A 230,686-nucleotide genomic window follows, 5' to 3' on the forward strand; every position below is an offset into this window, starting at 1 on the left:
ACCGACCTGGTGTTCGCGTTCCCGCAGATCATCCTGGCCATGGCGGTGACGGCGGCGTTCGGCCCGAACACCCGCAACGCCGTGCTGGCCCTGGTGATCGTCTCGTGGCCGGTCTACGCCCGGGTGATCCGCAGCGCCGTGCTGAGTATGCGCGGCGACGACTACCTCAACGCCGCCCGCCTGCTCGGCGTCGGGCCGGTCCGGGCGTTGCGCCGCGACGTGCTGCCCAACAGCATCGGCCCGGCGATCGTGCTGGCCACCCTGGAGCTGGGCAACGCGGTGCTGCTGCTCGCCGCCCTGTCGTTCCTCGGCCTGGGCCCGCGTCCACCGGCCGCCGAGTGGGGCTCGATGGTGGCCCTCGGCGCGCAGGACCTGTCGATGTGGTGGGTCAGCGTGTTTCCCGGCCTCGCCATCCTCACCGTGGTGATGGCCTTCAACGTGCTCGGCGACGCGCTGCGCGACCGGCTCGACCCCCGTTACACGAAGGGACGCTGAGGTGGCACCGCTGCTCGACGTCGACTCCCTGGCCGTCACCCTGCCCTCACCGCGTGGCCCACTGCCGATCCTGCACGACGTGTCGTTGACAGTCGACGAAGGGGAGTTGGTCGGCATCGCGGGGGAGAGCGGCTGCGGCAAGAGCCTCACCGCACAGACCCTGCTCGGTCTGCTGCCCCCGGGGGCGGTGGTCAGCGGCTCGGCCCGGTACGCCGACACCGAACTGCTGGGCCTGGACGCCCGGGGCTGGCAGCGGGTGCGTGGCGCCGGCATCGCCATGGTCTTCCAGGACCCGAGCGCGGCCCTGCACCCCATGCTCACCGTCGGCCGGCAGCTCACCGAGCACATGCGGGTGCACCTGCGGATGGACCGTCGAGCTGCCGGCCGCCGCGCGGTGGAGCTGCTCGACCAGGTCCGCATCCCGGACCCGGAGCGGGCGCTGCGCGCGTACCCGCACCAGTTCTCCGGAGGCATGCGGCAGCGGGTGGCCATCGCCATCGCGCTGGCCGCCCGGCCCCGACTGCTGATCGCCGACGAACCGACGACCGCCCTCGACGTGACAGTGCAGGCCGGCATCCTCGCCCTGCTGGAACGGCTGCGCGCCGAGACCGGGCTGGCCGTCGCGTTCATCACCCACGACCTCGGGGTGCTCAGCGCCCTCACCACCCGTGGCTACATCTTCTACGCCGGGCGGGTCGTCGAGACCGGCCCGACGGGCAGCCTGCTCACCGCCCCCACTCACCCGTACACGGCCGCGTTGCTCGGCGCCCGACCGCACGGCACCCAGACCGGCGGGACGTTGCGGCCCATCCCGGGCGCCCCGCCGGCACCCGGCGAGGCGCCGCCCGGCTGCCCGTTCCAACCCCGATGCGGGTACGCCGAACCGTCCTGCGGCGAGGCCCCGCCCCCGCTCACCCCCGCCGGAGCCGACCGGTCGGTGGCCTGCGTGGTCCGTCCGCACCTGGAGGTGGCCGCGTGAACACCACAGCGCCCGCGCGACTGTCCTTCACCGACGTCGAGGTCGAGTACCGCTCCCGAGGACGGGGTCGGGTGCGGGCCGTCGCCGGGGTCAGCCTGGAGGTGTCGCCCGGCCAGATCGTCGGGCTGGTCGGCGAGTCCGGGTGCGGAAAATCCACACTGGCCCGCGTCGCGGTCGGGCTCAGCGCACCGAGCGCCGGCACCGTCGAGTACGCCGGCCGACCGGTCACCCCGCTGGGCTGGCGACCCCGCTCCGGCGCCGAGGTCGGCCTCCAGATGGTCTTCCAGAACCCGTACGCCTCGCTGAACCCCCGGCGCACCATCGGTTCCCAACTCCTCGACGGCGTGCCAGCGGCGGTCGCCGGGTCGGCCCGCCGAGCCCGGGTGCACGAGCTGCTCGAACGGGTGGCCATGCCCACCAGCGCCGCCCAGCGGTATCCGCACCAGTTCTCCGGCGGTCAGCGGCAGCGCCTGGCGATCGCCCGCGCGCTCGCCCCGGAACCTCGGATGATCATCGCGGACGAGCCGGTGACCGCGCTGGACGCCTCGTCCCAGGCCCAGGTGGTCAACCTGCTCGTCGGGCTGGTCCGCGACCTCGACATGGGCATGCTCTTCATCTCCCACGACCTGGCGCTGGTGCACGAGATCGCCGACGTGACCGCTGTGATGTACCTGGGCCGGATCGTCGAGTCCGCACCCACCCGCGAGCTGTGGCGCGAGCCCCGCCACCCGTACACCCGGGCGTTGATCGACGCGGTGCCGCAGATCGGGCCCACCCCGCGCCTGCCCGCCATCCTCGCCGGTGAGGTGCCCGACCCGGCCAATGCGCCCACCGGGTGCCGTTTCCGGCCACGTTGCCCGCACGCGTTCGCGCCCTGCGGGGAGCAGCCGCCCACCGTCGACCTGGGCGGCCGCAGCGTCGCCTGCTGGCTCACCGACTCCGCCACGGCCCCGACCGTCGCGCGCTCACTCTGAGGACGCCCATGCGCAAGCCCACCGAACAGGTCCTGGTCAACCTCGCCCTCTACGACGGTGTCCAGGACGCCCTCCAACCGGATCGCGGCATCTGGATCGACGCCGACGGGATGGTCCGTGCCGTCGGTCAGGTCGACGACGTCCTCGCCGAGGCCGGCGCGACCCGGGTGGTCGACCTGGGCGGCGAGCACGTCATGCCGGGTCTGACCAACATGCACGTCCACCTCTCGCTGGGGCTGCCGGGCCACCTCGCCGACACGGTGCACGGCGCCAACCTGGCCGAGCTGGTGCTGCTGATGGCCGACTCGGCCCGGCGCACCCTGCACTCCGGTGTCACCACCGCCCGCCTCGTCGGGGAGAGCCGGTACGCGGACTTCGCCCTGCGCAGGGGCATCGAGGCCGGCGCTGTCGACGGCCCGCGCATCTTCACAGCGGGGCACGCGCTCTGCTGCACAGGCGGGCACGGCTGGGACGCCGACGCCCTGGAGGCCGACGGCGCGGACGGTTTCCGTCGGGCCACCCGCGAACAGCTCCGCGCCGGCGCCGACCTGATCAAGGTCTGCATCTCCGGCGGGATCGCCGGCCAGCACGAGGCGATCGACACCCCGCAGCTGCTCGACGACGAGATGGCAGCGGTCATCCGCGTCGCGCACGACTGGGGGCGCAAGGTCACCGCCCACGCCGGCCCGGCCGACTCGGTCCGCCGTGCTGTCGAGCTGGGCCTCGACTGCGTCGAGCACGGGTACGAGCTGACCGACGACGTCACCCGACTGATGGCCGAGCGGGGTGTCTGGTACGTGCCGACGATCGTGGTGAGCCGGTGCGAGCAGTTCTTCCGCGACTCCGGGGTGCCCGGCTGGCTGATGGACCGGGCCCTCGCGGCCGGCCCCCGGCACTGGGAGAGCCTTCAGCACGCCATCCGCAACGGCGTGCCGATCGCCCTGGGCAGCGACATGCCCCCGCACGCCGGCTACGACGAGACCACAGCGACCATCCGCGAACTGGAGTTCATGGTGGACGCGGGGATGCCCGTCGCGGACGCGCTCAAGGCCGCCACGACCCGCCCCGCGCAGTGGCTGGGTCGTGCCGACACCCTCGGCACCGTTGAGGCCGGCAAGCACGCCGACCTGCTGGTGCTGCGCGACGACCCGACCCGCTCGGTCTCCGCGTTGCGCACCCTGCACGCGGTGATGAAGGGCGGGGTGGCGTACCGCGACGACCACGGCCGGCTCGGCGTACCGCGATGAGCAGCATCACCCGGATCGCCGACGGGTACCTCGACGCGCTCGCCGAGCTGGACCCGCAGGCGGCCGAGGCGGTGGGGCGTACACCCCTGTCGCACGTTCCGGACCTCTCGCCGGAGGGGTTCGACGCCCGCGCGGAGCTGGCCCGACGCACCGCGACGGCCGCCGCCGCGGCGACCACGCACGACCCCGGCGAGCGGTCCCTGGCCGACGCCCTGGTCGACCGGCTGGCCAGTGAGGTCGACCTGTACGACGCGGGCTTCACCACCCGACTGCTCGCCCCACTGGCCACGCCGGTGCACCTGCTCCGGCAGCTCTTCGACAATCTGCCCCGGCAGACCGAAGATGACTGGGCGGTGGTCGCCGACCACCTGCACCAGGTGCCCGACGCCCTCGACCGGTACGCCGTGACGCTGCGCCGGTCGGCGCAGCGGGGGCAACTGGTCGCCCGCCGCCAGGTGCTGGTGGTCGCCGACCAGTGCACCTCCTGGGCCACCGCCGACTTCTACGGGCGGTTGGTGGACGGCTGTCCCGACGGCCCGCTCGCCGCTCGGCTGCACCGGGGCGCGCGGCTGGCGACCGCCGCCACCGCCGGGTTCGCCGCGTTCCTCCGCGCCGAGCTGGCGCCCGCCGCGTCCGAGGTGGACGGTGTGGGCGGCGACCTGTACCGGGTCACCGCCCGCAGTTTCCTCGGCGCGACAGTCGACCTCGACGAGGTGTACGAGTACGGCTGGGCGGAGTTGGCCCGCACCGCCGCCGAGCTGCGGTCCGTCGCGGGCGAGCTGGGCCACTCGCGGGTGGCCGCCGCGCGGGCGGCCCTGGACGCCGACCCGGCCGGTCGGGTGGCGGCCGGGCCCGCCCTGGAGGAGTGGTTGCGCCAGCGCACCGAGCAGCTGACGCAGGCCCTTGACGGCACCCATTTCGACATTCCGTCCGCCACCCGCCGGGTGGTGTGCCGGATCAGCCCCGCCACGTCCGGGGTCATGTACTACACGCCTCCCGACCCGGCGTTGACGCGTCCCGGCGCGATCTGGTGGTCGGTGCCCACTGGCGAGTCGACAGTGCCGGTGTGGCGGCACGTCGGCACGCTCTGCCACGAAGGGCTGCCCGGCCACCACCTCCAGCACGCCGTCACCCTCACCACCGCCGCCCTGCACCCGTGGCAGCGCACCCTCTGCCAGGTGCACGGGTACGCCGAGGGGTGGGCGCACTACGCCGAGCGCCTCGCCGACGAGATCGGCCTGTACGCCGACCCGGCCGAGCGGCTCGGCATGCTCGACGGCCAGCTGTGGCGGGCCGCCCGGGTGGTCATCGACCTGGGTCTGCACCTCGGGCTGCCGATCCCGGCCGGCAACGGGTTCACCGAGGAACGCCGCTGGACGCCCGCGCTCGCGGTGGACGTCCTCACCCGCGTCGCCGGTCTGGACGCCGAGACCGCGCGCTTCGAGGTCGACAGGTACCTCGGCTGGCCGGCGCAGGCCCTGGCCTTCAAGGTCGGCGCGCGGCTGTGGCAGCAGGCCCGCCGGGACGCCGAGCGCCGCGAGGGTGCGGCCTTCGATCGGAAACGCTTCCACCACACCGCGTTGGCGCTCGGACCCATGGGACTGGATCCGCTCCGCGCCCGCCTGGCCGACCTGCAGTGAACACCCCGCACTGCCACACCCCCGATCGGAAGTGACCGCCGATGACCACCGATGACCTCACCACCACCATCACCGACCTGTACCGGTCCCTCGGCGACCGGCCCGCCTTCGACGCGTACCTGCACCCCGACCTGACGTTCTGGGAGTCCGACGCCGATGGCCTGCTGTCCGGCCTGCCGGCGCTCGACGACCTGCGGGACCGGCGGGCGACCCGGGCGACGGGGTCGGCGCCGATCTCGGTGGCGCCGGAACACCTGCGCGCCGACGCCTGGGGCGACACCGGCCTGGTCCGCTACGTGCTGCGGGCCCGCTTCGCCGACACCCGGCCGGACGAGTGTTTCCGGGTGACCGACGTCCTGCGCCGCGAGGATGGCACCTGGCGCATCGTGCACCACCACGCGGAGGCCGTGCGATGAGCGTCGAGCAACCGACCACCGACCTGTACGACCTGCGGGTCGTGGTGGAGCGAATCGAGGGACGCTCGGTGTGTGGCCTCAAGGCGGGCGACCACTTCGACGTGACCGGCTCCAACCGGCTCACCATCCCCGCAGGCAAACACTTCTGCCTCTACGCCCTGGCGGCGTGCCTGCCGCTGCTGCCGGCGAAGCAGCGGGCGCTCGCCGAGGGCGACTGGATGGCCCGCGACAGCCACGTTGCCTGCCCGGACCCGGACGAGCGGCTCATCATGCGCATCGAACGGACCGGCCTCCAGCGCATCCCCACCGAGGAGCTGACGTGAGCGCTGGGCTGGTCGGCATCGGCCTACAGTCCGACAAGTCCGCCGACGAGTACGCCGAGCTGGCCGAACTGACCGAGCGACACGGCTTCGACGTGCTGTCCGTCTTCGGTGACCTGATGTACCAACCGCCGATCTTCCCGCTGCTGGTGGCGGCCCGACACACCCGGCGGATCCGCCTGGGCGCGGCGTGCCTCAACCCGTTCACCCTGCACCCGGTGGAGGTCGCCGGTCAGGTGGCCGCACTGGACCTGGCCTCGCGGGGCCGGGCCTACCTCGGCCTGGCCCGGGGCACCTGGCTCAACGAGGTCGGTGTGCCGCAGGTCCGGCCGATCCGGCGCATCGTCGAGACGGTCGCCGTCGTACGGCTGCTGCTCGCCGGCGACGACAGCGGTTTCCAGGGCGCGGAGTTCACAGTCGCACCGGGCACGTCGCTGCGGTACACGCCGGCCCGTGCCGACGTGCCGGTCCTCGTCGGCACCTGGGGGCGGCAGACCGCGCGGTCAGCGGCCGGCTTCGCCGGCGAGGTCAAGGTCGGCGGGTCGGCCAACCCGGCGATGGCCCGGATCATGCGCGCCTGGCTGGACGACGCGGCGGTCGAGGACCGGGACGGCACGGGTGTCGTGCTCGGCGCGGTCACCGTCGTCGACGAGGACGGTGCGCTGGCGCGCCGGGTGGCCCGCCGCGAGGTGGCCATGTATCTGGCGGTGGTCGCCGCCCTCGACCCGACGATCGAGGTGGACCCGGAGCTGCTGGCCCGGATCCAGCAGCACGTCGGCCGCAGGGAGGACGACCTCGCCGGCGCGCTGATCGGCGACGACCTGCTCGATCTGTTCGCCTTCTCCGGCACGCCCGAGCACGTCGCGGGGCAGGCCGCGGCGGTGTTCGACGCCGGGGCGAGCCGGGTGGAGTTCGGCACCCCGCACGGGTTGACGCCGCACGGCGGCATCGACCTGCTCGGCCGGCGGGTGCTCCCACTGTTACGGGCGTGAAAACCTCCTCGTCGAAGGCTCCCCGTAGATCATTCACCTGCATATGATCTTGCCGGAGTCGCCCAAAGAGGCGGGTTCGTCCACATTAGACGAGGAGCGACATGCTCAGAAAAACGCGGTGGCTGTTGGCCGTCGCCGTCACGGCCACGACGCTGACCGCCCTACCGGGCGGCGCGGCCACAGCCGGCCCCAGCGACATCGGCCAGACCGGCGCACCCGCAGCCTCGGCCGACGGGAAGACCCACACCGTCACCCTGCTGACCGGGGACGTGGTGACCGTACGGGACACCGGATCGGGCTGCCCGCAGGCAACGGTGCGGCCAGCGGACGAGAACGCGGTGATCCACCAGAGCTGCGGCCCCGACGGTCACCTGCACGTCGTCCCCGCCCGCGTCGCGTCCCAGCTCGGCTCGGTGCTCGACCCCGACCTGTTCGACGTCACCACGCTGATCGCCGACGGCTACGACGACGACAACTCCATCGAGTTGCCGCTCATCGTGCAGCCCGCCACCGCGTCCGCCCGGGTGGCCGCGCTCGGTGACGTACTGCCGCTCCCCAGCATCGGTGCGGTCGCCGGCCGCGTACCCAAGAAGAGCCTGGCCACCGCGAAGCTCGCGACCAACTCGCTGCTCGCCGGGGCGAAGAAGGTCTGGCTCGACCGCAAGGTGCGGGCCACCGCCCTGACCGACGCTGGGCGACCCGCCGGCCTGGACCGCAACCTGGGCCAGATCGCCGCGCCAGATGCCTGGAAGGCCGGCTACACCGGCAAGGGCGTCCGGGTCGCGGTGCTCGACACCGGCGCGGACTTCACCCACCCGGACCTGGTCGGCCGGGTCGCCGAACGGGCCGACTTCACCGCCGAGGGCGGCGACGCCGTCGACCACAACGGCCACGGTACGCACGTCGCGTCCACCATCGCCGGCACCGGCGCGGCCGCCCACGGCCAGCGTCGCGGCGTGGCCCCGGACGCCAAACTGGTGATCGGCAAGGTCCTCGACGACCACGGCTACGGCGACGACTCCGGCATCATCGCCGCCATGGAGTGGGCCGCCCCCCGGGCCGACGTCATCAACATGAGCCTCGGCGGCAGCGACCCGGACGACGGCAACGACCCGCTGTCGCTCGCCGTCGACGGTCTGAGTAAGTCCACTGGCACGCTCTTCGTCATCGCCGCCGGCAACAGCGGCGCCGCCATCTCCTCGCCCGGCTCGGCCGCCAGCGCGCTGACCGTCGGCGCGGTCGACCGCAACGACAAGCTCGCCGACTTCTCCAGCCGCGGGCCGCTGGTCACCAGCAACGTGGCCAAGCCGGAACTGGTCGCCCCCGGTGTCGACATCGTCGCCGCCCGGGCCGCCGGCACCAACCTCCAGGACCCGATCGACAGGTACTACGAGGCGATCAGCGGCACCTCGATGGCGAGCCCGCACGTGGCGGGCGCCGCCGCGCTGCTCGCCCAGCGCCACCCGGACTGGACCGGTGAGCGGCTCAAGGCCGCCCTCGTCGGTGCCGCCGACCCGCTCACCGGCATCGACCCGTACGCCGTCGGGGCCGGCCGGCTCAACGCGGCCCGGGCCCTCGGCGGCCCGACCAGCAACCAGCCGGTGGTCAACCTCGGCACCTTCGCCTACCCCCAGTCGGGGACGAGTGAGACGACGCTGAGCTGGACCGGTGAGTCGACGGCTGTTCTCGACCTCGACGTGTCGATCGTCAACCACGACGGCCAGCCGGTGCCGCGCGGCGCGGCGTCGCTCTCGACGAGCCGGCTGACGCTCAAGCGCGGCGCCACCGCGGCGGCGACCCTCCGGGTCAACCGTGCCGCGCTGGCCGCCCGGCCGGGCTTCTACCTGGCCACCGTCACCGCCCGTTCCGGCCGCAAGCTGGTCGCGACGACCCCGGTGAGCTTCCACGTCGAGCAGCCCAGCTACGACCTGACGATCCAGACGAAGCCGCTGCCGGGCCTGAAGGACGGCGCGGAGAGCTGGATCAACCTGATGGTCACCAACCTCACCGACCCGCTGATCTACCACGACGGCGCGGGCGGTACGCCCGGAGACACCTTCACGCTGCGGGTGCCGGCCGGCCGGTACGCGATCCTCGGCTCCTCCGTCGCCTACTACGTCGACAGTGACGTGCTGGAGACGACCCTCGCCGCCGAGGCCGACCTGGACGTGCGCGGTCCCCGAAGCGTGACGCTCGACCCGGCGCGGGCCAAGCCGGTGACGGCGACTGTCGACGGGGTGCCCACCACGCCCACCCGGACCGACTTCACGAACGTCCAGACCGCGCCGAACGGCCTGTCCTGGTGGCACCAGATCAGCGGGTACGGGGCCACGACGACGGTCCGCACCACAGCGCTGCCCAAGCCCATCGTCGGCTCCCGGCGCACCTGGGGGGCCGTCAACCTGGACTCGCCGGCCGGCACCGCCAACCCGTACCGCTACAACCTTGTGCACGAGTACCCGGGCGGCGTACCGGCCGACCCCGCCTTCCGGGTGAGCAAGGCGGAGCAGGCCAAGCTGGCCCGGATCGACGAGCGGTTCCACCAGACGGATTCGCCGGAGATGTTCACCCAGCTGGTTCGTACCGGCATGACCCGCGACGGGGTGGGGGTGACCCAGACCCACGAGGGGAACCTGCCGCCGTACCGGACCGACTACCTCTCGCCCGACATCCTCTGGGCCGACCAGGGCGTCTACGGCGGGCTGGCCGCCGACGAGGCACCCCGCAGCTACCAGCCGGGCAGCCGGCAGACCAAGATCTGGGCGCGGCAGCCCCTGCACTCCGGCTGGTACGACGACCCGGCCGGTGCCGACTGGAGCTGCGCCACCGCGCCGTCGCGGACCCGGGGCAACCTGCATCTCGACCTGGTGTCGCTGACCGACCAGCACCAGCGGGCCGACTGCCTCCAGGGCGAGACGATCGGCGTGAAGCGCAAGCTGTCGGTCTACCGCGACGGCAAGCTGGTCGACGAGCGGTCAGGCCCGTACGGCGACTTCACCGTCCCGCAGTCGATGGCCGACTACCGGGTGACCCTCGACGTCGACACGAGCCTGATCCTGCCGATCTCGACGAAGGTCAACACCTCGTGGACGTTCCGGTCCGCCGGCCCCGACGGGACCGGGAGCGTGCCGTTGCCGCTGCTCGCTGTCGACTACGCCCTGCCGATGGACCACAACAACCACCCGGTCGACGGAACGGCCGAGTTGGCGGTCCGGCAGGCGCACGGTGTGAAGACGCAGAAGGTGACCTCGTTCCAGGTCTGGACCTCGACGAACGACGGTGCCACCTGGACGTCGGCCCGGGTCACCGGCAGCGGCGACAACTACCGGGTCGCCCTGCCGACCGCCGCCGCCGGGCAGCCCGTGTCGTTGCGGGTGAAGGCCACCGCCAACGGCGGTAGCGGAATCGACCAGACGATCATCCGGGCGTACCACGCCGGCTGACCGTCAACGCGGTGGTGCGGCCCGGCTCCGGTCGGGCCGCACCACCGTTTTTGGCGCGGTGTCGATCCAGCCCCACCTCGTTCGTCGTGACGGTGAACCGTGACGCCGCCAACGAGAGGCACGCCCATGACGACCGTCACCGAGACACCGCTGCGCCGAACCCGTTTGCTGCTGGGCTGTGGCACTGTCGCCGGCCTGCTCTTCCCCGTCCTGTCGTTCGGGCAGGCGTTCACCCGATCCGGCTTCGACCTGCGCCGGCACGCGGTCAGCTCACTCACCCTCGGCGACCTCGGCTGGTTGCAGGTCGTCGCGTTCGCGAGCACCGGCGTGCTGGCCGTCGCCTTCGCGCTGGGCCTGTGGCAGGCGCTGCGACCGGGCCGGGCCGGCACTGTGGTGCCGGTGCTTGTCGGCGTGTACGGGGTGGCGATGGTCGGCGGCGGGATCTTCGTGCCCGATCCCGCGCTCGGCTGGCCACCCGGCGCCCCGGCGGGACTGCCCGAGCAGGCCAGCACCGGCAGCATCCTGCACACGGTGTGCGGCGCGGCGGCGTTCCTGTCGCTGATCGCGGCCGGCCTGCTGCTCGCTCGACGGTTCGCCGCCCAGGGCGACCGGACCTGGGCGCTCTACAGCGCCACCAGCGCTGCCGTCGCGTTCGTGCTCACCGCCCTGCCGTGGAGCGAGGGGAGTGCGAGCATCCGCTTCGCCGTCGGAGCGGTGCTCATCTCGGGGTGGCTCGTGGCGCTCTCCTGGCGAGCACGCGACGAAGTGGCCTGACCGCTGAGGTGATTCTGGTCGTACGCACGTGACAGCATCACGTCATGGCCACAGCGAAGCAGCCAGTAGCCGTTCCGACCGCGATCAGCGTCGACGACTTCCTGGCCAGCAACCCCGACGAACGTAGGCGGGCCGACGCGGGGCGGCTCCGCGCGATCATGGGCGAGTTGACCGGGGAGCCGGCGGTGATGTGGGGCCCGAGCATCGTCGGCTTCGGCAGCTACCACTACACCTACGAGAGCGGGCGTAGTGGCGACGCGCCCCTGGTGGGCTTCTCGCCACGCAAACAGCACCTCGTCGTCTACCTCACCGGCGGCGGTCTCGAGGAGCGGTACGGCGCGCTCCTCGGCCGGCTCGGCCCGCATCGCGCCGGAAAGGGATGCCTCTACCTGAAGCGGCTCGACGACGTCGACGAGAGTGTGCTGCGGCAGCTGATTGAGCGCACCGTCCGGGTGCACAGGGGCGTCGACCGGGCCAGCCGCCGATGAGCCCTCGACGTCACTGGCCTTCCCAGACCGCCTTCGCCCCGGAGTCGCCGGTGCGGACCACGTAATACACGGTGACGGCGGCGGCCACCAGCGACAACACCTGCAACGCCAGGGTCAGCGGCCGACCGGGCCGCCCATCCGTGCTGGCGTCGGCGGCCCTCGGCGGGACGAGCCGGACCAGCGCCAGGGCCACCACCCCCAACCCGATGCTGGCGTAGAGCGTGATGTCGCCGAACTCCTGGTGCGCCTCCAGCTTCGGCAGGAACTCGGGCGTGACCCGGTTGGCGGCGCGCATCCGCTCGAGGAAGGCGTCACCGGAGAGCTTCGTCAGCAGGGCCGCGACGGGCGCGCCCACGGCGAGCAGCCCCAGCACCCACCGGGTGTGCGGCCGGATCAGCGGGACGAACGCGTAACCGACAGTCAGCAGGGCCAGCAGCGGCACGAACGCGACAGCGGCGTGCAGCAGCAGAGGGTGGGCCGGGATGCCCATGAACTCCTCGAACATCGGCGTCTCCTCCGGTGACATCGGCCTGGACGTTGATCGTCCACAGGGGGGACGCTATCGGTACCACGCGGGCGTGTCATCCCCGCCGACCGCTGACCTGTCGCAACGCAACGCGGCCAGGTCGACGGCGTCCGCCATCGCCTGCATGCCCTTGTCGTTCGGATGGATGTGATCCCCGCTGTCGAAGAACGGCAGCAGCGCCTGCCTGTCGTACGGGCTGCGGGTGATCCGGTCGAAGTCGACCACGGCGTCGAACACGCCGCTGTGCCGGATCCAGTCGTTGACGCCCTGGCGCACTGCCTCACCGGCGGCGTCGTACTCCGGCCAGCCCTTGTACGCCATGACGGTGGCGCCCACGACGCACCTGCCCGTCGCGTGCGCCCGGTCGGCCAACTGCCGATAACCAGTGGTCAGGTCGTCCACTGTCACGCCGGTGTGGGCCTTGATGTCGTTGATGCCCTCGTACACGAACACCGTGTCGACACCGGGCTGGGAGAGCACGTCACGATCGAAGCGGCGCAGCGCGGCCTCACCGGCGCCGTCGGCGAGCACCTTGTTGCCGGAGATGCCGGCGTTGGCCACGCCCCTGACCGGGCTGTCCGGCGCGGCCTGGAGCCGCCGGGAGAGGTAGTCGGGCCAGCGCCGGTTCGCATCCGTGCTGGAGGCCCACCCGTCGGTGATGGAGTCGCCGAGGGCCACCACCGAGCCGGTCGCTGTGGACGTCCGCACGCTGACGGCGTCCAACCAGTACCAGGAGGTCATCGAGTCGGTCCAGTTGGTCGCCGCCTCCTCGGCGGCGTGGTCACCGGCGGTCGCGTACGACGTCTGCAGGGCCATGCCGTGCCCGCTCGTCGGGCCCTGCGCTCCGGTGACGTGGAGGCTCACCACGAGATTGCTCTGGGCGGCCAGCCTGCCGGGCAGTGGGTCGCTGAGGATCGTCTCCCCGGCAGCGACGGTGACCGACGGCTGCCCGCCGAACGTCAGCCGCCGGTTGCTGCCTGCGACCAGCTCGGCGCCCTGCCGCTGCAACCCGGCGTACGCGCTGGCGAAGGTCACCGGGTGGTCGCCGAAGGCGTTGGTGAGGCGGATCCGCAACGCGTCCCCGCCGACGCTGGTGCGCACCACCAGCCGGTAGCTACGTTCGGCGGGCCCGGCGCCCTGCCGGTCGGCACTGGCGGCCCAGGTGACAGCGAAGTGTCGGCCGGCACCGGCCGTCGGGTCGTGCCGCGTCCGCGCCTGCGCCGCCGACCCGACCAGTGGTACGCAGAGCAGCGCGGCCACGGCGGCGGCCGCCCCGCGTCGGGCGAGCCCGGCCCGCATCAGAGGTTCCTCAGGGTGACCGACTCACCGGGGCGCAGAGTGACCTGGCGGGACCGGCCGTTGGCCAGCACTGTCGTGCTGCGGCCACCCACGCTGGTCAGGCGCGCCTGGGTGACCCGCCCGTCGCGCCAGCTGAGGTCGGCGGTGAAACCTCCGCGTACGCCGACACCGGCCACCGAACCGGCGGACGCCCAGGCGGCGGGCAGCGCCGGCAGCAATTCGACGTGACCGGGCCGGGAGTAGAGCAGCATCTCGACGATCGCGGCGGGGGTGCCGAGGTTCGCGTCGATCTGGAAGATGCCCCGGCCGGGGTTCGTCTCGTAGATGTCGAAGAGGTTCATGGCGCTGCCGTTGCTGCCGTTGGTCGACGGCCGCAGGTTGTTGACGATGAGCTGGTACGCCTTCTCCGCGTCCTTCAGCCGCGCCCAGCACAGGCTGCGCCACGCGTTGGCCCAGCCGAAGCTGTTCATGCCGCGCGCGGTGAGCAGGGCGGTGGCACCGGCGACGATCTCGGCGGGCGTGGAGCCGTCCGGGCGGATCCGGTCACCGGGGAAGAGACCGATCAGGGGGGAGAGGTGCCGGTGGGTGGTCTCACCGAGGTTGTCCGGTGACATCCACTCCTGCAACCAGCCGGAGGTGGGGCTGACCTCGGGCAGGTAGAGGCGCTTGCGGAGCGCGTCGATGCTCCGGGCGTGGTCGGCGTCGCGGCCGAGCACCCGGGCGGCGGTGTGGTAGTTCTGGAAGAGGTTCCACACCAGCTCCTGGGAGTAGGTGTTGCCCCGGGTGTCCTGCGGCCCGTGCTCGGCCGACCAGTCCCGGTCGGCGAGCAGCACCTCGCGCGTGGCGCCGGACGCGTCGGTGACGGTCGCGGTGACCAGTCGGGTCTCCCAGAACTCCACGGCACCCTTGACGACCGGGTAGATCTTCGCCAGGTAACCGCGGTCCTGGGTGTACTCGTAGTGCTCGAACAGGTTCTGGCAGAGCCACGCGTTGCCGCTCGGGTGCCACCACCACCCGCTCCCGCCGTACGGGTTGGTGGAGAAGGCGACGGCCCACCCGGCGACCCGGCCGCTGGTGTTGCGGAACCGGTTGGTCGGGGTGTTGAAGAGCCGCTGGGTGACCTCGGTCCAGACCGGCAACTGCGACACGCAGTAGTCCGCGAACGCGTCGAAGGTGTCGGTCAGGCCGGCCCGGTCGGCCGGCCAGTAGGTCATCTGGATGTTGACGTCGCTGTGGTAGTCGCCCATCCAGTCCGGGTCGTTGCCGTCCAGCCACGGGCCCTGCAGCCCGATCGGCAGGCTGCCGCGCGACCCGGAGATCAGCAGGTACCGGCCGAACTGGAGGTACGCGGCCTCCAACTCCGGGTCGGGGACGTTGTCGCGCCAGCGCGCCTGTACCCGCCCCCAGGTGTCCAGTTCGCGCTGGCCGGCGGACGACGCGCCGAGGTCGATGGCGAACCGCTCGAACGTCGGGCGGACGTCGGCGACATGGGTGTGCAGGAGCTCGCGGACCGACGCGCGCGCCGCGGCCAGGACCTTGTCCCGGGCCAGTCGTTCCGGCTGTGCCGATTCGTCGCGGAACCCGGTAGCGGCGGTCGGCGCATAGTTGGTGCCGCCGCTGACGGTGACGGTGAGGTCCCGGCAGTCGGTGAAGGAGATGGACGTGCCGGTCACCGTCACCGTTCCGGTGCCGCTGTACGCGGTGACGGCGGCACCGTAGCGCAGCCCGTTGGCGAAGGAGGCGCCGAACGAGGCGTATCGACCGGCGGGGTCGGCGGTGGTGGATTCGCCGTGGGTGCCGGCCAGGGAGACGGTGCCGGTGTACGTTCCGCCGCCCTGCGAGGTGAAGTGCAGGACGATGACGTCGTCCGGTCGGCTGGCGAAGATCTCCCGGCGGTAGCCCACCCCGCCGATGTCGTACGCGGTGCTGAGCAGGCCCTGCGCGAGGTCGAGGGTGCGACGGTAGGCGTCGACCGCCCCGAGGTCGTGCCCGGGGATGTCGACGGTGAGCGTGGCCAGCATGGTGAGCGAGCCGAAGTCCTCGCGCCCGTACGGGAACTGGCCGTCGCTGTCGAGGGTGTCGTTGCGGCCACCGGTCCAGAGCGTCGCGTCGGTGATCGTCAGGAACTCCCGGGAGGGGTCGTTGCTGGCGAGCGCGCCGAGTCGGCCGTTGCCCACCGGCAGGCCCTGCTCGATCATCGAGGTGGCGGAGCCGGGTGCCCGCCACCAGAGCTGGTTCTTCGCGGCAACCTCTGGGGCGAGCATCGGCGACGTGGTGGGACGTCGGGGTGCGGGGGTCGCGGCGAAGGCGGGCAGGCCACCGAGGGTGGTGGCCGCGCCGGCGGCGGCGGCCAGCGTGAGGAAGCCGCGGCGGCTGGGGTGGTTGTCGCGCGTGCTGCGGATCTCCATGTCGGGTTCTCCAACCTGGGTGTTCGGCGGATGCGCGCGCCGGCGCGGCCCGGCTGTCGCGCCGGACCGCGCCGGCACGTCAGAGGGTCTGCGGTACGGCGATCCGGTCGATGTCGGGGGAGTACCAGGTGCCGCTGTCGAAGGTGATGGTGTTGGTGCCCGCCTTCAGTGCCAGTTGGACGGTGACCGTCTCGACGGTGCCCCAGTCACCAGTGGAGGGGAACTTCAGGTAGCTGCCGTTGCCGCTGTTGGAGGAGACCTGGACGGACCGTGCGTCACCGCTGACGTAGGAGACGGCGACGGTGTAGATGCCGTCCTTGCGCACTGTGACGTCGTTGAACCGCACAGTGCCGCCGACGTAGAGGTTGCCGACCTTCTGACCGCCGGAGCAGGCGTCGCAGCCGCCGACGGAGGCGGTGCCGGTCAGGGTGTTGCCGGGAGCCTCGGCCTCGTAGCTGGTCGAGGTCAGAGCGGTGCCCGGCCGTACGGTGAACAGCCGCGAGCCGTGCGCGGGCAGCGCCGCGGTGATGGCGTTCTTCTGCGGTCCGAGGTCGCGGCGGTTCCACACATCCCGGACCGAGGCGTTGCCGGTGAACCCGAACGACGCCCAGTGCGCGGTGACCGACGCGGGCGCGTCGGCGAGGTTGAACAGCGCCACGGTGTAGCTGCCGTCCGGGTTCTTCGCGCCCCAGACCTGCTGGTCACCGGCGGGGGTGACCGGCCGGGCCGGCGCTCCGCCGTTCTGGTCGATCGCGATGACCTCGCGGTTGGTCAGCAACGACAACCCGTAGTCGTCCAGGCGGGTGATGTCGTCGCCGGTGTACAGCGGCGACTTCGAGATCGCCCACAGCGTCGCGTACGACTGACGCTCGGCTTTGGTGAGGCCGTCCATCTCGCCGTTGCCCACATTGAGCGAGTCGAGGTCGTTCCACCCGCCGGGGCCGGCCTTGCGGCTCCAGGCCGGCGCGTCGTCGAACCGGTCGTCGACCGAGTTCTCCCAGCTGACCAGCGTGTTGCAGTAGCACTCGACGTCGGTGTCGATGCGCCACCCGTTGGAGTACCGCTTCCAGTCGGCGGCGTGGTTGATGTCGAGCGACCAGGACAGTTCGAGGTGGATCGGCCGGCCGGCGGTGGCGATGGCCCGCTGCCAGGCGGCCACGTCGGCCACGTTGTCGTAGTTGTCACCGGACTTGAACGAGCCCGGCCCGACCCCGTCGAGCTTCAGGAAGTCGTAACCCCAGTCGGCGAAGAGTTGCGCCTGCGAGTCGATGTACTTCTGCGCGCAGGGGTTGTCGAAGTTCAGCTTGTACGCGCTGTCCCAGCCGTTGGTGGTGCGCAGGTCCGGGTAGACGATGTTCGCGGTGGTGCAGTCGGGGGCGTTCCAGATCGGCGCGGCGCCGTCTGCGTACGCCTCCTTCTCCAGCCCGACGGGCAGGTAGATGCCGGCCTTCAGTCCCTTGCCGTGGATGTGCTCGGCGACGGCCTGCATCCCGCGGGGGAACCGCACCGGGTCGGGGGTCTGCCGGGCGTACTGGTCGAAGCGCGGCACCCAGTCGTTGTTGCGCCACCAGCCGGCGTCGATGTTGACGTACTGGTAGCCGTACGGCTTCAGCTTGGTGGCGAGGGCGTCGGTCTGCTTGAGGACGTTGGCCTCGGTGAGGTAGCTGTAGTCGCCGTCGGGGTTCAGGCCCGGGTACTTGGAGGACTGCATGGTCCAACTGGTCCACCCCATGAAGGGGCGCTGCGCGATCTCCGCGGCGGCCTGCGCCGGCGCGGCCTGCGGGGCCGCCGGGGCGGCGTGGGCGGGGGCGGCGCCTGCGGCGAGGAGTACGCCCAGCGCCGCCGCGACGAGCGGCACCCGGGTGCGGTGCTGTCTGCGCGGGGTTGTCGGTGACGGCATGGTCAACCTCCTGGTGGCAGGGTGGGTCGAGCGCTATGGACGGCCGGTGGCCGGGGTGACGCCGGGTCAGGGGACGACGAGCGACTGGATGCTCACGGCCGCCGCGCCGCGGGCCCACTCCTCGAACGGCAACGGGCGGATGGAGAGGGGGCACCGAGCGGCGGCGCCGAAGGCCTGCCGTTCGAAGCTGGTGCGGATGTGGCTGTCGAACAGGTCGTACGCGGCCAGCCCTTCGCCGGACACGACGATGCGGGTGGGACCGACCAGGTTCGCGACGGCCGCGATGGCGCAACCGATCGCGCCGCCGGCCCTGGTGAAGACGGCCCGCACCTGCTCGTGGCCCCCGCGCGCCAGGGCCACCGCCTCGTCGATGGTGAGGTCGGGACGGCCGGTGCGGTCGCGGGCCTGGGCCACGATGGCGTCGGTGCCGGCGATCGACTCGACGCAGCCGCGGCCACCGCAGTGGCAGTCCGGGCCGGTGGCGTCGACGGTGAGGTGGCCGATCTCGCCGGCCACGCCGTACGAGCCGGAGACGAGGCGGCCGTTGACGACGAGCCCGCAGCCGATGCCGGTGCCCACGGTGACCAGGGCGAACGACTCCGCCCCCACCCCCTCGCCGAACCAGTGCTCGGCGGCGGTGAGCGCCTTGACGTCGTTCTCCACTGTGACGGTGAGACCGGTGTGCTGGGCGGCCAGTCGACCCAGTGGCACGTCCCGCCAGTGCAGGAACGGCGAGTAGCGCACCAGGCCGATGCCGCGGTCGATGTCGCCGGAGAGGGCCAGGCCGAGCCGGTGGACCCGGGTGCGGTCGCCGGGGAACGTGTCGAACAGGTCGTCGGCGAGCCGGCCCACCTCGGCGAGGACGGCGTCGACGTCGGGGTCGTCAAACGACCGGCGGGCGCTGGCATGGACCTGTGCGCGCAGGTCGCAGACCACGCCGATCACCTCGTCGGCGGTGATCTTCACCCCGAGGAAGAACTCGCGTTCGGCGCGCACCGCGAGAGGGCTGGCGGGGCGTCCGGCGCCCGGTCCGGAGCGCTCGGTGGCGGCCAGTTCGTGCAGGTAACCCAGGTCGATGAGCGGCCGGGCGGCCTTGGTGACGGCGGCGGAGGAGAGCCCGAGCCGGCGGGCGAGCGCGACCCGACTCACCGGCCCCTCGGTCAGCACCGTCGTGAAGACCGCCGTCGCTGCCGGTGGCCCGGCGAACGTACCGGTGTCGATCCCAGGAAACATGGACGAAACCTACGGCGAATATTTAACTTCTTCAAGTATTGATTTGCCTCAGTGCACCGTCCTAGAGTCGGCGCCACGCCGGCCACGGCAAACTCAGGTCGCCGCCGCACGGACGCCGAGGCCGACCAGGAGCACGCCGGTCAACCGATCGAGCATTCGTCGCACCGATGCGGTGCGCAGCAACCGGGCGGCGGCGCCGGAGACGACGGTCCAGCCGGCGAGCCAACCGGTGGCGAGCGCGGCGTGTGCCGTGGCGAGAAGCATCATGGGCATCAGCACCGGTCGGCCCGGTTCGAGGAACTGCGGTGCCAATGTGAGGTAGATGGCGGCGGCCTTGGGATTCAGCACGTTGCCGAGCAACCCCTGCAGGTACGGGTGGTCCACGCGCCAGGGCAGCCTCCGGGCGGGAACCGTCGGTCGCCGTCCCGCCTCCGTGCGACGGCGCGACGCCGACCAGAGCATCCAGAGCCCGAGCCCGACCAGATAACCGGCCCCGACCAGCTTGACCACCCAGAACGCCTGCGACGAGCGGAGCACCAGCGCGGCCAGCCCGACAGCGGCCAGCGTGGCGTGCACGTAGAGCCCGGTCACCGTACCCAGGATCACCCACCAGCCCTGCCGCCGCCCGCCGCTGGCGACCCGCGAGACGACCAGGGTCAGGCTCGCGCCCGGCGTGGCCGTGATCGGCGCGACGGCGAGCAGGAAGCCGAGCACCGCGACCCCGCGCATGCTCAGACCACCACCCGGTAGTGGGTGGTGAGCAGTCCGGCGTCGTCGTACACGTGGAACGCGACGCCGGGCGGTTGGGTCTGGGTGGTCAACGGGCCCTCGCCCTCCCAGGGCATCCGCAGAGTGGAGACCACACCTGGGGCGATCCGCAGGGGACGGCCCGCGAAGGTGCTCGCGGCGGCGGTGTGGAAATGCCCGGTCAGCACGGCGACGACCTGCGGGTGGGCGGCGACGAGTTCGGCCAGGGGGTCGGCCGGCAGCAGCCGCATCGGGTCGATGACCGGGTGGTGCAGCACCACCGGCGGGTGATGCAGGGCGATGAACGTCGGCGTCTCGGCCGCCACCGAACCCAGCTCGTCGGCGAGCCACGCCATCGTCTCCTCGTCCAGGTGACCGTCGTCCGCGCCGGGCACTGAAGAGTCGGCGAGGAGGAAGACCGCCCCGGCCACGTCGTGGCGGGCGTTGATCGGGCCGGTGCCGCCGCCGTCGTCACCGAGCAGACCCTTGCGGTACGCGGGGCGCACGTCGTGGTTGCCCGGGCAGACCATCACCGGAAGCGGGGAGTCGAACAGCCTCGCGGCGGTTTCGTACTCGGCCACCTCGCCGTGGTCGGCGATGTCCCCGGTGATCAGGATCGCGTCGACAGGTCGTGGCAGGCCGTGCAGGTAGTCCATGACCCGGGCGGTCCGCTCGGCCGACCGGGGGTGGCTGTCGAGGTGGGTGTCACTGAGGTGCGCGATGACCAGCACGAGGTCTCTCCTAACGGCTATCAACGTCAAAGCCGTTAGGGACGCTACTCCCGACCAGGTAGGCCGCCGCAGCGCGACAGCCCTCGCGGTCAGCTCCGGGAGCGGGGCAGGCAGTCCTTCTTGTACTTGAGGCCCGAACCGCACCAGCAGGCGTCGTTACGCTCCGGCGGCCAGGCGATCCGTGCGCTGGGCCGCGCCGACACCTCGGCCGCGTAGCCGGCCCGCACCGCCGCGTCAGCCGGATCGCCGCCACGTCGACCGGCGAACGCGGTCAACCCGGCCACCGTCGCCCCGAACACGCCCAACCCGGCCTGACCGGCATCCCGCAGCCGAACCAACTCCGTCTCCAACCGCCCCCGGTGCGCGTCCCAGTCCGGCCCGTACACCTCCGCGAGGGCAGGGTGCTCGGCGAGCAGGCGATCGAACTCGGACCGCGGCCAGAAGAGCAGATCCGACTCGGTGTCCCGACGCTCACCCGCCCGACGCACGAGCTGGGTCTCCAACCGGTCCGCCAGGTCGTCCTGCCGGTCGTGCGGCAGGTTCAGATTCCGGCGTACCCGATGCCGCTGTTGCAACAGGAAGAAGGCCACACCTGGCGCGTCCGGCGGACCGAGATCGACCACCGGGTCGATCGCGGTGCTGGCCGGCCCGGACGCGGCGGTCGCGCGTTCGTTGAGCACTGTGTCGACCGCCTCGCTCAGCCACGTCTCGGCGGTCGCCGAACGCCCAGCGGCGTCCAGCGCGGCACTGACGTAGGCGGGGGCGTCGGGCTGCACGAGCAGCAACGGGCGCAACGCGGTCAACTCCGCCATCGCCTCGTCGTCGCGGCTGCCGGCCTGGAACAGCGCGCGGGCCCGCAGCGCGCGGGCGAACCCGGCCCGGGGGTCATCGCCGGACGGGTACGCCGCCACTGCCTGCTCCGCGTACCGCAGCGCGGCCTCCGGCCTGGCCCGGATCTCCGCGATCTCGGCGGCCAGCGTGAACGCGTCGCCGGCGTCGTCCGGGTCCTCCAGCCGGCCCTGTTCGGCGGCCTCCGCGACGTCGGCGGCGACACCGAGCGGGTTGGCCGTCCCGAGCGCCGAACGGCGAAGTTCGGCGAGGTCAGCCTTGGTGAGTATCTCTCTCGTCGGCACGATCTCACGGTACGTCGGGGTACTCGCGCTGTGCGGGCAGATCACCTGTTACGCCGCTCTCACACCGCCTCTCCTGCCGCCCGGCGGGCGGACTGCGACCAGGCGCCGGCCGCCGCGGCCCGGGCGGCGTAGCTGTCGAAGTCGAGCGGGTCCCGTCCCAGAACCCGACGTACCCCGTCGGTCGGCTCGGCGAGGTGGCCCGCCCGCATCCCGGCGAACAGGGCGTTCAGCGCCGTGGCTGCCTCCGCCGGATAACCCTCGGCGAGCAGTTCGGCGTGGTACTGCTCCGGGGTGAGCTCCACGTAGCGGATCGAACGGTCGGTCACCCGGGCGATCGTCGCCACCGCCGCGTCGAAGGTGAGCGCACGAGGACCGGACAGGTCGTACACCCGTTCGTGGTGACCGGGCGACGTCAACAGCGTCGCGGCCACGTCGGCGACGTCCTGGGCATCGACGAACGGCTCCGGGGTGGCGCCCATCGGCAGGGCCAGGCGACCGTCGAGCAGCGGTTGGCGAAACAGGTCCTCGCTGAAGTTCTGACTGAAGTTGTTCGGCCGGATGATCGTCCACTCGATGCCGGACTTCCGCACCGCCTCCTCGGCCGCGACCATGCCGGGAGAGAAGTCACCGACCCGGTCGATCCCGCGCCCGGACAGCGCCACGATCCGGCCGACACCCGAGTCGACCGCCTGCGTCACGAAGTCGGTGGCCAGTGCGGGGTCCTCCGGGGCGAGCAGATAGACCGCCGAGGCGCCCGCCAGGGCAGGCCGCCACGTGTCCCGCCGCGACCAGTCGAACCGCACCTCACCGGAGCGAGAGGCGGCCCGGGCGTGCCGACCCGCCGCCCGCAGTGTCTGGACCAGCCGGCGACCGGTCTTGCCGGTGCCGGCCATCACAAGTGTCGAGGGTGCGTCAGTCGTCATGACCACGAGTCAACTCGCCCGGTCGCGGGCGGGACATGTCCTGTCGTACGCCGGGCATGTCCGATCGTCCGCGGTCCATCCTCCGCGATCTATCGTCGGTGACATGGACCCGTTCGACAATCTGCTGCGCGGCCTGCACGCCGACGGTGCGGCCTTCGGCCGGTCGGTGCTGACGCCGCCGTGGGCGCTGCGGTTCACCGACGGCGCCCCGCTGACGCTCTGCGTCCCGATGCGAGGCGAGGGCTGGATCTCCCACCCGGATAGCGACAAGCCTCGCCTGGTCCGGGTCGGCGAGGCGGCCACCGTGCGTGGGCCGGCGCCGTTCGTCTTCTCCGCCGAGCCCCGGTCGAGCTTCGAGCCCGGAGAACTGCGGGACGTCCGGCGCGGCCAGACCGGGGTGGTCGACCCGGTCGGCGCCGACCACACCGAGCGCCTCGTGCTGCTGGTCGGGGTGTACCACGTGCGGGGTCGGGTGCCGCAGCGGCTGCTGGGTGCGCTGCCGCCGGTGCTCGTCGTGCCGGAAGACCAGGACTGCGCCGCGCTGCGCGACTACCTGGACGCCCAACTCGACGCGGGGCGGCCCGGACGGCAGGTCGTGCTGGACCGCCTGCTCGACTGGTTGTTGGTGTGCACGGTGCGGGACTGGTTCGACCAGCCGGAGGCCGAGACCCCCGGTTGGTACCGCGCGCTGAGCGACGACACGGTCGGGCCGGTGCTGCGCGCCATGCACGACGCGCCCGGCCGGCCGTGGACCCTGGCCAGCCTGGCCGCGCAGGCCGGGGTCTCCCGGTCCACACTGGCCAAACGGTTCACCGCGCTGGTGGGCGAGCCGCCGCTCACCTACCTGACCGACTGGCGCATGACAGTGGCCGCCGACCTGCTGGCCGAATCGACCGCGACGGTGGCCGCCGTGGCGCGTCACCTCGGGTACGCCGACGCGTTCGGCTTCAGCGCGGCCTTCAAACGCGTGCACGGCATGAGCCCCAGCGGGCATCGACGGCTCGCTCGCCTCGACGCCACGGCGGCCTGAGCGGCTGCTCTTCAAGGCCCAGAGCCGGTCGACGAGTGGTCGCAAAACCAACGAACTACTGTCATCTGCCGTCAACCCGTCGTCGGTAGCGTCCGGTCGCCAGTTTCCCGACCAGGTCGCACAAAGGCGGAGTTATGGGCACCGTGGATCGCCGTACGTTCCTCAAGGCGATGGGAGTTCCCGCGATCGGCGCGGCGCTCCCGTTGGACCTCAGCAAGGCGCTCGCCATCCCGGCGAACAACCGGACCGGCTCGATCAAGGACGTCGAGCACGTCATCATCCTCATGCAGGAGAACCGCTCCTTCGACCACTACTTCGGCACCATGCGCGGCGTACGCGGCTTCGGTGACCCCCATCCGGCGACACTGCCGTCGGGCAAGGACGTGTGGCACCAGCCCAACGGGGCCGACGAGCTGCTGCCCTTCCGCCCCGAGGTGAAGGATCTCGGCCAGACCTTCCTGCCGGACCCGCCGCACGGCTGGAACGACGGGCACGCCGCCTGGAACGACGGCCGGTTCGACAAGTGGGTGCCGAACAAGGGCGTCACGGCGATGACCTACCACACCCGCCAGGACCTGCCGTACCACTACGCGCTCGCCGACGCCTTCACCGTCTGCGACAGCTACCACTGCTCGCTGATGGGCCCGACCGACCCGAACCGCTACCACATGTTCAGCGGCTGGGTCGGCAACGACGGCAAGGGCGGCGGCCCGGTCATCACCAACGCCGAGGCCGGCTACGACTGGTCCACCTACCCGGAGCGGCTGGAGCGCAACGGCATCTCCTGGAAGATCTACCAGGACGTCGGGACCGGCCTCAACGCCGCCGGCTCGTGGGGTTGGACCAACGACCCGTACATCGGCAACTACGGCGACAACTCGCTGCTCTACTTCCACCAGTACCAGAACGCGCAGCCCGGAACGCCGCTGGCCGACAAGGCCAAGACCGGCACGGAGGTCAGGACCCAGGGCCGCGACCCGGAGGCGCTGCTGGCCGACTTCCGCGCCGACGTCGAGGCGGGACGTCTGCCGGAGGTCTCCTGGATCACCGCGCCCGAGGCGTACACCGAGCACCCGAACTGGGAGCCGGCGTACGGCTCCTGGTACATCTCCCAGGTCATCGACATCCTCGCGTCGAACCCCGAGGTGTGGAGCAAGATGGCGCTCTTCATCACCTACGACGAGGAGGGCGGCTTCTTCGACCACGTGGTCCCGCCGACGCCCCCGCAGACCCGCGAGCACGGGCAGTCGACAGTGCCGACCACCAACGAGATCTTCCCCGGCGACGCCGACCACCCGGCCGGGCCGTACGGCCTCGGCATCCGGGTGCCGATGGTCATCGTCTCGCCGTGGACGCGCGGTGGGTACGTGAACTCGCAGGTCTTCGACCACACCTCACTGATCAAGTTCCTGGAGGCGCGGTTCGGGCACGGCCGGCCCGACCTGATCGAGCAGAACATCACCCCGTGGCGACGGGCCGTCGTCGGCGACCTGACCACTGCCTTCGACTTCCGGCACCCGAACCGCTCGCGCGAGGTCAGGCTGCCCGACACCGACGACTTCAAGCCCGAGGAGTTGGTCCGGCACCCCGACGAGGTGCCGGTCCCGCCGACGGACCAGCGGCTGCCGAAGCAGGAGCACGGGGTACGCCCGGCGCGGCCGATCCCGTACACCCTGCACGCCGACGGGCACCGCGGCGACGACTCGTTCCGGATCGACTTCCGCAACTCCGGCGGGGTCGCCGCGGTCTTCCAGGTCCGCCAGGCCGGCAGTGCGGACGCCCCGCGCAGCTACACCGTCGAGCCGGGCAAGCACCTGACCGACACCTGGCCGGTCACCTCCGGGTACGACCTGTCGGTGCACGGGCCGAACGGGTTCTTCCGCAGGTTCACCGACGGCCGGTCCCACCTCGACGTCACCGCAACCTACGACGAGCGCGACTACAAGCTCGCCCTCACGCTCAAGAACCGCGGATCGAAGCGGGTCGAGGTGACCGTCCGCGACGGGTACAACGCCCGTCCGGTCACGCTGTCGCTGCGCCCCGGCGAGACCGAGCGCGCCACGTGGGCGCTCGCCCGCACCCACGGCTGGTACGACCTCACGGTCTCCGTCGCGGGTGACGCCGACTTCGCGTACCGCTGCGCGGGTCATGTCGAGAACGGCAAGGACAGCATCAGCGACCCGGCCCTCGGCGGACTCGTCTAGGTGATGGTCGCGTCACCCGGGCCGTGCCGGCCCGGGTGACGCGCCCCGCTTACGGACACCTCGGGTGTCACGCTGTGTGGCCGCCGCGCGCAGCGGACGCGGCCGGGACACTGCCCCAGACCGCCTTGGCCCCGGAGTCACCCACCCGGTAGACCTGGACCAGGTTCGCGGCCGCCACGACCACGGCAAGCACCGCGATCACCACCGCGACCGAAGCAGGGGTACGGCGGGATCCGGTCGTCTCCCCGGCCGGGTGGGCCGCCCGGCGGTGCAGCCAGAACAGCGCGACGGCGGCGACCAACAGCGGCAGCGCGAACCAGATCAGCGTGTCCCCGAGCTGGGCGTGCACGCCGGGGTCCCCGACCCGATGCTCCAGGCCCTCACCGGTGGAAGAGGCGATCGGCACCGCGACCGTGGCCAGCGCGGTGATCAGTACGACGAGCCCGCCGTAGCGACCCCGCCAGGATGGCCGGATGGCCAGCGCGGCGACGCCGATCGCGGCCAGCGGCAGCAGAACCACCACGGCGTGCACCACGAGTGGGTGCAGAGGAAGTCCGTTGACGGTGTCGGGCATGAGATCTCCTCGGCGCTCGGGATATCACTACCAGTCACCATATTTCGCGATTCTTGTGAAATTCTTGCGCGACCAGGTTCAGCACGCGGGTAGCAGCAGCGTGAATGTGGCACCGTGACCCGGAGCCCCACCGACCTCGAGCGATCCCCCGTGGGCCCGCGCGACCTGCTGCACCAGCGCCAGGCCCAACCCGAAACGTCGGCCCGTCCCGTCCGTGCCGTGTGCGAAACGGCCGAGGAGGCGGTGCGCCTCGGCCGGATCGAGGCCCACCCCGTCGTCGGTGACGTCGGCGGCAACCCGGCCGTCGCGGTGTCGCACGATCACGGTGACGTGCCCACCAACGGCCACGTGCCCGACGGCGTTGTCCACCAGGGCCGTCAAGGCCCGGCGCAGCGCGGCGCGAGCACCCCGGACCAAGGCCGCCCCGGTAGCCTCAACGCGCAGCTCGATGTCGCGCTCCCGCGCGTACACCGACATGCTCGCCACCACCTCACGGGCCACCTCCGCCAGGTCAACCACCGTGTCCGGTGGCGGCTGGTGCTCGGCGGCGGCGGCTACCAGCAGATCCTCGACGACCTCGCCGAGCGCCCGCGTGTCGGCCACCAACTGTTCGAGCTGATCGGTGAGCTGTTCCGCCGGCCGGGTCCGGGCTCGGCGCACGAGCAGCTGCGCGCGGGTGTGCAGCACGGTGAGCGGTGTGCGCAGCTCGTGCGACGCGTCGGCGACGAAGCGACGTTGCAGGGCCAGTGCGGTGGCCAGGGGCGCGACGGCCCGCCGGGCGAGCAGCGCCGCGGCTGCCAGCGCCCCGGCCAGGCCGGCCAGTTCGGCCACCAACAGCGCGATGCCGAGTTGTTCCTGACGCTGGCGCAGCGGCGCGAGGTCGGCGGCGACCGCCCAGCGGCTGCCGTCCGCCCGGTGCTCGACCTGCACCCGGACCGGATGATCGTCCCCCGCGTCGGTGTCGTACCGCGTCGGCTGCCGCCGTAGCGCGTCCTCCAGGACGCCGACCAACGTCGGTGATGCGCTCCCGGTCACCTCGACCGCGTCGGTTCCGGTTGCTCTGCGGGCCAGGACCTGACCGGGCGGCGGGTCGTCCACGTCCTCGGCCATGGTGAGCACCTGACCCAGCTCCGCATCCAGCGCACGGGACTCCTGACGGCTGGAGAGCACGAACATCAACGCGCCGACCAGCAACAGGATGACGCCGATCGCTGCGGCGGTCTGCGCCACACTGCGCCGTCGGGCGTGGTTCAGCTGGGCCTCGTCCACCCCGTCAGCCCGTACCGATCCGGTAGCCGAGACCGTGCACCGTACGAATGGCGCCCCGTCCCAGCTTCCGGCGCAGGTGATGGACGCAGGCGTCGACGCTGCCCGGGGCGTCGGCGTGGTCGAAAGTGGTGCTCAGCAACTCCGCCCGGGTGAAGACCTTCGTCGGCCGACCGGCGAGGGCGCGCAGGACAGCGAACTCGCGGGCGGACAACGGAATCTCCTCGCCGTCGTCGAGCACCCGCCGGTTACCCACGTCCAACCAGCGTCGTGGCCCCAGCGGCAGTCGGCTCGCCGCGTCCTGGTGTCGGCGACGCAGCGCCCGGAGCCTCGCCAGGAGCTCGGGGACCTCGAAGGGTTTGACGAGGTAGTCCTCCGCGCCCGCGTCGAGCCCTTCCACCCGGTCGTCGAGGGAGCCCCGAGCGGTGAGGAGCAGTACGGGACAGGTCACCCCGCGCTGCCGCAATCGGGTGACCAGTTGCAGGCCATCCAGCACCGGCAGCCCTCGGTCGATGACCATGAGCTGGTAGTCGCGGGCCAGTGCGTGGTGCAGGCCGCTCTGCCCGTCGCGGGCCAGGTCGACGTCGTACCCCTCCTCGGCGAGCAGGTCGGCGAGCAGCGCGGTCAGCGCGCGGTCGTCCTCGACCAGCAGCAGGCGGGGCCGGGTGCTTTCCACCGGCCCAGTATCGCCTCCCGGAATCGGGGGATCACCCCATCCGCTGACCTTGCTATTAAGCATGGACAGCCAACATAGAGTAAATGGCTCTACCGCGATTCTGTGATCTGCTCTGCGGTGGATTTGATGAGCGATTCGCGACATCACTATTCCATCGAGAACCGTTGCAGCGAGTGATGGACAGTGTTGCTCGTGCCGGGGTCGCGCTCGGGAGGGACGCGGCATCGATGCATTGAACTGCTGTTACATCGATCGCTTCCCACCGGCGTCGACGGTGGCGAGGCTCGCGGTGACTCTGCGTAATGGTGCACCTGTTCGGCCGCAATCGTTGACGGGGGTGGGTGTTCGGCTGCCCGAATGGCCGAATGAACCGTCGTTTAGGACATGAGCCTGTTACACAACCGACCCACAACGAAATCATTTGCTTGGCTAACGTTCTGGCTCGGGAGCCGCCATCCGGACAGTCGTCCGGGTGGCGGTGTCATGTGTCAGCACGATGAGGAGGTCGTCCCGCGTGGAGCCGATGGTCACGGAGCCCCAGGTGCTCCGCGCCGGAGAGCCGGGCGACGGACGGGTGCAGAGCGCGTCGTCGCCCGCCGCCCCGGTCCGGACGGTCAGCAAGTCGCCGACCCGGATCGCCCTGGCCCGGCTACGCCGCGACCGGATCGCGATGATCTGCGCCGCGATCTGCGTGGCCTACGTCCTGATCGCGATCTTGGCGCCGCTGCTCGCCGGGTTGGAGGGGCAGAACGCCACCGACCTGCACCAGGACCTGATCGACGAGTTCGGCTTCCCAATGATCGGCCCGACCGGCGAGCACTGGTTCGGGGTGGAGCCCCGCCTGGGCCGCGACCTCTTCGCCCGCTGGGTGTACGGCGCACGCCCGTCGCTCATCGTCGCTGTCGCGGTCACCACGATCACCACGATCATCGGTGTGGTCGTGGGTCTGGTCGCCGGCTTCTCCGGCGGCTGGGTCGACCGGGTGCTCTCCTGGCTGATCGACCTGGTGCTCAGCCTGCCGTACCTGCTCTTCGCGATCGCGAGCTCCGCCGTCCTGGTCGCGATCTTCGGCGGCGCCGACGGAGCCGGGGCCGAGGACGTCGCCCAGATCCGCTTCATCTCGCTGATCTGCGTGCTGTCGTTCTTCGGCTGGGCCAGCCTCGCCCGCCTGGTCCGAGGGCAGGTGCTCTCGCTGCGGGAGCGTGAGTTCGTCGCGGCGGCCAAAGTGCTCGGCATCCCGACCAGGCAGGTGCTCTTCAAGGAGCTGCTGCCCAACCTGGTGGCGCCGATCGTCGTCTCCGTGTCGCTGGCCCTGCCCGGCTACGTCGTGGCGGAGGCCGGACTGACCGTGCTTGGGGCGGGGCTGATCGAGCCCACACCGTCCTGGGGTCTGACGATCTCCGCCGCCACCACGTACTACCGGGCCGACCCGCTCTACCTGTGGCTGCCCGTACTCGGCATCACGATCCTGGTGCTCGCCCTGAGCCTGCTCGGCGACGCCGTACGCGATGCCTTCGATCCCCGGACCCGTCGATGAGGACGCCCGGGGCTGAAGTAGAACCGGAAGACAAGACAGGAGTACGTCTGTGAGGCAACTGAAGGTTGGTCTCGCCGCCGCGCTGGCCACCACCATGGCGGTGGCCGGCTGCGGCAGCCCTTCGTCGAACAACGGCAGCAGCGGCGGGGGTGACTCCAAGGGCATCGAGACCCAACAGAGCGCGCTCGACCCGACCGCCAAGGGGCCGGCGGCCGAGGTGCCCGGTGCCAAGAAGGGCGGCGTCATCACGGTCTACTCCCAGCTGACCCCGAACACCTTCGACCCGACCGACACCTACTACGCCGACGCGTTGGCGATCGAGAAGCTGCTCTTCCGCAGCCCGACCCAGTTCGCGATCCGCAACGGCAAGCCGGTGCTCGTGCCGGACCTGACCGACCTCGGCACCGTCTCGTCGGACAAGCTGACCTGGACGTTCAAGATGCAGTCGGGCATCAAGTACGCCGACGGCAGCGAGGTCAAGGTCGAGGACCTGGCGTACGCGATCAAGCGTTCGTTCGCCCACGACGTGTTCGCCAACGGTCCGACGTACCAGCTGACCACCTTCAAGGACGGCGACACGTACAAGGGCCCCTACGTCAGCGGCGACGCCTATGCCGGTGTGGAGACCCCGGACCCGACCACGCTGGTCATCCACCTGGCCCGGCCGTTCGCGGACCTGCCCCTCTACCTGACCTTCCCGGTGTTCACGCCGATCCCGAAGGCCAAGGACACCAAGGAGAACTACAAGAACAACCCCCTCGCGACCGGGCCGTACCAGTTCGACACCTTCACCCCCGGCACCGAGCTGAAGCTGAAGAAGAACCCGAACTGGGACCCGAACACCGACGCGGTGCGGCACCAGTACCCGGACGGCTTCGACTTCAAGTGGGGCGGCGAGGACCCGAAGACCCAGCAGCAGGTGCTCAACAGCGCCGGCGAGGACGCCAACGCACTCAACTACGGCGCCGTCGACGCCTCGCTGATCCCGCAGCTGACCGGGGACAAGAAGGCCCAGCTGATCCAGGGTGAGCAGCCCTGCACCTACTCGGTGCAGCTGGACACCCGCAAGATCCCGCTGGAGGTGCGCAAGGCGATCGCCAAGGCGTACCCGTACGACCAGGTCAACAAGGCCGCCGGTTTGAACAGCTTCAACTCCGCGCCGGCCAGCACCGTCCTGCCGCCCAGCGTGCCGGGTTACACCAAGTACGACCCGCTGCCCGGCCTGAGCGGTGTCGGCCAGGGCGACCCGGCCGCGGCCAAGGCCGACCTGGAGGCGGCCGGTAAGACCGGCTTCGAGCTCAGTTGGTACTACGACAACACCAAGCCGATCCCGCAGCAGAGCAACCAGATCCGGGTCGACGCGTTCAAGGCAGCCGGCTTCACCGTGAAGCCGATCGGTGTCACCACCGCGGAGCTGCGCTCCAAGATCGCTGACTACGACGCCCCGGTCAACATGGGCCAGCAGCCGCAGGGTTGGTGCTCGGACTGGCCGAGCGGCGGCAGCTGGTTCCCGGTGCTGTTCCAGACGCACAGCATCTCCGACGGCACCAGCTGGGGCGAGCTCAGCGACAAGGCGCTGGACGCCAAGATCGACGAGATCGGCAACCTCCCGGCCGACCAGGCCGTCGCCAAGTGGGGTGAGCTGGACAAGGAGATCCTGGGCAGGTACGTGGCCCTGCCGCGCTACTACGGCAAGCTCGCCTTCGCCATCGGCACGAACATCGGTGGCGCCGAGGGCGACGCCTCCGCGGGTGAGCCGTTCTACGTGAACATGTTCCTGAAGAACTGACCTTCCGCACCCCCCAACGTGGACGCCGGCCGGCCTCCGGCACTGTGCCGGCCGGCGTCCACCCCTCTCCCCGTTCCGGCTTGGGCTCCCAGCCCCGGCCCGCTGCCACCAGGAGCCTCGGCGGTGCTCATCTACATCCTGCGACGGATCGCCAGCGCGATCTCCGTCGTCATCGTGACGCTGGTCGCCAGCTTCGGGCTGTTCTTCATAGCGCCCACCGACCCGGCCGGAACGATCTGCGGCCAGCGCTGCACCCCGGAGCGCTACGCCGACATCAGCGCCAGCCTCAACCTCGACGAGCCCGTCGCGCAGCAGGTCGGCGGGTATCTCAAAGGGCTGGCGGTCGGACGGACGTACCACTCCGGCGGGCTCACCATCGACTGCGGTGCACCCTGCCTCGGTTACTCGTACACCCTCGGCCAGCCGGTGACCAAGCTGATCGGGCAGGCGTTGCCGGTCACCGTCTCGATCGTCCTCGGCGGCGCGGTGGTCTACCTGATCGCCGGCATCCTCGCCGGCATCGTCGCCGCCCGAAGACGAGGCACCTACCTGGATCGGCTCATGGTCGGCACCTCGCTCGGCATCAACGCCGTGCCGTACTTCGTGGTGGCGCTGCTCGTCTCCCTGTACGCGACGTTCCTGCCGCACGCCGGCTACCACCCGCTGCTGGAAAACCCGTTCACCTGGGCGACCGGGCTGCTGGCCGCCTGGCTGACGCTCGGCCTGGCCAACGCCGCCTCGTACACCCGCTACGCCCGAGCGTCCATGATCGAGACGCTGGGCGAGGACTACATCCGCACCGCCCGCGCGAAGGGCATCAGCGAACGCCGGGTGGTCTACCGCCACGGCTTGCGCGCCGCGATCACCCCGATCGCCACCATCTTCGGCGTCGACCTGGCAATCCAGTTGACCGGGGCGATCTTCACCGAGGCGATGTTCGGGTTGCCCGGCCTCGGCGTGCTGACCCTGCGCGCGTTCAACCAGTACGACCTGCCGGTGCTGATGGCCGGCGTGCTGGTCGGCTCGGTGGTGCTGGTCGTGATGAACCTGCTCGTCGACATCCTCTACACGATCCTCGACCCGCGAGTGAGGCTGGGATGACCGAACCGCAGCTGCTGTCGACCCCGGGCCGACGGCCCGAGACGGTCTCGCGCGCCCGCCGCACCGCCGGCGACCGCGCCGCTGGGCAGTCCTACCTGGAGGTCACGGACCTCACCGTCACCTTCCCGACCGCCGACGGCCTCGTGCAGGCGGTGCAAGGGCTCAGCTACTCCCTGCCACTGGGTCGCACCCTCGCGGTGGTCGGCGAATCCGGCTCCGGCAAGAGCGTGTCCAGCATGGCCATCATGGGCCTGCACGACCCGCGCAGCACCCGGATGACCGGCTCGATCACCGTCGGCGGCGAGGAGATCGTCGGTATGCCACCCGCCGAACTCCGCAAGCGACGAGGCGCCAACGCCGCGATGATCTTCCAGGACCCACAGTCGTCGCTGCACCCGTACTTCACCGTCGGCGACCAGATCACCGAGGCATACCGGGCGCACCACCGCGTGTCCAAGCGGGTGGCCCGGGACCGGGCGGCCGAGATGCTCGGCCGGGTCGGCATCCCCAACCCGCGCCGCCGCCTGGACGACTACCCGCACCAGTTCTCCGGCGGCATGCGGCAACGCGCCATGATCGCGATGGCCCTGGTCAACGACCCCAAGCTGCTGATCGCCGACGAGCCCACCACCGCGCTGGACGTCACCGTGCAGGCGCAGATCCTCGACCTGATCATGGAGTTGCAGCAGGACTTCGGCTCGGCGGTCCTCTTCATCACCCACGACCTCGGCGTCGTCGCCGAGATCGCCGACGACGTGCTGGTCATGTACGGCGGACGCGGCGTCGAGTACGGCCGGGCCGACGCGATCCTCGGCCGGCCACTGCACCCGTACACCTGGGGTCTGCTGGAGAGCATCCCGGCGGTCTCCGGCGAACCGACCCGGCTGCACCCCATTCCCGGCACACCGCCCAGCCTGCTCGCGTTGCCCACCGGGTGCTCGTTCCACCCGCGGTGCGAGTTCGCCGGTCGGGTGCAGGGTTGCGCCGTGGACCTGCCCGAGCTGGTCTCCCGCACGGCGGACACCACCCGGACCTCCCGCTGCCACCTGCCCGACCCGGCCGGGATCTTCGAGACCGACATCCTGCCCCGGCTGCCCTGAAGGAACACGTGATGACCACTGCCACCACCGACACCGCGACCCTCGCCGCGCCTGCCGACGCGACCGGGGCACCGTTGCTGGAGTTGCGGGACCTGCAGATGCACTTCACCGCTCGGGGCGACGGGTGGTTCGGCCGCAACGACCACCGGATCCGCGCCGTCGACGGGGTGTCGCTGCAACTGCGCGCCGGCGAGACGCTCGGCCTGGTCGGTGAATCCGGCTGTGGCAAGACCACCACCGGCCGCCTGATCACCCGGCTGCTCGAACCGACCGGCGGGCAGGTCCTCTACCAGGGCACCGACATCACCCACCTGAAGGAGAAGGACCTGCGGCCGTACCGGCGGGAGCTGCAGCTGATCTTCCAGGACCCGTACTCGTCGCTCAACCCGCGGCACACGGTGGGCGCCATCATCGGCGCGCCCCTGCGCGTGCACAACCTCGTGCCCAAGGGCAGGGAGTTGGACCGGGTACGTGAGTTGCTGGAGGTGGTCGGCCTCAACCCCGAGCACTACAACCGCTACCCGCACGAGTTCTCCGGCGGCCAACGGCAGCGCATCGGCATCGCCCGCGCCCTGGCCGTACAGCCCAAGGTGATCGTCGCCGACGAGCCGGTCAGTGCCCTCGACGTGTCGATCCAGGCGCAGGTGATGAACCTCCTCGAAGACCTCCGCAAGGAGTTGGACATCGCGTTCGTCTTCATCGCCCACGACCTGGGCGTGGTGCGGCACTTCTGCGACCGGGTGGCGGTCATGTACCTCGGTCGGGTCGCCGAGATCGCCGACCGCGACGCGCTCTACGGCACGCCGCAGCACCCGTACACCCAGGCGTTGCTCTCCGCCGTACCCGATTTGGGGGTCGTGCGCGGCGGGGCGCCGAAGACGCGGATCCGGCTGGCCGGCGACGTGCCGGGTCCGATGGACCCGCCGACCGGCTGCCGGTTCCGCAGCCGCTGCTGGAAGGCCGAGGACGTCTGCGCCACCACGACCCCGCCGCTGCGTCAGGTGGGCGACGGGCAGGCAGCGGCGTGCCACTTCGCCGGCCCGCTGCAGGAATCGGCCACCGCGGTGGCGGCCTGACCGTCGAGCCCGGCCGGCCTCGTGGATGCCACCGCCGGCCTGGCCGCCGGCCGGCTACGGGACGCGTTCGAGGTACGTCAGCATCGCCTCGCGGCTTCTGGGCAGGCCGTACTCACCGACGAGCATGGCCACGTTGCCGAACTCCTGCCCGTCGATCAGCCACGGCTCGGTCGACCGGCCCAGCACCTCGGCGAGCCGTCGCTGCCGGGGCGGCAACACCCCGACCGGCGTCCCTGCCGCTGCCGGACCATCCGGGAAAGCGAGGCGCAGCGCCACACCCAGCACCGTCAACGACCGCTCGCCGCTGACGGCGGGCAGCCGGTCGAGCAGCGCGTCGAAGGCACGGTCCTCGTGCTGTGGGCCGAGCTGCCGCAGCGCCAGGCCCGCGTAACCACCACGATCACCGTCGAGGAACGGCACCCACTCGTCCTCGACCGGCCCGTCGTCGGGCGGCGCCGAGGCCCAGCTCAACAGCTCCTCGACGGTCGCCGGGTCGGCCGCCGCGCCGAGGACCCGGACCCGACCGATCGCGGCGGCCCAGCGGAGCACCGGGCGCGGATCGGCCAACCACCGAACGTCCGGCGCCGCACCCAGCAACCCCGACGCCACCAGCATGGTGGCCATCTCACCGGGAGTCGACTCGACACCTGGCTCCTGAGCGGCGTCGATCGCGCCGGCCAGCGCCGACACACTGCCGTCGGCCTCCTCCGGAAACCAGGCGAGGGCGTACGCCGCGACCGTCCGCACGCTCGCATCGGGGTGCGTCAGCACTGTGCGAAACACCGGAACCCCGGCGCGCACCGCGTCATAGGTAGCCACCTCGACGTACGCCCACAGTCGACCCTGATCCGCCGCGGACAGCGACTCGACGTACGTGTACTCGACGTACTCCTTCTCCGACTCGTCCGCGCCGGTCCACGGTGGCGGCTTGGCATCGAGCAGCTCACGCCCGCCCTCGGCGGCCCGGCGGTACTCGGCCACCGGGAAGCCCTCCGGCAGGAAACCCTCGTCGTACCCGATCGCCAGGGCGCTCAGCAGCCCGAGCACCGCCGCCGGGTCCGGGGTGGCCGGATCGGCGAGCAGTTCCACCAGGAACGGCACCGCGTACGCGCTCGCCTCGAACCGGCTGCCCTGGTGGAAGACGTTGGTGTAGAGCTCACCCAGGGCGTCGTCCCGGGTGCCCGGGTCGGGGGAGAGCAGCGCCCGCAGTTGGTCGGGCACGTCGTCGGCCGCCCCGTAGGCGTGGCCCAGCCGCGCCCAGTCGATGTCGTCAAGTCCGTCGAGCACGCCCCATGCTCTCCCACCCCACCGACAGTCAGCCGGTCGGGTTCGTCAGAACTCCTCGTACACCGCCGGGTCCTGGTCGGAGAGCCGCCCGTCCGGGCGGCCCAGCGCGGTGATGGCCTCGACCTGCGCGTCGGTGAGCTTGATGCCGAAGACGTTCAGGTTCTCGGCCTGCCGCTGCGGGGAGGCGGCCTTGGGCAGCGGGATCACCTGACGGGCCACATGCCAGGCGAGGATCGCCTGGGCCGGGCTGACGCCGTGCGCGGCCGCGATCTCCACGACCACGGGATGCTGCTGCAGGTCGTTGCCATGGCCGAGCGGGCTCCAACCCTGCACCAGGATCCCGTGCTCCCGGTGGTAGTCGAGCGCCTCCTGCTGCGGAAAGTACGGGTGCACCTCGATCTGGTTGACCACCGGGGCGACCCCGGTCTCGGCCACCAGCCGTTCGATGTGCTCCGGCAGGAAGTTGGAGAGCCCGATGTGCCGCACCAGGCCACGCTCCCGCGCCTCGATCAGCGCCCGCCACGCCTGCACGTACAGGTCGACCTTCGGGTTCGGCCAGTGGATCAGGTACAGGTCGACCCGGTCGAGGCCGGTGCGGAACACACTCTCCTCGATGGTGGTCAGCGCCTCGTCGTAGCGGTGGTGCCGTCCCGGCAGCTTCGAGGTGACGACCAACTCGTCCCGCACGTCACCGGCCGACCGGGCGGCCCGACCGACCGCGCCCTCGTTCTCGTAGTTCACCGCCGAGTCGATCAACCGATAGCCCGCCCGGATCGCCTGACCGATCGCGTCGACACCCGCCGAGCCGTTCAGCCGGTACGTGCCGAGCCCGATCGCCGGCAGAGTGGTGCCATCGGCTGCCGTCAGCTGGGGAATCGCCATGGTTGATCTGCCTCTCGTCGACCGTGACTGGACCCTACCGGCACGGATTGGGCTGCCGAGAACAACCGGTCGATCAGCTCAGGTCGGCGTCCGTTGCCGCCTCGTAGACCGTCTCGACCGGCCGGATCACCTTGACCATCGAGGCGAGGTACTCCCGTGTCTCGGGGTCCGTGGAGTAGACGATCGTGCCCTTCATCCCGCGGGTCAGCAGGACCTTGTAGGTGTTGCGGATCAGTAGATCCGCTTCGGCGTCGCTGACCGCCTTGCGACTGCGGAACGCTGGATCCTTCGACATGTCGCGCCGCGTCACCAGCCGGCCGTCCCGGGCGACCAGGTCCGGCCCGACGATGACACCCGACCAGTCGTACTCGAAGCCCTGCGCCGTGTAGACGCAGCCCACCTGGCCGAAACCGTTCGGATCGGTGGCCCAGAACGCGCTGCCTGGTGCCTCGCCGACGCTGCGGTCGCTCTTGACGTTCCAGGGTCGCGACCATCCGCCTACCTGCACGTCCGGCACCAGACTGTCGTCCGGCCGCGGGTCGCTCCACGGCCAGCAGTACCCGGCGGACATTCTGGCGGTCACACCGGGCACCTGCTTGCTGGCGAGGAAGGCTTCCATCTCTTCTGGCGACTCAGCGAGACGTAGGTCGACCTTCCCGTCGCCGGTCCAGACCGACGGCTCGCCGTCATCGAGGCCGAGCAGGTCAACGACCCACCCTTCGTACGTATCGCTGCCGCCGCAGCGGAACTGGCCGTGCAATGACACGACCTCGACGTCAAGCTTGAGCTGCTTTGCGTACGACGAGATGACCTCGACATTGCCCAACTCGCCCGGCTTCACCACCTGGTGCTCGTCGAGCAGGAAGACAGGCACCCGGGCCGCAGCGATGAGTTCGTCAATCTGCGAACGAGCCTCTTCCCGCCGAGCTTTCGGCGTGAAGCGGTTGACGGAGGTTTCCCGGATGCGGTGTGCCTCGTCGCAGATCAGGACGTCCAGACCGTTGCGTTCGGCAGACATGAAGCTGTTGAAGTAGCCGAACAGGTTTTTCAGGCGGGTCGAACCCTTACCGGCATACCGCCGCAAGGTCTGGGTGAACGACCGCGAGCCTGTGGCGTGCATGACGGAACGGTTCTGTCGTGCCAACTCCCCAAGCACCGACAGGGCGATCACGCTCTTGCCGCTGCCCGGTCCGCCCGAGACGACCACGACCGACTTACGGTCCGCCGACCGCGCCTTCTCCACGGCGTGCAACACCAACTCGTACGCCACGCGCTGCTCATCCAGCAGCGTGAAGCGCGACCGATCCTTCAGCTCCTGGGCGGCATACCGCAGCAGGTGACGGCTGGGCCGAACCGAGCTGGTGAGGAAACGGTCAGCCGCGCCAGCGCCAGAGGCCGGGGCAAGGTGGGTACGTAGGTAATCGAGGAACTGCCCCCGCCGCTGCTTGGTGAAGATCCGGCTCTGCTCGGTCGCCTGGCGATCGAACAGATCACGGATGTCGCGGTCGGTCGCGTTGTGCAGGTACGCCGCTCCACGGACCGGGTTCCGTTGCTCGGCGAGGACGCCGAGGAAGTCCGTCAGGTACTCGCAGTAAAGCTCAACCTGGACGCCAGGGTGGAGCCGTGGGCCACGGGCGTGCTCCACCGCCACGAGGGTGTCCGAACCCTCATGGGACTCGGCGTAGGACCACTGCTTCAACTCGACGACGATGTAGGAATCGTCGGACGTCCGGGGGTCCACACCGGCAAGCACCACGTCCACCCGCTTGCTGGTCAGCGGCAACTGGTACTCGACCAGCATCTCCACCTGGCCCAGACCCGCGTCGGCGAGATCCTGCCCCAGCACCGCCAGGCTGTGCGACCAGGAACGACGTTCTGCCGGACTCACATTGCGACCGATCTGCTCCACGATCCGGTCTGCGAGCAGGCCCGTGCCACTCAGGCGCAGCAGACCATCGGCAGACATGCGAAATGCTGACAACACTTGCCCCCGGGCAGCACGAAGTGATCGTGCGCATGGGGGCGTGTCCGGCAGTCGCCGAAAGCCCGTCGTGACGCGCTTCTACGTGATGGACTGTAGCGAAGAGATCAACTGAGCGCCATGTTGACGCTGCCTGCGGCTACCGCTTCGCCGCTGAGCCGCGAGCCTGCTCAACTGGGTAGCGGCGAGCCGAATCCTCGAGCTTGGTCAGAGCCGCATCTGTCAGGTCGATGCCGAGTACGTCGGCGAGCCGAGCCAGATAGATCATGACGTCGCCGATCTCGGCCCTCACCCGACCACCTGCGTCCGGGTCGGACATGACCTCCGCAGACTGCTCCGGCGTGAGCCACTGGAACTCGGCGATCAGCTCGCCGACTTCTCCGGCGAGTGCCATGGCCAGGTTCTTGGGCGTGTGGAACTGCTGCCAGTCCCGCTCTTCCGCGAACGCCCGTACGCGGCCAGTCAGGTCATCCATACCGTGAGCATCGCAGTTGGACTCAGTCCGCCAGCACTTGCCGGGCCCGGGGGACAAGCCCGCTGGTCACGGCTCTGGCCACACAAGCCATTCGGCAGCAGTTGTGAGCGCGCGATACCCACGCGCTCCAGAGGGCTTGTAGCTCAGAGCGATTTCTGTCGATCAGCCACGTGAAGGTCCCGGTGCTGACGCACTGCACGAGACAGGCACCCAGAGTGATTGAAGAATCCCAGAGTGTCAATGTCGTGCGAATGCGCCAGCTCGCTAACTGGGCAACCCGAAATGCGGAGAGAAGTCGGCGTACGGGATGAATTGCTAGGCGCGGCGGCGGGTCACAACGAGACGACGACCGGCTGGACCTGGACGTTCTTGGCCAGCTGCTGCGGCGAGGGGATAGGCGTGCTGATGTTGACAGACGTGTTGTAGCCGTAGATGACGACGCCGTCGAGGTGGTTCGCGCCGGGCCAGTTCGACTCCAGGCGGACCGCCATCTGAGTAGGGAAGTTGGTCACCTCTTCGGCGCACGACCGGATCAGGACGACACTCGGTTTGGCGGTCAGGTGGGTGGCCAGCATTTTCGCCAGCTTCTTGTAGGTCCAGCCCCAGTCCTTGGCGCCGGCCTCGGCGTCGCCGATTTCCTCGTCGTTGCCGTGCGCGCGGATGCAGAGCGGCTCGCCCGCCTGCACCCCGGCCAGGTAAGTCGCCAGCTGCCGATCTGCCTCGGCCTGCGTGAGCCCGGCGTCGATGGGCAGGAGGGCGCCCCAGGCAGCCGCACCCGATTCGGGTCCTTCGGATTGGCCGCGGGTATTTGGATCCTGCGTCGCCACGATGAACATGACATTCTCCTTCGGAGTAGCCGCATATTTCAGAAGAACCGCCGAAGGCAGATTAGCGTGGTGGTCGAAGAATTGCCCTGTCAGCTATCCGGCTCAAATGGTCGGTGTCGTTGGTCGGACAATTATCGACGGCGCCAACGGAGTGAGTTTTGATCGGTGTGAGTCGTCGACGTGCAATTCCCGGATGCGCAACTGGCGTACGGTCGGGGCCGACGTCGGGGCGACCGCCAGGAGCACGCTGGATGTCTGCCGCCACACAGGAGCTACCCGGGGGTCAGTGTTGCGCTATCAGATCCACTTTGAGCAGGAACTTCCTGCCGAGGCGCTATGCCGGCTCCTGCACGGGGACTTCGGCATCTCACCGGACACGGTCTACGTGGGCCGCATCGAGGCCCGAGCGGTCGATGACCCTCGGCCGGTCGCCATGCTCAACCCGCCCGGCGATAACGAGGAATTCGGCTGGATCCTGACCGGTGACAGGGAGCTTGCCGACGCCACTGGCCAGGGTGAACGAGAGCTGGCCGTGACCCTGGCCCGAACCTTTGGGGTGCGGGCGCTCGTCGACGACGGTGGCATCTACCCCGATCGGTGGGTGCTGGTCAGCACCGACGGCAGCAGTGGTCGGGTCCTCACCGACGAGAATGCTGCAACCGATGGGGACCTGCGGGTCGTCCACGCTCTCGAACCGATCAGTGGAGAGCCGCAGCTCGCTGTCGTACCGCCTCCGGACTGGGCCCGTGGCTGGTGACCGATTGAAGAAGGCGGTACCCGTGTCGTGCCTGCACGCCATCGGTGGGGCCGAATTTAGCTGGCGCGTCCCTCACGCTTGGCAGCCGCGACGAAGCCGGTCCACGCCCGGACGGTGAAAGTGAGTAGCGGTCCCGCGGAATCCTTCGAGTCGCGGACCCCGACGATGTCGGGGAGGTTGTCGGCGACCTCGACGCAGTCGCCACCGTTGTCGCCGCTGCGAGTGCTTTTGCGCCAGACGGCGCCGGTCAGGTCAGTCATGCCGCATCTCCCCAGCGATCCGCTTGATCATGTCAGTCGATTCTGCCTCGCCGAGGGCAAGCGCATCCAGCCCTCGCCAGACGCGCTCGTAGGCGGCCAACTCGTCGGGCTTATCGAGGTAGAGGGCTCCGGTCAGCGATTCGCTGTAGACCACCGATGGTTCCGGCGCGGCGCGACCGCCTTTGGTCGGCGGAAAGTCGAGGATCACAAACGACCCCGCAACCGCGCCGGGCTGCGGTCCCGCCGACAGTGGCAACACCCTGACGCCGACATTCGGCAGTTCGGACAGCTTGGTTAGGTGATCGAGCTGCGCGGTCATGACCACCGGCCCGCCGACGCCACGGCGGAGAACGGCCTCGGACAGCACGGCCTCCAGCCTGGGAGCAGTCGGCAGTCGCCGGAAGAGCAACGCCTGTCGTTGGAGTCGGACCTCAACCGCCCGCTCGCGATCCTCCTCGCTCAGCATCCCGCCGAGGCGGTAGAGCGCGTGGGCGTACTCCTTGGTCTGAAGAATCCCCGGGATGAGTGACTCGTCGTAACGACGGAGGCGGGAAGCGGCGGACTCTAGACCCACGTACAGCTCGAACCAGTTCGGCACCGCATCGCCGTACGCGTGCCACCAGCCCTTCGACTTCGTCTCCGCAGCCAGCCCGCGCATCGCCTCGCTCATTTCGGGCGAAACCCCGTACAGCTCGCACATCGCCTTGACGTCGAGCACCCGGACCGAACCTTGGCCACATTCGAGGCGCCAGATCTTCTGCCGGCTGTATTCGAGGGCTTCGGCGGCGGCGTCGAGCGTCACGCCGGCCTCGTTGCGGAACTGCCGCAGCAGCCGGCCGAGTTGCCGACGCGGCACGGTCGATCCGATGTCTTCGGGCATCCACACACTCCCTGGTTCCAACACGCAACACTGCGTGACTCGCTCCTGCAACTCCTACGGGTTTCAGCAAAGAAAGTCAATGCATAACAGCGAAATTGCGGCATGGAACGTTGCGCTTTCACTGCGGACTGTCGCAGGCTGGTCACAGCGCGGCGGCCGTCCGGTCCCCCCGAACGGCCGCCGTGCTTCCCCGAACACCCCTCGCCCCTACGACCCGGAAGGCAGGCAGACATGAACGCCAGAAACCAGCGGCCGGGACCGCCGCGCGGCGGCGCGACCTACCACTCCGCCGCGTACACAAGTCTGCTGCCGTGGCAGGTGCGTGAGCGTCGCTTCACGCCGACCGGGCTCGGACGTCGCGGTCTAAACCCCGACGACGTGTACGCCTTCCTCGACCGGGTCGCCGTTGACATGGCCGCCGTCTACGCCGCTCTCGCCGAGAGTCGCCGCGAGACGGCCCGGATCAAGGCCGCGTTACGTCGCTGGCAGACCGATCAGGCCCGCGCCCGCAACGAGCGGGACCAGAGTCGATGAGTCAGCGGTACGTCATCCACCTGCCCGTCGTTGCCCCCGACCTGCCCGCCGCGCAGCGCCTCGCCCGGGTCATCGGCCGTTGGATGCTGGTGCTGCCGATGGCCGACCCGGGCGAGACCACCGTTTCCGAGGAGGACCATCAGTTGCTCCGGCACCGGGTCTTCTGCGATCTGCGGATGGCAGGCGGCCGGCGCTGCCTGCTCCGCGACGGCCACGACGGTGCCTGCTCCCGCCGCCTACGCCGCTGACCGGGTTCTTACGTCACGAGGCGGTAGTCGGGGATGCCACGGTTGCGTTCCTCGGTCGGCTGGTCCGCCGATCGAGCGGTGACTCCGAGCGGAACGGGTGCCCGAGACACGTAGATCCCCTCCAGGCAGGTGTCGCACCAGAACGAGACGTAGCCATGCTCGGCTGCGGGCCGCGCCGTGAAGACGATCCGTAGGGTCCGGTGCCCGCAGTTCGGGCAGGCAAGATCTGACGTCGCCGGCAGCGCACGGTAGACGAGGTCGTACGCCGTCAACCACTCATCGAACGTGGCCATCAGCGCGCTCCTTCCGGTCTGACCGAATGGTTCGTCCACCACTGTTCCTCATGCGCATAAGCCCGATCCTCGAACGCGTCGATCTCATGACGGGTAGTCGGGTACGGGTACCCCTGGCGGAGTTCGGCGACATGGAATCGCTCATGCTCCAGGGTACGGGCCAGGTCCTCCTCGCTGCGGAAGGCTTCTCGACAGAGCATGACCGACTCGTCGGGCTTCGTCAGTCCGCACACTCCAGACACCCGGTTATTGACGGTGAGTCGAACGTCGGAGATATCAATTCCGTACTTCGCGGCAATGGTCGTCACCGCCTCCACGTTCATCGGCATTCGAGGACCAGTGCCTCGACCGCGAACCCGACTGAGGTCGCCGGGGTCTGCTGGCGAGCCCCTGAGTCGGCCCAGGGCTTGCTTAAGTTTGTCGATCAGGTCACCGAGCCGGCGCATTTCCGGAATGAGCCGCCGCAGGCTGGCCAGCAGCCCGCGCAACAACCGCGCGATCCGCGCCCCCCACGACGCCACAAGCGTCGTCACCTGCTCCACGACCAGCGGCGCGGCCAGTCCACCGGTGATGAGGAGTTCGCCCGCGTACACGATGATGCGGGATACGCAGGTGGCGATGGCGTCGCGGACCAGGAGCCGGACGGCGGCCACCAGGCCGGCGGCGCCTTCGGTGATCGCGGCCATGGTGTCGGCGCCCTGGGCGAGGCCGGTGATGGCCTGTTGCTGTTCGTTGGCCCAGCCGCGGTAGGCGGGGCCGGCGCTGCCGCCCCAGCCTGCGACGTCGGTGCGGACGGCGCGAGCCAGTTCGGCGGCTTCGTCGCGGAGCGACCCCGCGACGTTGCGCCAGGTCTGGGCGTGTGCGGTGATCTGCGCCGGGTCGCCGGCGAGCCAGTCCAGCGCTTCGCTGAGTGGCTTGACGTGTTCGATGAGCCAGGCGATCCCGTACTGGAGCAGGGCGCCGACCGGGTCGGAGACGAAGGCGAGGGCGTCCAGGCCGGCGCTCACGACGCCGAGGCTGCCGTCGATCCAACTGCCGGTCCGGATGCCCTGGGCGATGAGTTCGATGTCCTCGCAGATCCACACGCCCGCCCAGGCGCTGGGCGGGGTGTCCGCAGCGGCGGCGACGAGCGGGTTCGACGTCACGAGCGCTGCCGCACCCCGTCGAGCTGGTGCCGCCGTACCCCGTCGAGTAGCTGTTTGGCGTGGGCGTCGGAGCTTCGGTAGTGGTCGGCTCCGACCCGCAGCTTGCCGGCGGTGTCCCGTAGCGATGCGGCGGCGGCGCCGATGCCGTCGACCATTGTTCGCTGGAGGCCGTCGAGCAGCACCGGCATCATTGCGCAGAGCTGCCCGTAGGCGTCGGCTCCCAATCGGACGTGCTGGCCTGCCTGCTGCGCGGTGTCGAGGCCGCTGGCGCAGCGATCGAGGCGTGCGGCGTGGGCGGTCAGGTCGTCCGGGTCGACCTGGATACCGTCACCGGCGGGCATCGTCTGGTCCCTGGTCGGGGAGAAGCCGGCTGCGGTACGAGTCGATGATGGCCTGGGCGCTCGGGTCGTCGCTCAATGACTCGGTGGCTGCGTCGCTGACCTGTCGGAGCAGGTCGGTGCGCGCCGCAGTGGTGGTCTCCAGGATCTGCCGGGCGGTGTGCGCGGCGGGTTGTTGCCGGATGCGCTCGTCGAGCCGTAGGTCGATCAGCAGGCCGGCCGAGTCGACTGTGACGTCGACAGTCCGGTCGGCGTTGCGGGCGGTGCCGGTCAGTTCCCGCATCGTCGTCGACAGAGTCTTGGCTCGTTCCGCCCGCTCGGCGAGCGATGATTCCCACTCGTCGAGCCGGCGCTCCGCCGCGTCGAGCGCAGCGTCGTCCGCCCACATGTCGACCCTCCCCAGGGACCACTGCCGGCGGCAACCGGCACGACATCACCGGCACGCTACCAACCGGTCGCGCTGCGTGTGTGCCCCCAGGATGAACGCCAAGGACGTTGCGCCAGGCGGAGCGGGCGGTTCGCGAACCCGCACCGCCTCGCCGATCATGGAGTTGTGGTGGGCAACAAAGCCCTCATCATCACGCCAAAGCGGGCACCACAACTCCATGATCGACTGAGGCAGGCCGCGATCTTGCGCTTTCTGTCGCGACAAATGACGCAGAGTCCCGCAAGCCGACGACCGAAACTGCAAGATCGGCGCAGCAGAGGGCACCGCGCGCATTCATCCGTATCATTTCGGCATGGTGCTGTTCAGTCGGCGGGCGGTGTTGCTAGCCGGCAGCGGGCTGCTCGTCGGTTGCTCGCGGCAGCCGGAGGCGGACCCGGTCCACCTGCGACTGGCTACCGGGCCGGCGGGGGCGGTCTACCGGCGGATCGGTGGGGCGCTGGCCGAGCACATCTCGGAGCAGGTGCCGGGCGCCACGGTGACCACCGTGCCGACCGGGGCGTCCACCGACAACATCCGAATGCTGCGGGCCGGCGAGGTGCACCTGGGGCTGACCAGCCTGGACGCCCTGATCACCAGCGACGGCAGCGCGCCAGCGGGGCTGTCGGCGATCTGCCGGCTCTACGACAGTCATCTGCATCTCGTGGTCATGGCCGGTTCGGCGATCGGCGAGTTTCGGGACCTTGAGGGCAAGCGGGTGTCCCTCGGTGCGCACGATTCGGGCACCGAGTTCACGTCGCGGCGGGTCCTGCAGCTCGACCCGCTCAAAGCCGATGCCTGGAACCTCAGCCAGGCCGGGTCGGCGGGGGCGTTGCGCGACGGCACGATCGACGCGATGTTCTCGCTCACCGGCGTCCCCACGCCCGCGATCACCGAGTTGGCGCAGCGGCATCCGATCCGGTTGATTCCATTGGACGCGCAGGCGGATGGGCTCTTCACGGCGTACCCGGGTCCCTACGCCCCGGCCACGATCCATGCGGCCGCCTACGCTGGTGTCCCGGCGACCCGCACCGTCGCCGTACCGAATGTGCTGCTGGCGCGTGACGACCTGCCCGACGACCTGGTCTACGCCATCACCGACACGGTCTTCCGGCACACCGGGGCGATCACCTCCGCCGGCCGTGACGGCGCCGAGGCCCTTCCGGAGGCGTGGCAGATCAACGTGCGTACCGGAATCTCCACCGCGTCGGTCCCGCTCCACCCGGGCGCGGCGGCCTGGTTCCGCGACCGCAAACGCTGACCCCGGCGGTCGTCAGACCGGAGCCGACGCGGGAGCGACCGGCAACACCACCACCGCGGCGAGCCCGTGCCCGGACCCGTCCGGACGCGGCAGGCCCTCCTCCAGCCGCAGCTCACCGCCGGCCGCCCCGACGAGGTCGGCGCAGATCGCCAGCCCCAGGCCGGTCCCGGGAACGTTCTGGTGCCGCGGTGACCGCCAGAAGCGTTGCAACGCCTGGGCCCGCTCGGACACGTCGATGCCCTGACCGTCGTCACGGACGGCGACCGTGACGGTGCCCGCACCAGCGGAGACGACCCGCGCGGTCACCTCCACGACCTGCGCGTCGGACAGCCGTAACGCGTTGCTGATCAGCTCGTCCAGGATGCTGCCCAGGCCGCCCGGCGGCTCCAACAACCGCAACCCCGGGGGTACGGCGACAGTCAGGGTCTGCCCGGCCGTGGCCGTCAGGGCCCGCCACCGGTCGACCCGTGTCGCCAGCACCTCGTCGAGGTCCACCGGTGACGCCGTCCGCAGGCTCTCCATCCGCGCGCTGGCCTGGAGCGAGTTCAACATCCGCTGCATCGCCTTCAACTCGTCGACGGCGACGTCGTACACCTGCTGCCCGTCGCCGTCGGACCGCAGGTGCGGTGCGAGGCTCTCCACGGCGAGCCGGAGGCTGGTCAATGGGTTGCGCAGCTGGTGCGACGCGTCGGAGACGAAGGCGCGCTGTCGCTGCGCGGCGTTCTCGACGGCGTCCATCATGCTGTTGAACGACTGCGCCAGCCGCCGCAGCTCGATCGGGCCGGCCTCGGCGTCGGCGCGGATGGTCAGGTCACCCTCGGAGATCCGCGAGGTCGCCGCGTCCAGTTTCCGCACCGGGCGCAGCACCCACGCCGACACCGGCCAGGCGACGGCCGTCAGCGCGAGCAGCGGCAGCAGCCCGAGCCCGGCCAGCCGGGCCCAGCGTAGGAGGATGAGCTCGCGCGTCCGGGACAGGTCGGAGATCGTCACGACGGCGCCGACGACCTCACTGTCCCGGCCGACCGGTTCCGCCACCACGAGTGCGGAGTCGTCCCACGGCGCCCACTCCCAGGACGGTTCGGACCGGGCGCCGGCGAGCGCCGCGGTGACGATCCGGGGCAACGCCGCCTCGGCGTGCGCCGCCTTCTGGTACGCGTCGGTGGGTCCGAGCAGCACCGCGCCCGACGTGTCGATCAGCGCGACCGGGATGCCGTAGAGCTCGTGGTACCGCGTCAGCTCCTGCTGTAACGCCTCGGTGCGGCCGGTCGACAGCGCGGTCTCGGCCAGCGAGGCGAACCGGCCGACGTCGTTGAGCCGGTTGACGTACGTCTCCTGCATCTCGCGTTCGGCAACGGTGATGCTGAGCGGCACCCCGAGCGCCGCGACGAGCAGCACCGCGAGGGGCACCAGGACGACGAGCAGCCGGCGGTGCACGGCCCGTCAGCCGATCAGCTCCGGCTGGTCGGCCAGCAGCCGATAGCCGACGCCGTGGACAGTGCGGATGACCACGTCCGGGCCCAGCTTGTGCCGCAGCGCCGCGATGTGGGTGTCCAGGGTGCGGCTGGACGACTCCCAGGTCGCGCCCCAGATCTGGTCGAGGATGACGTCACGGCTGACCACGTTGGGTGCCCGCCGGGCCAGGAGTAGGAGCAGTTCGAACTCCTTGCGGGTCAACGGCACGAGTGTGCCGTCGACGGTGACCTCGCGGGTGCCGACGCCGATCCGCATCGGGCCGAGGACGAGCGGCTCGTCGGTCTGGCCGAGGGCACGAGCGGCCCGGGTGCGCCGCAGGACGGCGTCGATCCGGGCGAGCAACTCGGGGATGCCGAACGGTTTGACGATGTAGTCGTCGGCGCCGGCGCGCAGGCCACGAACCCGCTCGTGCTCCTCGGACCGCGCCGTCACCGCGATGACGGCGGTCTGCGGGTGGTCACGCAGCTTGCGGATCAGGTCGAGCCCGTCGCCGTCGGGGAGACCCAGGTCGACGAGGACCACGTCGGACGGGGCGGCGCGCTCGGCCTCCGCGGCGGTGGCGACGCGGTGGACCTCGAAGCCCGCCTGGGTCAGGACGGTCACCAGACCCCGCGCCACGCGGTCGTCATCCTCGATGACGGTTATCCGCATACCAGCGGATTCTACGGCCCGGACCGACGCTCGCGCCGACCCTGCTTCTTGGGATTTTTCTGACACCATCCGGCCCCCGACCAGCCGAGACTGGGTCCACCCACGCACCGAGGAATGTCCATGCGCTGATGGGGAGGCCGTCGTATGCGAACGACCAGCAGGTACCGGGCCACCGCGCGGATGATCGCCGCGATCGGTGTCGTCTCGCTCGCCGCCGCCTGTTCCGGCAACGGAGGCGCCACCGGTGGCGGCGACGCCGCGAGTTACCCGGACGACAACATCACGATCGTCGTGCCGTTCAGCGCGGGCGGCCCGACGGACACGGTCACCCGCATGATCGCCGAGCCGATGGCCGCGAAGCTCGGTGGCAAGATCGTCGTCCAGAACGTCGAGGGCGCCGGCGGCACTGTCGGTGCCGGCGACGTCGCGCGGGCCAAGCCGGACGGCTACACGGTGCTCATGCACCACATCGGCATGTCGACGGCGCCCGCCCTCTACAAGAGCCTGGGCTACAAGCCCCTGGAGGACTTCGAGACGGTCGGGCTCGTCACCGAGGTGCCGATGACGATCGTCGCGCGGAAGGACTTCGCGCCCGCGACGCTCCAGGACCTGGTCACCCACGTGAAGGCGAACGCCAGCAAGGTCACGCTGGCCAACGCCGGCATCGGCGCCGCGTCGCACCTGTGCGGCCTGCTGTTCCAGACCACCACCGGTGTGAAGCTCCAGGAGGTGCCGTACCAGGGCACCGGCCCCGCGCTGACCGACCTCGTCGGCGGGCAGGTCGACTTCATGTGCGACCAGACGACGAACACCAGCGGCCAGATCGCCGCGGGGAAGGTGAAGGCGTACGCGGTCACCACGCCCGAGCGGGTGAAGAGCCTTCCCGACCTGCCCACCACCGCCGAGGCCGGGCTGCCCCAGCTGAAGGTCAGCGTCTGGCACGGTCTCTACGTTCCGGCCGACACGCCGCCGGAGATCGTCCAGAAGCTGTCCGAGGCGTTGAAGGTGGCACTGGCGGACCAGGGGGTCATCGACCAGATGGCCAAGCTCGGCACCGCGCCGGTCCCGGCGCAGGACGCGACGCCGGAGGCGCACCGGGCGAAGCTCGACGAGCAACTCGGCACCTGGGCCAAGATCATCGCCGATTCCGGGGTCAAGGTCTCCTGAGGTGGAGCGCCGTCGGTCGCTCCCGGACGTCCTCGCCGGGGGAATCTTCGTCCTGATCGGTGGCGCATTCGTGGTGGGGGCGCTCGGCTACGAGCTGGGCACCCCGACACGGATGGGCCCGGGCGCCTTCCCGCTGCTGGTCGGCGCGGCCGTCGTCGCGCTGGGCCTGGCGATCGCCGGCAAGGGCCTCATCGCCGGTGAGGTGATCTCGTTCGGGCCGATCCCGTGGCGAGCGGTCGCCGCCATCGTGCTCGCGGTCCTGTTCTTCGGGTTCACCGTCCGACGACTCGGCTTCGTACCGACAACGGCGGTGACCGCACTGCTCACCACACTGGCCAGCACCCGCGTACGGCTGCTCACGGCGGTCGCCGTGGCCGCCGGCCTGACAGTGGCCAGCACGCTCATCTTCGTCGTCGGACTCCAGCTGCGGATCCCGCTCTGGGGCCCCTGGCTGGGCTTCTGACGCGGCAACCGGATTGAGGCATGGAACTCCTCGACAACCTCGCGCTGGGCTTCTCGACGGCCCTGCTGGTCCAGAACGTCCTCTACTGCTTCGTGGGAGTGCTGCTCGGGACCGCTGTCGGCGTACTGCCCGGCATCGGGCCCACGGCCACTGTGGCGATGCTGCTGCCGATCACGTTCAGCTTCGAGCCCGTCACCGCGCTGATCATGCTGGCCGGCATCTACTACGGGGCACAGTACGGCGGCTCGACGACCGCCATCCTGATCAACCTGCCCGGTGAGTCGTCCGCGGCGGTCACCGCGCTGGACGGGCACGAGATGGCCCGCCAGGGCCGGGCTGGCCCCGCCCTGGCCGCAGCGGCGATCGGCTCCTTCGTCGCGGGCACTGTCGCCACCGTGGCGCTGGCCGCCGCGGCCCCGCCCCTGGCCAGTGTCGCGTTGAAGTTCGGCCCGGCCGACTACTTCTCACTCGTGCTGTTCGGCCTGATCGTGTCGATCGCGCTGGCGCGGGGCACCGCGCTCAAGGCACTGGCGATGATTGCACTCGGCGTGCTGCTCGGCACTGTCGGCCAGGACATCTACACCGGAACGCCCCGCTTCGTGTTCGAGCAGCGCGAGCTGTACGGCGGCATCGACTTCGTCTCGGTCGCCGTGGGCCTGTTCGGGGTGGCCGAGATCCTGCGCAACCTGGAGAACGAGCAGACCCGCACGGCGATCGTCAGCAAGGTGACCAACCTCTGGCCCACCCGCGAGGACCGGCGTCGGATCGTCGCCCCGATCCTGAGGGGCACCGGTCTCGGCGCCGCGCTCGGTGTCCTGCCCGGCGGCGGGCACGTGCTCGCCTCGTTCACCTCGTACGCGGTCGAGAAGCGCATCTCGAAGCGGCCGCAGGAGTTCGGGCGGGGCGCGATCGAGGGTGTCGCCGGCCCCGAGTCGGCGAACAACGCCGCCGCGCAGACGTCGTTCATTCCGCTGCTCACCCTGGGCCTACCCGCCCACCCGGTGATGGCACTGATGATCGGCGCGTTCATCGTCCACGGCATCACCCCGGGCCCGAACGTCATCAACGACGAGCCGGCGCTGTTCTGGGGCCTGATCGCCTCGATGTGGATCGGCAACGTGCTGCTGTTGCTGCTGAACCTGCCACTGATCGGCCTCTGGGTGCGGATGCTGCGCATCCCCTACCAGGTGCTCTTCCCGATGATCATCCTGTTCGCCGCGACCGGCACCTACTCACTCAACTTCAACGCGTACGACGTCTACGCCATCGCGTTCTTCGGGATCCTGGGCTACGTCCTGATCAAGTGCGGGTGCGAGCCGGCGCCCCTGCTGCTCGGCTTCGTCCTCGGCCCACTGCTGGAGGAGAACCTGCGCCGGGCGCTGATCATCTCCCGCGGCGACCCGTCGGTCTTCCTGACCCGACCGATTTCCGCGGCGCTGCTGGTCCTGGCCGTCGTCGCGCTCGTCGTCGCCGTCCTCCCGACGATCCGCCAGCGCCGGGCGGTCGTCTTCGCGGAGGAGGAGTAGCAATCCGAACCACGTGACGGTCCGGTCGACGAAGATTGTCCCCGTGACGAGCGACAACACGCAGCGGGGGTGGTCCGCCCGAACCATCTGGGACAGGCGGTTCGACGCCCCGCTGCGCTCGTTCCTGCGTACCGAGACCGGCGGCGCGCGGGTGGTGCTGATCGCCGCGGTGCTGGCTCTCGTCTGGGCGAACCTCAGCGAATCGTCGTACGAGTCGGTCTGGGAGACCCCCTTCTCGATCCAGCTCGGCGACTGGCGCGTGTCACACGATGTGCGTTTCTGGGTCAACAGCGGCCTGATGACGTTCTTCTTCCTGGTCGCGGGGCTGGAGTTGCGCCGCGAGTTCGACATCGGCGAGTTGCGGGAGCGGCGTCGACTGGCGTTGCCGATGCTCGCCGGGGTCGGCGGCATGCTCGTGCCGATCGCGATCTATCTCGCCATCAACGCCGGGCAAACCACCGCGGCGGGTTGGGGCGCGGTGATGGCCACCGACACGGCGCTCGCGCTCGGCGCGCTGGCCGTCTTCGGGCCGCGCTTCTCGGAACGGCTGCGAGGCTTCCTGTTGACCGTCGCCGTCGTCGACGATGTGGTGGCGATCGCGGTGCTGGCCGTCGCGTACCCGCACCATCCCTCGCTGACGGCGTTGATCGTCGCGGCGGCGATCTTCGGCGTCGTGCTGCTCGTCCGGGGCTTCGGGGTGCGGTTCGGGCCGGTCTACGCGCTGCTCGGGGTGGCGGCCTGGCTCGCCGTCTCGATGTCCGGTGTCGATCCGGTCGCTGTGGGCCTGGTGATGGGGTTGCTGACCTACGCCTACGCTCCCGGCCGCGGCGACCTGCAGCGGGCCAGCGACCAGTTCCGCCTCTTCCGGGAACAGCCCACCCCGCAACTGGCCCGGATGGCCCGCGCAGGCCTCACCTCGGCGCTGTCGCCGAACGAGCGGTTGCAGACGCTCTACCACCCGTTGGCGAGCTACGTGGTGGTGCCACTCTTCGCGCTGGCCAATGTCGGCATCGTCATCGACGGCGACCTGCTGGCCAGGGCCGTGACCTCCCCGGTCACGGTCGGTGTCGTGGTCGCGTACGTCGTCGGTAAGCCGGCCGGGATCGTGGCCACCGCGTGGTTGGTGACCCGGCTGAGCGGTAACCGGTTCCGGCCGCCCGTCGGCTGGGTCGCCGTCGTGGGGGTCGGCACGGTCTCCGGCATCGGGTTCACCGTCGCGCTCCTGATCGCCACCCACGCGCTGAGCGGCCCGGCCCTGGACGAGGCGAAGTTCGGCATCCTCGTGGCGACGCTCGGCGCGTCAGTCGTCACCTGGCTGGTGTTCCGCTCCGTCGGACGACTCTCGCCGGCGCGGCGGACCCGCGCGCTGCTGGGCGTCGCCGAGGGGATCGTCGACCTGATGCTGCCGGTCGATCCGGAGCGCGACCACATGCGCGGGTCGCTCGATGCGCCGGTGACGGTGGTGGAGTACGGCGACTTCGAGTGCCCCTACTGCGGGCAGGCCGAGCCGGTGGTCCGGGAGCTGCTGGCGGACTTCGCCAACATCCGGTACGTCTGGCGACACCTGCCGCTCACCGACGTCCACCCGCATGCCCAACTCGCCGCGGAGGCCGCCGAGGCGGCGGGGGAGCAGGGCGCGTTCTGGGAGATGCACGACCTGCTGCTCGTCCACCAGGACGCGCTCAACCCCGACGACGTGCTCGGTTACGCCGAACAGCTCGGCCTGGACCTGGACGGGTTCCGGGAGCACATGGTGAAGCGGATGGGCGTGGACCGGATCGCCGAGGACGTCGACTCCGCCGACCTCAGCGGGGTCACCGGCACCCCGACCTTCTTCGTCAACGGCCGGCGACACCACGGCGCGTACGACATCGCCGCGCTCTCGGCGGCGGTGAAGGCGGCGTTCGCGAGCGCGAAGCTCCGCCCCGAGTACCACCCTCGGGATCCCGAGCGCCGCGAGAGCGGGCCGGCGAGCTGACCGACGAGCACCGGGCCATTGCCGTGCGGCATGGGTCGGGGGTCGGGGACGAGACAACGAGATCTTGGCGCAGGGTTCACCTGGGGTGCCGGCCGACGTTTCACCGAGGGCCTGACATCGGTTCTACGTTCGGGCGCGGATGATCCGTAACACCCGATGGAGCGTGACCTTCGTGTCTAAAGTGTTCGCCGGCGTCGCCGCCGGCCTCGCCATGGTGCTCGCCGTGGGTTCCCCGACCCTCGCCTCGGGGCCCAGCGGCTCCGCGGTAGAGCTGGTCAAGGACCCCGCGAGCTACGTTGACCCGTTCATCGGCACCGCCCGGGACGGCAACACCTGGCCCGGGGCGGTCCGGCCGTTCGGCATGATCTCCTGGAGCCCGACGAGCACCCGTGGCGACCAGACCAGCACCGGCGCTGCCAACGGGTACCAGTACGACACGACCAGGGTGCGTGGCTTCAGCCTCACCCATGTCAACGGCGCGGGCTGTAATCCCGGCGCAGCCGGCGACGTGCCGATCATGCCGTACGTCGGTGCGGTGGACTCCTCCCCGACGGCCGACACCACGGACGCCAAGTACGCCAGCAACTTCTCGCACACCTTCGAGTCGGCGAAGCCGGGCCGGTACACGGTGACGCTGGACTCGGGTGTGAAGAGCGACCTGGCGGTCAGCACCCGGGCCGGCGTCGGCGAGTTCACCTTCCCCGCCGGGCAGCCGGCCAACCTGCTCTTCCGCACCTCGAACTCGCTCAACGGCAGCGAGGACGCGGAGATCACCATCGACGCCGCGCACCGGAAGGTGACCGGCTCGGTCCTGACCGGCGCGTTCTGTGGCCGCCGGGCCAACGGTGGCGTGAACAACCGGAAGACCTACTATCGGCTCTACTTCAGCGCCACCTTCGACCGGGCCTTCTCCGGCACGGGCGTGTGGACCGACGGCACGCTCACCCCGGGTGGCACGCACGCCACCGGCGGGGAGGGCTACGCCACCGGCGCCGACCGGGCCGGCCGGGGCTCCGGCGGGTACGTCAGCTTCGACCCCAGCGCCGACGCCGACGTGCGGATGCGGGTCGGCATCTCATACGTCAGCCTGGCTGGCGCTGAGCGCAACCGCGACGAGGAGCTTCGCCCGCGGGCCACAGTGCCGGACGTGGCCGAGCAGGCCTACCGGGAGTGGAACCAGGAGCTGCGCAACGTCCGTGTCGGCGGTGGCGCGGAGGCTCAGCGCACCACGTTCTACACGGCGCTCTACCACGCCATGCTCCAGCCGAACATCTTCAACGACGTGGACGGGCAGTACCTCGGCACGGACATGAAGATCCACCGGCTGGCGAAGGGGCAGCGGGCGCAGTACGGCACCTTCTCCGGCTGGGATCAGTACCGCGCGCACATCCAGCTCCTCGCGCTGCTCAAGCCGCAGGTCGCCGGTGACTTCGCGCAGTCGCTCTACCAGTTCGCCCAGCAGAACGACGGCATCTGGGACAGGTGGATCCACAACAACGGCGCCACCCACGTGATGACCGGCGACCCGGCGGCACCCACCCTGGCCACGTTCGCCGCCATGGGGGTACGCAACTTCGACACCGCCGGGGCGTACGCGTCGCTGCTGCGTCAGGCCACCGTGCAGAATCCGGCGGCGGAGGACGACGGCGGCTGCCCCGGGCAGTGCACCGGCCAGCGGCCGGCGCTCGACACGTACCTGGCGACCCGGTACGCGCCGCAGGACAAGTGCCACTGCTGGGGTGGTGCCGCCGAGACCCTGGAGAACTCACTCGCCGACTTCTCCTTGGCGATGTGGGCCGAGCGGCTCGGCAAGAAGAGCGACCAGGCGGCGCTCGCCGACCGGGCCAACTGGTGGCGCAACACCTACAACTCGGCGGCCACCGCGACCGGTGGCTACCAGCAGGCCCGCTTCGCCGACGGCAGCTGGGCGGGTGGCTTCAATCCGGGCACCGACGTCGGCTTCGCGCAGGGGTCCAGCGCCACCTACACCTGGATGGTGCCGCAGAACGTCACCGGCCTCGCCGACGCGATGGGGGGTCAGGCGAACGCGGTACGCCGGCTGGACGGGTTCTTCCACGACGAGGCCGGCAACTGGGCCGTGCGGGGCGGCAGCGCCCTGCGCTACGACCCCACCAACGAGCCGGGTCTGCACACGCCGTGGCTCTACAACGGGCTGGGCCAGCCGTGGAAGACCCAGGCGACGGTACGCGAGATCGTCGACACCGCGTACGGCACCGGGCCCAGCGGCCTGCCCGGCAACGACGACCTCGGCACCATGTCCGCCTGGTACGTGTTCGCCGCGATGGGTGTCTTTCCGCAGACGCCGGGTCGGGCGGAGCTGCTGCTGGGCAGCCCGCTGTTCCCGAAGGTGCAGCTGAAGCGGGAGAACGGCGTCGAGCTGACGATCGAGGCCCCCGCCACCTCCGATGCCAACCAGTACGTGCAGGGGGTGCGCCTCGACGGCAAGACATACGGCCGGTCCTGGCTGCCCGAGTCGTACCTGCGCGACGGCGGTCGGGTGACCGTGACCCTCGGCGACATGCCGAACCAGCAGTGGGGGACCGGCACGGACGCTCTTCCCCGCGATCAGGTGCCGGTTCCGGGCGCCTGTCGCCCGGGCGAGCTCGCCCCGGCGACGCCCGGCACGCCGGGGCTCGCGGGTGTCGGCCACTGGTCGCTGGACGAGAACGACGGAACGGTCGCCCGGGACTCCGTGGCCGGCCACGACGGCACGCTGGTCAACGGCCCGACGTGGACCGCTGGGCACAGCGGCACGGCGTTGCAGTTCAACGGCGGCAACCAGTACGTCGATACCGGCGCGACGATCCTGGACACCACGGGCAACTACAGCACCGCCGCCTGGGTGCGGCTGGACGCGGCCAGCGGTTTCCAGACCGCGGTGAGCCAGGACGGCGCGAGCACGAGCGCGTTCTTCCTGCAGTACTCGGGGGAGAACCGCAGCTTCGCGATGAGCTTCGCCGGGCTGCGCGCCGTCGCCCCGATGACCCCGGTGCCGGGTCAGTGGTATCACCTGGTCGGCGTCCGTGACGCGTCTGCCGGACAGCTGCGGCTCTACGTCGACGGGCAGCTCGCCCGGCAGGTCGACGCCTGCTCCGGCACCGCGTCCAGCGGGCCGCTGGTGATCGGCCGTGGCCGCTTCGGCGGCAACCCGGTGGACTACTGGCGGGGTGCCCTCGACGAGGTGCAGGTCTATGACCGCGCGCTGGGGGCGACCGAGGTCGACGCGCTGTACACCTCGGGTCGGTAGCGGCCGGGTCCGGCGGACGGGGCTGTCGCGGTGCACCCGCACCACGACAGCCCCGTCCCACCCGGCCTGGTGGATCGCCGCCACTCACGCGCCTTACGATCCGGGCATGCGGACCGATCCTTTCGTCGTGGCCTCCGACCTCGACGTGGAATCGCTCCCACTCGCGCCGGACATCGCGGACGCCTATCGCGATCTGCTGCGGGTGGCACCCGTACCGCAGCGGGAGTTCCTGTCCACCGCGTCACCGCAGGCCGCTCGGGCGCTCGCGGGGCTGCTGAGCAGCGGCGCGGTGCACCGCGACACCGCCGGCGTGCTGCACGTCCGACCGCCGCGCACCGCCCTCGAGAACTGGGCCGCGCAGCGGGAGATGGAGGCCGCCCGCGCGCGTGCCGCGGCGGAGACGCTGTCCGGGCTCTACAGCGCGGTGCACGGCACCGGGGCCGCGTTCGTCGAGGTCATCGAGGGCAAGCGCGCCGTCCGCGAGCTGTTTCGCCAGCTGCAGGCCGGTGCCCGCACCGAGGTGCGGGGTCTGGAACGCGGGCCGTACCTGCGCGACACCGCCCGGGTCCCGGAGGAGGTGCAGTACGACGCGCTGCGACGCGGCCTGCGCTACCGCTGCGTCTACGAGGGCGAACTGTTGCACGACGAGGCGATGCTCGCGGCGGTGCGCGCCGCGGTCGCCGCCGGAGAGCTGGCGCGGGTCTTCCCAGAGCTTCCTCTGAAAATGATGCTCGTCGACGCCGACCGTGGCCTCGTCATCCTGCCGCGCGCCAGTGGTGATGACGCCGACGCGATGCTGGTGCACCGCTCCCGACTGCTGGACGGGCTCTCCGAGCTGTTCGAGGTGTTCTGGAGACTGGGCGCGCCAATCCACGCCACCACCGACGCCGCTCAGCCGGACGCCGAGCCGACGGCCGCCACGCAGCGGCTGCTCGCCCTGCTCACCGCCGGTCTCACCGACGAGGCCATCGCCCGCGACCTCGGCGTCAGCAACCGGACCGTGCACCGGCGGGTCAGTCGCCTGCAGGAACTGCTTGGCGCGCGCAGCCGGTTCCAGCTCGGTGTGCAGGCCAGCCGCCGCGGCTGGCTGTGACTGGCCGGATCCTGCCATGGCTGGTCTTCGTCAACGGGGGACCATCGTCGCGAAACACTCCTGGTCCAGGGTGGAGCCACTCGATCAACCGCTCCACGAGAGGACGGGACGATGCCCCACCCCACGACCAGCTCGCGCCACCCACGTCGGGTGCGCCGGCCGGCCGCCATCCTCGCCGCGACCCTGGTCGCGGCCGTCCTGAGCAGCGGTACGGGCGTGACCCCGGCCGCTGCGGCGAAGGCGGCCGAGCCGGACACCGCGGCCCTGGCAGCGACACTCGCCACCCAACGGCTCACCTGGGAGCCCTGCGGGTTGCCCGACGTCGGCGCCGAGGACGAGGCGCAGTTGCGGCTGGCCTGCGCGACGGTCACGGTGCCGCGCGACTGGCACAACCCCCGTGACGGCAGGACGATCCAGGTCCGGATCAGCCGCACCGTCGCCTCCGGCAGTGACCGCAAGGGCATCCTGCTGGTCAACCCGGGTGGCCCCGGCGGCAGCGGCCTGTCGTTGGCGCCGTACGTGGCGCGGTCCGCGCCCGCCCTCGCCGAGCACTACGACGTGATCGGGTTCGACCCGCGTGGTGTCGGGCAGAGCACCCCGCTGCTCTGCACGGTCACCTACCGGGACACCGACAACACCAACGACCTGATCACCCGGGCCAACGTGGCCGGCTGCCGCAGCACCGAGCTGACGAAGTACATCACCACCGAGCAGACCACCTACGACATGGACTTCATCCGGGTGCTGCTGGGCGAGCGCAAGCTCAACTACCTCGGCTACTCGTACGGCACCTGGCTGGGCACCTGGTATGCGGCGACGTTCGGAAGCCGCACCGGTCGGATGGTGCTCGACTCGGTGGCCGCGGTCGGCTCGCCCACCCTGCAGAAGACCTGGGACCTGCAGCCGTTCACCCGCGACCGGGCGTTCCAGGAGCAGTTGCTGCCGTACATGGCACGTCACGACGAGCTGTACGGCCGGGGCGCCGACCCGATGAAGATCCGGGAGATGTTCGAGCGGGCCGGCGGCACCCGCGTCGGCATGGGCCCGTTCATGTTCGGCTGGTTCATCCTCGGCGCTCTCTACGACACTCAGAACTACCCGGTCGCCGCGGCGGCCGTGAACACCGTGATCCAGTACTACGAGGAGTGGAACGGCTGGACGCCCGAGCAGATCCTCACCGCCGCCAGCGCGAAGCTGCGCGCGGCACCGGGGATCACCGCCGACGGCCGGGCGTACGTCGAACAGGCGCGGGTCTCCGCCGAGGCGGCGCTGAAGACGCAGCGTGACCGGGCCCAGCTGGTTCAGGCCGCGGACGAGTACACGTACGACATCGACTACGTCTTCGAGGTGATCCGCTGCCAGGACGGGCAGTGGAACGACAGCGTCGCGTACTGGAACGCGTTCAGCCGGCGACTGACCCGGGACGCCCCGCTGGTCGCGCCGTACCTGCAGAACCCGCCAGCCTGCGCGTACTGGCCGACGAGCAACCGGATGCCGACGTTCGACCGGAAGACGTTCCCGAAGGTGCTGATGCTCCAGGACGAGCTCGATGTCGCCACGGCGTACGAGGGTGCGTTGGCGGCGTCGAAGAAGCTGCCGGGAGCATCGATGATCAGCGTCGACAATGAGGGCAGCCATGGTGTCTTCCCGTACTACACGCCCTGCGTGGACGACCCGGTGTACGCCTTCCTGCTCGACGGCCGCCTGCCGACCGAGACGTACACGGGTTGCCAGGCGGTGCCGCTGCCGGGCGAGACGGAGGTGTTCGAGGTGGGTGGCAAGCTGACCGGCAAGGGAACCGTGCGGACCCGCCTGATCACCGACGACATGCGGGCGGCGAACCGCATGCTCAAGCGGATGCTGCGGACCGAGCCGGGGCCCTCGTACCCGGAGTGATCGGCCGGGGGTGCGGGCGGTGGACGGCCGCCCGCACCCCGCTGCCTCCGCGACGCCGAGTGCTCACTGTCGATGTCCGCAGTGGAACAGCTGCGGAACGTGTTCGGGGAATCACGATGGACTCGGGCCCTTGACTCTCGGGAAACATCAGGCCACCATCTGACAACGTTGTCACAGATCCTCGCCGTCTGACAACGTTGTCATGTCTGGAGGCAAGATGTCCGAGCCATCGCCGATTTCCCGGCGTACCTTCCTCTCCGCCGGCGCGACGCTGCTGGCGTCGGTCGGGGTGACCGCGGCCCTCCCGGACGCCCTCGCGTCCGCCGCCGTGCCGGCGCCGACCACCACCCCGCCCGCCACCGACCTCGCCCGGTACCGTCCGGTGACGGTCTCCTCGACCGACTACGCGCCGACGCCCGCCACCTTCGCCGTGGACGGCCTGCCGCAGGTCGGCGTCCGGGGGAGTGGGTGGCGCGCCGCCAACGGAGATCCACAGTGGATCTCGGTGGACCTCCAGGCGCTGTGCCGGATCGAGGCAGTCTCCCTGGTCTTCGAGGCCACGCTCACCGACGGGCCGTTCGACGGCAACTACACCGACACCGACGGCGATGAGATCCTCTCCAGCGCCGCGACGGCGTACCGGATCGAGGTCTCCACCGACGGCAGTGCCTGGCGGTCGGTGTACGAGACCAGCGAGGGCCAGGGTGGCGTGCAGGCCATCAAGCTGCCCGAGCCGGTCACCGCCCGCTGGATCCGGATGACCGTCACGAAGCGGTCGAACAGCAACCCGGTGGGCCTCAACGGTTTCCAGGTCTACGGCGTACCGCTGGCCGGCCGGCCGAAGGCCGAGGGCTGGACCAGTTGGGAAGGCGGCAACACCGGTCCGGTGCCCGAGCTGAGGGTGGCCGCGGACGGTACGGTGCCGCTGGAGTCGGGCTGGTCGTTGACGATGGACGACTTCGCCGGCACCGCCGACGGCGCCGAACTCTCCCGTGCCGGCGTCGACGTCCGGTCCTGGCTGCCGGCGACGGTGCCCGGCACCGTGCTGGGCACCCTGGTCGAGCAGGGCCACCTGCCTGATCCGGTGGCCGGCTTCAACAACATGCGCATCCCGGAGGCGCTGTCCCGGCACACCTGGTGGTACCGGCGCGCGCTACGGCTGCCCCGCGACCTGGACACCTCGGCCGGCCGACGGATCTGGCTGGAGTTCGACGGGATCAACCACGAGGCGACCGCGTGGGTCAACGGCGTGCAGGTCGGCAGCGTCAAGCACCCGTTCGCGCGGGCGGCCTTCGACATCACCGACGCGTTGGCCGGTCACCGTGGCGAGCACGTCCTCGCCGTCCGGGTCACCCCGATGCCGCACCCGGGCACCCCGGGCGACAAGGGCCCAGACGGTCGTACCTTCCTCCAGTCGGCGCACCACTACCTTGACGCGCCGACCTACCTCGCGGTGTCCGGGTGGGACTGGATGCCCGCCGTCCGTGACCGGGTCACCGGCCTCTGGGACCACGTCCGGCTGCGCAGCACCGGCGCCGTGGTCATCGGCGACCCGCACGTGCAGACCACGCTGCCCGATCTGCCCGGCACCGACACCGCCGAGGTCACCATCCGGGTGCCGGTCCGAAACGCGGCGGCCACCGCCACCACTGTCACCGTCCGCGCCGAGTTCGACAAGGTACGCGTCGAGTCCACGGTGACCGTCCCCGCTGGCGGGAGCACCACGGTCACCTTCACGCCGGAGCGCTTCCGCGCGCTGCGGCTGCGCAACCCCCGGCTCTGGTGGCCCAACGGCTACGGCGACCCGCACCTGTACGACCTCACGCTCACCGCCACCGTGAAGCGCTCGGTCAGCGACCGGCGTGCGCTCCGCTTCGGTGTGCGCGAGTTCGCCTACGACTGGCACCAGCCGATCGTCATCTCGCCGCCCGGCAAGCCGGCGCTGGAGTTCGTCGACGGCGCGGCGACCCAGACGGTCACGTTCGACCGGCAGCACGCCCGGCACGTGCGCATCCAGGCCGGCCAGCGTGCCACCGGTTGGGGCATCTCGATGTTCTCGCTGTCGGTGGCCGATGGCACCGGACCGGATCTCGCCCTGCGTCGCGACGCCACCGCGTCGTCCTCGGAGAACGACGGCAACGGTCCCGGCAGGGCCGTCGACGGCGACGCGGCGACCCGCTGGGCCTCGCAGGCCGAGGACAACCAGTGGATCCAGGTCGACCTGGGCTCGGCTGTCGACTTCGACCGGGCCACCATCGTGTGGGAGCAGGCGTACGCGCTGGACTACCGCGTCCAGGTCTCCACCGACGGGGACTCCTGGAGCAACGTGACGTCGGTCAGCAACGACACCCCGCTGGGCAGCCGCGCCACCCAGGTCGAGACGTTCGCCAGCCAGACCGCCCAGCACCTGCGCATCCAGACCGGCGCGCGGGTGACCTCCTGGGGCGTGTCCATGTGGGCGCTGTCGGTGCAGCGGCAGGCCGAGCCGGACGTCGACCTGGCCCTGCGCCGGACGGCCACCGCGTCGTCGTCCGACAGCGACTCGAACGGCCCGGACCGGGCCGTCGACGGCAACCCCCGGACCCGGTGGTCGTCGAAGTTCGAGGACAACCAGTGGATCCAGGTCGACCTCGGCGCTCCGGTCAGCTTCGACCAGGTCACCATCGTCTGGGAGCAGGCGTACGCCCGCGACTTCGTCATCCAGGTCTCGGACGACGGCCAGCGGTGGACCGACGTGAAGTCGGTCAGCAACGCCGTTACCCAGCTCAAGATCAGCGTGAACGGCGTGCCGGTCTTCGCCCGGGGCGGCAACTGGGGCTGGGACGAGCTGCTGCGCCGGGTGCTGCCCGACCGGCTGGCCGACACGGTCGAGATGCACCGCGACATGAACTTCACGATGATCCGCAACTGGCTCGGCAGCAGCAACCGCGAGGAGCTGTACCAGGCCTGCGACGAGCAGGGAATCCTGGTGTGGAACGACTTCTGGCAGGCGGGCGCGTTCCTGCCCAACCCGCCCGGCTACGTCGACATCGCCGCCGACACGATCCGGCGGTTCCGCCACCACCCGAGCATCGTGGTGTGGTGTGGCGCGAACGAGGGTGACCCGCCGCCGATCGTGGACGCCGGGCTGAAGCAGGCCGCGGCCACCGAGCACCCGGAGATCCTCTACATCCCCAACTCGGCCGGCGGCATCGTCAGCGGCCACGGCCCGTACCACTGGGTGGAGCCGGCGACGTACAACAACAAGAACACCTATGACACTGGCGCGTTCGGTTTCCACACCGAGATCGGCATGCCGGTGGTGTCGGTGGTCGAGAGCATGCGCAACCTCGTCGGTGACGCGCCGGAGTGGCCGATCGGTGAGGTGTGGAACTACCACGACTGGTCGACCATCGGTAACCAGCGCGTCGGCACGTACCAGGCGGCGATCGACGCGCGGCTCGGTGAGTCCGACTCGCTCGACGAGTTCGCCAGCCGGGCGCAGTTCGTCAACTACGAGAGCCACCGCGCCATGTTCGAGGCGTGGAACGCCAACCTGTGGCAGGACGCCACCGGTCTGCTGCTGTGGATGTCGCACCCGGCGTGGCACAGCACGGTCTGGCAGACCTACGACTACGACCTCGACGTGAACGGCGCCTACTACGGCGCCCGCAAGGGGTGCGAGCCGGTGCACGTCCAGGCCGACCCGGGCACCTGGCAGGTCCGGGTGGTCAACCACACCGCCGCCCCGCTGAACGGGGTCACCGTGAGCGCCCGACGGTACGACCTGAGCGGCCGGTCGCTGGGCTCGCCCCAGCGTCAGCGGGTGGACGTGGCCCGCTCGGCCACCACTGCGGTCTTCCCGCTCGCCGTGCCGGACGGCGGCGGGCTTCACCTGGTGCGACTGGAGCTGCGGGACAGCCGTGACCGGCTGCTCGCGGAGAACACCTACTGGCGCTACGACAAGGCCGAGCAGGTGCGGGCGCTCAACGACGTGCCGAGCACCCGACTGTCGACGTCGTCGAGCACCGTACGCGTCGTGGACGGGCGCAACACCGTCACCACGACGGTCCGCAACCAGGGCCGTACCGTCGCCGCGTTGGTGCGCCTCGCCGTGCGCGACCAGCGCGGTGAGCGGGTCCTGCCGGCCCGCTACGACGACAACTACTTCTGGCTCCTGCCGGGGGAGAGCCGCGAGGTGCGGATCTCCTGGCCGGCGCGGTCGGGCCTCGCCCGCCAGGTCACGGTGACCGCGCAGGCGTACAACTCCTAGGAGTTACGCGGTGGGAAGCGGCCTTCCGAGCCGCTTCCCACCGCGACCGGACTGATCGGACCCCCGTCGGATCAGGATGATGCTGTACGACACGATCCACGCCAGCCAGAGCAGCCAGCCGACGAGGCCGAGCAGGGCCAGCGGGTTGACGCCGTCGATGCCGTACGGACTCGTGGTCGCGGTGATGAACAACAGCGTGGCGGCGAGGAAACCGATGCCGGCATGCCATCGGGCCATGGCACCGGTACGGATGCCGAACATCGACAGCCCGACGAGCGCGGTCGCCAGGAACACCTGGTTGAAGCCGAACAGGGCGTTGTACAAGCCCCAGAGGCCGGTGACGCTGCCGCCGCCGTGCTGGGCGGCGGACATCAGCGCGAGCCGGGTTGCCTCGACGGCGGTGAACACCACCGACTGCATGAGCACGCCAGCGAGCCCGACGAGGGACCACGGGTCCGTCCGGGACCGTTGGTCGCGTTGGAGGCAGACGCACACCCCGACGGCGAAGATCGTGGCCAGCAACCAGGCTGCCGGCAAGAGTGCCGAGGCCAGGCGTAGTGCCCCGGATTCGGCAGCGAAGACCGCAGTGATCTCGTCGACGGATGTGGCTTCGGAGGGGGTCGGGAAGCCCGCTGCGGTCAGCAGCAGGTTGGCCGCGATCAGGATGATGACGAAGCCGATGCCGGCGATGCCGGCAAGGCCGTGGAAGCGCATGGAGGTTCCCTTCGGTCGAGGCTCACGTCGACGCGTGGATCGAACGGTGAAAGGCAGGCAGGGCGTGCATTCCGTGGTCGTCGAGCGTGGCTCGCACGAAGCGGTGGAAGCTCGGCCGCGTGAGTTGCCCGAACAGGAATCGGATCGCCCCGGCGGGTATTCGCGCGTAGTTGATGAGCGAGAACGACGATGGTCCGGTGGGGCGCAGAGCGGTGGAGTTGTCGACGCCGGTCTTGGTGGTGTACCAGCCGGTGAGGGAGCGCCAAACGGCTTCGGCGTCGGTGCCCGGCGCGGCGGTGAAGTGGTTGAACAGAAAAGTGCCGTCGGTTCGAGCGTCGGTTTCGCCGATCCGGGCCACGTTGACACCGGTGAGGATCTGCTCGCCGTCGAGGGCTGAGACCTCGTCGCAGGTACGTACGGTCTCCAGGTGCTCCACACTCACAGTCCTGACGAGCATCGCCAGGTCGTACCGGGGTGCGCCCGGCAGTGGCGGGATGAACACCGCCCGGAAGACCTTGACGGACACGACGTCGGGGCGGTGTACGAGTGCGGGAACTGCCTGCACGAGCCGCGCCGCCGCGCTGCGCCGGCGTGGGGTGCGGGTGTAGACGGGCAGTCGTTGCGCGGGCGCAGCCTGGAAACCCAGATAGAGAAATCCGTACGGTTCCGGTTCGGCGAAGCGGGGCAGCGGATGGGACATCACGCATCCTCCGGTGTCGGCGGACGCAGCGATAGGGCGTCGCGGTGACTGTTACCGTAACGGACAATGCCGTGGACGTACAATACCGAGGTGTCTGACGACTCTGCACCACCCGCGGACCGGCCGCTCGCCGACCGGGCCAACTTCCTGCTGTCACAGCTCGGGTTCCACGTTGCGCAGACGTTCGCCGCGCGGCTTGCACCGCTGGGCATCGCACCGAACCACTTCGGACTGCTCATGCACGTGGAGCGTGGCGAGGGGCGTTCCCAGCAGCAGCTCGCCGACGCGCTGGGCATCCACCGCAAGGTCATGGTCGGCCTGCTTGACGACCTCGAACAGCGCGGCCTGGTGGAACGCCGACGGCATCCAGGCGACCGCCGAGCCCACGCCATCCACCTGACCGGCGCCGCGCGACAGCTACTCCCTCGCGCACGCGAGGTCGCCGACCAGCACGAGGACGAGGTCCTCGCCGCGCTTGACGCCGATGAGCGCGCCGCGCTCATCGCCGCCCTGCAACGAATCGCCGGCGATACCGGGAACCCGCCGGGAGTCCATCCCGGCCTGGAAACGGCCGTCCGGCCCGGAAGCGCTGCCGCCTCGGGCGAGGGCCTTTAGGGCGGTTACCGCACATCACCCCGATGCCCCAGCCCATGCTTGTACGCGGGCCAGGTGCCGCGATGAGAAGGGTGCGGTGGCGACGGCCCGTAACAGGGCCCGATCCCCGGGGGGACTGCTCATGTCCGATGCCAGCCGCGCCGGGGGCGCGACGAGCCGGTCCACGTCCGGCGCGGTGCGGGTCGCGTTCGCGTTCTGGATCACGCTTGTGGGCACCACAGTGCCGACCCCGCTGTACCCGCTCTACGAGCTGGAGTTCGGGTTCTCGTCGTTGACGGTGACAGTGGTCTACGCGCTGTACGCGCTGGGAGTCGTGGTCGGGCTGCTGGTCTTCGGTCGGCTCTCCGACCAGATCGGCCGGCGCCCGGTCATCCTCATCGCGCTGTTGCTCTCCGTCGCCGCCGACGCCGTCTTCCTGGCCGCCGTCGACCTGGCGATGATCATCGTGGGTCGGATCCTCGCCGGGCTGTCCGCCGCACTGATCATCGGCACGGCGACAGCGGCGTTGGCGGAGCTGATCGACCCCCGGCACCCGAAGCGTGCCGCCACCGTGTCGATCTTCGCGAACCTGGGCGGCCTGGCCACCGGCACCCTGCTGTCCGGGATCGTGTCGGACGTGGCACCCGAACCGCTCCGGCTGCCCTGGGTGATCGTGTTGATCCTGGCGGTGATCGCGATCATCGCGCTGCGCGGGGTGCCGGAGACGGTCCGGGAACGTTCGCCGGTGACTCTGCGGGTGCAGCGGTTGCACGTGCCGGCGACCATCCGTGGCGCCTTCGTCCGTTCGGCGCTCACCGCCGGCGCGGGTTTCGCCGCCCTCGGGGTGCTGACGTCGGTGAGCGGGCTGTTCCTCGGCATGGTCCTGCACGAGACCTCACACACCCTGGCCGCGCTGGTGGTCTTCGTGGCTTTCACCGGCGCGGCGTTCGGTCAGCTGCTGACCCGCGTGTTGTCCTCGCGTGCCGCGCTGGCCAGCGCCTGCGCCGGCCTGGTCGTGGGGGCGGGCCTGCTCGCGTTCAGCATGTGGATGGCGTTGCTGGCGACGCTCATCATCAGCGCGGCGATCATCGGTGTCGCGTCCGGGGTGGCGGTCGGCGACGGCATCGCGACGATCACCATGAAGACCGAGCCGCAGCACCGGGCCGAGGCGGTCTCGACCTTCTTCGCCATCCTGTTCGCCATGCTCGGTGTGCCAGCGGTCGGGGTTGGTCTGCTGATCCAGACGATCGGTCTGAGCCCCGCCGGCGAGATCTTCAGCGCGGTGGTGGCGGTGCTCGCGCTGGTCGTCCTGCTCAGCCTCCTGCGGCGTGATCCGGCACCGCCCGCGCCCACGGCGAAACCCGCGGCCTGAGCTGACGGCGGTGCCGGCTGGCCGAGCGGGTCGGTAGGGGTTGGTGGTGGTCTTTGCTCTGCTTCAACGGACGCACCACCGGGTGTCCGGATATCGGACACGTGCCGTTGCGCGGGGTGAAGCAGAGCAAAGGACGCGCGGTGCAGCCGTCGGCCCCCGTGGACGCACCCCACGCGGCCCGCGGACGGGCGCCGAGAGCCATTCATGGAGGTCTTGCGGCGGTCATCGTATACAACATACGCTCCCCGAATCGCCCACTTGAGGAGCTCTCCATGACGAACCTCTCCGTCCGCGACACGAACCTGCCCCGCCGCCGGGTGCTCCGGGCCGCCGTTGCGGCGGCCGCCGTCGTCTGCACTGTCGTTGCCTGCTCACCGGTGTCGAACAACGACGGCGGCAACCCGTCCGGCGGCGACCAGTCGGCAGGCCAGGATTCCTTCGGTACGCCCGCCGACCCCGCCGCCGTGAAGCAGGGCGGCAAGCTGGTCATCGCCCTCTCCGCCGAGCCCGACGCGCTGGACCCGACGCTGTCGAGAAGCCTCTACTCCCGCTACGTCTTCCAGGCCATGTGCCAGAAGCTCTACGACGTCAACGAGCAGGCGCAAGTCGTACCGCAGCTCGCGACGGCCCTGCCCACCACGAGCGGCGACGGCCGGACGGTGACCATTCCGCTGCGGCCCGGCGTGCGCTTCGCGGACGGTACGGCGTTCGACTCGGCCGCGGTGAAGGCCACCCTGCAACGCCACCTCACCAACGCCCGGTCGGCCCGCAAGAGCGAACTCGGCCCCATCGACGGCGTCGACACCCCGGACGCGCAGACCGTCGTCCTGCGGCTGAAGCAGCCGTTCGCGCCGCTGCTCGGCGCCCTCGCCGACCGGGCCGGCATGATCATGAGTGCGCAGGCGCTGCGGTCCAAGGGCGACGACTTCGCCTCCGCGCCGGTCTGCGTCGGCCCCTTCAAGTTCGCGAAGCGGGTGCCGCAGAACTCCATCGAGGTCGTACGGGACCCGAACTACTACGACGCCAGCAAGGTGCACCTGGACGCCATCTCGTGGCGGATCCTCACCGACGCCAGCATCCGCGCCGCCAACCTGCGCTCGGGCGACGCCCAGGTCGCCGACTCCATCTCCACCCAGGACGTCGCCTCGCTGCGCCAGGACGCGGCGGTCTCCGTCCTCCAGTCGCAGTCCCTCGGCTACCAGGGCCTGACCATCAACGTCGGCAACGTCGACGGCGTCGGCACCGCCCCCAAGCCCATCAACCGCCCCCTCGCCCAGAACGCCAAGGTGCGGCAGGCCTTCGAGCACGCCATCGACCGCAAGTCCCTGGTCGACGCGGTCTTCAACGGTCTGCACGCCGCCGCCTGCTCCCCGATCTCGCCAGCGAGCACGTTCTCGTCGCCGGAGGCGCAGACCTGCCCGGCGCACGACCCCGCCAAGGCCAAGCAGTTGCTGGCCGAGGCCGGCGTGCAGACGCCGTACACGGTCACGATGCTCGCCTCGAACACGCCCGACACGCTGCGCCTCGCGCAGGCGTTGCAGTCCATGGTCAAGGACGGCGGATTCGACCTGAAGATCAACCCGGTGGAGTACTCGTCGCTCCTCGACGAGCAGGACCGCGGCAACTTCGAGCTGCTGCAACTGGGGTGGAGCGGCCGGATCGACCCGGACGCCAACATCACGAACTTCGTCGGCACCGGCGCCAGCCAGAACGTCGCCGGCTACAGCAACCCGCAGCTCGACACCCTGTTGACCCAGGCCCGGCAGGCCGGCGACGTCGAGGAGCGCCGGAAGCTGTACGGGCAGGCTGTCACTCTGCTCCAGCAGGACGACGCCCTGATCTACCTCTACCGGCAGCGCAACCTGACCGCCGTCAGCAAGCAGATCCAGGGCCTTCAGGTCTACCCGGACGGCGTGATCCGGGCGGCCTTCGCCGGCTTCGGCAAGTAGGCCGCCGTGGCCCGGTATCTGCTCACCCGCGCCTGGCAGTCGGCGTTGACCCTGCTGATGTCGACGATCGTGGTCTTCGTCGGCGTACGGGCGCTGCCCGGCGACCCGGCCCTGGCCCTGGCCGGTGAGGACCGGTCGCCGGAGGCCCTGGAGGCCATCCGGCGGCACTACGGGCTGGACCAGCCGCTGCCGGTGCAGTTCGCCCAGTACGTGGAGCGCATGGCGCAGGGCGACTTCGGGGTGTCGATCCGCACCGGTACCCCGGTGTCGTCGATGCTCACGACCGCCCTGCCGGTGACCGTCGAGCTGTCCGTCCTGGCGATCCTCATCGCGGCGGCGCTCGGCGTCGGCGCCGGGGTGCTCGCGGCGGTCCGTCGTGGACGTCCGGCGGAGTGGCTCGCCAACGGCCTGGCCCTGATCGGCCTGTCGGTGCCGCACTTCTGGCTCGGGCTGCTGGCGATCCTCTACCTGTCCGTGGCGACCGGGCTCTTTCCCGCCTCCGGCTTCGTGCCGATCCTGGAGGACCCCGTGGACAACCTGCACCACATCGTCCTGCCGGCAGTGATCCTCGGCACCGGCCTCGCCGCGATCATCATGCGGCAGACCCGGTCGGCGATGTTGGACTCGCTCTCCTCCGACTACGTGCGGACGGCGAAGGCGAAGGGCCTGCGACCGCGCGCCGTCATCACCCGGCACGCCCTGCGGAACAGCCTCATCGTGGTGGTGACCGTGGTGGGTCTCCAACTCGGTGGGCTGATCTCGGGCGCTGTCGTCACCGAACAGATCTTCGGGCTGCCGGGCTTCGGCAAGATGACCATCGACGCGGTGTTCCAACGGGACTACCCGGTGATCCAGGCCGTCGTCCTGCTCACCGCGGCGGCCTACATCGTGATCAACTTTTTCGTGGACCTGCTCTACTCGGTCATCGATCCCCGCATCCGGGTGACGGGAGATCCGGCATGACCGTCCTCACCGTACCGATGGCGGAGACAGGTGCCGCCAGCGTCACCCGGCGTACCCGGGTGCTGCGGCGGCTGCGCCGCAACCCGCTCGCCGTGGTGAGCTTCGTCGTCCTCGCGCTGGCGGGCGTCATCGCGCTGCTCTCGCCCTGGCTCGCGCCCTACTCGGTCGACCAGACCGATTTCGCCCGTACGTTCGCACCTCCCGGCACCGCCGGGCACCTGCTGGGCACCGACGATCTCGGCCGGGACGTCCTCTCCCGCATCATGCTCGGTGCGCGGGCGTCGTTGCAGGTCGGGCTCCTGGCGGTGGCCACGTCGTTGGTCATCGGGGTGCCGCTCGGGCTCGCTGCCGGCTACTTCCGGGCCTGGGACGCGGTGATCTCGCGTTTCACCGACCTGCTGCTGGCGTTTCCGTTTCTGATCATGGCGGTGGGGTTGGCGGCCATCCGGGGCGCCAGCCTCGGCAACGCCGCGGTGGCCATCGGCATCGCCCAGATCCCCGGGGTGATCCGGGTCGTCCGCTCGGACACCCTGCGCCTCAAGTCGCTGGACTTCGTGGCGGCGGCCGTCGTGGACGGCGCGAGCGACCTGTGGGTGCTGGCCCGGCACATCCTGCCCAACGCGACCTCGGTGATCCTGGTGCAGGCCACTGTCGCCATCCCGGCCGCGATCCTCGGCGAGGCGGTGCTGTCCTTCCTCGGCCTCGGCATCCAGCCGCCCGCGCCCAGTCTCGGCACCATGCTGGCCACCGCCCAGCAGTTCGCCGCCCGCGCACCCTGGGCCGCCGTCTTCCCCGGCGTCGTGATCATGGGTCTGGCGCTGGCGTTCAACGTCTTCGGTGACGCCCTGCGCGACGCCCTCGACCCGAAGGGAGACCGGCGATGACCACGGCCTCCGCGCCCGTGCTGGAGATCCGCGACCTGTCGGTGTCGTTTCCGACCGAGACCGGCACCGTCTCGGCGGTCGACGGGGTCAGCCTGGACCTCGCGGCCGGGGAGATCGTCGGGATGGTGGGCGAGTCGGGGTGCGGGAAGAGCGTCACCGCGATGAGCATCGCCGGACTGCTCCCGGGCAGCGCCCGGGTCACCGGGTCGGTGCGCCTGGACGGCACGCAGCTGGTCGGGGCCCGCGAGTCGGCCCTGCGTCGGGTCCGTGGCCGGGAGATCGCGTACATCTTCCAGGAGCCGATGACGTCGTTGAACCCGGTGCTCACCGTCGGGCGGCAGATCGGGGAGGTGCTCCAGGTCCACGAGCGGATGTCCCGACGGGCGGCGCGGGCGCGTGCCGTCGAGCTGTTGACGCTCGTCGGGATCCCGTCCGCCGCCCAGCGGGTCGACAGCTATCCGCACCAACTCTCCGGCGGCATGCGCCAGCGCGTGATGATCGCGATGGCGGTGGCCTGCGGCCCGAAGGTGCTGGTGGCCGACGAGCCGACCACCGCACTGGACGTCACCGTCCAGGCCGGCATCCTCCAGGTGCTGCGGGACCTGCGCGACCGGCTCGGCACGAGCGTCCTCATCATCACCCACGACCTCGGCGTGATCGCCGACATCGCGGACCGCGTCGTCGTCATGTACGCGGGCCGGGTGGTGGAACGGGCGCCCGTCGACGACCTGTTCGCCCACCCCCGGCACCGGTACACGGCCGGACTGCTGTCGGCGTCACCGCAGCCGGGCCGGCACGCCGGCACCGACCGGTTGACCGAGATCCCCGGACTGGTGCCCGTCCTGGCGAGTCAACCCGACGCCTGCACCTTCGCGGATCGCTGCCCAGGCGCCGACGAGCAGTGCCGAGCGGCCGCCCCACCGCTGGAGGGCGTCGGTGGCACCGACCATGTCGCGGCCTGTTGGCACCCCTGCACAACGGCACCGACGGCACCGACGGCAGCTCAGGAGGTGAACCGATGACGCCGCAGCCGAACGCTCTGGAGATCGCGGACCTGGTGATGCACTTCGGCCCGGTGCGTGCCGTGGACGGGGTGTCCCTGACGATCCCGCGAGGGCGGGTCACGGCCCTGGTGGGGGAGAGCGGTTCCGGGAAGTCGACGGTGGGCCGATGCGTGGTGCGGCTCGTCGAGCCGACCGCGGGAACGGTCCGGATCGCGGGCACCGACGTCACCCACCTGTCCCGACGGCGGCTGCGCCCCCATCGCGGCGCGGTGTCGATCGTCTTCCAGGACCCGGCCGCGTCACTGGACCCACGCATGCTGGTGGGTGAGATCGTGGCCGAGCCGCTGCGGCTGGCCGGCAAGCGGATCTCCCGGCGCGACCGGGACGCCCGCGTCGCCCCCCAACTCGAACGGGTCGGCCTACGCGCCGAGGTGGCCCGTCGCTATCCCCACGAGCTGTCCGGCGGGCAACGTCAACGGGTCAGCATCGCGCGGGCCCTGATCTCCGAGCCCATGCTGCTCATCGCTGACGAACCCACCAGCGCGCTCGACGTGTCGGTGCAGGCGTCGGTGCTCAACCTCCTCGCCGACCTGCAACGCGACATCGGGTTCGCCTGCCTGTTCATCACCCACGACCTCTCCGCTGTCGAGTACCTGGCCGACGACATCGCGGTCATGTACCTGGGTCAACTCGTCGAGACCGGCAGCCGCGAGCGGATCTTCGCCCGGCCCGCCCACCCGTACACGCAGGCGCTGCTCTCCGCCGCGCCGGTGGCCGACCCGGTGCGTCAGCGCCACCGTCAACCGGTGCTGCTCGGCGACGACCTGCCGTCCGCACTCGACCCGCCGTCGGGCTGCCGGTTCCGGACCCGGTGCCCGCTCGCCTTCGACAGGTGCGCGACGGAGGTCCCGGCGCAGACCGCGATCGGCGACGGCATGGCCGCCTGCCACCTGGTCCGACCGGACGGCACCGGTCCCGACGTTCGCACCACAGATCCCAGTGAGGTGTTGTCATGACGTTCACCACCCGACCCACGTTGCAGGGCACCTTCGGCATGGTGTCCTCCACCCACTGGCTCGCCAGCCAGGCCGCGATGGGCATCCTGGAACGCGGGGGAAACGCCTTCGACGCCGCGGTCACCGCCGGGTTCGTCCTGCACGTCGTCGAGCCGCACCTGAACGGGCCGGGCGGCGAGGTGCCGGCCATCGTGGCCACCGCAGCGGACCCGACGCCGAAGGTGCTGTGCGGGCAGGGGCCCGCGCCGGCCGGCGCCACCATCGCGCACTTCCGGTCGCTCGGCATGGACCTCATCCCGGGTGCCGGCCCGCTCGCGGCGGCCGTACCCGGCGCGGTGGACGCCTGGCTCCTGCTGCTGCGCGAGCACGGCACGCTCACCCTCGCCGAGGTGCTGGAGCCGGCGATCGGCTACGCCGGCGCCGGACACCCGCTGGTGGGCCGGGTCGGTGACACGGTGACGGCGGTCCGGTCGTTGTTCGAGGAACACTGGCCCACCTCCGCCGCGCTCTGGCTGCGCGGCGGCCGACCACCCGCCGCGGGGGAGATGGTCACCAACCCGGCGTACGCGGACACCCTGCGCCGCCTCGTCGAGGCGGGACAGGCGGCCGGCGCCGACCGGGAGGCCCAGATCGAGGCCGCCCGCCGGGCCTGGAGCACGGGCTTCGTCGCCGAGGCGATCGACGCGTTCAGCCGGCTACCGTTCCAGGACTCCAGCGGCCGCCCGCACGCCGGGCTGGTCACCGGCGACGACCTCGTCGCGTACTCGGCGAGCTGGGAGACGCCCGCCACCCTCGACTGGCACGGCTACTCGGTGGCGAAGACCGGCTTCTGGGGTCAGGGCCCGGTGCTGCTGGAGTCCCTGGCCACACTGGACGCGCTCGACGACCCGGGCGCGTACGACCCGGACACCGCGGCGGGCATCCACGCCCAGGTCGAGGCGCTCAAGCTCGCCTTCGCTGACCGGGAGGCCTGGTACGGCGACGATGTCGACGTGCCCGCCAAGGCGCTGCTCTCCCCGCAGTACGCGCGGGAGCGGGCCGCCCTGATCGGCGATCGCGCGTCGGCGGAGTTGCGGCCGGGGCGTCCGGACGGGGCGCAGCCGCGCCTACCCGCCCACGTCGGACCGGGTGCCGGGCGGCGTACCGGGCCGACGGACGCCACGACCGGAGAGCCGACAGTGCAGTCGGACGGGGTGACCCGGGGCGACACCTGTCACGTGGACGTGGTGGACCGCTGGGGCAACATGATCTCCGCTACGCCCAGCGGCGGATGGTTGCAGAGTTCCCCGACGATTCCGGAGCTCGGTTTTCCGCTGGGCAGCAGGTTGCAGATGTTCTGGCTGGAGGAGGGGCTCGCCTCATCGCTGGCGCCGGGCCGCCGCCCGCGTACGACGTTGAGCCCGACGATGGTGCACCGCGACGGTGAGCCGGTGCTGGCCTGCGGCACCCCCGGTGGCGACCAGCAGGACCAGTGGCAGTTGCCGTTCCTGCTGCGGCACCTCGTCGGTGGCCAGAGCCTCCAGGAGGCCATCGACGCGCCGGCGTGGCACACGGTCAGCCTGCCGGGGTCGTTCTACCCCCGCGACATGGAGCCCGGTGTCCTGGTGGTGGAGGACCGGCTCGACGAGGGCGTGCTGGCGGCCCTGCGGGCGTACGGGCACGAGGTGCGGGTCACCGACGGGTGGAGTCTCGGTCGGCTCTGCGCGGTGACCCGTGACCCGACGACGGGCGTGCTGGCCGCCGGCGCGAACCCCCGAGGGATGCAGGGCTACGCGTGCGGCCGTTAGCGGGCGCCGTAGCCGCCTTCGGCGTTCTCGTACGCCGCGGCGGATGCCGCGTCGAGGTGGTCGAGCGCGGCCCGCTCGGCGCGGTCACCGTCGCCTGACTCGATGGCGTCGACGAGCTGGATGTGCTCGGCCCACGAGTGTGGCGCGCGTTCGGCCGCCCCGAGCCGGAAGACCCACTGGACATGGAGGTAGAGCGACTTGGCGATCGACGACAGCCAGGGGTTTCCGCTGATCTGGAGGATGCGCAGGTGCAGCGTGCTGTTCAGCTCGGCGACCCGGGCCAGGTCCTGCCGCTGGGTCGCCTCACGGCCCTGGTCGAGCAGGGCACGCAGGGACGCCACGTCGGCCGCTGTCGCCCGCTCGGCGGCCAGTCGGGCGGCCAGCGCCTCCAGACGCTCGCGCACGGCGAACATGTCGGTGATGGTCCCGCTGCTCGGTGAGGCGACGACCGCTCCCCTGCGGGGGAGGATCACGACGAACCCCTCCGCCTCGGCGACGCGCAGCGCCTCCCGGACGGGGTTGCGGGAGACGCCGAAGTCCTCGGCGAGCCGGTCCTCGGTCAGCCGTTCCCCGGGCAGGTAGTCGCCGTCGATGATGGCGGTCCGCAGCGCGGCGAGGACCTGATCGCGTAGCGGCAGGTGTTGCGCGCCGAGCTTGTCCCGTAGGTCTTCAGCCACCTGGTCGCCTCTCCGTGAACGTGTCCGGACAAAGTGTATACGAAGAACAATTACTGGAAGGTGGCCGACAGTGTCGAGCACAGCGCCCCGCGTCACCCACCCCCACGTCGCCCCGCGCCGAGACGAGCGCCTGCTGCGGCGACGGCAGGCGCTCGTCGTCGTCCTCACCTTCCTGACCGGGAGCGCCGACGCTCTCGGTTTCCTCGCCCTCGGCGGCGCGTTCGCGAGCGTGATGACCGGCAACATGGTGCTGCTCGGGCTCTCGGCCGGCCGAGGCGAGGCCGACCTGGCCCTGACGTCGGGCTGCGCCATCGTCAGTTTCATCGTCGGCGTTCTCGCGGGCGCCCGCGTCGTCGGCTCGGCACAGCCCGACGATCCGGTCTGGCCCCGGCGGGTCACCTGGGCGTTGGTCCTGGAGCTGGCGGTGTTCGTGGTGTTCGCCGTCGTCTGGGAGGTCACCCTGCACACCCCCGACGCGGGTGTCCACCTGGCGCTGCTCATGCTGTCCGCTGTCGCGTTGGGCGTGCAGAGCAGTGCCATCCAACGCTTCGGAGTGTCCGGCCTGTCCTCCACGTACCTGACCGGCACGCTCACCAGCCTGATCGCCGGGGTCGCCGCGCGCAGCCCGTGGGCCAGCCTGCGCCCCAAGGCTCAGGTGCTGCTGGCCCTCATGGTCGGCGCGGCGGTCGGCGCCCTGGTCGCCCTGCACCTGCCGGTCGTCGCCCCGGCCCTGCTGATCCTGCCGCTGGTGCTCGTCATCGCGGTGTCCGCGCGGATGCGGGCCTGACCGTTGTGGTGGCGTGCCGGTGTCGGTGTGGCCAACGCGGGATGGCGGAGACCCGCCATGTCCGTGCTCCGCCAGTGATCATGTGGTTCAGCCGGATGCCCGTCGCCTGAGAATCGGCGACGGCGGTGTCGGCCCTCCCGGGCGACCGCCTGAGGGAGGGGACGTACTTCATGCTCAGACCCAGACAGCGGACACGTCGAGCCATGGGTGCCGTCGGTGCGGCGCTGGCCATCGTGCTCGCACTGCCGACCGGCGCCGCCGTGGCCGCGCCCGCGCCGAGCAACGGCGCTGTCGACCCACTGCGCAAGGTGGACCCGCGCGTGCTCGGTGCGGCCCGTACCGGCACCAACGCCAGCTTCTTCGTCGAGCTGACCGACGAGGCCACGCTGAACCAGAGCGACCTGGACCGGGTCGAGCGGGCCGCCGGTGGCCGGGCCGGGCGGGTCGCCCGCACCACCCGGGTCTACGAGACCAAGCTGGCCCACGCCGAGAAGACCCAGCGCGGGCTCCGCTCCCTGCTGCGCAACCGGCACGCCGACTTCACCCCGTACTGGATCGCGAACATCATCGAGGTCACCGGCGACCTGAAGCTGATGACCGAACTGGCCGGCCGGGCTGACGTCGCGCGGATCACCGCGATCGGTGGGACCAAGCTCGCGGAGCCGGTCCGCACCGCCGGCGCCTCCGCCGACAACCCGCAGCTGCCGTGGAACCTCACCTCACTCGCCGCCGACAAGGTCTGGCGCGAGTACGGCACCCGCGGCGAGGGCATCGTCGTCGGCAGCGTCGACTCCGGTGTGCAGTACGACCACCCGGCCCTGGTCCGCCAGTATCGGGGCAACGACGGTGACGGCACCTTCACGCACGACTACAACTGGTACGACCCGACCGGGATCTGCCTGCCGTCGACGCCCTGCGACAACTACGGGCACGGCACCCACACGGTCGGCACGATGGTCGGCGACGACGGCGACGGGCGGATCACCGGTGTGGCCCCGCGTGCCAGCTGGATCGCGGCCAAGGGGTGCGAGGCCAACTACTGCAGCAACAGCGCGTTGCTCGCGGCCGGCCAGTGGATGCTCGCGCCCACCGACCGCAACGGCGAGAACCCCCGCCCGGACCTCGCGCCGGACATCATCAACAATTCCTGGGGCGGCCACGACGGTGACCCCACCTTCTACGACACCATCATCGACTCCTGGGTCGCCGCCGGCATCTTCCCGGTCTTCGCGGTCGGCAACGAGGCCAAGGAATTGCCCGAGCCGTGCGGCTCGGCGGGCCACCCGGCCACCAACCCGCTGGCGTACGCCGTCGGCGCGACCAGCGCCGCCGGTTTGATCGCCGACTTCTCCAGCCGAGGGCCGGGCCGCGAGGACACGGTACGGCCGGACATCACCGCCCCCGGGGTAGGCATCCTCTCCTCAGTGCCGGGCAGCGACTGGGGCATGAGCGACGGCACATCCATGGCCGCTCCACACGTCGCCGGCGCGGTCGCCCTGGCCTGGTCGGCCGTGCCGAACCTGCGCCGTGACCTGGCAACCACCCGCGAGCTGCTGGACCGCACCGCGCACGACGTCAACGACCTGCAGTGTGGCGGCACCCCGGCCGACAACAACGTCTACGGCGAGGGTCGGCTCGACGCGTACGACCTGGTGACCCAGGCCTCGACGGCGCAGCTCGGCGGCGTCGTGGTGCACGCGAACCTGAACGGCACCGTGCTCTCCGGGGCGAAGATCACCCTGACCTCCGCCCTGGTCACCCGCACCGCCCGCACCGACGCGCGCGGCACGGTCCAGCTGGGTCGGGTCCCGGCCGGGGAGTACACGCTGACCGCGTCGTTCTTCGCGCGGCGCACCGCACGGCAGACCATCACCGTCTCGACAAGCGGCACCACCAATCTGACGCTGGACCTGTCCGAGCCCGCCCCGTGGCAGGCGATCCAGGGCCGGGTCACCGACCCGGCGGGCAAGCCGGTCGTGGGTGCCCGGTTGGCGCTCGCCGGGGAGACGTTCCCAGCGTTCGTCACCGACGCCGAGGGTCACTACACCGGGATGCTGCCCGAGGCCGACTACGACCTGCTGGTCGAGTACGGCCGGTGGCTGGCACCGAAGACGGTCGCGCTGACCGTCGACGGGCCGGAGACGGTGGACGTGGCGCTCGCCGCGAAGACCGACCGGCACGGCTACCGGGCGGGGACGGCCACCGCGGAGTGGGCCGACGGCGGCAGCGTGCTGGCCCTCACCGGCGACACCGCGAGCCGGGCCGTCGACCTGCCGTTTCCGGTGACGTTCTACGGCAGCACCTACCGTCAGCTGACCGTGCACACCGACGGTTACCTGACCTTCGGCGTCGACGTGAGCACCTCGGTCGGCGACAACGGTCCGCTGCCCGCCCCGGCGGTCTCGGCACCGGCCGTCTACGCGTTCTGGGACGACCTGGTCCTGGACCACGCCTCGACGGTGCGTACCAGGGTGTCCGGCACCGGCACGGCCCGACAGGTCGTGGTCACCTGGAACCGGGCCGCGCTGAAGAGCGCGCCGAAGACCCGGGTCGACGTCCAGGTGCGCCTCGGCGAGAACGGCACCGTCACCATCGCGTACCGCAAGCTCGCCGCCACGGCGGCGGGGACCGGCGGCTCGGCGACCGTCGGCATCGAGGACGCCACCGGCCGCGACGCGCTGACGTACTCGCGCGACGAGCAGGTGCTCGACGCGGCCGACGCGATCACCTTCCGGGTGGCCGGTCGTGGCCTGCTGCGGGGCACGGTGCGGGATGCGAACGACCGTCAGCCGCTGGCCGGCGCGACGGTGCGGGTCGAATCGCCGGACGCACCGCAGCCGATCACCACGACCACCGACGCCGACGGCTTCTACCAGGTGGAGGCACCGGCCGGGCCGGTAACGGTGACCGCTCTGCAACCGGGCTACGACCTGCCGGCGAGCACCGTCGGCGTTGTCGAGTCGACGGTCGTCCCGCACGACCTGGCGCTGCGTACACCGCTGCTGCTGGCCAACAAGAACGCGGTCTCGGTGTCCGCCCGGGCCGGGGTGACCCGGACTGCGACGGTGACCCTGACCAACCGGGGTGACCTGCCGGCCACCTGGCTGGCCCGGGAGATCAACTCGCCCACCCCGCCGACCGGCATCCCGGGCCGGCAGCTCAGCTCGTTCCCGCTCAAGGAGCTCTACAACGCCTACGGCGTCGGCTACCGCAACGGCGAGCTGATCGTCTCCAACTCGTACCTGTTCGGGCAGATGCAGCGCTTCAGCACGGACGGCCGGTCGCTGGGCAAGGGTGTGCTGCCGATCGACGGCTGGCCCTCGGACATGGCGTACGTGCCGAGCCGGGACCTGATGTGCGCGCCGAAGATGTCGTTCATCGGGGACCTGCCGATCGTGTGCTTCGACCCGGACACCCTGGAGGTGAAGGAGACCATCACCGGGCCGTGGGCCGGCAAGCTCTACTACGGGCTCGCCTACCGCGCCTCGGACGACACCTTCTACCTCAGCGGCGACAACCGCATCCGGCACCTCGCCGGACTGTCTCACCCGCAGCCCGGTTCGGTGCTGGGGGAGTGCACCCCGCCCATCCCGTGGATGACCGGCCTTGCCCTCAACGAGGAACACAACGTGCTGTGGGGCATCAACCAGGACTCCAAAGAGTCGATCTGGGCGCTCGACCCGGCCACCTGCCAGCCGCTCGCCTCGGTGCCCGACCCCGACCCGAACCCGCTCAGCGGCGCCGGGCTGGACCTGGACGAGCAGGGCAACCTGTGGGTGCTCGGTAACGCGACCGGCCGGCCGTACGGCAGCAAGGTCTATCACGTCGACGGCTCGCTGCCGGCGTACAGCGACGTGGCGTGGCTGTCCGCCGCAACCTCCGGCGAGGTGCCGGCGGGGGCGAAGGGCGCGTTGACCATCACCGTGGACACCACCGGCCTGGCGCCGGGCCCGTACGTCGCCACGCTGCTGGTCACCAACAACGGTGCGAAGGGCGCGTCCACCCCGATCACCGTGTCGCTGACGGTCACGAAGTGAACCCCGGGGCCTGCCGACACCTCCAGTGTCGGCAGGCCCCCGCTTTCGGGTTCAGAGCCAGTCGTTGCGGGCGATGAACCAACCGAGCTGCATCCGGGTGGCGCTCCCGGTCGTGTCCATCAGCTGCCGCAACCGCCGCTGCACCGTACGCAGCGAGATGCCCAACTGGGAGGCGACCGCCTTGTCCGGCAACCCGGTCATCAGCAGCGACAGGATCTGCCGGTCGACGGGGGTGGGCGTGCTCTGCCGCTCGACGTCGTCGACCCCCTCGCTGGCCGCGGCGAGCCGCAGCGGCGTGGCCCTGTCCCACACCTCGGTGAACAGCGCCACGAGTACCTCCACCCAGGTGGTGCCACGGACCACGAGCGCCCAGGGGTCGATGCTCTCGGCGCGCGCGGGGAAGGAGATCAGCGCGACCCGGCGGTCGGCGACGGCGAGCTTACCGGGCACGTTCGCGGCGACCCGTGCCTGTTCACCTGCCGCGACGAACCGGCCGATGTGGGCCGCCGCACCCGGCCGTTCCAGCCCTCGCCGGTCGTACACGACGCGAAAGGCGACGCCCCGGCCGAGCATCTCGACCTCGGTCGGGTTGTCCTGCAACACGGCCGCGTACGGCGGGCGGTCGAAGCCGAGCACCTCCTCCTGCGCCCCGCGCAGGAACTGGTCGAACGCCTGCATGATCGCGGGAACACCGACGACAAGCTGGACATCCTGGTCCATCGGGTCCGCCGGGCGTTGCTGCCGCAGCCAGTCCCACAGGCCGACCCGCGCCTCCTGAAGCTCGCGCATCCGCTGGTTGAGCAGCGACTCGATGGCCAGGTCGGGCGGTGTGGCACCGGCGCGGCCGGCAACCATGCGTACCAGCCCGGCTCGGGCGAGAGCGTCGAGCGCGTGGTCCAGCTCGGCCACCGTGGCCGCGACCCGTGGTGCCAGCTCGGTCGCGGTCCCGGCACGGCCACGGACCAGCTCCAGGTAGACCTTCTCCTCCAGCTCGCTCAGACCGAATGCGCTCAGCAACAGACCACCACACCCGCCTCGGGCGGCCCGCCGTTCGTGCGGCTCCGCTCCAGCTGATCTTGGAGCGCTCCCAGCGGGACGTCAAGAGGCGCGACCGCACGCCTTCTGATCTTCAGACGCCGCGAGCGAACAGGGCCAGACGGACCCGGTTGGGGCTGTCGGTCTTGGTCATCAGGCTGGTGATGTGGGTCTTGACAGTGGTGACACCGATGTGGAGCTGGTCGGCGATCTCGGTGTTGGACAGGCCCTCGGCGACCAGGTTCAGCACGTCCCGTTCCCGGGCGGTCAGGCCCGACAGGGCCGGTGGTGACCCGGGGCGGGCGTGCACCGCGCGCTGCACGAGGCGGCGCAGCACCTCCGGGCTGAACGGGCTGTCACCGACGGCGGCCCGGCGGATGCCGTCCAGCAGCTCGGTCGGGGGCGCGTCCTTGAGCAGGAACCCGCACGCTCCGGCGGTCAGCGCGGGGTAGAGGTGGTCGTCGTCGCCGAACGTGGTCAGCACCAGGACGCGGGTGGCGGGACGTTCGGCGAGGATGCGGCTGGTCGCGGTGATCCCGTCGACGCCGGGCATCCGCAGGTCCATGACGACGACGTCGGGGAGGAGCCTCCCGGCCAGCGGGATCGCCTCCCGGCCGTTGTCGGCCTCCCCGACGACCTCGATGTCGGGTTGGGCGTCGCAGAGCATGCGCAGCCCGGCCCGGATGAGGTGCTGGTCGTCGACCAGCAGCACCCGGATCACGCCGGCTCCGGCGCGGGTGACCCGGCCGGGGCCTCCCGCTCGCGGGGCACCGACCCGACCGGCGCCCCGGCCGACGCGGACGCCACGGCCGGAAGGACGGTATGCACCCGCCACCCGGTGTCGGTCGGGCCCGCCTCCAGCCGACCGCCGAGGACCTCGACACGCTCCCGCATCCCGGTGATGCCGTGCCCGCCACCGGCCGGCACGCCCGCCGGCACCCCACCGTGCCCGTTGTCGGTGACCTCCCAGTGCACCGACCCGTCCCGGACGGCCACCACGAGATGCGCGAGCGCGGACGTCCCCGCGTGCTTGGCCACGTTTGTCAGCGCCTCCTGGGTCAGTCGCAGCACCGCCATGCCGCGCACCGCGTCGAGTGAACCGATCGCCGGGTCGAGATCGGCCTCCACGGTGACACCCGCCTGCCGGGCCCGGTCGATGGACGCGCCGATCGCCGCCGGCAGCGCGGCCGGTTCGATCGCGGTCAGCGCCGCGTCACCGCGTACCCCGTCGGGGTTGCGCAGCACCGCGACCAGCCGGCGCAGCTCCGCGAGGGCCGCGGTGCCGGTGCCGTGCACGTCGTCGAAGACCTCGCCCACCCGGGGGTCCAGGTCGGTGAGCACGTGCCGGGCGACGCCGACCCGCAGCACCATCGACGCCACATGGTGCGCGACGACGTCGTGCAGCTCGCGGGCGATGGCGCTGCGCTCGTCGGCGCGCGCCGCACGACTCTCCGATGCGTGCTGGCGTTGCTCGGCCACAGCCCGCTCCACGGCCTGCCGACTCAGCTCCCGGTTGGTGCGGATGACCAGGCCGAGCAGCACCGGCACGCCGACCTCCAGGGCCAGTCCGACGACGCCGGAGACTACCCTGCCGGCCGGGTCGCCCACCGAATCGGTCAGGTCGACCACGACCAGCAGCGCGGTGGACAGCCAGATGGTCCGGGGGCGACGCGCCCGCATGGTGATCTCGAGCAGGGCCCAACTCGCGCCGACCTGGTTGATGGTGAAGTCGTCGACCAGGCTGATCGCGACCGTCAGCAGGGCGGCCTGCGCCACCAGGTTGACCACCGGCCGACGGTGCGCCGCCAGCGCCACTGTGATCGCGAGGACCGCGAGGATCCACTGTGTCGTCGTGGGCGTGCTGGTGGAGTGCGGAACGAAGAGCAGGTAGCACAGCCCGCTGAGATCGAGCAGCACCATCCGCACGAGCGTGTCCCGCATGTCGAACAGTCGCCCCGGCCAGCTCACGGTGGTCAGCCTAGGTGCTGCGGGCCGGTGGCGACGGCCGCCGGCCGCCGCCACCGGGCCCGGACCGCGAGGTACGCGGCCAGGCCGAGCGGTCCGAGCAGGATGGTCAGCAGCAGCACCGGAGCCATCACCAGCGCCGGCACCCCCCGTTCCCGGCTGTCCAACCACGCCCACCGCCCGACGAAGAGATCGAACGCGATCATGTGCGCCCAACCCGCCGCCGCCCCGTCGGAGGTGCCGAGCAGGTCGCGCACCCCGGCCAGGGTCGGCGACGTCACGGCCGGCAGCACGTCGCCGAACGCCGGCAGCACCAGCAGCGCGTAGATCACCACGACCGGCAGCACGATCAGCGGCGAGGCGATGATCCGGGCGGTCCACGACCAGCGGGGCAGCAGGATCATCAGTGCCCAGAACGGCGCGGCCACCGCGAACGTCAGGGAGAACAGCGTCGCGGTCACGCGGCCAGCGCCAGGTCCGGGCGGCGTCCGCGGGCCAGCACCAGGCCGGTCGCGGTCGCCGTCGCGACCACCAGGGCCGCGACCGCGACGAGCGTGACGGCGTCCGGCCGCAGCAGCGGCTGTTCGCGCAGGGCCTGCCAGGTCAACAGCACGGTGAGTACGCCGTACGCGCCGCCCGCGACGACCAGCAGCCGGGCGCGGGTGCGCTCGTCCCACCGCGTCGCGAACCGGGTCAGCAGGATCGCCAGGATCGGCAGCGCCTGGAGGGCGTGCAGCCCCACGAAGTGTCCGATCCGCAGGTCACCGCCGGTGGTGCTCCAGCCGACCAGTGGCAACCCCGGCCCACCGTCGGGCACGCCGACGCTGTGCGCCCCACCGATCCCCTCGATCCCCGGGTCCTGCATCGGCAGCGCCATCGGCACCGCCGCCAGCATGCCCAGCAGGGACAGGCCGAGCCCCCACCCGACGGCGGTCGCGGCGACCCGATCGGGGATCCGCTGGATCAGGACCACGATCCCGATGACGAGGTGCGCGAAGAACAGCACCATGATCGCCGCGCCCATCGCCGCGAACAGCGCGGTGTTCAGGGGGGTGCTGTCGTTGAAGTGGCTGGTCTGCCCGCGGACCACCTGACCGACGATCACCGCGTTCTCGACGACCGCCACCGCGACGATGACGACGACCGCCCTCTCGACGGCCCGGCTGCGTCGCGGCAGCAGGGAGAGCATCCAGGCGAGCGTCGCGCCGTACAGCACGAACGACACCGCGAACTTGAACGGCTTGAGCCAGATCGGCGCCCCGGTGAGGACGCGCGGATCGACGAGGATGCCGACCACGGCGACGACGGCCAGCACCGCCATCATGGATACCAGGACCATCAGCGGGCGGTTCCAACGCGCCGCCCGGCGCACAACGGTAGTCATGCCTGTAGATGTTCGTGGTCGTGACCGCCGATCGCGTCCGACCCCGAGCCCCGGTTGCGGCCGCTGGTCGGAGCCCGCCTCCTCCCTGGGTAGGAGACGAAATCCGTCGAAGCCGCTCGGCGGTGCTGGCACAATGGCCGCTCGGCCGACCGGACGGGGATCGATCATGACGACCAACGAGGACCGTGTCCAACCGAACGAGACCACAGTGCCGCTGCTGCACTGCGCGGCCCCGGAGGAGACCCTGGCGTTCTGGCGGGCGCTCGGCTTCGAGGTGGCTTATGAACAGCTCAGGCCATATGTGTACCTGGCCTTCACCTGGAGCGGGTTCCAGCTGCACTACGGCCCGGCGCCCAAGGACCTGGACCCGGCGAAGGAGCACTCCGGTGGGTGCCTGGTGATGGTGGACGCGGTCGCGTCGTACCACGCGGTGTTCACCGAGGCGATGCGCCGCAGCTACGGCAAGGTGCTGGTCAAGGGCCTTCCCCGGATGACCCGCTACCGGGCCGGGGCGTCGCGGTTCAGCATCATCGACCCGTCGGGCAACACCATCGTCTTCATCCAGCGGGACGAGCCGAAGGACGTGGAGTACGGCGGGTCGAAGGAGCTCGACGGGCTGGCCCGGGTGCTCGACAACGCGCGGATCCTGCGCGAGTTCAAGATGGACGACCGGGCGGCCTACCGGGCGCTCGACTCGGGGATGCGCCGTCGCGCCGAGGACGCGCCGGTGGTCGAGCAGGCGATGGCGCTGGCCGGTCTGATCGAGCTGGCGACCGTGTTGGACAAGGCCGACCGGGTGCCCGAGTGGGGCGCCCGCCTCCAGGCGCTGCCGCTGACAGTGGAGCAGCGGACGCAGGTGGCGCAGTACGTCGCCGACCCGGCCATCCTCGAACCGTGGTGGCCCGGCCAGCGTTGACCCCGGACCTTCCCGCGCCTGGCTCGCCAAGATCCGCACAACTTCCGGGATGTAGGTGCCTCCGCGGCTGGTGAGGCAGCACTTTCCCTGTTTCTGTGCGGATCTTGGCCGAGCGGCTTTAGGCCGTACGGCTCACCGGGCATGGGCCGCGGCGCTGCGGCGGAACAGCGCCGCCACGCCGGCGAGCATGACCAGTAGCAACCCGGTGAACCAGTTCATCGCCGTGCCGGCGCTGACGGCCTGGGTGGCGACGCCGATGCCGACGGACGGCAGGATCATTCCCAGGTAGCCGATGAGGAACAGCCCGGCCAGGGCCTCGCCGCGTCGGGCGGGTGCGGCCATCTCCGCGACGGCACCGATGGCGGCCTTGAAGAGCACGCCGGCGCCGATGCCCGCGACCACCCCGCCGGCCAGGAACGCCGTCAGGTTGGCGGTGTGCATCCCCACCAGCAGGACGGGCACACCGACGGCCTGGGTGAGCAGCCCCAGGCGCACCTTCGCCGGGGCGGAAAGCCGGCTGGTGAGGGTCTGCGCCACGGCCGCGCCGCCGAACACGGCGAACACGATAGTGCCGGCCAGGGCCCGCGACGGGAGGTGCAGGGCCCCCGCGACGAAACCCGGGGCGACCGAGGTGAACAGGCCGAACACGGCGAAGGAGGCGAACCCGGCGGCTGCCGCGGCCAGGTAGCCGGCCCGGTCCCCGTGGTCGGCGCTGATCCGCTGCGGCCGGTAGGTCGGCTTGACCAGCCGCTCCTCGACGGTTTCCGGGGTCAGGGCGACCGCCACGATGCTCACCGCCAGCAGGACGGCGAACACCAGGTACGGCGTGCGCAGCGGCGCGTCGACGTACTGGGCGAGGAGGCCCGCGACCAACGCGCCGACGCCCAGGCCGCCGATGTTGGCGGCGGTGGAGACCATCTCGAAGCGCTGGCGGGACGAGCCGGGCCGGTGCGCCGCGTGCAGCTCCTGGAGGTACGCGGTGGCGGTCGCGGTGATCATGCCGATGCCCAGCCCGCTCACCAGCCGGGCGACCAGCAGCACCGGCAGGGACGGGTCACCCAGGAACAGGGCGGCGGCCACCAGCTCCAACGCCAACGCCGGGATGAGGATCTTCTTGCGGCCGACCCAGTCCGAGACGTGACCGGCGAGCAGCAGGCTGATCACCACGCCCACCGCGTAGACCGCGAACACGATCGTGCCCATGAACGTGGAGAAACCGTCCCGCGCCATGTACAGCGGGTAGAGCGGGGCCGGCACGGTGCAGAACGCCATCGCGGTCAGGAAGGCCAGGGCGATCGCCCAGAAGCCACGGCCGTGGCGGCGCGACGAGCCGTCGCTGCGGTCGGACGTGGCGGGGCCGGGTGTCAGGGTCGACAAGGACATGGCCCCACTGTTGCCTCACTCAAGCATCAGGTCCAACGAAAGTTGATGCTCGCGACGATCGCGATCGGTGATACTTGGGGGTGTGGAACTGCGCCAACTCGAGTACTTCGTCGCCGTGGCCGAGGAACAGAACTTCACCCGTGCCGCCGCCCGCCTGCACGTCGTCCAGTCCGCCGTCTCCGCCGCGGTCAAGACCCTCGAACGCGAACTGGGCGCGTCACTGCTGGACCGCAACTCCAAACGCGTACGCCTCACTGACGCCGGCGCCGCGCTGCTGCCGCGCGCCCGGATCGCCCTCGACGCGGCCCGCGACGCCCGCGACGCGGTCGCCGAGGTGCACGGCGGCCTGCGCGGCACCCTGCGCATCGGCACGATGACCTCGATCAGGCTGCTGCACCTGCCAGCCCTGCTCGGCGAGTTCCACCGCCGGCACCCCGGAGTGCTGCTGCACACCAGCGTCGCCCCGCACGGCTCCCAGGGGCTCATCGACGCTCTCACGGAACGCCGGCTCGACCTCGCGTTCGTTTCACTGCCCGGCAAGCCCCCTGCGGAGATCCACCTCACCGAGCTGGCCAGCTCGGTCCTCGACCTCGTCGTCCCGGAGGATCACCCGCTGGCCACCCTCGAGGCGGTCACCCTCGCCGACATCGCCGGGCTGGACTTCATCGACTCCCCGGTCGGCTACGGCAATCGGGCCGTGACCGATCGGGCGTTCACGGCCGCCGGCCTGTCCCGGCGCGTCACGATCGAGATCCCCGACATCGCCACCGGCGCCGACCACGTCCGGCACGGGCTCGGCATCGCCCTGCTGCCCCGCTTCGCCGTCGCCGACGACCACGGGGTGCGACTGCTGGCCGTCACCGGCGCCGACCTGAACTGGACGGCGTCGCTCGCCACCCCGGTGGACCGCCCGGTCGGGGCTGCCGCCCGTGCGCTGATCGACCTGACCGCCGAGTTCCTGCCCTGACGAGCCGGGGGTCCGGTTCGCCGTATGCCATCTCGGGGCATACGTCTCGTCGTTCCATGGAACGGCACGAAATTACCGCTTTAGGGTAAGTAAGGCGAACGCCCCTAGCTGTTCCGATAGCTTTCGAAGGAGAGGAAAATTCGGATTCCTCCCTTCGGGTGCATAAGGAGTCAGTGATGAAGCGCAGTGTCGCGTTCGCGGCAGCCCTCCTGGCAGGTCTGACCAGCATCGGATCGATCCCCGGGACCGCCTCCGCCGATGGTGGTGGCCCTGGGTACCACGACGATCGCAAGGGGGGTGATTACCACCACGGCGACGAGGGAGCGGTCTTCGTCCAGACCAACAAGGCCGAGGGCAACACCATCAAGGTGTACGACCGCGACGAGGACGGCCGTCTCTCCAAGGCGGGCGAGTACGAGACCGGCGGGCTGGGCGGCTTCACCATCGGCGCGCCGCTGGACGCACTGGCCTCGCAGGGTTCCCTGACCTACCACAAGGGACTGTTGTTCGCGGTGAACGCCGGCAGCAACACCGTCACGGTCTTCCGCGTCGACGGCACCAAGCTGCACAAGCTCCAGGTCATCTGGTCCGGCGGTCTGTTGCCGGTCAGCGTCGCGGCCCGCGGCGACCTCGTCTACGTCCTCAACGCCGGCGGCGAGGGTTCGGTGCAGGGCTTCGAGCTGCACAAGGGACGCCTGTCCCGGATCGAGGACGCCAACCGGTCGCTCGGGCTGCACAACGGCAACCCGCCCGCGTTCGGGACCGCCCCGGCCCAGGTAAAGATCGACCCGGACAGCGAGTTCGTCCTGGTGTCGACCAAGGCCGCCAACGTCATGTTCAGCTACGAGATCGGTCGTCACGGCGAACTGGCCCGGAACCCCGTCATCAGCGACGCGGGGGACGGTCCGTTCGGCTTCACCTTCGACACCGACGACTCGCTGCTGGTCACCGAGTCCAACGCGAACGCGGTCAGCCGGTTCGAGTTGGAGGACGACGGCGCGCTCGACCAGGTCGGGCCGTCGGTGCCCAACGGTCAGCAGGCGCCGTGCTGGATCCAGCGCGTCGGCGACTTCTTCTTCGTCGCCAACGCCGGCAGCTCCACCATCAGCTCCTACCGGGTCGACGACGACGGCAAGCTCCAACTCGTCAAGGCCGTCGCCGTCGACACCGGCGGCGGGTCGATCGACATGACCACCAGCGACGGCTTCCTGTACGTGCAGAACGCCACCGCCGGCAACGTGCAGGGCTACGAGGTGGGCAAGGACGGTTCCCTGAAGCTCGTCACCACAGTGGAGGGTCTGCCGAAGTTCGCCGACGGCATCGGCATGGAAGGCATCGCCGCCTCCTGAGCGCACCACCCGCTGGTCCCGGTCGCTCGTCGACCGGGACCAGCTTTCGGCCTGCCATGAGGCTGCGTGGGCTCGGTCGACCTTCGGCCGGTGGAGTTACGGCCGCCGGATCGCTGGATCTAGACGGCCTCCGCTGAGTCCGGACGCGTTCGCTCGCCCCATCGGACGACCGCCGGGGCGGCGAGCCCGACCACGACGAAGATGCCGCCCATCAGCAGCCAGCCGGGTGCGCCCCACGCGATACAGAGCAGGCCCAGGATGGAAGGCGCGGCGACGTTGGCCAGGCCGGTGCCAATTCCGGAGATTCCCATGTACTGCCCCTGCGCGTGCGCGGGGGCGAGCCGGAACTGCAACTCGAGTGAGCCCGCCGCGTGCCACAGCTCTCCGACGGTGTGCGCGGCGACCCCCAGCGTGATCACCGTGACGGCGACCCAACCGGGCATCGCCGACGTGGCGGCGATCAGGGCCATCCCGATCAGGAACGCCAACCCGGAGCGGCGCATCGCCCGACCTGCCGCCGAACTGGTGTCGACTCCCCGGCTCGCCCTGACCTGCAGCGTCGCCACGAGGGCGGTGTTCACCAGCACGGCCACCCCGACGAACCAGCGTGGCGCGTGGGTCTGCGAGACGATCCACACGGGCAGCGCGAAGACCAGTACCTGGCCCTGAATTCCCAGGATGGCGTCGAGCACTGTGACTGCCAGAAAGGGCCTGTCCTTGAGTGCGATCCAGCGCCCGGTCAGTTGGGGCGCTGGAACGGGCGGCAGTGAGGGCAGCCGAGTGATGATGGCGGCGCAGGCCACGAAACTGACGGCGTTGCCGACGACCAGGGCCAGGTAGGCCGCGCGGGTGTCCAGTTGCACCGCGGCGCCGGCGGCGAGGGCTCCGCAACATCCGGCGAGGTTGGCGACCGACCGCAGGTAGGCGCGGTACCGGCCCGGGTTGGTGCCGCCGAAGCCACGCACCAGCGGGCCGCGAGACGCCCCGCCGGCCGAGTGCGCGAGCTGGGTCAGGCAGACCAGGACGACGAACGGCCAGAACGTGTGCACGAAGACCAGAGCGGCCATGGTGGCGGCTCGGATGACCAGGGTCAGCAGATAGATCTCACGTGGGCCCCGGCGGTCGGCGAGATGCCCCACCGGGATCCCGGCGAGCATCCCGACGAGCGCGGCGATGCCCATCCCCAGAGCGACCTGCGCAAGGGGGAGCCCGACGGATCGGGTGAAGAAGAGCACTGCGCTGGCCATGAAGATGCCGCTGCCGAGCATGTTGACGAAGGTCGCGAAGGCCAGAACGCGCCGAGGGCCGTGATCGGGGATGAGTCCTCGGGCAACGAGCCACGGGGTGTCGCGCGGAGGAATGGGAACGGGTGTTGTCGCTGCCTGCACAGTGACGGGCCTTCCATCGAGGGTGTCGCGGGGCCGCATCCTGCAGGGGTCGCTACTCGATGCTGGCCAGCTCGTCCGGCGACAGGACCAGCGCCCCGGCAGCCAGGTTCTCGACCAGGTGATCGGGGTTGCCGGTACCGGGGATGGCCAGCAGGTGCGATTCCGCACTGATCATGTTGGTGGGCATTGGGCGAACCTAGCCACCGCCGCTGACCTGCGCAGTCGGGCGTCTGCCCGATACCGATCGGGCAGCTTCACTGTTAAGTTATCTATCGTGGGAAGCGCTGTGTGGGCGGCCGCTGTGCCGGCAGCGCAGTGACAGCCCGCGGTCCGGTCGGGTCCTGACCGAAAGCGGATCGGGCCCACCCGCGGCGGTGTCAACCAGCTCGACCGCAGGGCGCTAGGACGCCAGCCGCTCGCGCGCGGTGCGGTCCGATCGGGCCAGCTCCACTCCGCCGTCCGACTTGTTGATCTCCGACCAGACGGCGTCGAGGGAGAGGCCGAGGACGTCGGCGATCGCCGCGATGGTCGGGAAGGCGGGGGTGGCTATCCGGCCGGACTCGATCTTTCGAAGGGTCTCCGGCGAGACGCCCGCGTCCAACGCGGTGAGGAGCATCGAGCGCTCTCCACGGGCGCGACGCAGGAGGGCGCCGAGGCGCTGTCCGCGTTCGAGCTCTGCGGGAGTGAGCGGCAACCTGACCATGCTCCGATTCTAGTACCGGGATAATATGGCCGGGATACTTATTGGTGGTCCGAGGAAGGCGCTGCATGATCGAGATCCTGAGCCCCACCGACGTGCTGCGAGCGAAGGACACCGGCGCGTTGGTCGCCGGCATCCTCCAGAGGCTGAAGAGCCGCTGCGTGGTCGGCACCAACCTCCTGGAGATCGACCAGTGGGCACGGGCCATGATCACCGAGGCCGGGGCGCAGTCCTGCTACGTCGACTATGAGCCGTCCTTCGGCCGCGGGCCGTTCGGCCACTACATCTGCACGTCGGTGAATGACGCCGTGCTGCACGGCTTGCCGTACGACTATCCGCTCGCCGACGGCGATCTGCTCTCGCTCGACCTCGCCGTCTCCCTTGGTGGAGTTGTCGCGGACTCGGCCATCAGCTTCATCGTGGGCGACGTGCGGCCCCCGGAGAGCGTCGCGCTGATCGACGCGACCGAGCGCGCGTTGCGGGCCGGGATCGCCGCCGCCGGTCCCGGCGTTCGCATCGGTGACATCTCCCACGCGATCGGCTCGGTCCTGACCGCGGCGGGATACTCGGTCAACACCGAGTTCGGCGGCCACGGCGTCGGGTCGACGATGCACCAGGACCCGCACGTCTCCAACACCGGACGTCCCGGTCGCGGATACCGGCTGCGCCCGGGGCTGCTGCTCGCGCTGGAGCCGTGGGTCATGGCGGACACCGCCACGCTCGTCACCGACGCCGACGGCTGGACGCTCCGCAGCGCGACGGGCTGCCGGACGGCGCACAGCGAGCACACCATCGCCATCACCGACGACGGCGCGGACGTGCTCACCCTGCCGGCGCGCTGAGCCGAACGGCACAGTCGACGTCTTCGTCGCTCAGCCGGCGACGAGCTGCCCACGGTGGACGATCAACCGGCCGCCGAAGGGGCACGTCCCTGCGTGGCACCCTGCCGAGTCGCGTTCAGAATGAACCGATCGGTCATATTTTCCGTGATGACGGTCAGGGTCACCCACCAGAGTCGCGGAGGCACGATGTCAACGGTTCGAACTGGTCCGGTCATCGGACTGCTCGTGCAGATCGTCCTGCTGGCAGTGCTGGCGGAGACAGTCGGTCTGGGCGCGGCGGGCTGGGCGGCCGGGTTGGCGTACGGGGTGGCCCTGTGCGCCCTGCTCAGCCGGGGGATGTCCCGCTCGGGCGCGGCTGCGCTGAGCCCGGCCGACCGGGTGACCCTGAGCCGGGCCGTCCTCGTCGGCGGCGTGACCGCCCTGGCCGCCGACTCGTTCGGCCGGTCGGCGCCGATCACCCTGATGGTCGTACTCACCAGCGTGGCGTTGGCCCTCGACGCCGTGGACGGGTACACGGCCCGCCGTACCGGCACCACCAGCGAACTCGGCGCGCGCTTCGACATGGAGATCGACTCCTTCCTGGTCCTGGTGCTCTGCCTGCACGTGGCCCCCTCGGTGGGTGGCTGGGTGCTCGCGATCGGCGCGATGCGGTACGTCTTCGTCGCCGCGAGCTGGGTGCTGGGGTGGATGCGCGGATCCCTGCCGCCGCGCTACTGGCGCAAGGTCGTCGCCGCCATCCAGGGCGTGGTGCTGACGGTGGCGATGGGCGACGCGCTGCCCGGGCCGCTGACGACCGTCGTGCTGCTGGCGTCACTGGCGCTGCTGGTCGAGTCGTTCGGGCGTGACGTCGCGTGGCTCTGGACGACCCGTCACCTCCGCCACACCGTCGTCCACGACGCCCCGGTCGCGATGGTCCACGCGAGCCCGGTGGGCCACAGCGCCGCGGCGGGGCTGGGCTCGGGCCGGACGGATGCGTTGCCCTGGTCGGACCGTCCCACTGTCGCCGTGGCCCGACGCGGGATCGCCCGCGTCTGAGCCGCCCGGATCCCGCCCCCAACGAAGATCATGGAAGGATGCCCGGGTTGTCGCTCTTGACGCGCGTACGTCAGCTGCCGAGCCAGGGACGGAGACCGATGAGGGGCGAAGTCTCGGACGTCACCGCCGCCACCGAGGGCAGCGGAGCCGAGGGCCGGCCGAAGCGTTCCATCGCGTCCCGGCTGACGACAGTCCTGGCCGCGCTGCTCGTCCTGCTCGCCCTCACCGTGCCGTACGACTTCGGTCGACTCAGCCCAGCGGGGTTCGTGCGGATCCCCCTGGAGGCGCTGCTGGTGGTGGCCCTCCTGCTCGCCCTGCCGTCACGTGGCAGCCGACTGGTCGCGACGCTCGCCGGCGTGGCGCTCGGCCTGCTCGGCCTGCTCAAGCTGCTCGACCTGGGGTTCTCCGCCTCCCTGAGCCGGGCGTTCGACCCGGTGCTCGACTGGGCGCTCCTCGACGAGGGGTTCGCCTTCCTCAGCGAGTCGTACGGTCGGCCCGCCGCCATCGGCGCCGCGATCACACTGGCGCTGGTGGTCGTGGGCCTGCCCACACTTGTCACGCTGTCGATGCGGCGACTGCGACGGCTGGTGGTCCGGCACCGCACCGGGACCACCCGGATCGTGGCCGCGCTGGTGGTCGTCTGGGTGGCCTGCGCCGCGTTCAACGTGCGGGTGGTCGAGGGTGTACCGGTCGCCGACACCTCCGCGACCACCCTGGCCAACGGTCACGGCTTCCAGGTGCGCCTGCGGCTCGACGACCGCGAGACGTTCGGCGCCCTGATCGAGGCCGACAGGTTCGGCGACACCCCCGGCGACCAGCTGTTGACCGCGCTGCGCGGCAAGAACGTGGTAGTCGCCTTCGTGGAGAGCTACGGTCGGGACGCCGTCGAGGACCCGGAGTTCGCGCCGCAGGTCGGTGCGGTCCTCGACCGCGGCACCAGCGAGCTGAACGCGGCGGGTTTCGCCGCGCAGAGCGGCTTCCTCACCTCACCGACCTTCGGCGGTGGCAGTTGGCTCGCGCACGACACGTTGCTCTCCGGCCTCTGGATCGACAACGACCAACGGCACCGCACCCTGCTGGCCAGTGACCGGATGACCCTCAACGGCGCCTTCCGCCGGGCGAACTGGCAGACCGTGGGCGTGATGCCCGCCGTCACCAAGGCGTGGCCGGAGGGCTCCTTCTTCGGCTACGACCGGTTCTACAACGCCAAGACGCTCGCGTACCGTGGCCCGAAGTTCAGCTTCGGCACCCCGCCCGACCAGTACACCCTTGCCAGTTGGCAGCGCCTGGAACAGGCCAAGCGCGACGGCAACGTGATGACCGAGTTGGCGCTGGTGTCGAGTCACGCGCCCTGGACGCCCGTCCCGCCGCTGCTCGACTGGGCCGACGTCGGCGACGGCGCGGTCTACCGCGGGGCCGGCGTCCGCAGGTCCGACGACAAGCGCCGCAACACCGCCCAGATCCGGGCGGACTACCGGAAGTCCATCGAGTACACACTCGGCACGCTCACCTCCTACGTGCGGACCTACGGAGACGACGACCTCGTGTTCATCTTCCTCGGTGACCACCAGCCCGCCGCTGTCGTCACCGGCGAGAACGCCAGCCGCGACGTCCCCATCTCGATCATCACCCGGGACCGGGCCGTGCTGGACCGGATCTCCGGGTGGGGCTGGCAGGACGGGCTGAAGCCCGGTCCGCAGGCTCCGGTCTGGCGGATGGACGCCTTCCGGGACCGGTTCCTGACCGCCTTCGGACCGTAACCCCGGCCACCTCCCACACGGACTGGACCCAGACAGATGACGGCTACCACCGAGACCAGGATCGCCGCGCTCCGGACCGATCCGGCCCTGTCCCTGCTGCACCGCTCGCTGGACGTCTACTACGGCGATCCCGAGCGGGACGCGAGGATGGACGCCTTCTACTCCCGCTTCGTCAGCAGCGGGGACCTCGTCTTCGACATCGGCTCGCACGTGGGCGACCACATCGGCAGTTTCCGTCGCCTCGGCGCCCGGGTCGTCGCCGTGGAACCGCAGCCGCTGTGCCTGCGTGCCCTGCGGGCGATCTACGCCGACGACAACCAGGTGACAGTGGTCGACGCCGCGTGTGGCGCGCGGCCGGGGCGCACCCGCTTGCACGTCAACTCCGCCAACCCCACCGTGTCGACCGCCTCGCCCGACTTCGTGCGGGCGGCGAAGGGCGCGGGCGGGTGGGAGAGCGAGGTGTGGGATGCCGACATCGAGGTTCCGGTGGTCACCGTCGACGCGCTGATCGAGACGTACGGCGTGCCGACCTTCACCAAGATCGACGTTGAGGGTTTCGAGGACGAGGTGCTGGCCGGCCTGAGCCGCCCACTGCCCGCGCTGTCGTTCGAGTTCACCACCATCGCGCGTGCGGTCGCCGACCGGTGTCTCGACCGCCTGACCGCGCTCGGCTTCGACGGCTTCGACGTCGCGTTGGGCGACGACAAGTCGATGACCTTCCACCGTTGGATGCCCGCGACCGACCTGGCGACGCACCTGCACGACCTGCCGCACGCCGCGAACTCCGGCGACGTGTACTGCGTGTCCGGACACCAGGCGGTCAGCACCGACAGCTGACCTCGGCACTCGTCGCCGCCCGGTCGCGGCCGCAGCCGAGCGGCGACGATCAGATGATCGGCTGCTGGTGGTGGGACGGCGCAGCGGGGGATGATCGACGTTCGTCTCGACGCCGAGCCGAGCCACGCGATCGCGGGGAAGTGGGTGACGCCGATGACCCCGACGCAGCTGCGCGCGTACGTCGCCGTGGTCCGGTTGGGCTCGGTCAAGCAGGCCGCCGCCGAGCTTCAGGTCTCCGAGTCGGCGGTGTCGCTGCACATCGCCCAGCTGCGCAAGGAGTTCGGCGACAAGCTCTTCGCCCGGACGGCGGCGGGACTCGCGTTCACCCCGGGTGGGCTGCGGCTGGCCAGTCGCGCGGCGGAACTGTTGGGTCTTCAGGACCGCACCATGCTGGAGGTCAGCGCCGCGAAGCGAGGCCGACGGTTGCTGCGGGTCGCCGCGTCGAGCCTGTTCGCCGAGTTCGCCGCGCCAGGGCTGATCGAACTCTTCGCGAAGCGGGCCGCCGACCTCGACGTCGAGTTGAGCGTGCGCAACCCGGGGTCGTTCGGGTCGCTGTTGTTGACCCGCGCCGCGGACATCGCGATCGGGCCACAGCCGTCGATCGTCGACAGCGCCATCGGCTGCCGGCCCGTGATGAACTACCGGCTCGTGATCGCCGTCGGTCCGGGCCACCCACTGGCCGGCCTGGCGGCGTCCCCGGGGCAGCTGCGGGAGCAGACCTGGCTGCTCGGGCCGTCGGCCGCCACCGAGTGGGGCGCGGTCCCGGCGTTGCTGCGCCGGCTGGCCGTACCGGACGAGCGGCAGCAGATCTTCCAGAGCCACGCGGCCGCGCTGGGCGAGGCCAAGCGGGGCAAGGGGGTGGCACCAGCCCTGGCGTTCACCGTCGCGCCGGACGTCCGCCAGGGCCAGCTCGCGCAGGTGGTGGGACCGCACGCGACCACGGAGGCGGTGTGGCACGCACAGGTGCTCGCCACCCCCGGTTCGATGTCGGCCGCCGAGGAGCTGTCGCGATTCTCGTCGACGCCGCGGGCGATTCAGGCGATGATGCGCGGCGCGGGCGTCAGCGTCGGCCACTTCCGGCCGTCGGTGCACGTGACGCTCTGGAGCTGACGGGCGACGACCAGCAGATCCTGGAAGGTGCCGGCCGGCAGCATCCGGTCGCAGTAGGGGAGTGCGGCGGCCATGCCGCCGACCCGGGGGGCGAAGCCGGGTGCGCCGGCGCGGGGATTCAACCAGACGACCCGGTACGCGCGGCGGCTCAGCCGGGCCATCACCGCCGCCAGGTCGGCGGGGGGATCGCTGTCCCAGCCGTCCGACCCGATCACCACCACCGCCCCGCGGACGGCCTCCGCGTGGTGGGAGGTGAGCAGGGCCCGCAGGTTCGTGGCGATCCGGGTGCCCCCGTACCGGTCGGTCACGGCGGCGCTGGCCTGCGCGACCGCCTCGGCCGCCGAGGTGTGCCGGAGCACCACTGTGAGCCGGGTCAGCGTCGTGGCGAACGCGAACACCTCAGCGTCGGCGACCACCGCGAACGCTCGCATCAGATGCAGGTACGCGGTCGCCTGCGTCCGCATCGACTCGCTGACGTCACAGAGCAGCACGACAGGGCGGGGCCGTCGTACCGGGCGCGCGCGGACGACCTCGACGGGCTCCCAGCCGGTGCGCCGGGCCCGAGCGATGGTGGCCCGCAACGCGATTCGGGCACCGGCCGAGCCGACGGTGTGCCGCCGGGTGCGTCGGGTCGGCCAGCCAGCGACGGCCGCGCGCAGGGCGTCGCCGAGTTGCGTGACCTGCACGGCGTCGAGTTCGTCGAACGGACGGTCGGCGGGCCCGGTGTGGGCGCTCGGGCGCCGCTCGGGCAGTCGCAGCGCGGTGTCGTGTGCGGATGACTCCCCGACCGCTGGCGGCACTGTCGCCCACGGCAGGCCGCCGCCCGACCCCGCCTCGTCGGTGTCGGCCGGTACCCGGACGTACACGTCGTCGTGGCCGTCGGTCCGGGGGGCGGACCGACGCGACCGGGGCAACGGTGGGGGATCCGCGAAGATCGCCGCGAAGATCCGGTCGAACGCGGGCACGTCGGTGTGCCGTCGCACCAGGCTGATCCGGGCGGTCCAGTAGAGCGACGACATCGAGTCGGGCGGGCTGGCGGCGAGGGCCCGGACGAAGTCGTCGACGGTGGTCAGCCCGCACGGGACGCCGGCTCGGCGCAGCCGCCCGGCGAGCGCCACAGCGAACGCGGCCCGGTCGACGCCGCGCAGCACGACCGGGCTCACCGGCGCGCGACCAACCAGGTGATCACCGCGCCGACCGCGACAAGACCCACGAGCACCGGTACGAGGCGCTTGGTGACCGACCCGCCGGCGATGCTGAGCAGGTCGAGCGCCTCCGGCTCGGCAGTCGGCGCAACACGCACGCCGTCGGCCGACGGCGCGACCGGCGGCGGCGAAGCGGGTCGTGGCGAGACCGACGACGTTCCGTCGGGTGACGGGGTGACCGGTGACGGCTCGACGGGCGAGGGTGCGACAGCGGCGGTGCTGGGCGTGGTCGCGACCGCCGTGGCCGACGCGGCTGAGGGCTCGACCGCCGTGGCCGACGCGGCCGGGGTTGGCTGGGGCGGCGCGGCGGACGTGGCCGCCACGGGTTCGGCGTTCGGGTGCGGGGCCGGCGGTTCGGCGGCCAGCTTGGCCTCCAGGTTGGCGACGAACTGGGCCAGCAGTTTGCCCGACACCTCCTTGATCATGCCGCTGCCGAACTGGGCCAGCTTGCCGGAGATCTTCAGATCCGTGTCCACACTGACCAGCGTCCGGTCGCCGTCCGGCCGCAGGTGGGCGGTGACCAGCGCGGACGCGGTGCCGGTCGAGCGGGCGTCCCGGCCCTTCGCATCGATCACCCCGCGGTACGCCGCGTCGTCCTTCTCGACGAACCGAGCCGTGCCCGCGAACTCCGAGACGACCGGGCCGACCTTCACCCGCACCCGGCCCTGGTAGACGTCGCCGTCGACGCCGGTCAGCTGGGCGCCCGGCAGGCACGGCGCGAGCCCTTCAAGGTCGGTGAGCACCGCCCAGGCCCGTTCGATCGGCACGGTGACAGCGAACTCGTTGGTGATCTTCATGGCTGACTCTCCTGGTAGGCGCCGAGCGCGGCGGCGACCACGGCGCGGTCGTCGGGGGTCTTGGCGATGGTGCCGACGGTGTGCGCCACGCCGTCGGCGGCCAGGTCGGTGACGCCCAGCACGGACAGCGCGCCCACCCAGTCGATGGTCTCCGCCATCCCGGGCGCCTTCTCCAACTCCCGGTGGCGTACGCCGCCGATGAACTGCACGGCCGTCTGGATCAGCGGTTCGGTCGCGCCCGGTACGGCCCGGCGGACGATCTCCACGGCGCGGGCCGGCTCGGGGAAGTCGATCCAGTGGTACAGGCAACGGCGGCGCAGCGCGTCGTGCAGTTCCCGGCTGCGGTTGGAGGTGAGCACCACGACCGGTGGGGTGCGGGCGGTGAAGGTGCCGAGTTCGGGGATCGTGATGCCGGCCTCGCCGAGGAACTCGAACAGCAGCGCCTCGAACTCGTCGTCGGCCCGGTCGATCTCGTCGATCAGCAGCACCGGCGGGACCGGCCCACCGTGGCGTACGGCCCGCAGGATCGGCCGCTCCTGGAGGTACTCGGCGCTGAACAGGTCGGCGTCGCTGAGCCGCGTGTGGTGTGCCTCGGCGAGTCGGATCGCCAGCAGTTGCCGCTGGTAGTTCCACTCGTAGAGCGCCTCGCCGGCGGTGAGCCCCTCGTAGCACTGCAACCGGATCAGCGGTGTCTCCAGCGCGCGGGCCAACGCCTTCGCGGCGGCGGTCTTGCCGACTCCCGGCTCGCCCTCCAGCAGCAGGGGCTGACCGAGGCGCAGGGCCAGGAACAGGGCCATGGCCATGCCGTCGTCGACCAGGTAGTCGACGGCGTCGAGGCGGTGCCGGACGGCCTGGGCGTCCTTCATGCGTCGCCCGCCAGCAGGCGCTCGTAGTCGGCCCGGGTGTCCACGTCGATCGGCACCGGCCCGTCGACTGTCACCTCGGTCACCGGATGGCGTCCGGAGTGCAGCAGCTTCCAGACGGCCTTGTCGCCGTGCAGGTCGTACAACTCGGGCAGCACCTCTCGGCCGAAGCGGAAGGGATGGCCCAGGCCGTCCGCGTACCGGCACACGGCCAGCGGGGTGGTCGCCGCAGCGACCCGGCGGACGTCCACGGCGCGGACGCCGGGCTGGTCGCCGAGGAGCAGCACTAGCGCGTCGGCGCGCGGGTCCACCGCGCGCGCGGCGGTGCGCACAGACGACCCGCAGCCGGTGCTGAACGCCGGGTTCTGCACGACCTGGCACCCGGTCAGGTCCACCCGGTCGCGGATGTCGCCCGCCGCGCCGCCCACTGTGACGAGCAACTGGTCGAAGCCGCACGAGCGGGCCAGGTCGAGGGTGGCGTCGAGCAGCGTCCGCCCCCGGTACGGGAGCAGTTGCTTGGCCTCGCCGAGTCGCACCGATGCGCCCGCGGCGAGCACCACGCCGGTCAGGAACACCTGTCACGCCGCCGTGTAACTCGCGAGGCAGCCGGCGCAGCAGAACCAGAAGTCCTGCCCGTCCACGCGCGCGTGCGGGGTCTCCGCCCCGACCAGCACTGTCATCCCGCACACCGGGTCGACGGCCTGCTGCGGTCGGGCGGCTGGCGCGCCGGAGGCGGGGGCCAGTCCGTCCACCCGGATGGCCCGGACCACCTCACCCATGATCGCCAGAGCGATCTCCGCTGGCGTCCGCGCGCCGATCTCCAACCCGGCGGGGGTGTGGACGCGGGCGCGTTCCGCGTCGGTCAACCCCAGTTCGTCGAGGAGGATCGCGCCACGCTTGCCGCTGGCGACCAGCGCGATGAACCCGACGCCGGCGTCGAGCGCGGCCCGGATCGCCTCCGGCTCGCCCTTGCCCAACCCGGCCACCACGACGGCGGTGCAACCGGTGCTGTCGTCGGCCGCGACGACGTCGAAGTCGAGGAACGCGGCGAGGGTCGCCACTGCGGCGCTGATCGGGGTGTCGCCGACCACGCGCAGTGCCGGCGTCGGCAGCACCGGTCGGAGGAAGACCTCGATCGCCCCACCGGAGTGGCACGGGTTGACCACCACCCGCGCGCCCGGCGTCTCCGGGAACGGGGTCGCGCCCTCCGGCAGCACCCGCAGCAGCAGGGCGGTGCCGTCGCGCAGGGTGTCGAGGGCGGCGGCCCGCACCGAACTCTCCGCACACACCCCGCCCACGAAGCCCTCGATCGAGCCGTCGGACCGGATCACCGCGTCGTCACCCGGTCGGGCCGACGTCGGGTCCTGCGCGCGGACCACTGTGGCGTGGACGAACGGTTCCCGGGTGACGGTCAACTCCCGGGCGCGTTCGGCGATGGTGGTCATCCTCGGCTCCTCAGATCGGCGGCCGGGCCTGGCCGCGCATCGCGTCCCAGACCCGCGACGGCGTCAGCGGCATGTCGGCGTGGCGGACGCCGAAGGGCTTCAGGGCGTCCACGACAGCGTTGACGATCGCGGGCGGCGACCCCACTGTGGCGGACTCGCCCACACCCTTCGCGCCGATCGGGTGGTGCGGCGACGGCGTGACAGTGAAGCCGGTCTCCCAGTCGGGAACCTCCAGCGACGTCGGGATCAGGTAGTCCATCAGGGACGCGCCGAGGCAGTTGCCGTCCTCGTCGAACGCGATCATCTCCATCAGCGCCATGCCGACCCCGTCGGTCAACCCGCCGTGCACCTGCCCCTCGATGATCATCGGGTTGATCCGGGTGCCGCAGTCGTCGACAGCGATGAACCGTCGCACCGTCACCTGCGCCGTGCCGGGATCGATGTCCACCACGCAGATGTACGCGCCGTGCGGATAGGTCAGGTTCGACGGGTTGTAGCAGATCTGCGCCTCCAGGCCACCCTCGATGCCCTCGGGCAGGTCACCCGCGCCGTGCGCGCGCAGGGCGATGTCCTGGATGGTGACGGACCTGCCCGGGTCACCGGCGACGTGGAACGCGCCCTTCTCCCACTCCAGGTCGGCGACGGACACCTCCAGCATCCCCGAGGCGATGATCCGAGCCTTGTCGCGGACCTTGCGGGCGACCAGCGCCGCGGCGGCGCCCGAGACGGGCGTCGATCGGCTGCCGTACGTGCCGAGGCCGAACGGGGTGTTGTCGGTGTCGCCGTGCAGCACCTCGATGTCCGCCGGGGGAATCCCGATCTCCTCGGCGACGATCTGCGCGAACGTCGTCTCGTGCCCCTGACCCTGCGACTGCACGCTGAGGCGTACCACGGCCTTTCCGGTCGGGTGGACGCGCAGCTCGCAGCCGTCCGCCATGCCCAGCCCGAGAATGTCCATGTCCTTACGCGGCCCGGCGCCGACGGCCTCGGTGAAGAACGCGATGCCGATGCCCATCAGCTCGCCCCGGGCCCGCTTCTCGGCCTGCTCGCGGCGCAACTCGTCGTAGCCGGCCATCTCCATCGCCAGCCGCATCGTCGGCTCGTAGTTGCCCGAGTCGTACACCCAGCCGGTCTTCGTCGTGTACGGGAACTGCTCCGGCTGGATGAAGTTCTTCAACCGCAGCTCGGCCGGGTCCATGCCGAGTTCGTCGGCGAGGCAGTCGACGATCCGCTCGACCAGGTAGACGGCCTCGGTGATCCGGAACGAGCAGGCGTACGCGACGCCACCGGGCGCCTTGTTGGTGTAGACCGCTGTCATCCTGCAGTAGGCGGCCTCGATGTCGTAGCTGCCGGTGAAGACCCCGAAGAAGCCGGCCGGGTACTTCACCGGGGCGGCGGTGCCGTTGAACGCGCCGTGGTCGGCCAGCACGTTGGTGCGGATGCCGAGGATCCGGCCGTCGCGGGTCGCGGCGATCTCTCCGCGCATGATGTAGTCCCGGGCGAACCCCGTGCTGATCAGGTTCTCCGAGCGGTCCTCCATCCACTTCACCGGCTTGCCGGTGACGATCGAGGCGACGATCGCGCAGACGTACCCGGGGTAGATCGGCACCTTGTTGCCGAACCCGCCGCCGATGTCCGGCGAGATCACCTGGATCTTGTGCTCGGGCAGGCCCGCCACGATGGCGTAGAGGGTGCGGTGCGCGTGCGGGGCCTGGGTGGTCGACCAGAGCCGCAGCTTGCCGTCGACCGCGTCGTAGTCGGCGACCGCCCCACACGTCTCCATCGGCGCCGGGTGCACCCGGGGGTAGACGAGGTCCTGACTGACCACCACGTCGGCGCGGGCGAAGACCGCCTCGGTCGCCGCCTCGTCGCCGGTCTCCCAGTCGAAACAGTGGTTGTTCGTCTTGCCGTCCAGGTCGTCGCGGATCAGCGGCGCGTCCGGCGCCAACGCCCGGCGTGCGTCGATCACCGGGTCGAGCACGTCGTACTCGACGTCGATCAGCTCCAGCGCGTCACGGGCCGCGTACCGGTCCTCGGCGACGACGAACGCCACCTCCTGGCCCTGGAAACGCACCTTGTCGGTGGCGAGCACGGCCTGCACGTCGTTGGAGAGCGTCGGCATCCAGGCCAGGTTCTGCTGCGCCAGCATCGCCCCGGTCACCACCGCCCTCACCCCGGGCGACGCCTCGGCGGCGCTCGTGTCGATGCTGACGATCCGGGCGTGCGCCACCGGCGACCGGAGGATCGCGAGGTGCAGCATGCCGGGCAGTTGGACGTCGTCGACGTACCGGCCACGACCGCGCAGGAAACGCGGGTCCTCCTTGCGCAGCATCCGGCCGTACCCGACGGGCTTCTGGTCGTTGTCGTGGAACGTGTCCACGCGCTCGTGCACGGTGGTCATGCGACGGCCTCCGCGGGCTGGCCGGCGTTGTCGATCTCGCCGGCCTCGGACGATTCGGTGGTCTCGGTGACCTGCGTCGCGGCCTGCGCCTCGGCCACGGCGGCCCAGCGGACCGAGCGCACGATGGTGGCGTAACCCGTGCACCGGCAGATCTGACCCGAGATCGCCTCCCGGATCTCCGTCTCACTCGGGTCGGGGTTGCGGTCGAGCAGCGCCCGCGCGGTCATCATCATCCCGGGCGTGCAGAAACCGCACTGCAGACCGTGGCACTGCATGAACCCCTGCTGGATCGGGTCCAGCTCGGCGCCCTTGGCGAGGCCCTCGACGGTACGCACCTGGTGGCCGCCGGCCATCGCCGCGAGCACCGTGCACGACTTCACCGGCTCGCCGTCGAGCCAGACCACGCAGGTGCCGCAGTTGCTGGTGTCGCAGCCCCAGTGCGTGCCGGTCAGACCCAGCACGTCGCGCAGGAAGTGCACCAGCAGCAGCCGGGCCTCGATCTCCCGGGTGACCTCGACGTCGTTGACGGTCATGGTGACCTGCATGCTCAGCTCCTCGCCCGTTCGACGGCCCGGCGCAGGGTCCGCCGGGTCAGCTCGGCGGCCAGATGCCGCTTGTACTCCGCGCTGCCACGCTGGTCGGTCACCGGGTCGCAACTGTCCGCCGCGATCGTCCCGGCCTGCTCGTAGAGGCTCTCCGAGGGTTCCTGCCCGCGCAGCGCCGCCGAGATCGCCGGGATGCCCGTGGTGTTGGGCCCGACGGCCGCGAGCCCGACCCGGGCATCGACGATCGCGCCGCCGTCGAGCCACACCGCCGCACCGGCCGACACCACGGCCCAGTCGCCGGCCCGGCGCTCGACCTTGGCGTACGCGCTGCCACAGCCGGGCCGTACCGGCAGCCGGATCTCGACCAGGATCTCGTCGTCCGCGACGGCCGTCTCGTACGGCCCGACGTGGAACTCCTCCATCGACACGACCCGCTCCGCGCCGCCCGGACCACGGATCACGCACCGCGCGTCCAACGTCGTGCAGACCGCCGACAGGTCCTCGGACGGGTCGGCCTGGCACAGCGAGCCGCCCAGCGTGCCCCGGTTGCGCACCACCGGGTCGGCGATCACCCGTTCGGCGTCGGCGAAGATGGGGAACGCCGCCGCCAGCACTGGCGATTCGAGCAGCTCCCGATGCCGGGTCAGCGCACCGATGCGGACCTCGTCGGGGCCCGCCTCGACGTAGCCCAACTCGCCGTGCAGGTCGTTGATGTCGATCAGATAGTCGAAGTTGGCCAGCCGGAGCTTCATCATCGGCAGCAGGCTGTGCCCGCCGGCGATCAGGCGGGCCGTCCCGCCCAACCGCTCCAACAGGCTTATCGCATGGTCCACACTGGTGGCTCGCTCGTACTCGAACGGTGCCGGCACCTGCATGTCGCACCTCCGCATTCCGGCAAAATCTCTGCCCGGTGGTGGTCAAAGTCAACGGCGACCTAAGCAACTGCTTAGGTCGCCGTTGACGGTGCCGTGGGGGCTCGCGGATCGTGCGGCCATGCGGGACATCGTCGACGGGCTGACGACCTGGCGTGCGGCCGGCGTCGCGTTCGCCGTCGCGACCGTCGCGCGGACCTGGCAGTCCGCGCCCCGGCAACCCGGTGCCGCGATGGCCGTCTCGGTGCACGGTGAGGTGCTGGGCAGCATCTCCGGCGGCTGCGTCGAGGGCGCCGTCTACGAACTCTGCCGGACCGCGATCCGAACCGGCGCGGCACACACCCAGACCTACGGCGTCAGCGACGACGACGCGTTGGAGGTCGGCCTGACCTGCGGTGGCACCATCCAGGTCCTGGTGCAACCGAGCGTCGCGATGACCGAGCTCGACGAGGTCCTCGCCGCGATCCGCGACGGCCGCCCGGTCGCCACCGCGTCGGTCGAGAACGCCCAACTGGTGATCTGGCCCGACCGGGTCGCGGGCAGCCTCGGCGCACCCGACCTGGACGACGCGGTGGCCCGGCAGGCGACCGGGATGCTCGCCCTCGGCGTCACCGGCACGATCCACCTGGGTCGGCAGGGGCAGCAGCGCGGCGACGAGGTGGCCGTGTTCGTCCAGTCGTACGTGCCGCCACCCCGGATGATCATCTTCGGTGCGATCGACTTCGCCGCAGCGATGGCCCGGATCGGCACGTTCCTCGGCTACCACGTCACGGTCTGCGACGCCCGCCCGGTGTTCGCCACCCGTGCGCGTTTTCCTGACGTCGACGACCTCGTCGTCCGCTGGCCGCACGTGTACCTGGAGTCGACGACAGTCGACGACCGCACCGTGCTCTGCGTCCTGACCCACGACCCCAAGTTCGACGTGCCGCTCCTCCAGGTCGCCCTCCGCAGTTCCGCCCGCTACATCGGCGCGATGGGCAGCCGGCGTGCGCACGACGACCGGATGCGCCGGCTGCGCGAGGCGGGCGTCCCGGAGAGCGCGCTGGCCCGCCTCTGCTCGCCGATCGGGCTGGACCTGGGGGCGCGGACGCCGGAGGAGACGGCCGTGGCGATCGCCGCCGAGATCACCGCCCAGACCTGGGGCGGCTCGGGCCGCCCGCTCAGCGACCTGGCGACCCCGATCCACCACACCTGAGACGCGCGTGCAGCCGTCCGGATGCATGCCGAAGGGGAGGCCCTAAATCATGGAGAGGATCAGCGCGGTGGAGACCGCCAGCTCACGATCGAGCACCTCGTCCCGGGGGATGAACACCATCGCCTGCCCCTCACCGACCACCACGTCCTCCTGACGGGCCGTGGTGGTGCCACGGAACACGTGGACGGTCACGGTGTGCGGAAAACCCGCTTCGTACGGGCGCGGTCCGTTCCACAGCGGGTGCAGCTCACCCGCCGTCAGACCAGTTTCCTCCAGTAGTTCGCGGCGGGCCGCCGCCTCCGGTGACTCGCCGGGCTCGACATGGCCACCCGGCAGGCTCCACTGGCCCGGCGAGACGACCGCGTCCTCGTCGCGGTGCTGCAGCAGCACCGCGCCTGACGGATCGACAAGCAGCACGAGGGCGACGCCATAGGTGGCCATGACGAGACCGTGCCACGTCGGCGGGAGCATGTCGACGACGATCCCTCACGGCGCACCGGATCGAATAACCTCCACGGATGGACCTTGACGATCTTCCGCTTGCCGAGTTCGCGTTTCCGGGGCCGCTGCGCGACAAACTCGTGGGCGCGATCCTGTCCAGGGCGAAGACATCGACGACCGGCCTGCTGGCCGGGTACGAGCGCGCCAACGAGCCGCTGCCCGAGGTGGGCCAACTGTCCGCCGTGGTGGACTCCGCCGGCCGGCGGGTCGCCGCCATCGAGCTGACCGACGTACGGGTGGTCCGGCTCGCCGACGTCGACCTGCCACACGCCCTGGCCGAGGGGGAGGGCGACGAGTCGGTGGCGCAGTGGCGTGCGGGACACGAGGGGTTCTGGCACAGCGCCGACGTGCGCGCCGAACTGGGCGACCCGGACTTCACGGTGAACGACGACACCCTGGTGGTGACCGAACGCTTCCGGCTGGTGCACGTCGTCTGAGCGGCCCGTCCGCTGTGGACCGACAAGCGGCGGGCCACGTGGTCGTGCAAGGTCACCTATGCTCGGCGCGTGATCCCCCCGGCACTCGAGATCCGTGGCCTGGTCAAGACCTTCGCGGCGCATCGCGCGGTGGACGGCATCGATCTGACCGTCCACCCCGGCACCTTCCACGGCATCGTCGGGCCCAACGGTGCCGGCAAGTCCACCACCATCGGGATGGCCGTCGGCCTGGTCACCCCTGACGCCGGGCAGATCCGGATCCTCGGCCACGACGCGCTGCGCGACCGCGGCCTGACCCGCGCGCTGACCGGCGTGCTGCCCGACGGCCTCGACTTCCCGGAACGCCTCACCGGCGCCGAGCTGCTGCGCTACAGCGCCGGTCTGCGTGGGCTGCCCCGGGCCGCGGCCACCGACCGTGCCGCCGAACTGATCGACGTGCTCGGCCTGACCAAGGGCGCCGGCACACCGCTGGCCGACTGCTCCACCGGCACCCGCAAGAAGCTCGGCCTCGCCCAGGCGCTGCTGCACGCGCCCCGGCTGCTCGTGCTCGACGAACCGTTCGAGGCGGTCGACCCGGTCTCCGCGGCCACCATCCGCCAGGTGCTGCGCCGGTTCGTGGCCGGCGGCGGCACCTGCGTGCTGTCCACTCACTCGATGCTGCTCGTCGAGCAGATGTGCGACGAGGTCACCGTGATCCATCAGGGCCGGGTGGTCGCCGCCGGGCCGGTCGCCGAGGTCGCCGCCGGCAGCAGCCTGGAGGACCGGTTCGTCGAGTTGGTCGGCGCCGAAGCCTCCGGCAGCGCCGGTCTGGACTGGCTGACCGGGGCACGATGAGCACGCAACTGACCGCGCCCGGCCAGCTGGGCGGCACCCTCGGCGCGATCGCGGTGCCGGCCCGGATGCGCGCGACGATGCTGCGTCGCTCGCTGCGCGAGCACCCCGGACCCACTGTGGCCGGCCTGGTCGGTCTGCTCGCCGCCGCCTGGTTGATCCGGTACGCGCTCCGCGGCGACCAGCACACCCTCGGCCTGCTCGCCGGGGCGTGGGTTCTCGGCTGGATCGTGTTGCCGCTGCTGCTCGGCGGTGGGCGCGGCCGGGTCCGCCCGGCCCACCTACGGTTGGAGCCGATCGGCGGGGTCCCGGCCGCGATCGGCCTGCTCGCCGCGTCGGCGATCGGTATCGGCCCGGTCGTCTCGCTGGTGGCACTCGCCGCGCTGCCGGTGCACGCCGCCCGGTACGGCACCGTCGCGGTCCTCGTCACCGCCGGCGGCGCGGTGCTGCTCTGGCTGCTCGGGCTGGTCGGCTCGGCCATCGCGCTGGAGGTCGTCGGCCACGCCGGAGGTCCGGCCGGGGCGCTGCTCACCGGCGTCTTCACCGGCACGGCGATGGGTGTCGCCGGGTCGCTCTGGGCGGTCTTCCCGTGGGTGTCGGTCCTGCTCGTGGCAGCGCCGGAGGAGGTGGTCCGGGCCATGGCGTACGTGCCGAGCGCCTGGCCGGTCTCCGCCGCGTCAGGGCCAACCGGGCAAGGGGCGCGCCTGATGGCGACCCTGGTGGGCATCGTGGCGCTCTGCGCCGCCGCGTACATCATGCTCGTGCGAAGGGTGATCACGGCGGGCGTGCCGTTCCGGCCGCGCGGGACCACAGTGCTCCCGCCCGTGCGGCGTGGCGACGAGCCGGCCGCGCGGCGCGGGACCACGGCGGCGTCACCGGCCGGAGATGGGCACGCCGAGCGCGGCTGGCTGGGGTGGGTGCCGGCGGCGACGCGGGCGGTCGTCGGCCGTGAGCTGCGGGCCTGGGTACGGCATCCGTTGCGGTTGCAGTATCTGGCGTTCGCGGTGGTGTACGGGGCGCTGCTCGCCGGACTGCCGCTGTTGTCCGACGTGGACCTGCTGCTGCCGTGGGCCGGACCGCTGGCCGTGCTCGGCGCGGCGGCGATGTCGGCCGGCCTGGTCGGGCTGGACGGCACCGCGTTGTGGCTGCCGCTCAGCACGCCGGGCGGGGAACGGGCCGAGGTCCGGGGTCGGGCCCTTGCGTGGTTGGTGCTGGTCACCCCGATCGGGGTGCTGCTCGCCCTCGCCGGTGTCCTCCTCGCGCCCGACGTCGACCCGCTGGCCGCGCTCTCCACACTGCCGGCTCTGCTCGGCGCGGGCGCGTCGGTGCCGGTGTGGGTGTCACTGCTGCGGGTCCGGCCGGTGGCCGACCCGCGGCACCCCACCTCGGCTGACAACCCCACCGACATCGTCAGCGTGCTGGTCGCCACCGGGTCGGGGCTGGTAGCCGCCGCGCCGGTGCTCGCCCTGGTGATCTGGGGCCCATCGGGAGTGGCGCCGCTGCTGCCACTGGTCGGGCTGCTCAGCGGCGCCGCGGCCTGGCGGGGAGGCCTCTGGTTGGCCGACGAACGCCTCACCCGACGCGGGACCGACGTGCTCGCCGCGGCCGGCCGGCGGAGCCGGCCCCCGGAGGCGGTGCTCCCGCTGACCTGGGACGCGCAGTGGTACCGGGAGAACAAGCCGACAGCGTGGGCGCTGGGGTTGCTGACGGTGGGGTGGATCCCGGTGATCCCGCAGGGGTTGATGCCGCTGGCGTTCGGAATCGACAGCGGGTGGATCGTGGCGGGTCACCTGAGCGGGAGCGCGCACACGGCGGTGGGGTTGGCCATGGTCGGTCTGGGCGTGGCGATGCTGCTCACCGGCCTGGTGCTGTGGGATCGCCGGCCACGGCCAGACGGCTCCTGAGCCACAGCTCTACCAGAGCCCGAGTTGGCCCTCGACCTCATCCGTGTGCGGCTCGCGTAACTGCCAGAGCCGGACCACCCCGAGGCGGGCGTCGTGCGTCATCCACCGTCCATGCCCACCGGCGGACAGGATCGAGTTCTGGGGCATGTCGATGCCGTAATCCATAACGGTCTGCGGGCGCAACGTGCGGGTGGAAAGCAGGAGATGCTGCTCGGCGTCACCCTGGTCGGTCGCGACGCCGACCATGACCCAGTCGTCGGATACGACGGCCGCGGCCTCGTACATCCGGTAGTCGTCGGAGTCGCCGAACTCCGGGATGTCGTCGTAGCGGCGCTCTACCCGGGCACTGTCGTCGGCGACATCGCGTATCGCGATCCGGCCGCTGCCGTGCGGCATGGAGAGATAGAAGCTCCCGCTGGCGTTGATGTCGGCCAGGCAGCCGTTCATGGTCTGCCCGGCGACCAGCCGCCGATCGCCAGGCGTCCAGCGGTAACTGAGACAGGTTTCCGGCCCCACCGCGATGTGCAGCCCGACGTGCTGTCGATTGGCGTCCAGGATGAATGTGGCAGAGCCTTCGACGGTCTGAAGGCGCCGCCGGTCGACCTCGTCACCGCCTCCGGACGTGTCCAGCACGACGAGTTGGTCGCCGGCACCGTCGGGCAGAAACAGCCAGAGAAGGCCGTCCCCGGCCAGGTGGCAACGTGGCCGGGGCCAACCCGTCGACAGGACCCTGCCGTGCTCGACCGCCCACCGGACGCGGCCGTCGGCGCTGCGGACCTGCACCTGTCGTGGTCCCACGAGCGCGAAGCACGACCGGTCCGGAGCCACGCCGACCGCCAGGATCGGGTCCGTGTCGGCGGGCTCCCACGCCAGCGCGAGGGTCAGGTCCGAGTGCAACACGCGCAGCGAGCGATGGCTCCACGCCAGCAACCCCGTGCCGGTCAGCCACTCGACGAAGGTCGGCGGCGTCATCACTGTCTCGGCGATCAGCAACGGGCGCACGGCCGTGAGCCTACGCACGACGAGAAGCTGCGGCGGTACTCGTTGGGTTGTAGCCATGGGAGCGGATGATGCCGTCCGGCATGCTGAGGGCATGATTGAGGAACTGAAAGATCCTTCCGCCTCGCCCGGCGACACGGTGTCAGCTTCGCCACCAGTGATCTCAGTGATGCTGATCGTCGACGATGCAGATGCTGCGGTTGCCTGGTACAAGACTGCACTGGGCGCGACAGAACTCTGGAACCTTGGTGGCGTGGCCGGCCTCGAGATCAGTGGCGCGGCCTTCTTCCTCCATGAGGTCAATCCCGAGAACCGCACAGAGGCCAGTCCCGGCCAGACCGGCGTCACAACTACCCGCATCGAGGTGTTTGCCGACGATCCCGACACCTTCATCGAGCGCGCCGTCGCCGCGGGCGCTATCGCCGGAGCGGGAATCGAAGATCACCACGTGCCCTGGGGGACGCACCGTCAAGGTGGCTTCACGGACCCGTCCGGCCACACGTGGTCCGTAGGCGACAGGTCACCCCTCAGCCCGTTCCCACGCTGATCGGGGCCGTCCCTTCGACTGCGACACGCCGAAACGGCTTGCGGCCCTCTGCAGGCGTTACAGCATCGCCAGAGGGGCCAGGGGTACGCCGTCGACGCCGTCGAGCCTCATCAGCTCGCCCACTCCAGATCCTTCTCCGTTCAGGGGCATCTCGAACCGCCACGACTCGCGCGTCATCCGCGGTTGGAGCTGCGTGGACAGGTCACCCTTGCCCTGACACCGCTTGCGGAGGCGCTCGTACGCGGCGTCGCGGTCCTCGAATTCGATCGACTTCGCCGTGGGGAGTGCCCGGACGGCCGTCTCCACGGCGGCCCGTTGTTCGTCAGTCGCCGACGACGTGAGCCGGACGATGACGCCGATCCGCGATGGCCGGGGGTCGACGTCCGCGATCCTGAGCGCCACGTCCTGCACGCCGTCGGCCTCGGCCATCACCAGTTCGACCGCCTCGGCGATCGACGGGTCGCTGACGGTGGCGTGAAGAAGCTCCGGCAGGTACTCCGGCTTGAGGGCCGCCAGCAGGTCGGGCTGGTCCTTCAGGTCCGCCTTCTGGCGCTCGTACGCCTGCTCGCGGGTTTCGAGGGACACCTCCCTGACACTTGGCATGGACCGGAGTTGCTGCTCCACGCTGCCCTTCTGCGCCACCGTCACGTCGTTGTCGAGGAAGACGGTCAATGCCACGTCCCCGGGCTCCTCGGGTTTCGAGGTGCAGGCGGGAAGGGCCAACAGGACGACGAGTGACAGTAACGGTGCTCCGCGGCGCATGGGCGAAGATCGTAGCCATCACTCCCGCGCATCGCCGCCCCTGAACAGCGGACGTCGCCGCCGCTGGAAGTCGTCAGGATCTCAGTGCCGTGGCTGGTCTTCGTAACCTGCGTCCGACAGACTGCGCGGTATGGGTGATCGTTGGCGCCGGTGGGCGTGGGTCGGGGTGCTCGCCATCGGGTTGATCCTCTATGTGGCGGTGCTGCGCACCCTGGTCAGCACCAAGAATCCGAATTTCGTACCGGCGTTGATCCTGCTCGGGGCGACGCTGGTGCCGCTGACGTTCCTGACGTTCGCACAGGCCCGGACCGGGCGGTGGCAGGTGCCGGCGTCGGTGCTGGTGACGTCGGCGTTCTTCGGTGGTGTGATCGGCACGGTGGTCGCCGGCACCCTGGAGTACGACACCCTGCGCGGCCTCGGCACCCTGCCGATGTTATTCGTGGCGCTGATCGAGGAGTCGGCGAAGCTGATCGTCCCGGTGATCCTGCTGTTCACGGTGGTGGCCCAGCATCGTCGCCGGGTGCCCTCCGACGGGCTGATCATCGGCATCGCCGCCGGCATGGGGTTCGCCGCACTGGAGACGATGGGCTACGCGTTCAGCGCGCTGCTGAGTTCCCAGGGCAACATCGGTGCGGTGGAGCAGACGCTCTTCATCCGGGGTCTGACGGCGCCCGCCGGTCACACCGCCTGGACCGGGCTCACCGCCGGCGCGTTGTGGGCGTTGCTGGCCAGCCCGAGCGTCGCTCGGCTCTTCGGCTTCATCGGCACGTTCCTGGGTGTCGTCGTCCTGCACACCCTCTGGGACACGTTCTCCGGCTCGCTGGTCTTCGTCGTGTTGGCGATCATCAGCATCGGCTGGCTGTTCTGGGAGCTGCGCCGGTACCGGACCTTCGGTGAGCATCCCGTCGGCCAGCTCCCACCGCACTGACCACCGCCGTACCCCGTGCCTCTCCCGGCCTGCACGAATGGGCCGGGGAGGCTGACTGTTGGTGATCCCGCTGCGACCGGACCGGCACCTCATCTAACGTCAGAGTGTTCATATTTGGCGGGGTTGGTCGGGAAGGTGCGGCAATGGGGGTGCGCAGCTGGTTCGAGGGCTGGCCGGTCTACCGCCAGCTCACCGGCACCGACCCGCTCGGCCGGGGTGCTGCGGCGAAGTCCGACGGGTCCCGTGCGCTCACCGCCCGCACCGACACCGCCGATTCGATGGCCCGGTCCGTCTGCCCGTACTGCGCCGTGGGTTGTGGTCAGCGGGTGTTCGTGAAGGACGGGCAAGTCAGTCAGATCGAGGGTGATCCGGACAGCCCGATCTCGCGGGGTCGGCTCTGCCCGAAGGGTTCGGCGAGTAAGAGCCTGGTGACCAGTCCGCTGCGGCAGACCACGGTCCGCTACCGCCGGCCGTACGGCACCGAGTGGGAGGATCTCGACCTCGACACGGCGATGAACATGATCGCCGATCGGGTCCTGGCCGCCCGTGACGAGACCTGGGAGGACGTCGACGCCGAGGGTCGACCGCTCAACCGGACGCTGGGCATCTCCAGCCTGGGTGGGGCGACGCTGGACAACGAGGAGAACTACCTCATCAAGAAGTTGTTCACCGCGGCGGGCGCGTTGCAGATCGAGAACCAGGCGCGTATTTGACACTCCTCCACCGTCCCCGGTCTGGGGACCAGCTTCGGTCGTGGCGGCGCCACCCAGTACCAGCAGGACCTGTCGAACTCCGACGTGATCGTCATCCAGGGTTCGAACATGGCCGAGGCACATCCGGTGGGTTTCCAGTGGGTGATGGAGGCCAAGCGTCGGGGCGCGAAGGTCTTCCACGTCGATCCGCGGTTCACCCGCACCAGCGCGCTGGCTGACTCGTACCTGCCGATCCGGGCGGGCACGGACATCGCGCTGCTCGGCGGGGTGGTGCGCTACATCCTCGACAACGAACTGGACTTCCGGGAGTACGTCGTCGCCTACACCAACGCCGCGACGATCGTGACCGAGGAGTACGCCGACACCGAGGACATGCACGGCCTCTTCTCCGGATTCAACGACGACAACGCCACCTACGACCAGGCCAGTTGGCGGTACGAGGGCCACCCGCAGGACCAGGCGACCCGCGACAGCGAGACGCAGCGGGAGACCGCGGCCGGGCTGGAGCACGAGTCGCACGGCGCGCCGGTCGGCGGCGAGACCGAACGTGACGAGACATTGCAGCACCCGCGCTGCGTCTACCAGATCCTCAAGCGGCACTTCTCCCGCTACACCCCGGAGATGGTGGAACGGGTCTGCGGCATCCCGCAGGAGAAGTTCCTCGAACTGGCCCAGGCATGGACGGAGAACTCCGGCCGGGAGCGGACCGGCATGCTCGTCTACTCGGTGGGCTGGACGCAGCACAGCGTCGGCGTGCAGTACATTCGCACCGGCGCGATCATCCAGCTGCTGCTGGGCAACGTGGGCCGGCCGGGTGGTGGGGTGATGGCCCTGCGCGGGCACGCCAGCATCCAGGGGTCCACCGACATCCCGACGCTGTTCAATCTGCTACCGGGCTACCTGCCGATGCCGCATCACGCCGAGCACCCGACCCTGGACAAGTGGGTGGACAGCATTGCGCACCCCGGGCAGAAGGGCTTCTGGGGCAACGCCCGCACCTACGGCGTGAACCTGCTCAAGGCGTACTGGGGTGACGCGGCCACAGCCGAGAACGACTACTGCTACGGGTACATGCCGCGGATGACCGGTGACCACGGCACGTACCAGCAGGTACTCAACATGATCGACGGGAAGATCAAGGGGTACTTCCTGCTCGGGCAGAACCCGGCGGTCGGCTCCGCGCACGGCCGCGCGCAGCGCCTGGGCATGGCCAACCTGGACTGGCTGGTCGTCCGTGACCTGTTCATGATCGAGAGCGCCACGTTCTGGCAGAACGCACCGGAGATCGAGACTGGCGAGATCGCGCCCGAGAAGTGCCGCACCGAGGTGTTCTTCCTGCCCGCCGCCTCGCACGTGGAGAAGGAGGGCACCTTCACCCAGACCCAACGGCTGTTGCAGTGGCGGGAGAAGGCCGTCGAGCCACCAGGCGACGCCCGCTCCGAGCTGTGGTTCTTCTACCACCTCGGCCGCATCATCCGGGAACGGCTGGCGACGTCGACGAAGCCGCGCGACCGTGCGCTGCTCGACCTCACCTGGGACTACCCCACGCACGGCCCGCACGTCGAGCCGAGCGCCGAGGCGGTGCTGCGCGAGATCAACGGGTACGACGTGGCCACCGGCCGCCCGCTGGCGTCGTTCACCGAGATGAAGGACGACGGCTCCACCGTCGGCGGCTGCTGGATCTACACCGGGGTGTACGCCGACGGCGTCAACCAGGCGGCCCGCCGCAAACCCGGCTCGGAGCAGTCCCTGGTGGCGCCCGAGTGGGGTTGGGCGTGGCCGGCGAACCGGCGCATCCTCTACAACCGCGCCTCCGCCGACCCGGACGGCAACCCGTGGAGTGAGCGCAAACGCTACGTCTGGTGGGACGCGGACAAGAGTGAGTGGACCGGCTACGACGTGCCGGACTTCGAGAAGACCAAACCGCCGTCCTACCGGCCGGCGCACGACGCCTCGGGTGTGGCGGGCATCGCCGGCGACGACCCGTTCATCCTTCAGGGCGACGGCAAAGGCTGGCTGTACGCGCCCACCGGTGTGCTCGACGGACCGATGCCCACCCACTACGAGCCTGTCGAGTCGCCGGTGCGCAACCCGCTCTACCGGCAGCAGGCCAACCCGACCCGCAAGGTGTACACACACCCGATCAACACGTTGAACCCGAGCCCGCCGCAGGAGCACAGTCACGTGTTCCCGTACGTGTTCACGGTCAGCCGGCTCACCGAGCACCACACCGCCGGCGGGATGAGCCGCAACGTGTCGCCCCTGGCCGAGTTGCAACCCGAGATGTTCGTCGAGGTGTCGCCGGAGTTGGCGGCCCTGCGAGGGTTGAGTCACCTGGGCTGGGCCCACCTGGTCACCAGCCGCGCGGCAGTCGAGGCGAAGGTGCTGGTGACCGACCGCGTGACGCCGCTGCGGGTGGACGGCCGGATCATCCACCAGGTCTGGCTGCCGTACCACTTCGGCTACGAGGGTCTGGTGACAGGCGATTCGGCAAACGACCTGTTCGGCATCACCCTCGACCCCAACGTCCTGATTCAGGAGAGCAAGGTCGGCACGTGCGACGTCCGGCCCGGACGACGCCCGAGAGGACAGGACCTGTTGGACCTCGTCGTCGACTACCGGCGGCGGTCGGGGAACCTCGTCCACCGCTACCCACCGATGGTCACGACCGACGTCGCCGACAGCAGCAGCGACCAGGAGGCCTGACCCATGCCCCACGCCAACGCCCTGTACGGGCCGCTGGACCCCGCACCGGACGCCGGCTACGAGAACCCGCCGCCGCGGATGGGGTTCTTCACCGACACCAGCGTCTGCATCGGCTGTAAAGCGTGCGAGGTGGCCTGCAAGGAGTGGAACGGCGTCCCCGAGAGTGGGCTCGATCTGCTCGGCATGTCGTACGACAACACGGGCGCGTTGACCGCCAACTCGTGGCGGCACGTCGCGTTCGTGGAGCAGCCCCGCTCGGCCGGCTGGGCGACTCCCGCGTTCGCGGGGGACCCGGACGGGCCACCGATCAGCCCGGTCACGGCGGCGATCGGCGCGCGTACCGCCACCGACACCGGCACGGATCCCGGCCTGGACACCGGCTCGCCCGCCGCGGCGGCCCGCATGTCGGGCGGCCCGGAGTTTCTGGGGATGCCGGGCGGGCAGCCGCCGGGGAGGGGCTCGGGCGCGGAGGGACGGACGGATTTCCGCTGGCTGATGATGTCGGACGTCTGTAAGCACTGCACCCACGCGGCCTGCCTGGATGTCTGCCCGACAGGTTCCCTGTTCCGCACGGAGTTCGGCACCGTGGTGGTGCAGGAGGACATCTGCAACGGCTGCGGTTACTGCATCTCCGCCTGCCCGTACGGCGTCATCGATCAGCGCAAGGATGATGGTCGGGCGTGGAAGTGCACGCTGTGCTACGACCGGCTCGGGGTGGGGATGACGCCCGCGTGCGCGCAGGCGTGCCCGACGGAGTCGATCCAGTACGGGGAACTGGACGAGTTGCGGGAGCGGGCTGCCGCGCGGGTGGCGAAGCTGCACGAGCGGGGAGTGCCGGAGGCGCGGCTGTACGGGCACGACCCCAACGACGGTGTCGGTGGCGATGGTGCGTTCTTCCTGCTGCTGGACGAGCCGGAGGTGTACGGGCTGCCACCGGACCCAATCGTGACCACCCGCGACCTGCCGGCCATGTGGAAGCGTGCCGGCCTGGCGGCGATGACGATGGCGGTCGCCACGGCTGTCGCGTTCCTGGGCAGGCGGCGATGACCCGCGGCGGCGAGCAGCTCACGGTGCCGCCGGCCGAGTTCGCCTCCTACTACGGCCGGCCGGTGCTGAAGCCGCCGGTGTGGAAGTACGACATCGCCGGCTACCTGTTCACCGGAGGCCTCGCCGCGGGAAGTGCGCTGATCGGCGCGGGTGCCCAACTGACCGGACGACCCGGGCTGCGCACTGTGGGCCGTTGGACGGCCCTCGGCGGCGTCGCCGCCAGCACGTACCTGCTGGTCCACGACCTCGGCCGCCCGGCCCGCTTCCATCACATGCTCCGGGTGGCCAAGGTGACCTCGCCGATGTCGGTCGGCACCTGGATTCTCGCCGCGTTCGGCCCGCTGGCCGGCGTGGCCGCGGTCGCCGAGCTCGCGCCGCTGCTCCCGCAGCACGGTGTGCTCGGCCTCGCCCGTCGGATCGCACCGCCCATCGGCAACGTCGCCGGCCTGGCCGCCGCGGCCACCGCGCCGGCGCTGGCGACGTACACCGGGGTGTTGCTCGCCGACACGGCAGTGCCGTCCTGGCACGACGCCTACCCGTCGCTGCCGTTCGTCTTCGCCGGCAGCGCGCTCGCCGCCGCGTCCGGGGTCGGACTGATCGCGGCACCAGCCGCGGAGACCGCCCCACTGCGACGACTCGCCCTGGCCGCCGTGGCCATCGAGCTGGTCGGGGGGCACCGGCTGGAGCGGCAGGGCCTCACCAGCGAGCCCTACACGCACGGACGCAGCGGCCGGCTCGTCAGGGCGGGACGCGCCCTGCTGGCCGTGGGTACCGCCACCGCCCTGCTCAGCCGACGCAGCCGGATCCTGTCGGCGATCTCCGGCGCCGCCCTGGTGGCATCGTCGGTCGCCACCCGGTTCGGCGTCTTCGAGGCGGGACGGGTGTCGGCACGCGATCCGAAGTACACGGTCGTGCCGCAACGGGAGCGGCTCGCCGAGAACCGGTCGACCACCGAGCTCTGAGCGGATCGGCGAAACGGAAGGCGCCCCTTTCAAGGGGCGCCTTCCGTTGCGATGCAAGAGGTCTGGCCGCGACGGGCCGCCGAGCGTCAGCCGGTGAACAGCTTCGCGGCGGTGATGGCGGTCTGGACGATTCCGTACCCGAGGAGCACCGCGATCAGCAGCCACGACAACCAGAGCCGCCCGGTCTGGCTACCGACGCGGGGCGGCGCGGGCGGCTGGCTGTCCCGCCCGAGAGCGACCGGCTCGGTGACGGTGGCCTTCGCCACGGGCGAGGTCGGCCCTCTGTTCGGTTCGTGGAACCGCTCGGGCACGGAACGGACCAGCAGGTTCGCGATGAACCCGATGGCGAGGATGCCGACCATGGTGAACAGCGCGGGCCGGTACGCCGCCGCGGTGAGGGTGCCGGGCTTGCCCTGCGTGTCGAGGATCCCGTTGACGATCAGCGGGCCGGCGACACCCGCGGCCGACCAGGCGGTGAGGATCCGGCCGTGGATGGCCCCGACCTGGAAGGTGCCGAACAGGTCACGCAGGTAGGCGGGCATGGTGGCGAAGCCACCGCCGTAGAAGGAGATGATGGCGGCGGCGATCAGCACGAAGACCGCTGTCGCGGAGTGACCGGCCACGGCGAGCAGCAGGTACAGCACCATGCCGACGCCGAGGTAGACCATGTAGATGGGCTTGCGCCCGATGAGGTCGGACGTCGTCGACCAGACGAACCGCCCAGCCATGTTGAACAGCGACAGCACTCCCACGAAACCGGCCGCCGCCGTCACCGAGACGGTGGTGGCGGTGCCGTTGTCCCGGAAGAAGTCCTGGATCATCGGGCTTGCCTGCTCCAGGATGCCGATGCCCGCTGTGACGTTGCAGAACAGGACGATCCACAGCAACCAGAACGACCGGGTACGTACGGCGTTCGACGCGGACACGCTCGCCGTCGTCACCAGAGGTCGGGCGGCGACGCTCGCGGGGTCGAACCCGGCGGGCCGCCAGTCCGGCGCCGGAACCCGGACGTTGAACGGGCCGAACATCATGATCACGAAATATCCGATGCCGAAGGTGACGAAGAGCGCCACGAGGGCGTTGCCCGAAGCCACGGCAGCCGGGTTGTTGGGGTTGTAGCCGGAGTCGTAGAGGGAGAGCAGTTGGCGCGCGAGCGGGCCGGCGATCAGGGCGCCGCCGCCGAACCCCATGATGGCCAGGCCGGTGGCGAGGCCGGGGCGGTCCGGGAACCACTTGATCAGTGTGGAGACCGGCGAGATGTAGCCGATGCCGAGCCCGATGCCGCCGATGACGCCGTACCCGAGGTAGAGGAGCCAGAGTTGCTGGGTCGCGATGCCGAGCGCGCCGACCAGGAACCCGACGGCCCAGAAGCAGGCGGAGACGAACATCGCCCGGCGGGGCCCGTTCCGCTCCACCCAACGGCCACCCACGGCCGCGGACGAACCCAACATGACGATGGCGATGCTGAAGATCGCCCCGATCGCCGTCTGGCTGGTGTCGAAGTGCGCGATGAGGGAGTTCTTGTAGACGCTCGTCGCGTAGACCTGGCCGATGCAGACGTGCACGGCCAGTGCGGCGGTCGGGATGAGCCAGCGGCTGTATCCCGGGGGAGCGACCGTGTGCCGGGGATCGAAGACCGACAGCATGGGCATCGTCCACACCTCCTGCGGCTGAGTGGGCCGCGACGTTGCCGAGCTGTCCGACCCGGCAGTTGGCCGAGGGGCGCCGCCGCGGTGGCGGCCCGGCGCACGTCTGGCGTCAGCCGATTACCGGCTCTACCTCACGTTACGTGTCGGCCGGTTCGCGTCATGTGGTTACCAGGAAACGCGCGCACGGAGACGTCCCGTGGGCGACATGACCGGCGACGTTATACGGAGACCGACGGATCCGGTCGTTCGGTTCGGGGCACGGCGCCGGTGGTCTCCAGGATGAGCGTCGCGACCAGATCCGGGTCGTCGCTCATCGGCACGTGTCCGCAACGGGGCAGCGTCACCACCCGTGCCGCCGGCAGGCCCGCGCGGGCGCGCTCGGCCTGGTGGACGCCGAAGATCCGGTCGCAGTCTCCCCAGCCGATGGTCACCGGCACCGCCGCGTCGGACAGCCGAAGGCAGTCGAAGCGATAGTCGCGGGCGGCTCTGGCCACGGCGTTGAAGCCGAGCCCGCGTCGCAGGGCGAGCGCGTCGCCCAGCGCGCGCTCGACGTCCAGCAGCGTGGGGCGGGCCATCAGCGGTGCGAAGCACAACGCCCGCAGATACGCCGAGCGCAGCGCGGCCCGCATGATCGTGGTGGGCAGGTACGAGTTGGCCCGCAGCAGCCGGAGGATGGCCAGCGCCCGCCGGCGCTCCGCCGCTGTGAAGAAGCCTGCGGGGGAGAAGGCGGTGGCCGAGGCGACCGCCCCGCTGGCGGCAAGCTCCAGGCTGATCGCCCCACCGAGGCTGTAGCCGGCGACGTGCGGGCGCTCCAGCCCCCACTCGGTCAGGGCCGGTAGGACCCCGGCCACTGTGGCGGCCATGTCGGCGGGCATGCCGGTGCCGGGCACCGGAGAGTTCCCGAATCCGGGCAGGTCGAGCGCGATCACCTCGTGGTGGGCGGTGAGCCTGTCGAACACCGGCTCCCACGCCTGATGGCGGTGACCGATGCCGTGGATGAGCACGAGCGGCTCTCCGCTGCCGGCACGTCGGAAATGAATACTCATGACTGCTCTCCCACCGACGTCCTGCCGAAGGAACGCCCGAGCTGGCGTACCTCGTCCTCCATCTGGTCGACCATGGTCTGGCCCCCGAACCGGGTGATCAACGCGTCCGAGAGGCCGCTCAGCACCACCGGCCGCAGCGCCTGCACGAGGGCGAGCGACCGCGGCACGTACACCTTGCGCTGGCGGCGCTCGATGCCGCGGAGCAGGGCCTCGACGCACTGCTCGACGGGTACGACTGTGGACAGCGGCCACGGCAACCGGCGCAGCGCGGTGCGGAACGATGCCAGGTCGTCACGGATGTCGCGGACCAGGTCGGTGTCGATCCAGATCGGATGCGCCGTGCCGACGGTGACGCCGCGTGGGCGGGTCTCCAGGCGCAGCACGTTGGCGAACTGCTCCACACCCGCCTTGGACGCGCAGTAGGCGGCCATGCCGGGCATCGCCGTGAAGGCGGCAGCCGACGAGACGATCAGGACGTGGCCACGGGCGGCGGTGACGTGCGGGAGCGCCGCGCTGACAGTGCGGATCGCGCCGCAGAGGTTCACCTCGACGGTACGGATCAGCGCGTCGACCGGTCCCACGGCGACGGTGCCGAGGTTCGCGATGCCCGCGTTGGCCACGGCGACGTCGATGCCACCGAAGCGGTCCACAGTGGAGGCAACTGCCGCGTCCAACGCCGCCTGGTCGGTGACGTCACACTCGTACCAGTGCGCGTCGAGGTCGGCGCTGAGCTGCCTGAGCAGCTCGCCTTCCAGACCGACGAGGGCGACCCGGGCCCCGCGGGCGACGGCCTCGCGGGCCAGCTGCGCCCCGATGCCGCGCGCCGCGCCGGTGATGAGCAGGACCTTGCCCGCCAGGTCATACCGCATCGGCGTGCTCCCGCTCCGGTTCGTTGGGGGTGTCGCCGGTCGAGGCGATCTGGTAGTCGGCCGGGCGGAACCGGCGCAGCCGCATCCGGAAGCTGGTGGCGAAGCCCGGCCAGATGGTGGTGTTCCGGCCGGTGGCGTCGAGGTACCAGCTCGAACAGCCGGTCTGCCAGACGGTGCCGGCCATCTTCTGGTCGATCCGCTCGGTCCAGCGTCGTTGCGCCCGCGCGGTGGGCTCGATGGCCTGGATGCCTCTGGCCCGCATGTGACGCAGCGCCGCGAGCACCAGGTGCAGCTGCGCCTCGATCATCAGCACCACCGAGGTGTGCCCGAGCCCGGTGTTCGGGCCGAGCAGGAAGAACAGGTTGGGGAAGCCGGCGATGGTCGTGCCCTGGTACGCGCGCATGCTGGGGGTCCACGCGTCGCCCAGGCTGCGCCCGCCCCGACCGTGGATGCGCCGTACGACGGGGGAGTCGGTGACGTGGAAGCCGGTCCCGAGGATGAGGGTGTCCGCCCGGTGGTGGACGTCGTCGTCGGTGACGAGGCCATCCGGCACGATCCGAGCGATGCCGGCGGTGACCACGTCGACGTTCGGTCGGGTGAGCGACGGCCAGTAGTCGTTGGAGATCAGCACCCGTTTGCAGCCCATCGCGTACCGGGGGGTGAGCTTGTCCCGCAGGTTCGGGTCAGGAACCTGACGTCGCAGCGTGCGCACTGACAGGCGCGAGGCGAGGCGGTTGACCGCCGGGTGCAGGAAGCCCAGGCCCATGCTCTCGCGTACCAGATAGAGCCCTGCCCGGGCGGCCCGCTGCGCGCCGGGCACGGTGCGGAACGCGGCCTGCTCGACCGTGCTGATCCGGCGCGACATCCTCGGCATGATCCAGGCGGGGGTGCGCTGGAAGAGCGTCAGCCTCTCGACCGTCGGCTGGATCTGTGGCACGAACTGGACGGCCGAGGCGCCGGTGCCGATCACCGCGACGCGCCGGCCGGTCAGGTCGTGGTCGTGCCGCCAGCGGGCGGAGTGGAACACCGTGCCGGCGAACTCGTCGATCCCGGGCAGGTCGGGGATGGCAGGGTCGCTGAGCGGGCCGGCGGCACAGATCAGGACCCGGGCGCTGTGGTCGCCGCCGGAGGTGCGCACCAGCCAGCGTTGGCGCTGGTCGTCCCACCGCGCCTCCCGGACCTCGTGGCGCAACCGCAACCTCGGGCGTATCCCGAAGCGGTCGACGCAGCCGCGCAGGTAGTCCCAGATCTCCGGCTGGCTGGAGAAGGTGTTCGACCAGCGGGGGTTGGGGGCGAAGGAGAACGAGTAGAGGTGCGACGGGACATCGCAGGCGCAGCCTGGGTAGCTGTTGTCACGCCAGGTGCCGCCGACGTCCTCACCCCGGTCGAAGACGAGAAAGTCGGTGAAGCCGGCCCGCTGGAGGCGGATGGCGGCGCCCAGGCCACCGAAGCCGGCGCCGATGATGGCAACGTCTGTGTCCATTCACTCCTCCGTGAGGCCGGGCGCGGAACTGAGGTCGGCCACGGGCGGCCAGGGGGCGTCGCCCACGCCGGTGATGCGTACGCCGCCCCACGGATCGACCTCGGCCAGTCGGGCCGCCCGGACGCGGTCGGCGATGCGTAACTCGACGTCGCGCCGGCCGGAGCGCAGCAGGTGGGCCATCCGTGGTTCGGGCTCGATCCGCCCGCCCCAGTGGAAGCGGCCGTCGACCGGCTCCCACCGCCCGGTGAGGTGCACCCGGACCGGGGTGCCCTCGACACCCGCCGGGCCGTGGTAACTCACGGCACGATCCGCTCGTGGGCGCGGGTGAGTTCGTGCGGCAGGTCGGCGCTGGCCCGCACCCCCTCGATGCCGCTCCACAGCAGAGCGGTCAGGTAGTCGGTGAGGGCGCCGCGGCTGATCGGCTGGCCGTGCGTGGTCCACCAGTCGCCGACCGCCTGCACGAAGCCCACCAGGCCGTACGCCCAGGGCTCGGCGGGACCGGCGTCCAGGCCGAGCGTACGTAGCCGGTCGCCGATCACCCGGGCGAGCCCGGCGGCCACCTGCCGGCTGGTGCCGGCGATCACCTGGTGGATGGCAGGGTCGCCGGACTGGTGCATCAGGAACCGGTAGAGCCTCGGCTCCGACTCGATCACGCCCAGGTAGGCGTCGATCGTCGCCTCGACCAGGTCACGTTCCTCGCGGACCTGTTCGATGGCGGGCGCGATGGTGTCGACCATCCGGGCTGCCACCACCTCGCTGACCGCGACCCAGAGCTGCGACTTGTCGGCGAAGTAGCGGTACAGGACCGGTTTGCTGACGCCCGCGGCGGCTGCCACCTGTTCCATGTCGGCCTCCGGCCCGTGCCGCAGCAGCGCCTGCACGGCGGCCCCGACCAGCTCCTGCCGTCGTTGCTCACGATGGTCCGCCCAGCGGTCTCGGCGGCCGTTGCGCTTCGCCTTCGGATCGCCGTCGGGGGGCGTGGCCGGCGGATCGGATGCATTGACATCGGTGAGCGGCGATTGCATGCTACTACTCGTAACAGTTACTGGTCGTCACGTCAATATGGAGGAGCCATGGAGGCGGCGGAAACCGGGCGTGCGGCGGTCGCCGAGCGACTGCTCACGTCCTCACTACGGACCAGCTACGACCCCACCGTCGAGATCGATTGGGACGCACCGCACACCCCCGGCGCCTACTGGCTCCCGCCACAGCGCAGCAGCCTCTACGGCACGCCACTGTGGGAGCAGCTCAGCGAGGAGCAGCGCGTCGAGCTCACCAAGCACGAGGTGGCCAGCGCGGCCAGCGCCGGGCTGTGGTTCGAGACGATCCTCATGCAGATGCTGATCCGGGAGTACTACCGCGCCGACCCGACGAACCGGCAGGCCCAGTACGCGTTGACCGAGGTCGCCGACGAGTGCCGGCACTCCATCATGTTCGGCCGGCTGATCGAGGCGACGGGTTGTCCGGTCTACCGCGCGAACACCGTCGACCACCACCTCGGGCGCTTCCTCAAGGCCACCGCCAGCGGCCCCCGGATGTACGCGGCGATCCTCATCGCCGAGGAGATCCTCGACGCGTTCCAGCGCGAGATCATGGCGGACGAGTCGCTCCAGCCGCTCATCCGGATGGTCTCCCGCATCCACGTGGTGGAGGAGGCACGACACGTCCGGTTCGCCCGCGAGGAGTTGGCCGCCGCGGTCGCGGCCACCGGCCCGGTGGGCATGGCGTACGCCCGACTGTTGGTCGGTCGCGCCGCCTACACGATCGCCAACCGCCTGGTCCACCCCGACGCGTACTCGGCGGTGGGCATTGCGCCGGCGGTCGGTCATGCCGCCGCCCGCGCCAACCCGCACTGGCGTGCCACCCTGCGCTGGTCGGCGGCGCGGGTGCACGACCACCTGGCGGGCGTCGGCCTGGTGGCTGGGCCGGGACGCCTGCTGTGGGCCCGGGCCGGGCTGATCTGACAGTTGTCCCTCCGGGGATCGGCATGGGGGCCTGCCGTCTCCGGCCGGACCCCCACGCCACCCGTGGGCTCACTCGCTGCGGGCGAAGCCACCCTTCGGCGCGATGATCTCCAGGTTCGTCCCGTCCGGATCGTTGAAGTACGCGACATCGGTGCCGACCGCCGCCGGCGGCTCCACCTCGCCGGACGCGAACGTGTACGGCTGCCCGAGGAACTCGAACCCGGCCTCGTTCATCCGGTCGTAGACCGCGCGCACGTCGTCGACGTGGAAGCACAGGTGCATCGAGCCCGGCCGGTTGGCAGCCACCTGGGCGGCGTCTCCGACCGGCTCCTGGAACTGGATCAGGTCGATGCCGAGGTTGTCGAGGTTGAACGTGGCGTACCGCAGCTTCGTCGTCGGTAGCCCCTGTGACTGCGCGAACCCGGCGCCGTGCATGCTCTCGTCCCGGACGACCGGTTCCGCGCCGAGCAGGGCCTGGTAGAACGCGACCGAGCGGTCGAGGTCACTCACCGCGATCCCGACGTGCGCGGCCTTCTTCAGCCCGATGGACACGGTCGAGGGATTGGGGAATGCCATCCTGACTCTCCTTACCAGCGCTCTTCGTCGCCTGTGTCGGTGCTGATCTTCCTGGCGTACCCCGGGCGTGATCAGTTCATGCGACGTGGCTGTCAGGCTCGTTCGACCCGCGCCTGCTGGTGATCGGTCAGCCGCAGCCCCACCCCGCGGACGACATCGATGGTCGCCCCGGTGCCCAGGTCGTGCAGCTTGCGGCGCAGCCGCTTGACCAGCGACTGCACGTCCGCCTTGCGTTCGCGCCCCTCGTCACCCCAGACCGACCGGTGTAGCTCGGCGTAGCTCCAGACCCGGGCCGGCTCGGTGACCAGGCAGGTCAGCAGGTCGTGCTCCAGGCGGGTGAGGTCGATTTCACGCTCACCGCAGCGGGCGCTGGAGCGGGCCGAGTCGATCACCAGGGCGGCGACCGGCGCCGGTTCGGACGGGGCCGCGACCTGCTGCGGAGCGGCGATCAGGCGGCGCAGCTCGTCGAGGTCGGCGACCAGCAGCAGCGGTGCGATGCCGTCGAGAAGCTCTGCGAGCCGGATGCGCTCGGCCGGCGACGGGGTCACCGCGATCAGCAGTGGGAACGGCTCGTCGGCCGGATCACCCCTGTTCACCGTTGCCTCGTCCTCGGCCACCGCACCACCCGGGATCGATGGGCATCCCTGCCCAACTCTCGTCACGGTCCTGACAATGATTGGCAAGCGCGCCGCCAGCCAGGGCAACTCTTAGCGACAAGTTGCTCACGGCAAGTTCTTGATCGTCCGTTCTTCTCGATCATAGTGTCCACTCGGGCAACCGGCGTGACCCGCGCGGTGCATGGGGAGGTCCACCATGGCCCATTACACCCTGGGTCGTTCTGAGGGAGGCAGCACCGATGTTCAGACGTCCACAATGGCGGCGCGCAGCCAGATCACTGGTGAGCGCCGGCGCGGCGACGATCCTCGCCGCGACATGCTTGGCCACCATCAGCTCGGGCGCGCAGGCCGCGCCGGGCGGTGCGATGGGGGCGGGCGCCCCGGCAGGGGACAAGATCCGACCGGAGCTCGCCAAGCAGCTCCAGGCCAAGAGTGAAGGGGACTTCTGGATCCGGTTCAAGGACCGGGCGGACCTGAGCAAGGCCAGCGCGATCAAGGACTGGTCGAAGCGGGGCACGGCGGTGGCGGACGCGCTGCGCAAGACCGCCGCCGCGAGCCAGGGCAAGATCCGGGCCGACCTCGACAGCTCGGGCACCAAGTACCAGACCTTCTGGGCCACCAACGCCATCAAGGTGAACAGCGGTTCGCTGGCGATGGCCCAGAAGTTCGCCGGGCACTCGGAGGTCGAAGGCCTCTACGCGCCCGTCGCGTACAAGGTGCCGGAGACGACCAAGGGCACCGACGAGAAGACCGTGAACGCCCTGGAGTGGGGCATCGCCAACATCAACGCCGACGACGTCTGGTCCCAGTACGGCGTCAAGGGCGAGGGCATCACCATCGCGAACATCGACACCGGGGTGCAGTTCAACCACCCGGCGCTGGTGAACTCCTACCGTGGCAACAACGGTGACGGGACGTTCGACCACAACTACAACTGGTTCAACGCCGCCAACGCCACCGGCGCCTGCGCCACCGCCCCGTGCGACGGCGACGGCCACGGTACGCACACGATGGGCACCATGGCCGGCTCCGACGGCGCGAACCAGATCGGTGTCGCCCCCGGGGTGAAGTGGATCGCGGCGAACGGTTGCTGCCCCAGTGACGCCGCTCTGGTCGAATCCGGTCAGTGGATGCTCGAGCCGCTGGACCTCAACGGTCAGAACGCGGACGCGAGCAAGCGACCGAACATCATCAACAACTCGTGGGGCACCCGGGACCCGTCCAACGAGCCGTTCATGGAGGACGTGACGGACGCCTGGACCGCTTCCGGGATCTTCGGTACCTGGTCCAACGGCAACAGCGGACCGGCCTGCCAGACCAGTGGCTCGCCGGGCAGCCTCGTCAGCAACTACTCCACCGGCGCGTACGACGTCAACAACAACGTCGCCGGTTTCTCCTCCCGCGGCGCCGGTCAGAACGGTGAGATCAAGCCCAACATCTCGGCGCCGGGTGTGAACGTCCGGTCGAGCATCCCGGGCAACGCCTACGGCAGCATCAGCGGCACCTCGATGGCCGCACCGCACCTCGCGGGCGCGATCGCGCTGCTGTACTCGGCGGCACCGTCGCTGGTTGGTGACGTCAACGCGACCCGCGCGCTGCTCAACGGCGCCGCGATCGACGAGGCCGACGACCAGTGTGGCGGCACCGCCGCCGACAACAACGTCTACGGCGAAGGGCGACTGGACGCCCTCGCGCTGCTCAACGCCGCCCCGACCGGCGACATCGGCACGCTGACCGGCACTGTCACCGACGCGACCTCCGGCGCCCCGATCGCCGGCGCGACAGTGACGCTCACCGGCCCGTCCGCGCGTGAGCTGACCACCGGTGCCGACGGCAAGTTCTCCACCCAACTCCCCACCGGCGACTACCAGGTCGCCGTCGCGGCGTTCGGCTACGGCAGCACCACCAAGACGGCAACTGTCGCCAAGGGCGCCACCACGACGCTCAACGTCGCCCTCACGGCGGTGCCCAGTGTCAACGTCACCGGAGCGGTCACCGACGGCTCCGGCCACGGCTGGCCGCTGTACGCCAAGGTGACAGTGACGGGCGTGTCGGGTGTCTACGACTACACCACCCCGTCGAACGGCCGCTACAGCATCAAGCTGCCGTCCGGGCAGACGTACACCCTGAAGTACGAGTCGCAGTACCCCGGCTACCAGACCGTCACCAAGGAGGTCGTGGTCGGCTCGGGCAACGCGACCGCCAACGTCGCCGTGCCGGTGGACAGCAGCGTCTGCACCACCGCGCCCGGATACACGACCGGCTCCGACGGTGAGTACGAGACCTTCGACGCCACGACCACGCCGGCCGGCTGGACCGTCGTGGACAACGCGGGCAGCGGTCAGGTCTGGAAGTTCACCGACGACGGCGACCGGGGCAACCTGACCGGCGGCACCGGCAACTTCGCGATGATCGACAGCGACGCCTACGGAGCGGGCACCAGCCAGGACACCTCCCTGGTCAGCCCGGTGGTCGACCTGACCAGCGTCACGGCCCCGGTCATCCGGTTCAACCAGGACTTCAACCAACTCAACGACGACACCGCCGACGTGGACCTCAGCATCGATGGCGGTGCCACCTGGACCAACGTGCTCCGGCAGGAGACCGACGTCCGGGGACCGAAGCTGACCGAGATCCCGATCCCGCAGGCCGCCGGCAAGGCGCAGGTGCAGGTCCGGTTCCACTACTACGACGCCTCGTACGAGTGGTGGTGGGAGGTCGACAACGTTCTGATCGGCAGCCAGGTCACCTGCGTGCCGCTCGACGGCGGTCTGGTCGTCGGCAACGTCCGCGACAAGAACGACGACAGCTACGTCAACGGCGCGACAGTCACCAGCAAGGACCGGCCCGCGGAGAAGGCCGTCACCGTGGCGACCCCCGACGACCCGGGGCTGGCCGACGGCTTCTACTGGATCTACTCGTCGCTGACCGGCGAGCACCCGTTCACGGCGACCGCCGGCAACTACGTCAGCCAGACCAAGCCTGTCGACGTCGAGGCCGACTGGGCGACCACCGCGAACTTCCAGCTCGCGGCCGGCCGGCTGTCGGTGACCCCGACGCAGCTGAGCGCGACGCTCCAGATGCCCAACGGCAAGACCAGCAAGTCGTTCACGGTGACCAACACCGGCGGCGCGCCGGTCGAGGTCAAGTTCGGTGAGCGGGACAACGGATTCGAGCTCCTGCGGGCGGACGGCTCCACTGTCACCCGGCAGCAGGTGCTCGGGTCCGGCGGTGCACCGGAGCAGCGGCTCACCGTACCGACGTCGTTCGCCGCCAAGGCGTCCGGCAAGGAGGCCAAGGCGGCTGCCGCGGCGGCCGGCCCGCAGGCGGCGCCGTGGACCGACATCGCCAACTACCCGGCCACGATCATGGACAACCGGGTGGTGAACCTGGACGGCAAGGTGTACTCGCTCGGTGGCGGCGACGGTGAGGCCTCCACCACCAAGAACTACGCCTACGACCCGGCCGCGCAGACCTGGACGGCGATCGCCGACCTTCCCGGCGCACGTAACGCAGTGACCGCGGGCGTGGTGAACGGCAAGATCATTGTCAGCGGTGGCTGGGCCGACGCAGGCCCGGACTCCGCCACCTGGTCGTACGACCCGGGGGCCAACACCTGGACCGAGCTGGCCGACAACCCGGCGCCGCGGGCCGCGGCCGGCCAGGCCGTCGTCGACGGCAAGCTGTACGCGGTCGGAGGCTGCACGACGGCGGCCTGCCTACCGATGTCGAACAGCGTCGTCCGGTACGACCCGACCAGTGACACCTGGGAGACGATGGCCAACTACCCGAAGTCGGTGGCCTTCGCCTCCTGCGGCGGGATCGACGGTGTCCTCTACTGCACCGGCGGCAACGACGGTTCCGTCGCGCAGAAGTCCAGCTACGCCTTCGACCCGGGTGCCAACACGTGGACCGCCGTCGCCGACGCGCCGGCCGACAACTGGGCCAGCTCGTACGCCGTGGCCAGCGGCAAGCTCCTCGTCGTCGGCGGTTCGCAGGGTGGAGCCATCAGCAACGCCGGCTTCGCCTTCGACCCGGCCGCCGGTTCGTGGTCCAACCTGCCGAACTCCAACACCGCGCGGTACCGCGGCGGCGCGGCGTGCGGCTTCTACAAGATCGGCGGCTCGTCCGGCAGCTTCAACGCGGCTCCGGACAGCGAGGTGCTCCCGGGCTTCGAGGGATGCTCCGAGTCGGCGGCCGACGTCAGCTGGATGACCATCGACAAGTCGGCGGTCACCCTCGCACCGGGTGCGAAGGTCACTGTCACCGTCGGCCTGACGGCGAACGTGGACCAGCCGGGCACCTACTCCGGCGCGGTCGCGATCTCCGAGAACACCCCGTACTCGGTGGCACCGGTCGCGGTGACCATGACCGCGAACCCCCCGAAGACCTGGGGCAAGCTCATGGGTACGGTCACCGGCACCAGCTGCCAGGGTGCGACAGCGCCGCTGACCGGCGCTGTCGTACAGGTCGACTCGTGGGCGGCGTCGTACACCTTCGCCACCGATGCCGAGGGCAAGTACGCCTACTGGGTGGACCGCCGCAACAACCCGCTCACGATGATCGTGGCCAAGGACGGCTGGAAGCCGCAGACCCGTCAGACCAGGATCGACACCGCCACTCCGACCGTGGAGAACTTCGGGTTGGCGCCCATCAGGTGCTGACACCTGAGCAGTAGCCGAAGAAGTCCGGCCCGCCTGGTCGCCGACCAGGCGGGCCGGACCGCTTCCGGGGTTCAGACGGGGGCGAGCCGGAAGCCGACGCCGCGCACCGAGTGGATCGTCGCCGCGGCGTTGAGCCGGGCCAGCTTGCCGCGCACCCGGCGGACCACCGAGTGCATGTCGGAGCCCCGGCCGAGGTGCCGGTTGCCCCAGACCTCAAGGTGCAGGCGCTCGTAGGTCCAGACCTGACCGGGCGCGTGCACCAGGCAGAGCAGCACGTCGTGCTCCAACCGGGTCAGGTCGATCTCCTGGTCGCGCCAGCGCAGCACCCGGCGGTCGGAGTCGACGGCCAGGTCCGGTGGCGGTGGCTGTGGGCTCGGTGCCACCTCGGCGAGCGCCACAGTGGTCGGGGGAGCCGGGGCGGGAGGCGCCTCGACCACCCCGAGGAACTCTCGTGCCTGGTCGACGGTCGAGACGATCAGGAAGGCGTCACTGCCACCGAGCAGCCGGGCCAGATGTCGCCGCTCGGCCGGCGAGGATGCGATGCCGATGACCAGGCTGGCGACTGGAATTCCCTGCATGTGCCAACACCTTCCGGTTCCCCAACTCACTCCGGATGGATTTTTCGCACCGCCGACGGAAAACATCGATCGGCGTCCTGACCCTAGTGGTGGCTGATCTCGGCTGGGTAAAACATAGTTGCATGTAAGCATGTGAATCCCGCCGTGCCGTCCAGGTCCACCCAACCCCACCGCCGACCATGCGCTTTTCCGGAAGCGGTGGGGGTGTTTGTGACAGAACCAAGACAATTCGAGGACGGGGTACGGACCTGCCGGGGCGAGCATGGTCGCCATGTCCATCGGATCGTTGTACTCCGTCGGGCGGTCGACGCCCGGTCCGGCGCGACCGCTGCCCCACGCCCGCGCGGTAGTGCCACTGGGGCTTCGGCTGCTCGCGGCGGCGCTCTGCGGTCTGTTCGCCCTGGCCCTCACCGGCGCCGTCTTCGTGCGGACGGATTCGGGGCAGTGGCTGGACGGGGTGCTCCTGCCGCGCGCCGAGCGGGGCGGAGGGTACGAACAGCAGACCGTGCTGGTGGATCCGGCCAAGAGTGTGCTGGCCACCTTCGGCGACCCGACCCTGATCGCGGTCCTGCTCGGCGTGGTGCTGCTGGTGGGTGTGCTCCGCCGGCGGCTGGTCGCCGGGGTCGTCGGCGTGGGCATGGTCGTCTGCGCGGTGCTGGTGGCCGGCGCGGTGAAGTCGGCGCTGCCCCGCCCGGACCTGCAGATCGAGAGTTCCACCACCCACAACAGCTTCCCCAGCGGCCATGTCGCGGCGGCGACCGCCCTGCTGCTGGCGTTCATGCTGGTCCTGCCGGGGTGGGCCCGAAGGTGGCTGGCGGTGCCGGGCGCGGCGGGTGTCGCGGTGATCGCCTCCGCCACGATGATCGCGGGCTGGCACCGGTTCAGTGACGTGCTCGGTGGCGTACTGCTGGGGGTGACGGTGTTCTGCCTGGCCGCAGCCGCGTTGGCGGCCTGGCCCGGCGACCGCGACGCGGCCGGCGGTGCGGACGGCGGCAGCCTCTGGCGCAGGCTGGCCGAGACGGCAGTCGGGCTGGTCGTGCTGGTCTGGGCGCTGGTGGTGGTAGTGCCCGGTCTGGCCGCGTCGGTGCAGCGCGGCTTGCTGGTCGCCATCGTGGCAGCGGCCGCGTCGACGATGTTCCTGGTGGGAGCTGTGGTGTTCCTGGTGCGTTCGACGGATTTCGCGGTGCCGCTCTCCCCGCGGAGCCCTGAGTCGTCGCCATCGACCGAAACCCGAAACATCTCATGATGGGATACTTGACGACATGTCCCAGGTGCTGTTGATCGAAGACCACCAGACGGTGCGCGACGGACTGCAGTTGGCGCTCACCCGACAGGGCCACACCGTGCATGCCGTGGGCACCGGTGAGCAGGGGTTGGAGCAGCTGCGCGCGACCCCGTCCGACGTCGTGGTCCTCGATCTCATGCTGCCCGGGATGGACGGGTTCGAGGTCTGCCGCCGGATCCGACAACTCGGCGACCTGCCGATCATCATGCTCACCGCCCGCAACGACGACATGGACGTGGTCGCGGGCCTGGAGGCCGGCGCCGACGACTACGTGGTCAAGCCCGTGCAGGCCCGGGTACTGGAGGCACGCATCCGCGCGGTGCTGCGACGCACCGGTGGCGACTCGCGGCGCGGCGGCGACCGGGCCGGCCTGGAACAGCACGGCGCGTTGACCATCGACCGGGCCGCGCTCGTGGTCAGCAAGGACGGAACGCCGATCAGCCTCGCCCCGACGGAGCTGCGGCTGCTGCTCGAACTCTCGCACACGCCGGGCCAGGTGCTCAGCCGCCAGCAGCTGCTGGAGGCCGTCTGGGAGCACGGCTATCTCGGCGACTCGCGACTCGTGGACGCGTGTGTCCAGCGGGTACGCGCCAAGATCGAGGCCGATTCGTCGGCACCGCTCTACATCCAGACCGTGCGTGGTTTCGGATACCGGTTCGGGCCGTTGTGACACTGTGGCGCCGGGTCGGCGCGTGGGTCTCGGGTCTACGGGTCCGGCTCGTCCTGGCGTTCGCGCTGCTGGGCGTGACCACGACGGTGGCGGTGGCCGGTGGCAGCTACTTCCAGGCTCGGAACGTCATCCTCCAACAGGCGCAGGACGCCGCGGTGATGTCGCTGACCGACCAGCTCACCAAGGTCTACCCGATCGCCCAGCTTCCGCCGACCCAGGACGACCTCGAACTGTTGGCCCAGCGCCTCAGCGACCGGGAGAGCTTCGCGGTGGTCATCTACCGGGACATGCGGGCCCAGGGCGGCTCCGAACTCGCCGACCCGCTCACCCCCGAGCTACGGCAGAAGGTCCGTGACGGTCGCATCGCCTGGCAACGGGTCTCACTCGCCGGAGAGCCCGCGCTGCTCATCGGTACCCAGTTGGCGTTGGACCGCGCGGACGGCACGTTCCGCCCGTCCGGAGTGGAGGTCTACTCGGTGCGCAATCTCGTGCCCGAACAGCAGAGCATCGACCAGCTCGCCACCAGGGCGTGGCTGACCGGTGGGTTGTCCCTGGTCCTCGCCGTCCTGCTGGCCCTGCTGTCCGCCCGCGGAGTCCTGCGACCCGTCCGCGACCTCAGCCGGGCGGCGCGCCGCCTCGGTGAGGGCGACCTGAGCACCCGGTTGACGGTCCGGGGCGCCGACGAACTGGCCGATGTGGCACGGACCTTCAACGACACCGCGGGCACGCTGGAGCGGCAGGTCGGCGAGCTGCGGCGGTTGGAATCCGACGCCCGCCGATTCGTGGCCGACGTCTCGCACGAACTCCGGACGCCGCTGGCCGCGATGACGGCGGTCACCGACGTGCTCGACGAGGAGGCGGAAAACCTGCCCGGGGACGCGGGCCGGGCCGCCCGGCTGGTCAGCCAGGAGACGCAGAACCTCACCCAACTGGTCAACGACCTCATCGAGATCAGCAGGTTCGACTCCGGCACCGCGCGGCTCGCCCTGGACGACGTGGACGTGGCCGCGGCGGTGACCGCGACCCTGCGGATCCGCGGCTGGCTGGACCGGGTCCGAACGGAACTGCCACCCGGCATCGTGGCCCGGCTCGATCCCCGCCGACTGGACGTCATCGTCGCCAACCTGGTCGGCAACGCCTTCCGGCACGGTGCCGAGCCGGTGTCGGTGCGACTCAGCGCCGACCCGGACTGGGTCACCATCGAGGTGGCCGACCGGGGGCCCGGACTGGACCCGGAGGTGTTGCCACACGTCTTCGACCGCCTCTACAAGGCCGACACCGCGCGAACCCGCTCCGAGGGCAGCGGCCTCGGCCTCGCCATCTCCTGGGAGAACGCGCGCCTGCACCGCCACGGCGAGCGACGGGGGAGTCTCGTCGCGGGCAACGGCACCCACGGCGGTGCGGTGTTCACCCTCCGCGTGCCCCGCCAGACGGTGGACACCGGAGGTGCCCGGTGACCGGCCGACGAACGGGCCGCGCGCTGCTCGCCGGCGGACTGCTTCTGACGCTGCTCGCGGCGGGCTGTGGGGTACGACCCAGCGCGGTCATCACCGGTCGCCCGTCGATCAGCGGCCCCGCCCAGGGGACCTGGCTCTACCTGCTCGGGCAGGGCGAACTGGTGCTGGTCCTCCGCTCGGTCAACACGGACCCGTCGCCCGCCGCCGCGCTCTCGCTGCTCGCGGCCGGACCGCAGGAGAACGAACGCGCGCAGGGATTCACCAGCGACGTCCCGGCCGGGCTCGACCCGGTCACGGTGACGGCGGGAGCCGATCAGTCGGGTGACCTCACGGTGCGGGCGAACATCGCCGCGCGGGCGTTGTCAGCGCACGCGGTCGACCAGATCATCTGCACGACGGTCGCCGCCGCGGCGCAGGTCAGCGCGGCGAACACCAACACCACCGTCACCATCGTCGGGTCCGACGGCGCCCGAGGGCCTCGGGCGTGCCCGATCAGGTGACCGGGCACCGCCCACTGCCTCACACCAGGTCGACCGCTCGGGCCGGCCGGGGCAACCCACTGGGGTGGCCGTGGTCCTGGTCGGCGAGCGCGCCGGCGATCAGGATGTCGATCAGGGCGGCGAAGCCGATGCCGGCCTGCTGCCAGATCTGCGGGAACTGGGACGCGGCGGTGAAGCCGGGGAACGTGTTGACCTCGTTCACGATGGGCTCGGGCGACCCCTCGGTGGGCAGGAAGAAGTCGACCCGCAGCAGCCCACGGCAGTCGAGGGCCTGGAAGGCGCGAATCGCGCGGTCCTGAAGCACCTCTGTGGTCGCCGCGTCGAGCGGGGCGGGAATCTGGAAGATCGCCCCGCCGTCGTACTTCGCGTCGTAGTCGAAGAAGCCGGCGCCGGTCACCCGGATCTCCAGCGGCGGGCCGGCCTGCACCCGGCCGTCCGGGTGCTGGAGGACGGCCACGTCGATCTCGCGCCCCCGCGCCCCCTGCTCGATGAGCACCTTCGGGTCGACCTGGCGGGCCTGCTCCAGCGCGGCGGGAACCCCCGCCCAGTCGTCCACCTTGACCACGCCCAGGCTCGACCCGGCGCGGGCCGGCTTCACGAACACCGGCAGTTCCAGCCGACGCTGGTCCTCGGGCGACAGGGCCTCACCGGGACGCAGGGTCACCCCCGGGCTGACCCGCAGGCCGTCCGCCGCGAGGAGCCGCTTGGTGACCCCCTTGTCCATGCCGGCGGCGCTGGCGAAGACGCCGTTGCCGACGTACGGCACACCGAGCCATTCCAGTAGCGACGACACGATGCCGTCCTCCCCGTACGGGCCGTGCAGGGCTGGGAACACCACGTCCTGGGCGCGCAGGACCCGCAGCGCCGCAGGAAGGGGCGTCGGTCGACCGCCGACGTGCCATCCGCCGTCGCGGTCGATGAGCACCTCGGTGACCTGGTACCGCTCACGGTCCAGGTGGGCGAGGATGCTCGCCGCCGAGCGGCAGGACACGTCGTGCTCGCCGCTCTGCCCGCCGTACAGCACTGCCAGTCGGGTTGTCATGAATTCCGTGCCCTTCCGTGGAGGTGCTCGCGGGCCACCCGGGCCCCGATGCCGGTCAAGATCTCGTGTGGGTTGGTGTCGGCCCAGCGGGCCCACTCGACGACCGTCGGAGGGCGCTGGTCACCCTCGCCGGGGCCGAACACCACGACCGGGTCGCCGATCGTCACGGGAAGATCCCCGACGTCGACCACGCACTGGTCCATGGCGATGCGCCCGACGATCGGGCACCGGCGACCGGCGAGCCACACCGACGCGCGACCGCCCGTGGCCCGGGGCAGCCCGTCGGCGTAGCCGAGCGGCAGCAGCGCCAGTGTGGTCGGTGCGCCGGTCACGTGCTCCGGGCCGTAGGAGACGCCAGTGCCGGCCGGCACCCGCTTGACGTTGACCACTCTCGTTCGCAGGGTCATCGCGGCGTGCAGCCCGAACTCGCCCGGACCGCTCGCGCCGAACGGGTCCACGCCGTAGAGGGCGATCCCGATCCGGCAGAGGTCGAAGCGGGTCCGTGGGGCGGAGAGCGCGGCCGCCGAGTTGGCCAGGTGGACCAGGTCGGGGTCCAGACCAGCCGACCGCGCGGTCCGCAGCGCCTCCTCGAAGATCGCCACCTGCTGGCCGAGTGCCGGGGCGCCCGGCAGGTCGGCGTCGGCGAGGTGGGACCACACCCCGCGCACCCGGATCCCACCCTCCCGTTCGTACTTGCGGGCCCAACCGACCAACTCGGGCCAGTCGTCCCCGGCGGCCCCGTTGCGGGACAACCCGGTATCCGCCTTGAGCTGCACCATCGCCGGTACGCCGAGCAGACGGGCCGCGTCGGCGACGGCGTGCAGGTGCGTCGTCGTGGACACGCCGACGTCGACGTCTCCCTTGATCAACATACCGAAGTCGTCATCCGGGCCGTGCAGCCAGCTCAACGTGGGCGCGGTCACACCCGCCTCGCGGAGGGTCAGCGCCTCGGCCGAGGAGGTCACCCCCAGCCAGGAGGCCCCGGCGCGCAGCGCGGACCGGGCCACCTGCACCGCGCCGTGGCCGAATCCGTCGGCCTTCACCACTGCCATCAGTCCGGTGCCGGTGACCGACGCGATCGTCCGCACGTTGCTGACGATCGCGTCCAGGTCGACAAGGGCTTCGGCGAGGGCGCTCATCCGGCCACCTCCACCCGGCGCTGGCCGGGAAGCGCGAACAGCCAGCCCGCGTGCACCGCCAGCAGCCCGCGGTGGATGGCCAGGCTCAGCCCGATCACCAGCCCGCTCAGCAGAATCGGATAACCGAGCACGATCAGGCCCTGAGTAGACCCACCCAGCCCGGAAACCGGTACGAGCAACAGCCGGTGCAGCAGGGCCAGGACCGGCATGTGAACGACGTAGATCGGCAGGGTGATGCGGCCGAGCCTAGCCAGCGGCCTACTGAGCGCCGACCACCGGGCCAGCCGGGCAGCGGCGGTTATGCCGAAGATCACTGCCACGCAGGAGACCGCCGTCCATACCCCGAACCACTGCTGGGCGCCCGCCGCCGCCATCGCGACGAGCGCCAGGACGTAGGCGCCCGAGGTCAGCAACAGTCGGCGGCGGGTGGCGGTGCCAGCCCACCGCTGGATCTGCGCCCGCAGGTGCAGGCCGGCGAGGAAGAAAACCAGGTTCTGGTAGAGGCCGGCGCGGTTGCCCGGGGTGTCGAGCAGTCCGGCGGCGGCCACGGCGGAGAGCACTGCGGCGGGGACCAGGACCAGCGCCCCGGGCACTCGACGGGTCACCTTGGCGATCGTGAAGTACAGCGCCAGGGCGTACAGGTACCAGAGGTTGGACGGCGTGATGGTGAACTGCTCCAGCAGACCGAGCGCCGAGGTGGCACGGTCGGTCGGCAGTTCCGGTGCGGCGGCGAGGACCACTGTGTGGATCAGCAGCCAGACGGCGTACAGGTAGAGGAACCCGGCGATCCGGCTGCGGGCGACGACCCGCCACGGCCGCTGGGCGGCGTTCGCCGCGAAGACGCCCGAGATGGTGAAGAACAGTGGCATCCGCAGCGGAAGGAACTGCTCACCGAGCGTTCCCCAGAAGCCCGGCACCGGTACGCCGACGTGCCAGTCGATCTGGAGGTAGTCCTTCACGACGACGTGCCACAGGACGACGAGGATGATGCAGACGCCCTTCGCGGCATCCGCCCACTCGGCTCGCTGTGGTCGTCCCACGGCGAGGGTGCTCCTGGTCCGGTGACGGAATCGGACGCGCGTCGCGTCGGACTCCACGACGGTGGGCCTGGACTCGGTGCGAGACAGCTGTTGGATCACTCACCAGAAGCTGCCAGCCGGATATCCGCACGAGATCCACGAATTGTCATGAACCGGTAATGGGTGTCGCCGGCCTCACCCGCCGCCGGGCACCACCAGGCCGGCCTCGTACGCGAGGACCACGAGCTGCGCCCGGTCACGGGCCCGCAGCTTGGTCATCGCCCGACTGATGTGGGTCTTCGCCGTGGCGACGCTGATCACCATCCGTGCGGCGATCTCGTCGTTGGACAGGCCACGGGCGGCGAGCGCGACCACCTCGCGTTCCCGCCGGGTCAGGGTCGCCAACTCCGCCCCGCGTGCGCCCGGCGGCGGGTGCGTCAGGTATTCGCTGATGAGCCGGCGCGTGATCGCTGGGGAGAGCAGCGTGTCGCCCCGGGCAGCGACTCGGACGCCGTGCAGGAGGTCCTCCGGCTCAGTGTCCTTGACCAGGAAGCCCGCTGCCCCGGCCCGCAGCGCGGCATAGACGTGCTCGTCGAGCCCGTAGTTGGTGAGGATGACGACGTGCACACCGCTCAGCGCCGGGTCCGCCGCGATCTGCCGGGTGGCCTGGATGCCGTCGAGGACCGGCATCTGTATGTCGATCAGCGCGACGTCGGGGCGGTGCCGGCCCGCGAGGTCGACCGCTTCACGGCCGTTGGTGCCCTCGGCGACCACCTCAAGGTCGTCTTCGGCATCGAGCAGCGCGCGGAAACCGGCGCGGACCAGCGCCTGGTCGTCGACGAGCAGCAACCGGATCATGCCGGACCGTCCAGCGGGAGGGTGGCATCTACCCGGAAGCCGCTCCCGTCGCGCGGGCCTGTCTCCAACGACCCGCCCAGCGCGGCGACCCGTTCCCGCATGCCGAGCAGCCCGATGCCGGGGGCGAGGTCGGCGGTCGTCACGCCGGCACCGTCGTCGTCGACGCGAACGGCGAGCGCGCCAACGTCGTAGCGGAGTTCGACCGACGCCGTCGCCGGGCCCGCGTGCCGGGCGATGTTGGTCAGGGACTCCTGGACGATCCGGTACGCGGCGCGGTCGACCGCCGACGGCAACGGACGAGGCTGGCCGCCGACGGTCAGGGTCACCGGCAGGCCAGCCCTGCGGGCGCCGTCGACCAGGTCATCCAGCCGATCCAGGCGCGCTTCGCCCGCCGGACTCTCGGCCCGCAGCACCTCCAGTGTGGCGCGCAACTCCCGCATCGCCTCGCGGCTCGCCTCCTGGACGGCGACCATCGCGTCGGGCACCGCCTCGCCGCGCTTGCGGGCCAGGTGCACGGCGACCCCCGCCTGGATGTTGATGATCGAGATGCAGTGGGTGAGCGAGTCGTGCAGTTCGCGGGCGATACGCAGCCGCTCCTCGTCGGCGCGGCGCCGGGCGGCCTCTTCGCGGGTGCGCTCCGCGTCGACGGCGCGTTGCTCGACCTGCTCGAGGTAGCAGCGGCGCTGGCGGGAAAGTTCCGCCGCGACGCTGATCGCGACCATCCAACCGATGAGCAGGAACCAGCGCTGGAACGAGTCGGCGGGCGGCCCGGCATCGCCGGACGCCACCACCTCCCCGGCGAAACCGCCGACCAGGATGAGGCCGATGGCGACCCCGGCAGCCCTGCGGTGCTCCGCGGTCACCGTCGCGTACAGGGCGAGCAGGACCGGCAGCGCCGGGGTGACGCCCGGATAACCCCTGATCTGGTACGCCACCAGGGCAGCTGCGGTCAGCGCGAGCACCGGCACCGGCACCTGCCGGCGTGCCGCGGTCGCCAGGGCCGGGAAGGTCAGCAGCAGAAAGCCGGTGACGTCGAGCACCTCGCGACCAGGCGGCGCGGTCCGGGCGCCGACGATCACCAGGACGGTGAGGCCGATGGGCTCAGCGACCAACCACAACGTCCTCCGCATACCCGCGCCGACCATGCCGGGAACGATAGACGAGTCGCCCGTGGGGCACGTCACCCTGACGCGGCAGTCGGTACTACCGCAGAGGATGTAGTTCGCCTAGTCGTGCACCTCCTGCGGTAGCTCGATCACCATCGCCGGCCTGACGACACCGACCACGGGTAGCCGGCATCGTCTGCTGCGAAACGACGGGTGATCCGGGTCCTCAGCGCCCTGGCGCCCGTGACGATCGGGAGGACGCCGCCATGGAGCGGATGACACGGTGGGTGCTCGCCCATCGGCTGCCGGTAATTCTGGTGTGGGCGGCGCTCGCACTGGCCGGGGGCGCGCTGGCGGGTGGCACGATCGACCGGCTCAGCTACGAGACCCGCCTGCCGGACCGGCCGGGGCAGGAGGCGAACGACGCCCTTGCGCAGCGTTTCGGTCAGACCGGCGGGCGCAACGCCCCGCTGCTGCTCGTCGTCACGGTGCCCAAGGGTGAGAGCGTCACCAGTGCCAACGTCCGTGAGCAGTGGTCGGCGTTGGTGACGCGGGTGACCCCGCCGGGCGGCCGGAGCGCCTTCTATCGGGGCACCGGCGACGAGTCGTTGGTCTCCGCGGATGGGCGTACCACCATCGCACTGCTGTATCCACCGGCGACTCCGTCGAACGCACCCTACGAAAGGTGGCTGCCCGGGATCACCGCCGCCGTGGATCAGGCCCGGATCCTCGGCGCACCGGTCGAACTGACCGGCCAGCCGGTGCTCTCCGGGCGCAACAGCGGCGCCCAGCGCGGACCGATCTACGAGACCCTCCTCGGTGCTGCAGGTGCCCTGATCGTGCTGACGGTTGTCTTTGCCAGCGGGCTGGCCGTGGTGCCCCTGATGATGGCCGCCGTCGCCATTCCGACGACGTTTTTGCTGGTACGCGGCGTCACCGCGCTCACCGACGTTTCGTTCATCGCGCAGTTTCTCGTGGCGCTGATCGGGCTGGGCGTCGCCATCGACTACGCGCTGCTCGTGGTCACCCGCTGGCGGGAGGAGCGCGACGATCCGGACGCCGAAACCGGCGCATCCGCCCGGCACACGGCGATTGTCCGGGCGATGGCGGGCGCGGGTCGGGCGGTCGCGCTCAGTGGGGCGACGGTCGCCATCTCACTGGCCGCGCTGGTGGTGCTGCCCGTGCCATTCCTCCGCAGTGTCGGCTACGCCGGGATGCTCATCCCGCTGGTCAGCGTTGCGGTCGCGCTCACCCTGCTGCCCGTGGTGCTGTACTCCTGGGGCGACCGCCTGGATCGTCCGCGACGCCCGCACCGGGTGGACAGCCGGGCCTGGACCCGGATCGCTCATTTCACCACGCGGCGTCCGGTGGCGTCCGTGCTGGTCAGCGGGTTCGTCCTGCTGGCACTGGCAGCTCCTGCGCTCGCGCTGCGGTTGGGTCAACCAGCGACGGCGACCCTCGCTCAGGGCGGGGCACCCGCGCAGGCATTCGCCCGGATCGTCGACGCGGGCTTCGGCGAGGGCATCGCCCGCCCGATCGAGGTGCTCGCACCCGCCGGGTCGCTGCCGTCGCTCACCGGCGAACTGCGGCAACTCGACGGAGTCACGGGCAGCGTCGCTCCGGACCAGTGGGCGCAGGGCGACACGCGGATCATCGACGTCTGGACGGCTGCCGACCCGTCCGCCGAGCAGGGTCGGGCGGCGATCACCGGCATCCTCGACACCGCCCGCGCGACCCCCGGCGTGCTCGCCGGCGGCGCACCCGCGACCGACGTCGACTTCGTCGACGCGGTCTACGGGTCGCTGGTGCTGGTCCTGCTCCTCGTCGCCGCGGTCACCTTCGTCGTGCTGGCGCGGGCACTGCGCTCGGTCGTTCTTCCGCTGAAGGCAGTGGTCCTCAACGCCCTGTCCACCGCCGCCGCGTACGGAGTGGTGGTGTTCGTCTGGCAGCAGGGGCACGGCAGTGAGTTGCTCTTCGACACCCCGGCCATCGGGGCGGTCACCATCTGGATACCTATGGCGGTGTTCGCCTTTCTGTTCGGGCTGTCGATGGACTACGAGGTGTTCATCCTGCACCGGATCCGGGAGACCCACCTGCGGCTGAACGCGGCGGGGGAGCGCGACACCGTAGTGGCCTCGGTGGTGACCGGCATCAGCCGGACCGGAAGGTTGGTCACCTCTGCCGCGTTGATCCTCTTCCTGGCCTTCACCGCGCTCGCCGGTATTCCCGTCACCGACGTGAAGGTGTTCGCCACCGCACTCGCTGCTGGCGTCGTCATCGATGCCACCCTCGTCCGAGGTGTGCTGACTCCGGCACTGGTCACCCTGCTGGGCCGCACGATCTGGTGGTTCCCGCGTCCGATGAGCCGCCTGCGGGCTCTCAGCGGCGGACGGCCCGCCCCGCTCGCCCCGATGAAGGAGCGGGTGTGACGGGGCAGGGAGAGGTCGGGCGCAGGCGGTCGCTTGCCGCCCTGTTGACTGGCCGGCGCAGCGCGTTCGTCGTCGTGTGCGTCTGGTTGGGCCTGGTGGTGGTGGCAACGGTGTTCGCTGGGCGGCTGGGGGACGTCCAGCGCGACGACCGCGGCGCGTCCCTCCCGGCGAGTGCCGAGTCGACCCACGTCCTGGACCGGCAACGGTCGTTCGTCGCCACGGCCAGCCGGCCGGCGATCGTCGTCTACGAGCGGGCCGCCGGACTCACCGCCGCCGATCGCAACGGGGCCGACAGTGACGCGCGTGCCTTCGCCCAGCGCACCGACCTCGCCGGCCAGATCATCGGGCCAGTGCTCTCGAGCGACGGGCGGGCGGCCCAGATCACGATCCCGCTGGAGCCGACGGCTGACGCGCGCGACGCGGTCGACTCAATCGGGGAGGTCGCACAGCACGAGCGCGACGGGCTCGCCGTGTACGTCACCGGGCCAGCGGGAGCCGCCGCCGATCAGCGCCGAGCCATCGCGGGTCTCGACACCACCCTGTTGCTGGCGACGCTCGCTGTAGTGGTCGTGATCCTGCTGGTCACGTACCGCAGCCCGGTGCTGTGGCTGATTCCGGTAGGCGCCGCCGGGGTCGCCCTGACCTGTGCCCAGGCGGTCGTCTACCTGCTGGCGCGGCACGCCGACCTCACAGTGACCGCGGACGGCGCCGCGATCCTCACCATCCTGGTGTTCGGCGCGAGCACGGACTACGCGTTGCTGCTCATTGCCCGGTACCGGGAGGAGTTGCATCGACATGGAGATCGACACGCGGCGATGAGAGTCGCCCTCCGTCGCTCAGCGCCAGCGGTGACTGCCAGTGCCCTGACCGTCGCAGCCGGGATGCTGTGTCTGCTCCTCGCCGACACGGGCGCCACCCGTGCGCTCGGCCCGGTCTTCGCGATCGGGATCGTGGTGGGCCTCGCGGTGATGTTGACCCTCTTCCCGGCACTGCTGGTGACCATGGGACGCTGGGTGTTCTGGCCGGTGGTCCCTGCGCTGAACGGCCGGGACGCGGCGGCTCCTCGGCTGTGGGTCCGACTCGGTGCCCTTGTCGCCCGGCGGCCTCGGTTGACCTGGGCGCTGACTGCGCTGGTGCTGGCGGCACTGTCGACCGGTGTGCTGCGGCTGGACGCGACCGGACTGTCCGGTGCAGAGTCGTTTCGGGGCGCGCAGGACTCCTTCGTCGGGGCAGAGGTGCTCGGTCGACACTTCCCCGCGGGGGCGGGAAGCCCGCTCGTCGTGGTCAGCGACCGGGCGGCGGGGCCGGGGGTCCGCGCGGCCCTGGCCGGGACACCCGGCGTCCAGGCCACCACGGTGACCGAACCCGTCCTCAACGGCGAGCACGCCTACCTGGAGGGCACGCTGACCGATCCGGCGGACAGTGCGGCCGCGTACGCCACCGTCGACCGGGTCCGGATCGCGTTGCGGCAGATCCCAAACGCGCGAGCCCAGGTCGGCGGGGACACCGCCGTGAAACTCGACGGGCAACGGGCGGCGCAGCACGACCGCAGGGTCATCGTGCCGATCGTCTGCGCGCTGATCTTCCTCATCCTGGTGGCCCTGCTCAGGTCGTTGATCGCCCCGCTGGTGCTCACCGCGACAGTGGTGCTGTCCTTCGGTGCGGCGCTCGGCGTCAGCGCACTGATTTTCCGGCACGTCTTCGGTTTCGCGGGCACGGACAGCTCGTTCCCCCTGTTCGTGTTCGTGTTCCTGGTGTCCCTAGGCATCGACTACAACATCTTCCTGATGACCCGTGTACGCGAGGAGACCGTCCGGCACGGCACCCGACGTGCAACGCTCATCGGTCTCACGGCGACCGGTGGGGTGATCACCTCAGCAGGGATTGTGCTGGCCGGTACGTTCGCGGTGCTGACGGTCCTGCCGCTGACTCAGTTCGTCGAGCTGGGCTTCGCCGTCGCCCTTGGCATCCTGCTGGACACCATCGTGGTTCGCTCGATCCTGGTGACCGCGTTGACGATCGACCTCGACCGCTGGATCTGGTGGCCGGGGCGACTTCACCGGTACGCACCCAAAGGTGGCGTGGAGGTCCACTAGGCTCGATTCGGAGGTGCCGAACATGAAGCTCGGGCTGCACTACTGGAACTACTCGACCCCGGCCGACCCGGCCGCGATCGCACCGACCCTGGCGCAGACGGCGAGCATCGCCGAGCAGGCCGGCGTCGCGTCGTTCACGGTGATGGACCACTTCTTCCAGATGGACGCGGTGTTCGCGGCCGAGGAGCCGATGCTGGAGGCGTACACCACCCTGGGCTACGTCGCGGCGACGACTCAGCGGATGACGCTGGGCGTGCTGGTCACCGGTGTGATGTACCGCTATCCGGGGTTGCTCGCCAAGACCGTCACGACCCTCGACGTGCTCTCCGGCGGCCGGGCCCGCCTCGGCATCGGCGCCTCCTGGTACGAGCGGGAGCAGCTCGGGTTGGGTGTGCCGGTCGTCCCGGTGGCCGAGCGGTTCGAGCGGTTGGAGGAGACGCTGCGCATCTGCCTCCAGATGTGGAGTGCCGACGACGGCCCGTTCAATGGAAAGCACTACCAGCTCGCCGAGACCATCAACTCGCCGCAGCCGTTGAGCCGCCCGCACCCGCCCATCATGATCGGTGGCGGCGGTGAGAAGAAGACCCTGCTGCTGGTGGCCCGCTACGCCGACGCCTGCAACCTGTTCGGCCGCGGCGGCATCGACGACGTCACACGCAAGCTGGATGTGCTGCGCGGGCACTGCGCCGCCGAGGGGCGCGACTACGACACCATCGAGAAGACCGTGGTCGCCTCCCAGGCGCCGCTGGACGACACCGACGCGTTCCTCGCCGAGGTGTCCGGGTACGCCACGCTCGGTGTGAGCGAGGTGCAGGTGACGCCGGATCGGCACCCGGTCGAGTTCGCCCAGCGGCTCGGCGACGAGGTGCTGCCCCGGTTGGCCGACGTCGGCTGAATCCGCCGCGACTGGTGCGGGTGCCACCCAGGGCCCTCATGACCTCAGGCAGGTCCGACCTTCGCCAGGAGGCGGGCTCCTGCGGGTCGCCTTCAATGGTGAGGGCTGAGGAAGTCGGTGATGAGAGTGGCGAGCTCCTGTGGGCGTTCGGCGACCATCGCGTGGCTGGCGTCGGCGAGGTGCCACACCCGCAGAGACGGGTTGTCCACAGCGGCAAGCCGCTCGGCGGTGACCCTGCGATACGACTCGTACAGGCTGTGGAACGGCTGTTGTTCGGGCAGGTCCTCGGTGGCGAGGACGAGCAGCAGCGGGCAGCGGACGTCGCGGTAGGCGGGCATCAGGTCGAGGGAGTTCATGGCGTCCCGGAGCTGCCGGGTGAGGTCCGGGTCGGGCCGCAGCCGGCTGCGGCCGTCGTCGCCGGGCATGAGGTTGCGTTCGAAGGCCGCCACCCAGTCTTCGGGTGCGGCGCCGTAGCGCTGGGCCATGGCCCGCTGCCCCGCCAGCATGGCGGCCACCTGTTCGGCGGTGAGCGGCTCGGCCAGCATCGCGGCCATCCCGTCGAATACGGCCCGCAGCTTGGCTAGCTCGGTCTCGGCCTGCTCCAGATCCAGCCCGGCGAGCTGGTCCGGACGGTTCAACGGCGGATTGCCGTCGAAGCTGACGGCACCGGGGCACTCCGGGTGACGTTGCGCCCAGAGGGTGGCGAGCATGCCGCCGAGGGAGACGCCGACCACCACTGGGGAGGTGAGGCCGAGGTGGTCGGTGACGGCGGCCAGGTCGGCCAGTACGTCGTCCCAGCGCCACGGGCCGTCTCCGGACCGGCCGTGACCGCGCAGGTCGACGGTGACCACCCGGTGGGTCGGGCGCAGGTGCTCGGCGAGGGTGGTCATCTGGGCGAGGTTGCCGCCAGCGCCGTGAAGGAGCAGCAGCGGTTGTCCGGGTCCGCCGAAGTCGCGGATCGCGATGGGCACGGTCCCGGAGTCGATAATGGTCTCAGACACGTCGGTTTCCTTCCTTGAGCAGTCGGTCCCGAACGGATGCGGAGCGCACGCCGCCTTCGGGGTGGCGGGCGAGCTTGTCGCGGGAGACCAGGTCGTGGACGCCCTGGCGGGTGATGCCGAGCATGGCGCCGGCAACCGCGTACGACACGGATTCGGCGGTCGGGTGGCCGACCCGTCGCGCGACGGCCTGGCCGAAAGGGCTGCGCCACCAGTCGTTGGGTGGGTCGAACGGTCCGTCCCCCGGGTAGAGGGTGGAGATCGCCCGCATGATCACGCTGACGGCGGCCCGGTCGTCGCCGCTGACGATTGTGGTGGCCCAGGATCGGGTCCGCTCCCGGATGACGGCGCGCAGCGGGTCGATGGCGTGGTGGCCGTCGACCAGGATTTCGAGAGGGTCGAGCAGGCGGATGTCGATCAACCGGATGAGGTGCTCGGTCAGTTCCTCGTGGGTTGGCGACATGCTGCCTCCTTCGCTGCTTGACACCCATCGTCAAGCGCTTGACGTCGAGTGTCAAGCACGATGGCGCGAGCACGGTTGGCGGTACGGTCGACCGGTACCAGGGCAACGACGGCGTTACCGCTACGTGGACCGCCGTGAACAAATAGCCAATTCCTGGTGGCTCAAGGGTGCGCCCACACCGTTTTCAGATCCACAAAGGACGTTCCCGACGGGGATGAGCCGGATCACATACGGTGCTTCGCTTCGACTGCCGGAAATTGTTCGACGGCGTGCCAGGTAGCCTCTCCGGGTGTCGCAGATGTTACCGCTTCTTGTTACCGATCGGTATGACGTCGTCGAGCTCATCGGCCAGGGCGGAATGGGTCGGGTGTGGAAAGCCCGCGACCGAATGCTGCAACGGGACGTCGCCATCAAGGAAATCGTTCCACCGCCCGGCCTGACCAATGAGGCGCGACAGGAATTGCGCATCCGGTCACTTCGAGAGGCCCGGGCAATCGCGCAACTCGACCACGTCAACGTCGTCCGGGTCTTCGACGTGCTGTTGAGCGCCGACGGCGACCCGCAGATCGTGATGGAGTACGTGCCGTCCCGTTCGCTGCACGACACCATCACCACCGACGGTCCGATTCCGCCGGTGCGGGCGGCCGAGATCGGCCTGGCCGTGCTCGGCGCGCTGCGCGCCGCCCACCGCGCCGGGATCATGCACCGTGACGTCAAACCGGCAAACATCCTCGTCGGCGCGGACGACCGGATCGTGCTCACCGACTTCGGCCTGGCCACCGCCGTCGAGGACGTGAACCTCACCCTCAGCGGTGTGGTGCTCGGCTCACCCGCGTACGTCTCTCCCGAGCGGGCCATGCGGGGCACAGTGGGCCCGGAGGGGGATTTCTGGTCGCTCGGCGCGACCCTGTACGCCGCCGTCGAGGGCCAGTCGCCGTACGCCCGACCGTCGAGTCTGATGAGCCTCACCGCGCTGGTCACCGAGCCGCCGCCCGCAGCGCGACGCGCGGGACCGCTCGCACCGGTGCTGGCCGGTCTGCTGCGCAAGGACCCGGCCGAGCGGATGGACGCCGACGCGGCCGAGCAGTTGCTCCGGGCGGCGCTGGACGGCACACCGCGACCGCCTATCGCGGTGACGTGGCGTCCGGCGCAAGCCGCGCCCGCACCAACCGCGCTCACGTCCCCTGCGATCGACGCGCCCGGCGTACCCCGGTCGCCGGTCGTGGCGGCGGTCGGTGCCGTTGCGGGACCGGCCCGCCGACGGCGGGCCTGGCTTCTCGGTGGCCTCGCGGCAGTGGTCGTGGCCGGCCTGGCGGTCGGGGTTCCGCTGGCCACCCGCCGTGCGTCGGGACCGACCGACGGTGGGGCCGAGCTGGTGGACGCCGCCCTGCCGGGCGTGCCGTCGACGGCCGGTGTCGCACCGACGACCACCGGGCTCCGGCCGATCTCGTGGTCGGTCTACCGGGACAGCAGCGGCTTCTCGGTGCCGGCGCCACGCGACTGGCAGATCGTCCGACGTGGTCAGCAGGTCGAATTCCACGAGCCGGACGGCGAACGGATGCTCGTCGTCAGTCAGACCGACGCGCCGCGCGGCGACCCGCTGACCGAACTGGGCGGCCGGGAGGTGGGCGAGCGGTACCGCGACTACCACCGCGTCGAGCTGCTCGCTGTCAACTACCAGCTCAAGGCCGCCGACCTGGAATGGGTCTACACCAGCGAGGCGGGTACGGCGATGCACGCCCGCCAGCGCACCTTCACGACGGCGAAACGGCAGGGTTACAGCATCGCCTGGCTGACACCCGAGTCCGCCTGGGCGGCGGCGGGGGCGGACGCGTTCCGGGAGATCACCGCGGGCTTCCGGCCGGCGTTGACGGCGGGCGGGGCCACCCCGTCCGCCACGCCGGACCGTCGCGTGTCACCAACACCGAGCGTGCCCCCGGCGCGGTCGGGCAACAGGCTCGTCGGGGTGGCGAGCAACCGGTGCCTGGACGTCGGCGCTCCGGACTCACCCGACCCGGTCCGACTTCGGATCTGGGACTGCCGGGACGACCGCGCCTCCCACCAACTCTGGGCCATCCGGTCGGACGGGAGCGTGCAGTTGGGTGGGCGCTGCCTGGACGTGCTCGGCGCGTCCAGCGACGCCGGGGCGGCGATCCAGCTCACCACCTGCAACACGACCCCGGCGCAGCAGTTCACCCTGAACGAGGCCCGACAACTCGTCAACGCGCACAGCGGACTGTGTCTGGGCACGGTCGGCCAGAGCACCGCGAACGGCGCGATGATCGAGCAGCGTGGCTGTGGCGCCGGCACGAGTCATCTGCAGTGGACCAGGCGGTAGCGCCAGGACACCGACGAGGGCCGTCCTCCCGGTGGTGCGGAGGACGGCCCTCGTCGGTGGTCGGGTCAGGCGACAGTTGCGGGGAACCGTTCCCAGACCCGGTGGGCGGCCATCAACTGCTGCACCGCGGTCAGCGCCTCGGTGCCCGAGCCGGCCGCCACGACGCCCGGGGTCCCGGCGACGCCGGCCTGCTCCAGCACTGTGACGCCGGCGCCCCAGGCGCCGATCGCCTTGGCGTGCCGCCAGCACTCCTCGACGAGCAGCAGTACGCGAGGGTCCACGGTGGCCGGCGCCGGCGTGCCGGCCTTGGCGTCGCGGGCGGGCAGGGCGTCCGGTGCGGGTGCCGGCGCTCCGGCCAGCAGGACCGCGTCGAACTCGACCGACCGGCCGGTGGCGAAGGTGCGCTGCACGGGCAGGTCGCCCACCATGCCGCCGTGCGGGGCGATCAGCAGCGGCACCATGCCGGCGTCGAAGACGGCCCGGCGGACCTCGTCGACGCCGTCCAGGTCGCCGGCGGGGTCGACGACGATCCCGACCGTGCGGCCGTCACTCGGCCATTCCCGACCGACCTGCGACAGCGCGGGGCTGGGCGTGACGTCGGGGAGCGGCACAGTCGGCTGCGGTGCGGGCAGGCCCAGGCCGGTGGCGACCTGCTCGCACAGCACCGGGTCGATGTTGGCGAGGCTCCGCAGCTGACGCTCCTTGATCGCCTGGTGGTAGCACTTGCCCAGCTCGAAGGTGTACGCCCGGATGATGTGCTCCTTCTCCACCGGCGACATGCTCAGCCAGAACAGGCGGACCTGGCTGTAGTGGTCGTCGAACGAGGCGGGGTTGGCGCGCACCTTCGGTGCCTGCGCGACAGTGACCGGCACGTCGACGAAGGCGTGCTCGGCGTCCCCGGCGGGGAACGGGTTACCGCCGTCGAGCGAGTTCGGTCGGTACGGCGCGACGCCCGCGTGCACGGCGTGCTGGTGGAAGCCGTCGCGCAGCATGTCGTTCACGGCGGTGTGCGGGCGGTTGATCGGGATCTGCGTGAAGTTGGGCCCGCCCAGCCGGGTGAGCTGCGTGTCGAGGTACGAGAAGAGCCGGCCCTGCAGCAGCGGGTCGTTGGTGACGTCGATGCCCGGGGGCAGGTGACCGAGGTGGAAGGCGACCTGCTCGGTCTCGGCGAAGAAGTTCGTCGGCGTCCGGTTGAGCACCAGCCGCCCGATGGGCTGCACCTCGGCCAGTTCCTCCGGCACGATCTTCGTCGGGTCCAGCAGGTCGATGCCGGCGAAGGTCTCCTCGGGAGTGTCCGGGAAGACCTGGATGCCCAGCTCCCACTCGGGGTACGCGCCGGCCTCGATGGCGTCGTAGAGGTCGCGGCGGTGGAAGTCCGGGTCCATGCCGCCGAGCAGCTGGGCCTCCTCCCAGGTCAGGGAGTGCACGCCCAGCTTCGGCTTCCAGTGGAACTTGGCCAGCACCGTCTCCCCGGCCTCGTTGACGAGACGGAAGGTGTGCACGCCGAAGCCCTCCATCGTCCGGTACGAACGCGGGATACCTCGGTCGGACATGTTCCAGATGGTGTGGTGCTGCGCCTCGGTGTGCAGCGACACGAAGTCCCAGAAGGTGTCGTGGGCGCTCTGCGCCTGCGGGATCTCCCGGTCGGGGTGCGGTTTGCCGGCGTGGATGATGTCCGGGAACTTGATCGCGTCCTGGATGAAGAAGACCGGCATGTTGTTGCCGACGAGGTCGAAGGTGCCCTCGTCGGTGTAGAACTTCGTGGCGAAGCCGCGGGTGTCGCGAACCGTGTCGGCCGAACCCCGCGAACCGAGCACCGTGGAGAACCGCACGAAGACCTCGGTCTCACGCCCCTTCTTGAGGAAGCCGGCCCGGGTGACCGCCTCGGCGGTGCCGTACGCGGTGAACACACCGTGCGCGCCGGCGCCCCGGGCGTGCACCACGCGCTCCGGAATGCGCTCGTGGTCGAAGTGCGTGATCTTCTCGCGTAGGTGGTGGTCCTGCAGGAGCACCGGGCCGCGCGGGCCGGCCTTGAGCGAGTGGTCGGTGTCGCGCAGCCGTGCCCCGTTCGCGGTCGTGAGGTAGGCCCCCTGCTGACCGTTCGCGATCGTCGGCGCGCCGGTCTCCGCGCCGGTCGGCGTGCGCGTCTGCGGTGCACCCTGTTCCGGCTTCGGCGGCAGCGGGTCGTGCGGCGTCGTCGGCTCCTCGAGCGGCGGTGGCGCGCTCCCCGGCGCACCGGGGACCTCCGGGGTGAGGGCGTCGGCGATCTTTCCTGAGGCGGTCTTCACGACGTTCTTGACCGCCTCGGCGGGCTTGCTGGAATCCACTGATGAACCTCTCCATGGTGCGTGGGCGGGCCGGCGCCTGCCCTGCTACCCCAGGTCAGAGGGTCGAAACACAACTCAGCGCGGCATCCTGCGCCGGGACTGGTGATTTCGCCGATGCCAGGATCGAAGGAGCGGCCAAAACTGACACACGTCGATATCCCTCGACTTTAGGGAGTGCCCGACGTGTCCTCACCAACCACCACCCGTCCCCGTTCCGTCGCAGCCAGTGCCACCCGGTTCGCGCTGGCCGCCGTCCTGGCCGCCGGCGGCGTCCTGGCCGGATCGTCCGGCGTCGCCCAGGCCGCCGGCCCGTACGAGCGGGGCCCTGCCCCGACCACCGCGATCCTGGAGGCCAGCCGCGGCCCGTTCGCGACGGCCTCGCAGAGCGTGTCCTCGCTGAGCGTCACCGGCTTCGGCGGCGGCGTCATCTACTACCCGACCAGCACCAGCGAGGGCACCTTCGGCGCCATCGCCATCTCGCCCGGTTACACCGCCGCCTGGTCGAGCATCAGCTGGCTCGGACCGCGCATCGCCTCGCACGGCTTCGTGGTGATCGGTATCGAGACCAACAGCCGGCTGGACCAGCCGGACAGCCGGGGCCGGCAGTTGCTCGCCGCGCTGGACTACCTCACCCAGCGCAGCTCGGTGCGCACCCGGATCGACAGCAGTCGACTCGCGGTGGCCGGTCACTCCATGGGTGGTGGGGGCAGCCTGGAGGCGGCCTCGTCGCGGCCCTCGTTGCAGGCCGCGGTGCCGCTGGCGCCGTGGAACCTGGACAAGAGCTGGTCCGAACTGCGGGTGCCCACGCTGATCGTCGGTGGCGAGAGCGACAGCGTCGCGCCGGTCGCGTCGCACTCGGTGCCCTTCTACAACAGCATCCCGGCGTCCGCTGAGAAGGCGTACCTGGAGCTGAACGGGGCGAGCCACTTCTTCCCGCAGACCACGAACACGCCGACCGCGCGGCAGATGGTGGCCTGGTTGAAGCGGTTCGTCGACGACGACACCCGCTACGAGCAGTTCCTCTGCCCCGGCCCGAGCGGCTCGCAGATCGAGGAGTACCGCAACACCTGCCCGAGCGCCTGACGGCGGTCGACGGGGCGGTCGCCGCTGGCGGCCGCCCCGTCCACGTGCGTACAGGGGCATTGAAGGTCTTGACGCCAAACCCGAGAAACGTACACTGCGAGTGTAAATAAACACCCGCCACGACAGAGGGATGGGTGATGGAGCGCGGCCTCGAACTGCACCACATCGGCGTCCGTTTCGGCGGCCTCACCGCCCTCGACGACGTGTCCCTGCGGGTGCCACCCAACCGGGTGGTGGGCGTCATCGGGCCCAACGGCGCCGGCAAGACCACGCTGTTCAACGTGATCTGCGGCTTCGTCGCACCGGAGACTGGTTCACTCACCCTCGACGGCCGGCCGCTGCGACCACGGCCGCACCGGCTGACCCGGCTCGGCATCGCCCGGACCCTCCAGGGCACCGGGCTCTTCGCCGGGCTCAGCGTGCTGGAGAACGTGATGACCGGCGCCTCGCACACCGCCCGCGCCGGCTTCGTCCCGGCGCTGCTCGGGCTGCCGTCCAGCGACCGCGACGAGCGCCGGCTCCGCGGGGACGCCCTGGCCATCCTCGACGAGCTGGGCATCGCCGAGCACGCCCAGGCCGCGCCGCCCACCCTGCCCTTCGCCGTACGCCAACGGGTCGCCCTGGCCCGCGCGCTCGCCGCCCGGCCCCGGCTGCTCCTGCTCGACGAGCCGGCCGGTGGCCTCGGCGCGGACGACATCGCCGAGCTGGCGGAGCTGGTCCGGCAACTGCCCCGGCGGGACACCGACCCCTGTGCCGTGCTCCTGGTCGAGCACCACATGGACCTGGTGATGGCGGTCTGCGAAGAGCTCGTGGTGCTCGACTTCGGCCGGGTCATCGCCGCCGGCACCCCGGACGAGATCCGCGACGACCCGGCGGTCACCGACGCGTACCTCGGTGCCACCGTCGAGGAAGAGGTCTCACCGTGAGCGCGAGGAGTGAGCCGGGTTTGCGAGCCCCGCAGTCGCGAACGAAAGGTGGTACGCCATGACCGCGACCGACCTGCTCGTCGTACGGGGGTTGGTCGCCGGTTACGGTGCCGCGCCCGTGCTGCGGGCCATCGACCTCACCGTCCCGGCCGGCACCATCGCCGCTGTCGTCGGTGCCAACGGCGCCGGCAAGACCACCCTCCTACGCGCGCTCTCCGGCATGATCCGCCCGGCCGCCGGCCAGGTCCTCCTGGCTGGGGAGGACCTCCGCGGTACGCCGGTGGAGCAGCTCGTCCGACGCGGCATGGCGCACGTCCCGGAGGGCCGGGGCGTGATCAGCGAGCTGACCGTCGACGAGAACCTACGGCTGGGTGGCCTGTGGCGACGCGACCGGGCCGACGCGGGCCGTGCCCTCGACGAGGTCTACCAGCTCTTCGAGCCCCTGGCCCGACGCCGCCGGCACCTCGGTCACCAGCTCTCCGGCGGTGAGCGGCAGATGCTCGCGCTCGGTCGGGCCCTGGTCGGCCGACCCCGTCTGCTGCTGCTGGACGAGCCGTCGCTCGGCCTGGCGCCACGGGTGGTCGCCCGGACGATGGCGCTGCTCCGCCAACTGCGCGACCGCACCGGCCTGACCGTCCTGCTGGTCGAGCAGAACGTGCGCAGCGCGCTCGCCGTCGCCGACCAGGGCGTCGTGATGTCCCTCGGTCGGGTGGTGATCGCCGCCCCGGCGGCGCAACTGCGCGACGACGTCGACCTGCGCCACGCGTACCTCGGTTTCTGACCACCACCTCGTCCCCCGGAGGGAGGACTGTTGGACCGCTTCGTCTTCCTCACCGTCGACGGCCTGTCCCGGGGCGCGGTGTACGCCGCGTTCGCACTGGCCCTGGTGCTTATCTGGCGGGCGGCGCGGGTCGTCAACTTCGCCCAGGGGGCGATGGCCGTCGCCGCCGCGTACGTCGCCTACACCGTCAGCACCGCGACCGGTTCCTACTGGCTGGGCTTCGTGGTCGCGATCGTCGCCGGCCTGGCGCTCGGTGCGCTGGTGGACCGGGTGGTGATGCGGCACGTCGATCACGCCTCACCGCTCAACCCGGTGATCGTCGCGCTCGGGCTGGTGCTGCTGATCCAGGCCGTGCTGGGCATGGTGTACGGCAGCGAGTTCCGCCCCGCCGAGGCCCCGTTCAGCCGGTCCGCCCTCACCGTGGGCGGGGTCGCCGTGCTGTCCCCGTACGACCTGTTCGTCTTCGCCACGATCGGCGTGGTGGTCAGTGGCCTGGCCTGGATGTTCGCGCGTACCCCGGTGGGTCTGCGGATGCGCGCGGCGGCCTTCGCTCCGGAGGTCTCCCGGCTGCTCGGGGTCAACGTCGGTGGGATGCTGACCCTCGGCTGGGCGCTCGCCTCCGGGGTGGGCGCGCTGGCCGCCATGCTGGTCCTGCCGACCGAGCTGGGCCTGCACCCGCACGCGATGGACCTGGTGTTCGTCTCGGCGTTCACCGCGGCGGTGGTCGGCGGGCTGGACAGTCCACCGGGGGCGGTGGTCGGCGGTCTGGTGGTGGGGCTGCTGCTCTCCTACGTGAGCGGCTACGCCGGCAGTGACCTCACCCCGCTCGCGGTGCTGGTCCTGCTGCTGGCGGTGCTGCTGGTCCGGCCCGGTGGGCTGTTCGCCCCGGTCGCGGCGAGGCGGGTGTGAGCGCCACGAGGGCGGCAGTGCCGCCGCGACACAAGCGCGACGACCCGGCCGGCCGACCGGTCGACCCGCGACGCGGCTCCACACTGCTGCGCCACCTCGCGGTGGTGCTGGCCGTGGGGTTGCTGCTGGTGGCGGTCAGCTACTCCGTCGAGCCGTTCCGCAACTTCCAGCTCGCCACAGTGGCCGCCTACCTCTGCGCGACCGCTGGGCTGACCGTCCTCACCGGGCTCAACGGTCAACTGTCGCTGGGGCACGGCGCGTTGATGGCCACCGGGGCGTACACAGTGGCGCTGTGCCAGACCGCGTTCGCCGACCGGGGGATGACCGGCGGCTGGCTGTTGCCGCTCTCGCTGGGTGCGGCGATCGTCAGCACTGTCGCGGTCGGCGCGGTGGTCGGGGTGGCCGCGGCCCGGCTGCGCGGCCCCTACCTGGCCGGGGTCACCCTCGCGGTGGCAGTGGTGGTGCCGGCGCTGGCCGTCACCTTCGACGGCGTGTTCAACGGCGAGCAGGGGCTGTCGGTGCCGGTGGAGCCGCCCCCGTTGTCGCTCGGCCCGTACTTCCCGTACGAGCGGTGGCAGCTCTGGGTCACCGGCGCGGCGACCCTGCTCGCGTTGCTGCTGTTGGCGAACCTGATCCGCAGCCGGTACGGGCGTACCTTCCGGGCGGTCCGCGACGACGAGGTGGCGGCCCGCCTCGCCGGCATCCACGTGGCCCGCACCCAGGTCCTCGCGTTCGTGGTCAGCGCCGCCACCGCCGGGCTCGGCGGCGCGCTGCTGGCGGTCCTCGCGCAGAGCGTCTCGCCCGGGGCGTTCTCGCTGACCCTGTCGCTGTTCCTGCTGATGGCCGTGGTGATCGGTGGCCTGGGTCGACTGACCGGAGCGCTGTGGGGGGCCGTCCTGCTGGTCGCCCTGCCCGATCTGACCCACTCGGTGACCGAGATGCTCACGCTCTCGCCCGCTGTGGCGCAGCGGCTGGAGGGCAACCTCCCCCTGGCGATCTTCGGACTCACCCTGATCGTCGTCATGATCGCCGCCCCCGGCGGTGTGCAGGGTCTGCTGTCGCGTCTCGGCCGGGCGTTGCTGGCCAGGCGGTCGACCCGGCGTTCCTGAGCTGTCCTCGGTCCGGCCTCGGCCGGGCGCCCCACCACCACACCGTTCCCACAGACAACCGGACCGAGAAAGGTCGGTGTTTCCCATGCACCGTAAAGCGCGTCGCGGGCTCGCGATCGCCAGCACCCTTGCACTGCTCATCACCGCAGCCGGCTGTAGCGGCGACGACGGACCCGGCTCCGGCGGGGCGTCGGTGCCGGGTGTCACCGACACCGAGATCGTCGTCGGCACCCACATGCCACTGACCGGGCCGGCCTCGGCCGGCTACTCGAAGATCGCCCCGGCGACGAAGGCGTACTTCGACTACGTCAACGCCAACGGCGGAGTGCACGGCCGGAAGATCACCTACAAGATCATGGATGACGGATACAACCCGGCGAACACCCAGCAGGTGGTTCGGCAGCTCGTCCTCCAGGACAAGGTCTTCGCCATCCTCAACGGCCTGGGTACGCCGACGCACACCGGTGTGCTCGACTTCCTCAAGAGCAACCGGGTGCCCGACCTCTTCGTCGCCTCCGGCAGCCGCAGCTGGGACCAGCCGGACAAGTATCCGGGCACGTTCGGGTTCAACCCGGACTACACGGTCGAGGGCAAGATCCTCGCCAACTACGCGAAGGCGAACCTGGGCGGGCAGAAGGTCTGCTTCCTCGGCCAGGACGACGACTTCGGCCGGGACAGCCTGGCCGGCGTGGAGAAGGTGCTCGGCGCCACGGCCGTGGCGGTCAAGCAGACGTACGTCACCAGCAACACCAACGTGGCACCGCAGATCGGCGCGTTCAAGGCGGCCGGTTGCCAGGTCGTCGTGCTGGCCACAGTGCCCGGCTTCACCGCGCTCTCCGTCGGCACCGCGGCGCGGCTGGGCTTCAAGCCGCAGTGGCTGGTCTCCAACGTCGGCGCCGACCACCCGACCCTGGCCAAGCAGCTCGGCGCCGCCGCGCCGCTGCTGGAGGGCATGGTCGGCACCAACTACCTGCCGATGCAGAACGACACAGCGAACCCGTGGATCCAGCTCTTCACGAAGGTCAACAAGGAGCACAACGGGGACGCACCGTTCGACGGCAACACCGTCTACGGCATGTCGGTCGGCTACCTCTTCGTGCAGACGCTGCTCGCCGCCGGCAAGGACCTCACCCGGGAGAAGGTGCTGGAGGCCGTGCAGAAGGGCGGATTCCAGGGCCCCGGGCTGGTGCCGCTGCGCTTCTCCGCCACTGACCACTCCGGGTACGGCGGCCAGCGGTTGAGCCGGGTGAGCGGGGGAGTGCAGAGCTACTTCGGTCCGGCGTACGAGACGGACGAGGCGGACGGGTCGGTCAACGAGTACACCGCCACCCCGGCCGCCCCGCCGGCGAACGGGGTGCCGACCGTCTCCTGAGGCCCCGTAGTCCCACTGTCCGACCGGGTGTTGTCGCGCGTGACCACACCCGGTCGGACGGCTGCGCGCGTGCCGCTGGCGCGGCCTGCCGGCCGATCGTCCGAGGCGTTGACCGATACCGATCGACGCTCCTACTATCTGCACCGTGAATGCATATTCGGGCCGACTCGTGGACCGCGTCGCCATCGTCACCGGCGCCAGTCGCGGGATCGGTCTGGCCTCCGACGACGCCAGCTGGATCACCGGGCAGACCATCGTCTGCGACGGTGGCGTCTCGCTGACCGGTCGGGCCGGATGACGACGTCGGCCGAGCGTCCGGGATCGCTGATCAACCCCTGTCTAGACTCGGCGGTGCGTCGGGGGACGCCATGGCGGTGAGGGGGCGGGGGCGGATGGACGGGGTCGATGTGGCGGGCCGGGTCGACGGGCGCACCGCCCGCGCCGAGCGGACCCGCGCGGCCATCGTCGAGGCGCACCTCGCGCTCATCTCCGAGGGTGACCTCCGCCCCACCGGGGAACGCATCGCCGAACGGGCCGGCATCTCGCTGCGCACCCTCTGGACCAACTTCAAGGACATGGAGACCCTCTTCGAGGCGAGCGGCGCGGAGGTGCTCCGCCAGCAGGACGCCGCCTACCGGCCGATCTCGACCGGGCTGCCCTTGACGAAGCGGGTCGACGCGTACTGCCGGCAGCGGGCCCGGCTGCTCCAGCTCATCGCGCCGTCGGCCCGGGCCGCCCAGATGCGGGAGCCGGTCTCCGAGCAGCTGCACCGCAACCGACTCAAGCACATCGAACGGGTCCGCGACGAGGTCGAGGAGCTCTTCGCCGTCGAGCTGGCCGAGGCCGGGTCGGGCCGGGAGCAGTTGCTCCACGCCCTGGTGGCGGCGAGCACGTGGCAGGCCTGGTCGATGTTGCGCTACGGGCTCGGTCTGGGCGTGGACCAGGCCCGCGCGGTGATGTCCCGGACCGTGGGCGCACTGCTCGCCGAGGTCGCGCCCGACTGATTCCGGCCCGGCCCGATATCGCCCCCTCTTTCCATTCGGTTTCCGATGGGTAACACTGGCAGGCATGGTTACTGCATCAAGAGTGCAACTAACCGTGCTGCGTGGCCGGGACGACGAGTGCCGGGCTGTCCGGAGCCTGCTCGACGGCATGACCAACGCCGGCGGTGCCCTGCTGGTGCGCGGAGAGCCCGGATCGGGCCGGACCGCGCTGGTCGGCTACGCCCACCGGCACGCCGAGGGCTGCACCGTGCTCGCCGGCAGCGGGCTCGCCGAGGAGGCAGCCCTGCCGTACGCCGGCCTGCAACGTCTGGTCGACCCGGTGCTCGACCGGGCCGCCGCCCTGCCCAACGAGCAGCGCCAACTGCTGCGGCGCGCGCTGGCCGGGGAGAGCTGCCCGGCCGACCGGCAACTGACCCTGTCGATGGCGGTGCTCGGTCTGCTCGCCACCGCCGCCCGGGCCCGGCCGTTGCTCGCCACCATGGACGACATCGACCGAGGCGACCCGCAGACCGCGCAGGTGCTGGCGTTCGTGGCCCGCCGACTGCGGCACCTGCCGCTCGCCGTTCTGCTCACCGCGGACGTCACCGCCAACCTCGACGGGATACCGGCACACCGACTGCGCGCGCTGACCGAGCGCGAGAGCACGGCCGTCCTCACCGACCGGCTCGACCAGTTGATCGAGCGCGAGGATGTCGAGCGGCTCCCCGACCGACCCGCAGCGTCGGCCCTGACCGCGCTGGCCACGATCGGTGGCGGCAACCCGCAGGCCCTGGTCGACCTCGCCGAGGTGCTCACCCCGGGGCAGTGGCGGGGTGAGGAGTCGCTGCCCGCCTCGCCGCCGGCGGACGGGGCGCTGGGTCGCGCGTACCGCGCCCGGCTGGACCGGCTGCCGCCGGAGACCCGACGGGTGCTCCTGCTCGCCGCGCTCGACGAGGATGGCGAGCCGGGCACACTGATCCGGGCCGCGGCGGCCGCCGGCGCGGAGGTCGAGGCGCTCGCCCCGGCGGAGGTCGCCGGCCTGGTCCGCGTCGAGCAACACGGCGTCACCTTTCCGCAGCCGCTGGTACGCACGATGATCGCCGCCAGCGCGCCGCTCGCGGAGCGTCGCGCCGCGCACCGCCTGCTCGCCGAGGTGCTGGTCGCGGACGGGCAGCGGCTCCGTCGAGCGATGCACCTCGCCGCCGCCGCGGCGGGTGCCGATCCGGCCCTCGCCGCCGAGCTGGAACAGGCGGCGATCGGCGGATCCGACGGCTGGGCCGCCGCCTCGGTGGCGCTGCGGTGGGCCGCCGAGCTGAGCGACCATCCGAGGCTTGCCGCCGCCCGCCTGCTGACCGCCGCCCGCTACGCCTGGGCCGGGGGGCAACCCGACGCGGCCCGGTTGCTGCTCGACCGCCTCCGCGCGGTCTGCGCCGACCCGGTAGTCCGAGGCCGCGCCGACCTGCTCCGCGGTGAGCTGGAGCTGCGCTGCGGCTCCGCGTCCAGCGCGTCGGTCACGCTGCTGGCCTCCGCCGCGGCGGTCCAGGGCACCGACCGCGCCCTGGCGATGGCCGGGCTGGTGCGGGCCGGCGAGGTGGTCTGCTTCACCGGCGACCAGCACCGGTACGCCGAGGTCGGCCGACGGGCGTTGGCCTTGCGGCGACCGGACGACCCACCGGCCATCGAGGTCATGAGCTGTCTGATCGCCGGGGTGGCGGCGACCCTGCGCGGTGACCACGAACGAGCCGGACCCGCGCTGCGCCGCGCCGTGGTGCTGGGCGGCCGGCTGACCGGTTGGGCGTTGACCCCCACCGCGCTCAGCTGTGCCGCGGCCGCCGGACTGCTGGTGGCCGTGGATGGCGCGGCCCACCGGCTCGCCGAGCGCGCCGTCGAGCTGGCCCGGGAACGGGGCGAGCTGTCCATGCTGTCGCGGGCGTTGGAGCTGCGGGCGGTCGCCGAGTACTGGCTGGGTCGACACGAGGCGGCGGCGGAGACCTCCCGCGACGGGCTGCGCGTCGCCCGGGCCACCGGTCAGGTCAACTGCGCCAACGTCCATCTGGGCATGCTCGCCGTCCTCGCCGCGATCCGGGCGGACCGGGCCACCAGCCTGCGGCGGATCCGCGAGATCGGCGAGTCGCCGACGCCGGGCAGCCGCCCGCACGCGTTCGCCGCGTGGGCCCTGGCGGTGCTCGACCTGGTCGACGGCCGGCACGCCGAGGCCGCGGACCGGCTGGCGTCGCTGGCCCGGATCGGCACGGGTCGCGGTCAGGTCCTCGTGCAGGTGATGGCCACCCCGTACCTGGTGGAGGCGGCGGCGCACCTGGCGCACCGACCGGCGGCGACGGCCGCGCTCGCCGCGTTCGACAGGTGGGCCAGCAGCACCGCGAGCCCGCTGCGCCGGGCCCTCTCCGCGCGGTGCCACGCGCTGCTCGCCCCCCGTGGCGGCGCCGAGGCGGAACGGGACTTCCAGGCGGCGCTGCGCCTGCACCCGACGGAGGCCGGCACGTTCGAGCGGGCGCGCACCGAACTGCTCTTCGGTCAGGAGTTGCGCCGCAGTCGACGTCCTCGCGACGCACGCACGCACCTGCACCAGGCCCGCGAGATGTTCAGCCTGCTCGGGGTGGAGCGATGGGCCGAGCAGGCCACCACGGAGCTGCGGGCGGCTGGGGAGTCGATCGGCCCGCCGGACCTGCCCGCGGCGCGGTTGTTGACCGGTCAGCAGCTGCGGATCGCGGAGCTGGTCGCCGAGGGCGCCACCAACCGGGAGATCGCCGCCCGGATGTTCCTCTCCACCCGTACCGTCGACCACCACCTGCGCAACGTGTTCCACCGGCTGGGCATCCGGTCGCGGACCGAGCTGGCGCGCGCGTTCACCGCCGACCGGCACGCCGGTCTGGGTTCCGACCGGTGATCGTCCGGTCTGGACGCGTTTAACTATCACCGCTAGTTTGAGCGTCATGGACCTCACCCTCTCCGCCGAGCAGGCGGCGGTCCGCCAGGTGGCCGCCGAGTTCGCCGACCGCGAGCTGCTGCCGCACGCGGCCGCCTGGGATCGCCGCGAATCGGTCGACCCCGCCATCGTCGGCATGCTTGGTGACCTGGGCTTCCTGGGGCTGACCATCGCTGAGGCCGACGGCGGTTCCGGCGGCGACCACCTCGCGTACTGCCTGGTCCTGGAAGAGCTGGGCCGGGGCGACTCCGCGGTGCGGGGCATCGTCTCGGTCTCCCTCGGCCTGGTCGCCAAGTCGATCGCCGCGCACGGAAGTGCGGAACAGCGGGCCGAGTGGCTGCCGAAGCTCTGCGCCGGCACCGCACTCGGCTGCTTCGCGCTGACCGAGCCGGACAGCGGCTCGGACGCGGCAGCACTGCGGACCCGTGCGGTCCGCGACGGCACCGACTGGCTGCTCACCGGCACGAAGATGTTCATCACCAACGGCACCACCGCCGACGTCGCGCTGGTCTTCGCCCGCACCGGCGGCCCCGGGCACCGGGGAATCACCGCGTTCCTGGTGCCCACCGACAGCCCGGGGCTGACCCGACGGGAGATCCACGGCAAGCTCGGCCTACGCGGTCAGGCCACCGGCGAGCTGGGCTTCGACGAGGTACGCGTGCCCGACACGGCCCGCCTCGGTGCCGAGGGCGCCGGGTTCCGACTGGCCCTGGCCACCCTCGCCAAGGGGCGGATGTCGGTGGCCGCCGGCTGTGTCGGCATCGCCCAGGGCTGCCTCGACGCGGCGGTCGGTTACGCCGGACAGCGCACCCAGTTCGGAAAGCCGATCGCCGGGCACCAACTCGTCCAGCAACTGCTCGCCGCCATCGCTGTGGACACCGCCGCCGCCCGGCTGCTGGTGTGGCAGGTGGCCGACCTGATCGACCGCGACCAGCCGTTCGCCACCGAGGCGTCGATGGCCAAGCTCTTCGCCAGCGAGGCCGCCGTCCGCGCGGCCAACAACGCGGTCCAGGTGTTCGGTGGGTACGGCTACATCGACGAGTATCCGGTCGGTAAGTATCTTCGCGACGCGCGGGTGGCCACGCTCTACGAGGGCACCAGTCAGATTCAGCAACTCCTCATCGGACGTGCGCTCACCGGCGTCAACGCCTTCTAGAAGCTGTAGGGAGACCTGGCATGAGAGTGTTCACCTCGTTCGAGGAGTTGGCCGCCGCCACCGGTGAGAGCCTCGGGCCCGGTCCGTGGCAGCGCATCGAGCAGAGCCGCGTCGACCTCTTCGCCGACGCCACCGACGACCACCAGTGGATCCACCTCGACCCGGTCCGAGCCGCGGCGGGGCCGTTCGGCGGGACGATCGCGCACGGGTACCTCACCCTGTCGCTGTTGCCGGCGTTGGCGGGCGGGCTCTACCGGGTCGAGGGGGTGGCGATGGGGGTCAACTACGGGCTGAACCGGGTGCGGTTCCCCGCGCCGCTCCGGGTCGGCGCGGCCGTCCGCGCCACCGCCACCATCGCCGACGTGTCGCCGGTGAGCGGCGGTGTGCAACTGGTCGTGACGGCCACCGTGGAAAGCGACAGCGGCGGCAAGCCGGTCTGCGTGGCCGAGACCGTGAGCCGGCTCTACCGCGCCGTGCAGCAGTGACCGCTCAGCTCGGCAAGGGCTGGCCGAGGTGCCGCCGGTGACGATGGTCAGGTCTCGTAAGCCCCCTTTACATCAGGGGGCGGAAGTAGTGCCGGACCGCGTAGCGGTAGACCTCCTCACCCAGATGCGCCCCCTCGACATCAGCGGTGCGGAAGTGGACGCCGCCCCAGACACGTGCGCCGATCAGCTCGTTGAGCGCCTGGGAGAAGCTGGTGAAGTGCCTGGTCGTGCCGGAGTCGACGCTGGAACCGCTGAACGCGATGTCGTCTCGGCCGAAGAAGTACCGGTACAACGACATGCGCGCGCCGGTGCCGCAGGCGTGGCCGGAGGGATATTCGGGGAAGGGGGGCGTGACGAGCAGCGACTGCCAGCCTGGCTCGGCCGCCGTCCTTGGGTTGCCGTCCGTGTCGGCCAGTTGGATCCCCGTGACCGGACGCCAGTAGCTCCAGAGGTCCTTCTGGCTGAAGCAAGCTACTCCCGAGTCGGCCACGATGAGGTCGGTCATCGCGAAGAATCGCGCGGTCTGCAGGGCGTCCAGTCGTTGGGTGGTGGCGAGTTGTCGCTTGATCTCCCAGGAGGCGGAGCGCCGGTCGTGCCACCAGATCGCGGCCTCCGTCTGGTCCTGGGTGCGCACCGTGCTCGTCGTGGAGCCGACCTCCTTCACCTCATTGAGGTCGCGGGCGTATGCGCTGCTGCTCAGTCGTGGCGGCGGGGGTGTGCGGAACGTCGACGCACGAGGGATGAGGAACGGCCGCATGTGGCCGGTCCATGCGCCCTGGGACAGGAAGAGCGGCGGCGTCGGTCGCCACTGGCCGGGTCGTGTCCCGTCTTTCCACCGCTGGTCCCCGAACGCGCCGTCGTCCTGCCGCGCCGTGACCATCGCGGCCGCGGCTCGTGCTCCGATCACGATGCCGTCCTGCTTCGACCGCCCGTTGGGAATGACGGCGAGAGCCGCGTCGTACTGTGCGCGGAGCCGTTCCTGCTGAGCGGGGAAGAGGGCGGCGAGTACGTCGTGGCGGCGGCGGCGACGGCAGCGTCCGCCGACTCGGTCCCCCTCGACGGCGGTGCGGTCAGGTACGGCTGGTAGGGGGTGCCGGCGATCGCGTTCAACGCGTCGTAGACAGCCCCGTTCACCATCGCGAAGCTCCGCACCTGTTCGTTCGGCTGCTGAGCCGCGACGTCCCAGATCGCCGTCTGGGCATGGAGATCCCAGGTGACCACCGGATTGGCGGGATCGGTGCCAGGGGCCGCGGCCTCGGCGCGGGTTGCCGGCCCGGTCGTCGTGGACGCGACCAGCGAGCAGAGCGCGATGGCTGTGGGAATGACGCGGGACCAGATCGCACGTCGTGTTGGGTTCTGGCTCGTCATGATCTCCCCGTCGCTGACGTGTCGACGCTCTTGTCGAAAGAAGCGGCCGACGAACGGTATCGATGACGATCGAACATAGCACCGTCACGCCTCGACGGTTGGCCGTCCGGTCGCCACCACCCCGGGTACGGGCAGCTGGGTCCGAGCGCGGTGCCGGGCCCGTGGGGCCCGGCACCGCGACCGAAACGTCAGGCGACCGTGCGGGCGGTGCCGTTGAGGGTGAGTGCGGACGGTCGGCCGGCATTGCCGGTGTGGGTGGCCTGGAAGCCGATGTCGACCGAGGTGTTCGGCGCGATCGTCGCGTTGTAGGAGACGTTGCGGGCGGTCACCGCTCCGCTGGATGGGGAGTAGGTGGCGTTCCAGCCGTTGGTGATGGTCTGCCCGCCCGGCAGCGTGAACGCCAGGGCCCACCGTTGACCGGTGTGCTGCTCGTGTTGGTCACCGAGATCGGCGCGGTGAGACCACTGTTCCCGGCGTTGACCGTGTACGCGACGCGGCAGTCACCCGTCGGCGGGCGCGTGGCGTCGGCTCATCTTGCGGTAGCCCGTGGCGTTCGGTGCACCCCGTCGGCCAGGTCGCTGAGCGTCAGGGCGCGGTACATGTCGACCAGGTGTACGCGTTTACCGGCGGCGGCTCGGCTCTGCACGATCCCGGGGATCGCGGCGATCGTCCAGCATGCGGCGGGCGTCACTGGGGTGGTCGATCGTCGCCGACTTGGGGTTCTTCCAGTCTCCGGGCGATCTGTTCGATGGCGATGAGGTGGTCCGGGGCGAGGCGGTCGATGAAGTGGCGTCGCACCGACCGAACGTGGGCCGGTGCCGCGTCCTCGAGTGCCTCCAGCCCTTGCGCGGTGAGTACGAGGAAGCAACCTCTGCCGTCGGCCGGGTCGGGTGTGCGCCTCACGAGACCGCGCGACTCCATCCGGGTGGCGTGCCGGGACAGCCGGCTGCGTGACCAGCCCATCTTGTCGGCCTGTTCCCCCAGGCTGCTGGTGTGGCCGGTCCGCTCCGACAAGGTGCTCAGCACCTCGTAGTCGGGTTCGGAGAGCCCGACCGCGGCCAGGTCGCGCGCCGTGCCGGTCTGCACCGCGACCACTACGCGCAGGAATGCCCGCCACGCGCGTTCCTCGTCAGGGTTCAACCAGGGTACGGCCCCGACCGGCGGTGTTGTTGACATGTAATCAACTTAGCACTTACGCTCGTTTCCATGTCAACGAAATCGACACGTGTCCTCGTACTGATGTGCAGCACCCGCCCAGGTGCCCTCGGCCCGGTGGTGACACAGTGGCTGACCGAAACGGTCGCCTCTCGTGCCGCGGCGCTCGGCGTCGAGCTTGTGCCGGTGGCCCTCGGCGATCTGAACCTGCCGTTCCTCGACGAGGAGGAGCATCCGTCGTCGGGTGTCTACCAGCAGGAGCACACGCGCCGGTGGAGCGCGATCGTCGACGCGGCGGATGGTTTCATCGTGGTCACGCCGGAATACAACTACGGGATGCCAGCGACGCTGAAGAACGCGCTGGACTACCTCAGCCGCGAGTGGGCATGGAAGCCGATCGGTTTCGTCAGCTACGGCCACACGTCGGCGGGCACCCGGTCCGTTCAGCATGCCAAGCAGGTGGTGACGACACTCCGCTTGGTGCCGTTGGGCGCCACGGTCGCGATTCGCATCGGCGACGCGGTGGAGAATGGGCGGCTGCTTCCCGACGCGACCCGCGACACGGCGGGTGTCGGGCTGCTGGACGAACTGGTCCGTGTCGCCCACGCCCTACGGCCACTGCGCGAAACCGGACGAGCCGGGACGCTGTCTGGACCGTTGCCAGGGTCCTACACGAGACGGCTGACCCCCGACGACGCGCCCGAGGTCACCGTGCTGCAGCGGTGCTGCTGGGTGGACGAGGCCGTTGTCAATGGCACCTTGGCCATACCTGCCCTGCATGAGTCGCTGGAGGAGGTGCGCGACTGGCTGGAGACCTGGCACGTCACCGGCATCTGGTTGGACGGCCGACTGCTGGGCATGGTGCGTGCGCGTCGCGACGGCACCGACTGGCACGTGGGTCGGCTCGCTGTCGTGCCCGACCTGCGGGGGCGCGGGCTCGGCCGGTGGCTGCTACGCACCGCCGAAACCGGTGCGGAACCGGAATGCCGTCGTGTTCTGCTGTCCACGGGCGCGAAGAGCTTGCGCAACATCGACCTTTACCACAGTGAGGGATACCAGTCGGATTCACTCGACCGCCCTGACGGAACCGCCCGCCTCACCAAGGACATCTCCGTCAGGCAGCGCTGACGCTGCCGGCCTCCGAGGGCGGTTCAAGGGGCGCGGTGCCGGGCCCGTGCTGCCCGGCACCGCGACCGAAACGTCAGGCGACAGTGCAGGCGGTGCCGTTGAGGGTGAACGCGGACGGGCGGCCGGTGCCACCCGTGTGGGTTGCCTGGAAGCCGATGTCGACCGAGGTGTTCGGCGCGATCGTCGCGTTGTAGGAGACGTTCCGGGCGGTCACCGCTCCGCTGGACGGGGCGTAGGTGGCGTTCCAACCGCTGGTGATGGTCTGCCCGGCGGGCAGCGTGAACGCCAGGGCCCAGCCGTTGACCGGTGTGCTGCTCGTGTTGGTCACCGAGACCGACGCGGTGAGACCGCTGTTCCAGGCGTTGACCGTGTACGCGACGCGGCAGTCACCGGTCGGCGGGGGAGTGGTCGGCGGGGGCGTGGTCGGAGGGGGAGTGGTCGGAGGGGTGTCGCCCCCGATGCTGCCGGGCACCGTACGGAGAGCCTCGTACCAGGCGGCGGCCATCTTGCGGTAGCCGGTGGCGTTGGGGTGCACCCCGTCGGCCAGGTCGCTGAGCGTCAGGGCGCGGTACATGTCGACCAGGTGTACGCGTTTACCGGCGGCGGCCCTGCTCTGCACGATCCCGGGGATCGCGGCGTTGTAGCCCCGGACCTGGTTGTCCGCGCCGGACTTCGGGATGAGCGTCGCGACGAACACGTCCGCGTTCGGGGCGGTGGTGGTGATCCGGTCGACGAGCGTGGCCAGCCGGGACGGGGCCCCTGACGTGTCGCCGTACATGTCGTTGGTGCCGATGTGCAGCAGCACGGTCCGCGGGTTCGTGGCCCGCAACCAGTTCACCACGTTGGCGTCGATCTGGGCGATCGTCCAGCCGGAGTGGCCCTGGTGGTCGTGGTCGCCGAGGCTCGCGGGCCCGTTGAACTGGGAGCCGACGAAGTCGATCCGGTAACCACCGGACGTGAACCGCTGCCACAACTCGATCCGGTAACCGCCGGGAACGTTGAAGCCGTCGGTGATCGAGTCGCCGAGCGGCATCACCCGTACGCCGCCGTTGGACTCGGCGCTGGCGGGGGTCGTCGCGATCGGTACGGCGGCGACCATGGCGGCGATGGCGACCACTGCCGTCCACCACCGGTGGGCCCGCCGGGGCCTCGATGTCGGTGCGTTGCCGGTCGGCGTGAGAGGGGCGGGGTGGCCAAGCGTTGGACTGCGCATGGGACTTCCTCTGGTGGGGTGCGCGACATCGGCGGCCACCGGGAGGAGGGCTGCCACCATGACGCGCTACGCGGAGGTGGGGTGCGTGGCACCACCAGGAACCCGGACGTCTGCACTGGTGGTCGTCGCGGTGTGGCGGGCGCCGGACGTCGAGGGTCTGGCGCGACGGACCGATGAGTCGTGGCGGAGGTGTGCCCTGCACCTCGCCTGACGCACCATAGCGTGTTATCGCTAACACCAGCAACGCATCAGCGTTCGACGATGCCTCACGATGAGCTGCTCAGCGCCGGGCCGACTGGAGTACCGTCCGCAGCCAGCGCAGCTGACGCCGGACGTGGACGGCCTCCCCGCCCTCGTGACCGTTGAACGGGTAGACGTGCACCTCCCGCTCGGGCGGGACCGGCCTCCCGTTCGCGGCGCCGTAGTGGTTGTAGGCGGCGAAGGCGGTTCGCGGTGGGCAGACGGTGTCGCGCCGGCCGACCCCGAACTGCGCCGGCGCCGTCGCCCGGCGCGCGAAACTCACCCCGTCGACGTAGGACAGGGTGCGCCACACCGCCTCCTCGGCCTCCCGGTGCACCGCCAGGTACCGGGCAATCTCGCCGTACGGCGCGAGGTCGGTGAGCGCGACGGCCCGACGCATGTCGCAGAGGAAGGGGGCGGTGGTCAGCACCGCGCTGAGATCGTCGACGAGACCGGCCACCGCCAGGGCGATGCCGCCGCCCTGGCTGTTGCCGACCACGCTGACCCGGTCACCCGCGACCCCCGGCAGAGCGCGGACCGCCTCGACCGCCCGCACCGCGTCGGTGATCAGGCGGCGGTAGTGGTAGTCCCGCGGATCGAGGATCCCCCAGGTGACCGGCCAGGGCCCGCCGGGCGCGCCGTGCGGGTCGGGCGTGTCCCCGGCGCCGTGCTGCCCCGCCTGACCACGGTTGTCCATCAGCAGGTGCGCGTACCCGGCCGCCGGCCAGGTCAGCCGTTCATGGGGCAGGCCGCGCCCGCGACCGTAGCCGGCGTACTCGACCACGGCCGGCAGCGGCTCTCGAACCCCGGCCGGGCGGGTGTACCAGGCGCGCACCGGGTCACCGCCGAAGCCGGCGAACGTGACGTCCCAGGAGTCCAGCAGCCGCAGGTCGGTGGGCTCGGGACGGACGTCGACGAGCACCGGCGCGGCGGCCGACCCGGCGAGCGTGTCCCGCCAGAACTCGTCGAAGTCGTCGGGCTCGACGACCTCGGGCGCGTACCGCTGGAGGTCGTCGACGGTGGAGGCGGAGTGGGGCACGGGTCCTCGCAGGGGCCGGGGGTCAGTGCGGGTGGGCGGGGGGCGCGGTGCTCTCCCGGACGACCAGCTCGGTCACCAGGTCGATCCGGCTGGTCGCCGGCTCGTTCCCCCTGGTCAGGTCCAGCAACATCTGGGTGGCGATGCCGGCCATGTCGCGCAACGGCTGGTTGATCGTGGTGAGGGCCGGGTCGGTCCAGGCGGAGACCGGCAGGTTGTCGTACCCGATCACCGAAAGGTCCTCGGGCACTCGCAGGCCGCACTGACGGGCGGCCCGGAGCACCCCCATGGCCTGGATGTCCGACCCGGCGAAGATGGCCGTGGGTCGGTCCGCCCGCTGGAGCAGTTGCAGCCCGTGGGCGTGCCCGGCGCCAGCGGAGAAACTGCCGTAGCGGATCAGTTCCCGGTCGACAGCCATCCCGGCTTCGTCGTGGGCCGACTGGAAGCCGGCGGCGCGGGCACGGCTGCACAGCACGTCGGGTGGCCCGGAGATGATGGCGATCCGTCGGTGTCCCAACTCCAGCAGGTGCCGGGCGGCGAGCAGGCCACCGTTCCAGTTGTTCGACCCGACGGTGGGCACAGAAGCCGAGGTCGCGCTGTCGGTGTCGACGACGACGAACGGTATGCCCTGCCGACGCAGGTGCTGCTGCTGGGCCTCGGCAAGGTGGGATAGCACGAACACCACGCCGAGGGGACGGTCGGCGAGTAACGCCTCCAGCCACCGTGCCGGCGGACGGTGCGCGCCGTCGAGCTGGGCGATCGACAGCCCGATTCCGGCTGCGGAGGTCACCGCCTCGACGCCCCGCAGGATCTCCATCGCCCAACCCGTGTCGAACTCGTGGAACACGAGGTCCACCCGGCCGCCGCTGGTCGCCTGTCGCCGGGCGCGGCGCTGGTACTGGTGGCGGTCGAGGCTCGCCTCCACCCGTGCTCGGGTGTCGGGGGCGACATCGCCGCGTCCGTTGAGGACCTTGGACACGGTCGCGACCGAGACGCCGACATCGTTGGCGATGGTCGCGATGGTGGTGGAGGCGGGTGGGTCGAGCGGGCGGTGCTCTGTCATCGCGGCCTCATACAACATCCGAAAGTTTCGGGCGACCTTAACATGATGAGACATTCACGCCAGTCGGTGCCGCAGTCGGGCTCGCCAAACGAAGGCCATTGCGTGGCTAGTCGGCGACGGAGTGGTGATTGGGGAGTCACCGTACGCAGGAAACACCCCCTGGTGGTCCGGTTGAGACTCTTGACAGGCATCGATGCGGCACTTAGGTTGCCGAAAAGGTTACGCAGGTTTCCGGAAAGTTTCGGATCGTGAGAAACGTCCGCCACGGAACTGGTCCCACCAGGGCACCGGAATGTGGCCGGAGCTGAGGGGTCGGGGCATGAGTAGTCAGTCGCTCGAGGACGGCGGCGCCGCGCCGTGGCGTGATCAGCGACTGTCACCGACCGAGCGGGCCGAGGCGCTCCTGCCGAAGATGTCCCTCGAAGAAAAGATCGCCCAACTCGTCGGAGTCTGGGTCGGCGCCGACGCCAGCGGCGAGGGCGTCGCACCGCACCAGTCGGACATGATCAGCGAACTGCCACAGTGGAGCACCGTCATCCAGCACGGGTTGGGCCAGCTGACCCGCCCGTTCGGCACCGCCCCGGTCGACCCGGTGTCCGGCGCCCGGTCGCTGGCGGCCTCACAGGCGCAGATCGTGGCCGCCAGTCGGTTCGGCATTCCCGCGCAGGTGCACGAGGAGTGCCTCACCGGGTTCGCGGCGTGGCGGGCGACCGTCTACCCGACCCCGCTCAGCTGGGGCGCGTCCTTCGACCCGGAACTGGTCGAGGCGATGGCCGACCGGATCGGGCGGTCGATGCGCGCCGCCGGTGTGCACCAGGGCCTCGCCCCGGTACTGGACGTCACCCGGGACTACCGCTGGGGCCGTACCGAGGAGACGATCGGCGAGGACCCCTACCTGGTCGGGACGACCGGTGCCGCGTACGTGCGGGGCCTGGAGCGGGCCGGCGTGGTGGCCACGCTGAAGCACTTCGCCGGCTACTCCGCCTCCCGGGGTGGACGTAACCTCGCGCCGGTGCCGATGGGCCCCCGCGAGTTGGCCGACGTCATCCTGCCGCCATTCGAGATGGCGCTGCGCCTCGGCGGCGCCCGCTCGGTGATGAACTCCTACGCCGAGATCGACGGCCTGCCCGTCGCCGCCGACCGTGGGCTGCTGACCGGGCTGTTGCGCGACGAATGGGGCTTCACCGGCACCGTGGTGGCCGACTACTTCGCCGTACGGTTCCTCCAGACCCTGCACCGAGTCGCCGGGGACGCCGCCGACGCGGCCCGGCTCGCCCTGCGGGCCGGGATCGACGTCGAACTGCCCACAGTGGATGCCTTCGGCGCGCCGCTGGTGGAGGCGGCGCGCCGCGGCGAGGTCGACGAGGCGCTGATCGACTGCGCGCTGCGTCGGGTGCTCATCCAGAAGATCGAGCTCGGTCTGCTCGACGAGGGCTGGCAGGAACTGCCCGCCGACGTGGCGTCCCTGCGCTTCGACGACGAGACCAGCCAGGACATCGCCGTACGCCTGGCCCGGGAGTCCGTCGTCCTGCTGCGCAACACCGGCGTCCTCCCGCTGCCCGCGGGCGGTCGGGTCGCCCTGGTCGGCCCGGTCGCCGACGACCCGATGGCCATGCTGGGCTGCTACTCGTTCCCCAACCACGTGGGCGTCAACCACAGCGACTTCGGGCTCGGTCTGGACATCCCCACACTGCGCGACGAGTTGGCCCGACGCGTCCCGCTGCTCACCCACGAGCCGGGGTGCACCATCACCGGCGAGGACACCTCCGGTATCCCGGCCGCGGTCGCCGCGGCCGCCGCCGCCGACGTGTGCCTGCTGGCCGTCGGCGACCGGGCCGGGATGTTCGGCCGGGGCACCTCGGGCGAAGGCTGCGACGCCGTCGACCTGCGACTGCCCGGCGTGCAGGCCGACCTCGTCCGCGCCGTCCTCGCCACCGGCACCCCGGTGGTCCTGGTGCTGATGACCGGTCGCCCCTACGCGCTCGGCCCGGAGTTCGACGGCGCGGCGGCAGTGGTGCAGGCGTTCTTCCTCGGTCAGCTCGGTGGGCAGGCGCTCGCCGAGGTGCTCACCGGCGCGGTCAGCCCCTCCGGGCGGTTGCCGGTCAGCGTCCCCCGGGACGCCGGCGGGCTGCCGAGCACCTACCTCGCGCCGCCGCTCGGTCGGCGCAACAAGGTCTCCTCGGTCGACCCGACCCCGACGTACCCGTTCGGCCACGGGCTGAGCTACACCACCTTCGAGTGGTCCGACGCGACGGTGGTCGAGCCGCGCGACGACCCGGCCGCCTGGCCGGTCGACGGCGAGGTACGGGTGCGGATCACCGTCGCCAACACCGGCGAGCGGGCCGGGACCGAGGTCGTGCAGCTCTACCTGCACGACCCGGTCGCGCAGACCACCCGTCCGGTGGTGCGGCTGATCGGCTACACCCGGCTGCCGTTGGCGCCCGGCGAGGCGGCGCACGTGACGTTCGGCGTACCGGCCGACGTGGCGTCGTTCACCGGGCTGACCGGCCGGCGGATCGTCGAGCCCGGCGACGTCGAGCTGCGCTTCGGCCGGTCGAGCGGCGACGTGGCGGCGGCCCTACCGCTGCGACTGGTCGGCACCGAACGCCAGGTCGGTTACGAGCGGGAACTGCTCACCTCGGTGCGGGTAGAGCCCCTCGTGGCTGTTCCACAGTCGGTATAGGAGGCCAAGGATGACATCCACCCTGCGGCCACCGCCGCCGGCGCCGCCGAGCTCTCCGCGGCCGGCGCAGAGCCCTGCCCCGCGCTCGCCACGACGTCGTCGCAGTTGGCGGCAGGCGCTGCGCCGGGACTGGCAGCTCTACTCCCTCGCCGTCCTGCCGCTGCTGTTCTTCCTGGTCTTCCGGTACCTGCCGATGATCGGCAACATCATCGCCTTCCGCCGGTTCAAGCCGGGCGGCAGCATCTTCGGTGAGTACTGGGTCGGGCTGCGCTACTTCCGGATGTTCCTCAGCGACCCGACGTTCTGGGAGGTGTTCACCAACACCCTGGTGCTGGGGACGCTGACCCTGCTGTTCTGTTTCCCGCTGCCGATCGTGCTGGCGCTGCTGCTCAACGAGGTCCGGGCCCGCCGGTTCAAGCGGTTCGTCCAGTCCGTGTCCTACCTGCCGCACTTCCTGTCGATCGTGATCGTGGCGGCGATGGTCATGCAGTTGACCTCGATCGAGGGCACGGCCAACCAGATCGTCGGCCTGTTCGGTGGCGACCCGGTGGCGTTCCTGCAGAAACCGGAGTGGTTCCGCACCATCTACGTCTCGTCCGAGGTCTGGCAGACCGTGGGGTGGGGCACGATCCTCTACCTCGCCGCCCTCACCACAATCGACGAGGACCTGTACGAGGCCGCCCGGATTGACGGCGCCGGCCGGCTGCGGCAGACCTGGCACGTCACGTTGCCCGGCATCCGTCCGACGATGGTGACCTTGCTGATCCTCAACATCGGCAGCTTCCTGGCGGTCGGGTTCGAGAAGATCCTGCTGCTCTACAACCCGTTGACGTATCCGACGGCCGACGTGGTCTCCACCTATCTGTTCCGGATGGGCTTCCAGTCGAGCAACTTCAGCTACGCGGCAGCCATCGGCCTCTTCGAGGCGGTGATCGGGCTGATCCTCGTCCTGTCGGCGAACGTCATCTCCCGTCGCACGGTGGGGACGAGCCTGTGGTGACCCTCGGCACGAAGATCGACGCCCCGACGACGCGCGGGCCGGTGGACAGCCGGGGCTACCGGATCTTCCGGGTGGTCAACACGGTCGTCCTGCTCGGCGTCGTGGTCGTGACGCTGTACCCGTTCCTCAACATCGTGGCCCGGTCGCTCAGCGAAGAGGCGTACATCATCGCCGGCAAGGTGACAGTCGTCCCGCGTGGGTTCGACCTGACCGCGTACAAGCTGCTGATGTCGGACGCGATGTTCTGGACGAACTACCGCAACACTGTGGTGTACACGGTGGTCGCCACGCTCATCTCGATCGTGCTGACCACCTGTTACGCGTACGTGCTGTCGAAGCCGCAGCTCAAGGGGCGCCCGTTCCTCATCGGCATCGCGCTGTTCACCATGTTCTTCTCCGGTGGTCTGATCCCCAACTACGTGCTGGTCACCAGCCTGGGCATGAAGAACACCATCTGGGCGGTGGTGATCCCCAATGCCATCAGCGTGTTCAACCTGCTCGTCATGAAGGCGTTCTTCGAGAGTCTGCCGAGCGAGTTGGAGGAGGCCGCGGCCGTCGACGGGCTGAACACGTACGGCATCCTGCTGCGGATCGTGCTGCCCCTGTCGAAGGCGATCATCGCGACGATGGTGCTCTTCTACGCGGTCTCCTTCTGGAACTCGTGGTTCACCGCCTTTCTCTACATCGACCGGCAGGATCTGCTGCCGGTAACCGTGTACCTCCGCAACCTCATCGCGGGCGCCACGAGCGCCGAGTCGGCCGCGGCCGACGCCGACAAGGTCCAGGCCGCGGCCACCCTCCAGGCCGTGACGATCGTGCTCACCACCCTGCCGATCCTGGCGATCTACCCCTTCGTCCAGCGGTACTTCGTCCGCGGCGTGATGCTCGGCGCGGTCAAGGGATGACGCCGGCGCCGCACCGCTTCCCCTCGAATCCCCCACCACCGAAAGGACGAGCCATGCTCCACAAGACGTGGCGCCGCGTGGCATTGGCCACCGCGGGTCTGCTTGCGCTCTCCCTTGCCACCGCCTGTTCCGAGGACCCCGGCGAGTCGACTGACCTCTCCGGGAACCGGGTCGGCGCGATGGCCAACTACGGCGTCGGTGACCAGTTCAAGGCCACCGAGGCGCTCTCGTTCTCCACCCTCTACAACAACCACACGTTCTATCCGCTCAAGGAAGACTGGCTGTTCTGGTCGGAGCTCACCAAGCGGACCAATGTCAAGATCGATCCGGTGGCCGTGCCGCTGAGCGACTACGAGCAGAAGCGCAGCCTGCTGATCGGCGCCGGAGACGCTCCGCTGATCATCCCGAAGACGTACCACCCGCAGGAGGACGCGTTCGTGTCCTCCGGGGCGATCCTCCCGGTGAGCGACTACCTGGATCTGATGCCGAACCTCAAGGAGAAGATCACCAAGTGGAACCTCCAGCCGGAGATCGACAACCTGCGGCAGTCCGACGGTAAGTTCTACCTGCTGCCCGGCGTGCACGAGAAGCCCACGCAGGACTACACCGTGCTGGTGCGCACCGACATCATGCAGGAGCTCAACCTCCCCGTCCCGAAGACCTGGGACGAGCTGTACACCGTGATGAAGGCGATGAAGGCGAAGTACCCGAACGTCTACCCGTACTCCGACCTCTTCAGCAAGCCCAACCCGACCGGCGCGCTGCTGAACATCCTCGGCTCGGCCCACGGCACCTACGCGGGCTGGGACTACCAGCACGCCACCTGGGACCCGGCGGCGAAGAAGTTCAGCTACACCGGCTCGTCCGACCAGTACAAGCAGATGGTCACGTTCCTGCACAAGCTCGTCGCCGAGGGTCTACTCGACCCGGAGAGCTTCACCCAGACCGATGACCAGGCACGGCAGAAGCTCGCCAACGGCAAGTCCTTCATGGTCACCGGCAACGCGCAGACCCTGGTCAACAACCACCGGCCCGACCTGGCCAAGACCCTGCCGAACGCCAAGATGGCCAAGATCCCGCTGCCGATCGGCCCGGCCGGCGAGATCAACCCGTTCCCCCGGCTGGAGAACGGCATCATGATCTCCACGAAGGCCCGGGAGAGCAAGAACTTCGTGGCCATGATGCAGTTCATCGACTGGCTGTGGTATTCCGACGCCGGCATGGAATTCGCCAAGTGGGGTGTCGAGGGCACCACCTTCACCAAGGACGCCTCGGGCAAGCGTTCGGTCACGCCCGACGTCGACTTCCTCGGGGTCAACCCGAAGGGAACCAAGCACCTGCAGAAGGAGTTCGGCTTCCAGAACGGCGTCTTCTCCTACGGCGGCACCCCCGACCTGGTCCGTGGGTTCTTCTCGCCGGAGGAGTTGGAGTTCCAGAAGGTGATGGACGCCCGCAAGCCGAGGGAGGTCCCTCCGCCGCGCCCGTTGACCGACGAGGAGCGCGAGCAGGTGTCGCTCTGGGAGACCCCGCTGAAGGACTTCGTCACCCAGAACACGCTGAAGTTCGCCCTGGGTCAGCGTCCGCTCAGCGAGTGGGACGCGTACGTGGCCGAGCTGAAGGCCAAGAACTCCGACCAGTACATCGACCTGGTCAACAAGGCGTACGAGCGGTTCCAGAAGAACAACGGCTGATCAACGGGGTCCGGTCGGGTGGCCTGTCGCGGCCCGACCGGACCCGTCTCCGAGCAGAGGGAGCGATCGTGAGTGGCGCGGCCCAGACCTGGCGACAGTTCGGCGACGGACCACTGTCGCGGATCACCTCGCGCGTCTACATCCTGCTCGTCGTCGAACTGCTCCTGCTGCTCACCACACTGCCCGCCCTGCTCCCGCTGCTGGTGCTGGGCCGCGACCCCAGCAACCTGCCACTGGCCGCGCTCCTGCTGGTACCGGTCGGCCCGGCCGTCTCCGCCGCTCTGTACGCCCTGCGTCACCAGCAGACCGACCTGACCGACCTGCATCCGGCAGCCCTGTTCTGGCGCGGCTACCGGGCCAACGCGTTCGGGGTGCTGCGCATCTGGGTGCCGACGCTGCTGTGGCTGACAGTGCTCGCCGTGAACCTCGCCTACCGGGGCGCGGTAGGCCTTCCCGGCTGGTGGGCGGCGCCACTGGTGCTGATCGCGGTGGGCGTGACGCTCTGCGCGGCCAACGCCCTGGTGATCACCTCGCTGTTCGACTTTCGCACCCGCGACGTGCTTCGGCTGGCCGTGCACTTCCTGTTGCGTACCCCCGCTGTTTCCGTCGGCAACGCGCTGTTGCTGGCCGCGGCGGCCGGGATCACCGCGGTCTTCTCCGAGGCGGTGCTGATGCTGCTCGCGTCGATCGCGGTGCTGGCGTACCTGCGCATCAGCGAACCGATGATCCAGCTGACCCGGAAGGAGTTCGTCGCATGAGCCTGCCCCTCAGCGCCAAGGTGCCCTTCGGGGGCGACTACAACCCGGAACAGTGGCCCGAGGACGTGTGGAAGCAGGACTACCGTCTCTTCGACAGCGCACGGATCGACCTGGTCACCCTCGGCGTGTTCGAGTGGGCGCTCACCCAGCCCGCCGAGGACACCTACGACTTCGCGCTGCTGGACAGGATCGTCGAGCGGGCCAGTGCCGAGGGACGCGGGATCTGCCTGGCCACCGGCACCGGAGCCCACCCGCCGTGGTTGGCGAAGGCGTACCCCGAGGTGACCCGGACCGACTTCGAGGGCCGCAAGCACCGGTTCGGTCAGCGACACAACTCCTGCCCCAGCTCGCCGGTCTTCCGCCGGCTCTCGACGGAGCTGGCCCGCCGGGTCGCCCGCCGCTACGCCGACACCCCGGCGGTGCTCGCCTGGCACGTCGGCAACGAGTACGGCGGCGCCTGCTACTGCGCGCTGTGCGCGGCCGGCTTCCGGAACTGGCTGCGCCACCGCTACGGCACCCTCGACGAGCTGAACGAGGCCTGGTACACCACCTTCTGGTCGCACACCTTCACCGACTGGGACGAGATCGAGTCACCGTCGGCGCTGACCGAGCACTGGCGGGGCCCGGACCACACCGCGTTCCCCGGCATCACACTGGACTACCTGCGGTTCACCTCCGACGCGATGCTGACCAACTTCCGCGACGAGAAGGCCGCGATCCGGGAATCCAGCCCGACGCTGCCGGTCACCACGAACTTCATGGGCATGTACCGGCCGATCGACTACCACCGCTGGGCCCCTCATCTGGACTTCGTCTCCTGGGACAACTACCCGCCCGACGACGAGTCGGCGGCCCGGATGGCACTGACCCACGATCTGATGCGCGGGCTCAAGGACGGCCAGCCGTTCTGGCTGATGGAACAGACCCCGAGCGTCACCGCGTGCCGCGACGTCAACCCGTTGAAGCGCCCCGGTCTCATGCGGCTGTGGAGTTGGCAGGCAGTGGCGCACGGCGCCGACGCGGTGCTCTTCTTCCAGCTGCGCGCCTCCCGCGGGGCCAGCGAGAAGTACCACGGGGCGGTCATCGGCCACGCCGGTCGCTCCGACACCCGGGTGTTCCGGGAGGTCGCCGAGCTGGGCGCCGAGCTGGAACGGCTCGGCCCCGCGTCGCTGGGCGCGCGGACGCCGGCCCGGGTGGCGCTGCTGTTCGACTGGGACAGCTGGTGGGCGTTGGAGCTGTCCGACGGCCCGTCGCGGCTGGTCCGCTACCAGCAGGTCGTGCTCGCGTACCACAGGGCGCTCTGGGACGCCGGTGTGGACCTGGACGTCGTCGCGGTGACTGCCGACCTGTCCCGCTACGACGTGGTCGTGGCCCCGGCCCTGCACCTGCTCAAGGGTGACCTGCCGCAGCGGCTGGAGGAGGTGGCCGCGCGTGGCGGCTCGGTGCTGACCACCTACCTGTCCGGCCGGGTCGACGAGAACGACCAGGCGTTCCTGATGGACGTGCCAGGACCGCTCGGGCAGCTCACGGGTGTCCGGGTCGACGAGTGGGACGCCCGCGGCCCGGAGGTGGTCAACCCGGTCCGCCTCGGCGACGGCGCGGACCAGGTCGACGTCGACGCCCGGCTGCTGTTCGAGCTGGTGATCCCGCAGGGCGCCCAGGTCGTCGGTACCTACCAGGCCGACTTCTACGCGGGCACCCCGGCGGTGACCCGCAACTCCTTCGGCGCCGGCTTCGGCTGGTACGTGGCCGCCGGTCTGGACCAGGCCGGAGTGTCCTGGGTGGTGCGGCAGGTGCTCGCCCGGCACGACCTGCTCGGGCCCTACCCGGACGTACCGGACCTGGAATCCGCCGTCCGGGTCGCGGCGGACGGGTCGCGGCTGCTGTTTCTGCTCAACCACCGCGCCGAGCCGGTCGAGGTGACCGCCCGGACCGGCGGCGTCGACCTGCTCACCGGCGACCGTACGGCGGCCGGCGCTGCCCTGCGGCTGCCGGCGTACGGGGTTGTCGTGCTGGAGGAGGACCGGTGAACGCCGAAGAGTCGGTGGAGTTGGAGCAGTTGATGTTCGTCGAGGAGCCGATCGATGGCGACGAGCCGCGCGTCCATCCGGCCTGGCTGCCCCCGGAGGCGTTCCGGTCGCTCGGCTCGCGCCGCATCCTCCTGCACGGCGAGGGGTTGCTCGTCGACACCGTCCTCACCGAGGTCTCGCGCGCCTGCGCCCGGTACGGCGGGCGGGTGTGGCACTCCCCGTCCTGGGACGTCGATGTCGACCTGGTGCTCGCCCTGCGCGACGCCGCCGAGCTGCCCAACCCGGCGGTGGAGGCGGCGCGTGCCGCCGGCGAGGCGGCGCTGGTCGAGCTGGGCGGCGGCGGGACGCTCGGCGACGAGGGTTTCGTGTTGGCGCAGGCCAGTGACGTGACAGTGTTGCTGGCCGACGCGCCCGCCGGCCTGCTGTACGGGCTCTTCCACGTGGTCCGGCTCTGCGCGGCGGCCTTCGACCCGGCCCGACCCCCGGAGCGGCACCGCCCGGCGCTGCGCCGACGCATGCTGAACCACTGGGACAACGTGGCCGTGCACCCGGTGATGGGCCAGGTCGAACGGGGGTACGCGGGCGGCTCGATCTTCTGGCGCGACGGCCGTCCGCGCGGCGACCTGGCCCGGGTGCGGGAGTACGGGCGGCTGCTGGCTGCCTGCGGGGTCAACGCGATCTCGGTGAACAACGTCAACGTGGCCCGCACGGAGGCGCTGCTGCTCACCGAACGGCTCGGCGACGTGGCCGAGATCGCCGACGCGCTGCGCCCGTACGGCATCCGGGTGCACCTGTCGGTCAGCTTCGCCGCGCCGGTGGTCCTCGGTGGCCTGCCGACCGCCGACCCCCTGGACGAGACGGTGCGGGCCTGGTGGGCCGCGACCACCCGGCGGGTGTACGACCGCATTCCGGACTTCGGCGGTTACCTGGTGAAGGCCGACTCGGAGGGGCAACCTGGCCCGTTCACCTACGGCCGGGACCACGCCGACGGGGCCAACCTGCTGGCTGAGGCGCTCGCCCCGCACGGGGGAGTGGTGCACTGGCGGGCGTTCGTCTACAACCACCACCAGGACTGGCGGGACCGGTCCACCGACCGGGCCCGGGCCGCGTACGACCACTTCGCCCCGCTCGACGGGCGGTTCCGTACCAACGTGGTCGTCCAGGTGAAGTTCGGCCCGGTGGACTTCCAGACCCGCGAGCCGGTCTCACCGGTGCTCGCCGCGATGCCGGCGACCCGCCTGGCGGTGGAGTTGCAGGTCACGCAGGAGTACACGGGCCAACAGCGGCACGTCTGCCACCTCGGCCCGTGGTGGAGCGAGGTCCTGCGTTTCGCCCCCTGGGGGCCGGGCGGGCGGACGATCGCCGACGTGGTCACGGGAGAGGCGGCGGCCGGCGGCGGGCTGGTCGCGGTCGCCAACGTCGGCGACGACCTCTTCTGGACCGGGCATCCGTTGGCGCAGGCCAACCTGTACACGTTCGGCCGGCTTGCCTGGGACCCTCGGCGGGATCCGACGGCGATCCTCGACGAGTGGATCACGCTGACCTTTCCGCCGTCGGCGACCGCCGACGCGGAGCTGGTGCGGCGGACCCTGCACGAGATCATGGACGACTCGTGGCGCACCTACGAGCGCTACACCGCCCCGCTGGGCGTCGGCTTCATGGTCAACCCCGGCGACCACTACGGCCCCGGCGTCGACGGGTACGAGTACACCCGGTGGGGCACCTACCACTTCGCCGACCGGGACGGCGTCGGCGTGGACCGCAGCCGCGCGTCGGGCACCGGCTTCGCCGGCCAGTACCCGCCGTACTGGGCCGAGGTGTACGAGTCACCCGAGAGCTGCCCCGACGAACTGCTGCTCTTCTTCCACCACGTGCCGTACGGGCATGTGCTGCACAGCGGCTCGACAGTCATCCAGCACATCTACGACACCCATTTCGCGGGGGTCGAGGAGGTGAAGGCGATGCGACGGAGGTGGCAGACGTTGACCGGCATGATCGACCCGAGCGTCTACGAGCGGGTCGCCGAATGCCTCAACGAACAGGTGCGCTGCGCCACCGAGTGGCGCGATCAGATCAACACGTACTTCTTCCGCAAGTCCGGGGTGCCGGACGAGCAAGGGCGGGACATCTACTGAGCGGCGGCGCGGGGCGGCCCGACCAGCCGGTCGGGCCTCCCGCGTGCCGTGCGCCCCAACGGCCTGGCAGGTTCCGAAAACGTCCCGATAATTTATCGCGACCCATCCTTGCTGATCATGCCCGTCGATGTCCATTGCTGCGCAGGTGACCGCCGGAACCGTTGCCGCGAAAGGTTTCCGGAAGTCTTGACAATCGAGTGTGCTCGATTGAAGCTGACATGGTCACGCGAGCCGCGGTCAAGGTCGGGCGAAGGGCAGTCCTCGACTTAAGTCCCCTTCCACGCGCCTTTTTCGCAAGGGATCGCGACGATGACACTGAAGACGAGAATGCTTGGCGTCGTCATGGCTGCCGTGACACTGGCCGCCGCTGCGCTGACGTTCGCCACTCCCGCGTCGGCGGCGACGCTCACGCAGGTGACCAACTTCGGCACCAACCCCACCAACCTGCAGATGCACCTGTACGTCCCGGACCGGGTGGCGACCCGGCCGGCGATCCTCCTGGCGATGCACTACTGCACCGGGACGGGCCCCGCGTTCCACTCCGGCACCCAGTACGCCTCCCTCGCGGACCGGTACGGGTTCATCGTGATCTACCCGTCGGCGACCCGCAGCAGCAAGTGCTGGGACGTCTACTCGCCGCAGGCGTTACGCCGTGGCGGTGGCAGCGACCCGGTCGGGCTCATGTCGATGGTCGACTACGTGCGGCAGCGCTACTCCGCCGACCCCGCGCGGATCTTCGCCACCGGCACCTCCTCCGGCGCGATGATGACAAACGTCATGCTGGGGGTCTACCCGGACGTGTTCGCGGCGGGCGCCTCGTTCGCCGGGGTGCCGTTCGCCTGTTTCGCCACCGGTGGCACGTCGGAGTGGAACAGCCAGTGCGCCAACGGGCAACTCATCCGGACCGCGCAACAGTGGGGTGACCTGGTCCGGGAGGCGTACCCCGGTTACACCGGTCAGCGACCCCGGATGCAGATCTGGCACGGCACCAACGACGAGACGCTGCGCTACCCGAACTTCGGTGAGCAGGTCAAGCAGTGGACCAACGTGCACGGGCTGAGCCAGACCCCGACGTACACCGACTCCCCGCAGTCCGGCTACACCCGCACCCGGTACGGCAGCAGTGGCCCGATGGCGCCGGTCGAGGCGATCAGCATGCAGGGTGTGACGCACAACCTGCCGGTCGACGCCGCGCAGGTGATCCGATTCTTCGGGCTGGACGGCACCGCGCCGCCGACCACCCCACCGCCCACCACCCCACCGCCGACCACCCCGCCGCCGACCACGCCGCCCCCGACCACGCCACCGCCGACCGAGGGCGCCTGCCGGGTCGGTTACACGGTCAACGCCTGGAACAGCGGTCTCACAGCGAGCGTGGCCATCACCAACACCGGTGCCACCGCCGTGAACGGCTGGGCGCTGACCTTCACGCTGCCGACCGGGCAGCGCATCACCAGCGGCTGGAACGCCCAGTACGCCCCGGCGAGCGGTGCGGTGACAGCCCGCAACGTCTCCTACAACAACACCATCGCCCCGAACGCGTCGGTCGAGATCGGCTTCCAGGCCACGCACGAGGGCGGCACCGGCAAGCCCACGTCGTTCGCCCTCAATGGTGCCGCCTGTTCGGTGTCCTGATTTCCCTGTCCCACTCCACCACCTGAGAAGGAGTCACCCGATGAGAAGTACGAGATGGAAGGCGGCATCGAGAGCCGCCATCGCGCTGGCCGGCGCGGGCGCCCTCGCCGCCGGCATGGCGCTGTTCGCGACGGCGCCGGCCGCCGCCGGGACGACCCTCGGCGCGTCCGCCGCCGAGAAGGGTCGCTACTTCGGTACGGCGGTGGCCGGATTCAAGCTCTCCGACAGTGCCTACACCACGATCTTGAACCGCGAGTTCAACATGGTGACGGCCGAGAACGAAATGAAGATGAACGCCACCGAGCCGCAGCAGAATCAGTTCAGCTACGGGGCGGCGGACCAGATCGTCAACCACGCCCGCAGCCGTGGGATGAGCGTGCGGGGCCACACGCTGGCGTGGCATTCGCAGCAGCCCGGCTGGATGGAGAGCATGAGTGGTAGTGCTCTTCGGCAGGCGATGCTCAACCACGTGACGCAGGTGGCCACCCACTTCCGGGGTCAGGTCGTGGCGTGGGACGTGGTGAACGAGGCGTTCGCCGACGGCAGCTCCGGAGGCCGTCGCGACTCCAACCTCCAGCGCACCGGCAACGACTGGATCGAGGCGGCGTTCCGGGCGGCGCGTGCCGCGGATCCGGGCGCGAAGCTCTGCTACAACGACTACAACACCGACAACTGGACGCACGCGAAGACCCAGGGCGTCTACAACATGGTGCGGGACTTCAAGGCCCGTGGTGTGCCGATCGACTGCGTCGGGTTCCAGTCGCACTTCAACAACGACTCCCCGTACGTGAGCAACTACCGCACCACGCTGTCGAGCTTCGCGGCACTCGGTGTGGACGTGCAGATCACCGAGTTGGACATCCAGGGCGCGTCGGCGAACACCTACCGCAGCGTGGTCGAGGACTGCCTGGCCGTGGCCCGGTGCAACGGCATCACCGTGTGGGGCATCCGCGACAGCGACTCGTGGCGGGCGTCGCAGACCCCGCTGCTGTTCAACAGCAACGGCTCGAAGAAGCCCGCGTACGACGCGGTTCTCGCCGCACTCAACAACGGCACCACGCCCACCGACCCGCCCACGGACCCGCCGACCGACCCGCCGACCGATCCGCCCACGACGCCGCCTCCGGGCCCGGGTGGCTGCACGGCGACGGTTTCGGTGAACCAGTGGACGGGTGGCTTCGTGGCGAATGTTCGAGTGACGGCCGGCTCGTCGGCCCTCAGCGGCTGGACGGTGACGATCGCGCTGCCGTCCGGCGCGACGGTCACCAACGCGTGGAGCGCCAACCGTAGCGGTAACACCGGCACGACCAACTGGACGAACGTGGCCTACAACGGCCAGGTCGGCGCCGGACAGTCCACCGAGTACGGGTTCCAGGCCAACGGCACCGCCGGCAGCCTCAGCCCCACCTGCTCAGCCCGCTAACACCTCACCAGCCGGTGCGGAGGCCCACCGCCTCCGCACCGGCCCATCCCAGCCCTCGTTGATCAAGAGGTTTGCGTCATCCTGCCTGGCCTGTCCTGACGCAAACGTCTTGATCACCGGGGTGGATGGGGAGTGGTCAGTCGCCGGAGAAGCCCCAGAAGTAGATTTCCTCCGGCCTGCCCTCGGCGTCGTGCAGGACCGCGCAGCGGCCGAACCACCTCTGCTCGGCCAGCCCTTCGATCGCGGCCAGGTGCTCGCGGGTCAGCCGCTCGGTGCCGGCATGGTGCAGTGCCTCGGCAGCGCTCACCGGCTCGACCGTGCCGAATTCGGGCCGTTCGCCCTCGTCCAGGACGCGGTAGACGTCGAGGATGGAGTGGGTACCCGATTCCTGCACCCACTCGTCGTTGAAAAGCTCCTTCATCGTGGCGGGACGGTTCGGATAGTCGCTCGCCGAGTTGGGGGTCTCACCGCGGGCCCACCAGTAGTCACCGTCGGCGAAGACCTTGTCCCGCAGCGCGTCCAACGCCGCGTCCAGGTCTGGCTGGTACGCGACGAAGTAGCTCCACCCGGATGCGCCCACCACTGCCTCTTTCCTCAACGTGTCAACAGTGCCGGCACGGTAGCGGGCAGCACCGACATCGGTGGGGGAGCAGTTCACCGAGTTCGACCCACGTTCCTCTCAAGCCTGGGCGGCGACGAGGAATATCGGCACGACGACGAGGATCCGGTTCGTGCGGGCGCGCTCGGCTTGCTCGGCGAGCCAGGTCTCCTCGTCGGTGATCCGTCTCAACAGGTTGAGCGCGGTGTCGTCGGTGAAGACACCGGTGTGCACCTCGACGATCGGGTCGGTGAACCCGGCGTCGAGCAGCAGGTTGCGATACCTACGGGCAACGCGCGGCGACGGGAGTGAGTCCGCCTTCGCGTGGACCAGCCGACGGGTGGTTTCCGGCTCGTCCGAGTCAATGGCGATCATGTCCCAGTCCTGGCCGAGCAGGACGGCCCGGCCGCCCGGTGCGAGCACCCGGCGGGCCTCGGCCACGGCTCGCGCCGGGTCATCGAGCACGTGCAACACCTTGTCCGCCCGGTAGAAGGCCGCCGATCCGGTCTCGAGCGGTAGCTCGGCGGCGTCCCCGACATGGAACTCGCCGGCAGGCCAGCGCTGTCGGGCCACGGCGATCATCTCGGGGTCGAGGTCGACGCCGACTGCGTGGGATCCGCGCTCGGCCAGCTCGGCAACGGCGCGGCCACTGCCACAGCCGGCGTCGACGACGGTTCGGCCGGCGAGGTCGCCGAGCAACTCGTAGGAACGGGTGCGCAGTTGGACGGCCGCGGGCTCGCTCTCGATGGCATCGAGGACAGCTAGAAGACTGGACATGCCCGCCATGGTCGGACTTAATGTCGACATGAAGTCAAGCCCGATGACGATCGGCGAAGTGGCCGACCACTTCGGCCTGCCGGCGCACGTCCTGCGGCACTGGGAATCGGTGGGCCTGCTCTGCCCCGCCCGGGTCACCGGCGGCCGTCGCCGCTACACCCGCGACGACCTGTTCCGGGTTGCCTCGATCCTGCGCGCGAAGCAGGCCGGCCTGCCGCTGCCCGACATCCGGGCGTTCCTCGCCGCGCGCGACCCGGCCGCCCGCAAGGACGTGCTGCGCCGCAACCACAGCGCGCTCCAAGCCAGGATGGCGGCGCTGCGGTCGGCACTCGATCTGCTTGAGGCCGGGCTGACCTGCTCACACGAGGACATTTCGACCTGCCCGAACTACCGCGCCCATCTGGCGGAGCTGGTGGAGGTCGGGGGTGGTGGCTAGCCGTCGATGCGGGTGATGTTGCGGATCTTGTTGGACGCGTCCAGGGCGGCGACCTTGTACGCCTCGGCCAGCGTCGGGTAGTTGAACACCGCGTCGACCAGGTAGTTGATCGTGCCGCCGCAGCCCATCACCGCCTGACCGATGTGGACGATCTCGGTGGCGGCGGTGCCGAACACGTGCACCCCGAGCAGTCGGCCGTCATCGGGGGAGACGAGCAGCTTCAGCATGCCGTACGAGTCGCCCACGATCTGACCCCGGGCCAGCTCGCGGTACCGGGCGATGCCCACCTCGAACGGTGTCGAGTTCTCGGTCAGCTGCGCCTCGGTCTGCCCGACGAAGCTGATCTCCGGGATCGTGTAGATGCCGATCGGTTGCAGGCCGTGCATCTCCCGGATCGGTTCACCGCAGGCGTGTTGCGCGGCCAGCCGGCCCTGCTCCATCGAGGTGGACGCGAGCGCGGGGAAGCCGATGACATCGCCGACGGCGTAGATGTTCTCCACGGAGGTGCGGTAGTTGGCGTCCACCGTGATCCGGCCACGTCGGTCCGCCTCCAACCCGGCCGCCTCCAACGCCAGGTCGTCGGTCTGACCCTGCCGCCCGGCCGAGTACATCACCGTGTCCGCGACGATCTTCTTGCCGCTCTTGAGGATGCACAGCGCCGCCGTCTGGTGCTTCTCCACTGCGGCGACCTCCTCGCCGAAGCGGAACGCCACGGACAGGTCGCGCAGGTGGTACTTGAGTGACTCGACGACCTCGTCGTCGCAGAAATCCAGCATCCGCTCACGGCGTTCCACCACCGTCACCTTGGTGCCCAGCGCGGCGAACATCGACGCGTACTCCATGCCGATCACCCCGGCGCCGACCACCACCATGCTGCGGGGCACGGCCTGAAGGTTGATGACGCCGTCGGAGTCCACGATCGTCCGGTCGTCGAAGTCGACGCTGTCCGGGCGGGCCGGGCGGGTGCCCGCCGCGATGACGATCTTGTCGAAGGTCACCCTGGACTCGCGGCCGGAGCCGCCGTCGACCCAGATCGAGTGCGCGTCGGCGAAACGCCCGGTGCCGGTGATCATCGCGACCCGGTTGCGGGCCAGCTGATTGCGGATGACGTCGGTCTGCCGGGTGATGACGTGCTGGGTCCGGGCGGCGAGATCGCTGACCGTGATCTCCTCCTTGACCCGGTAGCTGCTGCCGTACAGGTCCCGCTGGCTCAGGCCGGTCAGGTAGAGCACGGCCTCGCGCAGGGTCTTGGAGGGCACGGTGCCGGTGTTGATGCACACCCCACCGATCATGTCGCGGCGGTCCACGATGCCGACCCGCCTGCCGAGCTTGGCGGCGGCGATCGCGGCCTTCTGACCGCCGGGCCCGGAGCCCAGCACCAACAGGTCGTAGTCATACACAACCGCTAGCGTCGCAAGATGTCATGGCCGGCGCCAGACCCCGGAGCCGAGCGTTATTCGTCTGCCACAGTGCAGAGGCCGCCGTTCAGTGTGATCTCCTCCGGCAGTTGAGTGCCGGTGGCGACGAGCCCCAGCGACACCGTGCCGCCGGGCGGGATCACCGCGTTGCGGCTGGTGTTGCCCACCCGGAGGTAGCTGTTGTTGAGGCGGTCGACGACCTTCGCGCCCCAGATGCCCTGCACCTGCTGGCTGGCCCAGAATCGCCACGTCATCGTCCACCCGTCGACCGCTGTGGTGCCGGTGTTCTCGACGACGAGGTGGGCCACGAAGCCGTCCGGCCACTGCCGTACGACGGACCGGACCGCGCAGCTTGGCGGCGGCGGCAGGGTGGTCACCGTGACCGGTGTGGACAGTGGGGACAGGTGTCCGACCTCGTCGCGCGCCTGCACCACGAAGGTGTACGTGGTGTTCGGCGTCAGCCCGCTGACCTGGGCACTGTTCACGGGCGGGTACTGGTACACCTCACGGACCCGCGTGAGAGTGCCGCCGGCGTCGACCCGGAACACCTCGTACCTGTCGAGCGCGACGTTCTCCACCGAGTGCGGCCACCGCATTCGGACCACAGTGTCGGTGACGTCGTACGCCACCGGTTGACCCGGCGCGCTCGGCGGTTGGTCGTCCCCCGGTGGCATGGTCAGCCGCAGGGTCGGGTTCGACACCGAGCTGTTGCCGGCCGCGTCCAGAGCCCACACCGAGAAGGTGTACGTGCGCGAGGGCCGCAGGTCGGTGATCCGGATGCTGTTGGTATCGGTCGAATACTGGGCGCCGAAATCCTCGAATCGCGCGCCGACCGGGTAGCGGACCACCCCGACGTTGTCGGTCGAGGCCGCCCAGGTCAGCTCGACCCAGGTGGTGTCGATGGCGACGACAGTGATCGGGCCGGGGGCGGTGGGTCGTTCGGTGTCGTCGGCGGCGGCGTGTGCCGGGGTCGCGCCGGCGGCGACCAGGGTTGCCGTCAGTGCGCCGGCGACCAGCGCGGCGGCCCTGGACCGGATTCCTCGGAACGGATGCTGACGCACGATGAAGTCCTCGCTTCCGGGTGACCGCAGCGGACCAGGCATAGACTGCCCTGAATTTTAAGGCAGCTGTGGCCAGGTCGGTGTCCCGTCAGCCGACGAGGCGGCGTTCCCAGGCCCAGGCGGCGATCTCCACCCGGTTGCGGGCCTTCAGTTTCATCTGCACGCTTGCCAGGTGGGTCTTGACAGTGCCCACGGCGATGAAGAGTCGGGTGGCGATCTCGGCGTTGGTCAGGCCCCGGGCGACGAGCTTCACGACGTCGAGTTCCCGTGGTGACAGGCCACCGTCGTCGCGTGCCGGAGCGGGCGAGCTGAGGTGCTCCAACAGCCGAACCGTGATCGAGGGGCTGATCAGCGCGTCGCCGGACACGGCCGCGCGGACCGCCTCCACCAGCAGGGCTGGGCCGGAGTCCTTGAGCAGGAAGCCGCATGCGCCGTTGTTGAGCGCGGTGTGGACGTACTCGTCGAGGTCGAAGGTCGTCACGACGACCACCCGGATCGGGTCGGCGACGCCCGGCCCCGCGAGCAGCCGCAGTGCCTCGAGACCGTCGAGGCGGGGCATCCGGATGTCCAGCAGCACCACGTCCGGGCGCAGTCGTCGCGCCAGTTCGACGGCCTGGACGCCGTCGGCGGCCTCGCCGACCACCTCCATGTCCGACTGGGCGCCAATGATCATGCCGAAGCCGGTCCGGACCATTGCCTGGTCATCGGCGATCAGCACCCGGATCACCGGGCCACCGCCACCTGGAGCGGGAACGCCGCGTCGAGCACCCAGCCACCGGCCACGCCGGGTCCGGCGGTGATCGTGCCGCCGAGGGCGCGTACCCGCTCGGTGAGGCCGATCAGGCCGAAGCCGTGCCCCCGGGCCGGTGCGGTGCGTGGCGACGCGCCGTCGTCGGCGACCCGGACCAGCAACCAGTCCGGGGTACGCCGCACGGCCACATCCACCGACCGCGCGTCCGGCGCGTGCTGGCGCGTGTTTGTCAGCCCCTCCATCACCACCCGGTACGCCGACGTCGAGACCTCCACCGGCAGTCCGTTCAGGTCGCCGTCGACGTGCAGCCGTGCCGGCGCGTTGGCCGCGCCGTTGAACCCGGACAGCAGCGGCTCCAGCTCGGTCACCCCGGCCAGTGGCGCCAGCGGCGCGTCCGGCGGGGCGTCCGGGTTGCGCAGGATCCCGACCATCCGCCGCATCGAGGCCATCGTCTCCGCGCCGGCCCGCTCGATCTGCTCCAGGGCGACGATCACCCGTTGCGGGTCCTGTTCGGCGACGAACCGGGCGCCCTGTGCCTGCACCACGATGCCGGTGACGTGGTGGGCGATGAAGTCGTGCAGATCCCGGGCGAACTCGGCGCGCTGCTCGGCCCGGACCAGCGCGATGGCCCGCTCCCGGCCGGCCGCCACGATGCGCAGGTAGAGCCCCACCCCGGCGGCGCCCGCCGCGGCGATCACCTGGAGCAGACCGAAGATCACCAACAGGCTCTCGGTGCCGACGCGCAGCGGCAACGCGGCCACGGCGAGCCCGGCGGCCACCGCCGCCCACGGGGCGAGCCGCGGCGCGCCCCAGCGGGCCACCACGAAGACCACCCCGATCAGCCCGGCCGACTCGGCGAGCCCCCAACTGCTGCTGATCAGATAACTGCCGTCGAAGAGGACCAGCACAGCCGCCGTCACGGCCAGTGAGGCGCAGGCGAGCACAAGCGCGGCCAGCGGCAGCAGCCGCGAACCCAGCCGGTGCACCGGCAGCCAGAGCGGCACCGTCGCCACCGCGAGTCCCATCCGCACCAGCAGGAGCAGGAGAGCGGCCAGGCTCTCCGGTGCGCCGAACCGCAGGTCGAAGAGGACGAGCAGCCCCATGGCCACCAGCCCGGCGGCCTGGGCCAGGCGTACCCACCATCGTCGAAGATCCGGCGTGCTCATGGTGACCCAGCGTAGCCAGCCGGGCGGAGGTGACGGATCGGCCAAAAGGCAGACCCGGCACCGGCGATACCCGGCCCCGGGCCGATGCGTCCACCCGCCGGTGGCGGCGACGCTTTCCGGGTCACCACGCAGCCACTGGAGGAACGATGACAACCCACGCCCCGCCGGAGACCAGCCACGCCGCGGTCGCCGCGGTCGACCTGGTGAAGGTGTACGGCAGCGGCGACACCGCGGTCCGTGCCCTGGACGGGGTCTCGGTCGGCTTCGGCCGGGCCGAGTTCACCGCGATCATGGGCGCGTCCGGGTCCGGCAAGTCGACACTGATGCACTGCCTCGCCGGCCTCGACACGGCCACCTCCGGTCGGGTCCTGCTCGGCGGCACGGAGCTGACCGGTCAGTCGGACCGGACGCTGACCCGGGTACGCCGGGAGCGGATCGGGTTCGTCTTCCAATCCTTCAACCTGCTGCCGCAGCTCACCGCCGCGCAGAACATCACGCTGCCGCTGGACCTCGCCGGTCGGCAGCCCGACGCGGAACTCCTCGCGCACCTGGTGCGGGTGCTGGGCCTCGGCGACCGCCTGAACCACCGGCCCAGCGAACTGTCCGGCGGCCAGCAGCAGCGGGTGGCGCTGGCCCGGGCGCTGGTGGCACGGCCCGAGGTGGTCTTCGCCGACGAGCCGACCGGCAACCTCGACTCCCGCTCCGGCGCGGAGGTGCTCACCATCCTGCGCGACTCGGTACGCGACCTCGGCCAGACCGTCGTCATGGTCACCCACGACCCGATCGCCGCCGCGTACGCCGACCGGGTGGTGCTGCTCGCCGACGGACGGCTGGCCGGCGAGATCGACAAGCCGAACCAGGTGTCGGTCACCGACGCCCTGCGCGACCTGGCGGCCCGCCGATGAGGGCGACAGTGCTGCGCACCCAGACGAGCGCCGCGGCCCGGCGGCCCGGCCGGCTGATCCTCACCGGCCTGGCGATCCTGGTCGCGTCGTTCGTCGTGTTCGGCACCGTGCTGGTGCAACAGATCACCGAACGGACCGTGCGGGACAACCTCAGCGGCACCCCGGCCGTCACCGCCCTGGTGATCGGCAGCGTTGACGTGCCGCCACCCACAGTGACCGACGTGCGGCAGGTCCGGGCCGTGCCCGGGGTGGCCGAGGCGGTGGCCCGGGTCTCGACCGGGGTCTCCATCGGAGAGGGGTACCTCAACCTCCAGTCCGATCCGGGCACCGGCCCGCTGACCACGGTCCGGGTGATCGAGGGCAGCTACCCGGACCAGCCCGGCGAGATCGCGATCACGCCGCGCACCGCCGAACGGCTCGGGCTCTCGGTGGGCACCACCACCAGCGGCACCGGCGGTGAACTCACCACGCCCGCCCCGCTCACCGTGACCGGCCTGGTGGAGAGCAGCGCCGACGCCGGCTACGACGCGTACGCCCCGGACAGCGCCGTGATCGCTTGGGCGCGCCTGACGACTGTCGAGCGCGTCGACGTGCGGGTGGCCCCCGGAGCCTCGACCGACGCGGTCCGCCAACGGGTCACCGCGGCGGTCGCCGGCCAGCCGATCCGCTCCGGCGCCGAGGTACGCGAGGCCGAGGCCCAGGCGGCGGCCGAACAGGTCGGGAGACTCTTCATCCTGGTCGGCATGTTCGTCTCCATCGCGGTCGTCGCGGCCGCGCTGGTGGTCACCTCGACCTTCCGCATCGTCTTCGCCCAGCGGATGCGGCAGCTCGCGCTGCTGCGGGCGGTCGGCGCGAGTCGGGCCACCCTGGTGGGGGCCCTGACCGCCGAGGGAGCCCTGACCGGGCTGGTCGCCGGCGTCGTCGGGGTCGCCGGCGCCCTCACCCTCGGGTACGCGCTGCCGGCGATCCTGCGCGCCACCGGCCACGCGGTCTCCTCGCCGGGCCTGCCGCTGGCGGCGGCGGTCACTGTGGTGATCGGTGCCGTCGTGATCACCGTGCTGGCCGTGCTGGCACCGGCGCTGTCCGCCGCCCGGGTCTCCCCGCTGGAGGCGCTGCGGGCGGCGAGCGTCACCGCCGGTAGCCGCGGCATCGGGGTGTCGCGTCTGGTCTTCGGGTCGCTCCTGGCCGTCGGCGCGGTCCTGGCGGCGGTCGGGACGATCAGCCAGTTGCCGAAACCGGACCAGTCGGACTACGACCCGTCGATGCCGCTGCTCCTGCTGGTCGGGTCCGGCGCGATGGCGTTCTTCGCGCTGGTGGCCCTCGGTCCGCTGCTGGTGCGCCCGGTGCTGGCTGTGGTGGGTTGGCCGCTGCGCCAGCTCGGGCCGCTCGGGCGGATGTCGGTCGGTGGAATCGGCGGGGCGCCGCGCCGCGCCGCAGCGGTCTCCGTCGTGGTCGCGCTGGGCGTGACCCTGATCTCCGGGGTGGTCATCGGGGGAGCGTCGTTGCAGATCCTCGCCGACCGCGAGATGGCGCTCTCGGCCCCGACCGACTTCGAGGTCACCAGCAACGGTGGGACGCTGCCGCCGGCCGTCGTGACCCGGGCCGAGGCGGCACACGGCGCACTGGCGAGGGTGGTGCCGTACCGGATGGTCGACGACGCCCGGCTGTTACGCGGTGCCGACAAGCTCGGCGACGTCGAGTCCGGTTACCCGACCAGCGACCTGGATCTGGCGGCGTTGCCGAGCACCGGTGACCTGGACGTGGCCCAGGGCGCCCTGACCGATCGTGGCCCCGGCCGGATCGTGCTGAACAGCTGGGTAGCGCGGGACGCGGGCCTGCGGGCCGGCGACACCGTCACGCTCGCCGTCGCCACTCGCACTGTCGACGTGCGAGTGGCCGCGGTCCTGCCCGGTGACGGGCCGCTGCACGCGGGCATCCTCGCTGATCCGACCGACCTGGACCGGCTCGGCGTGCCGGCCGCGTACACCGGTCTGCTGGCCGACGCGGCCGGCGCCGGCGAGGACGGTCGCACCGCCGGCGTGCGGGCGCTGCGGCAGGCGATCGGAGGCAGCGACGGGGTGGGCCTCGCGGTGCTCGCCGACGAACGCGACCGCAACGACGCGTTGGTGCGCACCCTGGTCTGGATCGCTGTCGGTCTGGTCGGCCTGACAGTGCTGATCGCTGTCGTCGGCGTGGGCTCCACGACCGCGCTCTCGGTGGTCGAGCGGGTACGCGAGTCCGGGCTGCTCCGGGCGATCGGGCTGTCCCGGACCGGTCTGCGCACCATGCTGACCGTCGAGTCCGGCCTGTACGGGGTGATCGGCGCGACCATCGGCCTGGTGCTCGGCATCCCGTACGCCTGGTTGGCGGTCCAGACCCTCGGAATCGAGGCGCCGTTGACCGCGCCGCTGCTGCCGCTGGCCGGGCTCTTCGTGGTGCTGGTCGGGCTGACCGCGCTGGCCGGGGTGCTGCCGGCGCGTCGGGCGTCGCGGGTCAGTCCGGTGGTGGCACTGGGGTCCGACAACTGAGCACCGTCGTGGGGTGGCGCCGTACGTTCGGCGCCGCCCCACGACGGCCTGGTCAGTTGGGGTTGTTGGCGTGGGTCAGCGTCTCCCAGGCGACGAAGAGGTTGTTGGTGCCTGCCGGACGTTGTTGCAGCGTGAGGGTCTGGGTGTTGGTCATGACGTTGCCCAACCGGGTGCTCATCGCGTTGAAACCGACCTCGGTGATCGGCCCGAGGCCCCGGGTGAGGCTGCCGCCGCAGAGCCAGGAGGGTGGTGCCTCGCCGAGCTGGTAGCGCGAGTGGAAGCCGAGCGCCTGACGCAGCCGCTCACCGACCTGTCGGTACAGGTCCCGTCCCTGGATCCGGGAGGTCTCCGCGACGTGCGAGATGGCGGAGATCCCGTACCCGGTGTGGACGAAGTCCCGGCAGGTCTCCTGGGCGAGGCCGGCGACGAAGGTGGACTGGCCCTGCCAGTAGCCGATGATCTCCGCGCTGGTGTCCAGGCCGCTCCCGGGCATCGTGTACGGCAACGCGCCGTCGCTGGGCAGGTAGACGAAGGCCCGGGTGCGGTTGAGGAAGCGGGTGGTCGCCGCGTCGTACACGGTCCGGTCGTCGAGGAACACCGCGATGCCGACGGTGGCCTCCATCATGGTCAGTTCCCAGTTGCCGTTGCTGTTCGACCCGTTGCGCACCATCGGCAGGTAGACGTTGCGCAGCATGGTGGCGAAGCGGTTGGCGTTGGGCCAGCTCGTGTACGTGTACTTGATGATCTCGGCGGCCCGGGGCCAGACCGAGGCCGCCCAGCCGGTCTGCAGCGGGGCGTTGCTGCCGGTGTGCGCGGTGATGGTGGCCGACCACGCGTCCATGATCTGGATCGACTTCTGCGCGTAGCGGGCATCCCCGGTGACGTACCAGGCGAGCGCGTCGGTGTACGCCGCGATCGCGTCCTCCCGCTCGTCGGTGCAGCCGTTGTTCGGGTTGGAGTAGGAGCCGCACTCGACCACCGAACGGGGCGCCGGGGTGCGCGACAGGGAGGCGTACCGGCTGCTCATCATCTGGTTGTAGGCCGCCGCCCAGGGTTGCGCGCCGGCCTGCACCCGGCCACGGACGAAGTCGAGCTGGCCTCGGCTGACCAGCACACCGGGGTGGGTGAAACCTCCCGAGGGCGGTGGGGTGGTGCCGCCGCCGGTGGGCAGCGCCCAGGTCTGGTTGGCGGTGCCGGTGCAGCTCCAGATCTGCAGTGGGGTGCCGTCGGCCGAGCTGGGGCCGGTCGCGTCGAGGCATTTGCCCGAGGTCGGGTTGACCAGTTGCCCGGCGCTGGCCGACCACTGCTGCGCCCCGGTGCCGTTGCAGTCGTAGATCTGCACCCGGGCGCCGTTGGCGGTGCTGGCGGCGGCGATGTCCAGGCACTTGCCCAGCGCCCGGATCGTGCCGTCGTCGGCCACCGTCCACTGTTGCGCTATGGAGCCGTTGCAGGTGAAGAGCTGGACCGGCGTGCTGTTGGCCGGGTTCGCGGCGCTCACGTCGACGCACTTGCCGCCGTACCCGGTGATGGCGCCCGTCGTGGCCGCCGTCGCGGGCGATGCGCCGACGGCCAGGCCGGTCGGTACGGCGAGCAGGGCCGCGGCGAGCGCGGAGGTCAGTCTGATGCGGGGGTGGCGGGGCACGAGCCCGGCCAATCGTCGCGCCATGTCAGGGTCCTTCCAGGCGGCGAAACAACTGTAAAGCGTGTTAATAATTACAGCCACACGCATCGATATCAATGTCTCTTCGTCCGCCGAGGGCCCGCTGAGACGAGGACGGCCCCCGACGCCGCGCGCCGGGGGCCATCCGATTCGACGGGTTACCGCAGACCGGGCACGTCGATCACGATCAGCTCCGTGTCGTCCGCGCGCCCGGCGATACGACCGTCGTTGCCCGGGAAGTTGTTGTCGTTGGCAACGAGGACCCGGTCACCGCCGAGCGGCAGCACCGACTCGACCGATTGCAGCGGGAATGAGAAGAGCGGGCCGACGCCGTACTCGCCCGGGCGGGCCGGGGTGGAGACGCCCTTCGGGTCGGCCACGTGCATCAGGTCGACCGCGGTACGGCGGACCAGATAGCCGTCCGCGCCCACCTCGTCCAGATCGGTCACGACAAGGCGCTTGACCAGCGACTGCTGGCCCATGCCGTTGTCCCGCTCGATCAGCAGCAGCCGGTGGCCGTCGAGCACTGCCGCGTCGCCGACCAGCAGGGACGGGTCGTCGACCCGGAACGACCAGGTGCGGCCGGTGTACCGGTTGTGCCGTACGTCGAACTCGTAGACGACCCGGCGACGCTGGTCCGGGTCGTTGACCCGGGCGCCTTCGAGGATCGGGTAGAGGGTCCAGCCGTCCTCGCTGGCCGCCATCGCCTCGAAGCCGTTGCTGGCGCGCAGGGTCGGGGTCTCGCCCGGCGCGAGATCCGGCGACTGCGGGGACTTGGTCCCGTCCGGCAGCGGGATCGGCGCCTGGAGCACCTTACCCGTCTTGTCGGTGCGGACCAGGTACGGGCCGAACTCGTCGCCGATCCACAGGTTGCCGCGCGCGTCGCGGGCCAGCGACTCGATGTCGAAGTCAGCGCCGGTCAGCAGCCGCTCCCGCGTGTTGCCGTTGACGATCGGGAACGGCACCTTGTGGTCGGGGTCGCGGAAGCTGATGTGCCCCCGAATGGTGACGTCGTGGCTGCGGTAACGCGGCTCGATCTCGTACGCGCGCAACAGGAAGTCGGCCGAGTTGGTCTTCGCGCCGAACCCGTTGTCCGGCATGGCGAGCAGCCGCCTGCCCGAGCGGTCACCAGCCTGGGCCGGGATCACCGCGGAGAAGCCGGGAATGGGCTGGCCGGGGAAGGGCGCGGTGATCCCGTTGACCGGGTTGGTGGCGAGCTGGGTGCCGGAGATCGGGCCCGGCTGGTACGCGGTCGCCGAGATCAGCGCCCGATCCTGCAGGGTCACCTGGGGCCGCAGCTTCACCGACAGCGAGTACACCCGGGTGGTCTGTGTGGCGCTGCCGTTGTCGTCGGAGAGGAGGTACAGCTCCCGGCGACCGCCCGGCAGCTGCCCACCGAGTGCGGCGCCCTCGATGTTGTCCAGCAGCGGGTTGGGTTGCGGCTGCTTGGCGGTCGCGCCGGATGGCGGGCAGTCGGCGATGTCGACCAGCAGTTCCTTGCCGAGCCACGATCGCGGGTCGGTCGCCGCCGACAGCGACGACACGGCGGAGACGTCGGGCGCGCCGGTCGCGGAGACGCGGTACACCCGGACGGTGTTGCCCACGCCGGTGGTGAAGCCGCGCTCCACGGCGAGCAACTGGTCGTCGCCGAGGGCGATCAGCTCGACCAGTCCGAGGTTGGCGTCGGTCCGGTAGGCGTACTGGGCGCTCGGGGTGTACCCGCCACCCTCGCGGCCGTCGTACCGGAGGATCCGGTGCCGGCCCCGACCCTCGGCGTCGCGGCCGTCCGCGGCGAGCGGGCCCTCCATCCCGGCGTAGAGCATCCGGTGGTCCGGCGTGGCGGCCAGGGCCTCGAAGGTCTGGTTGACCGCGGCCTCGCCGGCCGGGGTCACCTGGAACCGGCCCGGCACCGGCAGCGACGCGATCTCGCGGCCGTCGGAGAGTCGGAATCGGCGGATCGACGGCTCCCGCTCCGAGCTGGCCAGGATGGTGGCCCCGCCGCGCTCGGCGACGAGTCCCTCACCGTCGAAGTCCGCGCCGGTGTACGGCGTGCCATCCGGGCGGGTGAGCACTGTGACGTCGCGGACACCCACGTCCACGCCGTGCCGGTCCGTCTTCAGGCCCAGCTCGTAGACCCGTGCGGGGGTCGTGCCGATGTTGTCCACCAGCGCCAGGGCTCGCCCCGGACGGGCGAACGCCAGCGCGGACAGGCCGGCGACGGGCGTGCTCCGGAAGGCGGTCTTGTCGAGGGCGTCGGAGAAGCCGAGCAGCGACGCGTCCGGCGAGCAGGTCGCCCCCGCGCCGGGGTGCCCGGGGCTCGGGTGCGTCGGTGCGCCGAGCGCCGGCGCCGCCGCGAGCAGCGAGATCGCCGCCGCGGCGGACGCGACGGCCCGTGCCCTTGTGGAAGTGGTACGCACATTGCCTCCAGCATCAAGTCGGCGGCCGTTACCGCCGGGCCGATGCAATCGGCCGTCGCCCACCACAGTGGAACCCCCACCGGAACGCCGCCTGAACAGCCGGTGCACGATCTCGTGCCGGGTCACGGGTGCATGGTCGCGCCCTTGAGTACCTTGTCCACCACGTTGCGGGGCGCGTGCAGCGCCAGGCCCACCAGGTCGAGCTTCTCCCGACCGACCGCCTGGACGGCGGCGCGGTTGTCCCGGTCGTTGCCGGTGGCGAACAGCTCGGACGTGAAGATCGCCATCTGCAGGCCGCGGGCGAGCGCGCGTGAGTGGGCGCCGACCAACGCCTCCCGATCCCCGGCGAAGACCAGTACCGGCTGGCCGAACATCGGCAGGTAGCGGGTGCCGTCCGCGTCGCGGTACTCCTCGCCGAGCAGCTCCGGCAGCGTGTGCGCGATGCCGCTGACCAGGAAGGCGGTGACGTTCAGACGTTGCCAGCTCGCGAGATCGTTGCGGAGCAGTACGGCGATCTTGGTGGGAAAGCGGATCGGTTCGGTCATGGCGTCGAGCCTGCCCGCCCCGACGCCGACCGGTCTTGTACGTTCTTAGCGTGGTCAGCCGCCCGGCGGGCTCGCACGTCAGCGCGTGGCGACCCTCGGTAGCCGGGGTCGCCGAGGTCTTCCACGCCCATTTCGTGGACCACGCCTACCCACGGCACATCCACGACGTCTGGACGCTGTTGATCGTCGACGACGGCGCGGTCCGTTTCGACCTGGATCGGCACCGGCACGGCGCGCTGCGTACGTCGGTCACTCTGCTGCCGCCGTACGTGCCGCACGACGGTCGCTCCGCCACACCGGACGGCTTCCGCAAGCGGGTCCTGTACCTCGACACCTCGGCGCTCGGTGCCGAGCTGGTCGGCCGGGCCGTTGACGAGCCCGACCTGGCCGATCCGCAGCTGCGGGACCGGATCCACCAGCTGCACCAGGTGCTCGCCGTCCCCGGAGACGAGTTCGAAGCCGAAAGTAGGCTCACGCTCATTCTCGACCGGCTGCGTCAGCAGCTCGCCCAGCGTGCTTCGGTCAGCGTCCAACCGGCGGGACGCGGCCTCGCGGTCCGCCTGCGGGAGCTGCTGGACGCCCGCACCGTCGAGGGCGTCACGCTGGGGGAGGCAGCGGAGCTGCTGCACGCCCACCCGACCCACCTGGTCCGGACGTTCACCCACGCGCACGGGCTGCCACCGCACTCGTACCTGACCGGCCGTCGGGTCGAACTGGCTCGTCGCCTGCTCCTCACCGGGCAGCGGCCGGCTGCGGCTGCCGCCGAGGCCGGCTTTTTCGATCAGGCGCACCTGACCCGCCACTTCCGGCGGTACCTGGGCGTCAGCCCGGCCCGCTACCTCGGCGCGCCCAACGCCGGGACCAGACCCGATGAGGGAAAGCAGCCGTAGCTTCTCGTCCTGGGTCATGTGGAAGTCGTGCTCGCGTGTTCATGTCACGTTCGGGCGGGGGTTCCGGCGTGGCGGGCGGCGGTCGCCAGGCTGTCACGCGCGCCAGGCGTCTAGCGCGACGACGACCGCTCGTTCCCCGTCGAAGGAAAACCGTGGACCTGAATCTCATGATCTTTATTGGTGGTGCAGTCGTGTTCGGCGGCGCCGTTGCCTACCTGGTTCTGCTGCGTGAGCGCGGCGCACAACGGGCTGCTCTGGCCGCCGTTGGCGTGGCGGCTGCCCTCGCCGCGAGCTTCCTGCTCATGCTCATGCTCGCCAGGCTCGCGTTGCCCGCAGCGCTGATGTTCGTCGCCCTCTTCAGCGGCGCTGTCACCTATCTTGTCTTCCGTCGCGAGCTCGGTGCCCGGTGGGCGGGCCTGCTCGCCGCCGGCGCGACGATCGTGATCACCGCGAGTGCCCTGTTCGTGGTCTACCTCGCCGTGATCGCCTTCATCGTCGCCATCGGCGTGTACCTCCTACTGCGTGTCCGTCTACGGTTCGCCCCAGCGCTGGTCCTGACGGGAGGTGCTCTCGGCGGTCTTCTCGTGGCCTCTGCCGGGGCGTTCTGGATCAGCCTCACCTACATGTGACGGCGGGTCCTGCTGAGCGGTCAGACGAGCTGGCCTCCGATGACGGAGAGCAGCCGCAACTTGTCGTCGCTCTCCGACCCGGGCACGGCGGTGAAGACCAGCAGCGTCTGGGACTCGTCCGGGTCCACCAGCGTCTGGCAGTGCAGCTCCATCGGCCCCACCTCGGGGTGCAGGAAGTGCTTCGGCGGGCAGTAGCCGCCGGGTACCGGGTGCTCCTGCCACAGGCGGCTGAACTCCGGGCTCTTGGCGAGCAGGTCGTTGACGAGTGCCGCCGCCCGCGAACCCCGGCCGTCGCGGGTGTACGAGGCGTGCAGGTGCGCCACGAGCAGGCGACTCTGCGTCTCGTGGTCCTCCTCGGGGTGCAGCTGCCGTGCCGTCGGGTCGGTGAACCAGCGGTGATGTGCGCTGCGCGCCAACCCGGTGTACCGGGTCTCGTCACCGAGCAGGGCGACGGCCGGCGCGGTCTGCGCCAGGGTCTCGCCGAGATGGTTCACCACCTGGGCCGGGGTGTCGTGCATCCGGTCGAGGATCCGCATCATTCCCGGGTTCACGTGGTCGGCCCGCACCGCCCGGCGCGGAACGGCGTGACCGGCGAGCTGGAACAGGTGATCCCGTTCGGCGAGGGAGAGCCGCAGGCCACGAGCGAGGGCGGCGAGCATCTGCTCCGAGGGGTGCGGCCCGCGCTGCTGCTCCAGCCGGCTGTAGTAGTCGGTGGACATCCCACTCAACGTGGCGACTTCCTCGCGCCGTAGCCCTCCGGTGCGCCGACGCGGACCCCGGGGCAAACCGACGTCCTCGGGCTGGATCGCCTCCCGGCGGGTACGCAGGAAGCTGGCGAGTTGGGCGCGGTCCACGGTGTCTCCGATCGGTGGGTGCCGGCTGTCGACCGGCGCATCGGGTGCAACAGGGGAGACCCGGCAGGGTGTTCCGCCCGCCCAAGATCGCACTGGTAGTGGTGTGGGGCTTCCGAGGCCACCACCTTCACGATCCAGCACGATCTTGGGGCTGCGGGCGGGCGGTCAGCGCTGGATGGACTTGGTCTCCAGGAACTCCTCCAGGCCCAGCCGGCCGAACTCGCGGCCGTTGCCGGAGTGCTTGTAACCGCCGAACGGGGCCAGCGGGTTCCAGTGGCCGGCGTTCACGTCGACCTGGCCCACGCGCAGCCGCCGGGCGATCGCCAGTGCGTGCTCCGGCTCACCGAAGACGCCGCTGGTCAGGCCGTACAACGTGCCGTTGGCGATGGACACGGCCTCCTCCTCGTCGGCGTAGGGGATGATCGTCAGCACCGGGCCGAAGATCTCCTCCTGGGCGATCGCGGAGGTCGGGTCGACGTCGGCGAAGATCGTCGGCTGGACGTAGGACCCGACGGGCAGCCCTTCGGGTCGCTCCGGGCCGCCGAACACGAGCCGCGCCCCGTCGGCGATGCCCCGCTCGATGTAGCCGACGACCTTCTGCCGGTGGGTCTCGGACGCCAGCGGGCCGATCCGGGTGGTCTCGTCGCCCGGGTCGCCGACGGTGTACTGCTTCGCGGCCTGGACGGCCAACGCCACGGCCTCGTCCTGACGGGAGGCGGGCACCAGCATCCGCGGCCACGCGCCGCAGACCTGACCGCCGTTGCTGAACGCCATCATCACGCCCCGCTCGACAGCGGCGGGCAGGTCGGCGTCGTCGAGGATGATGTTCGCGCCCTTGCCGCCCAGCTCCAGCGCGACCCGCTTGACGGTCGCGGCGGCCACCTCGGAGATCCGCTGCCCGGCCCGGGTGGAGCCGGTGAACGAGATCATGTCGATGTCCGGGTGGGCGGAGATCGCCTCGCCGACTGTCGCGCCGGTGCCGTAGACGACGTTGAAGACACCCGCCGGTACGCCGGCCTCGGCGGCGACCTCGGCGAGGATGCGCGCTGTCAGCGGCGCGTTCTCGGACGGCTTGAAGACCATCGTGTTGCCGGCGAGCAGTGCCGGGGCCAGCTTGGAGACGATCTGCTGAAGAGGGAAGTTCCACGGTGTGATCGCGCCGACCACGCCGATCGGCTCGCGGACGATCAGCGAGTTGCCGACCTCCTCGGTCCAGGCGAAGTCGTCGGCCAGGCCGGCGATGGACTCGACCACCGCGGCCGGGAAGGCGACCTGGGCGGTCCGGGACATACCGATCGGGGAGCCCATCTCGGCGGTGATCGCCTGGGCGATCTCCTCCGTGCGGGCGGCCAGGCCAGCGCCGAGGCGGCGCAGCACGTCCGCCCGGTGCTGTGGAGTGGTCGCCGACCAGGCCGGAAAGGCGGCCCGGGCAGCGGCGACGGCGCGGTCGACGTCGGCGGCGGTGCCGGCCGGGGTCTCGGCGACGACCTCGCCGGTGGCCGGGTTGACGACGGGAAGGGTGCCGGCGGAGCCGGTGACGGTCTCGCCACCGATCCAGTGGCCGGCGACGGTGTAGGTGGAAGGTGTCATGCACCGACCGTCACACCGTGCCGGAACCCCAACCAGGTGCGGTTTATCCAGGGTTCCGCGATCCCTGGCTGGGGCCCGGCCCCCTCAGAGCGCGAGGACGATCCGGCCGGCGGTGCTGCCGCCGTCCTGCCGGGCCCAGGCGTCCGCTATGGCGTCGAACGGCACGATCTCGTGGTCGACGGTGAGCCGGCCGGCCGCCGCGTGCCCGGCCACCACTGTCAGCGCCGCGGCCCGCTCGGCTGTCGACAACCCGTTGTTGGTGTAGCCGATCATCCGCAGTGCGCCGCTGCGCAGCACGGCGGACTCGATGGGCGCTGTCGCGCCGGCCGCGCTGCCCAGGTTGACCAGCCGCCCACCCGGGCGCAGCACTCGCAGCGCCGCCGCGGCCGGGACACCGAAGACCGGGTCGAGGACGAGGTCGACCGGCCCGTCGGCGGCGTGGCGCAGCCGGTCGGCCATCGACGCGACATCGTCGTCGGCGAGCAACGGGACGGCGACGGCGGCGCCGAGCTCCTCGGCGCGGGCCCGTGCCGCGGCCGACCGGGCCACGGCGATGACGCGGCGAGCGCCGCCGAGCAGGGCGAGTTGAACGGCGGCCTGCCCGACCACACCCCCGGCGCCGAGCACGATGACCTGGTCGCCAGCCGCCAGGCCGCCGGCGTGGGTCAGCGCCGCGTGCGCGGCGACCGCGGAGAGACCGAGGGCCGCGAGCACTGTCAGCGGTACGCCGGCCGGCAGCGTCACCACGTCGACGGTCGGCACGGTGACCGTCGTCGCCATGCTGCCGTCGACACCGGAGCGCATCCCGGCCGACGTGCCGAACCAGACCGCGGTGCCGTCGGTGAGCCGACCGACCCCCTGCACACCCGGCACGTACGGGGTGCTCGGCGGTCCGAAGTAGCTGGTGCCGCTGGCGCAGAGCACGTCCAGCGGGGTGATCGGCACGGCCTCGACGGTGATCGACACCGCCCCGTCGACCGGCACGGGCGCCGGCCGCTCGGCGATCGTCGGTGCGGTGCCGCAGGCGGTGAGCACTGCCGCGCGGATCACGTCGCGATGTCCGGGTAGGGCATCGAGAAGTGGGCCAGCCGCGCGCCAAAGGACTTCTGGTATTCCAGCGGTTCGGTGTTGTCCCGCTCGAAGAGGGCGATGAAGAGGGTCAGGGTGAGGAACGGGTGCGCGCCCAGCTCGAAGAGCTTCACGTGGTCGTGGGTGGCCAACGCCTCGCGCTCCACGTCGTCGAAGCGCAGCCAGGTGCTCGCCTCGCCGGTGTGGCAGTTCAGCACCGTGTTAGCGCACTCGGCCTCCCACCAGGCAACCAGCTCGCGTGGCTCGCTGCGGTAGCGCTCGACCAGCTCCGGGTCCCGGTCGACCATGAAGAGGAACTTGTTCAGCAGATACTTGCTCACGACGGCGCTCCGTTCGGGTACCAGGTGAAGTACGCCTCCATGGTGTGGAACAGATCGAGGGTGTCGACGTAGTCGGCCTTCACGCCGGCACCGGCCACACCCATCATCAGCATGAAGTCCATGAAGCCGTGGGTGGCGTTGCCCGGTGAGTGCAGGCTGTCCAGGGTGACCTCGCGCAGGCACTCGTCCAGGTCGCCGTTGGCGATCCACTCGACGGCCCGCTGGTCGAACTCCGGGTCCGGGCCGTGCGGGCCGAACTGCCGGGGGCCGCCCAGCTCCAGCGAGAGGTGGCCGGTGCCGATGACGGCCACCCGCAGGTGCGACGGCCACGACTCGACGATGTCGCGGATGCTCTGGCCGAGCTGGACGAAGCGCTTCGGCTGCGGCAGCGGCGGCGCGAAGATGTTGGTGTAGATCGGCACGATCGGCAGGTCGGCCTCGGGCCGCAGCGTGATGATCGGGCAGGTGATGCTGTGGTCGATGCGCAGCTCGTTGCTGAACGCGAGGTCGAACCCGGCGTCGAGCCCGGCCCGCAGGATGTGACCGGACAGGTCCTCCTGGCCTGTGAGCAGCATCCGGGGCAGCCCGAACTCGCGTTCCTCGTTGTACCAGTTGGCGTCGTAGTGGGGCGCCTTGCCGACCAGGAACTGCGGCATGTTGTCCAGCCAGAGCTGGTGGAAGTGGTCGGAGCCGACCATCACCAGCACGTCGGGTCGGGCCCGGGTCAACGTCTCCCGGAACGCCAGGATCTTGCGGGTCCACTCGTCGGCGAACGGTGGTCGATCCTCGCCGGTGGCCGTGCTGGCCCGGTAGTAGAAGGGGTGGTGGGTGGAGGCGATGACCGCGACGATGGAGGCCATTCCCACTCCTTTCGGGGGTGCAAGAGGGGGTCAGGGTTCGTAGACGGCGTTGCGGTCGACGGTGCGGTAGATGTCCATGCCGAGCGGTCGTCGTCGCTCCTCGGCGAGGTGCCCGAGCAGCCCCGCCGCGCGGGCCAGCAGAGCGAACCCGCGCAGCATCTCGACCGGGAGCCCGAGGTCGGCGAGGGCCGCGCCGCAGACTCCGGCGCCGTTGAGCGGCAGGGTGCGGCCGAGCACCTGTGGGTGCACACGTCCGATCGCCTCGAACAGCCGCAGGTGCGGGCCGCGCAGACCCTCCTCGGTGGCGATCCTGATCAACACGGGGGTGCGCGGGTCCTGCTCCTTGTGCACCGGGTGCCCGAGCCCGGGGACCAGCCGACGCTCCTGCTTGGCCCGGGTGACCGCGTCGAGTGCCACCGCGTCGTAGTCGGTCGCCTCGTCGGCCTGGGCGAGCGTGTCGGCGAGGAAGCGTCCACAGTCCTCGGTGACGCCGAGGAAGCGGGAGCCGCCGCCGAGCAGGCCGGCGGCGAGCGCGCCCTGCAGCGACTCGGGCGCGGACAGGTACGTCAGCCGGGCGGCGATCGCCGTCGGGGTGAAGCCGTGGTCGGCGAGGGCCACCAGCACCGCCTCGAAGACCCGTACCTCACCCGGAGTGGGGCGCCGGCCGGCGACCAGCCAGTACGCCAGCTCGCCGAAGCCCACGGTGCCCATCAGGTCGGCGGCCAGGTCCTGCCCGAGCAGGGAGATGGTGGTCGGGTCGGAGGTGCCGATCCCGGTGGGGAAGCTCAGTTCTTCAGCCACGCGCGGATCTCCTCGCCGTGTTCGTCGAGCCCCGGCGGCGGCAGCTCGTACCGGGCTGGGGTGTCGGAGAAGGTGATGGGGTTGCGGACACCGGGCACGTCTCCGACGGTGACGACCGGGTCGAGCCCCAACTCCTCGGCGAGCGCCACACCACCGTCGATGGTGTTGATCGGCGCGCACGGGACGCCGGCGGCGAGCAGGTCCCGGAACCACTCGTCAGTGGTCCGCTTGGCGAGCCGTTCGACCAGCAGGGGCCGCAACTGTTCACGGTTGGCCGTGCGGTCCTGGTTGCGGCCGAAACGCGGATCGTCCGGCAGGTCGGGCAGGTCGAGCACCTGGCAGAGCTTGCGGAACTGCCCGTCGTTGCCGGCGATGACGATCAGCTCGCCGTCGGCGGTGGGCAGTGGCTCGTACGGGAAGAGGCTGGGGTGCGCGTTGCCCATCCGGAACGGGACGGTGCCGCCGGCGACGTAGCCGCTGGAGTGGTTGACCAACCCGGACAGGGCGGAGCTGAGCAGGTTGACCTCGACGTGCTGACCTCGTCCGGTCTCGCCACGGTGGTGCAACGCGGCGAGGATGCCGATGCTCGCGTGCAGCCCGGCCATCACGTCGAAGACGGAGATCCCGGCCCGGTACGGCGAGCCGTCCGGGTCGCCGGTGAGGCTCATCAGGCCCGAGATTGCCTGCACCATGAGGTCGTAGCCGGGGAAGTCCCTACCGGCGCCGGTGCCGAAGCCGCTGATGCTCGCGTACACGATCTTGTCGTTGTGCGCGGTGACGGTGTCGTAGTCGAGGCCGAACCGGGCGAGGCCACCGGGCCGGAAGTTTTCGATCAGCACGTCGGCGCGGCGGGCCAACTCCTGCGCGGCGGCCAGGTCGTCGGGTTTCCTGAGATCCAGGGCGACGGACCGCTTGTTGCGGTTGATGCCGAGGTAGTACGTGGAGACCCCGTCGCGGGTGGGCGGCATCCAGGTGCGGGTGTCGTCGCCCCCGGGGCTCTCCACTTTGATCACCTGGGCGCCCAGGTCGGCCAGGAACATCGTCGCGTACGGCCCGGCGAGGATCCGGGAGAAGTCCGCGACGAGCAGGCCGGCCAGTGGGCCTGTCGAATGCTGCACCATGTTTCCGCCCGTTCTGCGGACACCTGTCCGCCGGGACAGCTTGCGATACCTCACCACGCGTGTCAACGGTGCGTTTGTCGCGCGGAACCACACTCTTGACACCAATGGTGACCGGGACCACACTTGCGCCACTCGGGCTGGCCGCACAGCGGACAACGGTCCGGATTCCCCTCGTACTCCGAAAGGAATGGGTGGCGAATGAGCGCAACCGACCGGCCGGTGGTCTTCCGTAACGGCCTGGTTCTCACCATGGACGACGCGCACACGGTGCTGCCCGGCGCCGACGTGCTGGTCGTCGACGGCCGGATCGCGCAGGTCGGCGTCGGCCTCACCGCACCCGACGACGCCCTGGAGATCGACGCCACCGACGGCATCCTCATGCCCGGCATGGTCGACACCCACCGGCACCTGTGGCAGACCGCGATGCGCGGGTACGGCGCCGACTGGACCCTGACCCAGTACTTCGTCTGGTACTACCTCGAGTCGGGCAAGCTGTTCCGGCCCGAGGACGTCTACGCCGGCAACCTGCTCGGCGCGATCGAGGCGATCGACGCCGGCGTCACCACCACCGTCGACTGGTCGCACGGGTTGCAGACACCCGAGCACGCCGACGCCGCCGTGGACGCCCTGGAGGCGATCGACGGTCGGTTCGTGCTCGCCTACGGCAACATCCAGCAGGGGCCCTGGGAGTGGGCCACCTCGCCGGAGTTCCGCGACTTCCACCGCCGCCGCCTCGACGGGGGCAAGCTGGCCGGCTTCCAGTTGGCGTTCGACGTCACCGGCGACCCCGCCTTCCCGGAGCGGGCCGCGTTCGAGGTGGCCCGGGAACTGGGCGTCGCGGTGACCACCCACGCGGGCGTGTGGGGAGCCACCAACGACGACGGCATCCGGCTGATGCACGAAAACGGGTTCATGACCCCGTCGACCGTGTACGTGCACGCGGCGACGCTCACCCAGGACTCGTACAACCGGATCGCCGCGACCGGCGGCTCGGTCTCCGTCTCGACCGAGAGTGAGCAGAGCGCCGGCCAGGGTTACCCACCCACCTGGCAGTTGCGCCACCACGACATCCCGGTGTCACTGTCGATGGACACCAGCGTGTGGTGGAGCGGCGACCTCTTCTCCGCGATGCGGAGCACGCTCGGCGCCGACCGCTCCCGGGAGCACCTGGAGGCGCACGCCAAGCAGGAGACCATCACCCACTGCCACCTGCGCGCCGAGCAGATCGTCGAGTGGGCCACCCGAGGCGGCGCCCGCGCGCTCGGCATGGACGCCACGATCGGCGCGCTCACCCCCGGCCGGCAGGCCGACATCGTCCTGATCAAGAACGACGCCTCGCCGGCGATGTTCCCGATCCTGCACCCGCACGGTCACGTCGTCTTCCAGGCCCAGCGTGCCGACGTGCACACGGTGCTGGTGGATGGCCGGGTCGTGAAGCGGGACGGCCGACTCGTCGGCGTCGACCTCGCCGCCGCCCGGGCCAGGGTGGCCGCGACCATCGACCAGCTGCGCGAGACGATGGGGGAGGAGGCGTGGCAGCGGGGCATGAACCCGGACGTCCCCGAGACCGCGATCCTGGAGAACCCGTACCAGTACACCGAGTGGGACGCCGGGTCGGCGCAATGGAAGCATTAAGGACATGAGTGACAACGGAAGGGGCGCCGGGCCCGACTTCATCGAGGCTCTCGCCCGTGGCCTCGACGTCCTGCGCTCCTTCCGTCCCGCCTGCCCCTCGATGACGCTCAGCGAGCTGGCCGCCGCCACCGGCCTGGCCCGCCCCACCGTCCGGCGCATCCTCATCACGCTCGAATCGCTGGGGTACGTCCGCGCGGTCGGCCGCGGCCACACCCTGACCCCGCGCGTCCTGGAGCTGGGGATGGCGTACGTCAACGCGCTGAACATGTGGGACGTGGCCCGGCCGCACATGGAGAAGCTCGTCGCGCAGACCAACGAGTCGACCTCGATGGCCCAGCTCGACGGCAGCGACATCGTCTACGTCGCCCGGGTGGCCGTCCCCAAGATCGTCACCCTGGGCGTCACCATCGGCACCCGCTTCCCGGCACCCGCGACGTCGATGGGCAAGGTGCTGCTCGCGGCCCTCCCACCGGACACTCTGGCGACCGTCCTCGCCGAGCCCAGCCGCTCCGGCATCACGCCGCGCTGGCAGCCCGCACCGGGCGACCTCGACGCCGTGCTGCGCGAGGTCCGGGCCAAGGGCTGGGCGCTCGCCGACCAGGACCTGGCACCGGGAATCCGGTCCGTCGCCACCGGCGTACGCGACGGCGACGGTCGGGTCGTCGCCGCCATCAACGTCACAGTGCACGCCGCCGAGACCTCGCTGGAGACCCTGCGCGAGGAGCACCTTCCGAGGTTGTTGCGCGCGGCCGCCGACATCGGGCACGACTGGGCGCTCACCGCCGCAGTGCCGGTGGTCACGGCGTAGGTCCTACCGATCACGAGCTTCGTCGATCGTCCGGGGCAGCGCCGACACCCAGCCGGATGCCATAGTGCCGCGATGAAGGCGGACCTGTGCAGTTACCTGAAGGGCGGCCGCGAGTCGCTGCTGTGGAAGCTCGACGGGCTCGGCGAATACGACATTCGGCGTCCGTTGACCCCGACCGCTACCAACTTGCTCGGTCTGGTGAAGCACGCGGCGGCCATGGAGATCCTGTACTTCGGCGTCGTGTTCGGCCGACCGTTCGAGCAGGAGCTGCCCTACATCGGCGACGGGGTGGAGCCCAATGCCGACATGTGGGCGACCGCGGATGAGACCCGCGAGGAGATCGTCGGACTGTACCGTCGCGCGATCGCCCACGCCGACACCACCATCGAAGCCCTTGCGCTGGATGAGGTCGGCCACGTGCCGTGGTGGGGCGATGCGGCGGTCACGTTGCACCACGTCCTGGTCCACGTCATCGCAGAAACCCAACGGCATGCCGGCCACGCTGACATCGTGCGCGAGCTCGTCGACGGCGCTGCCGGGTTGCTGCCCAAGAACGACAACCTGCCCCCCGTGGACGAGTCATGGTGGCTGGACCACCGCCAGCGGGTGGAGCAGGCTGCCCTCGACGCCAGCAAACGCAGCAGCTAGCTCCGTTCGCCTGTCGGGCCCGCAGCGGATCGATCATGATGACCGAACTGTCGTACACCTGTACTAGCTTCTGGTCGTGGTCGAAGGGTTGGCGCAGGCAGAGGATGCCATCGCGGCCTGCGCCGAAACGGCCACCTGGGCACAGCCCGAGGACGAGCTGATCGCCGCGCTCGACACCGTGCACCGCATCGAGCAGCGTCTCGCCGCGGTGAAACTGGCCCTGATCCGTGAACTTGACGGCCGAGGCACCGCCACCGCGCAGGGCGCCTCCTCCACCGCGGTCTGGCTTCGCGAACGGTTGCGCCTCAGCATCCCGGCCGCCCGCCGCCTCGTCGACCTCGCCGAGGTCCTTGACACCGGCAACCCTGGTGTACGCCACGCACTGACCGATGGCCACATCACCGTCGACCAGGCCCGGGTCATCGCCGACACGGTCGACAGCGTGCAGACCGCCGCCGGTCCCGAGGCCGCCGACAAGGCCCTCGGAGTGCTCGTCGAGTGGGCCGGGCAATTCGATCCCACCCTCTTACGCAAACTCAGCACCCGGATCCTCGACCACGTCGCACCCGGCATCGCCGACGCCGCTGCCAAAGCCGCCTTGGACGCCGAAGCCGCCCGCGCCACCCGCGACCGCCACCTCACCCTCTCCACCCTCACCGACGGCCGCCTGCGACTCACCGGCATTCTCGACACCGAGACCGCCGGGCTGCTCCGTGCCGTCATCGACCCACTCAGCGCACCCTCGGGCCCTGACGACCAGCGCTCTTCCGGCCAACGCCGGCACGACGCCCTCGGTGAGGTGTGCCGCCTCGCCCTGCGCTGCGGCGAGTTGCCCGAGCACGGCGGTGATCCCGCCCAGATCGTCGTCACCACCAGCTATGACGGGCTGACCCGGCAACTGGGCAGTGGCGCCCTCGACACCGGCCTACTTCTCACCCCCGAGGCCGTGCGCCGCCTCGCCTGCGACGCCGCCATCCTCCCCGCCGTCCTCAGCGGAGCAGGCCAACCGCTTGACCTCGGCCGACAACGCCGCCTCATCACCGGCCCCCTCCGGCGGGCTCTGGTGCTGCGGGACCGTGGCTGCGCCTTCCCGGGCTGCGACCGACCACCGCGCTGGTGCGATGCCCACCACATCCACCACTGGTCCGACGGCGGCGACACCAGCCTCGACAACGCCGTCCTGCTCTGCGGCCATCACCACCGGCACCTGCACCACAGCGACTGGGTCGTGCGATTGGCAGGCGACGGCCACCCCGAATTCGTGCCACCGGCCTGGCTCGACCCCGACCAGGTTCCCCGCCGCAACCACTACCACCGACGAACGTGAGCACCACCAGCCCACAACGATCACCCGGTCGGCAGACCGATCGAGTGGCAGCCCGGCGCGCCCCAACTCCAAGGCCACCGAGGCGGTGCGAGGCACGGGGCCCGTGTCCGGCACGCCGCACTCTCGCTCAGCTGGCGGCGGCGGAACAATGAGGGCATGTCGGACCGGGTCGCGAGTGGCCTGCGTGTGGATTTCTTGCCTGGCCACGTTCGGCGGACCGGTAATCACCATGGCGCCACACCGGCGTCCTCGAAGACCCCGCCGGTCGGCCCGTCGTCGGGCACGGTCGCTAGGCGGACCGCGATCGCCGCGCCCTGTTCCCGGGGGTACCGACGCCGCGGAAGCCGTTGAGGACGGTCGCGACGAAGCCGGGGCAGGCCGCGATGATCAGGAAGTTCTGTCGCGCTGCTGGCTGATCGCCACCCCGACGAGCGGCTGTAAATGGGCGGCCGTTCGGATACGCGGCCGGCCGGTCACGAAATCCGGCGGCGAATCGTCACAACTGGCGGTTAGTCTGCCTCGGCGCGTCGCTGCCCTGGTACGTCGCGCCCCGCGCCCGGTAGGCGCGGCATCGCCGCCACCGCCCACCATCGGCCGGCTCAATCGACTTCAGGAGAGTTAGTGACACAGCAATCCATCGCGACATCGGACAAACTCGACGGTGCGGTGCTCAAGGTGGCGGGCGTCGTCGTCCTTGGCGCGATCATGTCGATCCTCGACGTGACGGTGGTCAGCGTGGCGCTGCCCACATTCCAGAACGAGTTCGACGCGTCCTACGCCCGCGTCGCCTGGACCATGACCGCCTACACCCTCGCCCTCGCCACAGTGATCCCGCTCAGCGGGTGGGCGGCGGACCGGTTCGGCACCAAACGGCTCTACATGGTGGCGTTGGCCCTGTTCACCATCGGGTCGGGGCTCTGCGCCATGGCCGACACGATCGGTGAGCTGATCGGCTACCGGGTCCTGCAGGGCCTCGGCGGCGGCATGCTGATGCCGCTGGGCATGACCATCATGACCCGGGCGGCCGGCCCGCACCGGATCGGCCGGTTGATGGCAGTGCTCGGCATCCCGATGCTGCTGGGGCCGATCGGCGGCCCGATCCTCGGCGGTTGGCTGATCGACACCGCGAGCTGGCACTGGATCTTCCTGATCAACCTGCCGATCGGCGTGATCGCCCTGATCTACGCGCAGTTCGCGCTGCCGAAGGACGCGCCCGAGCCGTCCGAGTCGTTCGACTTCGTCGGCATGCTCATGCTCTCGCCGGGCCTCGCCCTCTTCCTCTACGGCGTGTCGTCCCTGCCGGAGGCGGGCACCTTCGCCGAGGCCAAGGTCTGGGCCCCGATGCTGGTCGGCGGTGCGCTGGTGGTGGCGTTCGTGCTCTACTCGTTCAAGCCCCGGCACCCGCTGCTCGACCTGCGGCTGTTCCGCAACCGCAGCCTGACCATCGCGTCGGTGACGATGTTCGTGTTCATCATCGCGTTCATGGGCGCCGGCCTGCTGTTCCCGAGCTACTTCCTGCAGGTGCGCGGCGAGTCGACGCTGGCCGCCGGCCTGCTGATGGCCCCGCAGGGCATCGGCGCGATGATCACCATGCCGATCGCCGGCACGCTGGCCGACCGGGTGCCGATCGGGCGTACCGTCCCGTTCGCGCTGGGTCTCATCGTCGTCGGGTTCTTCGGCTTCACCCAGGTCGACCCGCAGACGTCGTACTGGCTGCTCGGCGGTTCGCTGTTCGTGATGGGCCTCGGCATGGGCGGCACGATGATGCCGATCATGACGTCGGCGCTGCGGACGTTGTCGGCCAACGACGTGGCCCGGGGCTCGACGCTGGTCAACATCCTCCAGCAGATCGGCGGCTCGGTCGGTGCCGCCGTGATGTCGGTGATCCTCACCAACGAGCTGAACGGCTCGCGGCAGATCCCCGGCCTGGTGGACGAGAGCGGCAAGCCGGTCACCGAGGCCGGGCTGGCCATCGCCTCCCAGCAGCGGCCGGAGCTGCTTCAGCAGATGCCGGTGGACCCGTCGCTCATCGAGCGCGGGCTCGACTTCGCCGCCAAGTCGTTCGCCAGCACGTTCTGGGTCGCGTTCGCGCTTGTTGTGCTCACGCTCATCCCGGCGGCGTTCCTGCCGCGACGACGTCAGCCGGCGCAGCTCGACGACCCGCAGGGCGAGCAGGTCAGGACGCCCGTCGTCATCCACTGACCGACCCGCCGCGCCCGGCACCTCCTGAGGTGTTGGGCGCGGCGGGTACGGCGTCAGCGCAACGGACCGTCGCCAGGCCCGTCCGGGTCCTCGACCAGGTGGATCGCCGCTTCCTCCGCGCTGGCGGCACCAGCGTCGATGCCGGCGTCCCACGCCACCGACTCGGCCTCGTCGTCCTCGCGGACGCCCTCGTCGTAGGCGACGAGACGGCCGGCGCGCGCCTCCGCCTCGTACCCCCGGCGGGTCAGCTCGTCCTCGTCGTCGCCACCCTCGGCGTACGGGTCGACATCCGGCACCTCCTGGGCGAGGTGCTGCGCCAGGGACTCGCCCGCCCGCTCCTCGGCCGGCGTGGTGCCGAACCGGTTCGCCGCCGTCCAGTGGTCCTCGGCGATGATGCCGGTGTCGAGGGGGTCGCCGACCCGGTCGTCGTCGAGGGTGTCGGAGGCGTCCAGGACCCCGTCGTCCTCGGCCACGTTCCACTCGTCGACGGAATCCACTCGTTCGGTCTGGCTCACGGCGGTCTCCTCTTCGTTCCGGTGCAGCAAAGCGCTCAGCCTATGACCGTGCAACGCGCACGTCCCGCGAGGCCTGCCCGGTGTGACGAACGGACCTCGGGGCGGGCGGTGCCGCTGCGGGTCACCGCTTCAGCAGCTCCGCCACGGCGTCGGTGAACTCCACCGGCTGCTCGATGTGCGCGAAGTGTCCGCTTCGCTCCAACGTCACCAGCCGCGAGTCCGGAAGCCCCGCGTGCAACTGCTCGGCCCAGCGGGGGCCGCAGATGAAGTCGTACGCCCCGACGATCACCACGACGGGCACAGTGATCTCACCGAGGTTCTCCCGGACGTCGAAGGGCGTGGGGTCCTGCGCGCCGGCGGGCGTCGCCCAGATCCGGACGGCCGCCTGGAACGGGACGAACTCGTCCTGTCGGCCCCAGAAGTCCGCGAAGTACACCGGCAGGGCGGCGCGCAGCGCGGCCCTCAGCGACTCGTCGTCAGTCGCGCCGCCGATCTGCGCGAAGGCGGCCGGGACCGCCGCCGCCTCCGGCCGATCCGGGTGCCGCTGCGGGTAGGCGGCGAGGCCGGCCATGGCCTCGGCCCAGAACTCGGCGCCGGTGACGGGCGAGGTGTCGTACAGGGCGAGGCCGGCGATCCGGTCCGGGTGCGCGAGCGCGTACCGCTGGACGACGAAACCGCCGTGCGAGTGCCCGAGGAGGTACACCCGGGGTTCGCCGAGGTGCTCGACGACGGCGTGCAGGAACCGGACATACGTGTCGAGACTGTAATCGTCGGAGTTGTCGAGCTGCCCCGACGCGCCCGTACCCACCGGCTCGACGTAGACCATGGTGAAGTGCGCCTCAAGGCTGGGCGTCCGCAGGTACGCCCACCCGATGCCCGGGCCGCCGGAGTGCGCCACGCAGACCGGGCCGGTGCCGGCGACGTGGTAGACCTGCCGAACGCCATCCACTGTGAACGTGTGCGCACCGGGTGCGAGGGCGCTGACGTCGTGGCTGGTGAAACCCATGAACTATCTCCCGATCCGAGACCCGCGCGGCGTCCGCCGACACGGCGACTGGTGCATGACGCGGACCAGATGCGCGGGTCGGGAGGAAAGTTCGCTCGGTCGGGGAAGTTTTTTCAGACCAGCGCCGGGGCGGGGTGGAAGAGGGTGAGTTGGCGTACCCGGCCCTCGCGCAGCACCTGCAACCACAGCGCCGCGGGTGGGCAGTGCTCCGGGTCGTCGGGCGGGCTGATCAGGTCGGTCTCCCAGATCAGCACGTCGCCGCTGGTCACCACGTTGCGCAGCCGCTGCCGTACGCCGGCGGCCAGGTCGCGGTTCATCCCGTTGATCGCCAGGTCACGGCCACCGCGCGGGCCGCCCGGCACGATCATCTCGGCGTCCGGCCACCAGCTCTCGCGGACCACCCGCTCGAAGTCGCCGCCCATCGCCGTGGTGATCATGTCGCGGCCCTCGCGCCATCGCGAGTCGTTCGAGGCGGTGACGTCCGGGTGCGCGGCGTCCGCCGCCGTGCGGAGGCCGCCGGCGAGCGCACGGCGGGCGTGGCTGAGGCGGCTGCGGACGGTGCCGACCGGCACGCCACACACGGCCGCGATCTGCTCGTACGAGGACGCGTCGCTGAAGTAGCGCAGCAGGGTGACGAGCCGGTCAGGTTCGGACAGTTGCCCGAGGGAGTGCCACACCCAGTCGCGCATCGCGGCCCGGTCCAGCGCCTCCTCCGGGGTGGGTGTGTCGGCGGGCCGGGTGAACCACTCCGGCTCGGCGACCGGGACGGCTCTGGGTCCGCGCAACGCCATCCGGCTGTTGTTGCGGACGATGGCCCGCAACCAGGGGCCGACGGCGTTCGGGTCGCGGACCTCGCCGATGCGACGCAGGGCGACGACCATCGTGTCCTGCACCGCGTCCTCGGCGTCCGGCCCGTAACCGAGGACGCTCAACGCGACGGCCCGCATCCCGGCCTCGTGCCGGGCCAGCAGCGCCCCCAGCGCGGCCGCGTCGCCCGCCTGCGCGAGCACAACCAGCTCCGCGTCGCTCTGCGTCACGTCCAGTTCCTCCCCGAAAAACCCGTTCTGAACGCTTGTGCTCCATCAAGCGTACGGCGGGCCGGCGGGCCGACGCCCCGGGCCGGTCGACCGTCCTACCCTGCGGATGGGCTGGCAGCGCGGGTGGCCCGGCTGCCGAGCTGCCGCAGGTGTGCGATCAACTCGGGCGGCTCGTGCACCTCCAGGTCGCAACCGAGGGTCAGCAGGCGCCACGCCAGCCACTCCAGCGTGTCGGCGTTGCTGCGCAGCCGACACGAGGTCGCGTCGATCGGCTCCAGGTCGAAGCCGCTGCCGCCGAGCGGGCCCGCCATCCGCTCGACCGGCGCGTACAGCGTCACCACCGCCCGGTAGACGGGGGTCAGCTCAAGTAACTTCTCCGTCATGAACGAGGCGGCGTCCGACGCCGGCAGTTGCCGGGCGGCGACCCGGGTCCCAGTGGATCGGAGGGCGGTGATCCGGTCGACCCGGAAGATCCGCCAGTCGTCGCGGTCGTTGTCGTAGCCCACCAGATACCAGCGCCGGCCCGCCGACACCAGCTTGTAGGGCTCAACGAGCCGTTCGGCGTCCACACCGTCGCGACGGCGGTAGGTGAACCGCAGCCGCTCCCGGTTGTTGACGGCGGCGGCCAGGGTGCTCAGGTGCTCCGGGTCGACCGTCGGTCGCTCCCAGGTGAGCAGCGGTTCGGTCGCCGCCCCCAGGGCGCTGACGCGGTGACGCAGCCGGGAGGGCAGCACCTGTTCGAGCTTCGCCAGCGCTCGTACCGAGGCCTCCTCGATGCCGGCCACCGCATGACCGGCGGCGGTGCGCAGGCCGACCGCGATCGCCACCGCCTCGTCGTCGTCGAGCAACAGTGGCGGCATCGCCTTGCCGGCGACCAGGCGGTATCCACCGATCGCACCCATCGTCGCCTGCACCGGGTAGCCGAGGTCGCGTAGTCGCTCCACGTCGCGCCGGATGGTGCGCAGGCTGACGCCGAGCCGGGTGGCCAGTTCGCTGCCGGGCCACTCGCGGGGCGTCTGCAGCAGTGACAGCAGGCCCAGCAGTCGGGCGGGGGTGTCGGACATGGTTCCAGAATGCCAGCCATGTGTGCCAGAACCTGTCCTATATGGGCCGTAGCGTTTCCGGCATGACGCCATTTCGCATCGACATCCCGCAGTCGGACCTCGACGACCTGCGTGACCGGCTCTCCCGCACCCGGTGGCCCCGCTCGTTGCCCGGCGCCGGCTGGAGCCGGGGGGTGCCGGTGGACTACCTCCGTGAGCTGGCCGGGTACTGGGCGAGTGGTTACGACTGGCGTGCGTACGAGTCGCGGTTGAACGACCTCCCCCAGTTCGTCACCGAGATCGACGGCTTGGACGTGCACCTGCTGCACGTCCGCTCGCCGGAGCCGGACGCCCTGCCGTTGCTGGTGACGCACGGCTGGCCGAACTCCGTGGTCGAGTTCACCGAGCTGATCGGCCCGCTGTCCGACCCACGCGCTCATGGCGGGGATCCCGCACAGGCGTTTCACCTGGTGGTGCCGTCGGTGCCCGGCTACGGTTTCTCCCAGGCACCCCCGGCCGGGTTCACGATCGACCGGCTCGCCCGGATGTGGGCGGAGCTGATGGCCCGCCTCGGCTACCACCGCTACGGCACCCAGGGCGGCGACCTCGGTGCGTACGTCGCGCCGCGGGTGGCCGCGGTGGCGCCGGATCAGGTCGTCGGCGTGCACATCGACGGCGGGTTCGGCTTCCCGACCGCTGCCGACGCGCCGGACATGAGCGCGGCGGAACGCGGCGAGTGGGAGCAGATGCAGCAGTGGATGAGCGGCGGCGTCGACCATCACGCGCTGCTGCGAGCGGCGCCGCAGACCTTCTCGTACGCCTGGAACGACTCGCCGGTCGGGTTGTTGGCCTGGATGATGCAGAAGTTCAAGGAGTTCACCATGACGGTGCCGACACCGGAGCAGGCCATCGACCGGGACCACCTGCTCACCAACGTGAGCCTCTACTGGTTCACCGGCACGTCGGGAACGTCGTCGTGGCCCATGTACGAGCGACTCACCATCGCCGACGACGGCGGTTTCGCCTGGCCCACGGGTCAACGGCGGGTGCCGTCCGGTGTGTACGGCGGCGGGTCCGCGCTGATGCGCCGTCTCGCCGAGCGGGACAACACCATCGTCCACTGGCCGCAGGGAAACCCGGGCAGCCACTTCGTGGCGATGGACGAGCCTCTGGCGCACGCGGCGGACATCCGCGCGTTCTTCGCGGGCCTGCGATGACCGAGCTGAGCTGGGATCAGGTGTCCGCCCGACGGCTTGCGCGGCACCGGCTCCGCACGCCGAAACCGGACCCGGCACCGGACGCCGGACGCATGGCCGACGTGGTGTCGGCGATCTGCGGCGCGCACGCCCAGATCGCGTCGGCCGCCGAACTGTCCATCGGGCTGCGGGTGCCGGGAGCGACCCGCGACCAGGTGCGCCGGGCACTGTGGAGAGACCGCACGCTGGTCAAGACCCGTGGGGCGCGCGGGACCGTGCACCTGCTCGCCGCGGCGGACCTGCCGATGTGGGTCGGCGCGCTGACCGCGTTGCCGGCCCCGTCCTGGGAGCGGAGCGTGATCCTGCTGACGCCCCGGCAGACCGAGCAGGTCCTCGCGGCCATCGCCGACGCGGTCGCCGAGGCCGACCTGACCACCGCCGAGCTGACCGAGGAGATTGTCGCCCGCACCGGATCGTGGGCGGGTGACCTGGTCATGGAGGCGTTCCAGGACAAATGGCCCCGGTGGATGGCCGCGATGACCGCCGCCTCCCGGGGCGGAGTGATCTGCTTCGGCCCGAATCGCGGTCGGGCCACCACGTACACCAGCCCGACCCGGTGGCTGCCCGACTTCGCGCCGATGCCCGGCCCTGCCGCCCTGGCCGCCCTCGTCCGTAGCTACCTGCACGCGTACGGGCCGGCCACCCCGGCGCAGTTCGCCCGGTGGCTGGCGGTGCCCCCGGGGTGGGCGACGTTGCTGTTCGACTCGCTGCACCTGACCGAGGTGACGGTGGACGGCACCCCGGCCTGGGTGGCTACCGGCGACACCGAGTTCCCCGACGACCGGCCGTCCGGGTTGCGGCTGCTGCCGTATTTCGACGCGTACGTGGTCGGCTGCCACCCTCGCGAACGGCTCTTCCCCGGCCCCGCCGCCGAGCGGGCGCTCGCTGGTGGCCAGGCCGGCAACTATCCGGTGCTGCTGGTGGACGGGGTGGTCGCCGGCGTGTGGCATCAGCGCCGCTCCGGCCGCTCGATCCGGGTCGCCGTCGAGCCGCTGGGGATGCTTGGTGCCGCCCAGCAGCGGGCGTTGGCGGAGGAGGTCGAACGGATCGGCGAGATCCTGGAGGGTAAGGCGTCGCTGACCATCGGGACCGTCAGTGTCGGTCCGCACGCCTGAGGCCACGCCGGCCCACCGCTTGGGCCACGATGAGAGCGTGCACCCCGAACCGGTCGACCACGCACCCCGGCAGGCGTTTCCCTGGGCGCTCCTGCGTCAGCGCTGGGAGGACCTCACCTTCCTGCACTGGGCCGTCGCTCCGGAGGTCGTCGCGCCGTTGCTGCCCGCCGGCACTCGCCCGGACACGGTGCAGGGGGTCAGCTATGTCGGCCTGATTGGGTTCCGGATGGTCGGTCTGGGCTTCGGCCGTGGCCCCGGGGTGCCGTACTTCGGCACCTTCTGGGAGACCAACGTCCGGCTCTACTCGGTCGACGACGCCGGCCGGCGAGCTGTCGTGTTCCGGTCCCTCGACGCGTCCCGCCTGCTGCCGGTGCTGGTGGCGCGGGTGACGCTGCGCCTGCCGTACCTCTGGTCGTCGATGCGGTTGGACCGCGACGGCGACCGCCGCACCTACCGTTGCCGGCGGCGCTGGCCGGGGCCGGCGGGAACGACGAGCCGGATGGTGGTGCGGGTGGGGGAGCGGATCGTCGACCCGACCCCGCTCGAACACTTCGTCACCGCCCGCTGGGGGCTGCACACCCGGGCGTACGGGCGCACGCTGCACCTGCCGAACTGGCATCCGAGCTGGCCGCTGCACCGCGCCGAGGTGCTGCACCTGGATGACGAGTTGGTGGCCGCCGCCGGGCTGCCAGCGCCGGTCGGGCCGCCGGTGAGCGTGCTCTACTCACCCGGTGTCGGGGTCAGGTTCGGCCCGCCGGTGGCGGCCCGGCCGCGGGGTGCCGGGCCGCCGGAATCTCAGTAGCGGCCACCCTCGGGGGCGGGCAGCGCGTCCAGGTCGGCCAGGTCCTCGGCGCTGAGCCGCACGTCAGCGGCAGCGCAGTTGTCCACCAGGTACTTCGGCGTCTTGGTGCCGGGGATCGGGATGACCTGGTCACCCTGGGCCACGACCCACGCGAGGGCTACCTGCGCGGGGCTGAAGCCCGCCCGGTCGGCGATCTCCCGGACCCGGGCGACGATGGCGAGGTTGGCGCGTAGCGCGTCCTGCTGGAAGCGCGGCAGGCCACGCCGGAAGTCGTCGGCGGGCAGGTCGTCGAACGAGGTGAACCGGCCGGCGAGGAAACCGCGACCCAGCGGGGAGAACGGCAGGAAGGCGATGCCCTGCTCGGCGCAGTACGGCAACACCTCGGCCAACGGGTCGCGCGTCCACAGTGACAGCTCGGACTGCACCGACGCCACCGGGTGCACCGCCTGGGCCTGCGCGATCTGCGCGACCGTCACCTCGGACAGCCCGAGCTGCCGGGCCTTACCCGCCGCCACGACCTCGGCCATCGCACCCCAGGACTCCTCGATGGGCACCTCCGGGTCGACACGGTGCAACTGGTACAGGTCGACGTGGTCGGTGCCGAGGCGTCGCAGGCTCTCGTCGATCGCCGCGCGGATGTGCTCCGGGCGACCGTTGTTGCCGATCTTCGGTGAGTTGCCGGGGCCACCGCTGGGGGAGGTGGCCACCAGGCCGACCTTCGTGGCCAGTACGGCCCGCTCCCGATGCCCGCCGGCCAGTGCCCGCCCGACCAGCTCCTCGTTGGTGTACGGCCCGTACACGTCCGACGTGTCGATCAGCGTCGCGCCCAGGTCCAGTGCCTGACGGATGACGGAGATCGAGGTGTCGTCGTCGCGAGGGCCGGTGATGTCGTAGCCGTGGCTCATGCCCATGCAGCCGAGGCCGATGACCCCGACCTCGGGTCCGGTGCTGCCCAGCGTGGTGGTTCGCATGCGCCCCACGCTACGACCGGAGCGGGTGGACCACCAACGCCGGCGTCGCCTACGCCACGTACGACGTGGAGCGCGAGCCGTCGTACGGCAGCGTCCTGTAATTCAGGATTTCAACTGGGTGAAGCGGATGCTGTTGCCGAACGGGTCGCGCAGGGCGCAGTCGATCCCGTAGAAGCGATCGGTGGGTTCCTCGGTGAACTCGACACCTCGGCCCAGCAGCGTCTCGTACGTCTTGCGGCAGTCGTCGGTGGAGAAGATGAGCGAGCCGCCCATTGCGCCCTTGGTGACCAGGGCACGGACCTGCTCGGCGGTCTCCTCGGACATCGCCGGTGGGCCGGGCTTCTCCAACAGGATCTGGCGACCCGGCTCGCCGGGGACGCTGACGGTCAGCCAGCGCATGAAGCCCATGTCGACGTCGGCGTTGACCTCCAGGCCGAGCTTGCCGACGTAGAAGTCGAGGGCCTTGTCCTGGTCGAGGACGTAGATCTGTGAGTGCGTGATCGCGGTGAACATGCACGTCACGCTAGGGGTGGGCGCTACCGGACGCTTATCCAAAACTGCTCAGTGACGACTCTCACCAGTACCGGACTCGTGAGTCCGGTACGGTGGAGGCTAAGCGGACCCGTGAGTCCGGATGTGCCCGACAGTCACCCACGAGGAGCCCCATGACCCCGGTACGGATCAGCGACGCCCTGCGCGCGGTCGTCTTCGAGCCGACCCGCGACCTGACCGAAGCGCTCGACGAGTTCTACGCCCCCGACTACACCCACCGCAGCGACGGCGAGACCCTCGATCGGGCCGGATTCGTCGAGATGGTGACCCGGGTACGCGGTCAGGTCGTCAGCGGCACCGTGCGGGTCCTCGACGAGCTGCGCGACGGCCTCCGCTACGCCGAACGGCACGTCTACGAGATCACCCTGGCCGACGGGTCGACCGCCCAGCGAGAGATCGCCATCTTCGGGACGTACGCCGAGGACGGCCGCTTCCGCCACCTCAGCGAGACCGGTTTCGACCTCCCCGCCGACGACGTCGCCTGAACAACCCCGACGAACGACAGCACAGGAGAGAACCATGCCCCGTCTCGCCGACCCCGACCCGAACGCCTTCCCGGCGGACGTCCGGGAACTTCTGTCCACCCTGCCGCCGGACCCGATGGTCAAGATGCTGGCCCACTCGGTCGGTACGGTAAAACTGTTCGTCGACCTCGCGAGGGCGCAGTTCACCTCGCTGGAGCTGCCGGCCCGCTCGCGGGAGCTGGTCGTCCTGACCGTTGCCGAATACGCGGAGTGCGAGTTCGAAGCCGCCCAGCACAGGCCGATGGCCCTGGAGGCCGGTCTCGATCAGCGCGTCATCGAGATCATCAGCGCTCGGGACCTCGACAACCCGGAGCTGTCGCCGTCCGACCGGGCTCTCATCCGCTTCACCGCCGAGGTGGTGCGATCTCCACGCATCTCCGACGAACTGTTCGACCAGGTGCGGCACGTCCTGAGCGAACGCGAGATCGTGGAGGTGCTTCAGGTGGTGGGTTACTACTGGTCGTTCAGCCGGGTCTGCACCGTGCTCGACGTCGAACTCACCAAGGTGTACAGCGACGAGCGGGTGGTCTCCGGCGATGCCGGCCGGGCAGACTGAGATCCATGGCAGAGTCCGACTCCGAGCCGACGTCGAGCGACCCGGATGCTTCCCATCGGCGTCTGGACGCCCGTCGCAATCAGGAGCGGGTCATCGCCGCCGCCCGGGAGCTCTTCAGCGAGCAGGGTCTCCAGGTGACGGTGCCGCAGGTGGCCGAGCGGGCCGGGGTGGGTCGCGCGACGGTGTACCGCAGCTACCCCAGCAAGGAAGACCTGATCGTCGCGGTCGTCCAACGGCAGTTCGAGGAGCTGGAGCAGCGCATCCGCGCGGCGCTCGACGGCGTCGACGCGTACCAGGAGTGGTGTTCCTTCGTGCCCGACCTGTTCGGACGCCTCGCGCGCGACCGGGTCCTCGCCGACGCGTTCTTCGAAGGCCGGCTGGTGCCCGCCGCGCGCATCCTGGACCTGATCGGGCAGCTGGTGGCGGCGGCCCGACCGTCCGGCAAGATCCGCCCGGACGCCGGGGTGCTGGACATCCGGGTGCTCCTGTGCGGGGTGGTCCGGCAGCTCATCGTGCTCGACGAGCGCGACCCGGCGGTGTGGCGCCGGTACGCCGACCTGGTGCTCAATGCGCTACGCCCCTGACGATGGCAGCTCACGGACCGAGGAGTGGATCGATGACGAAGGTGACGACCTGGGCGACGATGTCGTTGGACGGCTACATCGCGGACGCGTCCCACGGTGGCTTCGAGTACCTGTTCCAGTGGTACGAGAACGGTGACGTCGAGACCCCGACGGCCGACCCCGAGCTGACCTTTCGGACGTCCGCTGTGAGCGCCCGGCATCTGCGGGCTCTCACCGAGCGGACCGGCGCGCTCGTCGTCGGCCGGAGGCTCTTCGACATCACCAGCGGGTGGGGTGGCCGGCATCCGTTGGACGTGCCCGTCGTGGTGGTCACCCACAGCGTGCCGGAGGGCTGGGCACCCGAGAACGAGTCCTTCGTCTTCGTCACCGACGGCATCGAGAGCGCCGTCGCCCGGGCGAAGGCGATCGCCGGCCACAAGGAGGTCGGTGTCAACGGCGGCACCATCGCCGCCCAGGTCGTCGAGGCCGGCCTGCTCGACGAGGTGCACGTCGAGCTCGTCCCGGTCCTGCTCGGCGCTGGCATCCCGCTCTTCGCCGACCTGAAGATCGCGCCACTCCAGCTGGACGGCCCGTTCAGCGTCGTCGAGGGCGTCGGAGTCACCCACCTGGCCTACCGGGTACGCCCAGCGGCCTGAGCGGCCTTGCACCACGACCGCGCCACGGCCACCGTCGGAGGATCAGGGGGTGAAGGCCCGCCGGTACGCGGTGGGGGTAGTGGCGAAGGCCCGCTGGAAATGCGCCCGGAGGTTGGTCGCCGTACCCAGGCCGGTGCGCCGTGCGACCTCGTCGATGGTGATCCCGCCGTTCTCGAGCAGGGTGCAGGCGGCGCGCAGCCGTTGCTGGATCAGCCAGGCTCGTGGGCCCATCCGGAACCGACTCTGGAAGGCGCGGTGCAGCGTACGGCTGGACATCACACCCTGTCGGGCAAGGTCCGCGACAGTGATCGGGCGGTGCAGGTTGCCGCTCGCCCAGGCGGTGACAGTGGCCAACTCGTCGTCCTCGCCCCCAACGCCGACCGGGATGAACTGGGCCTGACCGCCGGCTCGGTGCAGCGGTGTGACCATGTGGCGGGCCCGTTGGATGGCGGCAGCCTGCCCGTGGTCGCGGCCGACGAGGTAGAGGCACATGTCCAGACCGGCGGCGAGTCCGGCGCTGGTGACGACCTCACCTTCGTCGACGTAGAGCGCATTCGCGTCCACGAACACCCGCGGGTGCTCGCGGGCGAGCGCGTCGGCGTGCGCCCAGTGGGTCGTCGCGCGGCGGCCGTCGAGCAGACCGGCCTGGGCCAGCGCGAAGGCGCCGGTGCAGATCGACGCGATGCGGGCCCCACGACGGTGGGCCAGCCGCAGCGCGTGGAGAGCACGGGCCGGTGCCGGGCCGCGGCGGAATCCGGGGACGATCACCGTGTCGGCATCGTCCAGCACGTCGAGCGTCGCGGCGACGGTCAGCTCCAGGCCAGCCGTGGTGGTGGTGACCGAACCACCGTCCAGTGTGCACACCGTCATCGTGTACCGGCCGTGGCCCTCGTGCCTGAACACCTGCGTCGCGATGGTCAGATCGAAGGCGACGACTCTGGGGAGGGCGAGGACGGCGACCCGGTGCGTGGCGGAACTCTTACGCATGATGGCAAGGATGCCACTCGTCGCCGCCCGCTCGACGGGAGATTCTGGGCCGTATGCGAATCGAGATCGTGGTGTTCGACGGCTTCGACGAACTGGACGTCTTCGGGCCGTTCGAGGTGTTGTCGATGGCCGGCTTCGACGTGGCGCTCGTCGCCGTCGAACGGCCGGGGCTGGTCACCAGCATGCGTGGTGTCCAACTCCAGGTCCCCGAGGTGCTGAATCAGGCGGATGGCGTGATCGTCCCGGGTGGCGGATGGCTGAACCGGGCCGCCGAGGGTGCCTGGGCGCAGGCGCAGCGCGGTGTGCTGCCGGCGAGGCTGGCCGAGCTGGCACCATCGGCGCGGTGGATGGCGTCGGTGTGCACCGGCGCGTTGGTGCTCGCGGCCGCCGGGCTCCTGACGGGTCGTCGGGCGACCACCAACCGCAACGCGTACGACGAGTTGCGCGCCCACGACGTCATCGTCCTCGATGAGCGGGTGGTCGACGACGGTGACCGGGTCACCGCCGGTGCGCTGTCGGCCGGGCTCGATCTGGGTCTGTGGCTCACGGAACGCGAACTCGGCGCCGCCACCGCCAAGCGGGTCGCTGCGTCCATCGAGTACCCGGCTGCGGGTCGCTGAGCAGCCCGGACAGAACGGGCGCGTCACCTTAACGCGCCGGAAACACCCCCGGTACCAACCCTGGGAACGCTCGTCGGACAGTCGAGAGCACCGACACGCGAACCGGGGTGACCATGGCCGACAACACCACGAACGCGCCGACGTACGACGGGCCGGTGGGCCGGTCCGGCAACGGCCGGATACTGCCCACCCCCCGCACGAACCCGCTCCTGTCGCTGGACGACGGCGACCCGGCGGACCTGGCCACGATCGGGGTGGAGGAGGAGTTCCACGTCGTCGACCTGCACACCCGGGAGTTGGTGCCCCGCGCCGGGGAGTTGCTCGACCGTCTGCCGGCCGCCTCGTTCACCGCCGAGCTGCACCGCAGCGTGGTGGAGACCAACACCGCGGTCTGCCGCACCCTGGACGAGATCCGCGCCGAGCTGACCCGGCTGCGTCAGGCGGCCGTCCAGGTCGCCGACCGGGCCGGGCTGGGCATCGTGGCGGCCGGTACGGTGCCGCTGCGCGCCGACGGCGACCCCAGCGTCACCCCCACCTCCCGTTATCGGCGGATGCTCGACGAGTACCAGATGCTCGCCCGGGAGCAGTTGATCTGTGGGGCGCAGGTGCATGTCGGCGTCTCCGACCGGGACCTGGCCGTGGCGGTCACCCGTCGGGTCCAACCGTGGCTGCCGGTGCTGCTCGCCCTCTCCACCAGCTCGCCGTACTGGATGGGCCAGGACAGCGGGTACGCCAGCGTCCGATCGCTGGTCTGGCAGCGCTGGCCCACCGCGGGTGACCCGGGTGAGGTGACCAGCGCGGCGGACCACGAGGCGCTGGTCGCCGAGCTGATCTCCTCCGAGACCATCACCGACCCCGCCATGATCTACTTCGACGTCCGGCCGTCTGCGCACGTGCCCACAGTGGAACTGCGGATCACCGACGCCAACGCCGATGTGGAGACCATCGTCCTGCTCACCGGCCTGTTCCGGGCGCTCGTCCGGCGGGAGGTGGCCGCCCTGCGCGCCGGGGTGGAACGCACTGCCGTACGACCACCGGTGCTGCGCGCTGCCGTGTGGCGGGCCGCCCGCTCCGGTTTGGAAGGTGACCTGCTCGACCTGCCCCGGTCGGCCCGACCGGTGTCGGCCGCCCAGGCGGTCCGCCGCCTGGTGACGGACCTGCGCCCGCAGTTGGAGGCGACCGGGGACTGGGAGCAGGTCAGCGAGTTGACCCGCTACGCGCTGGAACGCGGCAGCTCCGCCGCCCGGCAGCGGCGGGCGTACGAGCGACGGGGCCGGTTGGCCGACGTGGTCGACCTGCTGCTCGACGAAACCCGGGGCCGGGTCCGGGGGCCGCTGCCGGGTGCGCCGACACCGCCGGCGCTGCCCACGTACGCCGACGCCGGCGACGAGGTCTTCGGACCGGCCGGACCGCAGCCGGCGTACGCCCCGATGCTCGCGGCCCTGCGCCAGCTCGGCGCCGGGGCCCTGCGCCAACGCGAGCACGACCGGGACGAGGAGCAGCGTGCCCGGGGGGTGACGTTCAGCGTGGCCGGCGAGGCGAGCACCCGGCTCTTCCCGGTGGACCTGGTGCCCCGGGTGGTGCCGGCCGCCGACTGGAGGACTCTTCGTACCGGTCTGGTGCAGCGCGCTCGCGCCCTCGACGCGTTCCTGCGCGACGTCTACGCCGACCGGGCGGTGGTGGCCGACGGCGTGGTGCCGGCGTGGGTGGTGGAGTCCTCACCCGGGCTGCGCCCGACCGGGGCGCTGATGGGCCGGCGGGGCACCCGCGCCCAGGTGTCCGGGACCGACCTCGTCCGGGACCCGGAGGGCGGCTGGTACGTGCTGGAGGACAACCTGCGGGTGCCCTCCGGGATCGGCTACGCGGTGCAGAACCGTCGGCTGACCCAGGCGGTGCTGCCGGAGCTGCCGGTGCCGGAGGACCTGCTGCCCGCCGACGAGACGCCGGCGATGCTGTACCGGGCGTTGGTCGCCGCCGCGCCCGCCGCGGCCGACGACCCCGCCGTGGTGGTGCTCAGCAGCGGCCCCGGTGATCCGGCGTGGTTCGAGCATCGGCTGCTCGCCGACGAGATGGGGGTTCCGCTGACCGAGACCAGCGACCTGCTGGTGGAGGAGGGCCGGGTCCGGTTGGTCCGCGAGGGCTGCCGCCGTGAGGTCGACGTGATCTACCTGCGGATGGACGAGGAGGCGCTGCTGCACGCGCCGGGCGCGGACGGAGTGCCGCTGGGGTGGCCGCTGCTCGCCGCGGTGCACGCCGGGCGGCTCACGCTGGCCAACGCGCTGGGCAACGGTGTCGGCGACGACAAGGCGCTGTACGCGTACGTGCCCCGGCTGATCGAGTACTACCTGGGCGAGAAACCGCTGCTGGGGGACGTGCCGACGTACCTGTGTGGGCTGCCCGAGCAGCGGGCCGAGGTGCTGGGCCGGCTCGACGAGCTGGTGCTCAAGCCGGTCGACGGGTACGGCGGTGACCGGGTGGTGATCGGCCCCCGGGCCGAGGCCGAGGAGCTGGACGCCGTCCGGGAGCAGATCCTCGCGGCCCCGCACCGGTGGATCGCCCAGGAGATGATCGCGCTGACCACCCACCCGGTCTTCGACGGCACGGCGCTGGCCCCCCGCCACGTCGACCTGCGGGCCTTCGTGTTTCTCGGGGACACCGCCGAGGTCGCGCCGGTGGCGCTGACCCGGGTGGCGCCGGCCGGCAGCATGATCGTCAACTCGTCGCGAGGCGGCGGGTCGAAGGACACCTGGCTGCTCGGTGGAGCCGACGAACCGTCGGTGTAACCCACGCTTGACCCACACGTCATCGGGACGCAACCCGGTCCGCCAAGCCTGGACCGGTCAGCGGCCCCAGCCGATGAGAGGTGCCTGCCATGTGCGGTATCGGAGGCGAGTTCCGCCTCGACGGGACGTCACCGGACCTGGCCGCCGTCGAGCGGATGCTCCCCGCCCTGGCCTCCCGGGGCCCGGA

At 70.9% G+C, this 230,686-nt stretch carries 203 protein-coding genes and 3 pseudogenes (2 of these 206 only partly in view); 111 read left to right on the forward strand and 95 right to left on the reverse strand.

Annotated elements, in window-relative coordinates; all coding sequences use genetic code 11:
- From OH804_RS08570 to OH804_RS08620, 11 genes are all read left to right on the forward strand, one after another.
- Positions 1-495, forward strand: the 3' portion of a protein-coding gene (locus OH804_RS08570) for an ABC transporter permease (protein ID WP_406064105.1). Its footprint begins 405 nt before the window's first position; the window shows 495 of its 900 coding nt (coding positions 406-900); its start codon lies beyond the left edge, outside the window; it ends in the stop codon at positions 493-495.
- A 1-nt stretch (position 496) separates the two neighbouring features.
- Entirely contained in the window at positions 497-1,474 is a 978-nt protein-coding gene (locus OH804_RS08575) for an ABC transporter ATP-binding protein (protein ID WP_406064107.1), read from the forward strand.
- A complete protein-coding gene (locus OH804_RS08580) occupies positions 1,471-2,448 on the forward strand; it encodes an ABC transporter ATP-binding protein (protein WP_307788737.1) in 978 nt (325 codons plus the stop codon). The genes OH804_RS08575 and OH804_RS08580 overlap by 4 nt, the downstream gene beginning before the upstream one ends.
- Positions 2,449-2,456: 8 nt before the next feature.
- Positions 2,457-3,695, forward strand: a complete 1,239-nt coding sequence (locus OH804_RS08585; protein WP_406064110.1) for an amidohydrolase family protein — start codon at positions 2,457-2,459, stop codon at positions 3,693-3,695.
- Positions 3,692-5,335: a DUF885 domain-containing protein gene (locus OH804_RS08590; RefSeq protein WP_406064112.1), complete on the forward strand. Its 1,644-nt coding sequence runs from the start codon at positions 3,692-3,694 to the stop codon at positions 5,333-5,335. The genes OH804_RS08585 and OH804_RS08590 overlap by 4 nt, the downstream gene beginning before the upstream one ends.
- A 41-nt stretch (positions 5,336-5,376) precedes the next feature.
- On the forward strand, positions 5,377-5,751 hold the full coding sequence (locus OH804_RS08595) for a nuclear transport factor 2 family protein (protein ID WP_406064114.1): 375 nt from the start codon (positions 5,377-5,379) through the stop codon (positions 5,749-5,751).
- Complete coding sequence (locus OH804_RS08600) at positions 5,748-6,074, forward strand: TIGR04076 family protein (RefSeq protein WP_196923618.1); 327 nt, start codon at positions 5,748-5,750, stop codon at positions 6,072-6,074. Before OH804_RS08595 ends, OH804_RS08600 begins: the two co-directional genes overlap by 4 nt.
- A complete protein-coding gene (locus OH804_RS08605; protein ID WP_406064116.1) occupies positions 6,071-7,063 on the forward strand; it encodes an LLM class flavin-dependent oxidoreductase in 993 nt (330 codons plus the stop codon). The genes OH804_RS08600 and OH804_RS08605 overlap by 4 nt, the downstream gene beginning before the upstream one ends.
- Positions 7,064-7,164: 101 nt before the next feature.
- Positions 7,165-10,506, forward strand: a complete 3,342-nt coding sequence (locus OH804_RS08610; protein WP_406064118.1) for a S8 family peptidase — start codon at positions 7,165-7,167, stop codon at positions 10,504-10,506.
- Between the two features lie 126 nt (positions 10,507-10,632).
- Complete coding sequence (locus OH804_RS08615) at positions 10,633-11,280, forward strand: DUF998 domain-containing protein (protein ID WP_406064120.1); 648 nt, start codon at positions 10,633-10,635, stop codon at positions 11,278-11,280.
- Between the two features lie 44 nt (positions 11,281-11,324).
- Positions 11,325-11,768: a DUF1801 domain-containing protein gene (locus tag OH804_RS08620; protein ID WP_406064122.1), complete on the forward strand. Its 444-nt coding sequence runs from the start codon at positions 11,325-11,327 to the stop codon at positions 11,766-11,768.
- A 10-nt stretch (positions 11,769-11,778) separates the two neighbouring features.
- Here the strand turns inward: OH804_RS08620 and OH804_RS08625 are convergent, their stop codons facing one another.
- From OH804_RS08625 to OH804_RS08665, 9 genes are all read right to left on the reverse strand, one after another.
- Positions 11,779-12,273: a DUF2231 domain-containing protein gene (locus OH804_RS08625; RefSeq protein ID WP_406064124.1), complete on the reverse strand. Its 495-nt coding sequence runs from the start codon at positions 12,271-12,273 to the stop codon at positions 11,779-11,781.
- A 54-nt stretch (positions 12,274-12,327) separates the two neighbouring features.
- Positions 12,328-13,593: an SGNH/GDSL hydrolase family protein gene (locus OH804_RS08630; protein ID WP_406064126.1), complete on the reverse strand. Its 1,266-nt coding sequence runs from the start codon at positions 13,591-13,593 to the stop codon at positions 12,328-12,330.
- A complete protein-coding gene (locus OH804_RS08635; RefSeq protein ID WP_406064128.1) occupies positions 13,593-16,001 on the reverse strand; it encodes a glycosyl hydrolase family 95 catalytic domain-containing protein in 2,409 nt (802 codons plus the stop codon). The genes OH804_RS08630 and OH804_RS08635 overlap by 1 nt, the downstream gene beginning before the upstream one ends.
- Positions 16,002-16,080: 79 nt before the next feature.
- Positions 16,081-17,901 carry an alpha-galactosidase D gene (locus OH804_RS08640; protein WP_406064130.1) on the reverse strand — a complete coding sequence of 607 codons (1,821 nt, stop codon included), beginning with the start codon at positions 17,899-17,901 and terminating at the stop codon, positions 16,081-16,083.
- A gap of 66 nt (positions 17,902-17,967) precedes the next feature.
- Positions 17,968-19,134 carry an ROK family protein gene (locus OH804_RS08645; RefSeq protein WP_196923610.1) on the reverse strand — a complete coding sequence of 389 codons (1,167 nt, stop codon included), beginning with the start codon at positions 19,132-19,134 and terminating at the stop codon, positions 17,968-17,970.
- 93 nt (positions 19,135-19,227) lie between these two features.
- On the reverse strand, positions 19,228-19,863 hold the full coding sequence (locus OH804_RS08650; RefSeq protein WP_406064133.1) for a LysE family translocator: 636 nt from the start codon (positions 19,861-19,863) through the stop codon (positions 19,228-19,230).
- A gap of 2 nt (positions 19,864-19,865) precedes the next feature.
- Complete coding sequence (locus tag OH804_RS08655; RefSeq protein ID WP_406064135.1) at positions 19,866-20,612, reverse strand: metallophosphoesterase; 747 nt, start codon at positions 20,610-20,612, stop codon at positions 19,866-19,868.
- A gap of 89 nt (positions 20,613-20,701) precedes the next feature.
- The gene (locus OH804_RS08660; protein WP_406064137.1) at positions 20,702-21,745 is read right to left on the reverse strand and encodes an SEC-C metal-binding domain-containing protein; all 1,044 of its coding nucleotides are present in this window, start codon (positions 21,743-21,745) and stop codon (positions 20,702-20,704) included.
- 59 nt (positions 21,746-21,804) lie between these two features.
- Positions 21,805-22,668, reverse strand: coding sequence for an NAD(P)H-binding protein (locus OH804_RS08665; RefSeq protein ID WP_406064139.1), 864 nt, complete (start codon positions 22,666-22,668; stop codon positions 21,805-21,807).
- A gap of 103 nt (positions 22,669-22,771) precedes the next feature.
- Here OH804_RS08665 and OH804_RS08670 point away from each other — a divergent pair, with 103 nt between their 5' ends.
- Positions 22,772-23,698, forward strand: a complete 927-nt coding sequence (locus OH804_RS08670) for an AraC family transcriptional regulator (RefSeq protein WP_406064141.1) — start codon at positions 22,772-22,774, stop codon at positions 23,696-23,698.
- Positions 23,699-23,832: 134 nt separating this feature from the next.
- Complete coding sequence (locus OH804_RS08675; RefSeq protein ID WP_406064143.1) at positions 23,833-25,902, forward strand: phosphocholine-specific phospholipase C; 2,070 nt, start codon at positions 23,833-23,835, stop codon at positions 25,900-25,902.
- Between the two features lie 67 nt (positions 25,903-25,969).
- Here the strand turns inward: OH804_RS08675 and OH804_RS08680 are convergent, their stop codons facing one another.
- The 3 genes from OH804_RS08680 to OH804_RS08690 all read right to left on the reverse strand — a co-directional run bounded on the left by OH804_RS08680 (position 25,970) and on the right by OH804_RS08690 (position 28,418).
- Entirely contained in the window at positions 25,970-26,476 is a 507-nt protein-coding gene (locus OH804_RS08680; protein ID WP_406064145.1) for a DUF2231 domain-containing protein, read from the reverse strand.
- 78 nt (positions 26,477-26,554) lie between these two features.
- A complete protein-coding gene (locus tag OH804_RS08685) occupies positions 26,555-27,745 on the reverse strand; it encodes a sensor histidine kinase (protein ID WP_406064147.1) in 1,191 nt (396 codons plus the stop codon).
- A 4-nt stretch (positions 27,746-27,749) separates the two neighbouring features.
- The gene (locus OH804_RS08690; protein ID WP_307788736.1) at positions 27,750-28,418 is read right to left on the reverse strand and encodes a response regulator transcription factor; all 669 of its coding nucleotides are present in this window, start codon (positions 28,416-28,418) and stop codon (positions 27,750-27,752) included.
- 523 nt (positions 28,419-28,941) lie between these two features.
- Here OH804_RS08690 and OH804_RS08695 point away from each other — a divergent pair.
- From OH804_RS08695 to OH804_RS08715, 5 genes are all read left to right on the forward strand, one after another.
- The gene (locus tag OH804_RS08695) at positions 28,942-29,955 is read left to right on the forward strand and encodes an ABC transporter permease (protein ID WP_196923600.1); all 1,014 of its coding nucleotides are present in this window, start codon (positions 28,942-28,944) and stop codon (positions 29,953-29,955) included.
- Between the two features lie 49 nt (positions 29,956-30,004).
- Positions 30,005-31,744, forward strand: coding sequence for an ABC transporter substrate-binding protein (locus tag OH804_RS08700; protein ID WP_406064150.1), 1,740 nt, complete (start codon positions 30,005-30,007; stop codon positions 31,742-31,744).
- Positions 31,745-31,867: 123 nt separating this feature from the next.
- The gene (locus OH804_RS08705; RefSeq protein ID WP_406064152.1) at positions 31,868-32,845 is read left to right on the forward strand and encodes an ABC transporter permease; all 978 of its coding nucleotides are present in this window, start codon (positions 31,868-31,870) and stop codon (positions 32,843-32,845) included.
- Entirely contained in the window at positions 32,842-33,945 is a 1,104-nt protein-coding gene (locus OH804_RS08710) for an ABC transporter ATP-binding protein (RefSeq protein WP_196923598.1), read from the forward strand. Before OH804_RS08705 ends, OH804_RS08710 begins: the two co-directional genes overlap by 4 nt.
- Positions 33,946-33,956: 11 nt before the next feature.
- The gene (locus OH804_RS08715; protein ID WP_406064154.1) at positions 33,957-35,021 is read left to right on the forward strand and encodes an ABC transporter ATP-binding protein; all 1,065 of its coding nucleotides are present in this window, start codon (positions 33,957-33,959) and stop codon (positions 35,019-35,021) included.
- A gap of 54 nt (positions 35,022-35,075) precedes the next feature.
- Here OH804_RS08715 and OH804_RS08720 read toward each other — a convergent pair whose 3' ends face one another.
- From OH804_RS08720 to OH804_RS08730, 3 genes are all read right to left on the reverse strand, one after another.
- On the reverse strand, positions 35,076-36,308 hold the full coding sequence (locus OH804_RS08720; RefSeq protein ID WP_406064156.1) for a hypothetical protein: 1,233 nt from the start codon (positions 36,306-36,308) through the stop codon (positions 35,076-35,078).
- Between the two features lie 45 nt (positions 36,309-36,353).
- Positions 36,354-37,190 (reverse strand): aldo/keto reductase, encoded by an 837-nt coding sequence (locus OH804_RS08725; protein WP_406064158.1) that lies wholly within the window; start codon positions 37,188-37,190, stop codon positions 36,354-36,356.
- 73 nt (positions 37,191-37,263) lie between these two features.
- Positions 37,264-38,835 carry a DNA/RNA helicase domain-containing protein gene (locus tag OH804_RS08730; RefSeq protein WP_406064160.1) on the reverse strand — a complete coding sequence of 524 codons (1,572 nt, stop codon included), beginning with the start codon at positions 38,833-38,835 and terminating at the stop codon, positions 37,264-37,266.
- Between the two features lie 24 nt (positions 38,836-38,859).
- On the opposite strand from OH804_RS08730, the gene OH804_RS08735 reads away from it, so the two are divergent.
- Complete coding sequence (locus OH804_RS08735; RefSeq protein ID WP_406064162.1) at positions 38,860-39,168, forward strand: hypothetical protein; 309 nt, start codon at positions 38,860-38,862, stop codon at positions 39,166-39,168.
- Positions 39,169-39,310: 142 nt separating this feature from the next.
- Here OH804_RS08735 and OH804_RS08740 read toward each other — a convergent pair whose 3' ends face one another.
- Together OH804_RS08740 and OH804_RS08745 are read right to left on the reverse strand one after the other, a co-directional pair.
- The gene (locus OH804_RS08740; protein WP_406064164.1) at positions 39,311-39,646 is read right to left on the reverse strand and encodes a nucleotide pyrophosphohydrolase; all 336 of its coding nucleotides are present in this window, start codon (positions 39,644-39,646) and stop codon (positions 39,311-39,313) included.
- 332 nt (positions 39,647-39,978) lie between these two features.
- On the reverse strand, positions 39,979-40,482 hold the full coding sequence (locus tag OH804_RS08745) for a hypothetical protein (RefSeq protein WP_406064166.1): 504 nt from the start codon (positions 40,480-40,482) through the stop codon (positions 39,979-39,981).
- Positions 40,483-40,759: 277 nt separating this feature from the next.
- Between OH804_RS08745 and OH804_RS08750 the strand changes: the two genes are divergently transcribed.
- Complete coding sequence (locus OH804_RS08750) at positions 40,760-41,230, forward strand: hypothetical protein (protein ID WP_406064168.1); 471 nt, start codon at positions 40,760-40,762, stop codon at positions 41,228-41,230.
- Between the two features lie 56 nt (positions 41,231-41,286).
- On the opposite strand, the gene OH804_RS08755 is transcribed toward OH804_RS08750, so the two are convergent.
- Both OH804_RS08755 and OH804_RS08760 read right to left on the reverse strand, forming a co-directional pair.
- The gene (locus OH804_RS08755) at positions 41,287-41,490 is read right to left on the reverse strand and encodes a DUF397 domain-containing protein (protein ID WP_406064170.1); all 204 of its coding nucleotides are present in this window, start codon (positions 41,488-41,490) and stop codon (positions 41,287-41,289) included.
- Positions 41,483-42,370, reverse strand: coding sequence for a helix-turn-helix domain-containing protein (locus tag OH804_RS08760; RefSeq protein WP_406064172.1), 888 nt, complete (start codon positions 42,368-42,370; stop codon positions 41,483-41,485). Before OH804_RS08760 ends, OH804_RS08755 begins: the two co-directional genes overlap by 8 nt.
- 231 nt (positions 42,371-42,601) lie before the next feature.
- Between OH804_RS08760 and OH804_RS08765 the strand changes: the two genes are divergently transcribed.
- Both OH804_RS08765 and OH804_RS08770 read left to right on the forward strand, forming a co-directional pair.
- Positions 42,602-42,904 carry a DivIVA domain-containing protein gene (locus tag OH804_RS08765; RefSeq protein WP_406064174.1) on the forward strand — a complete coding sequence of 101 codons (303 nt, stop codon included), beginning with the start codon at positions 42,602-42,604 and terminating at the stop codon, positions 42,902-42,904.
- Entirely contained in the window at positions 42,901-43,152 is a 252-nt protein-coding gene (locus OH804_RS08770; protein WP_406064176.1) for a hypothetical protein, read from the forward strand. The genes OH804_RS08765 and OH804_RS08770 overlap by 4 nt, the downstream gene beginning before the upstream one ends.
- 8 nt (positions 43,153-43,160) lie before the next feature.
- Here OH804_RS08770 and OH804_RS08775 read toward each other — a convergent pair whose 3' ends face one another.
- From OH804_RS08775 to OH804_RS08790, 4 genes are all read right to left on the reverse strand, one after another.
- Entirely contained in the window at positions 43,161-43,445 is a 285-nt protein-coding gene (locus tag OH804_RS08775) for a hypothetical protein (protein ID WP_406064178.1), read from the reverse strand.
- The gene (locus OH804_RS08780; RefSeq protein WP_406064180.1) at positions 43,445-44,452 is read right to left on the reverse strand and encodes a WXG100 family type VII secretion target; all 1,008 of its coding nucleotides are present in this window, start codon (positions 44,450-44,452) and stop codon (positions 43,445-43,447) included. Before OH804_RS08780 ends, OH804_RS08775 begins: the two co-directional genes overlap by 1 nt.
- 134 nt (positions 44,453-44,586) lie before the next feature.
- Positions 44,587-44,931, reverse strand: a complete 345-nt coding sequence (locus OH804_RS08785) for a type VII secretion target (protein ID WP_406064182.1) — start codon at positions 44,929-44,931, stop codon at positions 44,587-44,589.
- Entirely contained in the window at positions 44,918-45,316 is a 399-nt protein-coding gene (locus OH804_RS08790) for a YbaB/EbfC family DNA-binding protein (RefSeq protein WP_406064184.1), read from the reverse strand. Before OH804_RS08790 ends, OH804_RS08785 begins: the two co-directional genes overlap by 14 nt.
- 352 nt (positions 45,317-45,668) lie before the next feature.
- Here OH804_RS08790 and OH804_RS08795 point away from each other — a divergent pair, with 352 nt between their 5' ends.
- Positions 45,669-46,613 (forward strand): TAXI family TRAP transporter solute-binding subunit, encoded by a 945-nt coding sequence (locus OH804_RS08795; RefSeq protein ID WP_406064186.1) that lies wholly within the window; start codon positions 45,669-45,671, stop codon positions 46,611-46,613.
- 12 nt (positions 46,614-46,625) lie between these two features.
- Here OH804_RS08795 and OH804_RS08800 read toward each other — a convergent pair whose 3' ends face one another.
- Positions 46,626-48,047 (reverse strand): ATP-binding protein, encoded by a 1,422-nt coding sequence (locus tag OH804_RS08800; protein ID WP_406064188.1) that lies wholly within the window; start codon positions 48,045-48,047, stop codon positions 46,626-46,628.
- Positions 48,048-48,053: 6 nt separating this feature from the next.
- Positions 48,054-48,737 carry a response regulator transcription factor gene (locus OH804_RS08805; RefSeq protein ID WP_196923586.1) on the reverse strand — a complete coding sequence of 228 codons (684 nt, stop codon included), beginning with the start codon at positions 48,735-48,737 and terminating at the stop codon, positions 48,054-48,056.
- A 144-nt stretch (positions 48,738-48,881) separates the two neighbouring features.
- Between OH804_RS08805 and OH804_RS08810 the strand changes: the two genes are divergently transcribed.
- The 8 genes from OH804_RS08810 to OH804_RS08845 all read left to right on the forward strand — a co-directional run bounded on the left by OH804_RS08810 (position 48,882) and on the right by OH804_RS08845 (position 64,380).
- Positions 48,882-49,904, forward strand: coding sequence for a tripartite tricarboxylate transporter substrate-binding protein (locus tag OH804_RS08810; protein ID WP_196923585.1), 1,023 nt, complete (start codon positions 48,882-48,884; stop codon positions 49,902-49,904).
- A 1-nt stretch (position 49,905) separates the two neighbouring features.
- Positions 49,906-50,367 (forward strand): tripartite tricarboxylate transporter TctB family protein, encoded by a 462-nt coding sequence (locus tag OH804_RS08815; RefSeq protein WP_406064190.1) that lies wholly within the window; start codon positions 49,906-49,908, stop codon positions 50,365-50,367.
- 20 nt (positions 50,368-50,387) lie between these two features.
- The gene (locus OH804_RS08820; protein ID WP_406064192.1) at positions 50,388-51,893 is read left to right on the forward strand and encodes a tripartite tricarboxylate transporter permease; all 1,506 of its coding nucleotides are present in this window, start codon (positions 50,388-50,390) and stop codon (positions 51,891-51,893) included.
- Positions 51,894-51,936: 43 nt separating this feature from the next.
- Positions 51,937-53,871, forward strand: coding sequence for a Na+/H+ antiporter NhaA (locus OH804_RS08825; RefSeq protein ID WP_406064194.1), 1,935 nt, complete (start codon positions 51,937-51,939; stop codon positions 53,869-53,871).
- A gap of 172 nt (positions 53,872-54,043) precedes the next feature.
- Positions 54,044-57,139, forward strand: coding sequence for a GH92 family glycosyl hydrolase (locus OH804_RS08830; RefSeq protein WP_406064196.1), 3,096 nt, complete (start codon positions 54,044-54,046; stop codon positions 57,137-57,139).
- Positions 57,140-57,245: 106 nt separating this feature from the next.
- The gene (locus OH804_RS08835) at positions 57,246-58,232 is read left to right on the forward strand and encodes a LuxR C-terminal-related transcriptional regulator (protein ID WP_406064198.1); all 987 of its coding nucleotides are present in this window, start codon (positions 57,246-57,248) and stop codon (positions 58,230-58,232) included.
- A 111-nt stretch (positions 58,233-58,343) separates the two neighbouring features.
- Entirely contained in the window at positions 58,344-60,128 is a 1,785-nt protein-coding gene (locus OH804_RS08840; RefSeq protein WP_406064200.1) for an alpha/beta hydrolase, read from the forward strand.
- A 217-nt stretch (positions 60,129-60,345) separates the two neighbouring features.
- Complete coding sequence (locus tag OH804_RS08845) at positions 60,346-64,380, forward strand: discoidin domain-containing protein (RefSeq protein WP_406064202.1); 4,035 nt, start codon at positions 60,346-60,348, stop codon at positions 64,378-64,380.
- Positions 64,381-64,383: 3 nt separating this feature from the next.
- On the opposite strand, the gene OH804_RS08850 is transcribed toward OH804_RS08845, so the two are convergent.
- Positions 64,384-65,094: a hypothetical protein gene (locus OH804_RS08850; protein WP_406064204.1), complete on the reverse strand. Its 711-nt coding sequence runs from the start codon at positions 65,092-65,094 to the stop codon at positions 64,384-64,386.
- A gap of 22 nt (positions 65,095-65,116) precedes the next feature.
- Complete coding sequence (locus OH804_RS08855; RefSeq protein ID WP_406064206.1) at positions 65,117-65,794, reverse strand: hypothetical protein; 678 nt, start codon at positions 65,792-65,794, stop codon at positions 65,117-65,119.
- Between the two features lie 90 nt (positions 65,795-65,884).
- On the opposite strand from OH804_RS08855, the gene OH804_RS08860 reads away from it, so the two are divergent.
- From OH804_RS08860 to OH804_RS08895, 8 genes are all read left to right on the forward strand, one after another.
- Positions 65,885-66,409, forward strand: coding sequence for a MarR family winged helix-turn-helix transcriptional regulator (locus tag OH804_RS08860; RefSeq protein WP_406064208.1), 525 nt, complete (start codon positions 65,885-65,887; stop codon positions 66,407-66,409).
- 121 nt (positions 66,410-66,530) lie between these two features.
- Complete coding sequence (locus OH804_RS08865) at positions 66,531-67,760, forward strand: MFS transporter (protein WP_406064210.1); 1,230 nt, start codon at positions 66,531-66,533, stop codon at positions 67,758-67,760.
- 272 nt (positions 67,761-68,032) lie between these two features.
- Complete coding sequence (locus OH804_RS08870; protein WP_406064212.1) at positions 68,033-69,709, forward strand: ABC transporter substrate-binding protein; 1,677 nt, start codon at positions 68,033-68,035, stop codon at positions 69,707-69,709.
- 6 nt (positions 69,710-69,715) lie between these two features.
- A complete protein-coding gene (locus tag OH804_RS08875) occupies positions 69,716-70,672 on the forward strand; it encodes an ABC transporter permease (RefSeq protein ID WP_238669491.1) in 957 nt (318 codons plus the stop codon).
- A complete protein-coding gene (locus OH804_RS08880; RefSeq protein WP_231392683.1) occupies positions 70,669-71,556 on the forward strand; it encodes an ABC transporter permease in 888 nt (295 codons plus the stop codon). Before OH804_RS08875 ends, OH804_RS08880 begins: the two co-directional genes overlap by 4 nt.
- A complete protein-coding gene (locus OH804_RS08885; RefSeq protein WP_406064215.1) occupies positions 71,553-72,578 on the forward strand; it encodes an ABC transporter ATP-binding protein in 1,026 nt (341 codons plus the stop codon). Before OH804_RS08880 ends, OH804_RS08885 begins: the two co-directional genes overlap by 4 nt.
- Positions 72,575-73,576: an ABC transporter ATP-binding protein gene (locus OH804_RS08890; RefSeq protein WP_406064217.1), complete on the forward strand. Its 1,002-nt coding sequence runs from the start codon at positions 72,575-72,577 to the stop codon at positions 73,574-73,576. The genes OH804_RS08885 and OH804_RS08890 overlap by 4 nt, the downstream gene beginning before the upstream one ends.
- The gene (locus OH804_RS08895) at positions 73,573-75,363 is read left to right on the forward strand and encodes a gamma-glutamyltransferase family protein (RefSeq protein WP_406064219.1); all 1,791 of its coding nucleotides are present in this window, start codon (positions 73,573-73,575) and stop codon (positions 75,361-75,363) included. Before OH804_RS08890 ends, OH804_RS08895 begins: the two co-directional genes overlap by 4 nt.
- On the opposite strand, the gene OH804_RS08900 is transcribed toward OH804_RS08895, so the two are convergent.
- Positions 75,360-76,040 carry a GntR family transcriptional regulator gene (locus OH804_RS08900; protein ID WP_196923570.1) on the reverse strand — a complete coding sequence of 227 codons (681 nt, stop codon included), beginning with the start codon at positions 76,038-76,040 and terminating at the stop codon, positions 75,360-75,362. The two genes, OH804_RS08895 and OH804_RS08900, sit on opposite strands and share 4 nt — an antisense overlap.
- Before the next feature lie 70 nt (positions 76,041-76,110).
- On the opposite strand from OH804_RS08900, the gene OH804_RS08905 reads away from it, so the two are divergent.
- Together OH804_RS08905 and OH804_RS08910 are read left to right on the forward strand one after the other, a co-directional pair.
- The gene (locus OH804_RS08905) at positions 76,111-76,827 is read left to right on the forward strand and encodes a YoaK family protein (RefSeq protein WP_406064221.1); all 717 of its coding nucleotides are present in this window, start codon (positions 76,111-76,113) and stop codon (positions 76,825-76,827) included.
- A 170-nt stretch (positions 76,828-76,997) separates the two neighbouring features.
- Entirely contained in the window at positions 76,998-80,864 is a 3,867-nt protein-coding gene (locus tag OH804_RS08910; protein WP_196923568.1) for a S8 family serine peptidase, read from the forward strand.
- A gap of 51 nt (positions 80,865-80,915) precedes the next feature.
- On the opposite strand, the gene OH804_RS08915 is transcribed toward OH804_RS08910, so the two are convergent.
- The 5 genes from OH804_RS08915 to OH804_RS08935 form a co-directional block, all read right to left on the reverse strand.
- Positions 80,916-81,881 carry a helix-turn-helix domain-containing protein gene (locus OH804_RS08915; protein WP_196923567.1) on the reverse strand — a complete coding sequence of 322 codons (966 nt, stop codon included), beginning with the start codon at positions 81,879-81,881 and terminating at the stop codon, positions 80,916-80,918.
- 112 nt (positions 81,882-81,993) lie between these two features.
- On the reverse strand, positions 81,994-82,620 hold the full coding sequence (locus OH804_RS08920; RefSeq protein WP_196923566.1) for a response regulator transcription factor: 627 nt from the start codon (positions 82,618-82,620) through the stop codon (positions 81,994-81,996).
- Entirely contained in the window at positions 82,617-83,867 is a 1,251-nt protein-coding gene (locus tag OH804_RS08925) for a sensor histidine kinase (RefSeq protein WP_406064224.1), read from the reverse strand. Before OH804_RS08925 ends, OH804_RS08920 begins: the two co-directional genes overlap by 4 nt.
- Positions 83,868-83,872: 5 nt before the next feature.
- Complete coding sequence (locus OH804_RS08930; protein WP_196923564.1) at positions 83,873-84,325, reverse strand: ABA4-like family protein; 453 nt, start codon at positions 84,323-84,325, stop codon at positions 83,873-83,875.
- A complete protein-coding gene (locus tag OH804_RS08935) occupies positions 84,322-85,248 on the reverse strand; it encodes a hypothetical protein (RefSeq protein ID WP_406064227.1) in 927 nt (308 codons plus the stop codon). The genes OH804_RS08930 and OH804_RS08935 overlap by 4 nt, the downstream gene beginning before the upstream one ends.
- A 166-nt stretch (positions 85,249-85,414) precedes the next feature.
- On the opposite strand from OH804_RS08935, the gene OH804_RS08940 reads away from it, so the two are divergent.
- Positions 85,415-86,164 (forward strand): glyoxalase, encoded by a 750-nt coding sequence (locus tag OH804_RS08940; protein WP_406064229.1) that lies wholly within the window; start codon positions 85,415-85,417, stop codon positions 86,162-86,164.
- Positions 86,165-86,296: 132 nt separating this feature from the next.
- On the opposite strand, the gene OH804_RS08945 is transcribed toward OH804_RS08940, so the two are convergent.
- Positions 86,297-87,547 (reverse strand): MFS transporter, encoded by a 1,251-nt coding sequence (locus tag OH804_RS08945; protein ID WP_406064231.1) that lies wholly within the window; start codon positions 87,545-87,547, stop codon positions 86,297-86,299.
- Positions 87,548-87,629: 82 nt separating this feature from the next.
- On the opposite strand from OH804_RS08945, the gene OH804_RS08950 reads away from it, so the two are divergent.
- Positions 87,630-88,514 carry a LysR family transcriptional regulator gene (locus tag OH804_RS08950; RefSeq protein ID WP_196923560.1) on the forward strand — a complete coding sequence of 295 codons (885 nt, stop codon included), beginning with the start codon at positions 87,630-87,632 and terminating at the stop codon, positions 88,512-88,514.
- Between the two features lie 176 nt (positions 88,515-88,690).
- On the forward strand, positions 88,691-89,863 hold the full coding sequence (locus OH804_RS08955; RefSeq protein WP_196923559.1) for a beta-propeller fold lactonase family protein: 1,173 nt from the start codon (positions 88,691-88,693) through the stop codon (positions 89,861-89,863).
- Positions 89,864-89,982: 119 nt separating this feature from the next.
- On the opposite strand, the gene OH804_RS08960 is transcribed toward OH804_RS08955, so the two are convergent.
- The 3 genes from OH804_RS08960 to OH804_RS08970 form a co-directional block, all read right to left on the reverse strand.
- Positions 89,983-91,251 carry an MFS transporter gene (locus OH804_RS08960; RefSeq protein ID WP_406064234.1) on the reverse strand — a complete coding sequence of 423 codons (1,269 nt, stop codon included), beginning with the start codon at positions 91,249-91,251 and terminating at the stop codon, positions 89,983-89,985.
- 52 nt (positions 91,252-91,303) lie between these two features.
- Entirely contained in the window at positions 91,304-91,438 is a 135-nt protein-coding gene (locus OH804_RS08965; protein WP_406064236.1) for a hypothetical protein, read from the reverse strand.
- A 213-nt stretch (positions 91,439-91,651) separates the two neighbouring features.
- Positions 91,652-91,954 carry a helix-turn-helix domain-containing protein gene (locus OH804_RS08970; RefSeq protein WP_196923557.1) on the reverse strand — a complete coding sequence of 101 codons (303 nt, stop codon included), beginning with the start codon at positions 91,952-91,954 and terminating at the stop codon, positions 91,652-91,654.
- Positions 91,955-92,019: 65 nt separating this feature from the next.
- Between OH804_RS08970 and map the strand changes: the two genes are divergently transcribed.
- The 5 genes and pseudogenes from map (at position 92,020) to OH804_RS08995 (ending at position 97,535) form a co-directional block, all read left to right on the forward strand.
- Complete coding sequence (gene map, locus OH804_RS08975; RefSeq protein ID WP_196923556.1) at positions 92,020-92,793, forward strand: type I methionyl aminopeptidase; 774 nt, start codon at positions 92,020-92,022, stop codon at positions 92,791-92,793.
- A 186-nt stretch (positions 92,794-92,979) separates the two neighbouring features.
- Positions 92,980-93,733, forward strand: a pseudogene (locus OH804_RS08980) (CDP-alcohol phosphatidyltransferase family protein); the annotation flags it as partial.
- Positions 93,734-93,926: 193 nt separating this feature from the next.
- A complete protein-coding gene (locus OH804_RS08985; protein WP_196923554.1) occupies positions 93,927-95,588 on the forward strand; it encodes a sulfatase-like hydrolase/transferase in 1,662 nt (553 codons plus the stop codon).
- A gap of 36 nt (positions 95,589-95,624) precedes the next feature.
- The gene (locus OH804_RS08990; protein WP_406064239.1) at positions 95,625-96,425 is read left to right on the forward strand and encodes an FkbM family methyltransferase; all 801 of its coding nucleotides are present in this window, start codon (positions 95,625-95,627) and stop codon (positions 96,423-96,425) included.
- Positions 96,426-96,515: 90 nt separating this feature from the next.
- Positions 96,516-97,535, forward strand: a complete 1,020-nt coding sequence (locus OH804_RS08995; protein WP_231392681.1) for a LysR family transcriptional regulator — start codon at positions 96,516-96,518, stop codon at positions 97,533-97,535.
- On the opposite strand, the gene OH804_RS09000 is transcribed toward OH804_RS08995, so the two are convergent.
- Genes OH804_RS09000 through OH804_RS09035 form a run of 8 tightly spaced genes read right to left on the reverse strand, consistent with a single transcriptional unit; the run spans position 97,460 to position 105,666 of the window.
- Positions 97,460-98,698, reverse strand: a complete 1,239-nt coding sequence (locus tag OH804_RS09000; RefSeq protein ID WP_406064241.1) for a vWA domain-containing protein — start codon at positions 98,696-98,698, stop codon at positions 97,460-97,462. The two genes, OH804_RS08995 and OH804_RS09000, sit on opposite strands and share 76 nt — an antisense overlap.
- Positions 98,695-99,537 carry an SRPBCC domain-containing protein gene (locus OH804_RS09005; RefSeq protein ID WP_406064243.1) on the reverse strand — a complete coding sequence of 281 codons (843 nt, stop codon included), beginning with the start codon at positions 99,535-99,537 and terminating at the stop codon, positions 98,695-98,697. Before OH804_RS09005 ends, OH804_RS09000 begins: the two co-directional genes overlap by 4 nt.
- Entirely contained in the window at positions 99,534-100,403 is an 870-nt protein-coding gene (locus tag OH804_RS09010; RefSeq protein ID WP_406064245.1) for an AAA family ATPase, read from the reverse strand. The genes OH804_RS09005 and OH804_RS09010 overlap by 4 nt, the downstream gene beginning before the upstream one ends.
- Positions 100,400-100,975, reverse strand: coding sequence for an NTP transferase domain-containing protein (locus OH804_RS09015; protein ID WP_406064247.1), 576 nt, complete (start codon positions 100,973-100,975; stop codon positions 100,400-100,402). Before OH804_RS09015 ends, OH804_RS09010 begins: the two co-directional genes overlap by 4 nt.
- 3 nt (positions 100,976-100,978) lie before the next feature.
- Entirely contained in the window at positions 100,979-101,845 is an 867-nt protein-coding gene (locus OH804_RS09020) for an XdhC family protein (protein ID WP_406064249.1), read from the reverse strand.
- A 10-nt stretch (positions 101,846-101,855) separates the two neighbouring features.
- Positions 101,856-104,246, reverse strand: a complete 2,391-nt coding sequence (locus OH804_RS09025) for an aerobic carbon-monoxide dehydrogenase large subunit (protein ID WP_406064251.1) — start codon at positions 104,244-104,246, stop codon at positions 101,856-101,858.
- Positions 104,243-104,791, reverse strand: a complete 549-nt coding sequence (locus OH804_RS09030) for a (2Fe-2S)-binding protein (RefSeq protein ID WP_196923546.1) — start codon at positions 104,789-104,791, stop codon at positions 104,243-104,245. Before OH804_RS09030 ends, OH804_RS09025 begins: the two co-directional genes overlap by 4 nt.
- A gap of 2 nt (positions 104,792-104,793) precedes the next feature.
- On the reverse strand, positions 104,794-105,666 hold the full coding sequence (locus OH804_RS09035; RefSeq protein WP_196923545.1) for a xanthine dehydrogenase family protein subunit M: 873 nt from the start codon (positions 105,664-105,666) through the stop codon (positions 104,794-104,796).
- 118 nt (positions 105,667-105,784) lie between these two features.
- Here OH804_RS09035 and OH804_RS09040 point away from each other — a divergent pair, with 118 nt between their 5' ends.
- Positions 105,785-106,858 (forward strand): XdhC family protein, encoded by a 1,074-nt coding sequence (locus OH804_RS09040; protein ID WP_406064254.1) that lies wholly within the window; start codon positions 105,785-105,787, stop codon positions 106,856-106,858.
- Positions 106,859-106,900: 42 nt separating this feature from the next.
- Here OH804_RS09040 and OH804_RS09045 read toward each other — a convergent pair whose 3' ends face one another.
- Complete coding sequence (locus OH804_RS09045; protein ID WP_406064256.1) at positions 106,901-107,299, reverse strand: NUDIX hydrolase; 399 nt, start codon at positions 107,297-107,299, stop codon at positions 106,901-106,903.
- Between the two features lie 77 nt (positions 107,300-107,376).
- On the opposite strand from OH804_RS09045, the gene OH804_RS09050 reads away from it, so the two are divergent.
- The 3 genes from OH804_RS09050 to OH804_RS09060 all read left to right on the forward strand — a co-directional run bounded on the left by OH804_RS09050 (position 107,377) and on the right by OH804_RS09060 (position 110,531).
- On the forward strand, positions 107,377-107,796 hold the full coding sequence (locus tag OH804_RS09050; protein WP_406064258.1) for an ASCH domain-containing protein: 420 nt from the start codon (positions 107,377-107,379) through the stop codon (positions 107,794-107,796).
- Between the two features lie 69 nt (positions 107,797-107,865).
- The gene (locus OH804_RS09055) at positions 107,866-108,630 is read left to right on the forward strand and encodes an ABC transporter ATP-binding protein (RefSeq protein WP_406064260.1); all 765 of its coding nucleotides are present in this window, start codon (positions 107,866-107,868) and stop codon (positions 108,628-108,630) included.
- Complete coding sequence (locus OH804_RS09060) at positions 108,627-110,531, forward strand: hypothetical protein (RefSeq protein ID WP_406064262.1); 1,905 nt, start codon at positions 108,627-108,629, stop codon at positions 110,529-110,531. The genes OH804_RS09055 and OH804_RS09060 overlap by 4 nt, the downstream gene beginning before the upstream one ends.
- 9 nt (positions 110,532-110,540) lie before the next feature.
- Here the strand turns inward: OH804_RS09060 and OH804_RS09065 are convergent, their stop codons facing one another.
- On the reverse strand, positions 110,541-111,551 hold the full coding sequence (locus OH804_RS09065) for a hypothetical protein (RefSeq protein ID WP_406064264.1): 1,011 nt from the start codon (positions 111,549-111,551) through the stop codon (positions 110,541-110,543).
- A gap of 73 nt (positions 111,552-111,624) precedes the next feature.
- Here OH804_RS09065 and OH804_RS09070 point away from each other — a divergent pair, with 73 nt between their 5' ends.
- Positions 111,625-112,077 carry a VOC family protein gene (locus OH804_RS09070; RefSeq protein WP_406064266.1) on the forward strand — a complete coding sequence of 151 codons (453 nt, stop codon included), beginning with the start codon at positions 111,625-111,627 and terminating at the stop codon, positions 112,075-112,077.
- 57 nt (positions 112,078-112,134) lie between these two features.
- Here OH804_RS09070 and OH804_RS09075 read toward each other — a convergent pair whose 3' ends face one another.
- Positions 112,135-112,755 (reverse strand): permease-like cell division protein FtsX, encoded by a 621-nt coding sequence (locus tag OH804_RS09075; RefSeq protein WP_406064268.1) that lies wholly within the window; start codon positions 112,753-112,755, stop codon positions 112,135-112,137.
- A 214-nt stretch (positions 112,756-112,969) separates the two neighbouring features.
- On the opposite strand from OH804_RS09075, the gene OH804_RS09080 reads away from it, so the two are divergent.
- The 4 genes from OH804_RS09080 (at position 112,970) to nrfD (ending at position 119,195) form a co-directional block, all read left to right on the forward strand.
- A complete protein-coding gene (locus tag OH804_RS09080; RefSeq protein WP_406064270.1) occupies positions 112,970-113,767 on the forward strand; it encodes a PrsW family intramembrane metalloprotease in 798 nt (265 codons plus the stop codon).
- A 143-nt stretch (positions 113,768-113,910) separates the two neighbouring features.
- Entirely contained in the window at positions 113,911-117,186 is a 3,276-nt protein-coding gene (gene fdh / locus OH804_RS09085) for a formate dehydrogenase (protein WP_406064272.1), read from the forward strand.
- A 3-nt stretch (positions 117,187-117,189) separates the two neighbouring features.
- On the forward strand, positions 117,190-118,233 hold the full coding sequence (locus tag OH804_RS09090) for a 4Fe-4S dicluster domain-containing protein (protein WP_406064274.1): 1,044 nt from the start codon (positions 117,190-117,192) through the stop codon (positions 118,231-118,233).
- Positions 118,230-119,195: an NrfD/PsrC family molybdoenzyme membrane anchor subunit gene (gene nrfD / locus OH804_RS09095; protein ID WP_406064276.1), complete on the forward strand. Its 966-nt coding sequence runs from the start codon at positions 118,230-118,232 to the stop codon at positions 119,193-119,195. The genes OH804_RS09090 and nrfD overlap by 4 nt, the downstream gene beginning before the upstream one ends.
- Before the next feature lie 86 nt (positions 119,196-119,281).
- Here the strand turns inward: nrfD and OH804_RS09100 are convergent, their stop codons facing one another.
- The 6 genes from OH804_RS09100 to OH804_RS09125 all read right to left on the reverse strand — a co-directional run bounded on the left by OH804_RS09100 (position 119,282) and on the right by OH804_RS09125 (position 125,267).
- Positions 119,282-120,841: an OFA family MFS transporter gene (locus tag OH804_RS09100; protein ID WP_406066482.1), complete on the reverse strand. Its 1,560-nt coding sequence runs from the start codon at positions 120,839-120,841 to the stop codon at positions 119,282-119,284.
- 221 nt (positions 120,842-121,062) lie between these two features.
- Positions 121,063-121,890, reverse strand: coding sequence for an alpha/beta fold hydrolase (locus OH804_RS09105; RefSeq protein ID WP_196923532.1), 828 nt, complete (start codon positions 121,888-121,890; stop codon positions 121,063-121,065).
- The gene (locus OH804_RS09110; protein ID WP_406064278.1) at positions 121,887-122,759 is read right to left on the reverse strand and encodes an SDR family oxidoreductase; all 873 of its coding nucleotides are present in this window, start codon (positions 122,757-122,759) and stop codon (positions 121,887-121,889) included. Before OH804_RS09110 ends, OH804_RS09105 begins: the two co-directional genes overlap by 4 nt.
- Positions 122,749-124,242, reverse strand: coding sequence for a flavin-containing monooxygenase (locus tag OH804_RS09115; protein ID WP_406064280.1), 1,494 nt, complete (start codon positions 124,240-124,242; stop codon positions 122,749-122,751). The genes OH804_RS09110 and OH804_RS09115 overlap by 11 nt, the downstream gene beginning before the upstream one ends.
- Positions 124,243-124,542, reverse strand: a complete 300-nt coding sequence (locus OH804_RS09120; RefSeq protein ID WP_406064282.1) for a DUF4873 domain-containing protein — start codon at positions 124,540-124,542, stop codon at positions 124,243-124,245. It lies immediately after the preceding gene.
- Complete coding sequence (locus OH804_RS09125) at positions 124,539-125,267, reverse strand: TetR family transcriptional regulator (RefSeq protein WP_196923528.1); 729 nt, start codon at positions 125,265-125,267, stop codon at positions 124,539-124,541. Before OH804_RS09125 ends, OH804_RS09120 begins: the two co-directional genes overlap by 4 nt.
- Before the next feature lie 48 nt (positions 125,268-125,315).
- On the opposite strand from OH804_RS09125, the gene OH804_RS09130 reads away from it, so the two are divergent.
- Positions 125,316-126,206: a diiron oxygenase gene (locus tag OH804_RS09130; protein ID WP_406064284.1), complete on the forward strand. Its 891-nt coding sequence runs from the start codon at positions 125,316-125,318 to the stop codon at positions 126,204-126,206.
- Between the two features lie 69 nt (positions 126,207-126,275).
- Here OH804_RS09130 and OH804_RS09135 read toward each other — a convergent pair whose 3' ends face one another.
- Both OH804_RS09135 and OH804_RS09140 read right to left on the reverse strand, forming a co-directional pair.
- On the reverse strand, positions 126,276-126,782 hold the full coding sequence (locus OH804_RS09135; protein WP_196923526.1) for a VOC family protein: 507 nt from the start codon (positions 126,780-126,782) through the stop codon (positions 126,276-126,278).
- Positions 126,783-126,874: 92 nt separating this feature from the next.
- Positions 126,875-127,399, reverse strand: coding sequence for a winged helix-turn-helix domain-containing protein (locus OH804_RS09140; protein WP_307788733.1), 525 nt, complete (start codon positions 127,397-127,399; stop codon positions 126,875-126,877).
- A gap of 281 nt (positions 127,400-127,680) precedes the next feature.
- Between OH804_RS09140 and OH804_RS09145 the strand changes: the two genes are divergently transcribed.
- Positions 127,681-132,063 carry a S8 family serine peptidase gene (locus tag OH804_RS09145; RefSeq protein ID WP_406064287.1) on the forward strand — a complete coding sequence of 1,461 codons (4,383 nt, stop codon included), beginning with the start codon at positions 127,681-127,683 and terminating at the stop codon, positions 132,061-132,063.
- 71 nt (positions 132,064-132,134) lie between these two features.
- On the opposite strand, the gene OH804_RS09150 is transcribed toward OH804_RS09145, so the two are convergent.
- Positions 132,135-132,641: a winged helix-turn-helix domain-containing protein gene (locus OH804_RS09150; RefSeq protein ID WP_196923524.1), complete on the reverse strand. Its 507-nt coding sequence runs from the start codon at positions 132,639-132,641 to the stop codon at positions 132,135-132,137.
- Positions 132,642-132,912: 271 nt separating this feature from the next.
- Here OH804_RS09150 and OH804_RS09155 point away from each other — a divergent pair, with 271 nt between their 5' ends.
- The 4 genes from OH804_RS09155 to OH804_RS09170 are packed head-to-tail and all read left to right on the forward strand — an operon-like array spanning position 132,913 to position 136,553.
- A complete protein-coding gene (locus OH804_RS09155) occupies positions 132,913-133,887 on the forward strand; it encodes a phosphatase PAP2 family protein (RefSeq protein ID WP_406064289.1) in 975 nt (324 codons plus the stop codon).
- Between the two features lie 16 nt (positions 133,888-133,903).
- Positions 133,904-134,596 (forward strand): response regulator, encoded by a 693-nt coding sequence (locus OH804_RS09160; protein WP_406064291.1) that lies wholly within the window; start codon positions 133,904-133,906, stop codon positions 134,594-134,596.
- A complete protein-coding gene (locus tag OH804_RS09165) occupies positions 134,593-136,053 on the forward strand; it encodes an ATP-binding protein (protein ID WP_406064293.1) in 1,461 nt (486 codons plus the stop codon). The genes OH804_RS09160 and OH804_RS09165 overlap by 4 nt, the downstream gene beginning before the upstream one ends.
- Positions 136,050-136,553 carry a hypothetical protein gene (locus OH804_RS09170; protein WP_406064295.1) on the forward strand — a complete coding sequence of 168 codons (504 nt, stop codon included), beginning with the start codon at positions 136,050-136,052 and terminating at the stop codon, positions 136,551-136,553. Before OH804_RS09165 ends, OH804_RS09170 begins: the two co-directional genes overlap by 4 nt.
- Positions 136,554-136,572: 19 nt before the next feature.
- Here the strand turns inward: OH804_RS09170 and OH804_RS09175 are convergent, their stop codons facing one another.
- The 5 genes from OH804_RS09175 to OH804_RS09195 form a co-directional block, all read right to left on the reverse strand.
- Positions 136,573-137,595, reverse strand: coding sequence for a D-alanine--D-alanine ligase family protein (locus OH804_RS09175; RefSeq protein ID WP_406064297.1), 1,023 nt, complete (start codon positions 137,593-137,595; stop codon positions 136,573-136,575).
- The gene (gene alr, locus OH804_RS09180) at positions 137,592-138,734 is read right to left on the reverse strand and encodes an alanine racemase (protein ID WP_196923520.1); all 1,143 of its coding nucleotides are present in this window, start codon (positions 138,732-138,734) and stop codon (positions 137,592-137,594) included. The genes OH804_RS09175 and alr overlap by 4 nt, the downstream gene beginning before the upstream one ends.
- The gene (locus tag OH804_RS09185; protein WP_406064300.1) at positions 138,731-139,774 is read right to left on the reverse strand and encodes an acyltransferase family protein; all 1,044 of its coding nucleotides are present in this window, start codon (positions 139,772-139,774) and stop codon (positions 138,731-138,733) included. Before OH804_RS09185 ends, alr begins: the two co-directional genes overlap by 4 nt.
- 174 nt (positions 139,775-139,948) lie before the next feature.
- Positions 139,949-140,611 carry a response regulator transcription factor gene (locus OH804_RS09190; RefSeq protein ID WP_196923518.1) on the reverse strand — a complete coding sequence of 221 codons (663 nt, stop codon included), beginning with the start codon at positions 140,609-140,611 and terminating at the stop codon, positions 139,949-139,951.
- The gene (locus OH804_RS09195) at positions 140,608-141,756 is read right to left on the reverse strand and encodes a sensor histidine kinase (RefSeq protein ID WP_406064302.1); all 1,149 of its coding nucleotides are present in this window, start codon (positions 141,754-141,756) and stop codon (positions 140,608-140,610) included. Before OH804_RS09195 ends, OH804_RS09190 begins: the two co-directional genes overlap by 4 nt.
- A gap of 227 nt (positions 141,757-141,983) precedes the next feature.
- On the opposite strand from OH804_RS09195, the gene OH804_RS09200 reads away from it, so the two are divergent.
- The 3 genes from OH804_RS09200 to OH804_RS09210 are packed head-to-tail and all read left to right on the forward strand — an operon-like array spanning position 141,984 to position 147,137.
- A complete protein-coding gene (locus OH804_RS09200; RefSeq protein ID WP_406064304.1) occupies positions 141,984-144,146 on the forward strand; it encodes an MMPL family transporter in 2,163 nt (720 codons plus the stop codon).
- Positions 144,143-146,242, forward strand: a complete 2,100-nt coding sequence (locus OH804_RS09205) for an MMPL family transporter (RefSeq protein ID WP_406064306.1) — start codon at positions 144,143-144,145, stop codon at positions 146,240-146,242. The genes OH804_RS09200 and OH804_RS09205 overlap by 4 nt, the downstream gene beginning before the upstream one ends.
- 22 nt (positions 146,243-146,264) lie before the next feature.
- A complete protein-coding gene (locus OH804_RS09210) occupies positions 146,265-147,137 on the forward strand; it encodes an LLM class F420-dependent oxidoreductase (protein WP_406064308.1) in 873 nt (290 codons plus the stop codon).
- Between the two features lie 92 nt (positions 147,138-147,229).
- On the opposite strand, the gene OH804_RS09215 is transcribed toward OH804_RS09210, so the two are convergent.
- Both OH804_RS09215 and OH804_RS09220 read right to left on the reverse strand, forming a co-directional pair.
- The gene (locus tag OH804_RS09215; protein ID WP_196923515.1) at positions 147,230-148,138 is read right to left on the reverse strand and encodes an alpha/beta fold hydrolase; all 909 of its coding nucleotides are present in this window, start codon (positions 148,136-148,138) and stop codon (positions 147,230-147,232) included.
- Positions 148,131-148,598 (reverse strand): hypothetical protein, encoded by a 468-nt coding sequence (locus OH804_RS09220; protein WP_196923514.1) that lies wholly within the window; start codon positions 148,596-148,598, stop codon positions 148,131-148,133. Before OH804_RS09220 ends, OH804_RS09215 begins: the two co-directional genes overlap by 8 nt.
- Before the next feature lie 289 nt (positions 148,599-148,887).
- Here OH804_RS09220 and OH804_RS09225 point away from each other — a divergent pair.
- Together OH804_RS09225 and OH804_RS09230 are read left to right on the forward strand one after the other, a co-directional pair.
- Positions 148,888-150,462 (forward strand): annotated as a pseudogene (locus OH804_RS09225) (serine/threonine-protein kinase); the annotation flags it as partial.
- A 102-nt stretch (positions 150,463-150,564) separates the two neighbouring features.
- Positions 150,565-150,936, forward strand: a complete 372-nt coding sequence (locus OH804_RS09230) for an RICIN domain-containing protein (RefSeq protein ID WP_406066484.1) — start codon at positions 150,565-150,567, stop codon at positions 150,934-150,936.
- Positions 150,937-151,001: 65 nt separating this feature from the next.
- Here OH804_RS09230 and OH804_RS09235 read toward each other — a convergent pair whose 3' ends face one another.
- Complete coding sequence (locus OH804_RS09235; protein ID WP_406064311.1) at positions 151,002-153,263, reverse strand: catalase; 2,262 nt, start codon at positions 153,261-153,263, stop codon at positions 151,002-151,004.
- Between the two features lie 183 nt (positions 153,264-153,446).
- On the opposite strand from OH804_RS09235, the gene OH804_RS09240 reads away from it, so the two are divergent.
- From OH804_RS09240 to OH804_RS09290, 11 genes are all read left to right on the forward strand, one after another.
- Entirely contained in the window at positions 153,447-154,346 is a 900-nt protein-coding gene (locus OH804_RS09240) for an alpha/beta hydrolase family protein (RefSeq protein WP_406064313.1), read from the forward strand.
- A gap of 137 nt (positions 154,347-154,483) precedes the next feature.
- Positions 154,484-155,272: an ABC transporter ATP-binding protein gene (locus tag OH804_RS09245; RefSeq protein ID WP_406064315.1), complete on the forward strand. Its 789-nt coding sequence runs from the start codon at positions 154,484-154,486 to the stop codon at positions 155,270-155,272.
- A gap of 58 nt (positions 155,273-155,330) precedes the next feature.
- Positions 155,331-156,053, forward strand: coding sequence for an ABC transporter ATP-binding protein (locus OH804_RS09250; RefSeq protein WP_406064317.1), 723 nt, complete (start codon positions 155,331-155,333; stop codon positions 156,051-156,053).
- 30 nt (positions 156,054-156,083) lie between these two features.
- On the forward strand, positions 156,084-156,962 hold the full coding sequence (locus tag OH804_RS09255; protein ID WP_196923508.1) for a branched-chain amino acid ABC transporter permease: 879 nt from the start codon (positions 156,084-156,086) through the stop codon (positions 156,960-156,962).
- Positions 156,959-158,071 carry a branched-chain amino acid ABC transporter permease gene (locus tag OH804_RS09260; protein WP_406064319.1) on the forward strand — a complete coding sequence of 371 codons (1,113 nt, stop codon included), beginning with the start codon at positions 156,959-156,961 and terminating at the stop codon, positions 158,069-158,071. Before OH804_RS09255 ends, OH804_RS09260 begins: the two co-directional genes overlap by 4 nt.
- A gap of 85 nt (positions 158,072-158,156) precedes the next feature.
- Complete coding sequence (locus OH804_RS09265) at positions 158,157-159,443, forward strand: ABC transporter substrate-binding protein (protein WP_196923506.1); 1,287 nt, start codon at positions 158,157-158,159, stop codon at positions 159,441-159,443.
- A gap of 145 nt (positions 159,444-159,588) precedes the next feature.
- The gene (locus tag OH804_RS09270) at positions 159,589-159,741 is read left to right on the forward strand and encodes a hypothetical protein (protein ID WP_231392679.1); all 153 of its coding nucleotides are present in this window, start codon (positions 159,589-159,591) and stop codon (positions 159,739-159,741) included.
- 94 nt (positions 159,742-159,835) lie between these two features.
- Positions 159,836-160,447 (forward strand): TetR/AcrR family transcriptional regulator, encoded by a 612-nt coding sequence (locus OH804_RS09275; RefSeq protein ID WP_196923505.1) that lies wholly within the window; start codon positions 159,836-159,838, stop codon positions 160,445-160,447.
- A 64-nt stretch (positions 160,448-160,511) separates the two neighbouring features.
- The gene (locus OH804_RS09280; RefSeq protein ID WP_406064322.1) at positions 160,512-163,334 is read left to right on the forward strand and encodes an AAA family ATPase; all 2,823 of its coding nucleotides are present in this window, start codon (positions 160,512-160,514) and stop codon (positions 163,332-163,334) included.
- Positions 163,335-163,380: 46 nt separating this feature from the next.
- Entirely contained in the window at positions 163,381-164,529 is a 1,149-nt protein-coding gene (locus tag OH804_RS09285) for an acyl-CoA dehydrogenase family protein (RefSeq protein WP_406064324.1), read from the forward strand.
- Between the two features lie 20 nt (positions 164,530-164,549).
- On the forward strand, positions 164,550-165,014 hold the full coding sequence (locus tag OH804_RS09290; protein ID WP_406064326.1) for a MaoC family dehydratase: 465 nt from the start codon (positions 164,550-164,552) through the stop codon (positions 165,012-165,014).
- A gap of 67 nt (positions 165,015-165,081) precedes the next feature.
- Here the strand turns inward: OH804_RS09290 and OH804_RS09295 are convergent, their stop codons facing one another.
- The 4 genes and pseudogenes from OH804_RS09295 to OH804_RS09310 all read right to left on the reverse strand — a co-directional run bounded on the left by OH804_RS09295 (position 165,082) and on the right by OH804_RS09310 (position 167,558).
- Entirely contained in the window at positions 165,082-165,921 is an 840-nt protein-coding gene (locus OH804_RS09295) for a vanadium-dependent haloperoxidase (protein ID WP_406064328.1), read from the reverse strand.
- Positions 165,918-166,382, reverse strand: coding sequence for a hypothetical protein (locus OH804_RS09300; protein ID WP_406064330.1), 465 nt, complete (start codon positions 166,380-166,382; stop codon positions 165,918-165,920). The genes OH804_RS09295 and OH804_RS09300 overlap by 4 nt, the downstream gene beginning before the upstream one ends.
- 188 nt (positions 166,383-166,570) lie before the next feature.
- A pseudogene (locus OH804_RS09305) lies at positions 166,571-166,902 on the reverse strand (cellulose binding domain-containing protein); the annotation flags it as partial.
- 167 nt (positions 166,903-167,069) lie between these two features.
- Complete coding sequence (locus OH804_RS09310; RefSeq protein WP_196923500.1) at positions 167,070-167,558, reverse strand: MarR family winged helix-turn-helix transcriptional regulator; 489 nt, start codon at positions 167,556-167,558, stop codon at positions 167,070-167,072.
- Between the two features lie 30 nt (positions 167,559-167,588).
- Here OH804_RS09310 and OH804_RS09315 point away from each other — a divergent pair, with 30 nt between their 5' ends.
- A complete protein-coding gene (locus tag OH804_RS09315) occupies positions 167,589-168,665 on the forward strand; it encodes a GNAT family N-acetyltransferase (RefSeq protein ID WP_406064332.1) in 1,077 nt (358 codons plus the stop codon).
- Between the two features lie 73 nt (positions 168,666-168,738).
- Here the strand turns inward: OH804_RS09315 and OH804_RS09320 are convergent, their stop codons facing one another.
- Entirely contained in the window at positions 168,739-169,782 is a 1,044-nt protein-coding gene (locus tag OH804_RS09320; RefSeq protein WP_406064334.1) for a cellulose binding domain-containing protein, read from the reverse strand.
- 181 nt (positions 169,783-169,963) lie between these two features.
- On the opposite strand from OH804_RS09320, the gene OH804_RS09325 reads away from it, so the two are divergent.
- Complete coding sequence (locus OH804_RS09325) at positions 169,964-170,089, forward strand: hypothetical protein (RefSeq protein WP_269215342.1); 126 nt, start codon at positions 169,964-169,966, stop codon at positions 170,087-170,089.
- Positions 170,090-170,158: 69 nt separating this feature from the next.
- Here OH804_RS09325 and OH804_RS09330 read toward each other — a convergent pair whose 3' ends face one another.
- Together OH804_RS09330 and OH804_RS09335 are read right to left on the reverse strand one after the other, a co-directional pair.
- A complete protein-coding gene (locus OH804_RS09330) occupies positions 170,159-171,157 on the reverse strand; it encodes an acetylxylan esterase (RefSeq protein WP_406064336.1) in 999 nt (332 codons plus the stop codon).
- A 22-nt stretch (positions 171,158-171,179) separates the two neighbouring features.
- Positions 171,180-172,217 (reverse strand): LacI family DNA-binding transcriptional regulator, encoded by a 1,038-nt coding sequence (locus OH804_RS09335; RefSeq protein WP_406064338.1) that lies wholly within the window; start codon positions 172,215-172,217, stop codon positions 171,180-171,182.
- Between the two features lie 319 nt (positions 172,218-172,536).
- Between OH804_RS09335 and OH804_RS09340 the strand changes: the two genes are divergently transcribed.
- The 9 genes from OH804_RS09340 (at position 172,537) to OH804_RS09380 (ending at position 186,477) form a co-directional block, all read left to right on the forward strand.
- Positions 172,537-174,900, forward strand: coding sequence for a glycoside hydrolase family 3 N-terminal domain-containing protein (locus OH804_RS09340; RefSeq protein ID WP_406064340.1), 2,364 nt, complete (start codon positions 172,537-172,539; stop codon positions 174,898-174,900).
- 10 nt (positions 174,901-174,910) lie between these two features.
- Positions 174,911-175,900, forward strand: coding sequence for an ABC transporter permease (locus tag OH804_RS09345; RefSeq protein WP_406064342.1), 990 nt, complete (start codon positions 174,911-174,913; stop codon positions 175,898-175,900).
- Positions 175,897-176,805 (forward strand): carbohydrate ABC transporter permease, encoded by a 909-nt coding sequence (locus tag OH804_RS09350; protein WP_307788729.1) that lies wholly within the window; start codon positions 175,897-175,899, stop codon positions 176,803-176,805. The genes OH804_RS09345 and OH804_RS09350 overlap by 4 nt, the downstream gene beginning before the upstream one ends.
- 53 nt (positions 176,806-176,858) lie before the next feature.
- A complete protein-coding gene (locus OH804_RS09355) occupies positions 176,859-178,496 on the forward strand; it encodes an extracellular solute-binding protein (protein WP_406064344.1) in 1,638 nt (545 codons plus the stop codon).
- 68 nt (positions 178,497-178,564) lie between these two features.
- Positions 178,565-179,254, forward strand: a complete 690-nt coding sequence (locus OH804_RS09360; protein WP_196923491.1) for a DUF624 domain-containing protein — start codon at positions 178,565-178,567, stop codon at positions 179,252-179,254.
- Positions 179,251-181,284: a beta-galactosidase gene (locus OH804_RS09365; protein ID WP_196923490.1), complete on the forward strand. Its 2,034-nt coding sequence runs from the start codon at positions 179,251-179,253 to the stop codon at positions 181,282-181,284. Before OH804_RS09360 ends, OH804_RS09365 begins: the two co-directional genes overlap by 4 nt.
- Complete coding sequence (locus tag OH804_RS09370; protein ID WP_406064347.1) at positions 181,281-183,419, forward strand: alpha-glucuronidase; 2,139 nt, start codon at positions 181,281-181,283, stop codon at positions 183,417-183,419. The genes OH804_RS09365 and OH804_RS09370 overlap by 4 nt, the downstream gene beginning before the upstream one ends.
- 309 nt (positions 183,420-183,728) lie before the next feature.
- A complete protein-coding gene (locus tag OH804_RS09375) occupies positions 183,729-185,054 on the forward strand; it encodes a PHB depolymerase family esterase (protein ID WP_196923489.1) in 1,326 nt (441 codons plus the stop codon).
- 40 nt (positions 185,055-185,094) lie between these two features.
- On the forward strand, positions 185,095-186,477 hold the full coding sequence (locus tag OH804_RS09380) for an endo-1,4-beta-xylanase (protein WP_196923488.1): 1,383 nt from the start codon (positions 185,095-185,097) through the stop codon (positions 186,475-186,477).
- A gap of 136 nt (positions 186,478-186,613) precedes the next feature.
- On the opposite strand, the gene OH804_RS09385 is transcribed toward OH804_RS09380, so the two are convergent.
- The gene (locus OH804_RS09385) at positions 186,614-187,057 is read right to left on the reverse strand and encodes a hypothetical protein (RefSeq protein WP_406064349.1); all 444 of its coding nucleotides are present in this window, start codon (positions 187,055-187,057) and stop codon (positions 186,614-186,616) included.
- 99 nt (positions 187,058-187,156) lie between these two features.
- The gene (locus OH804_RS09390) at positions 187,157-187,852 is read right to left on the reverse strand and encodes a methyltransferase domain-containing protein (RefSeq protein ID WP_406064351.1); all 696 of its coding nucleotides are present in this window, start codon (positions 187,850-187,852) and stop codon (positions 187,157-187,159) included.
- Positions 187,853-187,895: 43 nt separating this feature from the next.
- Between OH804_RS09390 and OH804_RS09395 the strand changes: the two genes are divergently transcribed.
- Positions 187,896-188,288: a MerR family transcriptional regulator gene (locus tag OH804_RS09395; RefSeq protein ID WP_406064353.1), complete on the forward strand. Its 393-nt coding sequence runs from the start codon at positions 187,896-187,898 to the stop codon at positions 188,286-188,288.
- On the opposite strand, the gene sthA is transcribed toward OH804_RS09395, so the two are convergent.
- The 4 genes from sthA to OH804_RS09415 all read right to left on the reverse strand — a co-directional run bounded on the left by sthA (position 188,285) and on the right by OH804_RS09415 (position 192,684).
- The gene (gene sthA / locus OH804_RS09400) at positions 188,285-189,688 is read right to left on the reverse strand and encodes a Si-specific NAD(P)(+) transhydrogenase (RefSeq protein ID WP_196923485.1); all 1,404 of its coding nucleotides are present in this window, start codon (positions 189,686-189,688) and stop codon (positions 188,285-188,287) included. The genes OH804_RS09395 and sthA overlap by 4 nt on opposite strands.
- Before the next feature lie 53 nt (positions 189,689-189,741).
- On the reverse strand, positions 189,742-190,767 hold the full coding sequence (locus OH804_RS09405; protein ID WP_406064355.1) for a fibronectin type III domain-containing protein: 1,026 nt from the start codon (positions 190,765-190,767) through the stop codon (positions 189,742-189,744).
- A gap of 88 nt (positions 190,768-190,855) precedes the next feature.
- On the reverse strand, positions 190,856-191,494 hold the full coding sequence (locus OH804_RS09410) for a response regulator transcription factor (RefSeq protein ID WP_196923483.1): 639 nt from the start codon (positions 191,492-191,494) through the stop codon (positions 190,856-190,858).
- Positions 191,491-192,684: a sensor histidine kinase gene (locus OH804_RS09415; protein ID WP_406064357.1), complete on the reverse strand. Its 1,194-nt coding sequence runs from the start codon at positions 192,682-192,684 to the stop codon at positions 191,491-191,493. The genes OH804_RS09410 and OH804_RS09415 overlap by 4 nt, the downstream gene beginning before the upstream one ends.
- 146 nt (positions 192,685-192,830) lie before the next feature.
- On the opposite strand from OH804_RS09415, the gene OH804_RS09420 reads away from it, so the two are divergent.
- Positions 192,831-193,589 carry an ABC transporter ATP-binding protein gene (locus OH804_RS09420; RefSeq protein ID WP_406064359.1) on the forward strand — a complete coding sequence of 253 codons (759 nt, stop codon included), beginning with the start codon at positions 192,831-192,833 and terminating at the stop codon, positions 193,587-193,589.
- 8 nt (positions 193,590-193,597) lie between these two features.
- Positions 193,598-196,117 (forward strand): FtsX-like permease family protein, encoded by a 2,520-nt coding sequence (locus tag OH804_RS09425; protein WP_406064361.1) that lies wholly within the window; start codon positions 193,598-193,600, stop codon positions 196,115-196,117.
- A 52-nt stretch (positions 196,118-196,169) separates the two neighbouring features.
- Here OH804_RS09425 and OH804_RS09430 read toward each other — a convergent pair whose 3' ends face one another.
- The 3 genes from OH804_RS09430 to OH804_RS09440 all read right to left on the reverse strand — a co-directional run bounded on the left by OH804_RS09430 (position 196,170) and on the right by OH804_RS09440 (position 200,739).
- A complete protein-coding gene (locus tag OH804_RS09430) occupies positions 196,170-197,783 on the reverse strand; it encodes a ricin-type beta-trefoil lectin domain protein (protein WP_406064363.1) in 1,614 nt (537 codons plus the stop codon).
- A 152-nt stretch (positions 197,784-197,935) separates the two neighbouring features.
- Positions 197,936-200,194 carry an esterase-like activity of phytase family protein gene (locus OH804_RS09435; protein ID WP_406064365.1) on the reverse strand — a complete coding sequence of 753 codons (2,259 nt, stop codon included), beginning with the start codon at positions 200,192-200,194 and terminating at the stop codon, positions 197,936-197,938.
- 122 nt (positions 200,195-200,316) lie between these two features.
- Complete coding sequence (locus tag OH804_RS09440; RefSeq protein ID WP_196923478.1) at positions 200,317-200,739, reverse strand: DUF2000 domain-containing protein; 423 nt, start codon at positions 200,737-200,739, stop codon at positions 200,317-200,319.
- A 50-nt stretch (positions 200,740-200,789) separates the two neighbouring features.
- On the opposite strand from OH804_RS09440, the gene OH804_RS09445 reads away from it, so the two are divergent.
- Together OH804_RS09445 and OH804_RS09450 are read left to right on the forward strand one after the other, a co-directional pair.
- On the forward strand, positions 200,790-201,629 hold the full coding sequence (locus OH804_RS09445; protein ID WP_406064367.1) for an AraC family transcriptional regulator: 840 nt from the start codon (positions 200,790-200,792) through the stop codon (positions 201,627-201,629).
- 152 nt (positions 201,630-201,781) lie between these two features.
- Positions 201,782-202,258, forward strand: a complete 477-nt coding sequence (locus OH804_RS09450) for a hypothetical protein (protein WP_406064369.1) — start codon at positions 201,782-201,784, stop codon at positions 202,256-202,258.
- Positions 202,259-202,278: 20 nt separating this feature from the next.
- Here OH804_RS09450 and OH804_RS09455 read toward each other — a convergent pair whose 3' ends face one another.
- The 7 genes from OH804_RS09455 to OH804_RS09485 all read right to left on the reverse strand — a co-directional run bounded on the left by OH804_RS09455 (position 202,279) and on the right by OH804_RS09485 (position 208,893).
- A complete protein-coding gene (locus OH804_RS09455) occupies positions 202,279-203,112 on the reverse strand; it encodes a helix-turn-helix transcriptional regulator (protein WP_406064371.1) in 834 nt (277 codons plus the stop codon).
- 165 nt (positions 203,113-203,277) lie between these two features.
- A complete protein-coding gene (locus OH804_RS09460; RefSeq protein ID WP_406064373.1) occupies positions 203,278-204,702 on the reverse strand; it encodes an aldehyde dehydrogenase family protein in 1,425 nt (474 codons plus the stop codon).
- Positions 204,703-204,786: 84 nt separating this feature from the next.
- On the reverse strand, positions 204,787-205,752 hold the full coding sequence (locus OH804_RS09465) for a zinc-binding alcohol dehydrogenase family protein (RefSeq protein WP_406064375.1): 966 nt from the start codon (positions 205,750-205,752) through the stop codon (positions 204,787-204,789).
- On the reverse strand, positions 205,749-206,111 hold the full coding sequence (locus tag OH804_RS09470) for a hypothetical protein (RefSeq protein WP_196923472.1): 363 nt from the start codon (positions 206,109-206,111) through the stop codon (positions 205,749-205,751). Before OH804_RS09470 ends, OH804_RS09465 begins: the two co-directional genes overlap by 4 nt.
- Positions 206,108-206,971 (reverse strand): extradiol ring-cleavage dioxygenase, encoded by an 864-nt coding sequence (locus OH804_RS09475; RefSeq protein ID WP_196923471.1) that lies wholly within the window; start codon positions 206,969-206,971, stop codon positions 206,108-206,110. The genes OH804_RS09470 and OH804_RS09475 overlap by 4 nt, the downstream gene beginning before the upstream one ends.
- A 30-nt stretch (positions 206,972-207,001) precedes the next feature.
- On the reverse strand, positions 207,002-207,772 hold the full coding sequence (locus tag OH804_RS09480; RefSeq protein WP_406064377.1) for a citryl-CoA lyase: 771 nt from the start codon (positions 207,770-207,772) through the stop codon (positions 207,002-207,004).
- Positions 207,757-208,893: a CaiB/BaiF CoA transferase family protein gene (locus OH804_RS09485; protein ID WP_406064379.1), complete on the reverse strand. Its 1,137-nt coding sequence runs from the start codon at positions 208,891-208,893 to the stop codon at positions 207,757-207,759. The genes OH804_RS09480 and OH804_RS09485 overlap by 16 nt, the downstream gene beginning before the upstream one ends.
- Positions 208,894-209,091: 198 nt before the next feature.
- On the opposite strand from OH804_RS09485, the gene OH804_RS09490 reads away from it, so the two are divergent.
- The 5 genes from OH804_RS09490 (at position 209,092) to OH804_RS09510 (ending at position 215,513) form a co-directional block, all read left to right on the forward strand.
- Positions 209,092-210,528, forward strand: coding sequence for an amidohydrolase family protein (locus tag OH804_RS09490; RefSeq protein ID WP_406064381.1), 1,437 nt, complete (start codon positions 209,092-209,094; stop codon positions 210,526-210,528).
- A gap of 4 nt (positions 210,529-210,532) precedes the next feature.
- A complete protein-coding gene (locus OH804_RS09495) occupies positions 210,533-211,336 on the forward strand; it encodes an IclR family transcriptional regulator C-terminal domain-containing protein (protein WP_355497678.1) in 804 nt (267 codons plus the stop codon).
- A gap of 72 nt (positions 211,337-211,408) precedes the next feature.
- Positions 211,409-211,984, forward strand: coding sequence for a DinB family protein (locus tag OH804_RS09500; RefSeq protein WP_406064383.1), 576 nt, complete (start codon positions 211,409-211,411; stop codon positions 211,982-211,984).
- Between the two features lie 76 nt (positions 211,985-212,060).
- Positions 212,061-213,311: a DUF222 domain-containing protein gene (locus tag OH804_RS09505; protein WP_406064385.1), complete on the forward strand. Its 1,251-nt coding sequence runs from the start codon at positions 212,061-212,063 to the stop codon at positions 213,309-213,311.
- A gap of 621 nt (positions 213,312-213,932) precedes the next feature.
- Positions 213,933-215,513 carry a DHA2 family efflux MFS transporter permease subunit gene (locus OH804_RS09510; RefSeq protein ID WP_196923463.1) on the forward strand — a complete coding sequence of 527 codons (1,581 nt, stop codon included), beginning with the start codon at positions 213,933-213,935 and terminating at the stop codon, positions 215,511-215,513.
- Positions 215,514-215,566: 53 nt separating this feature from the next.
- Here the strand turns inward: OH804_RS09510 and OH804_RS09515 are convergent, their stop codons facing one another.
- The 4 genes from OH804_RS09515 to OH804_RS09530 all read right to left on the reverse strand — a co-directional run bounded on the left by OH804_RS09515 (position 215,567) and on the right by OH804_RS09530 (position 219,135).
- Positions 215,567-216,028, reverse strand: a complete 462-nt coding sequence (locus tag OH804_RS09515; RefSeq protein ID WP_406064387.1) for a DUF5709 domain-containing protein — start codon at positions 216,026-216,028, stop codon at positions 215,567-215,569.
- Positions 216,029-216,149: 121 nt separating this feature from the next.
- Positions 216,150-217,034 carry an alpha/beta fold hydrolase gene (locus tag OH804_RS09520; protein WP_406064389.1) on the reverse strand — a complete coding sequence of 295 codons (885 nt, stop codon included), beginning with the start codon at positions 217,032-217,034 and terminating at the stop codon, positions 216,150-216,152.
- Positions 217,035-217,147: 113 nt separating this feature from the next.
- Complete coding sequence (locus tag OH804_RS09525; protein ID WP_406064391.1) at positions 217,148-218,071, reverse strand: RNA polymerase sigma factor; 924 nt, start codon at positions 218,069-218,071, stop codon at positions 217,148-217,150.
- A gap of 95 nt (positions 218,072-218,166) precedes the next feature.
- Positions 218,167-219,135 (reverse strand): helix-turn-helix transcriptional regulator, encoded by a 969-nt coding sequence (locus tag OH804_RS09530; RefSeq protein WP_406064393.1) that lies wholly within the window; start codon positions 219,133-219,135, stop codon positions 218,167-218,169.
- Between the two features lie 62 nt (positions 219,136-219,197).
- Here OH804_RS09530 and OH804_RS09535 point away from each other — a divergent pair, with 62 nt between their 5' ends.
- From OH804_RS09535 to OH804_RS09545, 3 genes are read left to right on the forward strand one after another with little or no spacing between them, the layout of a single operon-like run.
- Positions 219,198-220,331, forward strand: a complete 1,134-nt coding sequence (locus OH804_RS09535) for an epoxide hydrolase family protein (protein ID WP_406064395.1) — start codon at positions 219,198-219,200, stop codon at positions 220,329-220,331.
- The gene (locus tag OH804_RS09540) at positions 220,328-221,485 is read left to right on the forward strand and encodes a winged helix DNA-binding domain-containing protein (protein WP_406064397.1); all 1,158 of its coding nucleotides are present in this window, start codon (positions 220,328-220,330) and stop codon (positions 221,483-221,485) included. The genes OH804_RS09535 and OH804_RS09540 overlap by 4 nt, the downstream gene beginning before the upstream one ends.
- A gap of 37 nt (positions 221,486-221,522) precedes the next feature.
- Positions 221,523-222,287, forward strand: a complete 765-nt coding sequence (locus OH804_RS09545) for a YqjF family protein (protein ID WP_196923457.1) — start codon at positions 221,523-221,525, stop codon at positions 222,285-222,287.
- Here OH804_RS09545 and OH804_RS09550 read toward each other — a convergent pair.
- Together OH804_RS09550 and OH804_RS09555 are read right to left on the reverse strand one after the other, a co-directional pair.
- On the reverse strand, positions 222,281-223,258 hold the full coding sequence (locus OH804_RS09550; protein WP_406064400.1) for an aldo/keto reductase: 978 nt from the start codon (positions 223,256-223,258) through the stop codon (positions 222,281-222,283). The two genes, OH804_RS09545 and OH804_RS09550, sit on opposite strands and share 7 nt — an antisense overlap.
- 102 nt (positions 223,259-223,360) lie before the next feature.
- Complete coding sequence (locus OH804_RS09555; protein ID WP_406064402.1) at positions 223,361-223,771, reverse strand: VOC family protein; 411 nt, start codon at positions 223,769-223,771, stop codon at positions 223,361-223,363.
- 152 nt (positions 223,772-223,923) lie between these two features.
- On the opposite strand from OH804_RS09555, the gene OH804_RS09560 reads away from it, so the two are divergent.
- Genes OH804_RS09560 through OH804_RS09575 form a run of 4 tightly spaced genes read left to right on the forward strand, consistent with a single transcriptional unit; the run spans position 223,924 to position 226,109 of the window.
- Positions 223,924-224,295 carry a hypothetical protein gene (locus OH804_RS09560; RefSeq protein WP_196923454.1) on the forward strand — a complete coding sequence of 124 codons (372 nt, stop codon included), beginning with the start codon at positions 223,924-223,926 and terminating at the stop codon, positions 224,293-224,295.
- A 34-nt stretch (positions 224,296-224,329) separates the two neighbouring features.
- Positions 224,330-224,890 (forward strand): carboxymuconolactone decarboxylase family protein, encoded by a 561-nt coding sequence (locus tag OH804_RS09565; protein WP_196923453.1) that lies wholly within the window; start codon positions 224,330-224,332, stop codon positions 224,888-224,890.
- A 5-nt stretch (positions 224,891-224,895) separates the two neighbouring features.
- Entirely contained in the window at positions 224,896-225,474 is a 579-nt protein-coding gene (locus tag OH804_RS09570) for a TetR/AcrR family transcriptional regulator (protein ID WP_406064405.1), read from the forward strand.
- Between the two features lie 32 nt (positions 225,475-225,506).
- Positions 225,507-226,109: a dihydrofolate reductase family protein gene (locus OH804_RS09575; protein ID WP_406064407.1), complete on the forward strand. Its 603-nt coding sequence runs from the start codon at positions 225,507-225,509 to the stop codon at positions 226,107-226,109.
- Between the two features lie 42 nt (positions 226,110-226,151).
- Here the strand turns inward: OH804_RS09575 and OH804_RS09580 are convergent, their stop codons facing one another.
- Positions 226,152-227,096, reverse strand: coding sequence for a GlxA family transcriptional regulator (locus OH804_RS09580; RefSeq protein WP_406064409.1), 945 nt, complete (start codon positions 227,094-227,096; stop codon positions 226,152-226,154).
- 53 nt (positions 227,097-227,149) lie between these two features.
- Here OH804_RS09580 and OH804_RS09585 point away from each other — a divergent pair, with 53 nt between their 5' ends.
- From OH804_RS09585 to OH804_RS09595, 3 genes are all read left to right on the forward strand, one after another.
- Positions 227,150-227,716 (forward strand): DJ-1/PfpI family protein, encoded by a 567-nt coding sequence (locus OH804_RS09585; RefSeq protein ID WP_406064411.1) that lies wholly within the window; start codon positions 227,150-227,152, stop codon positions 227,714-227,716.
- Positions 227,717-227,829: 113 nt separating this feature from the next.
- Positions 227,830-230,499, forward strand: a complete 2,670-nt coding sequence (locus OH804_RS09590; protein WP_406064413.1) for a glutamate--cysteine ligase — start codon at positions 227,830-227,832, stop codon at positions 230,497-230,499.
- 89 nt (positions 230,500-230,588) lie between these two features.
- Positions 230,589-230,686, forward strand: the start of a protein-coding gene (locus OH804_RS09595; RefSeq protein ID WP_406064415.1) for an N-acetylglutaminylglutamine amidotransferase. It continues 1,681 nt past the right edge of the window; the window shows 98 of its 1,779 coding nt (coding positions 1-98); it begins with the start codon at positions 230,589-230,591; its stop codon lies off the right edge, out of view.

Source organism: Micromonospora sp. NBC_00860 (assembly GCF_045207375.1).
GTDB classification, from domain to species: Bacteria; Actinomycetota; Actinomycetes; order Mycobacteriales; family Micromonosporaceae; genus Micromonospora; species Micromonospora vinacea.

Coding starts and splice junctions, on each gene's coding strand:
- OH804_RS08585 (WP_406064110.1), top strand. CDS start 2,457: ATGCGCAAGCCCACCGAACAGGTCCTGGTCAACCTCGCCCTCTACGAC.
- OH804_RS08590 (WP_406064112.1), top strand. CDS start 3,692: ATGAGCAGCATCACCCGGATCGCCGACGGGTACCTCGACGCGCTCGCC.
- OH804_RS08595 (WP_406064114.1), top strand. CDS start 5,377: ATGACCACCGATGACCTCACCACCACCATCACCGACCTGTACCGGTCC.
- OH804_RS08600 (WP_196923618.1), top strand. CDS start 5,748: ATGAGCGTCGAGCAACCGACCACCGACCTGTACGACCTGCGGGTCGTG.
- OH804_RS08610 (WP_406064118.1), top strand. CDS start 7,165: ATGCTCAGAAAAACGCGGTGGCTGTTGGCCGTCGCCGTCACGGCCACG.
- OH804_RS08615 (WP_406064120.1), top strand. CDS start 10,633: ATGACGACCGTCACCGAGACACCGCTGCGCCGAACCCGTTTGCTGCTG.
- OH804_RS08620 (WP_406064122.1), top strand. CDS start 11,325: ATGGCCACAGCGAAGCAGCCAGTAGCCGTTCCGACCGCGATCAGCGTC.
- OH804_RS08625 (WP_406064124.1), bottom strand. CDS start 12,273: ATGTTCGAGGAGTTCATGGGCATCCCGGCCCACCCTCTGCTGCTGCAC.
- OH804_RS08630 (WP_406064126.1), bottom strand. CDS start 13,593: ATGCGGGCCGGGCTCGCCCGACGCGGGGCGGCCGCCGCCGTGGCCGCG.
- OH804_RS08635 (WP_406064128.1), bottom strand. CDS start 16,001: ATGGAGATCCGCAGCACGCGCGACAACCACCCCAGCCGCCGCGGCTTC.
- OH804_RS08640 (WP_406064130.1), bottom strand. CDS start 17,901: ATGCCGTCACCGACAACCCCGCGCAGACAGCACCGCACCCGGGTGCCG.
- OH804_RS08645 (WP_196923610.1), bottom strand. CDS start 19,134: ATGTTTCCTGGGATCGACACCGGTACGTTCGCCGGGCCACCGGCAGCG.
- OH804_RS08650 (WP_406064133.1), bottom strand. CDS start 19,863: ATGCGCGGGGTCGCGGTGCTCGGCTTCCTGCTCGCCGTCGCGCCGATC.
- OH804_RS08665 (WP_406064139.1), bottom strand. CDS start 22,668: ATGACGACTGACGCACCCTCGACACTTGTGATGGCCGGCACCGGCAAG.
- OH804_RS08670 (WP_406064141.1), top strand. CDS start 22,772: ATGGACCCGTTCGACAATCTGCTGCGCGGCCTGCACGCCGACGGTGCG.
- OH804_RS08675 (WP_406064143.1), top strand. CDS start 23,833: ATGGGCACCGTGGATCGCCGTACGTTCCTCAAGGCGATGGGAGTTCCC.
- OH804_RS08680 (WP_406064145.1), bottom strand. CDS start 26,476: ATGCCCGACACCGTCAACGGACTTCCTCTGCACCCACTCGTGGTGCAC.
- OH804_RS08695 (WP_196923600.1), top strand. CDS start 28,942: ATGGTCACGGAGCCCCAGGTGCTCCGCGCCGGAGAGCCGGGCGACGGA.
- OH804_RS08710 (WP_196923598.1), top strand. CDS start 32,842: ATGACCGAACCGCAGCTGCTGTCGACCCCGGGCCGACGGCCCGAGACG.
- OH804_RS08715 (WP_406064154.1), top strand. CDS start 33,957: ATGACCACTGCCACCACCGACACCGCGACCCTCGCCGCGCCTGCCGAC.
- OH804_RS08725 (WP_406064158.1), bottom strand. CDS start 37,190: ATGGCGATTCCCCAGCTGACGGCAGCCGATGGCACCACTCTGCCGGCG.
- OH804_RS08735 (WP_406064162.1), top strand. CDS start 38,860: ATGGGACTCGGCGTAGGACCACTGCTTCAACTCGACGACGATGTAGGA.
- OH804_RS08740 (WP_406064164.1), bottom strand. CDS start 39,646: ATGGATGACCTGACTGGCCGCGTACGGGCGTTCGCGGAAGAGCGGGAC.
- OH804_RS08745 (WP_406064166.1), bottom strand. CDS start 40,482: ATGTTCATCGTGGCGACGCAGGATCCAAATACCCGCGGCCAATCCGAA.
- OH804_RS08755 (WP_406064170.1), bottom strand. CDS start 41,490: ATGACTGACCTGACCGGCGCCGTCTGGCGCAAAAGCACTCGCAGCGGC.
- OH804_RS08760 (WP_406064172.1), bottom strand. CDS start 42,370: ATGCCCGAAGACATCGGATCGACCGTGCCGCGTCGGCAACTCGGCCGG.
- OH804_RS08765 (WP_406064174.1), top strand. CDS start 42,602: ATGAACGCCAGAAACCAGCGGCCGGGACCGCCGCGCGGCGGCGCGACC.
- OH804_RS08770 (WP_406064176.1), top strand. CDS start 42,901: ATGAGTCAGCGGTACGTCATCCACCTGCCCGTCGTTGCCCCCGACCTG.
- OH804_RS08775 (WP_406064178.1), bottom strand. CDS start 43,445: ATGGCCACGTTCGATGAGTGGTTGACGGCGTACGACCTCGTCTACCGT.
- OH804_RS08785 (WP_406064182.1), bottom strand. CDS start 44,931: ATGCCCGCCGGTGACGGTATCCAGGTCGACCCGGACGACCTGACCGCC.
- OH804_RS08790 (WP_406064184.1), bottom strand. CDS start 45,316: ATGTGGGCGGACGACGCTGCGCTCGACGCGGCGGAGCGCCGGCTCGAC.
- OH804_RS08795 (WP_406064186.1), top strand. CDS start 45,669: ATGGTGCTGTTCAGTCGGCGGGCGGTGTTGCTAGCCGGCAGCGGGCTG.
- OH804_RS08805 (WP_196923586.1), bottom strand. CDS start 48,737: ATGCGGATAACCGTCATCGAGGATGACGACCGCGTGGCGCGGGGTCTG.
- OH804_RS08810 (WP_196923585.1), top strand. CDS start 48,882: ATGCGAACGACCAGCAGGTACCGGGCCACCGCGCGGATGATCGCCGCG.
- OH804_RS08820 (WP_406064192.1), top strand. CDS start 50,388: ATGGAACTCCTCGACAACCTCGCGCTGGGCTTCTCGACGGCCCTGCTG.
- OH804_RS08835 (WP_406064198.1), top strand. CDS start 57,246: ATGCGGACCGATCCTTTCGTCGTGGCCTCCGACCTCGACGTGGAATCG.
- OH804_RS08840 (WP_406064200.1), top strand. CDS start 58,344: ATGCCCCACCCCACGACCAGCTCGCGCCACCCACGTCGGGTGCGCCGG.
- OH804_RS08845 (WP_406064202.1), top strand. CDS start 60,346: ATGTCCGAGCCATCGCCGATTTCCCGGCGTACCTTCCTCTCCGCCGGC.
- OH804_RS08850 (WP_406064204.1), bottom strand. CDS start 65,094: ATGCGCTTCCACGGCCTTGCCGGCATCGCCGGCATCGGCTTCGTCATC.
- OH804_RS08855 (WP_406064206.1), bottom strand. CDS start 65,794: ATGTCCCATCCGCTGCCCCGCTTCGCCGAACCGGAACCGTACGGATTT.
- OH804_RS08865 (WP_406064210.1), top strand. CDS start 66,531: ATGTCCGATGCCAGCCGCGCCGGGGGCGCGACGAGCCGGTCCACGTCC.
- OH804_RS08870 (WP_406064212.1), top strand. CDS start 68,033: ATGACGAACCTCTCCGTCCGCGACACGAACCTGCCCCGCCGCCGGGTG.
- OH804_RS08880 (WP_231392683.1), top strand. CDS start 70,669: ATGACCGTCCTCACCGTACCGATGGCGGAGACAGGTGCCGCCAGCGTC.
- OH804_RS08885 (WP_406064215.1), top strand. CDS start 71,553: ATGACCACGGCCTCCGCGCCCGTGCTGGAGATCCGCGACCTGTCGGTG.
- OH804_RS08890 (WP_406064217.1), top strand. CDS start 72,575: ATGACGCCGCAGCCGAACGCTCTGGAGATCGCGGACCTGGTGATGCAC.
- OH804_RS08895 (WP_406064219.1), top strand. CDS start 73,573: ATGACGTTCACCACCCGACCCACGTTGCAGGGCACCTTCGGCATGGTG.
- OH804_RS08910 (WP_196923568.1), top strand. CDS start 76,998: ATGCTCAGACCCAGACAGCGGACACGTCGAGCCATGGGTGCCGTCGGT.
- OH804_RS08935 (WP_406064227.1), bottom strand. CDS start 85,248: ATGACTACCGTTGTGCGCCGGGCGGCGCGTTGGAACCGCCCGCTGATG.
- OH804_RS08940 (WP_406064229.1), top strand. CDS start 85,415: ATGACGACCAACGAGGACCGTGTCCAACCGAACGAGACCACAGTGCCG.
- OH804_RS08945 (WP_406064231.1), bottom strand. CDS start 87,547: ATGTCCTTGTCGACCCTGACACCCGGCCCCGCCACGTCCGACCGCAGC.
- OH804_RS08955 (WP_196923559.1), top strand. CDS start 88,691: ATGAAGCGCAGTGTCGCGTTCGCGGCAGCCCTCCTGGCAGGTCTGACC.
- OH804_RS08965 (WP_406064236.1), bottom strand. CDS start 91,438: ATGCCCACCAACATGATCAGTGCGGAATCGCACCTGCTGGCCATCCCC.
- OH804_RS08970 (WP_196923557.1), bottom strand. CDS start 91,954: ATGGTCAGGTTGCCGCTCACTCCCGCAGAGCTCGAACGCGGACAGCGC.
- map (WP_196923556.1), top strand. CDS start 92,020: ATGATCGAGATCCTGAGCCCCACCGACGTGCTGCGAGCGAAGGACACC.
- OH804_RS08985 (WP_196923554.1), top strand. CDS start 93,927: ATGAGGGGCGAAGTCTCGGACGTCACCGCCGCCACCGAGGGCAGCGGA.
- OH804_RS08990 (WP_406064239.1), top strand. CDS start 95,625: ATGACGGCTACCACCGAGACCAGGATCGCCGCGCTCCGGACCGATCCG.
- OH804_RS08995 (WP_231392681.1), top strand. CDS start 96,516: ATGATCGACGTTCGTCTCGACGCCGAGCCGAGCCACGCGATCGCGGGG.
- OH804_RS09005 (WP_406064243.1), bottom strand. CDS start 99,537: ATGAAGATCACCAACGAGTTCGCTGTCACCGTGCCGATCGAACGGGCC.
- OH804_RS09010 (WP_406064245.1), bottom strand. CDS start 100,403: ATGAAGGACGCCCAGGCCGTCCGGCACCGCCTCGACGCCGTCGACTAC.
- OH804_RS09020 (WP_406064249.1), bottom strand. CDS start 101,845: ATGACCACCATCGCCGAACGCGCCCGGGAGTTGACCGTCACCCGGGAA.
- OH804_RS09025 (WP_406064251.1), bottom strand. CDS start 104,246: ATGACCACCGTGCACGAGCGCGTGGACACGTTCCACGACAACGACCAG.
- OH804_RS09030 (WP_196923546.1), bottom strand. CDS start 104,791: ATGCAGGTCACCATGACCGTCAACGACGTCGAGGTCACCCGGGAGATC.
- OH804_RS09035 (WP_196923545.1), bottom strand. CDS start 105,666: ATGCAGGTGCCGGCACCGTTCGAGTACGAGCGAGCCACCAGTGTGGAC.
- OH804_RS09040 (WP_406064254.1), top strand. CDS start 105,785: ATGCGGGACATCGTCGACGGGCTGACGACCTGGCGTGCGGCCGGCGTC.
- OH804_RS09045 (WP_406064256.1), bottom strand. CDS start 107,299: ATGGCCACCTATGGCGTCGCCCTCGTGCTGCTTGTCGATCCGTCAGGC.
- OH804_RS09050 (WP_406064258.1), top strand. CDS start 107,377: ATGGACCTTGACGATCTTCCGCTTGCCGAGTTCGCGTTTCCGGGGCCG.
- OH804_RS09060 (WP_406064262.1), top strand. CDS start 108,627: ATGAGCACGCAACTGACCGCGCCCGGCCAGCTGGGCGGCACCCTCGGC.
- OH804_RS09070 (WP_406064266.1), top strand. CDS start 111,625: ATGATTGAGGAACTGAAAGATCCTTCCGCCTCGCCCGGCGACACGGTG.
- OH804_RS09080 (WP_406064270.1), top strand. CDS start 112,970: ATGGGTGATCGTTGGCGCCGGTGGGCGTGGGTCGGGGTGCTCGCCATC.
- OH804_RS09090 (WP_406064274.1), top strand. CDS start 117,190: ATGCCCCACGCCAACGCCCTGTACGGGCCGCTGGACCCCGCACCGGAC.
- nrfD (WP_406064276.1), top strand. CDS start 118,230: ATGACCCGCGGCGGCGAGCAGCTCACGGTGCCGCCGGCCGAGTTCGCC.
- OH804_RS09100 (WP_406066482.1), bottom strand. CDS start 120,841: ATGCTGTCGGTCTTCGATCCCCGGCACACGGTCGCTCCCCCGGGATAC.
- OH804_RS09105 (WP_196923532.1), bottom strand. CDS start 121,890: ATGAGTATTCATTTCCGACGTGCCGGCAGCGGAGAGCCGCTCGTGCTC.
- OH804_RS09110 (WP_406064278.1), bottom strand. CDS start 122,759: ATGCGGTATGACCTGGCGGGCAAGGTCCTGCTCATCACCGGCGCGGCG.
- OH804_RS09115 (WP_406064280.1), bottom strand. CDS start 124,242: ATGGACACAGACGTTGCCATCATCGGCGCCGGCTTCGGTGGCCTGGGC.
- OH804_RS09125 (WP_196923528.1), bottom strand. CDS start 125,267: ATGCAATCGCCGCTCACCGATGTCAATGCATCCGATCCGCCGGCCACG.
- OH804_RS09130 (WP_406064284.1), top strand. CDS start 125,316: ATGGAGGCGGCGGAAACCGGGCGTGCGGCGGTCGCCGAGCGACTGCTC.
- OH804_RS09135 (WP_196923526.1), bottom strand. CDS start 126,782: ATGGCATTCCCCAATCCCTCGACCGTGTCCATCGGGCTGAAGAAGGCC.
- OH804_RS09150 (WP_196923524.1), bottom strand. CDS start 132,641: ATGCAGGGAATTCCAGTCGCCAGCCTGGTCATCGGCATCGCATCCTCG.
- OH804_RS09155 (WP_406064289.1), top strand. CDS start 132,913: ATGTCCATCGGATCGTTGTACTCCGTCGGGCGGTCGACGCCCGGTCCG.
- OH804_RS09160 (WP_406064291.1), top strand. CDS start 133,904: ATGTCCCAGGTGCTGTTGATCGAAGACCACCAGACGGTGCGCGACGGA.
- OH804_RS09175 (WP_406064297.1), bottom strand. CDS start 137,595: ATGACAACCCGACTGGCAGTGCTGTACGGCGGGCAGAGCGGCGAGCAC.
- alr (WP_196923520.1), bottom strand. CDS start 138,734: ATGAGCGCCCTCGCCGAAGCCCTTGTCGACCTGGACGCGATCGTCAGC.
- OH804_RS09190 (WP_196923518.1), bottom strand. CDS start 140,611: ATGATCCGGTTGCTGCTCGTCGACGACCAGGCGCTGGTCCGCGCCGGT.
- OH804_RS09195 (WP_406064302.1), bottom strand. CDS start 141,756: ATGGTCGGCGCGGGTATGCGGAGGACGTTGTGGTTGGTCGCTGAGCCC.
- OH804_RS09200 (WP_406064304.1), top strand. CDS start 141,984: ATGGAGCGGATGACACGGTGGGTGCTCGCCCATCGGCTGCCGGTAATT.
- OH804_RS09210 (WP_406064308.1), top strand. CDS start 146,265: ATGAAGCTCGGGCTGCACTACTGGAACTACTCGACCCCGGCCGACCCG.
- OH804_RS09220 (WP_196923514.1), bottom strand. CDS start 148,598: ATGTCGCCAACCCACGAGGAACTGACCGAGCACCTCATCCGGTTGATC.
- OH804_RS09245 (WP_406064315.1), top strand. CDS start 154,484: ATGGAGCGCGGCCTCGAACTGCACCACATCGGCGTCCGTTTCGGCGGC.
- OH804_RS09250 (WP_406064317.1), top strand. CDS start 155,331: ATGACCGCGACCGACCTGCTCGTCGTACGGGGGTTGGTCGCCGGTTAC.
- OH804_RS09265 (WP_196923506.1), top strand. CDS start 158,157: ATGCACCGTAAAGCGCGTCGCGGGCTCGCGATCGCCAGCACCCTTGCA.
- OH804_RS09275 (WP_196923505.1), top strand. CDS start 159,836: ATGGACGGGGTCGATGTGGCGGGCCGGGTCGACGGGCGCACCGCCCGC.
- OH804_RS09280 (WP_406064322.1), top strand. CDS start 160,512: ATGGTTACTGCATCAAGAGTGCAACTAACCGTGCTGCGTGGCCGGGAC.
- OH804_RS09285 (WP_406064324.1), top strand. CDS start 163,381: ATGGACCTCACCCTCTCCGCCGAGCAGGCGGCGGTCCGCCAGGTGGCC.
- OH804_RS09290 (WP_406064326.1), top strand. CDS start 164,550: ATGAGAGTGTTCACCTCGTTCGAGGAGTTGGCCGCCGCCACCGGTGAG.
- OH804_RS09300 (WP_406064330.1), bottom strand. CDS start 166,382: ATGACGAGCCAGAACCCAACACGACGTGCGATCTGGTCCCGCGTCATT.
- OH804_RS09310 (WP_196923500.1), bottom strand. CDS start 167,558: ATGTCAACAACACCGCCGGTCGGGGCCGTACCCTGGTTGAACCCTGAC.
- OH804_RS09315 (WP_406064332.1), top strand. CDS start 167,589: ATGTCAACGAAATCGACACGTGTCCTCGTACTGATGTGCAGCACCCGC.
- OH804_RS09335 (WP_406064338.1), bottom strand. CDS start 172,217: ATGACAGAGCACCGCCCGCTCGACCCACCCGCCTCCACCACCATCGCG.
- OH804_RS09340 (WP_406064340.1), top strand. CDS start 172,537: ATGAGTAGTCAGTCGCTCGAGGACGGCGGCGCCGCGCCGTGGCGTGAT.
- OH804_RS09345 (WP_406064342.1), top strand. CDS start 174,911: ATGACATCCACCCTGCGGCCACCGCCGCCGGCGCCGCCGAGCTCTCCG.
- OH804_RS09355 (WP_406064344.1), top strand. CDS start 176,859: ATGCTCCACAAGACGTGGCGCCGCGTGGCATTGGCCACCGCGGGTCTG.
- OH804_RS09365 (WP_196923490.1), top strand. CDS start 179,251: ATGAGCCTGCCCCTCAGCGCCAAGGTGCCCTTCGGGGGCGACTACAAC.
- OH804_RS09375 (WP_196923489.1), top strand. CDS start 183,729: ATGACACTGAAGACGAGAATGCTTGGCGTCGTCATGGCTGCCGTGACA.
- OH804_RS09380 (WP_196923488.1), top strand. CDS start 185,095: ATGAGAAGTACGAGATGGAAGGCGGCATCGAGAGCCGCCATCGCGCTG.
- OH804_RS09390 (WP_406064351.1), bottom strand. CDS start 187,852: ATGTCCAGTCTTCTAGCTGTCCTCGATGCCATCGAGAGCGAGCCCGCG.
- OH804_RS09395 (WP_406064353.1), top strand. CDS start 187,896: ATGACGATCGGCGAAGTGGCCGACCACTTCGGCCTGCCGGCGCACGTC.
- OH804_RS09415 (WP_406064357.1), bottom strand. CDS start 192,684: ATGAGCACGCCGGATCTTCGACGATGGTGGGTACGCCTGGCCCAGGCC.
- OH804_RS09420 (WP_406064359.1), top strand. CDS start 192,831: ATGACAACCCACGCCCCGCCGGAGACCAGCCACGCCGCGGTCGCCGCG.
- OH804_RS09430 (WP_406064363.1), bottom strand. CDS start 197,783: ATGGCGCGACGATTGGCCGGGCTCGTGCCCCGCCACCCCCGCATCAGA.
- OH804_RS09440 (WP_196923478.1), bottom strand. CDS start 200,739: ATGACCGAACCGATCCGCTTTCCCACCAAGATCGCCGTACTGCTCCGC.
- OH804_RS09460 (WP_406064373.1), bottom strand. CDS start 204,702: ATGACACCTTCCACCTACACCGTCGCCGGCCACTGGATCGGTGGCGAG.
- OH804_RS09475 (WP_196923471.1), bottom strand. CDS start 206,971: ATGGCCTCCATCGTCGCGGTCATCGCCTCCACCCACCACCCCTTCTAC.
- OH804_RS09485 (WP_406064379.1), bottom strand. CDS start 208,893: ATGGTGCAGCATTCGACAGGCCCACTGGCCGGCCTGCTCGTCGCGGAC.
- OH804_RS09490 (WP_406064381.1), top strand. CDS start 209,092: ATGAGCGCAACCGACCGGCCGGTGGTCTTCCGTAACGGCCTGGTTCTC.
- OH804_RS09495 (WP_355497678.1), top strand. CDS start 210,533: ATGAGTGACAACGGAAGGGGCGCCGGGCCCGACTTCATCGAGGCTCTC.
- OH804_RS09500 (WP_406064383.1), top strand. CDS start 211,409: ATGAAGGCGGACCTGTGCAGTTACCTGAAGGGCGGCCGCGAGTCGCTG.
- OH804_RS09520 (WP_406064389.1), bottom strand. CDS start 217,034: ATGGGTTTCACCAGCCACGACGTCAGCGCCCTCGCACCCGGTGCGCAC.
- OH804_RS09530 (WP_406064393.1), bottom strand. CDS start 219,135: ATGTCCGACACCCCCGCCCGACTGCTGGGCCTGCTGTCACTGCTGCAG.
- OH804_RS09535 (WP_406064395.1), top strand. CDS start 219,198: ATGACGCCATTTCGCATCGACATCCCGCAGTCGGACCTCGACGACCTG.
- OH804_RS09540 (WP_406064397.1), top strand. CDS start 220,328: ATGACCGAGCTGAGCTGGGATCAGGTGTCCGCCCGACGGCTTGCGCGG.
- OH804_RS09550 (WP_406064400.1), bottom strand. CDS start 223,258: ATGCGAACCACCACGCTGGGCAGCACCGGACCCGAGGTCGGGGTCATC.
- OH804_RS09555 (WP_406064402.1), bottom strand. CDS start 223,771: ATGTTCACCGCGATCACGCACTCACAGATCTACGTCCTCGACCAGGAC.
- OH804_RS09560 (WP_196923454.1), top strand. CDS start 223,924: ATGACCCCGGTACGGATCAGCGACGCCCTGCGCGCGGTCGTCTTCGAG.
- OH804_RS09565 (WP_196923453.1), top strand. CDS start 224,330: ATGCCCCGTCTCGCCGACCCCGACCCGAACGCCTTCCCGGCGGACGTC.
- OH804_RS09570 (WP_406064405.1), top strand. CDS start 224,896: ATGGCAGAGTCCGACTCCGAGCCGACGTCGAGCGACCCGGATGCTTCC.
- OH804_RS09575 (WP_406064407.1), top strand. CDS start 225,507: ATGACGAAGGTGACGACCTGGGCGACGATGTCGTTGGACGGCTACATC.
- OH804_RS09580 (WP_406064409.1), bottom strand. CDS start 227,096: ATGCGTAAGAGTTCCGCCACGCACCGGGTCGCCGTCCTCGCCCTCCCC.
- OH804_RS09585 (WP_406064411.1), top strand. CDS start 227,150: ATGCGAATCGAGATCGTGGTGTTCGACGGCTTCGACGAACTGGACGTC.
- OH804_RS09590 (WP_406064413.1), top strand. CDS start 227,830: ATGGCCGACAACACCACGAACGCGCCGACGTACGACGGGCCGGTGGGC.